Origin of the sequence: Mesorhizobium sp. M0983 (assembly GCF_040318975.1) — a bacterium.
Taxonomy (GTDB): Bacteria; Pseudomonadota; Alphaproteobacteria; order Rhizobiales; family Rhizobiaceae; genus Mesorhizobium.
Genome location: NZ_JAMYNH010000005.1, coordinates 54408 through 283258, shown reverse-complemented (window position 1 = coordinate 283258; position 228851 = coordinate 54408). Strand labels below are relative to the sequence as shown.

The following is a 228851-nucleotide window of genomic DNA, read 5'->3' as shown; positions in this document are numbered from 1 at the left end:
TCGGCGTCGATCGATCTTATGAGGCAGTCAGGCGAGACCCTTGCCGGCCGCATTGCCTATCTCGAAATGCATCCGATCGATGGCCTCGATGTCGGCGTCGCCCACCTTGGGCCGCTATGGGTACGCGGCGGCTTCCCCGACAGCTTTCCAGCGATGGCGGCTGGATTTCATCCGCACTTATCTGGAACGCGACATCCCCCTCCTCGGTCCGCGCATTCCGGCCGAGACGCTGCGCCGCTTCTGGACTATGCTGGCGCACCACCAAGCCGGCCTGCTCAACGCTGCCGAGTTCGCCCGCGCACTCGGCGTCGACGCCAAGACAGCCGCGTCCTATCTCGCCCTACTCGTTGATCTCCTGCTGGTTCGCCGGCTGGAACCTTGGCATGTCAATGTCGGCAAGCGCTTGGTGAAATCCCCGCGCGTCTATGTCCGCGACAGCGGAATCACCCATGCACTGCTTGGTCTCGCCACGCAGGAAGACGTGCTTGGGCACCCAGTGGCCGGCGCCTCCTGGGAAGGCTTTGTGATCGAAACCCTGACCGCCGCCGCCCCCGCCGGCACGCTGAGCAATTTCTATCGAACAACCGCAGGCGCGGAGATCGACCTGCTACTCACGTTGCCGGGCCAACGCCTCTGGGCCATGTCAAGCGCAGCCTGACGCCGAAGGTGGAAAAGGGTTTTCATCAAGCCTGCGAGGATCTTGCTCCGGCACGGCGCATCGTCGTCTTCCCGGGATCGGAGCGTTTTCCGCTCCGGCATGGCGTCGAAGCGATGCCCCTGCAGGAGACCTAGGCCAGGCGCTGCTTGGCGAAGCATAATAAAATGGCTTTGGTATTCATCCCGTCAGAGCGGAGGCTCAAAAGACCCCACTCGTCCCAGGCTCGAGGCGATGGTGAGGTCGACGGTTCGTTTGTTTGGTCTGAGATGAGGCCACCTACAGGTCCGTCAGCCCTGCTGTCCTTCGTGTTCGTCTGGCCGGTTTCATAGGGTGCGACCTTGATCGCTGGCGGACCGCAATGCTGATCTTGAGCAGATGCGGGGTGGCTCTCAGTGCGGACAACCGTCAGGCCGAGCAGGCAACAGGCCGATCGCTGCCGTTGATCACCCTGACTTCGTCTTGGAACGCATTCGGCCGAATGCCCTGTCCGTTGCCATGAACCGTGCCAGCATCGGTGCGATCAGCTTTGCCGGATCTGCGATTGTCTGGCCGCTTTCACGGCCAAGCACATCGGCATAAGCGACAAGGTCGCGATGAACGGCGGCAGGCAGTTCGGCCGTGATTTTGACCGCACGGTCATCGGGAATGGCGGAGAGTTTCAGCTTGGTCATGATGGATCCTTCGGCGTGCGGTGAGGTATAAGAACAAGGTCGCGATTGACAATCACGCGAACCGGAAAACCGGGCCGTACGGTGAGCGTCGGCTGGACATTGAGCTGATTGCGAACGAGCTGCTGGCCAATATCGGAGGCCGAATCCTGCGCGCTTTCGCGGATGGCCTTGGCGATTTCGCTTTCGTCGTCGCTGGACCCCAGCGATGTCCCAATGCCGAGCAACGTGGAGAGCGCTGCGGCACGGAACATCTGGCTCCAATGGTGGTCGACCTCGTCCTCCAGCCCGGAAAATCCTTCAGCGTCTGCGCCCTGCTGGCGCTCCAGCACGATCGAGGTGCCGTCAGGCATGATCAGCCGGTTCCAGACCAGCAGCACGCGCGCCTGGCCGAAGGCGACGTGGCTGTCGTACTGGCCGATCAGTCTCGCACCCTGTGGGATCAGGAGATGGGATCCTGTCGGGCTGTCGTAGACATTTTCCGTCACCTGGGCGGTGATCTCGCCGGGCAGGTCGGAGCGGATGCCGGTAATAAGGGCAGCCGGTATGACGGTACCGGCTTGCACCACATAGGGCGAGGCTTTCTCGGCGAGCCTATTGGGACTGACGGTGCGACTGTCTGGCTCGGCATTGACGAAGGCCAGCTTGCGGTCCTGCATGTTTTGCGCGGCACCAGGATCGATCGGTGGCGGCCTTGGGGGCAGAGTCAGACCAAATTGGGTGTCCGGTTCTATAACTCTGCTGCCAGCACCCCGTCGTGCCGGATCAGCTGGTGTGTTCGTATCGGTGAAGAGCTTCGCCACGCGTGCGGCCTCGATCTCGGCCAGTCGGCGTTGTTCTTCCGGATCGGCGCGCGGTGCACTGATGTTGGACGCCCCAACCGGCTTGCCGCGCTCCTGGGCACGCAAGATCGGCCGGCCCAAATCGCCAGGCAGCGCGGGGCCGAGTTGCGGAACACCGGCATAATCCTTCGGCAGTTTCTGTAACCCATCGGCCGTTGAGCGGTTTTCGGTGGTGAAGAGCTCGGGTGGTTGCTCGATCCCGCGCCGTCTGGTGTCGAGCGCCCAAATCAACGTGCCGAGGATCGCAGCGCTGGCAATTCCACCAACGCCTAACAGCATCTTGCGCGACAATCGCGTGACCCTGGCCGGCTCGGGCCGTAGGCGCAGTTCCGCTCGAATGTCTTGGTTGGGTGCGTTTGCAGGGTCACTCATCGGAACAGCCTCGTGCTTGGCGAGGTTCGTTTCCCGTCCGTACGCACGATGCGGACGCGCTTTTCGCTCGTCTTGTCGCCGAGCCTCAATTCCGCGGCGGCAAACAGTCGATCGACCACGTAATAATTCTGGCGAGCCCGGTAATTGACCAGTTCCGAGCCGCCCGTTGGGCTTATGACAAAGAGCGGCGGCATTTCGCCCTGCCCTATGCCTAACGGGAACTCGATATAGACTTTTGCACCGTCGTCGAAGGCGCGAAGCGGCCGCCAGGGTGCTGTGTCGCCCTCGATGCGATAGCGGAAATTCAGCTTCTGAATGTCGACGCCGGACGCGACCGGCTGTGCGGCGGAAGCCTGCGCATTCTGCCGCCGCAGCGCAATCAGCTGGTCCTGCGGGTACTGCCAGGAGACGGAAGCCATGTAGGTCTTTTCGGTCGAGCGCAGCTCGAGATGATAGGTGCGGCGGTTGCTGTTGATGACGAGATTGGTCTGGAGATCTGGCCGTGTCGGCTTCACAAGAATATGGACCTGCTGGCGCTCCCCTGCCCCACTTTGTGTATCACCGATGATCCAGCGCACCGTGTCGCCGGCGGCCACAGGCCCGGAGCCGACAAGCTGCTCCCCGGGCTGCAAGGCGATGTCTGTGACCTGGCCGGGCGCGGCATAGATCTGGTAGAGCGCGCCCTCACTCCAGGGATAAAGCTGGATGGCATTGACGAACCCGTCGCGAACCGGCTGCATCCTCGCTGCCTCGTTCGCCTGGCTGATCCGCTGCTTCGGATCGGTCGGTTCCGGCTTCACCTTCATGGCCTCGACCGGTTTCAACTGACCTGGCAGCGGAAGCGGTTTCGGCACTTCCACCACCTTCACCGGACCAGGCGGGTCGACCTTGCGCACGGCAGCCACCGCATCGTCATAGGCGATTTCCGGCGGAATATATTTCTTCGAAGCACAGCCGGCGAGCGCCGTTGCTGACAGCAGTGCCAGGACAAGCATACGCGCCTTGGGCGCATTGCGCGTGGCCGGTCTCGCCGATGTTCTTGTTCGTGCCGCACGCATCATGAAAGCTCCTTCGACCAGTTGATGGCGTTGACATAGACGCCGAGCGGATTGGCTTTGAGCCGGTCGGCGTCGCGGGGTTGTTGAATCACGATGGTGAGGATTGCGGTCCAGCGCTCGGTGCCGGCCAGATTGCCATTCTCGTAGCGGCGCTCGATCCAGGCGACGCGGAACGAATCCGGCGAAGCACGGATGACGCTGGAAACCTCGATGGCGACCTGGAGTTTGCCCACTTTGGCAAAAGGGTCGTTCAAGCGAGCGTAATCATTGAGGGAAATGGCGCCGCGGTCTGTGGTGTAATCGTAGGCGCGAAGCCAGTTTTGGCGGACGATGACCGGGTCGGCCGGAATGCTTCTGACCTGTTCGATGAGGCGGGCCAGATGCCAGGCGATCTGAGGATCGGTCGGCCGATAGTCGGCAACGGCCGGGGCGACAACCTGCGCCTCGCCAAACTTGTCGACCTGAACCACCCAGGGAACCACCGACCCGCGCGTCGACTGCCAGACCAATGCGGATGCAAAACCGCCGGCCAGGACGAGCGAGCCGAAGGCCATCAGCCGCCAGTTTTTCGCCTGGACGCGAGCCGAGCCGATGCGCTCGTCCCAAATCTGGGCGGCACGCTGATATGGCGTCTCGGGATGAGGCGTTTTTCCGTAACGAACAAAAGGGCGTTTAAAGGGGGTCATCGGCGGTCGTCCTGATCGAGGGAAACATTCATCGAACCGCCGCCATGATCGCTGGAGTGGACTGAATGCGCGGCGATGCTGGCGCTGTGGCTCATGGCCTGGCCGCGCTTCATGCGTTTTGCCCAGGTTGGCGGCGAGTCTGCACTGGAGTCGGCGGTGTCACCTGAGGAAGCTCTTCCCACTGACTGTTCTCCATTCGTCGCAGCCCAAGCTGCCAAACGGCCGGCCTCGTAGCTGTCGGACAGGGCTGACGCGGCGCGCGACATTGACTGCTTGACGGGTTGAACGGCAGCGCTGGCACCAGCCTTGGCGACACCCGCCATGCCGGCGGCGATTGAGCCAGCACCACTTCTTCCGGATGTGGCTGCGCCAAGTTCCCAGGCGGCCGAAGTGCTGCCGGCCAGGTGTGCGCCGCCGCGTGCGGCTGCTGCCGATATGCGTCCACCGGCATTGAGTGCGCCTGCAGCACCGCCTATTGCGGCGCGGGCACCCATAGCGCTGGCAAGGCCAAGGCCGCCAGCCGCGAGGCTCGTGCCAACAGCGGCACCTGCGCCCAGTTGCGGGGCACCAGAGACCAGCCCCGTCGCAATGCCGGGACCGAAGATCGACAGCCCCATCAGCGACAGAGCACCCAGGACAAGCGACAGCGCATCTGTGATCGTGGGTTGTTCGGCGCCAAAGCCGTGGGTGAACTCGCCGAACAGGCCCGAGCCGATGCCGACGATGACGGCAAGCACTAGGATCTTCACGCCGGAGGCGACGATGTTGCCGAGCACCTTTTCAGCGAGGAAGGCGGTCCGGTTGAACAGCGCGAAGGGGATCAGCACGAAGCCGGCAAGCGTTGTCAGCTTGAATTCGACCAGCGTGACGAAAATCTGGACGGCCAGAAGAAAGAACGCAATCAGTACGATGGCCCAGGCGATCATAAGCACTACGATCTGGACGAAATTCTCGAAGAAAGAGACGTAGCCCATCAGCTGGCTGGCGGCCTCGAGGATCGGATTGCCGGCGTCGATGCCGACTTGCGCGACGCGGCCCGGCTGCAGCAATGCTGAGCCTGAAAGTGCCGAGCCTCCAGCCTTCAGGCCGAGCCCGGAAAAACTCTCGAAGACGATGCCGGCCAGACGGTTGAAGTTGCCGATGATGAAGGCGAAGAAGCCGATATAGAGCGTCTTCTTCACCAGCCGGTGCAGCACGTCCTCGTCAGCGCCCCAGGCCCAGAACAGGCCGGCAATCGTGATGTCGATGACGATCAGCGTGGAGGTCAGGAATGCCACCTCGCCGCCGAGCAGCCCAAACCCGGAATCGATGTAGCGAGTGAAAGTTTCGAGGAAGCGATCGATCACGCCGGTGTCGTTCATGGCGCCACCGTTTCCGGATGATGCCGGTCTTCCGCGAGAGGTGGTGTTGGCGGTTGGAGCGGCAACATTCGGCTCGGGTCTTTTTCGATCGACGGAGCCGCATTTGGCGCTACGGGACGAGATGGCCGCAGGAAGCGTCGGCGGTTTTCCGCCCAGGCTTTCCTGCAGGCGTCGTCATCAATCGCCGCCATGCCAATGTCCCGGCATCGGGCAAGTTCGACGCTTGCCGGCTCGCCGCCCGGATGTGCGGAGCGCGGGGAGGACGCGTCCTGTGAGCCGTCGCCGCGCAGCGCCATGAAGGCGGCGGTCATGGCGGCGCCAAGGGCGAGAACGGCTGTCATCCGAGCGGCGATCTTGAGATCCATGCGTCTTCGCCTCAGTCGTGGAACATTTTTACGGATGACGGGCTGTAGCTGCTGCCCGTCATGAAACGGCTGAACTGTTCCCGCGCCTGCTCCTGCGCTGCCGCCCTCCTTGCCTGCTCAAGGGCCTCGGCTCTTCCTTGTGCCGCCAGCATCGCGGTAAGATCGGCAACTTGCTTGGCCTGCACGGCAAGAAGCTGGTTGCCGGCCTGCGTCGCCTGCAGCACGCCGACAGCCGACTGGCTGGCGCTGACCAGCGCGCTCGTCTGCTCTTGTGTCCCTGCGATGTTGTCGACTGCGACGGCGCCGGTTTTCAGCGAATGCTCGAAGGCAGACACCGAGGTCTGCCAGCGTTGATGCGCACCCTCAACAAGCTGCTGGCTGGAGAGATCCGAACCGAAATTCTTGTAAGTGGAGGTAAACTGGCTCTCGATGTCCTGGACGCTATAGGCCAGCTTCTCGGCCTCGCCGAGCAGGGCCTTCATCTCGGAAAAATTGCCCTCAATCTGGCCAAGCAGCGAGGTCGGCAGCGAAGTGAGATTCTTCGCCTGGTTAATCAGCATCTGCGCTTCATTTTGCAGCGAGGTCATCTGGTTGTGGATCTGCTCCAGGGCACGCGACGCCGAAAGCAGGTTTTCGGCGTAATTCCTGGGATCGAACACGATCAGCGCCGATGCTGGTGCCGATGAAAGCGCCGTGGCGACCGCGATGGCGCCGGCTGCCGCCATGCGACGGATAAGGCTGCCTGCAAGAACGGAATTCATGACGAAATCTCCTCTGTGGACTGGTCGATCACATTGGTGAGATTTGGGATGAGGTCGGCCGCCCAGGAGAGACCGCGCTCCGCTAGCCAAGCCTCGAGAAAATGGTCTCGGCCGGCCTCGGCGATAATCCGTTCGATCGCGGCCTGGTCCGATTTGGACGACGTGGCGCAGAGCGCCAGCGCGATCGGGCCGAGCCCCAGTTCGAACAGACGGTTGCCGCGGCGGCTTTGACAGTAATAGTCGCGCTTCGGTATTGCCCGGGCGATGATCTCGATCTGGCGATCGTTGAGACCAAAGCGTCGGTAGATCTCGGTGATCTGCGGCTCGATGGCGCGCTCGTTTGGCAAGAACAACCGCGTCGGGCAGCTTTCAACTATTGCCGGCGCGATTGGCGATCCGTCGATGTCGGAAAGCGACTGCGTGGCGAAGACCACGCTGGCGTTCTTCTTTCTCAGCGTCTTCAGCCATTCGCGCAGCTGGTCGGCGAAACCGCCATCGTCGAGCGCCAGCCAGCCCTCGTCGATGAGCAGCAGTGTTGGCCGGCCGTCCATCCTCTGCTCGATGCGGTGGAACAGATAGGCAAGCACCGCGGGAGCAGCACCTGTGCCGATCAGGCCCTCGGTTTCGAACGCCTGGACGGAGGCTTCGCCGAGACGCTCATGCTCGGCATCAAGCAGATGGCCATAAGCACCGCCGATACAATAGGGACCAAGCGCCTGTTTCAGTAGCGAGGACTGCAGCAGCACGGACAGGCCAGTCAGCGTCCTCTCCTGGACTGGCGCAGAAGCGAGCGACGTCAGCGCCGACCACAGATGTTCCTTGACCTGCGGCGTGATGGCCACGCCTTCGCGCAGTAGAATGTCGAAAAGCCAGTCGGCCGCCCAGGCCCGCTCTGGCGTATGATGGATGCGGGCAAGCGGCTGCAGCGACACGGTGTGAACGTCGTCCGACAGATCGGCCAAGGTGAGCAAGGACAACGGATCGTCAGACCCCTGCCCGCCTGGGGCATTGCTTCCGAGACTGTGCCAATCGCCATTCATGGCGAGCATGGCCGCGCAGATTGAGCCGCCGAAATCGAAGCCAAAGACCTGGCTGTTTTGGTACCGCCGGAACTGAAGCGCGATCATCGCCAACAGGACCGACTTGCCGGCGCCGGTCGGGCCGATGACGAGAGTGTGGCCGACATCTCCAACATGCAGGCTGAACCGGAACGGCGTGGCGTCTTCCGTTCTGGCGAAGAACAGCGGCGGAGCGCCAAAGTGCTCATCCTCGATCGGCCCTGCCCAGACCGCGGAGAGCGGAATCATGTGCGCGAGGTTGAGCGTGGAAAGCGGCGGCTGGCGAATATTGGCATAGACATGGCCAGGGATACTGCCCAGCCAAGCCTCGACAGCGTTGACGCTTTCGGCGATGCAGGTGAAGTCCCTGCCCTGAATGATCTTTTCGACCCGACGCAGCTTTTCGTCGGAAATCGAGGGATCGGCATCCCAGACAGTCACGGTGGCGGTGACATAGGCTTCGCCGATCTGGTCAGAGCCCAGATCCTGGAGCGCTGCGTCCGCATCGGCCGCCTTGTTGGCGGCATCCGTGTCGACGAGAACGGACGCCTCGTTGGTCATCACCTCCTTGAGGATCGCGGCGACAGATTTCCGTTTCGCGAACCACTGACGGCGTATCTTCGTCACCAGCTTGGTCGCGTCGGTCTTGTCGAGCATGATCGCCCGCGTCGACCAGCGGTAGGGGAAGGCAAGGCGATTAAGGTCGTCGAGAATCCCCGGGAAGGTCATCGTCGGAAACCCGGTGATGGTGAGTGTGCGCAGATGCGCCTCGCCAAGCCTCGGCTCTAACCCGCCGGCCAGCGGCTGATCGACAAGCAGGCCATCGAGATGCATCGGCGTTTCTGGTACGCGAACGCCATGCCGCTTGGTCGAAATGGTTGAGTGCAGGTAACTCAGCGTCTCCCCATCGTCGAGCCAGTCAGATTCCGGAACGAAGCCTTCGATGAGGTTGAGCACGCGGTCGGTGCGATCGACAAAACTCTTCAGGAGCTCCCACGGATCGACACCGGTCTTTTCCCGGCCTTCGTAGAGCCAGCTCTCCATTCGCGACGCCTCCTCGGCCGGAGGCAGCCACACGAAGGTGAGAAAGTAGCTGCTTTCAAACAGCACACCGGAGTCTTCGAACTGTTCGCGACGCTCGATGTCGAGAAGTGCGGATGCACAATCCGGGAACCGGCTGTCGGGGTAGCCGCTGGCGGGATTGCGCTGCGCTTCGACAAAAATTGCCCAGCCGGAGCCGAGACGGCGCAGCGCGCCGTTGAGCCGCGCGGTTTTGCCGACCAGCTCGGCCGGCGTGGCGGAGTCCAGATCCGGCCCGCGAAAACGCGCCGTTCTTTGAAAACTGCCGTCCTTGTTGAGCACCACGCCCGGCGCCACCAGGGCGGCCCAAGGCAGATAATCGACGAGGCTGGCACTCTTCTTTCGGTATTCCGCGAGGTTCATCATGGCGAAAACCTCAACATCCGAAATGCGTGGGATAGCGAAGGTGCCGGCGAACCACATCGATGAATTGCGCATCGCGCTTTGCCGCCCAGACGGCCACAACATGCCCGACCGCCCAGATGATGAGCCCCGCGATCCACAAACGAAGTCCCAATCCGACCGCGCCGGCCAGCGTGCCGTTGGCAATCGCGACTGCACGCGGCGCGCCGCCGAGCAGGATCGGTTCGGTGAGTGCGCGATGAACCGGCGCGAAAAACCCACGGATCTCCTCATCCATCAGATCAGCGCTCCGCCGCCGAAGGAGAAAAAGGACAGGAAGAACGAACTTGCCGCGAAAGCGATCGACAGCCCGAAGACGATCTGGATCAGCCGGCGAAATCCGCCTGAGGTGTCGCCGAAGGCGAGCGAAAGGCCGGTGATGATGATGATGATCACCGCCACGATCTTGGCGACTGGTCCCTCGATCGATTCGAGGATTTGCTGAAGCGGCTCCTCCCAGGGCATGGAAGAACCGGCAGCATGGGCGGGTGCAATCATCATGATCGCAGCGGTCGCCGCATACGACAGCTCCACGACAGGCTTGCGGAAAGCCGATGAATTGAAGCGGATCTGGGTCATTCTGAAGCTCCATAGGGCGAGTGGTGATTCAAGGTCGTTGTGGTCTCGAGATTTGCTTCCAGGGTGCGATAGTCGCCGGTGGCCGGATCGAGCCCGTCGACCAAGGCGATCTCGACGAGCCGGCGCGCTGAGCCGCGGCCAGCGAGAACCGCGATGAGATCTATGGTTTCGCCAATCAGTGCGCGCGGAACCGTAACGACGGCCTCCTGCACGAGCTGCTCCAGTCGGCGCAGTGCGCCAATGGCAGAATTGGCGTGAATGGTGCCGATGCCGCCGGGATGGCCGGTGCCCCAGGCCTTCAACAGATCGAGCGCTTCCGCGCCGCGTACCTCGCCGATCGGAATGCGATCGGGCCGAAGTCGCAACGACGACTTCACCAGATCGGAAAGCGAGGCGACACCATCCTTGGTGCGCAGCGCCACAAGATTGGGCGCAGCACACTGCAACTCGCGCGTATCCTCGATCAGCACGACGCGGTCGGCGGATTTGGCCAGCTCCGCCAAAAGCGCGTTGACCAGCGTGGTCTTGCCCGTCGATGTGCCGCCGGCCACCAGCACGTTCTTCCGTGTCTCCACGGCAAGCTGCAGGACGTCAGCCTGGCCTTCGGTCATGATGCCGGCGGCGACATAGTCTTGAAGCGTGAACACCGCGACTGCCGGCTTGCGGATGGCGAATGTTGGTGCCGCGACAACAGGCGGCAACAGACCCTCGAACCGGTCGCCGGTTCCAGGCAGTTCAGCCGAAACGCGCGGCGAGCCCGAATGCACCTCCGCACCGACATGGTGCGCCACCAGCCTGACGATCCGTTCGCCGTCGGCCGCGATCAGGATTTCATTGCTTGCAACGAGTCCTTCGCTGAGACGATCAACCCACAGGCGACCGTCGGGATTCAGCATCACCTCGACAATGGCTGGATCGTCAAGGAAGGCTGCTATGGCCGGGCCGAGAGCGGTGCGGAGCATGCGCGCGCCGCGCGACACCACTCTCTTGCTGGCATGATGGTTGGTCGCCATGCGGGGTCCCCGTTTCTCGCCACGAACTGTTTCGTGCCGCGGTCGGGGATCATTAGAAAAGGCAGGAGCGTCGGCCTTGCAACAAGCAAAGCCGGCGATCGTGCGATGACGTGCAGAGACTTGCGAAATGCGGTGCCGCGACCGCGATAGCTCAGCAACCCGGTGCCCGACTGGCCATCGCCGCTCAAAAAGAACAGGCGGCTATATCTACGAGAAGGCATATCTGCTGCTGGCATCGACCAACAAGGATCGCTTTCGCCGATCGAGACCCACCGACCAGTGTCATCGACCGCCCGACACTTCAAGGGGTGATGTCTTCCATCAGCAGCGCCACCATCTCGTCGGCGTCCCTGCCGCGAAGTTCGGCGCCGCCGCGAGCAGCCGGTTGGCGCGACGAGCCACGTCCACACAGAGGTCGGCCCCCGGCGCGGCGCGGCTGTAGGCGAGGCTAGCAGGTATGTTGAAGAGCCTAGAGAACTATGGTAGAAATTGTCAGAAAGGTAGATTTTTGGAGTTTCTCGTGTCCCTGAACATCAAAAATCCGGCCACCGTTGCTCTCGCCGATGAACTCGCACGCCGCCAGGGTATCACTAAGACAGCAGCCATTCACCAGGCCCTTAGCGAGCGCTTGCATCGCTTGGGCTTTGGAGAGACCGCTCAGGAGCGTCTGGTGGCAGAATTGCGCGCCATCCGAGAAAGAGTGGCACGATTGCCTGAACTGGATAATCGCAGCGACGAGGAGATCATCGGGTATGACGAGCATGGAATTCCTAACTGATGGTGATCGATACCTCAGCTGTTGTAGCGATCCTTCGGAGCGAGCCTGAGGCAGCAAGGCTGGAACGAGCGCTGGTCTCCGACCCAATCCGTCTGGTCCCGGCAACCTGCGTGCTCGAGGCACGCATGGTGCTGGTCAGCAGGCGCGGCGAACACGCGTTGGCCGAGATCGATCTTTGGCTGCGCAAAATCGAGGCCGACATCATTCCTGTCGACTCCGAATTGGTTGATCTGGCGACCCAGGGTTGGCTGACCTACGGCAAGGGCCACCACCCGGCGGCACTGAATTTTGCCGATTGCCTCTCCTATGCGTTGGCAAAGCGTGCAGACGAACCGCTGCTTTTCATCGGCAAAGACTTCTCCCAAACGGATATCGAACCGGCATGAGCACGAGACTCTAAGATCATCGGCTGTCTCCAGCTTGAACCCTGTAATAGCGCCCAATCAGTTTCGATTCTGTCGGCTGGGCCTGCATCAAGGGGCGTCATGCCAATTGGTCCCAAAGCAGAGCAAGCTGGCGTCTTTCGTCCCTTCGATCTGGCGCTGCTGGGCCGCGTCTTCGATCGGTTGGAAGTTGAGGGCCAATCCAGCCGGCCAACATGTAGCTCAGACATTCACGGCCGCGACGCTGGTCGCGCGAATAAATGATGGGCTTCGTCGAAAACGGCCCTTGGTAGGACCCGAAGCTCGCTTGCTTTGTAGGGGAGATGCTCGAGATATTGCGTCGTCAGCCAGGCAACCACTTGCGCTTGGGCCAGGTCGCGACGGCGCTTGATTGGCTCGCGATCAGCTCGTTTTGAGACCCAGAATTTGTGAGCGGCAAAAATACGCGGATCGGGAACCACGAGCCGCAACGGTCCGCCTTTTTCATCGATGGCGATTGCTTCGAAAGCAGGGGCATTTTCCAACCATGCCAGGCCGGCGATCTCGGCGGGCACCAATTCGTCGTCGGCCTTCCCGACAGTTTCCCGGCTCGGCTTCCACGCCGGGTTTGCAAGCGGTTTGATCAGATCCACGAGGTATCCGTCGCGGTTCACCGCGCGGAACGTGGCGGATGAACGCTCGAAAGACCGATCGACCTTGCGCAAAAGGTTGATGAGCGCTCCATGTTCGACGTTGGCGCCAGACATGATCCGGAGGGACTGGCGCGAGTCCATGAGGAGATCGATATCTTGGGTCGATGTGATTCCGGGATCCACGAACACTCCGGCCGCCGCCTCATAGGCGTAGATCGCATTCGTGCCGGCAATACGAATGCCTTCCCCGAGAAGACCGGCGTTATCTATTGCCCTGATAATTCTTGCGGCGATCAGGGGAACACGTCCAAGTCGGAGCGCGCGATTGACAGCAGATTGGCGCTGCATCTGCTCCTGTCGCGCAGAGAGCGTTTCTTGGGCGGACGCGCGAGCTGTTTCCCAATCCGCCTTGACAGCTTCGCTCGCCGGCGAGCGCCGACCCTCTGCCTTTTGGTGTCGCACGCCAGCGGCGTCGTAGTAGCTTCGCATCAAGTGGTCAATGCCGCTCACGGTGTGCCAGACGAGGGATCCCCGAAAGCTCTTCGCCTTCCTTTGGGCCTCCTTGAGCGCAATGAAGCGTTGGTCGGAATTGACTTTTTCCCGACGCTGATCGTTATTTAATTCAACAAAATCAGCCAATTCAACAGTTACCCTGCATTTAGCTCCGAGCTGTTGCAATACACAATAGGCGGCGGAGCGGCCAGTTGCAACAGCTCTCACGTGATTCCATTGCGACTGTTGAAGTAGCTGTATTAATTAAAAAATATGACGACAGAGCAGCTTTTCTACGGCAACGCAGTCGAAGCAAAAGCGCCGCTCGGACACGGCCTTCGCTGGTTCCATTCGATCCGCAGACCGGGCCAGTGCAAACGGTGTGAGAAAGCCTACCAAAGTGGCGGAACAAATCATGATCATTTCTCATTGTGGTGATCATCAAGGGAGATTGATCATGGCCGACCGGCACAACCCAAAAATCGAGACATCGGCAAATGTCGAAAAGAACCCGGAAGATTGGGTCAGCGGAGATGACCCAATGACTCCCGCACAAGCCTCCTATTTGAAAACTCTGGCCGAACAGGCCGACGACCCTGACGCCTATGCTGACGGCCTCAGCAAGGCGGAAGCTTCTAAACGCATTGATGTACTCCGGGAGAAGTTAGGCCTGTAGCGTCCGCTCGTGGGCTTTCGTATCCAGCGAAGGACAGCTCGAGCGGGTCGAATTTGGACAGTTTTGCTGCAGGTTGTGACCCGTGCTATTTAATTTTTCTGATTCAGCGCATTGCCGCTACACTCGCGATCGAGACGACAGACGGCGGATGGGAGCGGCTTTTAGGGTCCAGCCCGGCATCCGCCCTAAGCTCACCAAGACCTCGCGCCCGCTGGTCCAATCCTGCTGTCGAAACAGATCAGGACGTCCCGATGATGGCGATGGTCTGCAGAGACACAAAAAGGACAAGGGCGATTGCAGCGCCCCAGAAGAGAACTTTTTCGGTGCCGCGTTGCTCTTCCTCGCGAGATATGTCTTTCGCCATTGCATGCATCCTTTGCGAAGGTCAACGACTTAGCAACGTGCCGCGCGAAGACTGAGTTCCTGCAACTATCTTGCCCCTTCGGCACTGAGAGAAAGCTCTCGGAATCAAGCCTCGTGTTGTCCAACCGTCGGTTGGTGGACGCATTGCAGCTGATGCATCTAAAGTCCCTGTGATCCACGCGCACAGGGCATGCCGACCCCGAGCCCCCGCCCGGTGCAACAGCGCTTGATCGCCCCCGCCGCACCAACCTGTGCGGCGGGCTTTTTTACTCACGCGATGGAACACCGGCGCGCAGGGAAAGTTCTGCCCACGCAGCAACTCTTTCCCTCATATTTTTGCTGCCAGATCGGATATCTCCGATCGGCCCGCGTCGTTCTTATCCTCCGGCGACGCGGGCTCGCCGTCCTCGCTATCGGTTGAGTAGCCACAGAACAAACGAAAGCACGATGCTGATCAGAATCCCGGTGCCGATCGGAACATAAAACGTGAAGTTCTCACGTTGGATCACGATGTCACCGGGCAATCTGCCCAGACCGATCCGAGACACCCAAGGCCACAATAGGCCTATGGCAACTATGATCAAACCAACGACGATCAGAGTTCTGGACATGGCGGCATCCGACCGGGACTATGGTGGCTGCCCTTGGCTGGGCTCATTCTCATTGCTGTTTTGCTGTCGTTGCGCCTCAATTTCTCTTGGTTCTTCCTGTCTATCTTCGCTGTCTCGTAGTCAGCATCGCCGACTGCGCGAAGCAATTCGTCCTGGTCAGGGCCTACGGTGTCCCAAATGCTCAGAGTCGTCGATGCCTTATCACCAATCCGTCCGAATGCCGTTCTCCTCGTTGATCGCCGCCGAGGATACCTGGTATCGTTGCGGGCACCCAAAGGAACTTCTCGTCCGGCGTCTTTAATTCATGGAGGCAAACAATTCGTATGCAGTCATTGGGCAGTTGACGACGCCCTTTACGTTGAAGGTTGCGACGGTGGTCATTCTCACCTCAAGCCGATCCGCTCCATCGCACCCGCGGATTGCCGTGACAATGCCCCCTTTCCCCGCCCGGCCTGAAGTGCTTAGCTGTCGTCCTTATAAGACTTGGCGGCTTCATCGATCTTACGCCAATCGTTTCCGTGGCGCCGCACAAGCTCTCGCGCTTGGGCTGGCGACACACTTTGCGTTTCGACGATGTGGTTCACTTCCGTCTCCTCGCCTTTCAGGGGACGCGAACGAGGGCTAGTTGGCCGTCTGGCCGTTGGGTTTTCTGCATCTCGTCTGGGCATGAGTGGACCTCTCCTGGAGCAGAATAACGATCCGGCGCGGCGAAGGTTTCGCCACGCCGGGCGCGTTGAGCAGTTTCACCGATCGCCTCATTGGCTTCCCCTTGCGGCTCTGACCGTACGTTCTGGTGTTCTTGGACCCAAATGAGCTGCACCGCGTTGTTTGAGAGCAGTGCTGTGCTTTGCAATCTGATGAAAAAATCCCGACGCCCCTGGTGCACCGCAGCCAGCTCCTGGTGCCGAAGCGCGCTTTCCGTACGATCGCGCGGCGGTTGAGCGGTTTCGACAGGCATTCCCGCGCGCCAGGTGGAGTGACGAGCGCAGAAGCTGGTTCGTGCCGGGAAAGACTGCCGCGCGGCGCGTCCAGCGCTGGATGGCGCAAGAGGCGGATCTACGAGTAGCATATGATGACAGCAAGGGACGGGATGCCTTCGCCTTCGATCCCCTGTCGAGCCGGTATCTGGAAGTCGCGGACGACCTGCGCATCCGCACGCCATATTCGCGGACGGTTCTCGAGAAACTGCGAGCCGTTCCATGGGCGAGCTGGGACGACGAACTGCGGGCCTGGAGGGTGCCTTTCCGCTCATACGAGGAGTTGAGGCGCCATTGGCCAAGCATCGAAAGGGCCGCAGGCCGCGCAGAACCGGACGAGAGGAAACGGCGACGGGAAGCGTCCAAAGACTCCGAGGAATATAAAGCCGCTAGATTGCGGTATGCCGAACGCAGGCGACGTCGCTATCCATTGCCTGCTGACGATTTACCCCGGCTTGGCCTTACCGTGGCGACGGAGCAATACGGCATCGTCGTCTTCACCGACATTTCGGGTGAACTCGTAGACGCCTCGGAATTAGCAGCGTTCTATCCGCATTTGATCGAGGCGGACGTCGACCATGTCTGGGGCAGATGGCGTCCGGCGACGTTGGCTGAATTGATTAGAACATGGCCCGCTCGGCGTGCTGCCGAGTTAGCGGAACGGCAACGAGGCTGGTGGCAGCCAACGCTGCCCGAGCTCAGGATCGCTCGCCAAAAAGCTCGAAGACTGGCGCGAAGAAGGGCAAAGCTTGTGTCATCGTTCTAGCCTTTCAGGCCCGGCGCTTCCAGCGTCTGTCCGGTTGCCATTGTGATTGAAATGTCCCCCGATCGGAGCCTCCCATGTGCAACGATAGCGAACAACATATGGCCTGGCTGAATATTACCGGATGATAGCGCCGCTGGCCTTGAATATCCCGAGCCTGAAAACGAATTTGACTTGCGCTTAGGCGCACGACACCCGCATTGACTATTCGGCTCCAATAACCAGCGTGGCAGGTAAAGCCGTCGAGCGGCTTCTATGACGTTTGGAAGCCGGACCTAACGGCGGGCCTGTGTTCAACTTCCGCTCCGAGGGAGCCGTCACTTTGGGAACAGCACGCGATACCTGTTTCCGGCGTCGGCGTTCCTCCGCTCCACGCACCCTTTATGGCCATCGCCGGACCGAGAGGAAGTCCGTCGCTCCGCTAACACGTGGTTGGGCAAGCGCGCCAAGGTCATCGCTGAAATGTTAAACCATTTCTGCAGAATTTGACGCACACAAAGGCCGATCCGAGGCCAACTGGGAGTGCATACCCCAGCTTGGAATTGTGCGGAACCGTACGAAGCCGATTGCAAGCAACCAACCTGGTTGGCCGGGCATTAATTTAGCAAAGCGTGAATTAGGAAAGCATCGGGAGGAACACCATGCTGCACGTTAACATGCCTGGTGAATTTGAGGTCGGCGATGAGGTTGCGCTAGCAGGTATCGTCATCGCGATTCTCCCCAGCGGGCGCGCCAGGGTGAGCATTCCTTCGTATGACCATCCTTATACGATTGATCCGCCACCGAAAGTCCGGGCCGGCGACCGAGTGGTTCTTGTTGGGGACGTCACCCGCATCGATTGCGGAGGGAACAAACTCACTGTGCGCATTGACTGCGGCGGGGTGATTACTGTCGACAAGTCGGCGATCACTAGGCTGAGAAAGCCCCGCCGGGCTTCAACGGGTTAACGCTCCGGCGAGACAACAGCCGGTGTCGGCGCGGGGAAGATGCAAGCGCCTTTGAACAGCCCAAGGGTGCCGCGCTGTCCAGTCGGATATGGAGCGGACGAACGGATAAATGGGAGCTCGACGCTAGGGCAGGCGCCCAGCGTAGCGCGTTCCTGGCGCTTTCGGATTACCGGTGAAGCAAGTCAGATCGTCGCATTCGCGATCGTCGCTCTCGGCAACAGGCGGCGCGCCCGTCCAGGACGCGTGGCACGTGTGCGCTGTGGAAGGAGACGACCAGCACATCCCGTGTGAAGGCAACGCGGCATCCCGCTCGACGGGAACTTTTCTCTGCAGCGAGCGCTTGGTCGCCGGTCAGACGCGATGGGCGCCGGCTCGTATCCATTATGGAGATCACATGTTCGTCCCGCCACCGATGCCCGCAAAAAGTCTGCTTCGGTGCGTCGCGACGGAACTGGACGACATGGTTGCGGTGGAGTAAGCGCCCTCCCCTGGGTTAACAACCGGTCGGTGACAGTCACGGCCACATCGACAACAACCGCAACGGCAATCAAGTCGTCGCTGAAAGCCTGCAAGGTGTCTGTCACGACACAGCGTGCCGGCAAAGCTACGCCCTCGCGACAGGGATTCGTTGTAAGGTGACCCGACGGCAACGCCGGCGACTACGAGTCGAGGTCGTAGGGCTGATGGCCCAGCTCGTTGTGATGAAGCGCCTCTGCCATACACCTGATGTCGAATGCCTGGCCGCACGCCGGGCAGACGACGAAATACTCCTCCTCCCGAAGTGGCAATGCGTCGTGGTCTTGGGGGATGACGATGTCATTGTATTCGTCGGGCATTGGGTCCTCCGGAAACCCGCCCGCTATGCTGGAACGCCTGCCAGCAGGATTTGTTTCAAAGTTATTGCGCCAAGGAAAGACCTGATGTCCGGTTCGGCAGCGATACCGTGCCACCGGGCAGTTTCAAAGTGATTATCAATCTTTGGTACGGCGCGGGCAAGAACCTGTTCCTCGGGGCGGCGAGGCTCGAATTCAACCAAGCATGCGCGGTCGAAAGAACTCCAATCCGGCAAGGCACACTGCTAGCCGAGATCGACTGTGGAGACGAATGCCGAGGTCCGCCGCTCCGATGAAAGGTGATCTGATGGGTATCAGCTGCGCAAAATAGCTCCGCAATCGGGCACCGGGGTTGGGCTTTTGAAGCGCCTGTCTTGCCGGCAGCTCATCCAGTTGCCGGCGGCGCTGGCGGAACATCGTCGGCTATCTCCTGCCTGAGCCTTGGTCCTTTGCTGAGCCGGCGACCGAGCGCATCGACGAAATTGTCGTAGCGCTGCAAGCCCTTGGCACGCGCCTCCGCTTGCGCCGATTCCGGCAAGGCTGGAGTCGAGTTGAGCCAAAACCGGACGAACAATGCTAGCGTCTCAATAGCAATTCCGACGTCACGCTCGACCCGCTGCACGCGTCGATCGATCTGGTCGAGGCGGCGAGTGATCGCCGCTTGCTTTCGTTCTTCGGCGTCCGGCGACAGGAACGACGCGAGCGCAGCCTCGGCGACCAGTGACAGCGAGACCTCGCGCCGCCCAGCGTAATCTGCCAGTGCCCTCATTACGTCAGGGTCGAGATAGGCAGACAGACGTCTTTTCTTGGCGTTCTTCATGCGCTCAAAGCTCAATGCCATCATTGGGGTCAAGGGCGGCCTGACGAGCTGCGCGTCTCATGGCTTGATCGACACTGCGGCGACGAACGGCGTCATCATCGGGCTCGTCCCTGTCGAGGTCGAACTCATCGTCGCAGCGTGGCGTTCGTTCCGGCGCGATGTCTTCGTGTTCGGGAAGCTCGGGCTGGCGGCGAATGCCGCCATTGGCCGGATCCTCGTCCTGCTGATCCCTGGCAAGCCTCAGCTTGCGAGATTTGCCTTCCGGCTCAGCAAGAAGTGTCGTGTCGGTCCAGTCCTCAGAGCGAGCGTTCTGCATTGTCCCTCCGGTCCTTGGCGGCGGCAAGACACGCTCGGCAAGACGCGGGTCGGCAAAGTAGCGTGCCTTCGTCGCACGGATTGGGAACTGGCCCGAGATCATAATGATCGCCTCGGTCGGGGGCAGCTGCATGATCTCGCCCGGCGTCATCAGTGCACGCGCCGTTTCCTGCCGCGAGACCATCAGATGCCCGAGCCAGGGCGACAATCTGTGCCCCGCATAGTTTTTCATGGCGCGCAACTCGGTCGCGGTCCCCAGAGAGTCTGAGACGCGCTTGGCCGTCCTCTCGTCATTCGTGGCGAAGCTCACCCGCACATGACAATTGTCGAGGATGGAATTGTTCGGTCCGTAGGCCTTCTCGATCTGATTGAGCGATTGTGCAATCAGGAACGACTTGATGCCATACCCGGCCATGAAGGCCAGCGCGCTTTCGAAGAAATCGAGCCTGCCGAGCGCGGGAAACTCGTCCAGCAGCATCAAAAGACGCTGCCGGTGATCCTTCGCGTGAAGATTTTCGGCGAGCCTGCGGCCGATCTGGTTAAGCACGAGTCGCATCAGCGGCTTTGTGCGACTGATGTCCGATGGCGGCACGACCAGATAGAGCGTCGTCGGCCGTGCCTCCTCGACAAGGTCTGCGATCCGCCAGTCACAGTATGACGTCACCTTGGCCACAACTGGATCGCGGTAGAGGCCCAGAAAACTCATGGCCGTCGAGAGCACGCCGGAACGCTCGTTCTCGGACTTGTTAAGCAGTTCCCGAGCAGCCGACGCCACGACGGGATGCGCGCCTGCATCACCCAAATGCCGCGTCAGCATCATGGCGCGCAGCGTTGCCTCGATTGGCCGCTCTGGATCAGAAAGGAAGTTCGCCACGCCTGCGAGGGTCTTGTCTTTCTCCGCATAGAGCACGTGCAGTATTGCGCCGACCAGCAACGCATGGCTGGTCTTCTCCCAGTGGTTGCGGCGTTCCAATGTGCCTTCTGGGTCGACCAGGACATCCGCCACGTTCTGCACATCTCGAACTTCCCACTCGCCCCGTCGCACCTCCAGCAGAGGATTGTAGGCTGCGGATCCAGCATTGGTCGGGTCGAACAGAAGCACCTGGCCGAAACGGGCCCGCCATCCGGCCGTCAGTTCCCAGTTTTCGCCTTTGATGTCGTGGACGATTGCCGAACCCGGCCAGGTCAGTAGTGACGGCACGACCAGGCCGACGCCTTTGCCGCTTCGGGTCGGTGCGAAACATAGCACGTGTTCCGGACCGTCGTGGCGTAGATAGTGTCGGCCCAACATACCCAGGATCACCCCATCCTGACCGATCATCCCAGCGGCCTTGATTTCGTCTCGCGTCGCCCAGCGCGCCGAGCCGTAAGTCGTGGTATCCTTTCCCTCGCGCGCCCGCCACAGCGACGTCCCGATCGCTGCGACGATAGCCATGAGGCTTCCGCTCGCCGCAATCGCCGCGCCCTCCAGGAAGACGTTCGGCGCGTAGGCGTCGTAGAAAAACCACCACCAGAAAAAGGCTGGCGGCGGATAAACGGGGTGTCCAGCCAATTCGAACCACGGCGGACCGAGTTGGCTTTGAAAGTCGAGCCGCCCTGCCGTCCACTGTGTTGCTCCCCATGTTGTCGCGACGACGATCAGAAAGGCGGTGAGTATCTGGCCCCATAAAACCTTGCTTGCCGGCATCGGTCGTTTCCCAAATGGATGATCGGAACAACCGAAAAGCTCGAATTCCTAAATCCGCAAGAAAAAAGGGGCGGTCGAAGCAGCATGGCGTACCCGCACGTGGAAAGACTTGCCCGATGCGATCTCGAATGTTGAACGAGCATAGGGGGGCTGCTTTCTTCTGGAGCCGTTGAGCCGCTACTTGCCCAATGATAGTTAGTTGTCTCGGCTCAGATGGCATTTGACGAGATGGACGGGTTCTTGGAGAACCACGGATTGCGCATGACCAAATGAACAAGAGTCCTCAGCGGCGCGCCGAGCCGGAGAACACTCTAGTCCCGGCAAGTGGTGGTCAGCCGTTCTGCTGAGCTCGAATCTTACCGCCTCCCTGATCGGTAGCGCGATAGATCCAGAGCCGACTCGATGAGCAGACCCATCAAGTCTGTTCAATTTTGTTAATCAATTCAGTCACATCAACTATTGCCATGGACTTTCGTTGGAACTGTTGCAAGCCGCGCCGGCCTCACGGATCGCGGAATCTATTGGGCCGCACCTAAGTTCCAGATGTCCCGATGCAGGCGCCATGTCCCGTCGCCCCCTTTTTTCCAAACGACAATGTACTTGCCCGCAACGGTGGAAGGGGCACCGCCTTTGCTCGGCACACTGAGCGTAAATGCGCCAACTTCGTAGGCGAGATTCCCGCTCCCTTCCACTTCCAGCGCCTTCAGGGTGAGATTCTTCATCCCGGCCTTGATTGCGCCCTGCCAGAATTCTTCCACGCCCTTGCGGTCATCGACGCGTTTGCCGTCGGGTGGCAGCAGAGCGGCATCGTCGGTATACATTTGACCTACCGCTGCTGCGTTTCCGCTGTTGAAGGCGTCCATGAATTTTACCAACGCCGCTTCGATGTCCTCACGAGCCGAGTGGGCGGCCGCAGACAATGCAGACGAAAGAAGCAGCACAGCAGCAAATGCAAATGACTGAACCAGTCTCATTTCGTCCTCCCTTGCGTACCCGACATGCCCACCCGATGAATAGCGCCGACCCGAGGGCGCCGCGGCGTTCGATGGCTAGGCGCGGATTATATTAGACTTATCTGATATGACGGCGCAAGCGCAGCTGCGACCCTCTGAACGACCAGCGTAGCAGCTGCCGGAGAGCTTCAAAGCGGCGGCTACCGCCTCACTGCCTCCTCGTCTCGACGAAAGAGTTCGTTCGAATGATGCTTTTCCGTGGCTTTGCTCGCAAGTTTTCGTCAGCCAGCGCAGGGCCTCCTCTTACGCTCGCTGGTCGTCAAGGCCCAGCGGCCACTAGCTGACAGTCCCCCCGCAGCCAAGCCGCTGGGCCCTCGACGTGGGGAACGAGCATTGGAGACGATGTCGCGCTTTCCGTTACAGCCCGAAGGCGGGTGACAGATGACCGTGTCAGCCTCTCCACCCGAGCTACGATTTCACGCATTCGATCAGGCACAGCTCTCTCGGGCTAGCGCGCCAAGCATGAGTTAGCTCCCGAATGAGCAGGTGCCACCCAGTTCAACTTCGGCCCTTGCGCGCGCAAAGTATTGGGCGAGATCGATCGGCAGTCCGGTCGGCAAATTGGGGCAGCGATGGCGAGAATGAATGCCAGGAACTTCCCTTCGGTGCCGCTTCGTCGATCTGTTTGCCGAGAAGACGCGCGCGCTGCGTGCCGTCCCCCATACCGCAGAGAACTCACTTCAGGTCACACACACACACACGACGCCACCGAGATCCTGCATCAGTTTTCTACTCCGACGCCGCCACGTCACCAAGATCAGTCGCGAGCGTGATCGCGGCTATCAAATCGGGATCGCGCGCCGGAGCGCTCTATGAGTGAGCCCCGAACGGCGCGGTTCTCCTCGAGCAATCCGGCTCGACGTAAGGCGGGCCATCCGTGCCGGCCTCGTGACTAAGAGACGGGCGAATGGCGGTTCCTGGACTCACCTTTTTGTCATGAAGTCGCTTCCTTGAGCCGGTGGCGGAGTTCTTGCTTGATGACTCCAGCACCGTTTAGAATCGGTTTTCGGAAAATTTGTCTTGTGGCATCAATTTTCATGGAATAGGATCATTTTTCACAGGTGTTGGCCCAGCTGAACCAAAATTCGATGAAAGGATTCGCTTTTCATGCCTCCGGTGCAAGAGCACCAATTTTCAGGTCCTGTTACCGTTTTTCAGGAAATCCGCCTTCCTGAAACGGCGACCCCGGCCGGGTACAGCGCCCTGGTCGGAGCCTACAGGCTCGCCGTGCCCTTGCCCCGTAGGTTGTTCGCCACGGGCGAGCATCATCGCATTACCGAACGGGATGGCTGGCGGATCATGACCCCCCGCCACGCCCCAAATCCTACCCTCGAAGGCCACCTGACCTTTGCGCTCAAGTACGAGGGACTGGACCTTGCCGTCCTCAAGCGGCTGTTCCAAGTGACCGGTCCCGCGCCGATCGAGGCGCTGGTCCGTGAAAGCCCGACCGGCAGTTATGCCCGCCGCATCTGGTTTTTATATGAATGGCTGAGGGGCGCCCGTATCGATCTGCCGGACGCGGCGGCCGGACGATACATTCCGGTTGTCGATCCCGAGCTGCAGTGGCCCGGACCCGACAAGACCGCTTCGCGCTACCGCGTAAGGGACAATCTCCCCGGCACGCGTGAGTTCTGCCCTCTGGTGTTCCGCACCAAGATTCTCGAAAAATTCATCGGCCTTGAACTACCGCGGCGCGCGGAGGCAATCGTAGCGGACGTGCCGCGCGACCTTCTTGCTCGGACCGCCGCCTTTCTTTTGCTCAAAGACTCGCGATCAAGCTATGCGATCGAGGGCGAGCGCCCGCCGCAAGATCGCATCCAGCGCTGGGGCCGCGCCATCGGCGAAGCCGGCCGCTGGCCGATCGATCGCGATGAGCTGCTGCGTCTGCAAAGAATTGTACTTGGCGACGCCCGTTTCGCAAGACTTGGCTTCCGAAAAGAAGGAGGTTTCGTCGGTGAGCATGACCGAGACAACGGCACGCCCTTGCCCGATCACATCAGCGCTCGGCCCGAGGACCTGCCGCGGCTAATCGATGGAATGGCGGCGTTCGATCAGGGCCCCGCGCAAAACCTTGATGCAGTCGTAGCCGCCGCAATCCTCGCCTTCGGCTTTGTCTACATTCACCCGTTCGAGGACGGAAACGGCCGCATTCACCGCTACCTAATCCACCACGTCCTTGCCATGCGCGGCTTCAATCCGCCGGGAGTGGTCTTTCCCGTCTCGGCCGCGATCCTGGACCAGATCAACGAGTACAGGGGCGTGCTCGAGAGCTATTCGCAGCGCCTTCTGCCATTGGTGGAATGGGAACCGACGCCGCAATTCAACGTCCGGGTGCTGAATGACACCGGTGATTTCTACCGGTTCTTCGATGCAACCCCGCACGCCGAATTCCTCTATGCCTGCGTTCAGCGGACGATCGAACGGGACCTTCCCGAGGAAACCGCATTTCTGCAGCGCTACGATCAGTTCCGGCAGCAGGTGGACGCCTTTATTGACATGCCCGAGCGGTTGACCGATCTGCTCTTCCGTTTTCTTCACCAGAATGATGGACATCTATCGAACCGCGCGCGCGAAAAGGAATTCGCCACGCTGACCAGTGACGAGGCAGGAAGAATCGAGGCGATCTACGCGCAAACCTTTGGTGCCCATTGAAGGTGTGATCATCAGGATCGATTTTTAGTCCGACGGTTTGTAATTCCCTTGTCCCTGCCTTCATCTCCGAGGCTTGACTTGTCGCCGAGACATGCACGATTTTTTCCGCACGGTCTGACCGGCCGCCGATCAGCCGCGGCCAGAACGCGCTTGACAAACCGGAGCCGTCCCGTCCAACCTCACGCATTCACCAGGGGAGTCCCGGCAAGGGGCTGAGATACTGCTGGCATTCGCGGCGCAGTGACCCGTTGAACCTGATCCAGTTCATACTGGCGTAGGGACGGTGCAAGCGCTTGCGGGAGTTTACGCCCGAGGTCCTGTTTCGGCAGGTCGACAGAAGCGTCTTTTCATCCTCCCGGCACAGAACTGGGTCTCCAATGCAACGAGCAAAGGAGCCTCAAGATGAATGCCCTCACCCCCGCCGTCTCGACGGGACCGCTGCCCGCCTCACGAAAAATCCACAAGCCCGGTGCCATCCACCCGCAGATCAGGGTGCCGATGCGCGAAATCTCCGTCCATCCGACGGCCGGCGAACCGCCCGTCACCGTCTACGATCCGTCCGGCCCCTATACAGACCCGACTGTCGAAACCAGCATCGAAAATGGCCTTGCACGGCTTCGCCACGAATGGATTACGGCGCGCGGCGATGTCGAGGCCTATGACGGCCGCCATGTCCGGCCGGAGGACAACGGATTCGCGACGGGCGAACGCCTGACGCCGGAATTTCCCATTCGCCATCAACCGCTCAGAGCCAAAGCAGGCAAGGCGGTGACGCAGCTTGCCTATGCGCGCGCCGGCATCATCACACCCGAAATGGAGTTCGCCGCCATCCGCGAGAACCTTGGTCGCGAGATCCTGCACGGCAAGCTTGAGCGCGACGGCGAGGCTTTCGGCGCGACACTGCCCGATTTCGTCACGCCGGATTTCGTGCGTGATGAGGTGGCGCGCGGACGCGCAATCATTCCCGCCAACATCAACCATCCCGAGAGCGAGCCGATGATCATCGGTCGCAATTTCCTGGTCAAGATCAACGCCAACATCGGCAACTCCGCCGTCACATCGTCGATGGCTGAAGAGGTCGAAAAAATGGTGTGGGCGATCCGCTGGGGCGCAGACACGGTGATGGACCTGTCGACCGGCCGCAACATCCACAACATCCGCGACTGGATCGTCCGCAACGCGCCGGTTCCGATCGGCACGGTGCCGCTCTATCAGGCGCTCGAAAAGGTCGGCGGCATCGCCGAGGACCTGACCTGGGAGGTCTACCGCGACATGCTGATCGAACAGGCCGAACAGGGCGTCGACTATTTCACCATCCATGCGGGCGTGCGGCTGCACTACATCCCGCTGACCGTTGACCGGGTCACTGGCATCGTCTCGCGCGGTGGCTCGATCATGGCCAAATGGTGCCTGCATCATCACCGGGAAAGCTTCCTCTACGAACATTTCGCCGAGATCTGCGACATTTGCCGCGCCTATGACGTGTCCTTTTCGCTGGGCGACGGCCTTCGTCCTGGCTCGATCGCCGACGCCAATGACGCAGCACAATTCGCCGAGCTGGAGACGCTCGGCGAGCTGACACAGATCGCCTGGGCGAAGGATTGCCAGGTAATGATCGAAGGCCCCGGCCACGTGCCGATGCACAAGATCAAACAGAACATGGACAAGCAGCTCGCCGTCTGCGGCGAGGCGCCGTTCTATACGCTTGGGCCGCTGACGACCGACATCGCGCCGGGCTACGACCACATCACCTCCGGCATCGGCGCGGCGATGATCGGTTGGTTCGGCACCGCCATGCTCTGCTACGTCACGCCCAAGGAGCATCTCGGCCTTCCCGATCGCAACGACGTCAAGATCGGCGTGATCACCTACAAGATAGCCGCCCATGCCGCCGACCTGGCAAAAGGTCATCCGGCGGCGAAAGTCAGGGATGATGCCCTTTCCCGCGCGCGCTTCGAATTCCGCTGGGAGGACCAGTTCAACCTGTCGCTCGATCCCGAAACCGCGCGGTCCTTCCACGATCAGACCTTGCCCAAGGAGGCGCACAAGCTGGCGCATTTCTGCTCGATGTGCGGGCCGAAATTCTGCTCGATGCGAATTTCCCACGACATCCGCACCGAAGCGCAGAAGGAGGGCATGGCGGCGATGGCGGCGAAATACCGCGAGGGCGGCGATCTCTACCTGCCGGCGGACGAGACCGGCGCACCGCTCATACCTCAGCCACGTGAGCCATCATGAAGGTGCTGGTCAAAGGGGCCGGCGTTGCCGGCCTCACCGCCGCCTTCGAGCTCGCCGCACGCGGCGCGGCGGTTTCCGTTGCCGAGACAAGGCCTGGCCTTGGGGGCAATGCGTCGTGGTTCGCCGGCGGCATGTTGGCGCCATGGTGCGAGCGCGAAAGCGCCGAGCAGCCGGTGCTGGATCTCGGGCGCGGTGCCGCCGACTGGTGGGATGCCGCAACCCCCGGCCAGGTGACGCGGGCCGGAACGCTGGTCGTGGCCGCGCCGCGCGATGCGGGCGAGATCGACCGCTTCGCCAGCCGCACCTCGGGCCATCGGCGTGTCGATGAAGACGAAATTGCGCTCCTGGAGCCCGACCTCGCCGGCCGCTTCCGGCGCGGATTGCTCTTCTCCGACGAGGCGCATCTCGACCCGCGTCAGGCGATGGCAGCGCTTCATGACAAGCTCGCAGCCATGGGTGTCGAGTTTCACTTCGGCACCGAGGTCTGGCATGTTTTTGGTTTCGATCATCAGATCGACTGCACGGGAATGGCAGCCATCGATGACCGGCTACGTGGCGTTCGCGGCGAAATGCTGATCCTGCGCACGCCCGACATCTCGCTGTCGCGCCCGGTCCGGCTGCTTCATCCGCGCTTTCCGCTCTATGTGGTGCCGCGCACCGGCCAGTGTTTCATGGTCGGTGCGACCATGATCGAGAGCGGGTCCGCCGAGCCGGCCACGGTGCGTTCGATGATGGAGCTTCTGGGTGCCGCCTATGCCCTCCATCCGGCATTCGGCGAGGCCGGGATCGTTGAAACCGGTGTCGGCGTCCGTCCTGCTTTTCCCGACAATCTGCCGCGTGTCGAGGCACATGGAAGCACCGTCGCAGTCAACGGGCTTTATCGCCATGGCTTTCTTCTCGCCCCTGCCATGGCGCGCCAGGCGGCCGACCTGGTCTTCCATCAAGACGGAACGAAGGAGCTTGCTCATGAAACTGACGGTCAACGGCAAAGTGCATGAGGTTGCAGCCACCACGCTGGCCGAGCTGCTTGCGGCGCTCGACTTGAAGGCGATTGGCTGGCAACGGCCGTCAACAGCGAACTCGTGCACAAAGCCAACCGGGCGGAATTCCGGTTGAGCGACGGCGACCGGATCGAAATCCTCTCACCGATGCAGGGAGGCTAGGCCATGTTCGATCTTCTCGGAACGTCGCTTGCCTCCCGCCTGCTTCTCGGCACCGCTCAATATCCATCGCCGGCCATCCTTGCCGAGGCCGTCAAGGCGTCGGGCGCTTCGGCGGTAACCGTCTCGTTACGCCGTGAGATGGCAGGCGGCAGGGCCGGCGAACAATTCTGGTCGTTGATCCGCTCGCTCGGCGTCAGAATCCTGCCCAACACTGCCGGCTGCCACTCCGTCAAGGAAGCGGTCACGACCGCGAAGATGGCGCGCGAAGTTTTCGGCACCAACTGGATCAAGCTCGAAGTGATCGGCAACCACGACACGCTGCAGCCGGACGTGTTCGGGCTGGTCGAGGCCGCCCGCATCCTGTGCGAGGACGGTTTTGATGTATTCCCCTATACCACCGACGATCTTGTCGTCGCCGAGCGACTGCTGGAGGCGGGCTGCCAGGTTCTGATGCCGTGGTGTGCACCGATCGGTTCCGCCCTCGGGCCGATCAACATTCCGGCGCTGCGCTCGATGCGCGCACATTTCCCAGGCGTTCCGCTGATCGTGGATGCGGGGCTCGGACGGCCGTCGCACGCGGCAACCGTCATGGAGCTCGGCTTTGACGCCGTACTCCTGAACACCGCAGTCGCCAAGGCGGCCGATCCGGTCGGCATGGCGCGTGCGTTCGGCAAGGCGGTCGAGGCCGGTCGTGAAGCTTTCAACTCGGGAATGCTCGAACCGCAGGACGTCGCCGTGCCGTCGACGCCGACAATTGGCAGGGCAGTTTTTTCATGAAGCTCGACCCCTTCTACCTGATCGTCGACAGCGCCGCCTGGATCGAACGGCTGGTGCCGCTTGGCGTCAAGCTGGTTCAGTTGCGCATCAAGGATAGGGACGAGGCCACGTTGCGGACGGAAATCCGCCGCGCGAACGGCGTCTGCGCGGTCCATGGTTGCCAACTGATCGTCAACGACCATTGGCGGCTCGCCATTGAGGAAGGCTGCGACTTCGTCCATCTCGGCCAAGAGGATTTGGCTGCGGCCGACCTGCTGGCGATTAAGTACCCCGGATTGAAGCTTGGGCTCAGCACGCACGATCATCTCGAACTGGAAACGGCCATCGCTGCCGAGCCCGACTATATCGCGCTCGGCCCCATCTATCCCACCGTCCTGAAGCAGATGAAATGGGCGCCGCAAGGGCTCGAGCGGATCAGCGAGTGGAAGCATCGGGTGGCGCCGATCCCATTGGTCTCCATCGGCGGCCTCAACCCCGACCGGCTCGACGGTGTCTTCGAGGCTGGTGCGGACAGCGCCGCGGTGGTCACCGACATCACCTTGAATGCCGATCCCGAAGCGCGCACGCGAGAATGGATCGAAAAGACAAAGCCATGGCGCTGAGGCGAGAACCGCATGTGCTCGTGGTCGGCGGATCAGACTCCAGCGGTGGGGCTGGAATTGCACGCGATATCGAGACGATCTCTTCCATTGGCGTGCGCACCTGCCTCGCTGTCACCGCGCTCACAGTGCAAACGCACGACGCCGTACTGGAAATCCTTCATTCGCCACCAAGCCTGGTGGCTGATCAGATGCGCGCCGCGCTGCAGGCCAACGAAGTGGCGGCAATCAAGATCGGCATGCTCGGAACAGCCGAGACCATCGCTGCGGTTGCCGCCGTACTGCGCGAAAATCGACAGGTGCCGGCAGTACTCGATCCAGTGCTGGCCTCCACCTCAGGCCGGGCGCTCTTACAGGCAGCCGCTATCGCTGTCATGAAGCGCGATCTGATGCCGCTTTGCTGCCTTGTCACGCCCAACCTTCCCGAACTGGCGCACCTTATTGGCTCCGAACTGGCAGTGGATGAGGACGATGCGCTCCGACAAGGACAAAGACTGTTGGCCGCCGGCCCTCAGGCCCTGCTGATCAAGGGTGGGCATGCCTCGGGACTCCGATCGACCGATATTTTATTACGCTCCGATCATGAACCCATCCACGTCGATACACCGCGCCTTGCCACATCAATGCGCGGAACAGGTTGCATACTGGCCAGCGCGATTGCGGCGCATCTGGCGAAGGCGAAGCCGCTTGAAGACTGCGTGCGCGAAAGCAAGCGGGTTGTCTTCGCCACGTTTCAGAGGAATGGAGCAGAATGAACCCGGCTATGCGGTACAAGCAGCTTTGGCCGCTAGTATGCTGGATCCTGAGCGTCTTGCTCGCTGGCGCAAACTCTTAGACGAAAATCGCAACAACACGGCGGTTCGAACCGGACCTCGTGGAAGCAATTCGGCCGCGGTCGCAGCGATCATTCATGAAGGAGGAGAGCTGGTCCTCTTGTTTCGAGGGGATCGGCAGCTCGTAGTTCGCAGTTTCGTTCAGTCCGGGGAGTCGGAGTGGATTCGAACGGCGTGACCGCCCAACCCAAATTAGAGAAAGTGGTGCGGGTGGCAGCGTGAACCTGCGACCCCATCGTCCCGAACGATGTGCGCTACCAGCAAAGCCGCAGCTTTTTGGGCCCGATCGTCACGCTTGCTTCGCAATGATCGCGTTTCCTTTCGAGCTTTGGGTGGGAAACATAGGGCCCCCCCTGCCGAGTTCATGTTTCATTGTCATCTGTCCTGAGACCGATTTCGTCGCCTCGGCGGCGACCTGCTTCTTGGCGATCTTCTCGGCGGCGTCTGCCTGGAAGTCGGGATGATGGTGGCCATAAGTATCGATCAGGACATCCACGGTGATGCCCAGAAAGCCCGCCGCCTGCCACATGTCGGCGCCGGCCCGCATCAGCCAGGTCGCAGCGGTGTGGCGAAGCGTGTGCGAAGTGACGTCGGGACCGAGGCCGGCTGCCTCGCGAGCTCTCCTGAAGCTCTTCTTTACCGACACCACCGGCTTTCCATTCCATTCCACGACAAAATCTTGCGATATTTTTCGGCCGATATTTGCGCTTTTGCCGCGCGCCTTGGTTCTGATATCGAGATCCGTGCACGCCCAGCGGCGGAGGTGAGCCAATAGCCGGTCCGGCAGGCGCACGGGCGGCTGGCGTTTTTTGGTCTTCTTTGCGCCATCGGCACGGCGGTAAAAGATGCCGCGGTCAAGGTCCACATAACCACGCCCTTTGGTTGGACGGACGGCGGCGCCGCAGACTGCGGCAGAGCGTGTTCCTGTATAAAGCGCGACAAGCATGAAGCGGGCGAGGTGTCGTCCGGTACGCCGGCCGCTCTCCTGGCCCTTCCATTTCTGCTTCATACGCCAAGCTGCCCAGATGAGAGCGGCCGCTTCACTGCGCGTCAACCAGCGCTCGCGTGCACCAGCCTTGTCGGGCAGGACAATCGTCGGTGCGGCAGTCGTGTAACCTTCCCTGCGATAGTAGTTGATGGCTGCACGAAAATCCTCGAGTTGGCGGCGCGCAACGGCTTCTGTGGGACAGGACGCGGCGTAGTCGCGGCAGAGTTTGCCGTTAATAGCGGCGAGGGTCTTTTCACCGAAGAAATCGAGGATGTTGTCCAGCCGAGCCGCCGTCTCTTCCGGCGCGGCATGCTTCGGTGCAACCTCTCTCAGGTAGACGCTGACGACATCGGCTATCAAGACATCTTCGGCACCGCGCGCTCGGTGGTACTTGCTGGCGATGTAGACCGCGAGCGCCTTTTCAGCTTCAGGTCCTGGATGGCCCTTTTCGCCGCTGCCAGCGCTGATGAACGTTGTTCGATCGCGGATAAACCATCCAGCTTTGTTTCGGAGTGTTCCGTCCTTTTTCCAGCTTTCGCCGCGCCAGACGAGGCGTGGCCCTTTCGACGCCCGCGGCATAGTTCCCTCATTCTGGTGATCGCCAGCAAGGTGACGTACTCCTTTCCTGCGATTAGCTCGGTTTCAAGTCGGCCGGCGTCACGTTCCTTGCGTAGGCCTGCTGCGCACATCGAGCCATCGGGAAAGGCAATTCGTGCTGCAATCGCGACGCGCAGGGGCGTGGTCTCGTCGAATTGGTCGGGGATTTTCAAAACGGAGCCCTCAGCCAATCTCTATGGTCCGATAGTTTCGCTCGGAAACAGACGGATCGCGGTTCGCATTGAGCACACTTTTCTGTCTCGCCATTCCGGATGCCCTGCCGCACGATCTTTTCTCTGAATATACGGCTGCGAAAAGCGCCGACTGGAGCGCCTGCGGCAAAGATGCTCCTTTGACCTGCTAATCGGAACGGTTGCGCTGACGCGCACTCCACGAGCCTTTCGGCTGGCTCCCCACTTCCGTGGCCGGTGGAACCGCTCCTGACTGGCTTCGGCTGTCTGTGCGGCTTCCGTTTTCATGGACTCACTGCCGGGTCGCTTGGGCCTACTCCCGTGCGCCCGGCTTAGTGGGTTCTGCTGATCGCCTCACGCTGCGGTTTCGAATGGTGTCTTCCACCTCGGAGTTGGTCGGCAACCGAAATCTTCATTTGAGTTCATAAAGTTGGAGGGCCGCGCTTGGCGCACTGACGGGTTGAAGGCTGGGAGAGAGGCTCCCGGCGCCCGGCGCGGAGACTCGCAATGACCAAGCATCGGCACCAAGCTGCCCCGACGCGGGCCAGCGTATATGAGGACATCACCAGCAAGATCATCGGCGAGCTGGAGGCCGGTCGGCTGCCCTGGGTTCAGCCATGGGGAATGGCAGCTGCGAAGGCGCCGCTCGCCATGCCGAAGAACGCCGCCACCGACCGGCAATACTCTGGAATTAATGTCCTGATCCTCTGGGGTTCGGTGATCGAGCAGGGCTTTTCAGGACAGAGCTGGCTGACCTTCCGCCAGGCGCTCGCGCTTGGCGGTAGCGTCCGCAAGGGTGAGCATGGAACGACAGTCGTCTACGCCCATCGGTTCGTGCCCGACGACGAGAAAAAGCGTACCCGCGAAACCGGCGAGCAAGCCCGATCGATCCCATTCCTCAAACGCTTCACGGTGTTCAACGCCGCGCAGTGCGACGGGCTGCCCGACGATGTTGCGATGGCCACGCACCCGCCCCTACCCGGCCTGATCGAGCCGAAGGTCGAGAGGCTGATCAAGCAGACGGGGATCGATTTCCGGGTTGGTGGCAGCCGCGCCTTCTACGCTCCGGCCCACGATTATGTGCGGGTCCCGCCACCCCAAGCCTACTTCGAGCCGATCAATTGGCACCGGACCGCCCTGCATGAACTCGGGCACGCCACCGGTCATGCCTCACGCCTCAACCGGGATTTGTCTGGTTCCTTCGGCACCAAGAAGTATGCCTTCGAAGAGCTGGTTGCCGAGATATGTGCGGCTTTCTGTTGCGCCTCGCTGGGCATCACGCCGACCGTGCGTCACGCCGACTATATCGGCTCGTGGCTGGAGGTGCTGCGCGAGGATAACCGTGCGATCGTTCGCGCCGCCTCTCTGGCAAGCAGGGCTGCGGATTATCTCTTGGGTTTTTTGCCGGACAAAGTGGCCGCTGACGACGATCGGCGGGAGGCAGCGTAATGGCCGCCCGCTTCCAGTTCGGCGTCTTCCTGCGGATGCGTTCATGACCGAAGTCTGCCTCGATGCCGGACCCCGCTGCGGCGAAGTCGTTGCAGAGCGCCAGGACCGACCTGCTGCTCCGCGACAAGTGTCGCGTGGCTGCCGAGCACATCAGAGGGCGAGGAGTGACGGAATTCTCATGACGGGTTTGGAGGTCGAGAGAGAGGCTCTCGGCCGCCCGTCGCGGAGTACATCCCGATGGCTACTGCCGTTCAGAAGATCACCCTGTCGTCCTCGCGCGACATTCCGTTCAACAAGCTGGTGCTCTCCCAGTCCAATGTCCGGCGCGTCAAGGTCAGCATCTCGATCGAGGATCTTGCGGCCTCGATCGCCCGCCGCGGCTTGATCCAGAGCCTCAGCGTCTTGCCCGTGGTCGACAGCGACGGTAACGAGACTGGCATGTTTGAGGTGCCTGCCGGAGGCCGGCGCTTCCGCGCGCTTGAGCTGCTGGTGAAGCAAAAGCGCCTCGCCAAGACCGCCCTCGTGCCCTGTGTCGTGCGCGCCCGTCACAGCGCGATCGTTGCCGAGGAGGTGTCGCTCGCCGAGAACATTGAGCGAGCGCCGCTGCACCCGCTCGATCAGTTTCGCGCCTTCCAGGACATGCGCCAAAAAGGCATGAGCGAGGAGGAGATTGCCGCAGCCTTCTTCGTGCCGGTCAACGTTGTTAAGCAACGGCTTAGGCTGGCTTCTGTCTCCCCAGTGCTGCTCGATGTGTATGCCGATGACGGGATGACGCTGGAGCAACTCATGGCTTTCACGGTCTCTGAAGACCGCGCTCGCCAGGAGCAGATCTGGGAGGCAATCAGGGATGCCTGGTCGAAAGAGCCCTATCAAATCCGGCGCATGCTGACCGAAACGACGGTGCGCGCCTCCGACAAGCGCGCCGTCTTCGTGGGGACCGACGCCTATGAGGCCGCGGGTGGTATCGTCATGCACGACCTGTTCCAGTCGGATGACGGCGGCTGGCTGCAGGATGCAGCGCTGCTGGACCGCCTGGTCACAGAGAAGCTCAAGGCGGTTGCCCAGGAAGTTGCAGCCGAGGGTTGGAAGTGGGTCGAGGTCGCCATCAGCTTCCCCTACGACGCAACGCGTGGGCTGTATCATCTGCAGAGTGATCCGCTCGATCTCTCTGCCGAGGAGCAGGCTACCATCGATGCCCTCAACGCCGAGCATGCCAAGCTTGAAACCGAATATGAGGGTGCTGACGAGCTGCCCGAAGACGTCGATCAGCGACTCGGTGAAATCGAGACCGCGCTCGCCAATTTCGACAAGCGCCCAAGGCAATTCGATCCGGCCGACATCGCCGTCGCCGGCGCGTTCGTCAGCATCGACACTGACGGCTCACTCTCGGTCGACCGCGGCTTTCTCCGGCCTGAGGACGTGCCGCTGATGTCATTTGACGGCGCGAATGAATCGAAAAGGGACGGCAGGTCCGGAGCTGCCGACAGCTCGTCGGTGCACCGTGCCGTTGTCACCATTGGCGGCCAGGCTGTCGAGTGCGAGGAAGACGAGGACGATGCGGTCAAGCCCCTGCCGGACCGACTGATGACAGAGTTGACCGCACACCGGACACTGGCGTTGCGCGATGCGGTTGCCGGCAACCCTCACGTCGCCATGACAGCGCTCTTGCACAAGCTGGTCACTGACACGTTCCAGCACCGCACCACGAACGGGTGCCTGGAGGCCTCGATCCGTCACGTCTTCTTCCCTCTGCAGGCAGGTGACCTGAAGGACAGCCCCTCGGCGAAATCGGTGGCCGAACGCCATGAGGGCTGGAAATCGGACCTGCCGACCGAGGACGATGCACTTTGGGACTGGATCGCCTCACTTGATGAGACCAGCCGCGCGGCGTTGCTCGCCCATTGCGTCAGCTACGGCGTGAACGCGCTCCACGAGAAAGGCGACCGCTATGGCGGCGCTGTCTCGGCACACGGCGTTCGGCAGCGGATCGCGCAAGCTGATCGACTGGCACGCGCGGTCGGTCTCGATATGGTTGACGCCGGCTGGACACCGACAGTCGAAAACTATCTCGGCCGCATCACCAAGTCCCGCATTCTCGAGGCGGTGCGAGAGGCGAAGGGCGAACAGGCCGCGCAGCTAATCGAGCATCTGAAAAAGGGAGATATGGCGAAGGAAGCCGAGCGCTTGCTGACCGATAGTGGCTGGCTGCCCGAGCCGCTGCGCCTGGTCGACCTCGACGGCAGCGCTGGCGCTGATAACGGCGCCGGCACCGACGGCTATGGGGAAGAGCTGCCCGAATTCCTCTCAGACGACGATGCGCAGATTGAAGACAGCGAACCGCACATGGCCGCTGAATAGATCGCCTCGCGCGGAGCGGGTTCGGCCCGCTCCGCGCCCTTTCCTACCGCTGCCGGACGCTCACTTTCTCAGACACGGGCAAAGCTAATTGGCCGCTTCAGCCGCGTCCTTCTCGCTCGGCGGCTGCTGCCCCGCCGTCCCCACTGCGTGCCAAGATATCGCCCCGGGCTGCCAACCGCGTTGCCGCTGTCGTCGTTGGGCTGACGGCGGGTAGCGGCGCAGCGCCTGGATCGAAGAAGGATCGTTATCGGCAGGACCGCAGTCCAGAGGGGAGAGGCCGGCCAGGGCGGATTTGAGCCGGATTGGTCGAGAGAGAGGGCCGCCCGGTTCATTCCCGTTCCGCTCTCCTCGAGGTTTTCTCCATGTTTGATGTTTCTTCGAAGACTGCCGCTCCGGCAGTGCCGCTTCCGCTTGTCTCATCCCCGGCTGTCGAACCAGCTGCCGCCATCCACAGCGCGGCGCAGTTTCTTCTGCCCCATCTCGAACGCGGTCAGCGCGTCGACGTCTCGAGCCTTCGCTCGGCCATGGAAGCTGCCTTCGGTGCCTCCGATGCGTCCGGCGCATGGGACTGGAAATCAGCCTATGACGCTTGCGAAGTCGCGACGGTGCTGTTCCTGCGCAAATACGGAAAGTCGCTTTTCCGCAAAGCCGGTTCTGCGGCCGCCGCACTTCCGATGCTGGGCAAGATCGCCGGCCTGTTCCCAACTCACACGCGCCGCTCCGAAGAGACCGAAGCGCTTCAGCAGTTCAGCACCCCCATTCCGCTCGGTCTGGCGGCCGTTACTGCCGCGGCAATCACCCCTGCCGACCGCGTGCTTGAGCCCTCCGCCGGCACCGGGTTACTTGCTATTCTGGCCGAGATCAGTGGCAGCACGTTGCTGCTCAACGAACTGGCCGAGGCCCGCGCCGGGCTTCTCTCATTGCTCTTTCCGGCCATCCCCGTCACTCGCTTCAACGCAGCGCAGATCGATGATTATCTCGATCCCGGCATTGCACCAAGCGTCGTGCTGATGAACCCGCCGTTCTCGGTGCTTGCTAACGTCAGCGGCCGCGTGTCCGACGCTGCCTATCGTCACGTCGCCTCTGCGCTGGCCCGGCTCGCCGAGGGCGGGCGGCTTGTCGCAATCACTGGCGCAAATTTTTCCCCAGAGCTGCCCATCTGGCGCGAGTCCTTCGTCAGGCTCCAGGAGCGCGGTCGCGTCGTGTTCACCGCCGCGATCGACGGCGCCGTCTACGCCAGGCATGGCACCACCGTCGAGACCCGGCTGACCGTCATCGACAAACTGCCGGCCGACAAACGAGGCACCCTTCCAGCATCGGCCGGCATGGCGCCCGATGTCGCCACACTGATCGCCTGGATTGACAAGCATGTTCCCGCGCGACTGCCGGTCAGCGCTTCGGCTTTCGTGCCCGCCGTCAAGGCGACGGGGCCCACCGCGCGCGGCGTGCGCGGCTATCTCGCCAGATCCGCCGGTCCCACTCCGGTGCGCAGCCTTGCCGAGCCGGAAGGCACCGCGCTTGCTTACGAGACATTGGACTGGACGCCTGCCGAAAGTAGGCGCATCACCGATGGCATCTATGAGGAGTACGGGTTGCAGGCGATCCGCATTCCGGGCGCCCATCCGCATCCGACCAAGCTGGTCCAATCGGCGGCAATGGCATCCGTTGCCCCGCCGAAGCCGAGCTACCGGCCGATTCTTCCTGCCAAGGTTGTCAGCGACGGCCTCTTGTCCGACGCGCAGCTAGAAACAGTCATCTATGCCGGCGAGGCCCATTCGGAGTTCCTCACCGGTTCCTGGACGGTGGACGACACCTTCGACCTTGTCTCTGCCGCGCGCGACGATGCCGCGCACGCCGTGCGATTCCGCCGGGGCTTCATGCTCGGCGACGGGACGGGCGCCGGCAAGGGCCGCCAGTCAGCAGGCATCATCCTGGACAGTTGGATGCAGGGCCGCCGCAAGGCGATGTGGATCTCCAAATCCGACAAGCTGATCGAAGACGCCCAGCGCGACTGGTCTGCTCTCGGCATGGAGCGCCTGCTGGTCACGCCGCTGTTGCGGTTCCCGCGGGGCAAGGCCATCCGCCTCGATCAAGGGGTCCTATTCACCACCTACGCCACGCTGCGCTCCGACGAACGCGGTGAGAAGATCTCGCGCGTGCGGCAGATCGTCGAATGGTTGGGCACCGACTTCGACGGAGTGATCATTTTCGACGAGAGCCACGCTATGCAGAACGCGGCAGGCGGGAAGGGAGAACGCGGCGACGTCGCCGCCTCACAGCAGGGACGCGCCGGGCTCCGCCTCCAAAACGCCCTGCCGAACGCCCGCGTCGTCTATGTCTCGGCGACGGGAGCAACCACCGTCCACAACCTCGCCTACGCGCAGCGTTTGGGCCTGTGGGGTGGCGACGATTTGCCCTTTGCGACCAGGGCCGAATTTGTCGAGACGATCGAGGCTGGCGGCGTTGCCGCCATGGAAGTGCTGGCCCGAGACCTCCGCGCAATCGGTCTCTATACGGCCCGATCGCTCTCGTACGATGGTGTCGAATACGAGCTGGTCGAGCACCAGCTTACCTCCGAGCAGACCCGCATCTACGACGCCTATGCCGGAGCGTTTAGCGTCATTCATAACAATCTCGACGCCGCGATGCGGGCCGCCAACGTCACAGGCGAGACCGGGACACTGAACCGTCAGGCAAAGTCGGCTGCACGTTCGGCTTTCGAGAGCACGAAACAGCGCTTTTTCGGCCATTTGCTCACCGGCATGAAGACGCCGACCCTGATACGCTCGATCGAGCGCGATCTCCATCAAGGCCATGCCGCCGTCATCCAGATCGTCTCGACCGGCGAGGCGCTGATGGAACGGCGCCGCGCGGAAATTCCAACCGAGGAATGGAACGACGTTCGCGTCGACATCACGCCGCGCGAATATGTCCTCTCGTATCTGCAGCATTCCTTCCCCGTGCAACTCTACGAGCCGTTCACCGACAGCGAAGGCAATTTGTCGTCACGTCCGGTCTATCGTGACGGCCAGCCCGTCGAGAGCCGCGAAGCGGTCGCCCGCCGCGATCACCTCATCGAGCAACTCGCTTCACTCGCCCCCGTCCCGGGGGCACTCGATCAGATCGTACAGCGCTTCGGCACCGACCTCGTAGCGGAAGTGACAGGCCGGTCGCGCCGCATCGTGCGCAAGACCAGCACTCGAGGCATCGATCGCCTTGTCGTCGAAAACCGCGCCGGATCGGCCAATCTCGCCGAGGCACAGGCATTCATGGATGACTGCAAGCGCATATTGGTGTTTTCCGACGCCGGTGGCACTGGCCGCAGCTATCACGCTGATCTCACTGCGAAGAACCGCCGCCTTCGAGTTCACTATCTGCTCGAGCCGGGCTGGAGGGCCGATGCCGCCATCCAGGGCTTGGGGCGCACCAACCGCACGAACCAGGCGCAGCCGCCGCTGTTCCGGCCGGTTGCGACCGATGTGAAGGCTGAGAAGCGCTTTCTCTCGACGATAGCCCGGCGCCTCGACACATTGGGCGCCATTACGCGCGGCCAGCGCCAGACCGGCGGCCAGGGCCTATTTCGCCCTGAGGACAATCTGGAGTCGCACTATGCCCGCGACGCGCTGCGGCAGCTTTACCTGCTGCTGGTTCGCGGCAAGGTGGACGGCTGCTCACTCCAGATGTTCGAGGAAGCGACCGGCCTAACACTGACGGATTCCACCGGCATCAAGGACGAGCTGCCGCCGATCACGACCTTCCTCAATCGGCTGCTGGCGCTTACCATCCCGCTTCAAACCGCCCTGTTTACGGCCTTCGAGCAATTGCTGAATGCGAAAATCGAGGGCGCCATCGCCTCCGGTGCCTACGACATCGGCTTGGAAACACTGCGTGCGGAGAGCTTCGTCGTCACCGAGCGACGCGTCATCCATGTCCATGCCGCCACCGGTGCGGAAACGCGACTGCTGACCATCGCCCAGCGCAAGCGCAACCGACCCGTTTCACTTGCCGATGCCCTTGCTCAGCTTCACGATCCCCGCGCGAAGCTCCTGGTCAACAACCGATCCGGCCGCGCCGCCGTACAGGTGCCAGCGCCAGCGCTGATGCTCGACAACGGCGAGATCGAATGGCGAGTCCGGCTGATCCGGCCGATGGAGCACCATCAGGCCTCATTGAAGATGATGGCGGAGAGCCACTGGGTTGAGGCTGAGCAGGCTGCATTCGCTGACGCCTGGAGTGCCGAGACGGCTGACGTGCCCGAATTCACGGACAGCACTATCCATGTCGTTGCCGGCATGCTGCTGCCGATCTGGAAGCGTCTGCCCAGGGAATTCTCACGTGTGTACCGGCTCCAGACTGACGATGGCGAGCGCATCATCGGTCGTCAGGTCCCGCCAGCATGGATCGCGGGCGCACTGGCAACAAGCTCGCCTTCGATCACAGCCAGTGATGCTTTCGTTGCGCTTCTGGGCGGTCGAACGATCCTCGACCTCGTCGATGGTCTGCAGCTTCGGCGCAGCCGCCTCATGGGCGTCAGCCGAATCGAGCTGACGGGCTTCAACGACACAATGCGTGACCGTCTTTCGGCTTACGGCCTCTTCCGAGAGATCATCTCCTGGAAGCTGCGCATGTTCGTGCCCGCCGACGCATCTGGACCCGCAATTCTGGGCAAGTTGCTGAAGGGTTATCCAGTCCAGCGCATCGACACGCGGGAGGATGCGTGATGGCCCGCCACGATGCGTCAGAACTGGCGCACCGCCTCGGCCGGCACGCTGAGGCGGTTTGTCGCTACTATCTTTCGAACGGGCATCGCGAGGGCCGCTACTGGCTTGTCGGCGATGTGCAAAACACGCCGGGCCGCTCAATGTTCGTGCGGCTCGTCGGGTCAGCGAACGGAAAAGGAGCCGCCGGCAAGTGGGCCGATGCGGCGACTGGCGAGCATGGCGACCTTCTAGACGTCATTCGCGAAAGCCGCGGCTTCAGCAACTTCAAGGACGTTGCGAATGAAGCAATGACGTTTCTCGGCTTGCCGCATCCCGAACCAGAGCAGATTTCTCCCCGGCCGAAATCGGTAGACACGCCATCCGGATCATCGGAAGCAGCGCGTCGGCTGTTTGCGATGTCGCAGCCGATTGCGGGTACGGTCGTAGAGGCGTATCTGCGCAACCGCAGCATTGCCGCTTTGCACGGGACCGAAAGCCTGCGTTTTCACCCGCGCTGCTACTACCGGCCCCACGAACATGCGCCGACTGAGACCTGGCCGGCGATGATCGCTTCCGTCACCGATCTCGACGGCCATTTGACTGGCGCACATCGCACCTGGCTTGATCCTTCCGGCAGGGGCAAGGCACCGGTCGGTACGCCGAAGCGCGCGATGGGCGATCTTCTCGGTCACGCGGTTCGCTTTGGCCTGCCGGGCGACGTCATGGCGGGCGGCGAAGGCATCGAGACCGTCTTGTCGCTTCGGTGCATCCTGCCCGATATGGCTATGGCAGCGGCACTCTCGGCAGCCCATCTCGCTGCCATGCTGTTCCCCCTCACGCTGAGACGGCTCTACATCGTGCGCGATGCCGATCCAGCCGGCGACAGCGCGCGTGACACCTTGATCAAAAGAGCGAATGCTGCCGGGATTGAGGCGATCGTGCTCTCGCCGGCACTTGGAGACTTCAACGAAGATCTCTGTACGCTTGGCGTGGATGATCTTCGAGCACGCGCGCGTGTCCAGCTCGCCCCGCAGGACATCGCCCGTTTCATGGCAGTGGCGGGATAATTCGAAACGAACAACCTGTCCGCTGTCGCTTGCATCGCTCGAATGCCCCCCGAAGTCGGAGAGAACCGCGCCTGCGGGCCTTCGAGAGGGCGATCGGCCAGCAAACGACCCGGACCCGCAATGTCTTCGGCCGACTATTTTCCGGCGCGCTCCCAAGGGAGCGCTTTCCATCGCGAAGCAAAATAGCCGGCCTTCCCCCTCCTCCGCTGACACTCCGGCCCTTCGCTTCGCTGCGGGTGCAGGTCCGTCCCGTCCGCCGGCTTCCGTCGCCATGAAGGCCGCGAGGTCGCGGTCCAACCGGCGGAGCATCTAATGAGCGAGCATGACGACTACGAACCACAGCACTCGTCTTCACCCATCGACCAAGTCCTCACCGAACTCCAGCTCTATGGCTACCGACCCTTCGCAGATGAGCCTGATCCTCGACCGCTTCCAGAGGGGCACTGCGTCGCCGGCGCGATCGCTGACATCTTCGACGCCCTCATCGTGGCACTGCAAGACAGTCGCCTCGAGCCCGATCTCGACGATCTTCTGTGGTCGACCGTCAACATCTTTCACCGCGCCGCAGATCGAATCGAGCGCGAACTCGACCACAACGAGCAGGCGCAACGCCGCAGCCAGCGTGAGCAAGACGGCAGCGAAGTGAAATCCGTCGAGCTGGAACACCTGACAGCCGAAGGGCAGACGCTGATCGAACGCCAATGCGCCTTCGAACTGATGCGTGATCAGGCCGCGGAGCACTACGAGCGCCACACCGGATCAAGTTGGCGACCGCGCAGCGGATCGATGGTCAACCACCGCAACCTGACCTCTGCGCTGATCGACAGCCGCGACTTTCTCAGCGCCAAGAAACGCGCCTCGCAGGAAGTCCTTCTGCCACCTGGCCCGAAAATCGCCTTCACCGCTGGGCTCGACTTCAATGACCACCAGCTGATCTGGGCCAAGCTCGACCAGGTCCACGCCCGGCATCCAGACATGGTCTTGATGCACGGGAAATCGCCGAAGGGTGGCGAAAAGATCGCCTCCTGTTGGGCAGACCATCGCAAGGTACCCCAAATCGGCTTTGCCCCTGATTGGACAAAGCATGCCAAAGCCGCCCCGTTCAAGCGCAATGACGCAATGCTGGAGTTGCTGCCGATAGGCGTCATCGTCTTTCCCGGGACCGGAATTCAGGACAATCTTGCTGACAAGGCAAAAAAGCTCGGCATCCCAGTCCTCGACTTCCGCCCCAAGGGAGGCGGCGCGTAAGCGCTGCCCGCCCCTACCCTTTTTTCGATTGTACGATACGGCCGCGATGGGGCAGCGCGGCGCCGCCCGTCTTATGCGATACTCAAGTCCGCGCCCTAGCAAAGGCGCGCGACGCCGTCACGCTTGCCGTCAACGTTTCAGCTGCGTCGCAGCTGGCATCACAGCTGCGAATAACGACGCCTGTTCAACCGAACAGGGGCTGGATCTGGGCGAACTCACCGAACAACCGGCGTGGGCAGGATGCTTGTTTCTGACCGGCCGTCGCATTGTTAGCGTTGTCGCTGACACGGCATGGCGCGACGCACAGCTCGAATCCACCACGGCGTGCCGTCTCGTTCCAAAGATCGCGGATATCCGGCGATGCACGTCAGCCGTGACTTGAACCGTGTCTTAAGCGCGGTGCTGACAACAGCTTGCGACTCGCGATGCCTGTACAGAGGAGCATCGACGCCGCTGATCGTCGTAGCCGGGATTTCGCCAGCGACGGTATCGCCAGGTTCTCCGTTGATGTCTCTATCTGGTGGGCCGCTCCAAACGGCCTCTTTAATGGGCTGATCTGGCCGAAGATCGGCTGCGCCTCGATCGCCTAAGCCGCAATGGCGCCGATCGACTTTCTTCCCCTGCCGGCTACGCCGTCATTCCTCGCCAAACAACAAAGTCGCCTGGCTGCCATCCTCCGCTGGCGCTGCGGTCGCAAGCGATGCGGCGTCGATCGCCCCCGGCCCGCCGATCGCCATCGAGGCCGCAACGGTGCGGGCTCGAAACAGAGTTCAAGGAGAAAACTCATGGCGATAATCGGAACCTTCAAGAGGGCCGGCAACAACGAGTTCACCGGCGAAATCGTGACCCTCTCGCTCCAGACCAAGAACGTCCGGGTCGTGCCCGAGACCAACCGCTCTGGCGACAGCGCCCCCAGCCACCGTGTCTTCGTCGGGCAGGTCGAGATCGGCGCCGCATGGTCCAAGCGCTCCAATGACGGCCGCGACTATCTCGGCATGAAGCTGGACGATCCGAGCTTCACTGCTCCGATCTACGCCAACCTCTTCAACGATGAGGAAGGCGAAGGCTTCAGCCTCATCTGGTCCCGCCCCAACGGGCGCCGCAACGCCGAGTAAGGGCCCGACCAAGGCTCCGCCCGGACGAACAGGGCGGGGCCGATCTCCTTTCATCCGACAAGTTGAGCGCAGTCGCTGCGCAACGAGCTCCGTCGGACTGTGGGGCGACTACCGGTCGTGTTCGCGACTGGCGACTTCATTCTTGCATGTTGCCTCGCCGATCATCGAAAATTCGCGGTGCTTCCCGCGTCAACTCACGGTGCCGATTTTCTGATCAACTCGCAAGGCTCCACATTCAGCGCAGTGGCGATCCTCCCAAGAACACTGATGCTGGCCGAGACCCGAGCGCGCTCGATCGATCCCACGTAACGCATGCTCAGTCCAGAGCGGGCGGCCAGTTCCTCCTGCGTCACGTTCTGGTCATGGCGCAGACGACGCATGTTGGCCGCCATGATCTCCTTGAGATTCATGACGGATTAGGGACCAGAAAGGGAACTATCGTTCTAGGCATGATCGTTCCTATTCGCTATGATTGGTGCTCGATCTAAAGGACGGCTCCTTCGAGATCGCGATCGAAATATGAACGGTCAAATACCATGCTTAAACCGCTGCTCGATCCTGATGTCGCCGACATTGCGCCGGATGCCCCGGTCCTGACCGGCTATGACGAGGAGCGTCTGCTCACCTACATTCGCCTGCTTGATGCGGCAGCGGAAGATGCCGATTGGCAGGAGGTGGCCAGGATCGTCTTGCATATAGACCCGGAGCAGGAGCCGGAACGAGCGTTCCGGTCCTGGGAGACCCATCTTGCTCGCGCGCGATGGATGACGACCAGCGGCTACCGATATCTTCTCGCTGGCGGCGCTCCGCACTGACGCGACCGGCGCTCCACCTTGCTGAATCGGCATAATGGTTTGCCGATTCTCCAACTATCCAACTTCCTTATCCCCCTGAATGTTGACGCCGACGCCTCACATCCGGGTACGCGGAGAGGACAGGAGCAGTGCAAGGCGATTGGACCGATCCGGCGGCGTATGCACATATGTGCAGCTACCAGGCTACGGAGTTCGCTGCCGAGTATCTGATCCGGAATGACGAATTCGTGGCAGAGTGCAGCCAGCTTGCATCGCAATCCGCTGGTTCTGGAGAACCTGCCGGTCAGCCCGATCTCGCCGCCCGTTGGGGCGCGCGATTTCAAAACTGCCGCTGCCGGACTTCCGAAAGCTGACAATATCATCTGGACGGAACAGGCCTCGCCGCGCGTGCTCCGGGTCATGCGGGTACCTGCATCCCACCAGACAGTTCAACCTTCCAGCCTTGGCGGAGCCAGCGTTTGGCCGCAGGACGAAGGCCTTCACATTATTTGGTCTACCTTAATTGGGAAAAGTCATCTCGTCGCTGACGACCGCGCCGGTGAATTCAACGCTATCCTTCTGCCGCTCGACGCTGCATTCGAGACGCGGCTCGATGCAGCGCGCCGGTTCTGGCGCGCACTGAACGGCCGGGCAGCCAGTCCATCTTACGGCGCGCTGCCGCAACAGACCAAGACCAGGCATATCCTCAATTTACGCGCACATGATGGTCAACGCACGGGTGCAACCTATCGTCAGCTCGCGGAGGTGCTGTTTTCGCAAGAGCCGATTGTGCCGCGAGATTGGCGTGATCATCATCTCCGCCACAAGGTCCGAGCTATCTTACGCCGTGCAGCTTTTTTTGTCGCCGGCGGCTATCGCGATCTTCTCTTCTACCCCCACAACCGCAGCGAAAGGTCCGGCCGCCGAAGTCCTTCTTCGGGGTAGCAAAAACGCACCCCCCCATCTTTGCCCTCCCTCGCCTTTCCTCATTTCGATCATGGTCCACTTCGCGCGTCCCGGCAGGCCAGGACGACAGCAGAACCGAATGGAGATCGAGCGATGTCGAAGGGTCCCGCGGACGCGCCCCAAAAGTATTTGCGCACGAAGGAGGCAGCACCCATCGTCGGGCTCTGCGCCCGCACACTCGAAAAGCACCGGACCTACGGCACCGGCCCAAAATACCGAAAGGTCGGCGGGCGCGTTCTCTACGACATCAACGACCTGCACGCCTGGATAGACCTGGGCGCACGCACCTCCACCAGCGATGCCAACGCGACCTATGTTCCGCCGGCAAAACCCCATGCAGCCCGCGCGCCCGCCTATGTCGGCAGGCGCGACCGCAGCTCCTGATCTGTGGCGCACCGAAATGCCGTATCGCGAGACCGTTCAGCAGCAATTTGCGCTGCCTCATGTCCCCTCATCCGGCTTCCCTCCACCCGGCACGCGGGACGTTGTGGCCTGGCAGCTCGTCTTGATGGTGAAATCCGGCCGCCTGACACCGATCCACTCTCATGCGGGCGAAGAATCGACCTGCGTTGAGGCGGCAAGTGTGCACGGCATGGCAACGATTTGGAACGCTGCCATCCTGGTCTGGGCTGCGTCGCAAACCATCCACGCGCAAGCCAGGAGATTGCAACCGCGCCGCCTGGTAGCGGCGAAACAGCAGCAAACCCTGATCTTCAGGTCGCTGCGTAAACGGCGGCATGTCCACAGCCGGATAGCCGCACGCGAGCAGCCGAGTCCATACACGGCCAAGCGTCGTAAAACTTGCCTGCTGCGCCCCGGGATCGAGTCATGAGCAAGCGCACAAAGATCATCGCCACGATGGTTGGCGGCGTAGTGCTCGCCGCGGCGCCGGCATGGATTAGCCATCCGCCGCTGTCCATCTGGAACGCATCGGCGAGCATCCCCGTCGGGCTCTACCGCGTCCAGCCGGCCGACAAAATCGGTATTGCCAATATCGCCGTCATCATGCCGCCCGAGCCATTGGCGGCCTTCATGGCAAGACGCGGGTATCTGCCGAAAAATGTGCCGCTCCTGAAGCGTATTTTGGCACTGGGGGGCGCAACCGTCTGTCGCCAAGGCACAACGATCATCGTCAACGGCAAGACGTATGGACATGCGCGCGAGCGTGACAGTCGCGGTCGACCCCTGCCCATCTGGCAGGGCTGCCGCGACATTGCCGAGGCGGACGTCTTCCTTATGAACCCGGGTGCAGCCGACAGTTTTGACAGCCGCTATTTCGGCCCGCTCCCGCTCTCATCAATCGTTGGCCGCGCGCTTCCCGTCTGGACCACGGAGCCCACCACTCCGGTGCTGGAATTCACCAACGATCCCCTTGCTAGCGAGCCGTGACGGCTCGGTTCGACGTGCACTAACACCCATGAAAGGAGCACTGCAATGACTCAGATCGGAACATTCACGCGCAACGATGACGGCTTCTTCGGCAATCTCTCCACGCTAACGATCGAGGCGAAGATTGCCATTCTGCCTGCCGAGAAATCCAAAACCGAAAACGCGCCCGACCATCTGATCTATTGCGAAGGGACGGCGGTCGGTGCGGCTTGGGACCGCGCCGGAGACAAGGCTGGGGATTACCTCTCCGTCTCAATTGACGACCCGTCCTTTACGCAGCCGATCCGCGCCAAGCTGTTCCGGTCCGATGCAGAGAACAGCGTCTGGAGCATGCACTGGAACCGATCATCGAAGCGCGACGGGCGAGGCTGAACAAATGCTTCTGGAGCCCTTCGACGAATCTTTCTCGCCAATCCTTTTGATCCATTGGGCGCCGGTTAAACCCTTCGACCCGACCGCCCGCGAGGCAGCCCACAGAGGGCCGGACACTTGCTTGTGGCTCCGGACGCAGATTTCATCACAGTTTTGGCAAAGCCGGTTCGATCGGCGAGCCCCTGCCCTTAACGGAAGCGAACACCGTCGCAGGCTGGCGGCGCATCGGTTCTGCGGTCTGCGGGATGCAGCCCACAGAGGCATGACGACGTTTGCCGCATGTGTCATGCTCGGCTTCGTGGCGCCCGAAACTGTTGCAGCGGCTTCCTCTGCTGGTGAACGGCCGGCGCACTCCGAGTCGACGATCTTGTCGGCAGGCCCGTGGTCGCGGCATATCCGGGAAGCGTCAAAACGCTTCGCCATTCCAGAGCGGTTGCTGCGCGGCGTCATGCATGTTGAGAGCGTCGGCGATGTTCGTGCGCTTTCAAGCAAGGGCGCAATGGGCTTGATGCAGATCATGCCGGCGACCTGGGAAGAACTGCGCATCAAATACCGTCTCGGTGACGATCCCTATCAACCGCGTGACAACATTCTTGCAGGTGCAGCATATCTTCGCGAAATGCTCGACAGCTTCGGGCGCAGCGGCTTTCTTGCCGCTTACAATGCCGGTCCTGGTCGGTACAGGGAACATCTCTCAACCGGCCGGCCGCTGCCACGCGAGACGGTCGACTACGTCAGGAAACTCGCGCCGCTGCTCGATGGTGCAGTTCTCAGTCCGCGGCGCGCGCGGCAAAGAAGGGGCAGAGCCAGCTCACTCCGTGCAACGATCTTTGCGCATCCCCATGACATTCGGAACGCCGCTGCATCGGATGGCAATGGTTATGCCGAGACGATCTTTGCGGCGATTCATTCGTCCGCGATGCGGTCGCCAATGGGCCATCCTGTTGCGGACCTGACTGCGATCGAGCCACGGCCGGGTGAAACCGATTTCCAATCGAACCACGCTGTTTCCGGCCTATTCGCTCAGCCCTCTTTAGTCATATCGCGATGATCGCCACGTTCCTCCTCAATTCCATTCCGGCCTGTTCCGTCGCGGAAATTGGGGCGGAAGGGTTGTCCGCAGATGAGGACAGAGAGAGTGGCAGGATAAAGGGCCGCGAGGTGCGGCTCGGATCGGCCGATTGTTTTCCTTACAATTTTCGACTCATTTCGCGATGTGCTGCCACAATCAGCGATGTGCGCTATTCCCATTTTTTCAGTCTTTCAATGGAAACCGCACCTCGTGGCCGCCTAGCATGACGCGTGACGATAGCTTTCGCGTCCGCCCGGGTCGTATCCGCTCCCGCGCCGGCCAGCGCGCACGACCCTTCATCTTCCAGGCTCTTGCGGCCACACAGCGCGCCGGCGGTCACCTTACACGCGAGGGTCGGATCACCTCCCCGCGAGCTTCAACGTTTGGCCGCGGCAGATCAGCGAGCATCCGCGCCAGTCGCCTCATCTCTGACCGCTCACGCGGCGCCGTCGTCAAGACCCGTGTGGTGCGGCAGTTCAGAGGGTCTGCGCCACTCGCCACCCATCTCAAATATCTTCGCCGCGAAGGTGTTACACGGGATGGTGAGAAGGCGAGGATGTTCGGCCCTGACACCAAAGAGGCAGATCATGACGCCTTCTGCGATCGCTGCAAGGACGATCGGCATCACTTCCGTTTCATCGTTTCACCGGACGACGCAATGGAGCTCGGCGAGCTCAAGAACTTCACTCGTGACCTGATGGTCGACATCGAGCGCGACCTCGGCACGAGGCTTGACTGGGTAGCCGTCGATCACTGGAACACCAAACATCCGCACGTTCACATCCTCGTTCGCGGCGTTGCCGACGATGGCGAGAGTCTTGTCATCTCGCGCGACTACATCCGCCAGGGCATGCGCGATCGGGCGAGCGACATTCTCACCCAGACGCTTGGGCTCCGCACCGACCTCGACATCCGCCAGGCCATCGAGCACCAAGTCGACACTGAGCGCTGGACGCAGCTCGATCGCCAGCTTGCTCGTGACGCCGACCGTCATGGTATCATTGATCTCGCGCCACACCCTGATCGCCATCCCGACCAGTTCCTGGGGCTCAAAGTCGGCCGGCTGCGGCAACTGGAACGCCTGGGTCTCGCGAACGAGATCCGTCCCGGCCAATGGATGGTGGTCGAAGAGGCCGAGGCCACTTTGCGCGCCCTCGGTGAACGCGGCGACATCATCAAGCGCATGCACCGCAGTCTCACCGTGCATGGGCTAGAAAAGGGGACAGCCGACTACGTGCTGGCCGCCGAAAAAATTGATGCGCCCGTGATCGGCCGACTGCTCGAACGCGGCCTTGATGACGAACGGCGCGGCGCGGCCTATGCCATCGTCGATGGCATCGATGGACGCACGCACCACATTCGCTTCCATGATCCTGATGCGGCGGGAGATTCCGACCCGGGCTCGGTCGTGGAGTTGTGTCGCGATGCGAGTGCAAATGGCGGTGGCCGGGTCACGCTCGCCGTCCGCTCCGACCTCTCAATCGAACAGCAGGTCCATGCTTCCGGCGCGACTTGGCTCGATCGCCAACTCGTTGCACGCGAGCCCGCCGAATTCGGTGACGGCGGCTTTGGCAAGGACGTAGGACAGGCACTGCAAGATCGGGTAGATCACCTTGTCAGCCGCGATCTGGCCAGGCGCGAGGGACAGCGCGTCATTCTTGCCCGCAATCTGATCGATACACTACACGATCATGAGGTGGAATCGCTTGGTGCCCGCATCGCCGCCGAGACGGGCCTGTCATTCACGAAGGCTCCCAACGGCAATCATGTGGCTGGGATTTACCGGCGGCGTTTTTTGCTGGCTTCAGGCCGGCTCGCGATGATCGATAATGGACTCGAATTCAAGCTGGTGCCCTGGTCGCCGTCGCTCGAAAAGCGATTGGGTAATCAAGTTACCGGGGTCGTGTGCTCAGATACGGGGGGCGTGGATTGGAGCCTGGGAAAGAAGCGCGGCATCGGCTTATGATGGTTACACGCGTATGCTCTATCCTGATGCTGGGAAGCCGGCACGGTCCGTCGCACATCCTCTGTTTGTACCTGCACGGTGAAGCGCCAAATGGGCTCGTAAAAAACAGGGACGTTGCGAATCCTCAATCAGTCCGCGGTCAGCACGACCTTGACACTCTGAGTGCGGTCGGCGGCAAGTCGGAACGCATCGGGGGCGGAGGAAAGCGTGCGCTCCGCCGTCACCAGCTTCAGGACGTCCACCTCCCGCGACACAATGAGGTCGACTGCGCGACCGAACTCGCTGCCGAAGCGGAAGGTGCCTTTGAGGTCGATCTCCTTGGCCATCACCGCATTGGCGGGCAGCGGGATCTGGCCACCGGGAAGATTGCCGACCTGGACCACCGTGCCGCCGCGCCGGACGCTGGCGATTGCCGCGGCAAGGCCTGCGGCAGTGCCTGAAATCTCGAACGCCACGTCAAGCGAACCGCCGGCGGCGAGCGCCTGGAGCTCGCCGTCGCCGCTGGCAATGTCGATCGTCCTGTCGGCACCCAACCTGCCGGCGAAGGCGAGCGGCGCGGCGGCGATGTCGGCGACGGTCAGTTCAGCGCAGCCGGCAAGCCTGGCCGCGAGCATGGTCAAGAGACCGATGGGGCCGGCACCGAACAGGATGACGTTGCGGCCCCTGATGTCGCCCGCCCGCGCGACGGCGTGCAGGCTGACCGCCAACGGCTCGGCAAGCGCCGCCGCCTGGTAGGCCACATCAGATGGAACCTTGAAACATTGCGCGGGCTTGGCGTCGAACAGACTGGCGAAACCGCCCTGCATATGCGGCGTCTTCGATGCCGAGCCCATGAAATAGATGTTCTCGCAGAGATTGGCGCGGCCTTCCAGGCATCGCGCGCAATGCCCGCACCAGCGCGACGGATTGACCGCGACGTGGTCGCCGACGCCCAGGCCGGGTGCCGCGCCATTGATCTCGACGATTTCGCCTGAGATTTCGTGGCCGAGGACAAGCGGCGAGGTCACCACGAAATCGCCGGTACGGGCATGGCGGAAATAATGCAGGTCGGAGCCGCAGATGCCCCCGGCCTCGAAGCGCACCCGCACCATGCCTGGCGCCAGCGGTTCGAGCGGACGCTCCACGACGCGCAGGTCCTGCGGGCCGAACAGCGTCGCGGCAACCACCTGGCCGCTCACCGGATCAAGCCCATCTCGGTCGGCAGCCAGAGCGTGATGGCGGGTATGAAGGTGATCAGAAGCAGCGCCACGATAAGCGGCACCAGCCACGGCAGGATCGCCATGGTGGTGCGCTCGACAGAAAGCTTGGCGACACGTGACAGCACGAACAGCACCATGCCGAGCGGCGGGTGCAAAAGCCCGATCATCAGGTTGAGCGTCATGATCAGCCCGAAATGCACCGGGTTGATGCCGTAGACGGCGGCAACCGGCAGCAGGATCGGCACCAGAATCGTGATCGCGGCGATCGTATCGAGGAAGCAGCCGACCACCAGCATCAGGATGTTGACCAGGATCAGGAACACCCACTTGTTTTCGGTGAGCGCGAAAATGAAGTTCGAAAACAGCTGCGCTGCCTGGCTGACGGTGAGCAGCCAGGCGAAGATCGATGCGGCGGTGACGATGAAGAGCACCGAGGCGGTCGTTTCGATCGTGTCGAAGCTGGCCTTGGCAAGCAAACGCAGCGTCATCGTGCGGTAGCGCACCAGCCCGAGGAAAAGCGACCAGATGACAGCCGCCATCGCGGCTTCGGTTGGCGTGAACCAGCCCATCGTCATGCCGCCGATCAGGATGACCGGCGTCATCAGCGCCATGACCGCGGAGAAGTCGAAATACCAGTCCGCCGCGACCAGCACCAGCAGCGCGATGCCGACCGCGATATTGATCGACAGGCCAAGCTGCACAAGCACGTAACAGCCAATCGGAAAGGCAGCCACCACCAGCACCTCGCCTGCTGCTTCGGCGAGCCGCCGAAGCTCGAAAGGTGTGTCGGAACCCCAGCCGCGACTGTAGGCAAAGATGGCAACCGTAATCATCATCAGCACGGTCATGACCACGCCGGGCAGGATGCCGGCCATGAACAGCGCACCGATCGAGACATTGGCCATCATGCCGTAGATGACGAAGGGCAGCGAGGGCGGAAAGATCGGCCCGAGCGTGGCGGAAGCGGCGGTGACGCCGACCGCGGCGTCGATAGGATAGCCGTGGTCCTTCATCGCCTTGATCTCGATCGTGCCAATGCCGGCGGCGTCGGCGAGCGCGGTGCCCGACATGCCGGAAAAGATCACCGATCCGATGATGTTGACCTGCGCCAGGCCGCCCTTCATCCAGCCGACCAGGGCAAGGGCAAAGGAATAGATGCGCCCGGTGACGCCGGCGATGTTCATGAGGTTGCCGGCCAGGATGAAGAAGGGAACGGCGAGCAGTGGAAAGCTCTCGACCCCGGCGATCATGCGCTGGGCCGCAATGATATCGGGCGCCACGCCGTAGATGACGAGGTAAAGGATCGAGGCGGCCGCCATCGAAACGGCGACCGGCACGCCGATGAGCATCAGGACAAGAAAGCCCCCTACCAGAAGCAGCATCGCTCAGACCCCCGCCGTCTCGAACGCCCCGGGACGCTCGAGCACCGAATAGCCGCGCCTGTAATTGCCGATGAAGACCTGGATCGAGCGCAGAAGCATCAGCACGAAGCCAGCCAAGACGGCGTAGAAGAACCAGCGCCGCGGCAGGTTGACTGTGACCATGCGCTCATGCGCCACGATCGTGACGTAGCGCCACATCAGCCATGTTCCGTAGGCGAAGAATGCAATGCGGATAATATCGACGGCGAGCGCCAGCCAGCGGCCAACGCGCTCCGGCAGATAGTGGTAAAGCACATCGACATGGATATGGCGTGAAAGGCGCACGCACATGGCGGCGCCGAGAAAAACGACGACGACGAGCGCGTTGATGGCGATCTCCTCGGTCCAGGCAAGGCTGTTGTTCAGCGCATAGCGGGTGAAGAACTGCAGGAAGACACAGACGACCATGCCCCAGAACACGGCAAGCGTGATCCAGTCCTCGATACCGTGGTCCGACAGGTCGACGTGTACCGGCACCTCCTCGAAGGCGTGGGCGATCTCTTCGACGGTGATCTCGGTGTGGTGTTCCTCGGCCATTGGCGCGGGCTCCCGAAGCTGGTGGTCGTCAAGGATTGGAAAGGCCGTCCGGCACAATTTCAAGCCGGACGGATGGGCAGGTTAAAGCGGCGAATCCGATTGCCGCCCTATCCTCTTGATTGAGCATCCGATTTCCCGATGCCCTATTTGATGGCGCGGATCGCTTCCCAATCGGCCTTGTTGTAGCCGAATTCCTCGAAGGTGACCTTCTCCAGCACATTCTTCTCGAAGTCGGCACGGTCGACATCGGTTACGCTGATGCCGCGGTCCTTGAATACCTGCACCAGTTCCTTTTCGCGGGCGACGATCTTCGCCGTGGCGCGGGCGGCAGCCTCCTGCATCACCTCGGTGAAGATCTTCTTGTCCTCGTCGGAAAGCGAGGCCCAGCGCGACGCCGATATGATGGTGTTGAGATGATCGACGATATGGCCGGTGAGCACGATGTTCTTCTGCACCTCGTAAAATTTCTTCGCCTCGATGGTGGTCAGCGGGTTCTCCTGGGCCTCGACCGTGCCGTTCTGCAGGGCGAGATAGACCTCGGCGAAGGCAATCGGCGCGGTGTTGGCGCCGCAGGCACGCGGCATGGCTAGATAGGCGGGCACGTCGGGGACGCGCATCTTCAAGCCCTGCATGTCGGAGCACTTGGCGATCGGCCGGTTCGAGGTGGTCTGCCGCGTTCCATAATAGGTGGTGGCGGCGATGTGATTGCCGGTCTTGTCCTCGTAGCCCTTGGTCAGGGCCTTGTAGACGTCGCTCTTGGTGTATTTCAGCAGATGGTCGGCATCGCGGAAAGTGTATGGGAAATAGGTGACGCCGATCGGTGGATATTCGCGCGCTGCGAAGCTCGATCCGGAAATGATGATATCGACGGTGCCGAGCATCAGGCCCTGGTTGATGTCTGCTTCCTTGCCAAGCTGCGAGGCCGGATAGACGTCGATGGCGTAGCGGCCCTGGGTGCGCTTCTTGATCTCGTCGGCCGCCCACACGGATTCGGTGTGGAAGGGCTCCGTCGTCTCGTAGACATGTGCCCATTTCAGGACCGTTTCCGCCGAGGCCGACGCCATGGGTATGGCAATTGCGGCGATCGCACCGAGCAGAACTGCGTATTTTCTCAGCATCTAATTCCTCCCTGGTTGGATTTGACGGCCGGATCTCCCCCCGGCCAACTGCTATTCCGCAACCTCCTTGGCTGCGGCTCTCTCATCGAAATTGCGTGAGAATCTGATTTGCGACTGGCGCAGATGCTGCTGCATGGCGGCCTTGGCCCGCTCGGGGTCGCGCGCGGCAATCGCATCGCGCACGGCACGATGCTCCTTTGCCGCTATCTGCCAGGAATCGTTGGTCTCGAAATAGATCGACAGGCGTTCGAAGTACGGGTTCATGCGCTGGTCGAAGAGCTCGCCGATGAAGCGCACCAGCACCGCGTTCTCGAGAATGCCGGCGACTGCAGTATGGAATTCCCGGTCGAGCGTAATGGTCATCTTGTTGGGGTGACGCATGGCCTCCATCCGGCGCAGCACGTCGTCGAGCCGTTCGATATCTGCAGGCCGGACGTGGAGAGCAGCTTCGGCGGCGATCGCGCCTTCGACGAATTCGCGCGCGCGCAACAGCTCGAACGGGCCTTCCTCGATTTCGGGTTCGGAGGCGGGGGCGCTCGGCGGATCGGTGACGTAGATGCCCGAGCCGACGCGGATGCGTATGCGGCCTTCGACCTCCAGCGCTATCAGCGCTTCACGGACCGTCGGGCGGGAAATTCCGAGCTGGTCGGCCAGATCCCGCTCGGTCGGCAGACGGTCGCCGACGGAAAACTCGCCGGCATCGATCAGTTGCCTGAGCTGATCGGCGACCTGTCGGTATAGCCGGCGTGGTTCAACGGCCTGGATCGGCATGCGTGTTTAGTTCCCTCCCCGGCTCGCCCCTGGTACATTGGTCTGACCCATTGACCGCAAGCTTAGACAGACCATGCAGAGAGTCAAGCTCGACAGAACCGCGGCCCGCGCACCGGAAGGCGGCGGCATTCGGCAGGCATTCCATGCGTCAGCGCCGTCCTCCGCGAATGACCAGGACGTTCCCGGCGGCGACGAGGACGAGCCCGATGATCGCGTAAGCGGTCCAGGCATAGCCTTCCAGCGCCGTGGAGATCAAAAGCGCAAAGACGGGAAATATGACGGTCGCATAGCCGGCGCGGGCGCCGCCAATGCGTCCGAGCAGCGTCAGGTAGGCGGCGAAAGCCATGACCGTCGATATGACGGCGAGGAAGACCAGCGAGCCGATATAAGAGGCGGTCGTCGCGAACACGAACGGCTCACCGAGCAGGAAGGCCAGGAACGCCGACCACAGAGTGCCGTAGAGCATGCCCCAGGCGCTGGTTGAAACGAGCGGCAGGCCGCGGCGCTGGTTTGCGACGGAGACGAGATTACCGGCGCAGAAGCTCAGCGTGCCACAGAGGCACAGCAGAAGGCCCACCAACGTCCTGCCTGAAAGCCCGTTCGCGGCAATTTCGGGAAAGAACATCAGCGCTATGCCGGCGAAGCCAATAACGCCGCCGGCGAGAATGCGCGGCGCCGGGCGCTCGCCGATGACCAAGGCACCGAGCAGCATGTTGATGACCGAGGCGAGCGAGAAGACGACCGAGAGCAATCCGCTGACGAGATAGCCGGCGCCGTAATAGAAAAACAGGAAGTTCGATGAGAAGATGAGGATGCCGAGCACAGCAAAGCGCAGATGATCGGTGATCGGAAAGCGGAGCCGCCCGCCGGAAAAACCGGCCCAGGCAAACATCAGCAGCGTGGCGATGGCGAAGCGCCAGACCAGATTGACCTCGTTCGATACGCCGCTGCCGACCTGAAGTTCGATCGCGAACCACGATGCGCTCCAGGCGATGACCGTCAGCGCGTAAAGCCCGTAGTCGACGGGTTCGAAGGGGCGGTCGCGCGTCGTTGTGCGCTTTTCCGCGGTAGCCGGCTCCGGGGCGCCGTTTGGTTCTCTTGTTACCGACATGCTGGCCAAGACTCTTCCGCTCATAAGGCGCTTATAGACCAACCGTCCGCCTTCGCCGCTTCTGACCCCAGACGACGAGACCGAGCAACAGCAGTGCCGGGATGGCGAACCAATAGCGCGACGGCCGTTCCGCAGGGACTAGCACCTGATTGATTTCGTCGCCCGGCTGCAGGCCGAATTTGGCCGCCTGGCTGCCCAGTCGCACCACGCCGACCGTCACGTTATCGCCAAGCGCACTGACGTCCAAGCCCGCGGCCTTCAGGCGTTCGGCCGATGAATTTCCAGGCCCGAGTTGTAGTCGCACCAGCTTCGATATCTCATCGCCGTTGAGGTTCAGTGTCGTCAGGCGCAAGCGAACTGCGCCCCCCTCGGCTGTCTCGTCGACGATACGGCCGAGTTCGGAGGCAGGCACTGCCCGATAGGGTTCGCTCACCTGATCGAGCAAGAGTCCCGGCCTGAACAAGATGAAACAGGCCAGCAGCAACGCAATCGTCTCGTACCAGCGGTTGCGCACGAGCATCCAATTCTGCGTCGCTGCTACAAACGAGACCATGGCCAGCGTCGACGTCACCACCATCGCGACGAAGTCGAACGGACCTTCGAGATCGATCATCAGCAGTCCGGTGTTGAAGATGAAGATGAACGGCAGCAGGCCGGTACGGATCTCGTATTTGAAACCCTGAATCCCGGTCTTCACCGGATCGGCGCCGGAAATTGCCGCAGCAGCATAAGCCGCCAGCCCCACTGGCGGCGTCACGTCTGCCATCAGCCCGAAATAGAAAACGAACATATGGACGGCGACCAGCGGCACGGCAAGATCGTTCTGCGCCGCCAAATCGACGATGACCGGCGCCATCAAGGTGGCGACGACGACATAGCTTGCAGTGGTCGGCATGCCCATGCCGAGAATGATGCAGATCACCGCGGTGAACAAGAGCATGACGATGAAGCTGCCGCCCGAGATGAATTCGACCAGCTCGGTCATCACCAGCCCGATGCCCGTGAGCAGAACCGTGCCGACGATGATGCCGGCCGTCGCAGTGGCAATGCCGACCGTCGTCATGTTCCGTGCAGCGGCGGACAGGCCACCGACCAGATCGTCGAAACCGCGAAGCCAATGCCGTGCCAGCGCACGGTCCTTGCGGAAAAAGGCGGTGAGCGGCCGTTGCGTCACGATCAGCGCCATCAGGGCGACAGCGCCCCAGAATGCCGACAGGCCGGGCGACAGCTCCTCCACCATCAGGCACCAGATCAGCAGGATCACCGGCAGCAGAAAATGCAGGCCGGTGCGCGCCGTCTCGCCGAAATGCGGAATCCTTACGATCTCGCCCTCCAGATCCTCCAGCGGCAGGTCGGGATAGCGCGCACGGTAGGCGACAAGGCCGATGTAGACGGCGATCAGCGCGGCAGTGATCATCCAGGTCGCGGCCGCGCCGAAAACGATCTTCGTCCAGCCAATGCCGTAATAGACAAGCCCTGCGAGGACGATGAAGCCGCATATGCCCATCAGCCCACGCAGCGCACCCTGAAATGCGGAGTGCGTGCTGCGTGACGGCAGGCCCTTCATCCCCGTCTTCATCGCCTCGATATCGACGATGTAGAACAACGAGCCGTAGGTCAGCAGCGCTGGATAGAAGGCATGCTTGACCACCTCGGCATAGGAGATGCCGACATATTCCGCGATCAGGAACGCGGCGGCGCCCATCACCGGAGGCATCAGCTGACCATTGACGCCGGCCGCGCATTCGATGGCGCCCGCCTTCACCGCAGAATATCCGACCCGGCGCATCAGCGGGATGGTGAAGGTTCCGGTGGTCACGACATTGGCGATCGACGACCCAGAAATCATGCCGGTCAGGCCGGAAGCCACGACACCGGCCTTGGCCGGACCGCCGCGGTATTTGCCGAGCAGCGAGAAGGCAAGCTGGATGAAAAAGCCGCCGGCGCCGGCGCGCTCCAGCAATGTTCCGAACAGAACGAACATGAAGACGACATTGGTGGACACACCGAGGGCAACACCGAAGACCCCCTCCGACGTCAGCCACATCTGCGAGGCTGCGCGCGATAACGTCGCGCCCTTGTGGCCGAGCAGGCCAGGTAGGTGAGGCCCGGCGAAGATATAGATCAGCATGATCGCCGCGATGACGGTGATAGCAGGCCCGACGGCGCGACGCGCGGCCTCGAGCAGGATGAGGACGCCGGCGATCGAGACGACCAGGTCAGCCGTAGTCGGAAGACCCGGCCGATGGGCGATATCGCTGTAAAAAACCAACAGATAGAGGGCGGACGCCGCCCCGGCGATGCCTAGCACCCAGTCGGGCGGCGGCACCCGGCTGCGCGACGAGGTCTTGAAGGCCGGAAACGTCAGCATCGCCAGAAACAGGGCGAAGGCCAGATGAATGGAGCGGGCGATGCCGTCGCTGACAACTCCAAAATTGAGCATGAACGGAAGGGGCGAGGCATACCAGAGCTGGAACAGCGACCATGCCAGCGATACGCCGAGGATCAGCTTCGCGGTGCGGCCGGTCGGCTTGCGCCCACCGGTGTCGGCCTCGGCGACGATCTCGCTGAGCTTGTCAATGTCGATAACGGGTTGGTCAGGCGCTGCCGCCCGCTGGCTTTGATCTGTCATCGTTCCCCACAATTATTTGCGATGCGAGGTGCCCGTTGCGCCTCGCATCGGAGGCCTCAGAGCCAGCCCTTTTCCTTGTAGTAGCGCTCCGCGCCCGGATGTACCGGCGCCGACAGACCGGTCTTGATCATCTCCTTGGGATCGAGATTGGCGAAGGCCGGATGCAGTTTCTTGAAGTCGTCGAAATTTTCGAAGACCGACTTCACCAGTTCGTAGACCACCTCATCGGGCGTGCTGGCGTTCGCCACGACAGTGGCGCGGACGCCGAATGTCTTCACGTCGTCCGGATTGTTGGCGTACATGCCGCCCTTGATGGTGGCGACTGAAAAGTAGGGATGGGCTGCTAACAGCGCGTCCACTGCCGGACCGGTCAGTGGGATGAGTTTGGCGCCACAGGCCGTGGTCGGATCCTGGATCGCGGCGGAAGGATGACCGACGCCATAGAAGAAACCATCGATCTTGTTGTCGCACAGCGCGCTGCCCTGCTCGTCCGCCTTCAGCTCAGCGGCAAGCGAGAAATCGCCGAGCGTCCAGCCAATCTGCTTGAGCAATTCCTCCATCGACGAGCGGGTGCCTGATCCGGGATTGCCGACGTTGAAGCGTTTGCCTTTGAAGTCCTCGAATTTGGTGACGCGGGCGTCCGGCCGCGCCAGCACGGTAAACGGCTCGGGATGGACGGAGAACACGGCCCGCAGATCCTTGAACGGCTTGCCGTCGAAATTTCCAGTCCCCTCATAGGCCTGGTACTGGACGTCCGATTGGGTCAAGCCGAAATCGAGGTCGCCGGTCTGGATGGAGTTGACGTTGAAGACGGAACCGCCGGTCGACTCGGTCGAGCATCGGATGCCGGTTTTCTGCCGGTCCTTGTTCATCAGTCGGCAAATGGCGCCGCCCACAGCGTAGTAGACGCCGGTGACCCCGCCGGTGCCGACCGTGACGAAGCGCTGCTCGGCTCCGACGGATGGCAGCGCCAGCAGCATGCAGGCCGCCGCGCCGATCAGGGTTTTCATCGAACTATACATGGTTGCTACCTCTCTGGTGGTTGTCCCGGCCCGTCGCCGATGACGCGTTGGAATTGGGTTGAGACGATCCGCGTCGTGCGGGTCAGGCCGCTGAAGCGATCGCAGCGTCGATCGCCTCACCGAGCCGTTCGACTATCCGATCGATATCCTGTTTGGAGATGATGAAAGGCGGCGCCACAAGCACATGAACGCCGCGCACACCGTCAATCGTCCCGGCCATCGGGTAAATCATCAGGCCGCGGGCCATTGCTTCGCGCTTGATGCGGGCGTTGAGTTCAAGCCTCTGGTCGAACGGCTCCTTGGTGGCGCGATCAACCACCAGCTCGATTCCCCTAAACAGACCCCGCCCGCGAATGTTGCCGACGTGATGGTGGTTATCGAAGCGTTGGTGCAGGCGTTCGTCCAGCTGCGCGCCCATTGCGCTGACGTTGTCGAGCAGACGGTCACGTCGGATGACCTCCTGCACGGCAAGGCCGGCCGCGGCCGCCATTGGATGCCCCATATAGGTATGCCCATGCTGGAAGAAGCCCGAGCCTTGGGCAAAGGCGTCGAAGATATGCCTGCCAAGCAGCACCGCGCCAATCGGCTGGTAGCCGCCGCCGAGCCCCTTGGCGACGGTCAGCAGGTCGGGAGTGATGCCGTCCTGTTCGCACGCATGCAGCGTGCCGGTACGGCCCATGCCGCACATCACTTCGTCGAGGATGAGCAGCACGCCGTAGCGGTCGCAGATCGCGCGAATGTGCTTGAAATAATTGGCAACCGGCGGCACGGCGCCGAGTGTGGCACCCACCACCGGCTCGGCGACAAAGGCGATGACCTCGTCCGGGCCGAGTTCGAGGATCTTGTCTTCGAGCTGCTGGGCGGCGCGCGCCGCATAGGCTTCGTCGCTTTCGCCATGCTTTTGATAGCGATAGGCGTAACAGGGGTCGATGTGATGGGTCTCGATCAGCAACGGCCTGAATTGGGCGCGCCGCCATTCATTGCCGCCGGTGGCGAGAGCACCGAGCGTATTGCCGTGATAACTCTGCCGGCGTGCGATGAGATGGCGCCGTTGCGGTTCGCCTTTCTCGACAAAATATTGCCTGGCCATCTTGAGCGCGGCCTCGACCGCCTCCGAGCCGCCGCTGACCAGATAGACATGGTCCAACCCTTCCGGCGCGTCCTCCACCAGCCGATCTGCCAAGCGCTCCGCCACCTCGGTGGTGAAGAAGCTGGTGTGAGCGTAGGCGATGCGGTCAAGCTGGGTGTGCAGTGCAGCGATCACGTCGGGATGACCGTGGCCGAGACAGGACACGGCGGCGCCGCCCGACGCGTCGATATAGGACTTGCCCTCGGCATCGAACAGTTCGATGCCTTGGCCGCGAATGGCGATCGGCAGCGTCGAGTGGATGGTTCGATGAAGAATGTGTGTCATCGACGGTCCCTCATGGGCATTTTCTTCGGCGGACGTTGGTTCAGATGGGTCTTGAGGGCGGCGCCCTGCTCATCGAAACGTCGCAGCGACTCAACAGCGCCCTCGCCTGCCTGCCCTGCGACAAGAGCACCGAGGACCTCCGCAACGATGAAAGCTGGCGTCATGGTGTGGAAAAAGGACGGGCTGCCCGTCGGCACGATGACCAGGTGATCGGCAAGCAGCGCCAAGGGCGCTACCCCGCTGTCGGTGATCGCAATGACCGGTACGCCGCGGCCGGCAGCATACTCGACAAGCTCGATGGTGAAGCGCGTGTAGGGCAGGACGCTGGCGGCGACAAGCACGTCGTCCTTGGTCGCGTGGGCCAGAGCGTCGCCGTCGGTTCCGCCGATGCCGTGCAGCAGCACCGACTTCTCGCCGATCAGCGACAGGATGTAATGCAGATGCCAGGCCACTGCGTGGCTCGAGCGCAGGCCGAGGCAATAGACGCGCCTTGCCGCACTCAGCGCCCTGGCCGTGCCGACCAGACGGTCGATCGACCTGCTTTCGGCGAGATGGGCAAGCTGGCTGGAAACTGAATCCAGAATATCGGCCGCCAGCGCGTGGTCGCCCTTGAGCTTTTGGCTGGCCACCTGGAGGCCCGCCTTGCCGGCAAAACCGATTTCGCCGTCCCGGATCGCGGCGGCGTAGATATCGCGTACGGTCTCGTAGCCATCAAGGCCGAGATGCTGGGCCAGCCGCGTCATCGTGGCCGGCTGCACTCCCGCGTGCCGGGCCTGCTCCCGCATGGACAACAACGCGACATCATACGGCTTATCAAGGACATAGCGCGCGGCGGACCGAAGCTGCGCCGACATGCCGTCGAAGGCACTGACGATCTGTCCAGCAAGCTCTCCCTGATCCATGGATATTGCTAGCTCGCCAGACCAGCGATTGCAACGTCTGTTTCAGTGTGGTCAAAGATTGATTCATATGAATCTTGTCACTCACAGAGCGTCTCCATGAAGCCGGCCCATGGTCTCGATCGCGTCGCCATAGCTGTCGCGCCGAACGGGGGACGTCGCAGCAAGGCCGACCATCCGGCGATTCCGCTGACACCAGCCGAACTTGCGCGGACGGCCGCGGAATGCGCCGATGCCGGTGCGGCTATGATCCACGTCCATGTCCGCGACAGAAGCGGCAATCATCTGCTCGACGCCGACGCCTACCGCCAGGCGATCGCCGCCATCCGCGGTGCCGCCGGCGACCGCTTGGTAGTTCAGATCACTTCCGAAGCACTCAGTATCTATTCGCCGGCCCAGCAGATGGCCGTCGTACAAGATGTGAAGCCGCAAGCTGTCTCCCTGGCGCTTCGCGAAATCGTTCCTGATGCCGGATCGGAGCTCGCATTCGCGCGCTTCATGGCCTGGCTGCGCACCGAGGGAGTAGCGCCGCAGATCATCCTCTATTCGCCCGAGGAGGCCGTCAGGCTTTCGGACATGCAGCAGCGCGGACTGATCCCCTGGGCAAGCATACCGGTTCTCTACGTGCTGGGCCGCTACACGCCGGGACAGACGTCCGTTCCTGCCGATCTCCTGCCATTCCTCGCGGCGAACACGCCGCGCTTCGACCATTGGAGCGTCTGCGCCTTCGGCCGCAACGAAGCGGCGTGCGTGATCGCCGCCGCGTTGCTTGGCGGCCATATCCGGGTCGGCTTCGAAAACAATCTCTTCCTTCCGGACGGCAGAATAGCTTCGTCCAACGCCGAACCGGTAGCGACGGTCGCACGCATACTCGCCGACTGCGGCGTCAAGATCGCCTCGGCCGCCGAGTTGGCGGCTCAATGGAACGCGCCGTTTCGTTCCATATGACAAACCAAAGCCTATTTTCGGCGGCAAGCTCGCGTAAGGCATAGAGAGGCGGCTGCAATGTCATCGCCACGGAAGAACGACGTGTCCCCGCCTACGGCGCGGCGATTGCAACAACAGTGCCGGTCGTTGTAACCATTCCGGCCGCTTGATTTTGGAGGAGACGCAGCATGGACCGATTCACCGGCGGGTGCCTGTGTGGCAACGTCCGAATTGTCGCGTCGGGGCGCCCATACCGGGTCGGCCTTTGCCACTGTCTCGACTGCCGCAAGCATCATGGCGCCCTTTTTCACGCTTCCGCGATATTTCCTGAGGATGCGGTGACGATCGACGGCGAAACACGCGACTATGCCGGGCGGTTTTTCTGTCCGCGCTGCGGCTCGTCGATTTTCGGACGCACCGCCGACGAAATCGAAGTGAACCTGGGATCCCTGGATGCGCCTGACCAACTGATGCCGACCTACGAAAGCTGGATCGTCCGTCGCGAGTCCTGGTTGCCGCCGTTTCCGCTCACCAGACGATACGAGCGCGATCGTGACGCCACGGGTCGCTTTGAGGAATAGGTCGCACGAACGGTGCGACGGCGCCGGCGCGTCACTCCGGAAGGCCGGCCTTGCGGAAGCCGTCAACGAAATGCTCAAGCGTCGCAGCGTCGCGGAATGGCTCCGTCGTCGCCCAGTGCCGGGTTGTGAAATGCGGGTTGCCGACGAGGAACAGTTCGACCTCTGCACGCGCCTCGTCGAGCCGGCCGAGTTGGGCAAGGCTTGCCGCCAGGAAACGGCGTGAGCTTGTACGATAAGTCTCGTCCCTGCGCAGTGTCTCGACAGCAGCCTCGTATTCGCGGGCCGCGTATTGCGCCTGCCCGAGCGTCAGATAATACCAACTTGCCGGAAACGGGTTCAGCCGGAAGGCCTTGCGGATGTGCTCAAGGCCCTCCTCGACCTGCCCCGCCAAGATCGCGATGTCGGACAGTGCCGCCCAGGCATCGGCCTCGTTCGGGTCGAGCTCGATGGCCTTGGCGAATTCCGCATCCGCCTCGGCGAAGCTGCGCTCATAGGCAAGCAGGTAAGCCAAGACCCAGCGGCAGCCGGCATCGTTGGGATCGATCGCCACGGCTTTGCGCGCCAGCTCCAAAGCAACGCTACGGGACGTTTCGGTTGGTCCGCCGGAATGCACCCATCCCATCCAGTGGTTCATGGCAAGCCAGCGATAGGCCTCGGCGTATTCCGGATCGAGCGAAACCGCGCGGGTGAGCATCAGATGCGCTTCCCGCGCCGTCTGCGGCGAATCATCCATCAGCTTGCGCGCCCGCACGCAGAGATCGTAGGCCTCGAGATTTTTGGGCCGATTGCGCGGCGCTGGTGCGCGTAGCCGGCCGAGCAGCGCCTCGACGATCTTGCCGGTGACCTCGTCCTGAACGGCAAAAATATCTTCCAGGCTGCGATCGAAGCGTTCCGCCCATAGATGATCGCCGCTCGTCGCGTCGACCAGTTGTGCATTGATGCGCACCTGCCCGGCGGCGCGTCTTGCGCTTCCCTCCAGCAGGTAGCGCACGCCAAGCTCCCCAGCGATCCCGCGCACGTCCATCGCCTTTCCTTTGTAGGCGAAGGCCGAGTTGCGTGCGATAACGAACAGGCCGGAGATCCTCGACAGATCCGTGATCAGGTCTTCGGTCAGCCCATCGGCGAAGGATTCCTGCTCGGGATCGCTGCTGACATTAACGAAAGGCAGAACGGCTATCGATGGTTTGCCGGGTAGCGGCAAAGGTCTTCGCTTGGCGCCGCCGAGCTGTTCGACGGCGCCCGTGAAGCGGTAGCCGATGCGCGGAACCGTGACGATCCATTCACCGCCGTCGGCGGCCGGACCAAGCAGCTTCCGCAGCAGCGCTATCTGGACGGTAAGGTTGCCCTCCTCGACGGCGGTGCCCGGCCACGCCGCGTCCATCAACTCAGCCTTGCTCAGGATTTCGCCGGACCGTCCGACGAGCGCCGCAAGCAGCTTTAGCCCGCGGTAGCCAACGGCAACGGGGACACCGTTCCGGAGGAGCGTTCCCGCGCCCGGATCAAGCGCGAACGGTCCAAAGGCAAAGCGCGATCCCTGCATACGGCGCATCTATAGCCCGTTTGGAAGTTTTGAGAACTATTTGGGAGAGCTTAATTACGGCGCTGTTCGTATCCTGCAGAATTCCTCCTCTTTCAGGTCGAGGGTCCTCCCAAATCGTATTGGACCTCAAACCATATGGAGGTTTGCCATGAACGATATTCCCACCTTTGCCTCGGGCCAGCATAAGGCAGCTCGGCTGGCGGAAGTGTCGCGTCGGCACTACAGCCTGGCGACGCTGCAAAGCATTGTCGCGACCTGGCGCGAGCAGACACGCTTTCGCTGGGACCTCAAGCGATTGGCGGAGACCAATCCCCATCTGATCGACGATATCGGCCTGACGAAAAGGCAGGCCGAGGAAGAGATCGCCAAGCTGCCCTTCTGGCAACGATAAGGCGAGTTGCAAAGACACCGGATCACCAACGAGCAGTGGCAGGTGAAGACGAAGCCGCCGCCTCGAAACGATGATCACAGGCTAGTGGTCGCGGCGACAATCAACCCGCCCAAGACGGCAACATTGATGGTGAAGCCGGTACGAAGCACTTCGCGTTCATCGCCGCTGTAGCGCCAGAAGTTGAGCGCCATGAAAGACGCCGCAATGGTGAACACGGCCAAGGCCGCGGCGGGAAAGGGTCCACCAAGGCCCGTTGCGAGGCAAAAGCCGCCGCCGATCTCAAGCACCGATCCGGCCGCGAGAAGAGGCTTGGGAGCAGGAAAGCCCCGTTCGGCCAGGGACGCTGCAATCGCCCGGAATCTGAGGAAATGCTCGGCGCCTGCCCAGATAAAGACGCCGCCGAGCAAAACCAGTCCGAGGTGGTGGAGGACCGCGATCATTCCTTGCTGCCGTCTTCGGTGTAAACCGCAAGCTCGTAACCATCCGGGTCAGCGAAATGGAAGCGCCGGCCGCCGGGGAAGCCATAGATCGGCCTGACGATCTTGCCTCCCGCTTGCTCGACACGCTTGACCGTTGCCGGCAGATCATCGGCATAGAGAATGACGAGCGGGCCTCCTCCCGATCTCGCTGGGCCAGCGGCGAAGCCACCTGACAAGCGCCCGTCGTTGAACTCGCAATATTGCGGGCCGTAGTCGGTGAAGGTCCAGCCGAATGCCTTTCCGTAGAAGTCGCGTGACCGCTGAATGTCTTTCACGTTGAATTCGACGTAGTCGATCCGTTGGTCGTTGTTGTTGCTCATGACGCATACCTCTCGTGTGATGTACGACGCCGAAAGATAAGCACGCATCTCGCTTGCCGGATTGAACAAAACGGCCATCGACGTATGAGCCGCAAACGGCGCCGCCGATGGCGATGCACGTGACATCACCCCTCATCTGCCCTCTTCGTTCCGGCCGGAAGAAAACAACCGATTCTTGCAACCGTTCTCGATTGGCAGACGTTGTCGGTCGTGCAGATTGTTGTCTCGAGCGACGGCCGGGCGCAGCCGCTGCGCCGTAGGTTCACCGCCGCTAATCCGAAGGGGAGCGAGATGAGCGATCCCGTCCCAGCGCAGGCAACGGGTACATTTCAGCAACGTCCAGTGTCGGCGCGGCTTCGCGCGACCTTCGCTTCGGTGTGGGTGCATCGAATGGACCCGGCGGGCTCACCGCCAATCGCCGTCATGCCCGACGCAACGATCGATCTGCAATGGATCGGAGGCAGCTTCCGAATTGCCGGACCTGACAAGGAGCCGCAGACCGAGGTTCTAGCGGCGGACGAGGTCGTGATCGGCTTGCGCTTCCATCCTGCCACGGCGGCGGCATGGCTCGGCGTGCCGCAAATCGAGCTGGTCGGTCAGCGGCTGTCGCTCGACGTTTTGTGGGGAGCGCGAGCCCGGCGCCTCGCCAGCCGCGTGCGCGCCAGCGACAATCTCGAAGATCTGGCCTGCTCGCTCCAACAGGTCGTCGCCGAGGAGATGGCCTCCGACGCCCCAGACGTTCCCATGCAGGCGGCATATCGCTTGATCGAGCGCGGTCCGCCACCCGACGCGCCTCTCGTCCCTTGGTTGATGCGCGCCCTCGAAATGAGCGAAAGGACGTTGCGCCGGCGCTTCAACGAGAGCTTCGGCTATGGCCCCAAGACGCTTGAACGTATCCTCCGCTACCAGCGCTTTCTGCGGCTTTCGAATCAATCGAACAGCGCTACGGCCATCCTGGCAGCCGAGGCGGGCTATTCCGACCAGGCGCATCTTGTTCGCGAGAGCCGACGCCTGACAGGAAGCACCCCGCGACAGATTCATCACCTGCTGCACGGCGAGTGAAACCTCGGCGCGTTCTTCGACTTGGCGGCACGCTTTTGGCCGTTTTGTTCAAGTCTTCACTGTCGCCCGACTTTATCCTGGTGTCTCCGACAACCAGAGGAGACTGCCATGAAACCGCGCATTTCGGTTTTGACGATCGCTGTCGCCAACCTCGAGAGTTGCCTCGTGTTCTACCGCGACGGCCTCGGCTTGCCGACGGAAGGGATCATCGGCCGCGAATTCGAGCATGGCGCCGTCGCGTTCTTCACGCTGTCCGGCGGGTTGAAGCTCGCGATCTGGGCTCAGGACGACCTCGCCTACGACACCGGCCTGCCCAAAGCGCCGATCAGTTCGACCTCGTTCACAATCGGCCACACGTTGTGCGCCGCGAGGAAGTCGATCAAGTGATGGATGAGGCCGCCCGTGCCGGAGCCGAGATCATCAGGCCTGCCCGGGACACGTTCTTTGGCGGGTATGCCGGATACTTCCGCGACCCGAACGGACACCTGTGGGAGGTCGTCTGGAACCCCGCCAACATACCGAGTGAGGATTCTCTTTAGGGCGGCGCGGACCTGCAGTATCGAACGGCGTTAGTCATCCCCAGTGCTGGCAAATTCTGTCGGCATCGGGGCGGGCGGCCATGCTTTCCCTGGCAAACGAAGCCAGCTCGACGGCAGTCCACCAGTCTTAAGGGGCTGATTGTGTAGCTTTATCCAGATTCGCCTCGCCTGCATGGCGCATCATGCGGCGGAAGCTCATTGAGATATGCGCCCGCCTTATGTGCCCTATGGACTCCCAGTCGCCGATCTCGGCGGCGGCAAGGACCTCTTCCATTTCGCGGCGGAACGCGGTGAATTCCTCGACAAGGCCCAATTGCGGCATCAGCTTCAGGACGACGCGCGCAACCTGAAAATACAGGCGCTCGCTGATCTCGCGCAGTGGCTGGTTGCCGGTCATCGCCGTGAGCTCGTAAAAGAAGTCCATGTTGAGGCGCAGGAAAGCGCGCTGGTCGGGATTGAGTATATCGGCATCGCAGCGCGCGATGAGCGCCCGTATCCGGTCGAGGTCGTCCGCCGTGCGCGGGATCGGTGAAAGCTTGCCGACGAGGAGCGCCAGCTCCAGGCGCAAATGATAGACCTGCTGCAATTCCTCGATATCGACGTCGGTGACGATCGTGCCGACGCCATGGACGGATTGAACCAGACCCTCGGATTCAAGGCGCGCCAGGACACGCCGGACCGGCGTGCGGCTGATCTCGAATTCCTGGGCAAGTTCTTCCTCGGACAGACGGCTTCCCGGCGCATAGACGAGCAGACAGATGCGGTCGCGCAATATCCGGTAGATGCGCTCGAACCGCTCTCGCGCGGAGAGCGGGCGCGGCGGCGCGGCGGTCACCGTCGTGGGCGGCTTGGCCTTTGTCTCGATCGTCACCCAGCCTCCAGGACAGCGTGCAGGAATTGCCGTGTCCGCTCGTTCTTGGGAGCACCAAACAGTTCGCTTGGCGGCCCCTGCTCGCAGATCTTGCCTTGATAGAAGAAGCAAACGCGGTCGGAAAACTCCTTGGCGAAGCCCATCTGGTGGGTGACCATCAGCATGGTTAGATCATGCTCGCGGCCGATCTGCCTTATCACCTGCAGCACTTCGCCGACAAGCTCCGGGTCGAGCGCAGACGTCACCTCGTCGAACAGCATGATCTTGGGCCGCATGGCAAGCGCCCTGGCGATGGCGACACGCTGCTGCTGGCCGCCGGAAAGCTGTGACGGATAGTGGTCCTTCTTCTGGGCCAGACCGACCAGCTCCAGCAGCTCCGCCGCTCTTGCCTCGGCGTCCGCCCGCTTCATGCCGAGCACCGTTATCGGCGCCTCGATGCAGTTCTGCATCGCCGTCATATGCGGAAACAGGTTGAACGACTGGAACACCATGCCGATCTTGGCGCGGATCTTACGGATATGGGCGAGATCGGCGGGAACAAGCTTGCCGTTCCTCTCCATATGGGTCAGCGGCTCGCCTTCGACCCAGATGACACCGTCATTGATCGTTTCCAGCGTCATCAGCATGCGCAACACCGTCGTCTTGCCCGAACCCGACGGACCGATGACGGAGACTTTTTCGCCGCGCGCTATTTCGAGATTGAGCCCGTCGAGAACGGTTAACGTGCCGTAGCGTTTCGATACATTGTCGAAGCGGACCATCGGTTGTTCCGTCATCGCGTGGTCCTCCGGTTGAGCAGCCCTTCGAGGGAGCGGATGAGCGCCGCCGAAACCAGGCTCATGGCAAGGAAAAACAGGCCGACCAGCGTGATCGGCTCGGTGTAGCGGAACGTTTCGGAGCCGATGATCTTGGCAGTCTGCATCAGTTCCATCACGGCGATTGCGGAAAGCAACGGCGTCTCCTTGAACAAGGCCACCAGATAATTGCCGAGCGCCGGAACGATCGGCGGGATCGCCTGCGGGATGATGATGTCGCGAAACGTCGTCCAGGACGAGAGATTGAGCGCGATCGAGGCTTCCCACTGGCCGCGATGGATGTTGTCGAAACCGGCGCGATAAACCTCGGAGCAATAGGCGGCGTAGTGGATACCGATGGCCAGCACCCCGGCGGTGAAGGCGTCGAGCACGACACCGAATTTCGGAAAGACGAAATAGAGAAAGAATATCTGGATGAGCAGCGGGGTCGAGCGGATCAGCTCGACCAGCACCGAAATCGTCCAGCTGGTCCATGGCACGGCGATGCGGACGACCGCCAGCACCAGGCCGAGCGAGGCCGCAAGCGCAAAACCGATCAGCGTCGCCTCGATGGAAATGATGGCGGCGCGGGCGAGCACCGGCAGGATTTCCAGGGCAAATCCCCAATCCCAGATCATGCCGCCTTCCCCCGCGCCAGTCCGAGCGACGCCCGCCTTTCGAGAAGCCGCATGCCGATGGTCACAACCAGCGACATTGCCAGGTACATCAAAAGGACGAGGGTGAAGATCGGAATAGTCTTGAACGTGTTCTGGTTCATTTGCTGCGCCTTGAAGGCGAGGTCCGAAAGCGTGATCAGCGAAACCAGCGCTGTCGATTTCAGAAGCTCGATGAACAGATTGCCCCAGGGCGGGATCATCGCGACAAAGGCCTGCGGCAGGATGATCCGGCGCAACATCTGTGGGCGGCTCATGTTCAATGCCGTACACGCTTCCCACTGCCCGCGGGCGACGGACTGGATCGCGCCGCGCACGCACTCCGATCCGTAGGCGCCGACATTCAGGCCGAGTGCGAGCACTGCCACCACGAACGCGTTGATCGTGACGCCGAATTGCGGGAGGACGAAAAACAGCCAGAACAATTGCACCAGCGCCGACGTTCCGCGAAAGATCTCGACATAAACCGTGGCCAGCCATCTGAGCGGCGTTGGACCGTACATCCTTGCAAGTGCTGCAAGCACGCCCATGATAATTGCGAGCAGGCTGCCGAGGACGGCGATCTCGACTGTCAGGACCGCGCCTTGCAGCAGCCCCGGCATGAACACTCGGTAGCTTTCCTGTGTTGCCAAGGCGCCGATCACGACGAGCGCGATGACCAGCATGGCAACGAGCGTACGGATACCCATGCGATTCCCCCGGGGAAAAAGGGCGGCGCTTTCGCGCCGCCAGCAGTTGGGAACCTATTTGCCAGCACAGAGCTCTGCGGTCGTCTTGTTGGGGAGATAGTCCTTGCCGAAGCCGAGTGGCTCGACCAGCGCGATATGCTCCGGCGAACCGAGGAACTTCTTCAGCTCGGCGTTGAACGCCTCCTGCAGGTCGGTGTCTTCCTTGCGGAAGCCGAAGCCGCCATGACCTTTCACCGACTTGCCGGCGACCTCGCCGAAGGGCTTGGTCGATTCGACGCCGTCGGCTTTCTTGGCCATGTCCGCGATCGAAAGAGCGGTCAGTGCGGCAGCGTCGGCGCGGCCCGACTGGACGGCGGCGACCAGGCTGGACTGGTCGGGCAAGGAGACGATCTGCCCACCGGCAACGCCCGCTTCCTTGGCGAAGCCGCCTTCGACGGCGCCGGCCATCACGGCAAGCTTGAGATCCGGATTGTCCTTGATGCTGGAAAAATCCTTGATGCCTTTCGGATTGCCTTTTGCCACCAGCATAGCCTCGCCGATGCCGTAGGACGGCTCGGAGTAGTTGATCTCAGCGCAGCGCTTCGGAGTGATGAACATGCCGGCGGCGATGATGTCGAAGCGGCCGGCCTTGAGACCCGGAATGAGCGAGCCGAATTCGGTCAAAACACCGTCGACCTGCGGTATGCCCATCTTGGCGAGCACCGCCTTGGCGACTTCCGGCGCTTCGCCGGTCAGCTTGCCGTCTGGCGTGGCGTAACCGAACGGCGCCTCGTTGGCGAAACCGACGCGGATGTAGCCGTCCTTCTTGGCCCGTTCGAGGGTGGTTTCCGCGTGAGCGGACAGCGACGTCAATGACGTCGCGGCGAGCGCGATGCAGGCAGCCGCTTTCACGACCATGCGGCGCGATATCGATGATTTGAGCATGCTTTTCTCCCATTGAACAACTGTGGATGGTTCCCAGGGCGCGGCCTTCTTCGAGGTCGACGCCTGCTTGATCAGACGTATACAACTGCACTAGACATTTCGCAAGCAGAGATATAGAAACCATGTAAATTCGGCGCTAATTCGTAGTTATCCAACAAACTTGACGTCGAGTTGTGCACAATTTCGCCTGGTTTGCCCATTTACACGAGGGCAACAGCGTACCCAGAAGGCAGGACTTCGGTGGCGACCGCGAACGAGTTCGGGACATTCACGCAAGCGGAGTATGGGCAGCGCCTGGCCGACGTGAAGACACGCATGCAAAAAGCCGGCTTCGATCTCGTCGTCTGTCAGGATCCAGCCAACATGTGCTGGCTGACCGGCTATGACGGATGGTCGTTCTACGTTCCGCAGTGCGTGCTCGTCCATCTGGAGGAGGACCGGCCGATCTGGTTCGGCAGGGCGCAGGATGCCAAGAGCGCACGCCTAACCACCGGCCTGCCCGAGACAAACATCGTGCCGTTCTCGGAACGGCTGGTGCAGCAGCCGGTCGAACACCCTTATGACGAACTCGCGCAACTGATCCGGTCGCGCGGCTGGGGAAAGGCCCGCATCGGCGTCGAGATGGACGCGCATTATTACACTGCGCGCTGCCACGCCCACCTTGTCGAGGGGCTGCCCGACGCGCACTTCGCCAACAACCACGATCTCGTCAATTGGGCGCGGCTGGTGAAATCCGAAGCCGAGCTGGTGCTGATCCGCGAGGCGGGTGCGATCTGCACGCATGCAATGAACCGCGCCATCGAGAAAATGCGACCCGGTGTGCCTCAGAACCATGTCATTGCGGAAATCTATCACGCACAGATCATGGGCGTGCCCGGAGCTGGCGGCGACTATGCCGCGATCTGTCCGCTGATGCCCGTTGGCGAAGGCACCAGCACGCCGCATCTGACGTGGTCCGACGCGCCGCTGCCGGACAGCGGCCTCGCCATTCTGGAGATCGCCGGCGTGCGCCGCCGCTATCATGCAGCCCTGACCCGGACGGTACATTTCGGCAAGCCGCGGCAAGCCATCCTCGACATGGCCAAGGCGATCGTCGAGGGCGTCGACGCTGGCCTCGAGAAGGCGCGCCCCGGCAACACCGCCGAAGAGGTGGAAGCCGTCTGGCAGGCAGTCCTGCGGAGGAACGGACTGAAGAAGGAAAGCCGCGTCGGCTATCCGGTCGGGCTCGCATACCCGCCCGATTGGGGTGAACGCACCGCAAGCCTTCGTCCCGGCGACACCACCGAGATGCAGCCTGGGATGTGCTTCCATTTCATGGCCGGCGTTTGGCTCGACGATTTCGGCATCGCCATCTCGGAATCGTTCGTCGTCACGGAACGCGGCGGCGAACGCCTCTGCGATGTGGCGCGCGAACTCATCGTTATCGATTGACATGGCGGCCGGGAAGCCGGCTGCCGAAAAGACCATGCCTGCCACCAAGCCGGCAACAAGCACGAGGACGCCCGATGGACCGTAATCCCTTTTCCGAAGCCGAAATCGCCGGCCGCCTTGCCAAGGTCCGTACTACACTGGCCGAGCGTGAGCTCGACGCGGCGGTCTTCGCCTCGCCGGAGAACGTCTTCTATCTCACCGGGCTCGATCACTGGGGGTATTTTGCCCCTCACCTGCTGATCGTCCCGCTCCAGGGAAAACCTGTCCTGGTCACCCGCTCGATGGAAAAGGTGACCATCGAGAAGCGGGTGAAGGCAGCGGAATTCCGTGGCCACTCCGACAGCGAAACGGCGGCCGACCTTGCCGCGCGGGTGCTTGCGGAGCTCGGCCTGTCCAGCAAGCGGATCGGCCTCGAATACTGGACGGCCGGCCTTAGCCATGGACTTGCCGTAGCACTCCAGATGCAAGCGGATGCCAAGTGGAGCGACGTCTCCGGTCTGATCGACAAGATGCGGCGGGTGAAGAGCGCCGAGGAACAGGTGCTGATGCGGCGCGCCGCAAAGGTGACGGACGCCGCCGCCGGTGCCGCGATCGCCGCGATCTCGGATGGCGCTTCCGAACAGGAGGTCGCCGCCCAATGTGTTGCGGCAATGATCCGCGCCGGCGGTCATGCGCCGGGCTTCGGACCGTTCATCCGCCCGGCCGCGCGCCTGGGTGAAGAGCACACGACCTGGGGCGACGGGATCTACCGCAGGGGCGAGCCGGTCTTCGTCGAACTGTCCGGCTGCATCTCACGCTACCACGCGCCGCTCGGCCGGCTCATTCGCATCGGCCACATAAGCGACGAAGACGCCACAATGGCGGCGGTGACCGCCAAGGCGTTCAACGCTGTCGTCGAGGCGCTGCGGCCGGGCGCCAAGGCGCGCGATGTCTACGCCGCCTGGCAGGCCGTCGCCGACGAGGCCGGTCTTTCCCACTATCGCCGCCATCACTGCGGTTACCTGGTTGGCGCTGGCCAGCCGCCATCATGGACCGGCGGCAATTCGGTGACCGGCTTGAGGCACGATTCCGACCTTGAGATCGAGACCGGGATGAGCTTCCACATCCTGTCGTGGCTGATGGGAACCGGTCGCGGCGATGACTTCGTCTCCAACACGGTGCTTTTGACCGACGCGGGTGCTGAAGTGCTCACCCGCACGCCGGCCGGCCCGATCGTTCGATAGGCCCGCACGTATGGCGCGCTACTCGGCACTCTCGATTTTCCGCAACGCGCTGTCTGGCCAGAAGAATTGGCAGCGCGCCTGGCGGGCGGCGGAGCCAAAACCGTCCTATGACGTGATCGTCATCGGCGGCGGTGGACACGGCCTCGCCACCGCCTTCTACCTTGCCGATAACCACGGTATCCGCAACGTCGCGGTGCTCGAAAAGGGCTATGTCGGCGGCGGCAATGTCGGCCGCAACACCACCGTCATCCGCTCCAACTACCTGCTCGACGGCAACACCCAGTTCTACGAATTCTCGATGAAGCTCTGGGAGACCATGTCGCGGGTGCTGAATTTCAACGTCATGTTCTCCCAGCGCGGCCAGCTCGTCACAGCGCATTCGGCCGATCAGCTCGACGGTTTCAGCCACCGCGCCAACGTCATGCGGCTGAACGGCATCGATGCCGATATCCTCGACCGCGAAGAGGTGCGCCGGCTGGTGCCCTATCTCGATTTTTCCGACACTGCCCGCTTCCCGATCCATGGCGCCATCTTCCAGGGCCGGGCGGGCACGGCACGCCACGACGCCGTCGCCTGGGGCTATGCGCGCGCCGCCGATAGCCATGGCGTCGACATCATCCAGAACTGCGAGGTGACAGGCTTCCTCCGCGACGGCGACAGTATCGTCGGCGTCGAAACGACGAAAGGCCGGATCGGCGCCGGCAAGGTCGGCCTCGCTGTTGCCGGGCATACATCCGTGCTCGGTGCCAAGGCCGGCCTTGAACTGCCGATCGAAAGCCACGTCCTGCAAGCCTTTGTCACCGAACCGCTGAAGCCGCTGGTAGATCACGTCGTCGCCTATGGCGCCGACCACTTCTATGTCAGCCAGTCCGACAAGGGCGGGTTGGTCTTCGGCGGCAATCTCGACGGCTACAATTCCTACGCCCAGCGCGGCAATCTCGGCGTCGTGCGCGAGGTGGCGGAGGCGGCGATTGCATTGATGCCGTGTATTTCGCGCGTCCGCCTGCTGCGCCACTGGGGCGGCGTCATGGACATGACCCCCGATGCCAGCCCGATCATCTGCCCGACGCCGATCGACGGCCTCTATCTCAACGGCGGCTGGTGCTATGGCGGCTTCAAGGCAACGCCAGCTTCCGGCTGGTGCTTCGCCCACACGATCGCCACCGGCAAGCCGCATCCCTTGATCGCGGCCTACGGGCTCGATCGTTTCCGCACCGGCCACACGCTCGATGAGGCCGGCGTCGGCCCTTCCGCTTGGCTGCAATAGGAGGCGGAACAAAATGCTGCGCATCGAATGCCCCTGCTGCGGCCCGCGCGACCATGACGAGTTCCGCTACGGCGGCGATGCCTCGGTCACGCGTCCGGCCCATGACGATCCCGATCCGGAGGCCTGGTACCGTTACGTCTATATCAGGACAAACCCGGCCGGCCCGCACCGTGAATACTGGCAGCACGTGACCGGTTGCCGGCAATGGCTGGTGGTCGAACGCGACACCCGCAACCATGCCGTCGCATCAGTCGACTTCGCCAGGAAATCAACTCTCAGGAAATCACCGGCATGAGTTCGAACCGCAAACGCCTGCCGGTGGGTGGCCGTATCAGTCGCGAGGTGCCGCTCGATTTCACCTTCGACGGCCGCAAGCTGATTGGATATCGCGGCGACACCCTTGCCTCCGCGCTGCTCGCCAACGGCGTCACTCTCGTCGGGCGCAGCTTCAAATATCATCGCCCGCGCGGCATCTTTTCCGCCGGGCCGGAGGAACCGAATGCGCTGGTTACGCTCGGGATCGCAGGCAGGCGCGAGCCGAACCTGCCGGCGACGACACTGGAACTCGCCAACAGCATGGACGTGGAAAGCCAGAATCGCTGGCCATCGCTGGCCTTCGACGTACAAAGCGTCAACGGGCTGTTGGCGCCGTTTCTGTCCGCCGGCTTCTACTACAAGACCTTCATGGGCCCGACGCGCCGCGCCTGGATGTTCTACGAGCACTTTATCCGCAAGGCGGCCGGTCTGGGCAGAGCCGGCACCGGCCCGGATCCCGACCGCTACGAGGTTCGTCATGCTTTCGCCGATGTCGCAATTGTCGGCGGCGGCCCGGCGGGATTGTCAGCAGCGCGGGCAGCCGCCGCGGCCGGGGCGCGGGTCGCGCTGATCGAGCAGGATTTCCTGCTTGGCGGCCAGCTTCTGGCGGAACCGTCCGACAGCGCGGCGGCCGCATGGTTGAGGCAGGCCGAGGCCGAGTTGAAGGGCTTCGAAACCGTCGTGCTGATGAAGCGGACAACCGCTTTCGGCAGCTATGACGGCAATGTCATCGGGCTGGTCGAACAGCGCGATCCAACCGGTCCGAAGCCGAACGGCGAGGCGCGGCAAACGGTCACCATGCTGCGCGCCCGCTCGATCGTTTTCGCCACTGGCGCCATCGAGCGACCGATGGTGTTCTCGAACAATGACCGGCCCGGCGTCCTGCTTGCCTCAGCCGCCCGGACCTATCTCAACCGTTTCGCTGTCCTGCCGGGCAAGAAAATCATTGTCGCCACCACCAATGACGGTGCCTGGCGCACCGCCTTCGACTATGCCGCAGCCGGCGCGGAGGTGACGGTTGCGGATCTGCGCGCAGTCCCGCCCGCAGCACTTGCCGCGGAAGCCGCACGGCTCGGCGTAATGATACGGGCCGGGACGCGGATCGTCGACCTGCACGGCGGCCATGCCGTCAGGCACGTAACGCTCAACGGGCCGGAGGGCCAGTCCTCGGCCGCCTGCGACCTGGTCTGCGTGTCCGGCGGCTGGTCGCCAACCGTGCATCTCACCTCGCACCTCGGTGTCAAACCTGTCTATCGCGACGATATCGGCGGCTTCGTGCCGGGCGCGTTTCCGGCCGGCCGGCTAGGTGCCGGCGCGATGATTGGGGCCTATGCAACTGCCGATGCCATCGAGGACGGTCATCGCGCCGGCATCGACGCGGCAGCCTCCGGCGGCAAGTCGGCGCCGGTTCCCGCTCCGGCCAAACTCGATCTCGGCGACACCGCCACGACGCTACTTCGCGAAGCGCCTTCCGTCGGACATGGAAAAGCCTTCGTCGATTTTCAGATGGATGTGACGACGAGGGATATCGAACTCGCCCATCGCGAGGGCTATGAATCGGTCGAGCATCTGAAGCGCTACACCACGCTCGGCATGGGTACCGATCAAGGCAAGACCAGCAATTTTCCGGCGCTTGCCGCGATGGCGGCGCTGCGCAACGCAACGATTCCCGAGACCGGCGTCACGACCTTCCGCCCGCCCTATACGCCGGTTGCCATCGGGGCGCTTGCCGGGCGCGCCATCGGCCATCATTTCAAGCCGATCCGCCGCACGCCAATGCACGACTGGCACATGGCCAACGGCGCCGAGATGCTCGAGGTGGGGCTCTGGATGCGGCCCTATTTCTACCGGCAGTCCGGACATGACGTGAATGAAGCCTATGTCGCCGAAATGCGGAATGTACGTCAGGCCGCGGGGCTGATGGACATCTCCACGCTCGGCAAGATCGACGTCCAAGGCCCGGATGCGGCAATCTTCCTCGACCGCGTCTACGCCAACGGCTTTGCCAAGCTGGCGGTCGGCCGCGCCCGCTACGGCGTCATGCTGCGCGACGACGGCATCGTCTTCGACGACGGCACCACGACGCGGCTGGCGGAAAACCGGTTCTTCATGACCACTTCGACCGCCAAGGCCGCCGATGTGCTGTCGCGTCTCGAATTCCTGCTCGACACGGCCTGGCCGGATTTGCGCGTGGCCGTCACTTCGGTCAGCGACGAATGGGCGGCGATGTCGGTTGCCGGGCCTAACAGCCGCGCGATCCTGAATGCAGCGTTTCCCGCTCTCGACGTTTCCGACGCGGCGCTTTCGCATATGGGACTACTCGAAAGCGGATGGGGGGGCCGTGCGCTCCGCATCCTACGTCTCAGTTATTCCGGCGAGCGCGCTTACGAAGTCTATACCGGCGCCACTGCCGGTGAACAGCTCTGGAGCCGTCTGCTCGAAGCCGGCAGACCATTCGACCTGAAGCCTTACGGCGTCGAGGCGCTAGGTGCGCTGCGCGTCGAAAAGAGCCATGTCGCCGGACCTGAAATCGATGGACGCACGACGCTCGACGATCTCGGCCTCGGCCGCATGGCCGGCAAGCGCAGCGGCTTCGTCGGCGACGTCCTGCGACGGCGCCCTGCCCTCCGGGCGCCCAACCGGCAGCGCCTGGTCGGACTGGAATGCATCGAGGACGGAAAACGCCTGCGCGGCGGCGCCATGCTGTTCCTGCCGGATGAGAAACCCTATGGCCATGGGCGCGGTCGCATCACCTCCGTCACTTTCAGCCCCGAGCGCGGCCATTATGTCGGGCTGGCCCTGCTTGCCGGCGATGTCGCGGCAGAAGGAAGCGAGGTCGTGGCGGTCTATCCGATGAAGGCCGAAACAGTTCGCGCCCGCATTGTCTCGCCAGTATTCCTCGATCCACAGGGAGAACGGCTGCATGGCTAGCTTGACCTCTTCTCGGGATTTCAGCCTATCCGTGGCCGATTGTCCGCTTATCCAGATCGAGGGCTGGGACGGGACACTGAGACAATTCGAAAAGAGCGTCTCGGCGTCGCTCGGCACGAAACTTCCCGCTTCGGTCGGAGAGACCGTTCGCCACAAGGGGCTTCTAATCATCCGCATTGCACCTCGCCGCCTCTGGCTGGTTCTCGACGAAGGCACGCAAGCGCCCGCGCTTTCCGTCGACCCCGATCTCGGCTGTTCTGTTCCCCTCGGCGAAGGTCGTGTTCGTTTGAAAATGGCCGGCCCTGACATCGCAAGGCTTCTGTCCGGCTGCATTACCGTCGACTGGCACGCGCCGGCCGCCGCTCCGGGCCGCGCCGTGCAGACATCCTTCCATCATGTCTCCGTGCTCTTCCTGCGCACCGGCGAGGCCGCGTGCGAACTCATCGTGCCGCGAAGTTTTGCCCGCAGCCTCTCGGATTGGATTGCGGATGGCTAGCCAATGGTGGTTTCTCGGGCAAGGATCGGCTTTAGCGGCCGATCCAAGCCGCTATCACGAAACCGTTTACCCTCTTGCTGGCCAGTCTTGCAGAAGCGTAATCCCAAATTTCGGCGCGGCTGCTTTGAGCCGCTCGATATCGGCAGGCGTCGGCGGCCCGACCACCTCTCCCTTGCCGAGTTCATGGCCACCTTCGGCGAGGAACTGCTCGAACACACTTGGCGTGTCTATCAGGATGTAGCGAACGGGCTGGTTGCCGGGATTCACGAGCTGGTGCGGGATGCCGCGCTTCAAAAACATGCTCTCACCGGGCGAGAGCGTTCGGACCTCGCCGGCCACAATTGCGGCCAACTGCCCTTCGATGACGTAGACTGTCTCGTCGTCATTCGCGTGAACATGGATTGGTGTTTTCGTCTGCCCGTCGCTTCGGTTTTCGAAGAGACTCAACAAGCCTCCCGTCTGTTCGCCGGAGACCAGTCGCTTCATGACGATGCCTGCGAGCACGAATTCCTTTGGGTCAACATCTGTCATTGATCCAATCTGCCAGGTACATTCGGAGTAGGCCCGTACCGTGCCGTCAAGCAGACAAACTGCGCAGCGACATCCGGCAAACGTCGAACGGGCTCACGGGTTCCCGGTCGCCGGAGTTCCCTCTTCCCAAGCTCACTTTGGACGAAAAGCCGGCTAACCGGACATGCTGGCCGACACCGACATACGCCAACTCGAGGGCGCCGCAGAGGTCCGTCTAATTGACGGCGAAGCTGCAACGGGCTGCCAGACTCTCGCCAGGGCCAAGCACCGACAGTCCATTCCATTTGTCGATCGAACCACGATTGTGAGCATCGACCGCATGACTGACCGGTTCAAAACAGAAGAAGTCGCTCTCGTCCGATGGCGAATAGACCAGGTAGAAGTTCAAGGGCGACGAAGCTTCAATCCGCAGGCTGCAACTGTGCTCCGGCCACGATATGGTAGCGACGCCGTCCCAGCCGGCAAACAGATTGTTTATCCATCCGCTCGGCAATACGGCCGGGGCGCCGAAATCCCAATCGGGACGGGTTTTGACATCCACAAACCGTTCGGGGAGATGGCTGGGCAGTTCGAGACAAACCTGCGAGGCCGGCGCATGAAGCGCGGTCCGTGCCGTTCTCGGGAACCATGGATGGATACCAAGCCCGAACGGCAGCCTGACCGAGGCCCGATTGACGATGCGAAGCTTCAGCTCGAGCCCTTGTCTGGCTAGCGCGTAGCTCACATCGGCGCGATATCGGTATGGGCCGGGTCCTTTGCTGATAAGGGACAGCTTTGCGTTATCTTGCGCTACGCTGTCGACGTCCCACTCGCTCGAAAATCCATTGCCGTGAACGGGAAATGGCTCGCCTGCAACATTGGCAGGCAGTTCGTGGAATTTGGAGTCGAATGTGAATCCGCCGCCCGAGATGCGATTCGACCACGGCAAAAGCAGGTTGCAGGCAAGGTCGAATGGGTTGCTGCTCCCGCCGTTTGGCCAAGGCCTGAAGATCGGCACGCGCCCATGGTCCAGTCTCGCAAGACCTGCCCCAAGCGACGGGACGATTTCAGCGGACAGGTCTCCGCTTCCGATTTTGATCGTTCGGACCATCAGTTTCAGACGGTATCGGCCTTGGCAGCGGCGATCGGCTGTGGATGGCGGCCTTTGCGAGCCACTGCAAGGAGGTCGTTCGACGCGATCCCGATGAGCGCCTTCATCTGATCGTGAGCGTCGTCGGCCCTGCGCATCCGGATTGCCTCCAGCACGTCGCCATGCGCGCTCAGCGTCTGCTGGTAATTAGCGGTGGCCGATGTGGTCAATCGGAAGGAGAAGCTGAGGGCGGCAGCAAGCATATTGCCGAGATTGGCGAACACCGGGTTGCGGCTGGCACGAAGGATGGCGGTATGAAACCTGACGTCGGCATCGAGACACGCAGCAAGGTCGTCCTGCGGAGCAATGCGCATGGCCTCATAGGCGGCTTCGATGACTGCGAGATCGCCTGACGTCGCCATCTTGGCCGCAAGGTGGGCGGCCGCGGGTTCAATGATCAGCCGCGCCTCGATCAATCCGCGGACGAAATCGAGATCGGGCTCGATATCGCGCATCCATTCCAGAACCTGTGCATCCAGCCTGTTCCATTCGCTCGACACGCGCACACGCGTCCCGGCCCGCTTGCGTGCCTCGATCAATCCTTTCGCCGAAAGCGTCAGAAGAGCATCGCGAAGCGCCGTGCGGCTCGCCCCGTAGATAACGCAAAGTTCAGCTTCCGTCGGCAAGACGGAGTGCTGCGCGTAGGAGCCGGCGAGGATTCGCTGTCCGAGATCGCGTGCGATGCGATCCTTGAGCGATGACGTGGCGCCATCTGCGGCAGGAATGTCCTGCTTGCCTTGGCCAGTCGAAGCGATCGCCGTGTCCATCGTCATGTCCTGTTCAAGTGGTACTCGGCAATTACCACAGCAAGTATCAGCAGCGAGCCCTTGGCAAGCAACTGATAGAAGGTTGGCACGGACGTCAGTATCATTCCGTTGTTGAGGACACCAATGATGGCGACGCCCAGTAGTGCGCCGACGATCGTGCCCTTACCGCCCTGCAAGGCGCAGCCACCCAGAACGGCCGCTGTGATGGCCTCGAGTTCCAGGCCTTGGGATCCGGATACGGGCTGCCCCGAGCCGGTACGGGCAGCCAACAGAATCCCGGCCAATCCGGCCGCCACTCCACTCATGATGTAGATGCCGACACGGTAGCGGTTGATGTTGATGCCGGAGAAGCGTGCAACAACGGGATTGCCGCCCAGGGCATAGATGTTGCGGCCAACGATCGAGCGGGCAAGGAAGAGATGGAACACGATCGCGGTCAGCAAAAGAATCCAGATCAGCAGAGGCAGGCCGAGGATTCGTCCGATCCCAATGAAGCGGAAAGTGTCGCTGAAAATCGCGATCGATTGCCCATCGGATATGATGAACGCGATGCCGCGGAAGATCGCCATCGTACCGAGAGTCGCGATGACAGCGTTGACCCGCCCGTAGGTGATGATGATGCCGTTCACGAGGCCGGCAAGACCACCCAGGACCAGGCCGGCAAGAATGCCCGCTGCCGGCGATCCGGTCGCCTGAATGGCCATTGCCGTCGATACTGTGGTCAGACCGACGATTGCGCCGACGGCAATATCAAGCCCGCCGGCGACGATGACCACGGTCTGGCTCATCGCCAGGACGCCCAGGATGGTAATGCCCAGACCGATGTTCAGCAGGTTTCGGCTCGAGAAGAACACGTCGCCTCTCAGAGTGCCGAAAATGAGCACGAGAATGGCGAGAGCAACCAGGAGGCTTATGTTGTGAATGCCGATGCGCTCTGCCATGCGCAAGGAAGGGCGTCTTTTGCCGGTTTGTGTTGTTGCTGTCCTGAGCTCAAGGCTGTTCACTGAATTTGTCCTCCGAGCGATGCTACAGATTGCGGCATGGCGTGCTTCAGGATCGTGGCCTCATCGATGTCTGGGCGGGAAAGTTCGGCCGTGATCCGGCCTCCAGCCATGACAAGCACCCTGTCGGCGAGCCCGATCAGTTCGGGCATTTCCGAGGAAATCAGGATTATGCCGATACCGCTTGCGGCGAGTTCATCGATCAGGCGATAGATTTCCGCCTTGGCGCCGATGTCGATGCCGCGGGTCGGCTCGTCGAGGATGAGAAGCATCGGCTGCCGGGCAAGCCAGCGCGCGAGAACGACCTTCTGTTGATTGCCACCCGACAATTTCGAAACCTGTTCGTCGAGGTTGGGCGCCTTGATCGACATCTTTGCTGCAAGCGGTGAGACGATCTCCAGTGCCTTGCGCCGGTTGAAGAAGCCGAAGGTCGACGTCTTGTCGGGCACGCAAAGCGAGGCGTTGTCAAGAATGCTTCGGAACAGCAGCAGGGCCTCGTGCTTGCGGTCTTCGGGGGCGAAGCCGATGCCTGCCACGATCGCTGCATGCGGACTGTTGGGGCCAACGGGCACGCCGCTCATCGTTATGGTTCCGTCGAGGCGCCGATCATAGCCGACAATCGCCTTTGCCAGCTCGGATCGACCCGCACCCATAAGGCCGGCAATGCCGAGCACCTCGCCGCGGCGGACCTTGAGGCTCACATCGGTGACGTGGTCGGTGGTCAAGCCCGCCACCTCCAGCAACGGTAGCCCCGATTGCCACGTCTCGCGCGTAAACAGATCGGCGATGTCACGGCCGACCATGAGTTTGGCTATGGTCTGCTCGCTGGCACCGTCCGCGCGGGAATCGTCGACCAGCCGGCCGTCCCGCAAAACGACAATGCGATCCGCAAGGTCGATGACCTCGTTCAGCCTATGAGAGATGTAGACGATCGAAGTGCCCTCTTCGCGCAGCCGCCGAATTACTGAAAACAGACGGCGCGCTTCGTCGTCGGTCAGCGACGAGGTCGGCTCATCGAATGCGATCAGCTGGCCGCCAGCACGTATGGCGCGCATGATTTCGATCATCTGGCGCTGTGCCGGGCCGAGCGTGCTGCAGAGTTGACGCGCCCGCATATCCTGCTGCATGCCGAAGGTCGCAAGCACCTTGTCGGTCTGCTCCTCGAGCCTATGCCAGTCGAGCAGGACGCCTGCCAGCCGTGGCAGTTCGCCGACGAAAATGTTCTCGGCCACGGTCAGGTTCGGAACGATCTCCGGCTCCTGATGGATGACGCGTATTCCGGCTCTGTGGCTGTCGCGCGGTTCGCTGAAAACGATCGGCGTGGAGCCATACAGCACGGTGCCGGTGTCCGGTGCGAACACGCCCTCGAGAATTCGCATCATTGTCGATTTGCCGGCGCCATTCTCGCCAACCAGAGCGAGCACCTCTCCTGGCCGAAAGGCAATCGAGACATTGTCGAGCGCCTGCACGACGCCGAAGCGCTTCGATATCCTGTCGAGCGAGAAGAAATCCGATTGCATCAAAGCTCACTCCCGAGGATCGATCCCGTGTGCCTGCCGACGAACTGCCGGCCCAAAGAGCGTCATGCGCCCTGCGGCATGACGCATATCTGGTTCAGTGGCAGAGCTTGGCTTTGTAGTCCGACGCAAAATTTTCGGCGGTGATGTATTCCGGGTCCGTGAAGGACTGAACGGGAAGCTTCGTTCCGTCCTTGATGGAGGCCAAGAGAATCTTCACCGCCAGCGCGCCATGATTTTCCGAATTGAGCCACATCGTACCACGGAACGCCGAGGGCTTTCCGGATCCGAAAGCGTCACAAGCGCGGCTCCCGTCGATGCCGATCCCCATGCCCTGGTCTGCGGTATAGCCGGCGTTTTCCAGGGCTCGCGCACCACCCAGCACGCCATCATCGTTGCATGAATAGAATATCCAGTTCGTGACGCTGGGATTGGCCGTCAATGTGGTGGTCATCACGTCGATGGCGTTGACCATCGTATTGTCGTAGGGGACGCGAACGATATTGCCCGGCTTGAAATCGGACACCGCCTTCAGGAATGCTTCTTCCGCGCCCTTGTTGCGCTGCATGCAGGTATCCGCTTTGCGGTCCTCGATCGACGCGATGCGCACCTCTTTACCCGCCCAGCCGTCGGCCTTGTAGAGCTTGGCAAGCTCTTCGCCCACCCGCGCACCGATGTTGTAGGCATTCATGCCGACATAGGGGACCTGAGTGCCGTCCTCGTAGTAGATGTCGTCGTCGACCGCCACCAAGGGAATTTTTGCGGCCTTTGCTTTCTCGGCGATGACCGGTCCCAGCGCCTTGTCGGGGACGACAATGGCGATGCCTTTTACGCCATCGCCGACCATCGTATCGAAGGTCGTGATCGTCAAATTGGCGTCGAACTGAACGTCCTGCGACACGAACGCAGCCCCTGCCGCCTCGGCCGCTTTCTTGGCGCCGCCGACTTCGGCGACAAACCATGGATGGTCTCCCATCTTGTTGATGTAGCCGATCTTGATGTCGTCTGCGCTTGCTGCGCCACTCATCAGTCCGGCAGCCAGTACCGCAAATGTCGCCAAAGCCTTTGTTGTGGTTTTCATGAAGATCCTCCCTGAGAGCTCGATGGTCGTTGCTAGTCGTGGTAGAGAACCGAGCGCCCACCATCGATGGTGATCGTCTCGGCATTTATGAACGGCGCTTCGTCCGAAGCGAGGAAAACCGCCGTCATTGCAACCTCGTCCGGCCGGCCAATGCGCTTGGGCGGATGAAGGTCGTAGGCTCGCCGCTTCTCCTCGGCGGGGTTCGGGAATGTGTTCCAGTAGGCTTCCGCGATCGGCGTCTCGATATAGCCGGGGGCGATCGCGTTCACCCGGATACCGCGCGCGGCATATTCGATGGCCAGCGAACGGGTCAGGCCCAAAAGTGCATGCTTGGCGACCGGATACGGGAATGTACGGGGAATGATCTGGAACGCGTGACAGCTCGCTATGTTGACGATAGACCCCGAGCCCTTCGCCAGCATCGTCGGCAAGACTGCCTTGGCGCAGAACCATGCGGCCTGGAGGTCTAGCTTGAGACAGCGGTCCCATTCCTCATCCGGCATCGCCAGTGGTTCGTAGAAGACGTTGGCACCGGCATTGTTGACGAGAACGTCGACGCCGCCATAGCTCGTGATCGTGCGGGCGACCATGTCCGCGACCGCGGATGCGTCCGTGACATCCGTCTCGACGAACGATACGTCGGCGCCTCCGACACGCAGTTCGTCGGCGATCGCTTTGCCGCTTGCCGCATTCAGTTCGGCAATGACGGTCTTTGCCCCATGCATCGCAAAAGCCCGGGCGGTGGCGGCACCGATGCCTTGGCCGGCGCCTGTGACGATTGCGATCTTTCCTTGCAGCCGGCCTGCCATTGCATTCACCAGTCGACCACGGTGCCGTCCGGCATGACGGCGTTGCGGGCATGCAGCACTTCCTGCTTGAAGGGGTGGCGCGCGATAACGTCCTCCTTGACGGTGACGCCAAGGCCCGGCAGTTCGGGCAGATCCCAGCGGCCTGGCTTGCGCCGAATTGGCCAGGTAACGACATCGTCGTACCAGGCGACGGCACCGGACATCTCCTCCTGAATGACAACGTTTGGGGTCGATATGCCGAAATGAAGAGCAGCCACACCGGCGATCGGACCGAGCGGGTTGTGCGGCGCAAGGCCGATGCCTGCGGTTTCCGCCATGGCCGCGATCTTCTTTGTCTCGAGCAGACCGCCAGTGTGGCAAATATCCGGCTGGGCAATGTTGAAGGCGCGGGCTGCGATCGAGTGCGTGAATTCGCGGCGCCCGATCAGCCGTTCGCCGGACGCGATCGGCACGGCCGATCGCGCCGTGATATGCGCCAGTCCGGCAACATCTTCGGGCGGCACGGGCTCTTCCGCGAACATGATGCGGGCCGGCTCGATTGCCTTGAGGTAATCCATCGCCGCGTTAACCGATGCAGGGCGTCCGTGGAAATCAACCATGATGTCGATATCCGGGCCTACCGCCTCGCGAAGTGAGCCAACCATGTTGGCAACAGAATCGACTGCCTTCGCAGGAGACACGTAGTGGGTGTAGGGAATGCAGACGACCTTGACCGCATCGTAGCCTGCTTGCGTCACGATGCGTCCGCGTTCCACGATGGCATCCGCGGATCCGGTCTCATAGACCGCCTTCATGTCCCCGAGGCCGAGATGCGTATAGGTGCGCAGATAGTCGCGGACCCGACCGCCCAAAAGGCGCCAGACGGGGACGCCCAACGACTTGCCCAATATGTCCCAGAGCGCGATCTCGATGCCGCTGACGGCGGACATTCCCTCGACGCCAAGACGCCAAAAGCCGTGCCGCGTAAGTATCTGGTAGCACTGCTCCACATTGCGCGGATCTTGCCCGATGAGCAGGGCCTCAAGGTCCTGAAGCGCCCCAACGACGGCTCGGGTCTTCCATTCCAGCGTTGCCTCACCCCAGCCAAACAGCCCGGGCTCGTCGGTTTCGACGCGAACGAAGACCCAGTTGCGCATTTCCGCATTGCAGACGCGCGCCTTGATGGCCGTGATTTTCATTGGTCCTCCCAGACCTGCCGTCTTTTTTCGAGGCAATATGTATGATTTATTACGGATAATATGAACGAGTCAAGCGCAACATCGATGTGGACCAGCGCCTCGCCTCGACGTTCAGCGCAAATGCGCAACCATCATGTCCTCGCCACCCATCCAGCGCAGGCATCAGCAGCTCACTCAGCTTGCCTGATCAGTATTCGCTGACGTCGATGACAGCCTGGGCAAAGGCTTGCGGGGCTTCTTGAGGCAAGTTGTGGCCGATACCGCCGATGATGATCCGGTGCGTGTATCTGCCCGAGAATTTCTTGGCGTAGGAACTGCTGTCGGGATGGGGTGCACCATTGGCATCACCCTCAAGGGTAATGGTCGGCACTGTGATCACGGGAGCTTCGGCCAGCCGGTTTTCCAGAACGTCATATTCCGGCTCGCCATGTGCCAGGCCGAGCCTCCAGCGGTAATTGTGAATGACGATGCTGACGTGATCCGGGTTGTCCAGGGCTGCGGCGCTGCGCTGGAAGGTGTCATCGTCGAAATTCCACTGCGGCGAAGCGAGTTTCCAGATGAGTTTGGCGAAATCGCGCGTGTATTTCTCGTAGCCGGCGCGGCCGCGATCCGTGGCGAAGTAATACTGATACCACCATTGAAGCTCCACCTCCGGTGGCAGCGGCACCACGCCGACCTGCTGATTTCCGATTAGATAGCCGCTCACCGAGACGATCGCCTTGCAACGCTCCGGCCAGAGCGCGGCAACGACATTGGCCGTTCGGGCGCCCCAGTCGCAGCCGGCGATCGTGGCCTTTTCGATCCCCAGCGCATCCATCAGCGCGATCGCATCCGCGGCGAGCGCCGACTGCTGGCCATTGCGCATCGTCTCGTCCGACAAAAATCGCGTAGTGCCGTAGCCGCGCAGGTAGGGCACAATCACGCGGTACCCCTTTGCGGCAAGCAGGCGAGCGACGTCGGTGTAAGTGTGAATGTCATAAGGCCAGCCATGAAGCAGGATCACTGGGGCACCTTCGGCGGGCCCTAGCTCCGCATATCCGACGCTCAGCTTTCCGGCATTGACCTGGCTGAGCGAGCCGAATGATTTCTGCCTGGGTTGCATCGCGGATGCCTTCGCCTCGACCGTCCAAGTGGCTGCCGGTGCGTTCAAGCCGAGTTCGGTGGCGGCGAACGTCATTGCCGTTGCACCAACAATGCGTCGGCGGCGATGATCGACCGTCTCGGGAGCTTTATTCGCATTCATGATGAAGCCTCTATGATGACCAACAAGCGGGAGCGACCAGAACCCGCCGCCGTATCGGCCGACAGGAAATATTGCGCCTATTCCGACGGTGACTGCGACGAATCCAGGATTGTAACCGCTCGGCCAGGAGGCAGTGCGGCGAATTCTGACCGGATGCCGGTAAGGTCCAGCGTTTCCTCGATTTCCCTCCTGAGAAATTCGAGACGTAGGCCGTCCCCGCGCTTGGAAGCGGCTGGATGTAGCATCCGCAGAAACGGCAGCATGAGAATGACTCCTGATCTTTGTTGGGGTGAGAGGATATATTGCGTCTGATCTTATGCTCGGAGCCACCCTCGGCTTTTAGACGAGGCCCTCACGATCCATTGCGATGCGCACGGCCGGTCGCGCAGCCATTCGGGCGCGAAGCGCTTGCAAAGGCGCGGGAACAGGGACGTGGAAGCGGGCCGCCCAAAGCAGCATCACGAAAAGATAAAAATCCGCCACGCTGGGTTTGTCGCCGAACAGATAGTCGGTCTCGAGCCCGTCAGCGACGAACTCGAGTTGGCTCGTAATCGCCGCGCTCGCCTTGGCCTTTTCGGCATCGCTGCTTTGGTGCCACATCGGCTTGAAGCTTCGGTGTATTTCAGTTGAGACGTAGGCCAGCGCTTCGAGAACGCGGGTACGGCCCAACGGCCCCGCCACTCCCAGTGCCGGGTATTGTGACGCAATCCAGTCGAGGACTGCGATATTTTCCGTCAGCGCTTCGCCGCTATCCAGCACGAGGGCTGGAACATAGCCCTTGCGCGTGACGGTGGTGAAATCATCCCCGGAGCTCGTTCGTTTGGTTTTGAGGTTCACGCTTTCGCGCTCGAAGGAAACACCGGCCTCTTCCAATGCGATGTGATCCGCCAGGCTACAGGCGAGAGGGCTGTAGTAGAGTTTCACCGTTTTCCCTTTCTGACCCCGATTGAGTTCCGCAATTGGTCGTCGCCGGGCGAAAACCTGCCCAGCGCCACGCGAGACAACTGCTCCAAAAACTCGCACTTGGCGGGGACGACGACTACGACACCGACAGCTAGGCATGCCTGTGCCGAGGTATGATCGGGCTGAAGTTCGGGATCGCCGTGCGCAATGCCGGACGGTATCTCAGCTCAGTGGCCAACGGTTACCTGGAGGAATTCAGAACCTTCCATGACGGCGTCATCGCCAGCCCGGCCAGTCCTTCGCTCAGGAAATCATAAACGAAAGTATTGGACGCACGCGCCGTTGGCACGATGGCTCACACCCGGCCACGGCCGGCATATTCCGCGCGGCATGAGCAGACTGGAAGGCGAAAGCTGTGGCCTGCTTTTGCTCGATTGCCACCAACGCGATGACGCAGCTTCCAACATAGGAGTCGCCATCATGGCCGACCTTTCCGAAACCTCCACAGCCGAGCACACATTGCACGTCGAAGCGCCCGACGCGATCGAGGTCGACGTCTCCTCGCTGAGGCCAGGAACGTCGCTGATCGTCGACTGGCACGGCAATCCGGTGGTCGTGCGCAACCGCACTGAGCAAGAGATGAAGGACGGCCAGTCAGTCAGTCTCGCCGAGCTCAAGGATCCAATCGCCCGCAACGCCAACCTGCCGGTCGACGCGCCGGCAACCGACGCTAACCGAACTATGCCGGGCAAGGAAGCCTGGGTGGTGATGGTCCAGGTCTGCACCCATCTCGGCTGCATCCCGCATGGTCAGGAAGGCGACTTCGATGGCTGGTTCTGTCCGTGCCACGGTTCACAATACGACACCGCCGGCCGCATCCGCAAAGGTCCGGCACCCGAGAACATGGCGGTACCGGTGTTCCAGTTCGTTTCCGACACCAAGATCCGCATTGGTTGAGGCAGGGGGCATTTCGATGAGCGGCGACAAACACTCGACCTATACGCCCAAAACCAGAATCGCACGTTGGTTCGATGCCCGCCTGCCGCTGCCGCGGCTGGTGCACGACAGCTTCATCGTCTATCCGGTGCCGCGCAACCTGAACTATGCCTATACGTTCGGCGGCATTCTCACGATCATGCTGGTTTCACAGATCCTGACCGGCATCGTGCTGGCCATGCATTACGCTCCTGATACGGGACTGGCCTTCAATTCAGTCGAGGAGATCATGCGCGACGTGAATTCGGGCTGGTTGCTGCGCTATCTCCATTCCAACGGCGCGTCGTTCTTCTTCATTGCCGTCTACATCCACATCTGCCGCGGGCTCTACTATGGTTCCTACAAGGCGCCGCGTGAGCTGCTGTGGGTGCTCGGTTGCACCAATCTCCTGCTGATGATGGCGACGGCCTTCATGGGCTACGTGCTGCCTTGGGGACAGATGTCGTTCTGGGGCGCTACTGTCATCACCAACTTCTTCACGGCCGTCCCACTGATCGGCGACTGGCTCCAGCAGCTTTTGCTCGGCGGGTTCGCGGTCGACAATCCGACGCTGAACCGCTTCTTTGCGCTGCATTACCTGCTGCCATTTGTGCTTGCGGGCGTGGTGACCTTGCATATCTGGGCGCTTCACGTCGTCGGCCAGAACAATCCGACCGGCATCGAGGTCAAATCGAAAACCGATGTCGTGGACTTCACGCCCTATGCCACCGTCAAAGATGCCTTCGGCATCCTCGTGTTCCTGTTCTTCTTCGCCTATTTCGTCTTCTACCTGCCGAACTATCTCGGCCATCCCGACAACAACACGATCGCCAATCCGCTGAAGACGCCGGCCCACATCGTGCCGGAATGGTATTTCTTGCCGTTTTACGCGATCCTGCGGGCCATCACCTTCAATATCGGGCCGATCGATTCCAAGCTCGGCGGCGTGCTCGCGATGTTCGGCTCGATCGCGGTGCTGTTCCTGGTGCCGTGGCTCGACACCTCGAAGGTGCGCTCGGCGGTCTACCGCCCCTGGTACAGGGTGCTCTTCTGGCTGTTCGTTGCCAATGCCCTCTTTCTCGGCTGGCTCGGCTCCCGACCGGCGGAAGGCGCCTACGTCGTCATGTCCCAACTGGCGACGCTTTACTATTTTGCGTTCTTCGTCATCGCCATGCCGGTGCTCGGGCTGATCGAAAAGCCGCGACGGCTGCCGAATTCGATCACCGAAGCAGTTCTCGAAAAAGACAAGGCCAGCGGCCGAGGCCCGATCGCCGGGCCGGAGGCCAAACATTGAACTGTGAATGGCGGTGATCGTTCATGAACTGGTGGAACTCTCCTCTGGTCTACATCGTGTTGCTCGGCCTCGCCGGGATCGTCGTTTGGACCCTCATCCCCAGACGCTTCGCCAATGCGAAGCTGGTCGTCCAACTCAGCTTTTTCCTCGCGATGTCGGCCATGGTTCTCGACCTGCGCGTCGTGCCATACGAGGCCGCAGGGGACAACGAGACAACCGGAGGAGCGATCCTCATGGGCTCGGTCAAGCTGCTCTGGTGGGTTCACCTTGCCTGGGCGCTAATCGGATTTGTCCGTATCTATCTCGTTTTTGAGCGAAAGCCGCGCGAGGCACGTCTCCTGCAGGACGTCGTGGTCGGTATCGTCTATGCTGGAATGTTCCTGTCGATCCTGGCGTTCGTCTTTGCGGTGCCGGTCGGAACGCTCATTGCCACGTCCGGCGTGTTTGCCGTCATCCTGGGACTGGCGCTCCAGAATACGCTCGGTGACGTATTTTCGGGGATCGCGCTTAACCTCGGCCGCTCTTACGTACTTGGAAACTGGATCATTCTGAGCGACGGAACCGAAGGCCGCGTTGTCGAGACCAACTGGCGGTCGACCCAACTCCTGACCCCGACCCACAATGTCGTCGCGCTTCCGAACAGCCTTCTCGCCAAGATCGGGGTAACAAATCTAAGCGGTCCGGACGAGAGCCATGGACTTGCCGTAACCGTCAAGATGGCGCCAACGAAGACGCCGGCGATCATCGTAGACCTCATGCGCACCGTCTTGCTGAGCTGCAATTCAATCCTCCAGGACCCTTCGCCTTTGGTCACAATCAGAAGCCTGGATGCGGCAGCTATCGAGATCGAGTTGTTTTTTCGCGTCGCAAATCTTGACCAGCGAAGTGCCGCTCGGAACGAAATCTTCGATCTCATTTATCGCCATTCAAAGTCGACCGGCATGCTGCTGGCGGAGCCACTTTCGGCTTCGATTGCCATGACCAACCGGCTGAGCGACGAGAAGGCAGCCTCCCAAAGCTTCACCCCGATCGAACTCATCAGGTCCATACCGGTATTCTCGGCGCTAACGGATACCGAGCAGGAGTCGCTCGCCGCAGCGGCCTCGGTTCGCACCTACCATAAGGGCGAGATCATCGCACGACGGGGAGAGATGCTGCCGTCGCTCATGATCGTACGGACGGGAGTTATCGTCCGGCAAATTGGCGAGGACGATGCTCACCTGCAGGAGATCGGCCGGCTTGCACCCGGCGATTTCTTCGGCGAGACCGGCTTGCTCGCCGGCATTGGCGAGATGTCGAGTTTGCGGGCAATGACCCCCGTCGAGGTTTACGAGATAGACCAGGAAAGCTTTGCGCCGCTGCTGCACGAAAGGCCCGAAATGGCTGAAGATCTTGCGGCGATCCTGTCGAAGAGGGTGTCGGCTCTTAATGAAAGCGGCATCGCCGGACAGAACCACGCGAGCTCCAAATTCGCGCTCCTCAAAGCCATTCAGACAGTCTTTCGCGCCGCTCCGTTCAAGCGCGTTCGAGCACCTGGCTGACAAGGCATGCAGAAGGACAGAGATCCATGACCATCCGCCAAAGCGATATCACAGGCATCGATACAATCATCCAGCCGGCTATCCGTGATTTTGCCGACGGACTGAAGATAAGGCGCGTATTGCCCTCCTCGAATCGCCTGATGATCGGGCCCTTCATCCTGTTCGACCATTTCGGCCCCGCTATATTCGACGCAGGTCACGGTTTCGATATGGGACCGCATCCGCATATCGGCGTTGCGGCCGTGACCTACCTGATCGACGGCGAGATCGTCCACCGCGACAATTTCGGTAAAGTGCAGACCATCCGTCCTGGCGAGGTCAACTGGATGACGGCCGGGTCGGGCATCGTCCATTCCGAGCGCACGCCACCGGAAGTCCGGGCGTCGGGAAGCAATCTCTTCGGCGCTCAGGCTTGGATCGCCCTCCCCTCCCGCTATGAAGAAATTGCCGCCGACGTCGCACATTTTGGCGCTCCCGAAATACCCAGGATCTGTGCCGACGGCGTCGAGCTTACGTTGATCGCCGGCGCGTCTGACGGGTTGGTCTCGCCGGTAAGGACGTTCTCCGACATGGTCTATGCCGAAATTGTGCTCACGAGCGGTGCGCGATACCAGGTGAAACCCGAACACCGTGAGCGTGCAATCTACATCGTCGCCGGTGAGGTTGGAATTGTCGGCCAGTTCGGGACGTTTCATGAGGCCGAATTGATAGCTCTGGCGCCCGGCGCTGAGATTGTGCTCCAGGCGCCTGCCTTCCATGCGGCGAGGCTGATGCTGATAGGAGGCGAGCCCTTTTCCGAGCCACGTCATATCTATTGGAACTTCGTCTCCTCTTCAGCCGAACGGATCGAGCAGGCAAAGGCGGATTGGCGCGAACGCCGCTTCTCCGGCGTGCCGGGAGACCACGAGTTCATGCCTCTGCCAGATCGCAGCGTGTGAGGGATAAGGCAGCGGATGGTGACCTCAGCGCCGCGACAGCTTTACGCCGGTGGCGTAGGCAGACCACTACGATATCAAGTAGAGATCGTTCATCGTTTCCTCGTCGAGCAAACCGTCGAACCAGACGTCGAAGATTGTCTCGAGCAGGAACTCGTCGTTGCTTGCTTCGGAAAACAGCGTGAGGGACGCGTGCAACTTCTTCGCATCAACCTCACCGAAGACAGCGCGAGCGCTTAGGCCGGAGAGCCGCTGCAGTGTGCCAACACATTCCCGATAACGGCCTCCTAGGATCGGAAATGAGAGATAAGCGCTGGCTTCGTCGAGCGATGTGATTGAATATGGCTCAGGCGCAGTACCGCTTCGCCTGGTGGCCAACCTTGGGAAGATGAACTCCATATAGGGAGTGCACATCATTCCTTGACGGAGAATAGCCAGCGCGTCGTCGTAGACCGGATCCTGTGCGCTGACGAACCTCTGCAAATCATACTCGTCGTGCATTAGGATAGATCCCTGGGAAACCCTCAACATTCGTGCCCTGACTAGCCGTCGACGACATCTGCATAGTCCGGGTGCTTGGCGAAAAAGCGGCTCATGAAGGGACATTTCAAGATCGCTTTACGGCCGGTTTTGCGGAGCAGCTCGAAGGTGCCCTGCGCCAATCGCGACGCGATCCCTTGTCCGGAAAATTCCGACGGGACTTCGGTGTGTATCAGCGCGACCTTCCCGCCCTCGAGCCGATAGTAGGCCGCCGCAAACATATCGCCGGCGATCGGCAGCTCGAAACGGTCCTGTTCGACGTTTTCAACGACTTGTGCATCCATCTTTATCTCTCGATTGTATGTCACGTTTGTCACCGGAGGGAGATTGGCCGGCCGCTATCGCACCGCAGGCAACCGCAGAGTGACGGTCGTGCCTGCCCCAAGTGTGCTCTGAATATCGATGCTTCCGCCTGACTGCTCGGCAAAGCGCTTCACCATCGGCAAACCGACGCCGCCGAGGCCTTCGCTTTTGGTGGTGAAGAACGGATCGAAGGCGCAGACCATCGTCTCGCTGGTCATCCCGATACCGCTGTCCGCGACACGGATATCTACCTGACCGGCGGTAGAGCTTTCAGAGGCCAAGCCGGCATCGATCGAGATGAAGCCGCCGTCAGGCATTGCATCGCGCGCGTTGAACAGAAGATTCAGAACCGCATTTTGCAATCCAAGGCGATCGCATCTCACCAAAGGCAGGTCCGATCCAACCCGAAGCTCAAGACCGAAATTGGCATCCAAGGCGCTCCGCACGAGGGTTTCGATCTCAGCCAGGCAAGCACCTACGTTTGTGTATTCGATTTCCGCGGGGCTCTCTCGGGCCAGGCTGATGGTTTGCCGGACAAGGCCACCAGCCCGTTCCAAAGCCGTTTTGGCGCCGGCAACTACAGGCCCAAGCGCCGGAGCCGCTTGGATGCTCGGATCGCGGGCCAGGTGGTTCAACGCCGACGAGGCGACCTGAATGAGATTGCCCAGGTCATGGACGATGCCGGCCGTCGACATTTGCACGGACATACCACTTCCAGGACCATCGGATGGGCTGTCGAAGACATCTTCTTTTATGTCCGGACGAAACATTTCATTACCCCGTTGGCTCAGCCGACACCTATTTGCTTCAATACACTATAATTTATGGTATTTATTATCCATTATGTCTAAGAAGACTCCGATACATACTTCGGTATATCCAAACGCGAGACCATGATCTATTGATAGCCGATCCCGCTGATGTAGTTGGCAAGCAGCCGTTCCTGCAGTTCCTCTTGTTTGAAGAGCGCCTTCATCGCATCACGGATATCGAGGACGCCTAGCGGTTTCGAGTCAGCGCCGAGCACCGGCACATTCTGCAGGCCTTGCGCGGCCATGGTCTGCCAGACTGAATGAAGATCATCATCGGGACCACAAGACACGATGGACCGGCTCATCAATGCCGCAATCGGCGCTTCTGTTGGCCCTGAATTCGCTAGATGGCGGACAAGGTCGGACTTGCTCAGCACGCCTGCCGCCTCCCCACTGCCGTGGCACACCACGACCAGGCCTATTGCGGGCCTGGAAAGTGAGAGTGCTGCACTGCGGAGTGGAGCGTCGACGTCGATCACCATGAGACGGGCCGATATTACTGGATGCAGACTGTCAATGCGCATGACGCCCTCCTGAGAGCGCCTCGCGGCCGCGGCCGGGAGGCTGGGATCGGTTCCAGGGTTTGGTCGCCGAGGTCGGCGCCTTTGCCTGGCCGGTCAGAATGGCGCGAAAACAAGCGCCATTCTGACCCATTCCAAAGATTAGCTTAGCGCTGCTTTGCTCAGGCCAAACTTCGCATCCCCCGAGCCCGGGACCGGTTTGAAGCCGATGTTCAGACGGTTCCAAGAATTGACCGCCATGACGACGAAGGTCAGATCGGAGATTTCCTTCTCGGAAAGCTGCGACCTGACCCGATCGTAGACCTCGTCCGGGACACCCTGCTCGGGCAGCTTGGTCAAGACTTCCGTCCATGCCAAGGCTGCACGCTCGCGAGGAACGAACAGGGTCGAATCCCGCCAGGCTGCCAGGTGGTAAAGGCGCAGTTCGCGCTCGCCATGAATCTTCGCCTGTTTGACGTGCATATCAAGGCAGAAGGTGCACCCGTTCAGTTGCGCGGCTCGGACGGCAACAAGGTCGCGGATCGGTTCTTCGATCGACCCCTCTCGCGTCGCACCAAGAAATTCAATAAATTTCTTCAGAAGTTCCGGCGACTGCTCCGCATAACTCGCGCGTTGGGCGACGGCTTTTCCTTTCGGAGCGACCGGTGACGCTGCAATATTCATTACTTATCTCCTTGAGGTGTTTGCAATCCATTGCAGCGTAAGGATGACCGGTGAGCCAAACTGTTGCTATCGTGCCGATGATATGTATTGCCATTCGATCGGTTTGGGGCGCCTAAACCGAAGTATAGGAAGCGGTGGAAATTGGCACCCTGAACGCTGCCCTCGGCAATTCGCTTTGCCGCAGGCATGCGACAGGTGCGCGGCGTTTGGGTCACTTGAAGGGCGAGGCTGAACCGACCGGTGTCGATAGAACCTGGATCGAAACTGCGCTCACTCTTCGAAGGGAGCGTTCATCACAAGATCAACTGCCGAAGTCGCCTTGTAGCCGGAAACAAAGCGCTCGCCGAAGTCCCGGGCAAAGTTGTCGTAGGTGGTTTCCGGCCTGACCTCGGCGATATGGCAAAAGCATCGGGCCATCCGTCGCTTCATTTGGAGGCGTGGAAACTCACCGATGATCTTTGCAATCTCGGCTGACGAAACGAGGCTGTATTGCAAGCCGACGACATCGAGGCAGATGCCGGCTGTGCAAAGCGCCACCTCAGCCTCCTTGTAGAAGCCGATCGACGGCGTCGAGTTGAGGGCGATGCTGTCCCAGATCAATTGGGCGCGCCGCTCGTCGAAGCCGCCTTCCCGAACGAAGGTGCGGGCGAGATCGGCGCCTTCCACTTCGAAACGGCGCGGCCCGGCGAAGTCCTCATTGAGCGTGACGTCATGCAACAGAGTTGCAACGGCAACAACCTCCGCGTCGTGCTGGATATTCTGAATCTGTCCGATCCGGGCCGCGAAAAGCCAGGATCGGACCACGTGGTTGAACAAGTAAGGTTCACATCGCTCGCGAGCATGTTCGATCGCTCGGCCGACAAGCGGTGTATCGGGGACCGAAATCCCCGCAAGTGTGCGGCTGGCGATCGAATTCATGTCACTGACCGTCCCTTCGCATATGCCCCGATGGTCCGGAGGGCCACGATTTCATTTCGCGTTCGTCGTCAGTTCCGTCTCGCTGGTGTCGACGACGAAAATAGCAAGCAGACGAGCGCCTTCCGTCTTGCTGGCGTTTTCGCTGACGGCATGACGGTCGCCCGGGAATTCCGAGAAACTCTCGCCGGCGCTATAAGTCTTCACCGGCCCATCGTTGACCTGGCTTCGGATCGCTCCCTCCAGGACCGTGGCATAGATGAACGCGGATTTGGGATGGGTATGGGCCGGCGACGTACCCCCCGGCGCGTACTCGACGAGCACGGCTTTCATGCTCTTGCCGGGCACGTTTGGAAGGGCCTGGTCGTAGACAAGCTTCACACTGGCGGCGTCATTGGCCATTGCTGCGGTGACGGAAGCGGCGGTGAGCGCGGCGCAGAGAAGTGTTTTGATCATGTCTGGTCTCCTTGTTGTGCGAATGGTGGACTATCCGATGATTACTTATTTCGGTGGTGTGTATCGGCTGAGCCAATCATCGAAACGCACGGCGCCGATGCGCGCGTTCTCGCCGGGCACCAGCGTTCGATCGTCGATTGCCACCTGGCCGTAGTAGAGCGCGCCGGGATCCGGGACGACTTTGCGCGGGTCGTTGGTGGCCTTCAGGAAGCGCTCGACAAGTTCGCTCATGCGAACGCGCTCCGGGCCGGCAATTTCGATCATGCCGTTCAACGGCGCGGCAAGCGCGACGTCCGCCATCGCATCGGCAACATTATCAGCCGCCATGGGTTGGAAGTAGGCCGGTGACATATGAATGGTATCTCCGACAGCGCCCGTGTTTGCGATGGCGGCGGTGAATTCGAAGAACTGCGTGGCGTGAACGATCGTGTAGGGAATTCCGGACTCCCTGATCAGCTTTTCCTGAAGCAACTTGCCGCGGAAATAGCCCATGCCCTGCAGCCGGTCGGTACCGACGACCGACAGCGCCACGTGATGACGGACACCGGCAGCCGTTTCGGCGGCAAAAAGATTACGCCCGGATGCCTCGAAGAACTCCAGGGCAGCCTTTTCCTCGAACGACGGCGAGTTCGCGAGGTCGACGACGACCTGCGCACCGGAAAGCGCGGCGGCCAGACCCTCTCCCGTAACGGTGTTGACGCCCGAATTCGGCGACGCCGCAAGCACGTCGTGTCCTTTGTTTCGCAGTCTCTCCACGGTCTTTGAACCGATCAGCCCGGTTCCGCCTATGACGACGATCTTCATGTCTAGTCTCCTGGTGTTGCGTGTCTATTTTCGTTGCTCGATCGGATGCTGGGCGTTTCCGGCCTGCTACTGACTGACCGATGCAGCAGCATCCTCGATGAGTGACGTGACCTCGTCGGGATGCGAGACCATGAGCGCGTGGGACGCGCCCTCGATGACGACGGTCTTTACCGCGTGCGCACGCTTGGCCATGAAACTCATGACGGCTGCCGGGATGTTCCGGTCATCTGAGCCGTAGATCATGTAGGACGGCAGCGTCTTCCATGAGGCGACGCCCGAGGCTTCAGCCAGAGCTGCCTGCGCAACAGGGCGTTGAGTGGCAGCCATCAGCAAGGTCTGCTCTTCCGGAACGTCGGCGGCGAACTGGGCGCGGAACTTGGCCGGCTGGATGAAGAGGTCTTGTCCGCCGTCCGGCAACGCGACTGGAGCAAGCGCGCTACCCAAGGTGCTGCCGGGAAACATGCTGGACAATGTAAGGCTCGATTCGCCGGTATCCGGCGCGAATCCCGCCACGTAGACCAAGGCCTTCACATTGGGATTGCCATTGGCGGCCTCGGTGATGACAGGCCCGCCGTAGGAATGCCCCACCAGCACGACCGGCCCGGAAACCGACCGGACGATGGCTGAGACTGCTTTCGCATCGCTGGCAACGCTGCGGAGCGGATTGGCTGCGGCTATCGCTACATAACCGTCTTTGCTGAGTTTCGTGATGACTGCGTCCCAACTCGACGATTCCGCGAAGGCGCCGTGCACCAGTACGATCGTCGGCTTGGGCTGAGAATTCGCGGCCTGCGCCATCCCGCCGCCCGACGCGGCAAGCGCCGCAGTGAGCGCCAGGACTCGAGTTATGTTTCGCATTTGCTTTCTCCCGTGTGGCCTGTGGTGACCAATGCTCAGGAGAATGCGCCGATGCGGCCCGCCAACCTATTGTGCGGAAGGGTCTGTCATACAATGCCAAGGTGCAGGGTAGGTCACCAGGGAGATCAGGTGCCTTGCAGCATGATTGAGGTATCTATGCCGAGTGTGCACTGTCGGCAGCCGTCTGAGCAGACACTGAGGGCGCGCGCGGCCGGAGAGTGTTTGCAAGACGCCGCTGCCGCCGTGGCGAGAACCTGGCGCGGTCGATCCGTTGAGCGCTGGTGAGCCGGCCGGATCGAACACGGCGGCAAAGCCTCCTCTCGTCAACGACATAGTTCCTGGCCTTCGGCCCGCATCGCCCAATGCCTTGGTATGGGTCAAACCGCCGGACCGTCTGATCGTGTCGCTGGGTCACGACATTTATATTTGTATGGGTGAATACCATCCAAGCTATTAATGGAGTTACTGAAATGAAAATGACAGTCCTTGCTGCCGTCGCGCTTGTTATTACAGCAGGAAGCGCCATTGCCGGAAGCGACCACTATGGATCAAACGGAGCCCAGCAGCCTGCGACTGCGTCTGACAACATGTATACATCCTCGATCAGAAAAATGAACAGCGATACCGGGGTGCCGAAAACCGTACGCAAGCCGACTGTTCCCAACGATGAATATGGCCAGGGCATCTGGGGTCACTGATCCCGACCTACAGAAAATTGAAGGACCGGGGCGAGACCTCGGTCCTTCAGCCCTATCGGCGAGCCGACTTCTCTCTTGCGCGTCGATCCCTGCAATGCGACTTGCCGCTTACAATTTGCACCACGTCGGCGAAACGTCTCGCCTCCGACCTATTTGGAGGGATTCGTGCGGCAGCTTCCCGGAAAATCGTCGTGAGGAAGACCGATTGCTCAGGCATTATTCGGCCGTCTATTGGCGCGACGACTTCGCAGTCGTGGCTCAGAGCACTGCCATCCCGCCGTCGACCCGCAGATTGATGCCCGTGACGAAACTGCTCGCGTCCGAGGCAAGGAACAGGGCGGCTTTTGCCAGCTCTTCCGGCTGCCCCATCCGGCCCAAGGGTATTGCCTCAGCCATCGCCTTTTCAAACAGCCCGCGCTGCTCAAACGGTATGCCTAGCTTATCGAGAATAGCCGTATCCACCGGACCTGGGCTAAGCACGTTGACCCGGATACCGCGAGACTTCAGTTCGATCGCCCAAGCGCGCGCAAAGGCATTTATGGCCGCCTTGGAGCCCGCGTAAACAGCATGACCGTCCAGAACCTTCTCGCTGGCCAGCGAGCCTGTGAGGATGATTGCGCCGCCGTTCCGCATGATCGGAATCAGCTTCTGGACGCCGAAGAAGACGCCTCGCGTGTTGACGGCAAATTGCGCATCATATTCTGCCTCGGAGACGTCGGCCGAGTGGGTGATGGTGTTTACGCCGGCGTTCGCCATATAGATGTCGAGCGCCCCGAACCTCTGGAGGATCTGCTGCGCCACCTCATCATGGTGCGCCACGTCGGCCACATTTCCCTGAATGCCCAGCGCGCCTGCCCCGATCTGCGCGACCGCTTCCTCGACCGCCTGCCGCCGGCGGCCGGTAATGACGACTTGCGCGCCCTCGGCGGCAAAGATTTTTGCAGCCGATAGTCCGATCCCGCTGTTTCCGCCGGTGACCACCGCGATCTTGCCTGAGAGTGCGCCCATGTCGTTCCTGCCTTCGAAAAATTGTGCCGGTGCTGCTGCGATAGTCGCAACCGCTGGCCAAGAAAATTTCACGCCGAATTGAGACCGCCAAAATGAGCGGCAATCGCAAACGGCTACCGATTGATAAACTCGCGGCGCTTAGCCAGTTTGACGTCTTGGAGAGCGCAGTGGCCTTCAAGGCAGAACAAGCGCGCGGCGGCGACCCCCGACAGCGCGACGTAGTGTCGAACACCGGCGATCGCCTCCGCGCTGCACAGGCGCGGTTGCCCGAATGGCAGCCGTGTCGCAGCACATGTTTCGCGCCTTTGCCAGCGCTCCAGCTCGATGGCGCAGTGGTTCGGTTCCACAATCCGGGACATGAGCCGGCAGAACCAGCATTCAGGCCACCGCTCGGCTATGCGAGCGCACAAGGTTTGACCTGGCGCGCCACCCGAAATGCGGTTCAGGGCGCGCGAAATATTGCCAAAGGTGGTCATCGGCGGCTCCAAGGAATTGCGGAAAACATGCGGTCGTGACTGAGGCTTGCTATCCTTTGATGAAGGCGAGCAGGTCAGCATTGACCTGATCCTGGTGCGTGGCCGTAATCCCGTGGGGTGCGCCGGGGTAATAGATATCCTTTGCGCCTTTGATCAGTCGGGCCGACTTGACTGCCGAGTCCTTGACGGGGACGATCTGGTCGTCCTTGCCATGCAGGACCAAGGTTGGCACATCGAACTTCTTGAGATCCTCGGTGAAGTCGGTCTCGGAGAACGCCTTGACGCTTTCATACGCGTTCACGAGACCCGCCTGCATGCTCCAGAGCCAGAACTGATCCAGAATCCCCTGGGAAACCTTGGCGCCTGGCCTGTTCGCGCCGTAAAACAACGGTGCGAGGTCCCGGTAGTACTGCGAACGATCCTTGACGAGGCCAGCCCTTATGCCGTCGAATACCTCGATCGGCAGGCCTTCCGGATTGGCCGGCGTCTTCACCATGATCGGCGGAACAGCGGCGATAAGAACAGCCTTGGCCACCCGCTTCGTCCCGTGCCGTCCGATATAGCGAGCAACCTCGCCTCCTCCGGTGGAATGTCCGACCAGCGTGGCGTCCCGGAGATCCAGCGCCTCGATCACGGCTGCAAGATCGTCCGCATAGCCATTCATGTCGTTGCCGGACGTGGCCTGGCTCGATCGCCCATGGCCGCGCCGGTCATGCGCAACCACGCGGAAGCCGTTATGGGCAAGAAAGAGCATCTGGCTGTCCCAGGCGTCGGAATTCAGCGGCCATCCGTGCGAAAATGTGACGACAGGACCCTTACCCCAGTCCTTGTAGTAGATTTCGGTGCCGTCCTTGGTCGTGATGGTGCTCATCGTCTTGGTTCCTTTGGTTGAGGGGGAAGAGGGAAGGTTTTGTTTTCGGCTCGCGGCCGAAGCAGCGCGGGGCAGTCCGGCGGCAACGGTGGCGATCAGGCCGGCCAACAAGACATCGCGGCGAGATCCGCCGACGGAGAAAAGTCCGTCGTTGTTCATCATGTCCATCCATGTGCTTTGAACATCCTGCTCACCATCACGACCGTCGAATCGGCCCGTGCGGTCGCGGTCGGGGAGGAACGAGCGAGGAGCGGTAGAAACGCGACGGTCGTGATGGCTTGCGAGGAACAGGATGCACCGATCCGGGCCGCGAACCTATTCTACGGAAGCATCTGTCATACGATGCCAAGGTGCAGGGCAGGCACGCCGAGGATTGGGGACGGGCCGAGGCAAGCTCTTATAGACATACGTCAATTTAGGCTTGGGTAGCGGCGCGGGACCGACGCGGCATGGCCGGCGTCAGTTGCTGTGCATGAAATGTTGCGAGTTTGTCGGTCAGACCGGCGCCGCAAAAGAGCGCCGCTCAGAGGTAGCGATGTTGGCGCGGGCCTGGCCGCAAAACACCCAATAGGACCACCGATGTACATCAGGACCACCCGCAGCAGCAGGAGCGTGCCGACGGGCAGGAAGGCCTTCGCGCGCTGAAGAAGCAAATTTCCCACAGCCTGAAATGGCCGGGCGCGCTGGGCAATCCTATTGGATGGGGCATGGATCGGCTTGTGCCAATTCTAGACCTCGCGCATCGGCGCGGGCAGCGTTTCCCACGCCCGGATCAGTTCACCGATGGAAGCGGCTTCCATCTTGCGCATGACATTGCCGCGGTGAAGCTTGACGGTCACTTCACTGATGCCGAGGTCGAAGGCGACCTGCTTGTTGAGGCGCCCGCGCGCCACTTCACGCAGGACCTCGCGCTCGCGCGGCGTCAGCGTCTCGACGCGCTCGATGTTGCGCTTGACGATCACGGCATCCGCCCGCCGTTTGGCGTCCACCGCAATGCCCGCGATCACGGCGTCAAGCAGCGTCTGATCCCGCACCGGTTTCGTCAGAAAGTCCACGGCGCCGGCCTTCATCGCCTGGACAGTCATCGGGATGTCGCCATGCCCGGTCAGGAAGATGATTGGTTTGGGGTTGCCGTTTTTCGCAAGATGGTGCTGCAGATCGAGACCGCTCGTCCCTGGCATGCGCACGTCGAGGATCAAACAGCCGGGGCTCTCCAACACGTCGGCGTCAAGCAATTCACGGGTCGAGGTAAAGCACACCGGCAGAAAACCCGCCGACAGGATCAATTCAGACAGCGCCTCCCGAACAGAGGCATCATCATCGACAATAATGACCAGCGGCTGCTCGGCTTCAGCCCTCCGCTGCTGTGATGACGGCGTCGATCTCCGTAAGGGCAATTGGTCAACTCTCATGTTTAGCCTCCGTTTCTGGGTTGCGTAAGGCGTCGCCGATCGCCGCAAGCAGTGCCTGGCCATCGAACGGCTTGCGGAAAAGCCTGCCAATGCCCTTGGCGCGGTGCTGATCCACTATCTCGTGGCGGCCGGTGATCAGGAACACGGGCAGATCCGGACGCGCCTTCTTGACCAAGTCGCGAAGTTCAAAGCCGTCCATGCCGGGCATCCCGATGTCGGTGATAAGCATGTCCAATCCAGACAGGCCGCTGACCAGCAACGACCTCGCCGACGAGAAGCTGCGGGCCACATAGCCGGCGGACTCCAAGAGGTCCTCCAGCGACTCGAGCAGTCTTGGGTCATCGTCGACGATCGCCACGACAGGCCTCCGCTTGCTCACCCTCAGCTCCCCCCTGCCCGGCGCGAGTGCGTGATCGGTATTCCCAATCGCTCGGCGATGCGCACGAGGTCGGCGAGCGACGCCGCGACCATCTTCTGCATGACGTTCCTTCTATGAATTTCCAGCGTAACTTCGCTGATCCCCAGCTCAGCGGCCGCCTGCTTGTTGAGCAGGCCGCTGACCACCAGCGGCAGCACCTCACGTTCGCGCGGCGTCAGTTCGAGATAACGTTGCTTCAACACGCCCAGCTCGGCGCGCTCCGATCGCTGTGCCCGATCCTGGGCAATCGCTGCATGGATTGCGGCCATGAGGTCTGCATCGCTGAAGGGCTTAGTCAGGAAATCCACGGCGCCGTGCTTGATCGCACGCACGGAGGACGGGATATCGCCATGTCCTGTCAGGAAAACGATCGGCGGATGATCGCCCTCGGCAATCTGCCGCTGCAGATCGAGGCCGTTGATATCCGGCAACTCGATATCGAGGATGAGGCAGGCAGGGACGTCCGGCTTGTCAGCGCGGATATAATCGCCCGCCGATCCGAACGCTACGGCACGCATGCCGTGCGCAGCCAGCAGCTCACTGAGCGCCTCCCGGATGCGTTCATCGTCATCTACGATGAAGACAATTTGGCCGTCCGTCGTCATGACGCCGCTTTCGCTTCAATCGGCAACGTGAAGATAAACGTCGCTCCACGTGGTTCGTTCTTCTCGACCCATAAACGCCCGCTGTGCGACTCGATGATCGAACGGCAGATCGCCAGTCCCATGCCCATCCCTTGCTCTTTCGTGGTAAAGAACGGTTCGAATATCCGGTCGGGAAACTCGACGCCCCGGCCGTGATCGCTGACTTCGGTCTGGACAACATCCCCGATATGGCGCACGCGGATTTTGATAACTCCGTCGTCCGCACCAGAGTCCATCGCCTCCATGCCGTTGCGGATGAGATTGACCAGAACCTGCTGGATTTGGACGCGATCGAACGCGACTAGCGGAATGTCGCTTCCGATATCAACGCTGATGCGAACGCCCCGCCGCATCGCTTCCTCGGTCACGAGGTCGCGTGCCTCTGCGATGACACTGCTGAGCGTCGCATTGGTTCTCGTCTCGGTGGATTGCTTGAACAGCGCGCGAATGCGGCCGACGACGTCCGCCGCCGAGTTGGCGTCCCGGATAATGCGCTCGGCCGTAATCTTCGCGCGTTCGACGTTCGGCGGTGCTGCGGACAGCCAACGGTGGCATGCATGGGAGTTGGCGACGATCGCAGCCAGCGGCTGATTCACCTCGTGGGCGATCGAAGCCGAAAGCTCGGCGAGACTTGCAGCCTGAGCCGCTTGCGCGAGTTTGTCGGACGCTTGTCGCAGCGCTTCCTGGGCGCGCACCTCTTCGTCGATGTCGAGGGAAACCCCGTACCATTGCACAACCGCCCCGTCCTCATCACGCCGCGGCTCCACCCTGCACTCCGCCCAGCGATAGCCATCTGTTTCGCGCCAGCGAAACCGCATCGCGGAACCGCCGCCTGTTTCGAAACAATTCAGCAACGTGCTCAGCACCTCGGGAGCATCTTCGGGATGAACCAGTTCTTGCAGCAATTCCTCGATGCGCGGCTCTCCGAGTGCTTCGAAATCAGCGATCACGGAGCGGAAATGGTCCTGGTACCGCTTGTTGAAGTAGACCGGCCCGCCGGTCGGCACCGCGCTCCAGATGCGGACCGGCACAGCGTCGATCATCTGCTGAAGCTGCAATTCGCTCCGCCGCAGGGCCTCTTCAGCTTGCATTTGATCGTCTATGTCGTGACAGAGGCCGTACCACTGGACGATGCGGCCAGTGTGATCGCGCATCGGCTCCGCCCGGCTCGACATCCAATGATAGACGCCATCGGCGCGGCGCAAGCGATACCTCATGGAGAAGCGCTCGCCGGTGGCGAGGCAGTGACTGAGCGTATCGCCGAATGCTGCTGCGTCGTCCGGATGGACGCCGGCCTTTATCATCGCCGCCAGCCGGCTGATGCCCGGTTTGTCCAAATCCGTTACGTCCAGGCCGAGAAAGTCGACCATGCGCTTGTTGAAAAAGGTCGGATCGCCATCGGGCCTCAGGCGCCAAACGTGGCTCGGAACCATGTCGACAAGCTGCGAGAGCTCCCGCTCCCGGTCGCCCAATGCCTCAAGGCTTTCACGCAAAGTGAGCACCGCCGCCTGATGCTGCCGGGATATGGCGGCCACGACGAGCGCCGAAAATGCCGAGATGGCCAGAAAAAGCTGCAGCATGATCTGGTTGTGCTTCTGGGACTCGGGATCGCCGGCAAATTGGCTGGCGCCGGATATCGTGAATACCGCCGTGATCAGAGCGAGAACGGTCAATGCTACGGCGGCGCCTCTGAACTCAAAGCGCACTGCGGCCCAAAGAAGAGGCGGCATGATGATGTAGGCGAAGGGCAGATAGCCGCTCAAGGAAAGGGCGGCGATACCAAGAAAGATCAGCCCCAGGACGCAAGCTTCCATCCACCGCGCTGCTGAGAGCTGCGCCTTGCCGCGCCAGTTCTGGAACACGACCAGCGCCAGTGGCGCTACGATCAGGACTCCCGTCGCGTCTCCGATCCACCACAGCGGCCAAGCCGTCGCAAAGGTTTGCGATTGTATGCCAAACCACGCAAGCGCCGCACTTCCCACCGTCGCGCTTGCGACTGGCGCAATTCCAGCGGCCAGTACGACGAATGCGAGAACGTCGCGCAAGGTTTCCAGCCGAACTGGGCGCTTGCAGGTCTGGTTCACGAGCCATGCGCCGGCCACCGCTTCAAGAGCGTTGCCGGCAAAGATCAGGAAGGCCGCGGGCAGCGGAGTGTGGAACCACAAGAAGTTGCTGAACAGTTCGGCCAGACAGGCCCCCAGCACCCACCACGGCCAGCTATACCTGGAGGCGAAGACAAGCGTAGCGATGAACAGTCCGCTCGGAGGCCAAATGGAAATCCCTGTTCCAGGTATGATTGCGAGCGACTGGGCGAAGCCGCAGCCCAGGACATAGACCGTAATAAAAAGCCCCAGATGCAAGAATTGGGGACGGTGCGACCAGACGCGCGATAACCTGCCTCTTTCAAGATCGCTGATCATGTTGCCGCGAATCAGGCCTGGTTCACTCGTCGCCAAAGATCGGCCACTTCCTTGCAATCCCGGTCCGGATCGGTCGAAGTCATGCTTTAACGCGCCCGTTGCGTTGGAATCGGTCTCGCCAAGTGAGTTGGGCGCTGTCGTCATCGGGTGCCCCTGACGGACAAACAAACTCTGGAGATTGTCGGCGCTTCGTATAGCACTTGCTCTTGGTAGCTGGATCTGGGCTGACGGACTCACACCGTCACCCTAATCCCGCCACGCCCCAACCGCACCTCATGGAAATCCATGCATTGCGCGGGGGCAGCGACGCCCTTCACCGAAAGGAGAATAAACCAAGCGTTTGCTGAGCGCCGCCGGATACGTTCAGCATCGTCCAAGATGAGGACGATTGTCGTCGTCCGGCATCATTGCACAGCTTTCGCTTCAACCGGGAGAGTGAAGATGAATGTCGCTCCATGCGGCACACTGTTCTCCGCCCATAGGCGTCCGCCGTGAGACTCGACGATCGAACGGGAGATCGCCAGCCCCATGCCCATCCCATTCCCTTTCGTCGTAAAGAACGGCTCGAATATCTTGTTAGGACGTTCGATACCCGGGCCGCGGTCGCTGACCTCGGTCTGGATCGTGTCCTCTATCCGGCGCACACGCAGCCCGAGAACCCTGTCCGTGGTGGAGTCCATCGCCTCCATGCCGTTGCGAATGAGGTTGACCAGGACCTGCTGGATCTGGACGCGATCGAAGGCGACGAGCGGAAGATTGCTTTCGACATCGATGTCCATGCGAACGCGACGCCGTATGGCTTCCTCGGCCATGAGGTCACGCGCTTCGGCAATAACGCTGGGGATCGGCGTGCTGGTTCTCATTTCAAGCGAAGGTCTGAACAAGGCACGGATGCGGCTGACGACATCCGCCGCCGAGTTGGCATCGCGGATGATGCGCTCGGCCGTGATTTTCGCGCGCTCGACGTTCGGGGGCACGGCGGACAGCCAACGGTGGCATGCGTTGGAGTTGGCGACGATGGCGGCCAACGGCTGGTTCACCTCATGAGCGATGGATGCGGAGAGTTCGGCAAGGCTCGCCGCCTGGCTCGCACGCGCAAGTCTCTCTTGTGCCAGTCGAAGCTCCTCTTGTGTTCGCACCTCATTTTCGATGTCGAGGCAGATAACGTTCCACTGCACGATGGCACCTTCAGCGTTGCGCATCGGCGCGGCGCGCGTCTCGACCCAGCGATATTCACCATCGAAGCGCCGCAGACGGTGCCGTCGCGCATACGGCTCGCCGGTGGACAAACAATGGGCATATCTCTCTTTGACACCTGTCAGGTCGTCGGGATGAACACCGGCGTCGAGTGTGCCAGCCAGCCGGGACTTTCCCGCTTCGTCCAATTCCTCAAGATTGTATCCGAGGAATTCGCGGAGCTGCTGGCTGCGATATATCGGTTCGCCATCCGGAGCGGCGCAATCGATCATTGCCGGCAGCGTTTCAACGAGCTGCCAGAGCGCACGTTCTCTCTCGCGCAGCGCCTCTTCGACGCGCAGCTGGTCGTCGATGTCGTGCGTAAGGCCGTACCATTGGACGATGCGTCCACCTTGGTCCCGCAGCGGCTCCGCGCGGCCCTCCATCCAGCGATAAACGCCGTCGGCACGCCGCAGGCGATACTTCATGAAGAAGCGCTCGCCGGTGGCGAAGCAGCTGTTGAGTGCTTCCCTCAGGCTGGCGGCATCGTCGGGATGGACGACGTTGGCAATGAAGGCCGCCAGCCGGCTCGTGTCCGGCTTTTCCGCGTCCGCTATGTCCAGGCCGAGAAAATCTATCAGGCGCCTGTTGAAAAAGGTCGGCTCGCCGTTCGAAGACAGCCGCCAGAGGTAGCTCGGAACCATGTTGACGAGCTGCGAGAGCTCTCGTTCGCGGTCGTGCAATGCGGCCTGCGTGGTCACCAGATCATGGATGTCGACGCTCACGCCGTACCACTGGAGGATGCTGCCATCTTCGTCGCGCAGCGGCTCGGCGCGAGTCTCGGTCCAGCGATAGCCGCCGTCGGCCCTCCGTTGGCGATATCTCTGAACGTAAGGCACGCCCGTTGCGAATGAATGGCGGATCGCCTGCCGTGCGGTGTCGATATCGTCTGGATGGATCACGCTCAGGGACGGCGAGCCGTCCGGGGCGGTGATGTCACCGAGCGTGGCCCCGGTTACGTCGGTGAACCGCTTGTTGACGTAGGATGGCCTTCCCTCCCGTGTCGTACTCCAGATCAAAGCGGGCACGGTGTCGATAAGCTGCTGAAGGCGCCGCTCACTTTTGCGCAACGCCGCCTGCGCGCGCACCTCATCGTCGATGTCGAGAGAAACCCCGTACCATTGCACGACCGTTCCGTTGTCATCGCGCCGCGGCTCCACCCTGCACTCAGCCCAGCGATAGGTGCCGTCTTTTTCGCGCCAGCGAAACCGCATCGCGGAGCCGCCGCCAGTTTCGAAACAATTCGATAACGTGCGCTGCACCTCGGGAGCATCTTCGGAATGAATAACCTCGTGCAGCAGCGTTTCGATGCCCGGCTCGCCGAGAGCATCAAAGTTCGCGATAACGGAGCGGAAATGGTCCTGGTATCGCTTGTTGAAGTAGACCGGCCCGCCGGTCGGCATCACGCTCCAGATGCGGACCGGCACGGCGTCGATCATGTGCTGCAATTGTCGCTCGCTTCGCCGCAACGCCTCTTCGGCGTGCATCTGATCGTCTATGTCGTGACAGAGGCCGTACCACTGGACGATGCGGCCGGCGTCATCGCGCATCGGCTCCGCCCGGCTCGACATCCAGCGATAGACGCCATCGGCACGGCGCAGGCGATAGCGCATGGCGAAGCTCGCACCGGTAGCGAAGCAACCACGGAGTGCATCGCCGAATGCTGCTGCATCGTCCGGATGGACGCCGGCCTGTATCATCGCCGCCAGCCGGCTCATGCCCGGTCTGTCCATATCCGTTACGTCCAGGCCGAGAAAATCGACCATGCGCTTATTGAAGAAAATCGGCTCGCCGTCCGGATCGAGCCGCCAGATGTGACTCGGTACCATGTCCACGAGCTGCGAGAGCTCCCGCTCGCGGTCGCGCAATGCTGACTCCGCCCGCTTCTGGTCCTCAATGTCTATTGTCGTGCCGTACCATTGAATGATGCGGCCCTGACTATCGCGAAAAGGTCGTCCTGAGCTTCGAAACCAGCGATAGACGCCATCGGCGCGCCGCAGACGATGCTCGGTGTCATAGTGATCGCCGGTTTCGAGGCAATGCCGCCATCTGGCGGCGACACGATCATAATCGTCGGGATGGACGGCTCGACGCCAGCCGAACTCATCGTCGTCTTCGGAGGTGTTGAGATCCTCATGCGTGTTGCCGAGGAACGCCACGGTGTTTGGGCTCACAAAGGTGAATCGTCCGGCGGCATCGGCTGCCCACGCGTGGCCGGGCATACTCTCGATGATTTGCAGCGCGAGCGTTGCTTCGGGGTCGATTTCGCCAAGTGAGTCGGACGCTGATGTCATTGGCTTCTCCTGTCGGACAAAGAAAGCCTGGGGACGGTCAGCGCTTTATATAGCACTTGTTTTCAATATCTGGACAGGCGAACTCACCGCCTAAATCTAGTCCCGCGATGCCCCGGCTGCATCTCATGGAAATCCATGCATTGCGCGGAGATATCGCCGCTGCGGCGGCCCGGCCGCTACGGCGCGCCTAACGATCGCCTCGGGCAAGAAGCGACGCGGATCGACGCGTCAACACCCACCACTGGGAAATACGAGCCGGACAGGTAAGACGCTCGGCTGCCTCTTCGTCGGCTGCAGAGTGAAACCGGAAAAACCTCTGCATTCGTCATCCCTGTCTCGTCCGGTTAACACGGCTCATGAGATAATCTGGAAGCCTCGCCCGACCAAAACATCTGTTCCAAAGTATAGGGCCTGGACGCGGTTTTAGTTCTGCGGAGCGGCTTGGCGGGCGAGCAATTGTTTGGCGACAATGAGACAGGGCGCAGCGACCGCGAACAGCAGGACGAGCGCGAAGAAAGCTTCGTCGAACGAGATAGTGGCGACCTGCTTCTCAAGCGCGCGCTGCAGCAGCGGCAGCGCGGCCTTGGTCGCCGCGGCGCTGTCGATACTATTCGCCAGAACGTTCGCAGTGGCTCTCAAGCGCTGGTCCACGGCTGGATCGCCATTGACGAGGTGGGACGTCAGTATCGTCCGGTTGTGGACATTCTGGTGATCAATATACGTTTGCAAGAGGGCTGTGCCGGTCAGACCGCCCGCCTGCTTGCCGAAGTTGAACAGCCCGATGCCGAACGGCAGCGCATCAGGGGCAAGGCCCTGCAGTGTAATCAGCGTCAGTGCCACGAACAGAAGGCCGAGGCCGAATCCCCGCAGCAGCAGAGCAAGGGTCAGGTCCGGTGATCCGCTACCGCTCGTCGAAGCGGACAGCAGCCACATGGCGCCTGCGAAGAGCAGAATGCCAAACGGAGCAAGCGTGATCGGGCGCATCCCGGTCTTTTGGATGAGGAAGCCGGACAACAAAAGTCCAAGCGCGAGCATGGCTCCGCTTGGCAGCAGAAGCACTCCCGCGCCCGTGGCGGTAAAATCGAGCACGTTGAGGGCAAAAGCCGGAATGAGATAGGCGCTGCCCGAAAGGGCAGAGCCGGCGACGATGCTGACGAGAAGGCCAAAGCGAAAGTCCGGATTGCCAAGGGGCGAGATGGCCAGCAGTGAGCCTTCTGAACGAAGGCGGGTCTTCCAGACGGCCAGGAGGCCGGCAGCCGTCACACCGGTTGCGGCAAGGAAGGTGATGTCGGTGTCGTCGAACCAGTTGAACCTGCTGCCTTGCAGCAGGACGTAGGTCAAAAGCGCGGCGCTGATGCCGAGCAACGATATCCCGACGGCAGGAAACCTGGTTTTCCGCCAAAAGGTCCGATCGCCGTCCGCCGCCAACAGGACAAGGGAGACGATGCCGAGCGGAATGATGCTCAGGAATATCCACTCCCAAGTCAGATGGTCGACAAGCCAGCCCTGCAGGGCCGGCGTGACGGTTGTCGGAGCCATGACGGCGCCTACGGCAAAAACCGCCTGAACGACCGGCTGATGCCGATGAGGGAAGCGAAAGAACAGCAGCGTCTGGCCGGCGACGAGAATTGTGCCGCCAGCCAGCCCCTGGACAATGCGGCAGATGCAAATCCAGGTGAGGTCCACCGACAACGTCAAGGCCGCGGATGCCAGCAGAAGGGCGACAACCCCCGCGCGCAGGCAGACGGTCGGCCTGGCTGCCGTTACAAGAAGCGGAGCGACAAGGAACGCCGTCAGCTTCGCCGCGATGAAAACCACGTCGACCATCGCCAGCTCGTCCGACGTTGCGTAGGTGTCGCCAAGCATGTCGATCCGGCCGATGGACAGTGCGGTGGATGCGACCGCGTCCATGAAGGCGGCCAGCACGACGCCGGTTGCTATCAAGGAAGCGCGCAGGGTACCGGGATGGCGCTGCACAGCCGCCGTTTCGGCGAGGTGCATCATTGCGCTGAGCGCCCGTTCGCGGTCCCGCCTGTCTGCATTTCCTGCGCTACTGCCGGAGCATCCCTGGTGCCGACGGTGATGACAACACGAGCCGAGAGTCCCGGAACCAGGCGGCCGGGCAACGGATTGCGCGTCATCCTGATCTTGACCGGCACGCGTTGGACGACGCGGATGAAGTTGCCGGTGGCATTGTCCGGCGGCAGCAGGCTGAAGGCTGCGCCGCTGCCAGGAGCGAAGCTGTCGACAAGGCCGTCGATTTGCAGATCTGGATATTCATCAACCATGACGCGGACCCGTTGGCCGATCTCAACCTGCTTCAGCTGCGTTTCCTTGAAGTTTGCGACGATCCAGACATCGTTAACCGGAACGATGTCCAGGGCTGCCGTCCCTGGGGTGACATAGCGGCCGACCCGGATCTGGCGATTGCCGACGATGCCGTCGACCGGGGCCCTCACGACGGTGTTGGCCAGGTCTAGCATTGCCAGGTCGAGCGCTGCCTGTGCCTGCGACAGGGCTGCCTGCGCGCCGGACAATTGTGCATCCAGGACGCCGAGCTTCAACTTCTGAGCCAACAGATTGGCCTCTGCGCCGTCCAGCGATGCCCTTGCCTTGTCATGGCCGGCCTGCGCATCCTGCAGCTTCTGATCGCTTGCGGTTCCGTTCTTCTGCAGCGTGACGTAGCGGCTTAAGTTGGCGCGGGCGAATTGCAGGTCGGCTGCGGCAGATTGCTTCTGCGCCTCGGCCTGCGCGATCAATGCGTCCTGCAGTTCACGGGTCGCCTTGATGTTGGCGATTTCCGCCTGCCGGGCGGCGACGTTGGCTTTCGCCTGCTCCGCCTTGGCCTTGTAGTCGCTGTCGTCGATGCGAAACAGGACAGCACCTTTTGACACATTGGCATTGTCGTCTATGTCGACTTCGACGACGTAACCGGCGAGCTTCGGAGCGATGCTGGTAATGTCTCCGCGGAGATAGGCGTTATCGGTCGTTTCCTCGAACCGGCCCCTTGTAAACCACTGCCAGCTCCAAATAGCTGCCATTGGCAGCACCATAAGGGCAACGAGGGCGATCGCGATCTTGCGGGGTTGGCTCATGATTGCCTCGACCCCAAGTCGACGCGCTCACTATCGAAGGAGATCTCCGCCTGCCGAAGAGCGAGCCGTTCGGCAAGGCTGCAAACCCACGGTGCGCAATAGAGTCTCACGAGAACGTCTCCGTCGAGCTGCGGCTCTGCAACAAGGCAGAACTGAAGAACGATCGCGGATTTCACGGCCTCGCCGCTATCATGCGGACGAACATCCCATTTGCCCTGATCGGTAGTTCGTACTGAACCTCAGCACAGGTCGTATTGTCAGTCGGCCGGATTCAGGCGCGCGAACGTGGCGGCGCGGATCTCCGTATTGCCGAAGACCGTCCACGAGAAAATCCACTTTGAAGTAAATTCCGGACATCCCGTGGCAGCAATGATCGCAGAGAGCGCCCTTTTGAAGAGTTTGGTTGTCTTAACGTTCACCTATTTTGTGTTTTGACAAGCGCGCAACACGCGTTCGCTGTGCAGCAGTTGCGACAGTTCATGAAACAACCCGCTATCTTGCCTCCGGCTAACGCGGTGCGACACGCAGCCCGGCGGCATCGAAGAGATGCATGCGCTCCGGCGGCAGAGCGAGGTGGATCGGCGGCCCTTGCGATTCAACGCCCTGCTGCTTGAGAACGGCGATAAGTTTGCTGTCGCCGGCAATGGTGGCGTGGACAACGGTTTCCGGTCCCAGCGCCTCGGCCAGCGTTATCCGCGCTTCCACCGATCCCTTGCTGCCATCCGAAAGTTGGATGTCGTGTGGTCGGATGCCAAGCGTCGCGTCGTCTCCCGGTTTCAGCGCGACCCCGTCGGCGGCGACCGAGGCCGACAGCCCGCCCGGACCTTCGACACGCACCTCGGCGCCGCTTGCCGAACGCACCTTCACCGGCAGCAGGTTCATCCGCGGCGCGCCGATGAAGCCGGCGACGAACAGGTTGGCCGGCGCGTTGTAGAGATCGAGCGGCCGGCCGACCTGTTCGATCCGCCCCGAGCGCATGACCACGATGCGGTCCGCCAGCGTCATCGCCTCGATCTGGTCATGGGTGACGTAGATCATCGTGGTTGCCAGCCGCCGGTGCAGGCCCGCCAGTTCAGCGCGCATGGTGATGCGCAGTTCGGCATCGAGGTTGGACAGCGGTTCGTCGAGTAGAAAGGCGGTCGGATTGCGCACCACCGCACGGCCGATCGCCACGCGCTGCTTCTGGCCGCCCGACAATTGACCGGGCCGGCGGTCTAGATAGGAAGCAATTTCCAGCATGCGCGTCGCTTCCGTGATCCGCGCGTCGATCTCGGCTTTCGGCATACGGATGTTTTCGAGCCCGAAGGCGAGGTTCTGGCGCACGCTCATGTGCGGGTAGAGCGCGTAAGACTGGAACACCATCGCCAGACCGCGCTGCGCGGCCGAAACGTTGGTGACGTCGACCCCGTCGATCTCAATCTTGCCGTCGGTCGGCCGATCGAGCCCGGCAATCAGCCGCAGCAGCGTGGACTTGCCGCAACCCGACGGGCCGACGAGGACTAGCATCTCGCCGTCCCCGACGTCGAGGTTGATGCCGTGCAAGATCTTCATCTTGCCGTAAGCGCGATCGATGTTGGTCAGCGTTATCCGTCCCATGACATCCTCACTTCAGTCCGGTGCCGGCAATGCCGGAAGTGATGTAACGCTGCAGGAAGACGAAGACGAGGACGACGGGGATCATCGTCACCACGGTCATCGCCAGGATGTAGTGCCACTGCACGTTTAGCTGGCCGGCATAGGTGTTGAGGCCGACCTGGAGTGTGTAGAGTTCCTTGCGCGACAGCACCACCAGCGGCCACAGAAAGTCGTTCCAGCGCCAGACGACCGAGAAGATCGCCAGCACGGCGAGCGCCGGTGCTGCAAGCGGCAATACGATGCGCCAGTAGATCTGCCATTCGGAAGCGTTGTCCATGCGCGCCGCATCGAGCAGCTCGTCCGGGATGGTCAGCATATATTGGCGCAGCAGGAAGACGCCGGTCGGCGTCGCCACGGTCGGCAAGATCACGCCCCACAGCGAATCGAGCAGTCCGACGGCGCCCACCACCGAATAGAGCGGCACCAGGATGACCGACAGCGGCACCATCAGCGTACCGACGATCACAAGCATCGTCAGATCGCGGCCGCGGAACTTGTATTTCGACAAGGCGAAGGCGGCCATCGAATTGGTGAGCAGCGTGATCAGCGTCGCCATTGCCGTCACAAAGACCGAATTGCGCAGATAGCGCAGGAAGTCGAAATGGACGAAGGGCTCGGTGTAGTTCTCCGTTGCGAAGCCGATTTCGCGCACCGGCTGCCGGTCGGCGATGTTGACCTTGACGATATCGTTCGGCGCCTGCGGGTCCACCATTTGCGCCATGATGCCGATGCGCCGCACCTCGGCCAGCACCTTGGTCGAACCATCCGGAAGCTTCACCCTGTAGAGGGCCAGCGGCTTATCGTAGCCTTCGACCCTCGCCTGTTGGCTGACATAAGGCATTATGGTCGGCGGGAACTCGGCGAGCTGTGCCGGTGTCTTGAATGACGAACCCACCAGCCAAACGGCCGGACCGAACATGATGACAACGCCGCCGAGCAGCCACAGCCAGCTCACGATATCCGTCCAGTGCCAGCCGCGACCGCCGCGCCGGCGGGTCAGGAATGTCATGACGCTGCTCATTCGCGGGCTCCTTTCCGCTCACCCCGGCGTCCGACCTGCAGCTGAACTAAGGTGAGCACGACCAGCACCAACCCCATCAAGATCGAAGCCGCCGAAGCCAGCCCCGGATTGCGCAGCAGGGAGGCGAAGCCGATCTCATAGATGTACTGCGTGATATAGAGGGTCGAGGTTCCCGGCCCTCCACCCGTCAGCACATAGACTTCGTCGAAGATCTGCACGGCGCGGATCAGCGTCAGCACGATGACGACAAGCAGGTTAGGCATCAGCAGCGGCAGCGTGATGCGCCAGAACACCCGCGCCGGCTTCGTGCCGTCCATCTCGGCCGCTTCGTAAAGGTCGCGCGGGATCGCCTGCAATCCGGCAAGCAGGATAAGCGTATAAAAGCCCATATGGGCCCAGACCGAAACGCTGACGGCGGCGGTGAAAGCCCAGAAGCGGTCGGTCAGCCAGTTGTGCGGCTCGCCGCCCAGATCATGGACGATCAGGTTCAGCAAGCCCTGGCGTTGCAGGATCCAGCGCCAGATCAGACCGGTGACGACAGGCGACAGCAGCACCGGAAAGAAGAACACCGCGCGCCAGAAGCTGCGCCCGACGATCTCACGGTTGAGGATCAGCGCTGTCGCCATCGACACGACCGTCATCAGCGCCACCTGCACGACGACGAACAGGCCGGTATTGTGCACGGCCTTCCAGAAGAGATCCTCGTGGCAAGTGGCAGTGTCCAGGTAGTTGCCGCAATCGAGCAGGCGCTGGTATTGCTCGAGCCCGACATAGGTTCGGTCCTGCAGGAAGTAGGCCGTTCCTGACGTGGCCGAATAGAAGAAGTTGATGATCATCGGCACCAGGACGAAAATGCCGAAGATCGCCATGTTTGGGGCCAGGAAGAACGCGGCCATGCCGCCGGTGCCCGTCGCGCGCTGCCAGAACTTCAGCGGCACGTTGACGATCGATGCCAGCCACACGACCGGCGCCGCGAGGGCGGCGCCAATCCATGCCTTCAGTGTCGCGGCGGCGGTCACTTCGCCTCGGCAACCTTGTCGGCGATATCCTGGTCGATCCTGCCCCAGGCATCGTCGAGGCTGAGCTCGCCGGCCATCACCTGGCTGACGCGCGTCACCAGCGCGGCGAAGTAAGCATTGGCCCACTTCCACGGCGGCAGCGCATCGGCCGCCGGCAGGGTTTCACCCGCCGCCTTGACGAATTTGTCGAGCGCCGGACCGACATTCTTGTCGGCCGAGACCCATTTCAGCCCGCCCTTGTCTACGACGCCCTTGTGCGCGGGCAGAAACAGCGTGCGCTCGCTGAACTCTTCCACCACGTCTTCACGGGCCAGATAATCCATGACCTTGGCGACATCCTTGGGATTCTTCGTGTATTTGATGGCGACCAGCGCCGCGCCGCCTTTCACGCCCGAACAGCCTGTAGTACCGCAGGGCGAGCCGGTTGCCACCCAGTCGAAACTGTCGCCGATCTTGGTCGACAGATTGGCGACCTGCCAGCTGCCCGAATAGTAGAACGGGATCTGGGCGTTGATGAAGTCGTCGGCGGCCGCGCGGTAGGTCGAGCCTGCCGCCGACACCCAGGTATCCTTCAGCATCAGGCCCTTGGCGGTCCAGTCGACGAGCTTGCCGACGAACGCCTTGGTGCCGTCGTCCACTTTGGCCGGCATGCCATTGGGGCCGATATAGTTCGCTCCGAAGGAGACATTCGGACCCGAAATGCGGTGGCCGGAACGGTCGATGGCGAAGGCAGCCGGAAGCTGTTGGCTCTTCGCCACCTCGGCGGCGGCGTTGATCCAGTCGTCCCAGGTCGCCTTGTCGCCGGGCAGCGGCACGCCGGCCTGTTCGAACAACGTCTTGTTGGCGAAGCCGCCGGTGAGCGTGAGCTGGGTCATGAAACCCGGGATGGCGTTGGAGCCGTCGGGGCGCATCCAGTCCAGCGTGTCAGCGAAATTGTCCTCCCAATATTTCGGATCGGCCACCAGTGGCCTGAGATCGAGCCAGTGCTGGGCAAGCTCCTTGATGTTCGTGACGCGGGCGATGTCCGGGCCCTGGCCGGCTTCGAGCTGGATGGGCAGCTGCTCCTGGATCACCTTGTAGGCGACGTTGTCGAGCGTGACGTGGATGTCGGGATTGTCCTTCATGAAGCGGTTCAGAATGTCCTGAATGACATCGCCTTCGACACCGTCCGAATACCACATGATGCGCACGTCGCCGGCAAACGCGCTGGTCGATGCGAGCAGACTGACCGATAGCGCGGCCAGCAAAGTGCGGGACTTATTCATGCTTTCGTCTCCTCCTTTAGCGGGGCGGCGCCCCGATAGTTCAAGCCGCTACGCCCTCTCCTCTTGAGCGTCGCAGCCGATTCCTCCCTACTCTCTGTGCTTCATGCGCATCGCCTCACCGCGCACGGTCCAGTTGGCCGGATCGAGTGTACGTCCCTCGGCCACGATCCTTGCGTCGGCGAGGAAATGCACCGTGCCGTACTCCGGATCCTCGACGATCAACTCGCCGTCGGGACCCGACCGCACCGACAGGCCGGCAAAGGCGCCCGCCCAGGCGTCGAGCGCCGGCAGATTGGCATCCCTGTCACCGAGGCGAACGATCCATGTCGTCCTGCGTCCCGCCGCCCGCAACTCGTTGCCGGCCGTCGGGCCGGCCTCTACCTGCGTGAGCGGAACATCCGTCTTCAGCATGACGAAGGCGCCGCCGGATTGCGCGAACGCCCGATCGCCACCCACTCGCACGGCATCGAAGGCACGTGCGGGGAACCAGGCGTGCGTGAAGTCGGGCTGTTCATCCGAGCAGGAGAAGCTGACGATGGCGAGGTCGCGGTATTGGTGAAGCCGGGGCAACGTGCCTGAGCCACCCCAATATGATGGTCTGCCATATCCCGACTGCAGCACTTCGCCGGGGTGGTTGATCCAGATCTGCGCATCCGGATTCTTGCCCAGCCGGGCGTGAATGACGGTCTCCTGATAACCCCATTGATTCCAGCGATAGCCAGCGGCGCTGCCCATCGCATGGCCGCGCGTCTTGTAGTGGTAGAGCCGCGCGAAGCGGTCTTGTCCCTGCGCGAAAGTCCATTCCCACGCCGTATCGTCGGTGAGGGAAGCAATTGCTGCCAACCCGTCCGGAACGCTCAAATCGTGATCCCGCAGGCACAATGCCAGCTGCGGCAGCGCGTGAAAGCGCATGCCGTAATTGCCCTTGCCCCAAAGCATGCGGCAGATGCCGGACAATTCCAGGGAACGCGCGGCGCGCAGCGTGTGCTCGTAGGAGCGGCCCTGCGCCCCGGTGAGGATGCCGCGATGCGCCGAGCGGGCGACGATTTCAAGCAGGCGTATGACTGCGTTGCCGGCACGTTCGGCGATGTCCTTGTCCGGGGCCAGCGCGCAGAGCGCGCACAGGCCCTTGAGGTCGATCGGAAAATAGGGCGCCGAGTTGAACTCGGCCATCTCCCATGCCTCGAAATGATCGAGCCAGGCGCGTACCCGCGCGGCTCCCACCGCGGACTGTTCGCGGCCAAGGCGGCCCGACCGCACGAACCGCACATCAGGCAACAGGCTCCCAGCAATATAGGCGGCGGTGTGGAAGAGCAGCGCGTGGTTCTCGGAGAAGTACCACTGCACATCATTGCCGGGCTCGTCCATCCAGTAGCGATAGCCGAGGATGGCGTTGTCGATGCGCGCGCGCAGGCTCACTTCCAGCCGATCGCCATAGGCCTTGCGGCACCACAGCAGCGGCACCAGGATGAAGTCGGCGCAATCGTGACAATCCTCGATCGCCGGCAGCGTGCCGGAGATCATGGCGTCGGTCTCGGCGCCCTGCTGCCCGATCGCCAGGCGCGCCAGCGCGCGCACCGTATCGGCCTCGGCGTGATCGGCGACCTCGCGCAAAGCCTCATCTATACGCGCGGTAAGCGTTTCCGGCGCATCGCCCTGACGGTGCGCGTGGCATATCTCGACGCCGAAGACACGCGATACGGCATGGTCTGCGACCCTCAGCGACACCTTGAAATGGCGAAAGTCGGCCGGCAGCTGCTCGGTATCGGCGATCGGCAGCCGCGTCTGGCCCGTTGGCAGATCGAAGGCGAAGCGCACCGGCGTCTCGATCGACATGAAATCGCCTTCGATCTCGATCTCGACTTGCGCGTCGCGCGGCAGGGCCACGCCGGTGACGAGCGCCACCTCGCCGCCGTCATAGGCGGGACGGTCGAAATGCATGTCGTCGAGGGCTGCTTCCATCGCATCGGCAACGCCGCTCTCGACTTCGATCGGCAGTGCGACCGAAGCAGCCGGACCGGATAGATAATCGAGCTGGAAATAGTAGCGGGCGTCGCGCTCGGCGAGATCGTCGAACCATATGCGAATGTCGTTGCGGCCGACCCTCAGCACGATCTTGAAGTGCTCGGCACTTTCCAGATTGCGGCCGTAGGGCGCCATCCAGCCGGCTTCCTCGCCATTGGCAAAGAGTATGGCGCCGCCGCATGTACGCAGCCGTACCATCACCTCGCCACTCGAGGCCGCCTCGATGGTGGTCTCGGCCCAGGTCCCAAGCACCGTCGGCCGGAACCAGAAGCCCGACAGGTCGATGCGTGGCGAGGCGAAGGGCAACCAGATGCGCTCAGCGCCGAATTCGGCGCTGACCTGTGGTCGCTTGCCGCGTCGTTCCGCTGCGAACTGCGTGCGGCACGGATATTCATGGGGAATGAAATTCTTGTGCTTGGTAAGGAAGAAGAAGGGATCCATCTCGCCTTGCATGGGCTGGTCGGCCACGTCGTAGCGTTGCTCGGCGATAGACCCGAGCCGCCAATAGACGATTGGCTGCCCCGCCACGAGCGGCCGGCGCAGCGTAAAGTCCGTCCGAACGCTTTGCGCGGCCTCGCTCATCGCAAATCCTTCACGGGTACTGGATCGACATCGGTGTAGGCCTGGTTCTCGCCGGTCATGCCCCAGACGAAAGCATAGGGGCCGGTGCCGGCACCCATATGGATAGACCAGGCGGGCGACAGGACAACGTCACCGTCCGCAACCATCAGGTGGCGCGTCTTGTCAGGCCGGCCCATCAGATGGACCACACGGTCGGCCTCGGCGAGGTCGAAGTAGCAATAAGCTTCCATGCGCCGCTCATGCAGATGCGGCGGCATGGTATTCCACACACTGCCCGGCGCGAGGTCGGTGATCCCCATCAGCAAGAGGCAGGACGGGGCCACTTCGGGATGGATGTACATGCGCAGCGTGCGCCTGTTCGCGCGAGCCTCCTCGCCGAGCACAAGCGGCTTGGCTTCGCTGTTGACGATGAGACGGTGCGCAATAGCGGCGCCGGCCGGCACCGAGTTCATATAGAAGCGTGCCGGCCTCTCCGGATCGTCGCTCTCCAGCGTCACCTCGCGCGCTCCGCGTCCGATATAGACGATGTCGCGGTTAGCCACGGGAAAGCGCCTGCCGTCCACCGCGACGGCGCCATTGCCGCCGAGATTGGCGATGCCCATCTCGCGCGCGTCAAAGAAGAGCGGCGTGCCGACTTCGGCCCCGTTGCCGAATGTCAGCGGGTTGGCCAGCGGCACCGCGCCACCGACGATCATGCGGTCGACATGGGTGTAGACGAATTCGATCGCGCCGGGCCGGAACAAGCCGTCGACCAGGAACTCGGCCCTCAGCCGGTCCGTGTCCATGCCGGCAATATCGCCCGGCGACACGCCATAGAGCGTCCGCATCATGCCGCCTCCACCTTCGACTGCAGATGCCGGGTCCCTTCGGTCAAGCACAGAATGGCCAGCGCCTGTCCGTAGCCCGTCGGATGGATGGGTATATCGCGATAGAACTGCAGGTCGGCGCCCATGCGTGTGCCATAAGACACGTTCGCCACCACACCTTTGTCATCGATGTTGGCCACCACGGCTTCCAAGGCGCGGAGGCCGGCGGCACGGCACTCTGTCGAGCCGATTCCGAGCCGCGCGGCCTTCATCAACCCGTAGCCGAAGCCGGCCGTGGCGGAAATCTCCTCGTAAGACGTCGGGTCGTCGAGCAGAGTGTGCCATGCGCCCGAACCTGCCTGCACCTCGAGCAGGGCGTTGATCTGCGTCTCCAGCACGCCGAGCAGATAGGCCCGGACCGAGGGTGCAATTTCGGCGAACTCCACCAGTTCGAGGATACCGACGGTAATCCAGGCATTGCCTCTCGCCCAACGCGCACGGGCGAAATTGTGCCGTCCCGCGAACGTCCAGCCGTGAAACCACAGCCCTGATGCCGGATCGGCGAGATAACGGGCGTGGACCAGGAATTGCCTTTCTGCTTCCTCGACGAAGCGACGCTGACCGGCAGCCTGGCCGTAGGATGCGAGGAACAGCGCCACCATGAACAGCGTGTCGTCCCACAATTCGTCGTCGTTGACCCGGTCCGAAACATCATGCTGGAAACCGCCTTCGGGCGTCCGTGGCAAGGCGGTGACTACCTGCTCGGCCCATTCGCGCAGGACCGGCTCGAAGCGCGGCTGGCGCCGGCGCCGCCACAATTCGCTTAGCGCCAGCAGAGGCGCCGTGGTGTTGACGTTCATCGCAGGGAGACCGGCAGCGATGCGTCGGTCGTACCAGGCCTCGATCGTCTGCAGCAGCCGATCGTCGCCGGTCTGCGCCCACAGCCGAACCAGCCCGTAGAGCCCGACGCCCTGCGGCCATTCCCAGCTGTCGAAGCTGACATAGTCGCCCGGCGTGCCGTCGAGATTCGGCTCATGGAACCGCCCGTCATGACGCAAGCCGGTCATGCCGGCCACGAGGCTGGCAAGCACGGAATTCAGGCGTTCGGCCGACAGCGGCATCACTCCTCCCGTTTCTCCCGCTTCATCGGAACTGTTTCACAGCCATTTTTCTTGCGCAATCTGAAAATTTTTTGCATTAATCGGGTGACTTGGCGGAGATGACGGAGCGGATGAATATCCAGGGCAAGCGCGGGCGCCCCAGCCGCCGCATTCGACTTGAGGAGATCGCGGCGCGTTGCGGCGTGTCGGTCAGCACCGCCTCCCGTGCGCTGAGCGGTGTCGGCGGCGTGAGGGACGAGCTTCGCACCAGGATCATCGAAACGGCGAAGTCGATGAACTATGCCATTCCCGCCTCGGTTGCCGGCCGCAAGGTCATCCTGGCCGCAAGCAGCGTGGCAATGGTGGACAGTGCCCGCAATCAGTTCACCTACCATGTCCTTGATGGGCTCAACGAGCGCGCCCGGTTGCTGGGCGTCGAACTGGTGACCCGGCCGGTTTCGGCGCCCGAGGACGAAATCGCGCTGCTGCGTGAATCCGAGCGCGACGACACCGTCGCCGGCTGCCTGTTTCTGACACTGGACGATGACGATGTGCTGACGCTGACAGCCGGATTCGCCAAGCCGATCGTGCTCGTCAACGGCGACGATCCCTCGATGCGCCATTCGAGCGTGACGCCCTGCAATCGCTCTGCCGCCATGCTTGCCGCGCAGCATCTGATCGGCCTCGGCCACCGCCGCATCCTGTTCCTGATGCGGCGTGGGCGGCGCACGATCGAGCGGCGCTACGAAGGTTGGCGCGACGCGCTGATCACGGCCGGCATTGTCGGCTTCGACGACTTCGTGGTCGAGGTGCAGGACTGGCTGCCGGAACTTGCGAGCAGGGCCGTGACCGAGCGCATCGCGGCCCGCGGCCTCGATTTCACCGCCGTGCTGACGGCCGGCGACAGCCTGGCGTTTGGTGCCATCGCCGGCGTCCAGGAGGCCGGATATTCGGTGCCTGGCGATGTGTCCGTGGTCGGTATGGACGACTTGCCGCTCGCTGCCTTCTGCAATCCGCCGCTGACGGCGATGCACATTCCCATGCGCGAGATCGGATCGGCGGCGCTTAGCCTGTTGCTCGACGACATGGCCCATTCGGGGTCGCCGCCGCGTCGCGTCGAACTTGCCTGCAATCTCGTGGTGCGCCAGTCGACGGCACCAGCCCGGAGCGGCGCCGGCGGTCATCAACTGGCCTCTTGAGCGCGCGACTTGCCGCCAGCAAAGAGCAACGGCAACCCCTCTTGCGTCTCCAGTTCAAGGACACGTCCAAGCAGGATCATATGGTCGCCAGCCGGAAAGCGGTCGGCGACGCTGCATTCGAACCGCGCCAGCGCGCGCGGCAGCAATGGCACGCCGTGCTCGCTCCATGACAGGTCAAGATCGGCAAAGTCCGTCCCCGACTTCGAAAAACGCCAGCACAGATCGATTTGATCTTCCGCCAGCACGTGAATGGCGTAGTGCGCGGAATTGGCGAAGGCTTCGAACCGGCGCGAGTGGCGGCCGATAGACCAGAGCACCAGCGGCGGGTCGAGCGACACGGATGAGAAGCTGTTGGCGGTGATTGCGACCGGGCCGTCGGCCGTGCCGGTGGTGACGACCGTGACGCCGGTGGCGAAACGCCCGAAGGCATTGCGCAAAAGGCCTGGATCGCACACGACATGCTCCATCAGCGGCGCTCCCCCGTTCCCAGTGGTGTCGCCGGGATCCGTTCGGGCACCCGGCCATAGGCGTGCGGGAGCGAGCATGTCTTGAGCTGGGGCAGGACCTTGGTGCCGAAATGACGCGCCTCGTCGAGATGGGGGTAGCCGGAAAAGATGAAGGCGCGGATCCCCATCTTCATATACGCCTCGATTTCCGACAGAACCTGATCGGTCGAGCCCACCAGCGCCGCGCCGCAGCCAGAGCGCGCCCGCCCGACCCCCGTCCACAGATGCGGCTCGACATAGCCTTCGGCATCGGCGATCTGGCGGTTCCTGGCCTGGTGCGATACGCCGAGCGATCGGGCGTCGAGCGCGCGCTCGCGGATCGCCCTGCCCTGCTCGTCGTCCAGCCTCGAAACCAGCTCCCGGGCATATTCCTTTGCCTCTGCCTCGGTATCGCGCACGATCATGTGGACGCGCAGGCCGTAGTCGAGCGTCCGCCCATGACGCTCGGCGCGCTCGTGGACTGCTCTCATGCGGCCGGCAAGCTCCTCCTTGGTTTCCGGCCACATCAGGTAGACGTCGCACTGTTCGGCGCAAAGCTCGAGCGCGTCGGGCGAATAACCGCCGAAATAGAGCAGCGGGCCGCCATTCTGCTGATAGGGCTTCGCCGGCGCCGTCGAGAGCCCTTTGTAGCGATAGACCTCGCCCTCGAAATCGATGCTGTCCCTGGTCCAGGCCTGGCGCAGGATCTGCACCACCTCGCGGGAACGCTGATAGCGGTAGGCGCTGTCGGCTGTCTCGCCCGGAAAGTCCGACGAAATGACGTTCACCGTCAGCCGGCCTTCCAGCATGTGGTCCAGCGTCGCAATCGTGCGCGCCAGCATGATCGGCTGCATCTCGCCGCAGCGCACAGCGGCAAGCAGATTGATCTTCGACGTGATCGGCGCGCAGCCGGCAACGAAGCTCAGCGTGTCCTGGCCGACCTGATAGGACGACGGACACAAGATGTTGCGGAAACCGAGTGCCTCGGACGTCTTCACGATCTCGGAGCAATGCGCCCAGCCCGAGCGCAGTGCGCCGTCCGGCACGCCGAGATATCGATAGTCGTCCGAGCAGAGTGCGGCGAACCACGAGACTTCGGCAGCATCGAGATCCGGCGAGGTGATTGGGACGATGCTCATTGCCACTCTTCAGAAAAGACGTCCGGGCCACTCAATGACGTCCGGAGCTGCGAATAGGGCTTGCGTAGCATTCGTTTCTGTGTAGATCAATACTGTATCAATTTTGGAGCCAAACCCGAAACCGAGATGCGATTGGAACACCGATGCATTTGACAAGGGCGGACCCAGGCCACCGATCCAGCCAGATGCGCGGGCCCTTGCCTGTGCACTTGCAGACCAGCGAAATGCTGATCCGCGAAATCGCGGCCGGACGGCTGCCCGACGGGGCGCGGCTGCCGCCCGAGCGCGAGATGGCCGCGAGCCTCGGGATTGCCGTCGGCACGCTCAGGCGCGCGCTGGCAGATTTGACCGAAAAGGGCCTTCTCGATCGCATCCAGGGCTCGGGTAACTATGTGCGAGCGCGCGGCGACTTGCTCGGGATCTATGCCTTCTTTCGCCTGGAGCGCATCGGCGGTGGCGGCCTGCCGAGCGCCGACGTGCTGTCCGTCGAGCGGCTGCCCAAGCCCGCCGACCTGCCGCAATTCGGCAGCACCGGCGAAGCCCACCGTATACGCCGGCTGCGGCGGCTTGACGGCGAGCCGGCCGCGGTCGAGGAGATCTGGCTCGACGTCAGCCGCGCCGAGCGGCTCAAGCGCGAGGACCTGTCGGAATCCCTCTATCTCCACTACCGGCTCGCGCTCGGCTTTTCGATCGTTCGCGCCGAAGACCATGTTGCCGTCGCGCCTGCGCCGGACTGGGCCCCGCTCGAGTTCAGGCCATCGCCGGGGACGGTCGTGGGTTTCATTGAACGTATCGCCTGGGCTGGCGACGGCGCCAGCGCGGAATATTCCCGCAGCTGGTTCGATCCGGGCGCGGCGCGCTACGTCACGCGTTTCAGATAGGCCGGAGGAAGTCGCAGCGTGACCAGATCATCGATCGGCTACGGCATCATCGGCTGCGGCATGATGGGCCGCGAGCACATCCGCAACATCGCTCTGTTGCCCGACGCGCATGTGGCCGCGATCTTCGAGCCGGACCCCGGCATGTTGGCGGCGTCGCTGGCGACGGCGTCGGGCGCGCGATCGGCGGCATCGATCGCCAAACTGCTGGCCATGGACGAGGTAGACTGCGTCTTGATTGCCAGCCCCAACCACCAGCACCTCGGTCAGATGGAGCAGATCGCCGCACTTCGACCACTGCCGGTGCTGGTGGAAAAGCCGCTCTTCACCGACGCCGCTGGCGAGGGGCGGATCGCGGCGCTGAAAGCTCGGCTTCCGCTCGTGTGGGTGGCCATGGAATACCGCTATATGCCGCCCGTCGCCGCATTCATCGAGCAGGCGCGCCACGCCACCGGCGGCATCCGCATGCTGACGGTCCGCGAGCACCGTTTCCCGTTTCTGACCAAGGTCGGCGACTGGAACCGCTTCAACCGCAACACCGGCGGCACGTTCGTCGAGAAGTGCTGCCACTTCTTCGACCTGATGCGGCTGATCCTCGGATCCGACCCCGTCCGCGTGATGGCGAGCGCTGGACAGGCCGTAAACCATCTCGACGAACGCTACGGCGGTGAGAGGCCGGATATCCTTGACCATGGCTATGTGCTGGTTGATTTCGCGAGCGGTGCGCGCGCCATGCTGGAACTCTGCATGTTCGCCGAGGGCAGCCGCTACCAGGACGAACTCTGCGCTGTCGGCGGCGACGGAAAGATCGAATGTCTGGTGCCGGGTCCCGGTCGCTTCTGGCCGACCCACCTTGGCCCTGCGCCAGTGCCCCAGTTGATCGTCAGCCCGCGCAATCTGCCTGGACCACGCCTGCTGGAGATTCCCGTCGACCCCCGGCTGCTCGAGGCAGGCGACCATAACGGTTCGACCTATTTCGAGCATGTCCGCTTCACCGCTGCGGTGCGCGGACAAGGCAAAGTGGAAGTGACCTTGCAAGACGGCTGGTGGGCCGTCGTCATGGGTCTCGCCGCCCAGAGATCGGCCCGCGAAGGCCGCGCCATCGAACTTGCCGTTGAATTCGCGTTGCCGACCTGAGGCCGACCACGCATTCACCAGACCATAGGGTCAGATGCGCCGACCGGTTGCTGCGTCGAACAGATGCGCACATGCGCGGTCGATCTCGATCCGCACCGGCGCGCCCTGCTTGAGCGGAAGCCGTTCGCGGAAAAGGCAGGAAATTTCCTCGCCGGCGCAGTCGACCTTGGCGAAGATTTCCGAACCTGTGGCTTCCAGAAGCGTGACCGTGCCTGGCATTCCCCCGGCAGTTGCGCGGATATGTTCGGGGCGGATGCCGTAGACGAGTTCGCGTCCTGCGGCATCCGCCGGCTGGGCGCCTTCCGGCAACGGCAGGATCAACCCGCCGGCGCTGCGGAACACGCCCTCCTCGATGCGGCCGGCAATGAAGTTCATGGCGGGCGAGCCGATGAAACCGGCAACGAAGAGATTGGCCGGATGGTCGTAGAGGTCCAGCGGCGCGCCGATCTGCTCGACCAGGCCGTCATGCAGTACGACGATCTTGTCGGCCATAGTCATGGCCTCGATCTGGTCGTGCGTGACATAGATGGTCGTGGTACCCAGCCGCTGGTGCAGGGCCTTGATCTCGCCGCGCATCTGGACGCGCAACTTGGCGTCGAGGTTGGAGAGCGGCTCGTCGAACAGGAAGACCTGCGGGTCGCGTACGATCGCGCGGCCCATGGCGACGCGCTGGCGCTGGCCGCCGGAAAGCTGGCGCGGATAGCGGTCGAGCAGCTTTTCGAGGCCAAGAATGCCGGCTGCCTTCCTGACCCGCCCAGCGGTATCGGTCGGGTCGGCTTTCTTGATCTTGAGGGCAAAGCCCATATTGTCGGCCACAGTCATATGCGGATAGAGCGCATAGTTCTGGAACACCATCGCGATGTTCCGGTCTCGCGCCCGCAGATTGTTGACCATGCGCTCGCCGATTGCGATCCTCCCGCCCGAGATCGTTTCAAGTCCGGCAATCATGCGCAGCAGCGTCGACTTTCCGCATCCCGACGGGCCGACCAGGATGACGAACTCGCCGTCGGCGATATCGACACTGACGTCGTGAATAATCTTGGTGGCCCCGAAGGCCTTCTGCACGTTGTTGATCGTTACCGATGCCATTGGATCTTTCCTGGAAAAAAAGTGATGTCCGGACGCGCCTCAGCCGCCCTTGACGGCGCCGGCGGTCAACCCCGCGACGATCTGCCTTTGCGCGAACATGGTCAGGATCAGCACCGGCAACGTCACCACCAGCGCCGCCGCGGCGAGCGGCCCCCAGCTGACCTGCTCGTAGGACAGCATGTTGTAGACGGCGACCGGCAATGTGCGCGTCTCCCGGCTGGCGAGCACCACGCCGAAGACGAAATTGTTCCACGAGAAGATCACGGACAGGATGAAGGCGACGACGATGCCCGGCTTGGCGATGGGCAGGGCAACCAGCCGGAAAACCTGCCAGGAGTTGGCGCCGTCGATGTTGGCCGCCTCTTCCAGTTCCATCGGCGTGGTCTCGAAATAGCCGATCATCACCCAGACCACGATCGGCACCGTCACCACCAGATGGATGATGATCTGCGGCCAGAGCGTGCCGAGGATCCCGATCCATTGGAACAGCAGAAACAGCGGGATGAGATAGGATAGCCCAGGCGTCATGCGGGCGATCATGATGACGACCGCCGACCGTTCAGCCTTGAGCCGTGCGATGCCATAGCCGGCCGGTACGCCGATCAGCAGCGCCAGCAAGGTCGCCGTGCCGGTCACCAGAACCGAGTTCCAGAGATAGAGCAGGAAATTGTTCTCCTCGAACACCTTTACATAGTTCGACCAGGCGAAACGTTCGGGGATCAGGATCGGCGGATAGGCACCGTTGTCGATTTCGAACTTCAGCGACAGCGAGATCATCCAGAGGAAGAACAGGATCGCCGGCGAGACGAAAACCAGGGCAGCGAAAAACAGACCGATCTGGTTGAGCAGCCGCGAACTCATCTATTTGCCCTCCGTATCGATCCACTGCGAGCGTTGACGCAGCATTAGGAGGACAAAAGACAGGGCCACGATGACAATGAAGAACACCACGGCCATGGCCGAGCCGTAGCCGATATCGTAGTAGGAGAAGGCGGTGTTGTAGAGATAGATGTTGATGGTTTCCGAGGCCGTGCCCGGCCCGCCCTGGGTCATCGCGTAGATGATGTCGAAGCTCTTCAGCGCATCGATGGTGCGGATGATGACCGCGATCATCAGGAACGGTGCGATCATCGGCAAAGTGAGATAGCGGAATTGCTGCCAGGCATTGGCGCCGTCGATCTCGGCGCTTTCGAAGGGCTCGCGCGGCACCGAAGCCAGCCCACCCAGCACAATCAGCATGACCAGCGGCGTCCACTGCCAGGTCTCGACCGCAACCAGCGACGGGATGACCGTGTTGGCATTGAATATCCATTCCTGAGCCGGGATGCCGACCAGCGACAGCAAGTAGTTGAGTACGCCGAGCTGAGGATGGAACATCATGGTCCAAACCAGTGCCACAGCAACGGGCGTCGCCATCATCGGCATGACGAAGACGCCGCGCAGCAGACCGCGCAGCGGAAACCTGGCGTCGAAGATCAGGGCGGCCACGGTGCCCAGGAGCATCGGCGCTGCAACCGAGAGGAAGGTGTAGGTCAACGTATGAACAAGGGATTCCCAGAAACGTGGGTCGCTTGCCAGGCGGAGGTAGTTTTCCATCCCGGCAAAGCTCCGCGACTGGCCGAGCGTCCAGCGGTTGACGCTCATCCACAGCGTGAAAGCCCAAGGAAAAACGATGACGGCGCCAACGACGACGAGTGCGGGGACAACGAAAGGCCAGTAGTTGGGAGCCAGCCGGATCGTCTGGCTCCCGTCGATAACCGGCATCGTCACCCCGGTCTGTTCTGGGGTGGTGGCCGACATCAGCCCTGCTCGCTCCTGTCGAGAACCGGCTGGAACTGCTCGGTGGCCTTCTTCAGCTCGGCGGCGGGATCGGCGCCGGCAATCATGTTGGTCAGCGCCACGCCATAGATGTCGCGGAATTCGGTGACGGGAATGATGACCGGCAGCGCCAGCCGGCTGATATTGCCTGAGCCGATCACGGCATCAAGCCAGCTTGCCGGCATAGTGACGCCTTCGCGCACCTTGGGATCCTCCAGCACGGATTTGCGGAACGGAACGCCGGCGCCGGCCTGCAACAGCCTCGCGCCCATGGCTGGCGATACCGCCCACTGGCAGAACAGATAGGCGGCCTCCTTCTTCTCGCTGGCGGCGGTAACGCCAATCCCGTCGCCAAAGGTGCCCGAGGCATGCGCCTTGGGACCCTTGGGCATGACGCCGTAGCCGACCTTGCCGACCACCCTCGATTTTTCCGGGTTTTCCATCGGCGGGGCAAAACCCACGCCGTCGAGCCACATGCCGATCTTGCCTTGCAGGAAGGCAGACTGTGCTTCGGCCCAATTGAACCCGGTGACGCCCGGAGGGGCGGACTTGGTCATCAATCTTTGATAGAGCGCGGCAGCCTCGATCGCCTCGGGAGCCTCGGTGCGCAGCTTGCCCTTGTCGTCGAGCGGCGTCATGTCGTAGCCGAGCATCAGCGATGTCCACACCGGCGTATTTGCGTTCTTGAGCCCGCGGGCGACGAAGCCGTATGTATTGGTCGACGGGTCGGTCAGCGCTTCGGCGGCGGCCACCAGTTGCTCGAAGGTCTCGGGGTATTTGAGGCCCTTGGCCTCGAACAGCTCCTTGTTCCAATAGAGTATCCAGTAGTCCACCGAGAAGGGTAGCGAGCGCAGCACGCCCTGGCCGTCCTTGGCAAACAGCATGCCGGCCTCGGCGAAGTCGCTTTCGACCAACCCCGGGTCGGTGAGCGACGGGTCGGCGAGGTAGCCGGCGATGTCAGCCAGCCAGCCACCTTTCTCGAACTGGCGCTTTTGCACGTGGTAGCTCAGATGCACGACGTCGAAGCTGGGCTTGCCCGAGCTCAATTCGATCACCGTCTTCTGGCGCTGCTGCTGCTCGGGCGTGGCCTCGGCATTGACCTTGATGCCGGTCAGTTCCTCGAACTCGGCGAGATATTTCAGGATGGTGTCGCTGCGCGGGCTTTTCACCAGATTGACGTCAAGCGTCGTCCCGGCAAAGCGTTTCCAGTCGACGCCTGCGGCAAAGCTAGGGCGGAGCCCCACAAGGCCGGCGGCGGTGAGCGCCGCGGTTCCGGCAAGGAGTTGCCTCCTGGTTGGGTTGAACAGATTGGACGACATTTCTTCCTCCCGGTTGCTGTCGTTGTGGATGCGCCGCGAACCGCGGCGCGGCTATATTTCCTCAGATCTGGAGCGCCAGCCGGCGCGCATTGTCGATATGCAGACTGATCGCTTCAACCGCCTTTTGCGAATTGCGGCTCTCCATGGCTTCGATGACCGCCAAATGTTCGCGCATCACCGGCACCACGCGACCGTCGATGCGGAAACGCTCCTGGTGGATCAGCCGGATTTTCACCGAGTTGACCAGATAGGCCTTGGCGATGATCTCGTTGCCCAGCGCATTGATAAAGGTATCGTGCATGGCCCAGTCGATGGTCTGGGCCTTGGCTTCCATTTCCGGCGTCGGCGCCTGCCCCAGAGCTTGAGCCAGCATCTCCTCGTGTTCGCGCCGCATGCGGGCAAGTTCGGCATCTGAAGCGCTGGCCGTGAATAGCGCCACCGCCTCGCGTTCCATGAATAGCCGAAACTGAAAGGCCTCGCGGATCAGATTGATGTCGATGTGCGCGATTTGCATGCCGCGCTGCGGGATGGTGGTCAGCAATCCCTCGGCCTCGAGACGCGGGACGATCTCGCGAATAGCGCCCAGCGGCAGCCCGGTGAAAGCGACCAGTTCGCGCTGTGACACGAACTGCCCCGGCCGCAGATCACGGGCCAGCAAATGCCGCGTGAAGCTGGCATAGGCTTTCTCCCGGAGAGTGATCGGTTCGCTGCCGTCTTCCACTTCAGCTCGCTTCCTTGTCGGCCAGCCCGGCCTTGTCGGTCAGGCCGCCTCTGTCGCAAACAGCCTGTCGTAGGCCGCGGCAAGCTGCCGCCGTCCTTGTGGGCCGATCGCCTCCAGGGGCGGGCGGACCGCCAGCCAGCGCTCGTCGCCGGTCGTGCGCGCGACCATGACCTTCACCGCCGGTGTGACCGGGTATTTGAGCAATTCGAGCACGAAGTCCTCGACGCGTGGGTCGTCGCGGCCGTCTTCGACCATTGCGAGGATTTCGCCGGTAACAAAATTAGCCATGCCGGAAATCGCACCCTGTCCGCCGCGGCGCACGCTTCTCGCCAGATGCCGTTCGTCGCCGATCAGGATCACCAGATCGCCATGCGCTTCAAGCAGCGCCTCACTGTAGCTCCAGTCCCCGCCGGAATCCTTCACCCCGGCCACCACAGCGGGAAAGGCGGCGCGCAACCGGCCGATCAGCCCAAGCGGGAGCGGCACCATGGTGACAGAGGGGATGTTATAGAGGAGCACATCACGCGCCAGCGGGCCGAGTGCGGCGAAGACGGCGGAAAACCATCCGAACAGCCCGTTCTCGCCGACATTCTTGAAGTAGCTCGGCGGAGCGAGCAGAATGTTGCGAACGCCGCGCTGCAAAGCGTGCCGAGCCTGATCGGCGGCATCTTCGATTGCATCGACCAGCACGCCGGCGACGAGCTGATGTGCCGGTATACCGGCCGCCAACATGGCTTCGGTGACGATCCGCCGCTCGTCGGTGCCCACCGAGGCTCCTTCCCCGGTGGTGCCGAACAGCGTCGCGCTGCTGCAGCCGGCGCCAAGGCAGGCTCGGGCGTGCGCGATCATCGGCGCGAGCGCTATCTGCCCCGACGGGTCGAAGGGTGTGGCTAAGGCAACCGAAAGACCAAAGCGGGAAGCCAATGCGATCTCCGTTGAAATCAATGTGCACGTAGCGTTAGCACGCTAACATGTCAGATGTAAACTGGCGATCTTGCCAACTCGGCATCGCCGATTGGCGCTGCCGCGGCAGCGCCATCACCGATCACATCCTGCCGCCCGAGCATCACATATGCTGCTGTCCCCGAGCGTCTGCGGATTGGCTGGACGAGGCGGCCTAAGCTGATCAAGTGGCGACGAGGTGGCCGTCGCCAACATCTTCAAGCTTGAGTTTCCGGGGCTCGTCACCGATGCGCCGCACAGCGCTTGGAATTTCGCTGTCCAAACGGGCGAACCGGGCGCGGCGCCGGCCTGGATCGGGAACCGGAACGGCTTCGATCAGCCGCTTTGTGTAAGGATGGCGCGGGTTGGAGAAGATCTGGTCGCGGGTGCCCATCTCGACGATCTGCCCCAGATACATTACCGCCACGCGATCGGAGATGTTCTCTACCACCGCCATGTCGTGCGAGATGAAGAGATATGCGACGCCGAATTCGCGCTGCAGTTCCTTCAGCAATCTTAACACGCGCGCCTGCACCGACACATCGAGAGCAGAGACGCTCTCGTCGGCAATGATCAGCTTTGGTCGCAGCGCCAGCGCCCGTGCAACGCAGATTCGCTGGCGCTGCCCGCCGGAGAATTCGTGGGGATAGCGCTCCATCTGGTCAGCGGAGAGGCCGACGCGTTCGAACAGTGCGGCGATCTGGGCGTGCCGTTGCTCTTTGTCGCCGAGGCCGTGGATCAGCAGAGGCTCGGCGACGAGATCGCCTACTCGCATGCGCGGGTCGAGGGACGCGAAGGGATCCTGAAAGATCATCTGCACATTGCGGCGTACAGCCTTGCGCTCCTTGCGGCTGAGCGCCGACAAGTCGTGGCTGCCGATTGAAATGCTGCCGGTGTAGGGCACCAGCCCGGCGATCGCCTTGGCCGTCGTCGACTTGCCGCAGCCCGATTCGCCGACCAGCGACAGCGTTTCGTGCGGCGCGATCGAGAAACTGACGCCCTCGACCGCGTGCACCCTGCGGTCAACGCGACCGAAGAAGCCGCCGCGCAGGTCGAAGCGGACGTGAAGATCGCTGACGGATACAAGCTCGGCCGGCATGTGGGCGGCGTCTTGTCGGTCTTCGGCCGGCCGTCCACCGCCGATGCGTGGCACGGCGGCCAGAAGCTCGCGCGTATAATCTGCCTGCGGGCGGGTGAAGATGTCGGTCGCGCTGCCCTGCTCGACCATCCGGCCATCGCGCATGATGATAACGCGGTCCGCCATCTCGGCGACGACACCCATGTCGTGCGTGATCAGGATAACGCTGGTGCCGTGCTCGCGCTGCAGGTCACGCAGCAACTCCAGCACCTCGCCCTGAACGGTGACGTCGAGGGCGGTCGTCGGTTCATCGGCGATCAGCACATCCGGGTTCAGGGCCAGAGCCATGGCAATCATCACACGCTGGCGCATGCCGCCTGAGAGTTCGTGCGGATAGTGCTCGAGCCGCCGTTCGGCATCCGGAATTCGGACTGCCTTCAGCGCCTCGAGCGCCCTCAGCCGCGAGTTGGAGCGCGACAGCGAGGCGTGTGCCTCGATCGCCTCCGTGAGCTGCCGGCCGATGGAAAGAACCGGATTGAGCGATGTCATCGGTTCCTGAAAGATCATGGCAATGCGGTCGCCGCGGATGCGGCGCATACCACTCTCGCTAAGAGCCGCGAGATCCTGATCGCCGAGCCGGATGGAGCCTGATCTGATGCGTGCCGCCGGCTGCGGCAGCAAGCCCATGATGGCCAGCGCCGTCATCGACTTGCCGGAACCGGACTCGCCGGCGATGCAAAGCGTTTCGCCGCGCATCAGGTCGAATGTCAGGTCGGAAACGACGTCGCGGTCGCCCTCGTCGCCGCGCACGGCGACGCTCAGACCTGAGACGCTGAGTACCGGCCTGACAGAGCCACTCTCCGCGGCGCCCTGCCCGGATCGTTTGATGTCCTCCACCTTCATTCAAAGACGCAGCGGGGGAAGTAGAAAGAAACCACCCAGTTGGGCATGTCGACGATCTCGCTGATGCGCAGGTCGCCGCAAACCGACACGAGCATATAGGCGTCTACCGGATCCATGCGGTAGCGGCCGGAGAGCAGGTCGATCATCTGCGAGACGGCGCTCCTGGCGCCGTCCATCAGATCCGGCCCGATACCGGTTGTCACCTCATAGCCCTTGGCGTCGAGATGTCGCGACACCGGACCGGGCGTCGTGAAACGCGGCGTCCGCAGCCGGGCATCCTTGACCAGATCGAGCGTCAGCACGGCGTCCATGGGGCTCTCGATCGCCGTGCCGCAGACCTCGCCGTCGCCTTGCGCGGCGTGCGTGTCACCGACCGAGAACAACGCTCCCGCGACCTCTACGGGCAGGTAGAGCACCGTGCCGGCAGCGAGATCACGGATGTCCATATTGCCGCCCACGCGCCGCGGCGGGACCACCGAATGCAGACCCGGCTCAGCCGGGGCATTGCCGATGGTGCCGGCGAAGGGCTTGAGCGGCACCCGGCCGCTCTTGCCGAACAGCGCGGGTTCGAGCGAGGCGGCGTCGTACTTCCAGATATTCAGTGCCGGTTGAGTGAAGTCATCCGCCAACAGACCGAATCCCGGGATATTCGCTGTCCAACCGAAGCCGGACGGCTTGAACGCCTCGATGGTGATTTTCAGGGCATCGCCCGGCTCTGCCCCGTCGACATAGATTGGCCCAGTGACCGGGTTCACCTTGGCAAAATCGAGCAAAGCAACGTCGTCAACGGTGCTCTCCATCGTCAGCTGCCCGCCGGACGAGTCCAGGCACTGGAACTCGATCGTCGACCCTGGCGCCACCCGTTCGGCCGGGACAAAGGAATTGTCCCAGCCGAAATGATGGTGGCGCCCGTGGATGGTGTAGTCGCAGTTATTGCACATCGGTCACATACACATTGTCGTAGTTGATCGGGATGTGGACCGGGTCGACATAGAGGTTGTCCGCGCCACCCATGCGGGTTGATTTCATGGTGAAACGCTGCTCGTTGAACACCGGTGCCCAGGGCGCGTCTTCCATGATCTTGCCGTAGATCTCGCTCCACATCTTGGCGCGTTCGCCAGCCTTGGCCGGGTCGACGATGGAGTCGGCTTCGGCCGCCTTGGCGTCGAGCTCCTTGTTGCAATACCACGACCAGTTCCAGCCGCCCGGGACGGCACCAGCGCAGCCAAGGATCGGGCCGTAGAAGTTCGACGGATCGGGGAAGTCGGCGATCCAGGCCATGCCGCCGGACCAGATCATCGGCGCACCGGCCTTGTCGCCGCCGGCGGCGATGACGTTGGCCTGGGCGAGCGACTGGATGCTGGCCTTAATGCCGACCGCCGCCAGATCCTGCTGGATGGCCTGCGCGATACGCGGGTTGGGATCGGTATTCATGGCAAACAGCTGCGTGTCAAAACCACCGGGATGCCCCGCCTCGGCAAGCAAGGCCTTGGCCTTGGCTACGTCATAGGAATAGCCCTTGAATTCTTTGTCGTAGCCAGGCATCGACGGCGGCAATGGCTGATTGGCCGGCACCGCACGGTTGTTGATCAGTTGGACGATGCGGTCCTTGTTGATCGCCATGTTGACCGCCTGCCGCACCTTCACATTGTCGAACGGCGCCATGGTGGTATTCATGGTGATATAGCCGGTGTGCAACTGGCCGCCCTCGACGACACGGGCCTTCTGCTCGGGATCGGCCATCACCTCCTGGAATTTCGCCGGCGGAATGCCGTCGCCGGGAACGTCGATCTCGCCTTTCTGGAGCCGCAGCAGCGCCACGATCGGCTCCTGACCGATCTCAAAGGTGATCTTGTCGAGATGCGGCAGGCCCTTGTGCCAGTAATCCGGGTTACGCTCGAAGACCACGCGCTGGCCGAGCGTCCATTCCGCGAGCTTGAAGGCGCCGGTGCCGACCGGATGTTTGCCGAAGTCCGCGCCGTATTTCTCGACCTCTTCCTTCGGCACGACATGCGAGAAGTTGATCGCCATGACATGCAGGAAGGTGGCGTCGGGCCGGGTCAGCTCGAACTTGATCGTGTAGGGATCGACGACGGTTATGCCGGCCAGGCTTTCCGCCTTGCCGGCAGCGACATCGTCATAGCCTTTGATCGACCCGAAGAAGCCGGCACCAGGGCTCTGTGTCTTTGGATTGGTGACCCGGTCGAGCGAATATTTCACGTCGTCGGCGGTCATCTCACGGCCATTGTGGAACTTCACTCCTTGGCGCAGCTTGAAGGTGAAGGTCTTGCCGTCGGGCGCAATCTCGTAGCTCTCGGCAAGGTCGGGCCGCAGGTTGGTGGTGCCCGGCTCGTAGTCCATCAGCCCGTCGAACAGGCTCTTGATCATCGACCAGTTCTGCCAGTCATAGCCGATGGCCGGATCGAGCGTAGCGACGTCGTCCTTGTAGGTAATGGTGATCGCGCCGCCCTGCTTGGCATTCGGATCGACGGCGTCTTCGGCGCGTACGCTCGTCATGCCAAGCACCAGCGCAAGCGCCGATGCCGCCACGGTCGATATCAGATATTTTCTCATGTCATGTTCCCTTTCTCTGGTGTTCTTGGTTTTCATCTGAGCTTGATGCGTGGATCGATGAACGGTGCGACAGTGTCGGCCAGGAGATTGCCGAGCACGATGGCAAAGGCCGAAACCAGGGTGACCCCCATGATGATCGGAATGTCGATGCGCTGAATGGCCTGCCAGGCTAGCTGGCCGATGCCTGGCCAGCCGAACACGCTTTCGACAACCACGATGCCGCCCATGAAGATGCCGATGTCGATGCCGATCATGGCAATGACCGGCAGGATGGCGTTGGGCAGCGCGTGCCGGAAGATAATGGCGCTGCGTGCAAGACCCTTGGCACGCGCGGTACGCACGTAATCCTGGCGCAGCACGTCGATCATCGACGAGCGCATCATGCGGGCGTACCAGCCTGCGCCGAGAATTCCCATGGTCAGCGACGGCAGCACCAGATGGCGCCAAGTGCCGTAACCGCCGATCGGGAACCAACCGAGCCGCACCGCGAACACATAAAGCAGCAGCAGGCCGACAACGAATTGCGGCGCCGAGACGCCGACGAAGGAGGCGACCATCAGCGACTGGTCGGTGGCGGTGCCGCGCTTGACGGCGGCGATGAGGCCCATCGTAAGCCCGATCACGACTTCGCAAGTAATGGCGCCGACCATCAGCAGCAGGCTTGCCGGCAGCCGCGAGACGATCAGCTCCGTGACCTCCGAGCGCTGAATGTAGGAGCGCCCCAGATCGCCGCTGAGCAGGCTGATCAGATAGTGCCAATACTGGACGACAAAGGGCTGGTCGAGGCCGAGCTGCCGGCGGATGTTCTCGACCGTCTCGGGCGTGGCGCTGCGGCCGGCGATCTGGCGGACGGGATCGGCGGGCAGCAGATAGAGCAGCGCAAAGGTGATCAGAGAGACGCCGAGCAAGATGAGCACGGCCTGGACAACGCGGCGGCCGAGATAGGCGATCATGCCCGCCCCCTTTGCGTCGGATCGAGGATGTCGCGCAGCGCATCGCCGACCAGGTTAAAGGCCAACGCCAGCGCCAGGATCGCCGCACCCGGAAAGAAAACCAGCCAGGGCGCTGCCTGGAAATAGGTCTGGTTTTCGAAGATGATGTTGCCCCAGGAAGCAGTCGGCGGTTGCACGCCGATACCGAGATAGCTGAGCGTCGCTTCCAGAAGCACAGTGGTCGAGATGCCGAGCGTGCCCCAGACGATGATCGTCGGCAAAAGGTGCGGCAGGATATGACGGAACAGGATGCGTGGGGCGCTTGCGCCGATAGTGCGCTCGGCATCGATGAACTCGCGCTCGGCGAGCGAACTTGTCTCGGTGTAGATGACGCGGGCGGTCTGCACCCAGTTCACCAATGCGATCACCATGGCGACGATCCACAGGCTCGGCTGGAGTACCGCCGCCAGGCAGATGGCGAGCAGCAGCGCCGGGAAAGCCATCATCAAATCGGTGAAGCGCATAAGCGCGCTGCCGATCCAGCCGCGGAAATAGCCGGCCATGATGCCGACCAGCGTGCCGATCAGAAGCGCCACGCCGTTGGCGACTATGCCGATGATCAGCGACGTGCGCGCGCCGAAGAGGAGACGGGTCAGCAGGTCGCGGCCAAGCAGGTCGGTGCCTAGCCAGAATTGGACTCCAGGCGGCAGTGGCGCGCCTTCAAGCGTGAGCCCGTCAAACATCTGCTCGTTCGGATCGTAGCCTGTCAGCCACGGTGCAAGAATGGCGCCGGCCAAGACAAGGGCAACAATCCCGAGGCCGAACAAAGCGAGAGGCCGTTTTAGCAGACGTCGCCAGACGCCGGCGCGAGGCTTGGCTGGCATACGCCCGGCGGCTGAAAGTTCAGGCGCGATCGGATTGGTCATCGTCGCCTTCTTCTTGTGTCATCGCCACGATCCGGCGCGCGGCGTCCTCGACGCTGATTTGCCAGCTCATCGCCAGCGAGCGGAGCTGCGCATAGGCACGGCCGTCCTCGGCGCCCTTCGACAAGACCTCCACCGCGCGTACGATGGTCTGGCGCTCCGCGACCCGCTGACGAAGCGAGGCGATCTCGCTGGCCAGAAGCTTGCGCGCCTCGAAACTCTGCCTTGCGATCAAAAGCGCGCTATAGACGCCGGCGTTGCCGACCGGTTTCAGCAATTGGGCATCGGCCTTGTGCGACAGTGCCCATTCGACACGCCCCGGCGCCTCGGAGCCGATCAGCGCTATCAGCGGCATCGGTGCCTCGCCCGGCTTCCACGGAAATTGCTCGTCAAAGCCGAGGTCTACGTCGAAGAAAACGAAGTCCGCCGCCAAGGCTTCGGCCGGCAGTTCCGGCCAGAAGCCAATCGCCTCAAGGCCGATGGCCGACAATTGCCTTGTGATCGCCTGCACGGTCGGATGTGGACGATGCAGGACAAAAGCCCTGGCGCCTCCAAGGTTCGGGATACGCGCCATCTTGCTCACGACACCACCCGCAGGCGTGCCCGCCCGAACGTCTCCGTCCGGTCATAGCGGGAAAGGTAGGGATCGGGTGCCACGCCCTTCGTCAGCGTGACCGTTTTGAACGATGTCCCATCGATACGTCCGATCTGCACCGGCAAGGTAGCGTGCTGGGTTTGCGGATCGATGGCGATGTCGCCCAGCGGTGTTCGAAATGATGTTCCGGCAAAGACCTTGGGCAGGTCCGTCCATTGTGCACCGGGGTTGCGGGTGAGGATCTCGGCGAGCGTGCGCACCGAGGCATAAGCCGCCGCCTCGAAGGATGAGGCAGGCATGACGGAAGACACTGAAGCCGCTCCGCGATCCGCCCCCGAGGTGTCGTGAAAATAGGGCCCAACGGAAAGATGACCATCCCCTGCCCCGTTGAGCGCCGGCAATTCGCATTCCGTGAGATTGCAGGACAGGATCGGGCAACGCTCCGGCCTGAAATGCGGGTCGCGCCGGCCAAGCTCGGCATAGGCGGCGATAAACGCATAGGAAGAAGGGCCGATGAGATTGTTCAGAATGAAATCAGGTCTCGTCGCCTGTACCTCCGCGATCAGCCTCGCAACATCGACCTCGCCAAGCGGCAGATAGCGTTCGCCCAGCACCTTGCCGCCGGCGTCCGCAATCAGGTCGCGCGCCACACGGTTGGTCTCCCAACCCCAGATGTAGTTGGAACCGAGCAGGAAGCCGTCGGCGCCGAAACGAGGCACGACATAGGCAAGTAGCGGTACCAGATGCTGATTGGGGCAGGCGTGGGTGTAGACGACATGCTCATTGGCTTCGAAGCCCTCGTACGGGCAGGCATACCACAGCGTGCCGCCTGCCCTTTCCAGGATTGGAATGACCTCCTTGCGGCTCCACGAGGTGACGCAGCCAATGATGTGACGCGCGCCGCTGTTGGCGAGAATGTCCGCGCAGCCGCTTGCATACCGATCGATGTTGCCCTGCGGGTCGCGCTCGACCGGGATGAATTCGAAGGGGACAACGGGATCGGCGTTGACGTCGGCGATGGCGTTCATCGCGCCCGCACGGCAGGATTCGGACACCAGCCGGTAGTTGCCGGACCGCGAATAGAGAATGCCGATCTCGATATGCCGTTTCAAGCAAAGCCTCAAAATGACAATGCCCCGCAGCCACCGCCGCAAGGCGAGGCATACGAGGCATTCTTGCCGCCCGGCGGCCAGAGCCGGTATTTGTCTCACCGTATTACGCCCGCGCCCCCAGTCAAGAGCCGCCACACGAAACTTTGGCCAGCCGAAACGGTTCGACGCGGAGCACGCAACTCATGCCGCTGGTCGTGTAGAGTCCGCCGGGAACCAAAATTACTGATGTCCAGGTATGAGGCCGGACAACCTGGTTCGCTACCATTCAAAGCAACGACTTTAATATCGGTTTACCTGAATCTGCTAGCAGCAATGACGCCGGTTTTCGTCGGTCAAGCAAAGGGTCCACCTTGCCGCAGCAATTCAGCACTCCGTTCAGTCACCGGGGCGACCGCAACTGGTCGAGGTTGCACGGCTTCATGGGCGTCGAGTTGGAACTCGCGTCCGATGTTCTCGTGCCTCGTGTCGCCTTGGCCCGGAAGCTCGGCGGACGGGACTTCGGTGCCGGGAGCCGGGCTTGAGCATCATTCGCGCCTTGCAAGGCGCCGACCTCCCGGCAGTCGCGGACATGTTTCAGCGCGTGCTGCTGAAGGAAGGGACGAAAGCGCCGGCCTCTCTCGTCGAATACATGAGACGGTTTTATCTGGATGCGCCCGGTTGCGGCGGCGACCTCCGGTCGCTTGTCCATGTCAACGACGCCGGTCGCGTCTCCGGATTTGTCGGTGTCCACGTGCTGCCGATGACGTTCAACGGCCGACAACTACGCGCCGCCATCTGTAGCTCGCTCATGGTCGAGGACCATGAGCACGATCCGCTGGCCGGCGCCCGCTTGCTGAAAGCATACCTTGATGGTCCGCAGGACATCTCCTTCAGCGAGACGGCCAACGATATCTCCGTGAAATTGTGGACCCGGCTGCGCGGCGCGGTCCTGCCGCAATACAGCCTTGACTGGGTCCGCGTGATGCGCCCCGCGGCCTTCATGCTCAGCCTTTCCGCCAATCGCCTGACGCTTGCCCGAATGCTCAATCCGTTGGCGCGTGCCGTCGACCGATTTTATTGCAGGAGGATGACGCCCAGCGAACGACGCTGGTCAGGTGTGGCGGTGGAAGGGGCAGGCCACGGAGCATTTCGGATATCCGAAATCGACAGCCACACATTTGCCAAGCTCATCGAGCCGTTTACCGCTCAATTCGCCCTGCGCCCGGATTGGACGGAAGGCCAACTCGACCACATCCTGACCGATGCGGCACAGAAGCCGGATTTAGGCGAGCTTGTCTTCGGTTGCGTGACATCGCCAGTCGGCAACAATGTCGGCGCTTTCGCCTATTACGCACGGAAGTATCAAATTGGTCGCGTGCTGCAGATCCTCGCCCTCCCCGGCCAGGCGGGCTCGGTGATAGACTGCCTTATCGATCATGCCGCCGCGCGCGGCGTCAGCGGCCTGCGCGGACGTGTTCAACCTGCACTTCTGGAGGCGATGCTTGGACGACGCATCGCTTTCCTGACCGTTGCCTCAACGGTGGTGCATTCACGTGATCCAGAGCTGTTGGACGCCATGAAGAACTCGCAAGTCTTCCTGAACGGTCTTGCGGGCGAGCAGTGGAGCCGGCTGATCGGGAGCCGTTTCAGCTAGAGTCGGGACACGTTCAAATCGAACCGTCCATCCGTGGCCCGGTTTCGAGGCGGTTCAGGTGCCGATTTCCTCGACTTCATCAACGAGTTGCGGACGCTGGTGCAGATAACGCGTCGCCTTGCGTTTGGCGATGATATCGGCCCAGACGCGTTCCACTTGTGAGGCGGCCAACCCCGCCGCCTGCCCCACCAGCTCAGCCGCCACGCCGTTGTTGAGGCCGTAAAGGCAAATATCCATACGGTCATAAGGAAGCGAGAAGTAGAACTCCTCCTGGGTCTGCGCCAGCGAGTAGGTATCGGTGGTCGGCGGCCGGTTCCGGATTTCCTCCGGAACACCGAGATGGGCCGCCAGCGCATAGACCTGCGTTTTATAGAGGTGCGCGATCGGCTTGACGTCCGCTGCGCCGTCACCGTTCTTCACGAAGAAACCCTGATCGTATTCCAGCCGGTTCGGCGTTCCAAGGACGGCGAAGTTCAAGCGGTCGGCGTGATAGTATTCGATCTGCTTGCGGGTGCGCTGTTTCATGTTGGTGGCGGCGACGATACCAAGATAGACAGGCAACGGCATTCTCAGTTTCGTCTGCTTGCCTTCCGGATCCTGCACCACCAGGGATGAGATATTGTAGCCCTTGCCCTCGAGGGCGTTCGCGATCACGATCTTCGAGGCCCAGCCTTCGGCGTATTCCGGGACCAATTCGCGGATAAAGGCGTCGCGACGCTGGTAGCAGCCCATCGCGCTCAGGGTCGGCCCGATATCCTCTACGATAGCCTCGACGCCAAAAGTTTCGGCGACGAGGCGGCCGAGCCGCAGACTTTCGGGATCGGAATCGCTTTCCGGCATGAACAGGCAAAGCACATTCCGCGGTCCGACGGCTCGCGCGGCCAACGCGACCGACACGCTCGAATCGATCCCGCCCGAAAGACCGAGCACAAGGCCCCGCTTGCGAAACCCGCGCAACTGCTGACGCAAAGCCGTTACGACACGGTCCGTTTCGGCGGCCAGGTCGATCGCCAGAGCCTGCGCCAGAAAGGTCCGCGCGTCCTTGGCGGGGCGAACATTCATTGAGCGGCCTCCATGGTTTCTGCCGCAAGCCGACGACTGACCTTGCCGGTATCGGTCTTCGGCAGTTCCCGGCGGAACTCGATGACCCTGGGGACCATAAAGTCCTCAAGGTGGCGTGCACAATGACGAATGATATCCTTTTCGCTAAGCGCCGGGTCGGACCGTACGATGAGTGCACCGATCGCATGCCCGAGCACGGGATCCGGCACACCGACAACCACTGCTTCCGCGATGCCCGGATGCGCGTGAAGCACGGCTTCCACTTCCTTGGGCGCGACTTTCTCCCCCCGCGACTTTATGATGTCGTCCTTGCGGCCGACGAAATAAAGAAAGCCTTCCTCATCGGCCCGGAACAGATCGCCGGTGTAGAGAACCATCTCCCAAGGATTCGGACCTGGGCGAAGGGCTTGTGCCGTCGCAGCTTCGTTTCGCCAATAACCCTGCATGACGTGCGGCCCGCGAATGACCAACTCACCTGCTACGCCCGGCGGCACTCGTTGCCCGTAGTCGTCGACGACAAAGGCCTCGGTGTTCGGAATGGCTATCCCGACCGACCCCGGCCGGTGGTCGAGTTCCTCGGGTGGCAGATAGGTGCAGCGCTTGCATTCCGTCAGGCCATACATCGAATAGAGCCTGACATCGGGGAAAAGAAACCGCAGGCGTTCTATGTGAGCCGGCGGCAAGGCAGCCGCCGTGTTGGAAATATAGCGAAGGCTGGGCAGGAAGCCCGGCGCCAGGTCACGCATCTGCAGGATCATCGCTGCCATCGTGGGCACGAGCGGAAGACCGGTGACGCCTTCCTGGCGGATACGTTCAAAGACCGCCTGGGGAAAAGCGAAGGACTTCTCGAGCACGAGCGTGGCGCCGAGCCTGACAGCCATCAGCAACTGATAGAGCCCGTAGTCGAAAGCCAGGGGCAGAACATTCAAGATGATGTCGTCCGGCGAATTGCGCAGATAGGTGGTGATTGAGTCGGCCGCCGCGTCGCAATTGCGGTGCGTCATCATCACGCCCTTGGGCCGGCCGGTCGAGCCCGAGGTGTAGATCAACATCGCAAGATCGACGTCAATGCCGCGGTGGTCAATCTCCCTGGCTTGGAACGTCAAGCAATCCGCCAGGGATGTGGCGCCTGCCGGGCATTGGTTATCCGCACCAAGGGTGGAAGCCACGAAGATGCCGGTCTTGCCGGAGGATCCGGACGCCTCGGCGACCAAGGGCATCAGTTTTGCTTGCGTAAGGATCGCAGCTGCGTCGCAATCGGCGATGATGTAGGCAAGCTTTTCGGCCTTGGTAGATGCGTTGATCGGACTGAAAGTCGCGCCTGCCTTAAGAACTGCGAAAATCGAAACCGCAGCCTCCCAGCAATTGTCCATGAAGATCAGGACGCGGTCGTCGCGCCTGACGCCATTCGTGAAAAGGGCGGCGGCCAGGCGGCTTGAGAGATCGTCCAGCTCTTCGTAACACAGCCTTTTGTGCTCGGTGATCAATGCCGTTTTGGCTGGATGGGCAGCGGCCTTGGCAGCCAGAAAATGTTCGATCCGCACGGACGCTCCTCGCCAATTGCGCCTACGCTGCCAGCGCTTCTGCTTTCGCCTTGATGAAGGCGGAGATACGGTCAATCGAATCCAGATTGGCCGGTACGATGTCGGTATCGACCATCGCGATGCCGAAATCATCCTCAATGAAAGCTACGAGTTCCAGCACGGCCGTCGAGTCGATGATGTCGTTCTCGATCAGTGATGCCGTGTCTGCAAGCTCGTAGGACGAGTCGCCGAACAGGAAGTTGTCGACGATAAAGGTTTTGACCTTGTCCTTGATTGTTACCATGATGTTTTCTTCCCTCGATTTCTCAGGCCGCTCGTGCTGTACCGACCTTTTGGCCGGTGAAAATCTTCTGCCACAGTTGGGTCGACAAAATGCCGACGAAGGCAGCATTGTCGCGGAACCCGGACGCTGGCTGCAAGCGGCATTTCTCGTGCAGGTTCGCCACCGCCTTGGCGTTGAATAGTCCTCCGGCGGCGATGCTCGCCTCGCTGAGCGAGTCGCGCACGTAGTCCAGTTCTCCGGCTCCAACGAAGGAGCGGGCTTCCGGCGCCCGGTAAGGCTGTTTGGTGCGCTCCCCGATGGCCGTCGGGAGCAAGTGCTTGGCAACTTTGCGCAGTATGTGTTTTTCCACCAGTCCCTTCAGCTTCATTTCCGGCGGAAGTCTTGCTGCAAACTCCACCAAACGATGATCGAGGAAGGGGAAACGCCCTTCAATACCGTGCGCCATGGCCATCCGGTCGCCCTGGCTCGAGAGGATGTAGCCCGGCAGGAGAAAGCGGGTTTCGAGATATTGCCCCTGATGCAGCGGATGCCACCGGGAAAACGCCTCAGGCAACCGGCTGGCCAGTTCCTCGGCTGCGTCATAGCCCTTCAATGTCGCGCGCAGGTCACCGGAAAAGAACATCTTCGCCGCTGATGTGGTCTTGAAACGCGGCCGATGCGAGAACAGCGGATCGTCCAGGGCAGCGCTGCCGGTGCCGAAGAACGCAGCCAGGTACTCCACGGACTGCTGTTGCAGCCCCGGCAGATAGGGATAAAGCTTGCGGAACAGCTGTGGCCTGCTGCGCGATGCCGGCTGTCGTCCGCAGAAACGGCGAACCCGCGCTTCCTTGAAGACATCATAGCCGGCAAAGACCTCGTCGGCGCCTTCGCCTGTCAGCACCACTTTCAAACCGGCCTGGCGAACGAGGCCGGACAGTTGATAGAGGGGGGCGGGGGCGGTGCGGATGATCGGCCGTTCGGCAAAGCGGATGACTTCGGGAAACACACCGGCGATATCGCCGGCACGGCAGGCGATGGTTCGATGATAGGTGCCAAGCGCCAACGCCATTTCGGTCTGAAAGGCGCTTTCGTCATGCTCGGCGCTGTCGAACGTCACGGAAAATGTCTGCAGCTTAAGAGGAGTCATGCCGGCCGCGATTGCCGAAACGAGGGATGAATCGAGCCCGCCCGAAAGGTAAGAACCGACCGGAACGTCGGCGCGCATGCGAAGCTTCACCGCGTCGGTCAAAAGGGCCTGCAGTTCTTCGGCCGCATCGTCCTCATTGCTAATTTTTGATGGCGCGTCGAGATACGGGTAGTCTAGGTGCCAATATGGTTTGACCGTGACTTGCCCCAGTGTCGCGATCATCACGCTTCCCGGCTCCAGCTCGTGGATGTTGCGGAAAGCCGTGCGTGGAGCGATCGGCGCCCACAGCGTAAAGATCTGGTCGAGTGCGATCTGATCGATTTCGGCCGAGACGCCGGGCACCTTCAGCAGGGCTTTTATCTCCGACGCAAAGTAGAGCACCCCGTCCCTGCTGGTGTAGAACAGCGGCCGAACACCCATGCGGTCTCTTGCAAGCACCATCCGCCGACGCCGATTATCCCATATCGCGAAGGCGAAATCACCGTTCAGGAGCGACAGGCAGTCCTCGCCCATCTCGTCATACAGCTGCAGGAGAACTTCTGTGTCGCTCGACGTGCGGAAGCGTCGGCCCTTGGCCAGCAGTCCTTCGCGCAATTCCACGTAATTGAAAATCTCGCCGTTGAACGCAATCGTCAAATTGCCGGTCTCGTCGGACATCGGTTGCTGGCCATCACCAATCCCGATCACCGACAGCCGCGCATGCCCAAGTCCAGCTTCGGGCGCTACGAATTTCCCTTGTTCATCCGGCCCGCGATGGGCGATCGCAGACGTCATGCGCGCAAGCAAAGCTTCCGCATCCCGGACTGAACCGAAATAGCCCCCGAATCCGCACATCTACACAGCTCATACTGAACAGCAAGCCACAGAACATAGCGTTCATAAGCGCCTCAAAGGTTAATCAGATACTTTTCAGCGAGCATGTGGTTAACAGGATGTTAGGACAGTATGATGCTTTTTGCAGTCCGACTTGTACCCACTCCAGGTCACGCTTGATGGTGAGCTACTGTCGCACGAGCCCATGGGCCAGGTTCTTCAAAGCTTCGCGCCGGATCAGTTGCGGATTTGGGCCGAATGCCAGTGATATCGGTTCGCATCGAGATAGGAGATGTCACAGCGAGCGGTGCAAATTACTGCTTCGAGTACGGCCGGTACCAATCGACAAACTTCTTCAGCCCGTCCTCTATCGAAACGCTAGGCCTAAAGCCGAAATCCCGCTCCAGCGCGGTCATGTCAGCATAAGTCTTCTCGACGTCGCTCGCCTGCATCGGCTCGTTGTGGCGGATTGCCTTGACCCCGAGCAGCCTTTCCAGAATGTCGATGAAGTCGCCCAGCCGCACCGGCCGGTTGTTGCCGACATTGTAAAGCCTGTTCGGCGGAACGTCCGTGGGGGGCTTGTCGAGCACAGCGACAACCGCCTTCACAACATCGTCTATGTAGGTGAAATCGCGCCACATTTCGCCATTGTTGAAGACCCGGATCGGATTGCCCTCGAGCATCGCCTTGCTGAACATCCAATAGGCCATGTCGGGGCGGCCCCAGGGACCATAGACCGTGAAAAACCGCAGGCCGGTCTGCGGTATGCCGAACAGATGGGCGTAGGTGTGGCTCATCAGTTCATCGGTTTTCTTGGTGGCGGCGTAAAGCGAGACGGGCTTGTCGACCTGATCGGCCTCGCTGAACGGCACGCTGCGGTTGCCACCATAGACCGAGCTCGACGAGGCATAGACCAGATGCTCGAATGCCGGTTCGGCGCGACAGAATTCGAGCACTTCGAGGTGGCCCATGACATTGGAACGGATATAGAGCCGTGGATTGTCGAGTGAGTGACGCACGCCGGCCTGCGCTGCGAGATGCACGATCCTGACGATGCCTTTCCCGGCCAAAGCGGCCGCAAGCGCGCCCTGTTCGGCAATATCGATCTGGTGGAACGAAAAATCCTTACGGGGCAGAAGGCGGGCAAGCCGCCCCTTTTTGAGCGCCAGGTCGTAATAGTCGTTCATGTTGTCGACGCCGACGACCGCTTCTCCCCGGTTGAGCAGATGGTGGCAAACATGACTGCCAATGAACCCCGCGGCTCCGGTGACAAGTATAGGCAACAAGCTTCTCCACGCGCACAGCCGGGCGGGTATCTGGAGAGGCAGATCCAGCCCATTTCGTCGTGCTATAGTCGAAAGCCGAGGTGGAGACCACCACTAAGCTGATGCTTCAGCTTGCCTCGCGCATGGCTTCGGCAGCCTGCAGGTCGACCGACACCAGTTGGCTGACGCCTTGCTCGGCCATGGTTACCCCGAACAGCCGGTCCATGCGCGCCATGGTGATCGGGTTGTGTGTGATGATGACGAAGCGCGTTTCGGTGGTTGCGGCCATTTCGTCCATCAGATTGCAGAAGCGTTCGACATTGTGGTCGTCGAGCGGGGCGTCGACTTCGTCGAGCACGCAGATCGGCGCCGGGTTGGTCAGGAACACGGCGAAGATCAGCGACATCGCCGTCAATGCCTGCTCACCGCCGGACAGCAGCGTCATCGTCTGCGGTTTCTTGCCGGGCGGGCGCGCCAGGATCTCGAGCCCGGCTTCGAGCGGATCGTCGGACTCGATCAGTTGCAGCTCGGCGGTGCCGCCGCCGAACAAATGCGAAAACAGCCGCTGAAAATGGCCGTTGACCACCGCGAAGGCGGCGAGCAGCCGCTCGCGGCCTTCGCGGTTCAGGCTGTGGATCGCCTGCCGCAGCTTGCGGATCGCCTCGATGATGTCGTCGCGCTCGGAGACGATGGTCTCCAGCCGGTCCGATAGTTCCTTCTGCTCTTCCTCGGCGCGCAAATTGACGGCGCCCAACCGTTCGCGCTCAACCTTCAGCCGGTCGAGCTGACGCTCGATCTCGGCCATTTCGGGCATCGGGCTGTCGGGTTCGAGGCCAGTGTGGCGGATCACCAGATGCGGCGGCGTGTTCAGCGTTTCCTGGATGCGCGCCTCGACTTCCAGCCGACGCTCGTCGGCGGCGGTCAGCCGCTCTTCGGCGCGAACACGCGTTTCGCGCGCTTCGGCGAGCGACTGAATGGCAGCGGTCGCAGCCTTGTCCAGCTCGGACTGCCGGTTCTCCGCTTCCTGCAAGCGGTCACCTGCAGCTTTTCGCAGGCTTTCGGCCTCGGCGAGTTGCGACAGCAGGGCGCGCCGTTTGCCGTCGATCTCGTCGGGTGCGTCGGCCAGTTGCTCGCGCTCGGCCTCAGCCTCTGCCTTGCGTTCGCCGAGTGCCGCGATCTGCGTCGAGGCGTTTTCGGCGCGCTCCACCCAATTGCGCCGTTCCGCGCCGATCGCGTCGAGCCGGCGCGCACGTGCCTCGGCTTCTCGCCTCAGGCCCTCGTGAACGGCACGCGCATCGGCAAGGGCGGCGCGGTCGCGGGCGACGTTGGCCGCCGACTGCTCGAGCTGCAGTTGCAGATCGCCGAGATCGGGAGCGTCTTGCAGCAGCATTTCCGCCTCGACGAATGCCGCCGCCGTCTCCTCATGGCTGTCGACGATACGCGCGCGCGCCTCGTCAAGTGCTGCACGCCGGCTCGACAGTTCGCCGCCGGCTTTTTCGGCCTCAGCCAGCGTATTGCGGGCAGCATCCAGCCCATGCTGGGCGTCGCGCCCGGCCTGTCGGGCATTGCGTTCGGCCTCGCTCGCCTGGGCAAGCGCCTGTTCGGCCTGCGCAAGCGCCTGTTCGGCTTCGCGCAGGATGCGCGTGGCATGAACCGCTTCGGCATCGAGTTCGGCCAGCCGGTTTTTCTGCGCCAGCCGCTGCGCGGCGGCGGTCGGCGCATCGGCGCTGGCGGTGAAGCCATCCCAACGCCAGAGCGCGCCTTCGCGGCTGACCAATCGTTGACCGGGAGCAAGCAGCGTCTGCAACTTTCTTCCGTCGGCGGCATCGACAATGCCGATCTGGGCCAGCCGGCGGGCCAGTTGCGCCGGCGCGCGCACCACGCTAGCGAGGCTCTTTATGCGTTCCGGCAAAGCGACATCGCCGGGCTGGATTTCGCTCTGGCCCCAATGCACAGGCGCGCTACGATCAAGCGGCACGTCGAGATCTTCGCCAAGCGCGGCACCCAGCGCCGTCTCGTAGCCACGCTCGACGCTGATCTGCTCCAGCACCGAGGGAAACAAATCGCCGCTCGCGGCGTTCAGGATCTTGGCGAGCGTGCGGGCCTCGGTTTCGATCCGCGCCAGTTCGGCCTTTGCGTCCTGAACCGGTGGGCGGGCGGCACTTTCGCTTGCGCGTGCCTCGGCGACCGCCTGTTCCGTGGCAATCGCGGCTCGTTCGGCCCCTTCGAGCAGCGCCTGCGCCTGTTCGACCAGCAGCCGCTTCTCGGCGGGGTCGGGCAGGCCGGCGACCCTGGAGACGATCTCCGACAGTTCGCGGTCGACATCAGCAAGCTGGCGGGCAAAGCGGTCGCGGCGCTCAGCGGTATCGCGCAGCGTCCGTTCAATCTGGTTGCGCGAGGCGGCCGCCTCCGCCCGTTCGGCGGTCAGCGAGGCCAGCTTGGCCTCGCTCGAAGCAAGCGTCGATGCCGCCTGCTCGAAAGCCGCGCGGGTGCTGGCCTCGCGCTCGGCGGCGCCGGCGTTTTCGACATTGAGCGCGGCTTCTTCGGCGGCGAGGCGTTCGAGGATATCCGCATTGTCGCGGACCATGCGCTCCTCGCGGGCAAGGTCGCCATCGAGCTGTTGCAGTCGGCGGTCGAGCTCAGCCTGGCGGGCGCGGATGCGGCCTGCCTCTTCCTCGATCTGTGCCTTGGCGATCGACAGACGCTGGAAGGCGGCGGCGGCGGCGGCTTCCGCATCGCGCAGGTCCGGCAGCCGGTGGGCGTTGATACCTTGTTCCCTGGCGGCAGCCATCTGGGCGGCAGCACGGTCGCCGACCAGCGCGGTGGCAATCGCCAGCGCCGAACGCGCTTCGCCTTCCTGCGTCTTGGCCAGCGTCCAACGCAGATGCAGCAGCGTCGCTTCGGCCTTGCGGATGTCGGCCGACAGGTTCTTGAAGCGCGAGGCCTGGCGGGCCTGGCGTTTCAGGCTTTCGATCTGGCTTTCCAGCTCGCCGACGACGTCGTCCAGCCGTTCGAGGTTCTGTTCGGCCGCCTTCAGCCGCAGCTCGGCTTCGTGGCGCCGTGTGTGCAGGCCGGAAATGCCGGCCGCCTCTTCCAGCAGTGCGCGGCGCGCCTGCGGCTTTGCCTGGATCAGCTCGCCGATGCGGCCCTGGCCAACCATCGAGGGCGAGCGGGCGCCGGTCGACTGGTCGGCGAACAGCAGCTGGACATCCTTGGCGCGGGCTTCCTTGCCATTGATGCGGTAGAGCGAGCCGGCCTCGCGCTCGATGCGGCGCGAGACCTGCAACTCATCTGCGTCGTTGAAGGCAGACGGCGCAGTCCGGTCGCTATTGTCGAGGAACAGCGTGACTTCGGCGGTGTTGCGGGCCGGACGCGTTCCCGAGCCGGAAAAGATGACATCGTCCATGCCGGACGCACGCATGTTCTTGTAAGAGCTTTCGCCCATAACCCAGCGTAGCGCCTCGACCAGGTTCGACTTGCCGCAGCCGTTCGGCCCGACGATGCCGGTCAGGCCGCGTTCGATGACGAACTCGCCGGGTTCGACGAAGGATTTGAAGCCGAGGAGGCGAAGGCGCGAGAACTTCATTCGCGCCGGCCCATAGCCAAGTTTCGCAAAACTGTTCGGGGGTTTTGCAAGGAGACCCCGCGGCAAGACAAAGAAGTGCGCACGCCGAAGCGACGCCGCTTCGGCGCTGCCGAAACGTCAGAGCAGAGGGTCGATGATGGCCGACATTTCCGCAATCGACATCGCCCCTTTGTAGGTCTTTCCGTTGATGAAAAAGGTCGGTGTGGAATCGACCTTGAATTCGTCGGCGCCGCGCTTCTGGACGGATCTCACATCGTCCAGAAGCTTCTGGTCCGTCAAGCAGGCCTCGAAGGACTCCTGTGTAAAACCGGCAAGCTTGGCGATTTGCAGCAGTGCGTCCTTGGTATTGTTCACACCAACCCAGTTCGCCTGCTGCCTGAACAGCACGTCGACCATCGGGAAATAGTTGTCCTTGGAGCAGCGCGCCAGCATGAAACCGGCCTCGGCGCTGGGGTCGAACGGAAATTCGCGCAGGATGTAACGGGCCTTGCCGGTGTCGATATATTTCGTCTTCAGCTCCGGAAAAGTGGTCTCGGCGAAATGCGCGCAATGCGGGCAGGTCATCGATGCATATTCAACGATGGTGACCTTTGCGTCGTCCTTGCCGAGCTGCATGTCGGGCAGCGCGCTGGGCTTCAACAAGGCTGCCATATCCACCGTGCCCTGAGCTTCAGGCGCTTTGGCGGCGGCTGGAGCGGCCGGCTTCGCAGGTTCCGCCGGAGCCGCAGGCTTCACATCCTGCGCCTCGGCTTTCTCGCCGGAATCGCTGCAGGCGGCAAGCAGCGCCACCGCTGGTATGGCGGCGAGCGACGACAAGAGATTTCTGCGGGACAAGGAACGGATCATACGAATCACCTGGCAATAGTTGGATTTTGCAATGCAAAGGCTACAAAAAGCGAGAGTTGGCGCGAATTAAGGCATTGCCACCCCTATTCCAATCGGCAAATTCGAGCATGCCATCACGATAGCGCGAGATTACGGCTTCCTTTGGCCTAGAATGGTGGCGCCAAGCCGCTCCAGCGAGGCGCGCAGCCCGTCGTCCTCGATCAAACCGACAGTGCCCGACAGCTTCGCCTTCTCGGCCACGGTCAGCGGCCGCAAAATGGGTTTCGGCTTTTCCTTGCCAGTCATTACCGGTTTCTGCACGATCCTGATCCGGCCGATCGCATTGAAGCCGAGAAACGCATTGACCCGGTTGATGATCTCGCCGGTCTCGTGCTGCAGATGCAGTGCCGCCACACCCTCGCAGGCAATCACCAGCACCGCCGGCTCGAACGGATCGTCCTCGTGCATGCGGCGTGGCCACTGGATCTTTTCCGGGCGCGAGCGGCCGGCAAGCCGCGGCCCGGCAATCTCTTCCCACGACTGAACCAGCCCGATCGACATGCCGGCCCGCTTGCGCAGCACCGGGTCGAGGATCTCGGTTGCGAGATCGCTCACCGGAACGGGATTGCCGAAGGGCCTTTTCCCTGCCATGTGCGTTCTCCAGTCACCAGCTTCAGCACCAGTGGATTAGGGCCGACCCTCGATCAATGGCACTGCACGACCAGACCCGCAAGGCCGTATCCGGAGACAATGGCGAGATCGCGTTCCGGCTGCTTGGCTGGTACGACGCGCATCACCGCGACCTGCCCTGGCGCGTTCCGCCGCGCCCGCTGGCAGGCGGCGCGCAGCCCGATCCCTATCTGGTCTGGCTTTCCGAGGTGATGCTGCAGCAAACCACGGTCGAGGCGGTAAAATCCTATTTCCGGGCGTTCGTGCAGAAGTGGCCAACTGTCGAGGCACTGGCGGCGGCACCGATCGAAGACGTCATGAAGGCCTGGGCCGGGCTCGGCTATTATTCTCGCGCCCGCAACCTCAAGGCTTGCGCCGATCTCGTCGCGCGGCTAGGCGGCCGCTTTCCGGACAGTGAGACCGGCTTGAAGGAACTGCCCGGTATCGGCGCCTATACGGCAGCGGCGATCGCGGCGATCGCCTTCGACCGACCAGCCGCGGTCGTCGACGGCAATGTCGAACGGGTCGTCTCACGGCTGTTTTCGATCGCCACGCCGCTGGGCGAAGCCAAGAGCGAGATACGCAGCCATGTCGAGCACATGGTTCCCGGGACAAGGCCCGGCGACTTCGCGCAGGCGATGATGGACCTGGGCGCGACGATCTGCACACCGCGCCGGCCCCGCTGCGTGCTTTGCCCCGTCAGGCAGGATTGCAGCGCCACAATCTCGGGCGATCCCGAGCGCTTTCCGGTCCGCCTGCCCAAGGCCGAGAAACCCTTGCGCCGCGGCGCCGCTTTCGTCGCCGTCAGGGGCGACGGCGCCGTGCTTTTGCGCAAGCGCGTCGAAAAAGGCCTGCTGGGCGGCATGACCGAAGTGCCGACGACCGGCTGGACCGCGCGCATCGACGGCGCCACAACGGAAGCGGCAGCCCCGTTCCCCGGCGACTGGCGGCAGGCCGGACGCATCGGCCATGTCTTTACCCATTTTGCGCTCGAACTCGACGTGTTCAAGGCGGAGACCGACAGCGCCGCCCCGCCCGGGCATTTCTGGTCGCTGGCCCATGAAATTTCCGGGGAAGCGCTGCCGAGCGTCATGAAAAAGGTAATCGAAGCGGCGATACCGGGCGCGACGAAGAAGCAGCGGCCGCATTGAAAGAGAGAAGAATGTCCGAAATCCGCCACATCGTTTTCGACATCGGCAAAGTGCTGATCCACTATGATCCGAACCTGCCCTTCAGCCGCTTGATCCCCGATCCAGACGAACGGAAATGGTTCTTCGACAATGTCTGCACGCATGATTGGAACATCGAGCAGGATCGCGGCCGGACCTGGGAAGAGGCAGAGACGCTCCTGATCGCCCAGTACCCGGATCACGAACAGAATATCCGCAATTTCCGCCGCCATTGGCACGAAATGGCACCGCATGCCTATAATGACAGCGTAGCCATCATGGAGCGCCTGATCGACACTGGCCATGACGTGACGCTGCTGACCAACTGGGCTGACGATACGTTCCGCGAAGCGCGCGACCGCTTTCCGTTCCTGGAGCGCCCGCGCGGCATCACCGTGTCAGCCGAGATCGGGCTAATCAAGCCGGATCGCGCCATCTATGATCACCACGTCACCGCGTTCGGCCTCGAACCGTCAGCCACGCTATTCATCGACGACAGCCAGAAAAATGTCGACGGCGCCAAGGCGGCCGGCTGGCAGTCGGTGCTGTTCACCGATGCAAAGACGCTCAGGGCGGACCTTGCGCGTCTTGGGATCAAGGTGTGATTTGAATCGCTTCCAGGGACTGGCTGAGCCTTCGCATTAACTGATCTGTCGCAACTCAGAAACCGTCAGGCCCCTGCCCGTTCCATGCCTAGCCGCGCAATGCGGCGAAGCTCGTCAATCGGGGTCAGGCCTCCGCTGCGCTCATAATGCCAGAAGGTCCATCCGTTGCAGGCGTCCAGCCCCTGTACCTCAGCGCCGATCTTGTGGATCGACCCGGCACTGTCGCCGATCGCCAGGGTGCCGTCGGCACGCACCTTGGCCGCCCAACGCTTCTTGGCGTCGTAGAGCGTAGCGCCGGGTGCCACCAGGCCATTGTCGAGCAGCGTGACGAAGGCAACGCGCGGCTCGGCGCGCTTGCCGGTCAGCACTGTCAAATTGGCGCCGTCCAGCGGCCGGACCGCATCGATGCGTTCCATGGCGGCATCGATATAGGCTTGCTCACGCTCGATGCCGACGAAGTGGCGGCCAAGCCGTTTGGCCACCGCACCGGTGGTTCCTGAACCGAAGAAGGGATCGAGCACGATGTCGCCGGGCCTGGTCGATGCCGTCATGACGCGGGCAAGCAACGCTTCTGGCTTCTGCGTCGGATGCAATTTGTCGCCATTGTCGTTCTTCAGGCGCTCGCCGCCGGTGCAGATCGGAAACAGCCAGTCGGAGCGCATCTGAATGTCGTCGTTCGATGCCTTCAGCGCCTCGTAGTTGAAGGTGTAACCTTTGCCCTTCTGGTCGCGCGATGCCCAGATCATCGTCTCATGCGCGTTCTGGAAGCGACGGCCACGGAAATTGGGCATTGGATTGGTCTTGCGCCAGACGACGTCATTGAGGATCCAGAAGCCCAGGTCCTGCATCTTGGCGCCGACCCTGAAAATATTGTGGTAGGAGCCGATGACCCAGATCGTGCCGTTGGGCTTCAACACGCGGCGCGCCGCCAGCAGCCAGGCGCGGGTGAAGGCGTCGTAGGCCTCAAAACTGTCGAACTGGTCCCAATGGTCGTCGACGGCATCGACCTTGGATTGGTCGGGCCGGTGCAGATCGCCATCGAGCTGCAGATTGTAAGGCGGATCGGCAAAGATCACGTCGATCGATTTTTCCGGCAGCCGTTCCAGCGCGGCGACGCAGTCGCCCTTCAGGATCGTATCCAGCCACTCGGATTGCTGGGGAGCATCGGAAAGCTCGTCGAGAAGACGCACGGCAGACATTATGACACCCAAGGCACGCGTTACTGTTTACTGTCCGTTATGGTTACCGATCAGCGTAAATATTCAGTGAAGCATACTGCCGAATTTGCGAAGCCCGGCCTGTTGATGTATGCCGCGCCGCCTGAGCCGTTTGGACCAAAGGCCTCTTGGCATTCCCTTCATCCCGCTTTCCGGATCACCATGCCCCAGCCAGACCTTGTCATCTTCGATTGCGACGGCGTGCTCGTCGATTCCGAAATCATCGCCGCACGCATCGATGCCGAGCTTTTGACCTCGGCCGGCTATGAGATATCGGCGGAGGAGATTTCCGAGGTCTATGCCGGGCTGACTTTCAAGGACATCATGATGCGGGTCGAGGAAAAGTCCCGGATCCCGTTCCAGGCCTCCCTGATCGACAAGGAGGAACAGCTGGTCGATCGCCGGCTGCGCAGCGACGTGCGTGCCATCGACGGGGCGCACGAGGCTGTCGCCGCGGTAACGGTGCCGCGCTGCGTCTGTTCGAATTCGCGTTCGGAGCGGATCGAATTCATGCTGGAGAAGGTGCAGCTTTTGCCGTTCTTTGCCGGCCGTATCTTTTCGTCGCTGGAAACGCCGACCGGGAAAACCAAGCCGGCGCCGGACGTGTTCCGGTTCGCCGCGGAAAAGCTCAAGGCCGATCCTGCGAACACCTTCGTCATCGAGGATTCCGTGCATGGCGTCACCGGCGCCAAGACGGCGGGAATGCGCGTCATCGGCTTCACCGGCGCGGCGCACAGCTATCCCGGCCACGCCGATGCGCTGACCGAAGCCGGTGCCGAAACGGTCATCCGCCGCTGGGCGGAACTGAAAAGCGTGATCGCCGCGCTGTCGGAATGGTCGGCGGACGCCTGAGAGGCCCCCTCCAACCGCCGTGGCGCGAATGCACCGGCTCAGTTGGTCGCGGCGGCTTTCTTCTTCTTCGGCTTGTCCGACGCCCCTTTCGGAGCGCCCTCGTCATACCCGGCAAATGCCTGGTAGTCCCGCGCCGTCGGCTCCGGAACGACGACGTTGGAATCGGTGAAGACGAACTGCGTGGCACTCGAGGGATCGGTAACCTGGACCTGATAGGAGTGAAGCTGCGAATAGAGAACTTCGGTGCCGTGCATCACCGCGATACGGATCGGCATGGTGATGGTACCGGGGGCGAACATCGGACCAGGCACGACCTTGCCGGCAACGGCTATCTTCATCGACAAGGAGCCGTTGGCGCGGCTGCAGTCGCGGGTCACATCGGTGATCGAAGCCTGATAGATGATCTTGGCGGAATCGTCCGGCTGATCGACGCCTGCCGCGTCCGCTGCCGGCTGGGCGGCTTGGGCATCCTCGGCGGCAACATCGGTTTTTTTCTTCGGCTTCGGACCGCTCTTGGCGTAGATATTGAAGAAGGCGGTGCCGTCACGCAACGTCACTTTCGGGCAATAGGCCTGCAGCTGGCTGGAAAGCACCTTGGGGTCGGGTGGCGGTGGTGGCGTCGTATCCTTCTTGCCGAAGCCGAGAATGCCATTGTCGCTCGATTGGCAGCCTGCGGCAGCAAGCATAAAGCCGGTGAGCGCCAGACCCGCGACAAAACGACCGTTGAATGAATGAAACGCCATGAACTGCACTTCCCTCTCGCAAAGCCGGTGACGTATATCAACCGCGCGGCAAAAATGCGACTGAGCCAGCGCAGAAATCCACCACCTTACGGCGGGCGAAGATTCCCGCAGCAATGGAAACGTGACGATGCAATATGTGAGTACCCGCGGGGAAGCGCCCGCGCTTGGATTCTCCGACGCGGTGCTGGCCGGGCTGGCCCGCGACGGCGGGCTCTATCTGCCGAGCGCCTGGCCGCATTTTTCCGCAGCAGAGGTCCGCGCCATGCGCGGCCTTGCCTATCCCGATCTTGCAATCCGCGTGCTGTCGCCGTTCCTCGGTGGCGAGATCGCGGCGCCGGTGTTCGAACGGCTGGTGCGCGAAGCCTATGCGACCTTCCGCCATGAGGCCGTCTGCCCGCTGGTGCAGAGCGGGCCGAACAGCTTCGTGCTCGAGTTGTTCCACGGCCCGACGCTCGCGTTCAAGGACGTGGCGATGCAGCTTCTTGCGCGGCTGATGGACCATGTGCTGGCCGAGCGCGACCAGCGCGCCACCATTGTCGGCGCCACTTCCGGCGACACCGGAGGGGCCGCCATCGATGCCTTTGCCGGGCGCAACCGCACCGACATCTTCGTGCTTTTCCCGCACGGCCGCGTCTCGCCGGTGCAGCAGCGGCAGATGACGACCTCGACCGCCGCAAACGTCCACGCATTGGCGATCGAAGGCAATTTCGACGACTGCCAAGGCCTGGTGAAGGACATGTTCAACGACCACGGTTTTCGCGACCGGGTGTCGCTATCCGGCGTCAATTCGATCAATTGGGCCCGCATCATGGCCCAGATCGTCTATTATTTCTCCTCCGCGCTGTCGCTTGGCGCGCCCGACAGGCCGGTTTCCTTCACGGTGCCGACCGGCAATTTCGGCGACATTTTCGCCGGCTACGCCGCCAAGAAGATGGGATTGCCGATCGAGCGGCTGATCATAGCCACGAACGACAACGATATTCTGGCGCGCATGCTGGCGACCGGCGAATACCGCATGAAAGGGGTCTTTTCGACCACGTCGCCCTCGATGGACATCCAGGTGTCTTCGAACTTCGAACGCTTGCTGTTCGAGGCGTCCGGCCGCGATGCCTCGACCGTGCGGCGCTACATGGACGGGCTCAAGCAGTCCGGCGCCTTCACCATCGAGGCCGGCGAAATCGCCAAGATCCGCTCCGAATTCGACGCCGGCCGCGCCACCATGGGCGAGGTCGCCGCCACAATCCGCACCACACTTGCGGCGAGTGGCTACCTGCTCGACCCGCATACCGCCGCAGCCGTGCATGTGGCCACTGGCAAAGCCGCCGGTGAGGTGCCAATGGTGGTGCTGGGCACTGCGCACCCGGCAAAGTTTCCGGCGGCCGTCGAAGCCGCCAGCGGCGTGTCGCCTGCCCTCCCCGCATGGCTGGGCGGGTTGATGAGCGCCGAGGAAAAATACACGGTACTTCCATCCGACCTGAAAATGGTGGAAGATTATGTCGGCCGCCACACGCGGGCGGCGCGTTAGGGAGTAATTGCCATATGGGTGTTGAGGTAAGCCGTCTGTCGAACGGCCTGACAGTCGCCACCGAAACCCTTCCAAGCCTCGAATCTGTTGCCCTTGGTGCCTGGGTCAAGTCGGGCGCACGCAACGAGCGTGACGAAGAGCACGGAATGGCGCATTTGCTCGAGCACATGGCTTTCAAGGGCACCAGGCGGCGAAGCGCCTTCGAGATCGCCTCGGAGATCGAGGACGTCGGCGGCGAGATCAATGCCGCGACCAGCGTCGAGACGACCTCCTATTATGCAAGGGTTCTGAGCGACGATGTGCCGCTGGCGGTCGATATCCTTTCCGACATCCTGCAGGACTCCGAATTCGATCCGCAGGAGCTGGAGCGCGAACAGCATGTGATTCTGCAGGAGATCGGCGCCGCGCACGATACGCCCGACGATGTCGTTTTCGATCACTTTACCGAGACCGCCTTCCGCCACCAGACTATCGGCCGCTCGATTCTCGGCACGCCGGAAACCGTCAAATCCTTCACTTCGAAGCAACTGCACGACTTCATCGAACGGCAGTACGGCGCCGAGAACATGGTGATGGTGGCAGCCGGCGACATCAAGCACGACGATTTCGTGCGCGAGGTCGAAAAGCGTCTCGGCGGCTTCCGCGGCAAGGCCGACGGCACCATCCCGCAATATGCGCAATATGTCGGCGGCGATTTTCGCGAAGACCGCGACCTGATGGACGCCCAGATCGTGCTGGGTTTCGAGGGCCGTGCCTATCACGTCCGCGATTTCTATGCCTCTCAGGTCCTGTCGATGATCCTCGGCGGCGGCATGTCGTCGCGGCTTTTCCAGGAAGTCCGCGAAAAACGCGGCCTGTGCTATTCGGTCTATGCCTTCCACTGGGGTTTTTCCGACACCGGCGTCTTCGGGGTCCATGCGGCAACCGGACAAAGCGATATCGCCGAGCTGGTGCCTGTGATCATCGACGAGCTACAAAAGGCCGGCGAAAACATCCTGCAGGAGGAGCTCGACCGGGCGCGTGCCCAATACCGCGCCGGGCTGATCATGTCGGCCGAGAGCCCGGCCAGCCGCGCCTCGCAGATCGCCAGGCAGTTGCTTCTGTTCGGCAGGCCGATCGCCAAGGAAGAGCTGATGGAGCGGCTGTCGGCGCTGACGGTCAAGCGGCTGACGGATCTGTCGTCGCGGCTTTTTTCGACGAAGCCGACGCTTACAGCCGTCGGGCCGGTGGGTACGCTCGCGCCCTATGAAGCGATCCTCGATTCGCTTTCGGGCTCGCAGACCACTGCCCGTAAGCTTGCCGTCTAAGCTTATTCGAGCGTCGTGTTCGCGCTCCCTTTCTTTCGCCGCGACCTGCCGGCACTGAAGGGCGACCTTGTCACGCTGCGTGTGCCGCTGACCAACGACTATCGCGAGTGGTCGGTGCTGCGCGGCGAAAGCCGTGCCTTCCTTGAGCCGTGGGAGCCGCGATGGACCCCTGACGAGCTCGACCGCACCGCATGGCGGCATCGTATCGGCCGCTACCGCGAGGACTATGCGCAGGGGACGGCGATCGCCTTCTTCATCTTCGAGAAAAGCAGCGGCAAGCTTGCCGGCGGTATCACCCTCGGCAATATCCGCCACGGGGTCGCCCAAAGCGGCCATATCGGCTACTGGATCGGCGAGCGCTTCAGCGGACGCGGCCTGATGACCGATGCCGTCAAGGTGGTGACGCGTTTCGCCTTCGAAACGCTGCGGTTGCACCGGATCGAAGCTGCCTGTATCCCCGATAACGCCCGGTCGATCCGCGTGCTTGAAAAAGCCGGATTCCGGCGCGAAGGACTGCTACGATCCTATCTCAGGATCAACGGCATCTGGCAGGACCATTACCTATACGCCCGAATCGCGGACGATCCGCCGGGCGTTGGAACAAAGGGCTGATTTTGACGAATTTTCTGCGCAACGGGTCGCTGCTTGCCCTTATGCTGGCGGCAATCGTCACGCTCTGCGCGGCATCCTCGGCGTTTGCGGTCGAACCGATCAAGATTGCCCGCGACGACGTGGCGCTCGACCTTTCGGGTGCCGTTGAAATCTACCGCAACCAGGGCGAGAATTTCCAGGTCTCAACGGCACCCGGCCCGGACGGCATCGTGCGGCGAATCGAGGTCGAGGCCAATGACGCGCGCTCGACCGGCGACTGGGCGGTGTTCGCGCTCGCCAATACCACCGACCAGCAGCTCGACAGGCTGATTGTCGCACCGCATTTCCGGCTGGTGAATTCCGGCCTGTTCTGGCCGGATCTCGGCTCGACCCGTATCGCCGCGATCACGCCCAGCGAAGGCTTTGCGCTCGACCGCCAGACCAGCCCAGACGCCGACGTGTTCCGGGTGACGCTGAACCCCGGAACGGTGATTACCTTCATCGCCGAGCTCGCCTCGCCCAAGCTGCCGCAGGTCTATCTGTGGGACCCCGAATCCTACAAGGACTCCGTCAATTCCTACACGCTGTTTCGTGGCATCGTCATCGGCATCGCCGGCCTGCTGGCGCTGTTCCTGACCATTCTTTTCGTCGTCAAGGGGACCTCGATGTTCCCGGCGACGGCGGCCCTAGCCTGGGCGGTGCTTGCCTATATCTGCGTCGATTTCGGCTTTCTCAACAAGATCATAGAAATATCCCCGGGCAATGAGCAGATGTGGCGCGCCGGAACGGAGGTGGCGCTTGCGGCGACCTTCGTGGTGTTCCTGTTTGCCTATCTCAACCTCAACCGGTGGCACGGCCATTTCAGCTACGGCGCACTGGTCTGGATCCTCGGGCTGGTGCTGATCGCCGGCGTTGCCATCGTCGATCCGGCGGTTGCCGCCGGCATTGCCAGGCTGTCCTTCGCAGCCACCGCGCTGACCGGGCTCGGCCTGATCATCTTCCTCGGTATACGCGGTTACGACCGCGCCATCATGCTGGTGCCCAGTTGGGTGATGGTTCTGCTGTGGCTATGCGGATCGTGGATGGCAATCACCGGCATGCTGGACAACGATATCGCCCAGCCGGCGCTCGGCGGTGGGCTGATCCTCATCATCCTGCTGATCGGCTTCACCGTGATGCAGCACGCTTTTGCCGGCGGCGCCCTGCATCAGGGCCTGTTCTCCGACCTCGAGCGGCAGGCGTTGGCGGTTGCCGGATCGGGCGATACTGTGTGGGACTGGGACGTGCTGCGCGACCGCGTCGTCACTCGTCCCGACGTCAGCATTCAGCTCGGCCTTGCGCCGAACAGCCTCGGCGGCCCTGCCCGCAACTGGCTGCCGGTGCTGCATGCCGACGACCGCGACACGTTTCGCACGACGCTCGACGTGGTGCTCGAGCACCGGCGCGGCCGGGTGTCGCAAAACTTCCGCCTGCGCGGCGCCGACGGGCACTATCACTGGTTTTCGCTGCGTGCCCGGCCGGTGATCGGCTCGGACGGCGAGGTCATCCGCTGCGTCGGCACCATGGTCGACGTGACGGAGCAGAAGAAATCCGAGGAACGGCTGCTGCACGACGCCGTGCACGACAATCTGACCGGCTTGCCCAACCGCGAGCTGTTCATGAACCGGCTGGAGGCGATCATCTCGATCGCCCGTACCGAAGAGAAGGTGCGCCCGACCGTCTTCGTCATCGACATCGACCGCTTCAAGCAGGTCAATGACGGGCTCGGCATCTCGGCCGGCGATACCATCCTTTTGACCATCGCGCGGCGGCTGCACCGGCTGCTCAAGCCGAAGGATTCGCTGTCGCGATTTGCCGGCGACCAGTTCGCGCTGATGCTTTTGTCGGAGCAGGATCCGGCTCGCATCGCGGCCATTGCCGATGCCATCAAGCACGCCATCAACAACCCGATCACCTTCGCCAAGCGCGAGATCGTGCTGACCGCCTCGATCGGGCTGATCACCTGGACCTCCACGCAGACCTCGGCTGAGGACATGGTCAAGGACGCCGAGCTTGCCATGCATCAAGCCAAGCGCTTCGGCGGCGACAGGATCGAGCCGTTCCGGCCAGCCTTCCGCACCGTCGGCACCGACCGGCTGCAGTTCGAGTCCGATCTGCGCCGCGCTATCGAACGACGCGAATTCACGCTTGCCTACCAGCCAATCGTGCGGCTGGAGGACGGCAGCGTTGCCGGCTTCGAAGCGCTGCTGCGCTGGGACCATCCGCGTCGCGGCATGATCCCGCCGGCAGATTTCATCCCGGTCGCCGAAAACTGCGGCCTGATCGTGCAGCTTGGCCTGTTTGCCATGCAACAGGCTGCCGAAGACCTAGCAGGATGGCAAAAGCAGATCGGCGATGCGCCGCTCTCGGTCTCGGTCAATCTGTCCAGCCGTCAGCTCATCCGCCGCGACCTGGTCAGCGACGTCCGCTCGGTGATCGCGCGGGCCAATCTGAAACCGCGCTGCTTCCGGCTCGAACTCACCGAATCGCTGGTGATGGACAATCCCGAGCAGACCGCCCATGTGCTGACCAAGCTGAAGCAGCTTGGCATCGGCCTGTCGCTGGACGATTTCGGCACCGGCTATTCATCGCTGGCCTATCTGACGCGCTTTCCGTTCGACACCATCAAGATCGACAAGAGCTTCGTCGACGACGCGACGCCGAAACGCGCGGTGCTGCTCAAATCCATGGTCAACATGGCGCATGAACTCGGCCTGTCGGTTGTCGCCGAAGGCATTTCGGACGAGAGCGATGCGCTGGAGTTGCGGCAGATGGGCTGCGAATACGTGCAGAGTTTCATGTTCGGAGCGCCGATGCCGGGCGACCAGGTGCTGAAGACGCTGAAGGAACAGTATCCGCTCACTCAGGCGTGACAAATTTCGGGACGTAATGAGGTTCAGGCGTGACCGGCAGCCAGGCTGAGATGCGCGAGATCGATGCCGATCGAGGCAAGGATCCGGTCGTATTTGCGGTCGATGTCGGCGTCGAACAGAAGCTCGGCACTAGCCGGGCAAGTCAGCCAGCCATTCTCGACGATCTCGTTTTCAAGCTGACCCGCACCCCAGCCGGCATAGCCGAGCGCCATCAGAGCCCGCCGGGGTCCGCGGCCGGAGGAGATGGCGCGCAATATGTCGACGGTCGCAGTCAGGCAGACGTCGTCGGACACGGCGAGCGAGGATTCCACCCGGTAGTCGCCCGAATGCAGGACGAAGCCGCGGCTGCGATCCACCGGTCCGCCATTGCGCACGACGAAGTCGCGCGCCGGCGGCGGCAGGCGAATTGCCTCCAATTCGTTCATGATCCCGAGTTGCACGAGCAGGTCCGGAAACAGCATCTGCTGCGTCTGGTTGATGATCAACCCCATCGCGCCTTCGTCGCTGTGCGCGCAAATGTAGATGACGGAGCGCGTGAAGCGGTCGTCCTTCATGCCGGGCATGGCAATCAGGAACTGGTCGTCGAGAAAGCCGGGTCCTGCGGCCGTTTTTTTATGACGCAACAAATCCATGACCACAGCGTAACGCGTTTCCAGGGCGCCGAAAAGATGGGCGGCGCCCGATTTGATCAGGCTCATAAGTCAAAGGTCACGCAAATATGATGCCGGCGGCGTCATGAAATCATTGTGCGGCCATCAACAGACGATCAAATCATTGCCATGCAAAGCTTGAAAATCCTGCTGCTTGGCGTGGCCATTGGGTCGGCGACCTGCCTCCCCGCCTCAGCCTCCTCGTCGGCCTGGTACAATAGCGAAGGCGGCCGGGTGCGGCTGGTGACGAGCGGCAAAGCCGACGAGGCCGGGCGTCTCCAAGGTGTCCTCGACATTGCGCTGAAGCCAGGCTGGAAGACCTATTGGCGCGATCCGGGCGATGCGGGCGTGCCGCCACAGATCGACATCTCGGCCAGCACCAACATTGCCGACGCGACGCTTTCGTTTCCGCCGCCGCAGCGCCACGATGACGGCTATGGCAAATGGGCCGGCTACGACCACCCGGTTTCATTGCCGGTGACGTTCACGCTTGCTGCACCCGGCCAGCCGGCCGTCATCGATGCGGACATCTTCCTCGGCATTTGCGAAACCATCTGCATCCCGGTGCAGACAAGGCTGACCATCGATCCCGGCGCCGATCCCGACAACGCCGAGGATGCGGCACTGGTCAAGGCAGGCCTTGCAACTCTGCCCGCCACGGCAACGCCCGATTTCGGAATAAACGTACTGCCGGGCGATCACGAAACCCTGATTGTCGAAGCGAGCTTTCCGGGCACTCCCGAGGCCGCCGACTTCTTCGTTGCCGGCGAACGCGACTACATGTTCGGTGCCCCGACCCGCAGCGAAAAGGATGGCAAGCTGATCTTTACGGTGCCGATCCTCGACAGGCCGTCGACAACGCCAACCGATGGCGGCCTTCACTACACACTGACAAGTGCCGCTGGCGCGGTCGAAGGCCTGCTGCCTTTTCCGTGATGCCAACGTCTGGACGGTTGCCGGGCGCGCCTTAGTTCGCTATCGCAAGGACACTCCCTTTCCATTCTCAAGCGAGGACCATCATGACGATCTCCGTTGGCGACAAACTGCCGGATGCGACCTTCAAAACAATGACCGCCGACGGTGCAAAGCCGATCACGACGGGCGAGATATTCTCAGGAAAGACGGTCGTGCTGTTTGGCGTTCCAGGCGCTTTCACGCCGACCTGCAGCAATAATCACCTGCCGGGCTACCTGGATAATTACGACGCCATCCTGGCGCGCGGCGTCGACACTATCGCCGTCGTCTCGGTCAACGATGTTCACGTCATGGGAGCCTGGGCTCGCTTCAGCGGCGGTGAAGGCAAAATACTTTATCTTGCCGATGGCAATGGCGATTTCGCCAAATCGGTCGGCCTCGACGCCGACCTCTCCAGCGGCGGCATGGGGCTGCGCTCGAGGCGTTTTTCGATGATCGTCGATGACGGCAAGGTCACCGCACTCAGTGTCGAGACAAAGCCCGGCGTCGACGAGTCCGGTGCGGCTCACATTCTCGGACAGCTTTCCGTCTTGGCGACAGCCTAGGCCAGGGATGACAAAGGGCGCCTTCGAGCGCTACGCGTTCAAAGGATGCCGCCTTTTCATCGGCGCATGATCCTTCCGAAAGCCGACCCGGTTTTCAGGGCCATGCGTCGGCGCTTCGGGACTGCTTGCTTTTTGGGACCTCGGTTATGTCTGACATCTTTTGGCGCGCTGTCGCGATCGGTATCGGCGCAACCGCGCTTATGGATATCTGGGCGATTTTCCTGAACAAGGCGTTTGCTCAGCCGCGGCCGAACTGGGGGCTGGTCGGCCGCTGGGTCTGGCATCTCAGGGAAGGCAAGGTCTTCCATGACGACATTGGCGAGGCCTCGCCCTATGCGCATGAATCTGCACTTGGCTGGGCCTTTCATTATGCTGTCGGCATCGTCTACGGCATCATACTGGTCGTGCTGGCCGGAACGGGCTGGCTCACCGCGCCGACCTTCCTGCCGGCCTTTATCCTCGGCATCGTCACCGTCGGCGCCGGTTGGTTTCTGCTGGCGCCCGGCATGGGTGCCGGCTGGGCCGCTTCGAAGCGCCCCAATCCAATGCAGGTCCGCGCCCTCAATCTGGTGTCGCACACGGTGTTCGCGCTCGGACTGTTCGGCACCGCCCTGCTCATCCGATAGCCAAGTCAGCCGTCGCGGCGCTGCGCCGGCCTGTCGATCGGCTGCCATCCATGGATAACGCGACGCGCACCGGTATCGTATGCGAAGTAGTTCCCGCCGCCCGCTGGCTGATCCGCCTCGCGGCTGATTTCCCGACCGCTCAAAGAGAGCAGCAGGAGCGTTCCGACACCTCCGTGACCTATGAATGCGACCTCGACAGCGGCGTCGGTGCCTAGCACAGTGTCTACCTCGCTTAGAATACGACGCTGGGCATCGATAGCTCGCTCCCATCCACGAATGCTGCTGTTTGGATTGGCGAAGAATTGGTCGGCGACCGCTTCGAACTCGGAAGGCGGCAGGAAACCGGTTGCCGATCGGTCATTCTCATGCATCCCTTCCCTCACCTCGATCGCAAGGCGGAGATGCCTTCCGAGTATCTCGGCGGTTTCTATCGCCTTGCGTTCACCCGATGACACGATCCGCCGAATCGACCCAACCCACGGCTGATCGAGCATTGCCGATGTTCTCGCTCGCCCGACGTCGGATAGTCCCCATTCCGCCACTGGAACGTTGGCATCGACCTGAACCTGGGGATGCGTGATGTAGTATGCGATCGGCATGATAGAGCTCTTCCTGCCAGAGAGCGGACCCGCAGCCGGAATTCAATAGCTTTGGGTCGAGCGCCGCGCCTTTGTGGTCGTCGGCTGCTTTGACTGCGAACCTGGTACTGGTGCCACAGTCTTGACGAGCCCTTTCTTGAATGGCGCCATGCCGAGCCGCGCCAATTCGTCGGCGCGCTCGTTCTCGGGATGGCCGGCATGGCCCTTGACCCAATGCCAGGTGACCTGATGGCGGTTACGCGCTGCATCGAGCTGCTGCCACAGCTCGGCATTCTTCACCGGCTGCCTGGCGGCCGTCTTCCAGCCGTTGCGCTTCCAGCCGTCGATCCAGCTGAAAATACCGTCCTTGACATAGTTGCTGTCGGTATAAAGATCGACGGCGCAGGGCTCCTTGAGGGCATTAAGCGCCGAGATGGCCGCCAACAGTTCCATACGGTTGTTGGTGGTGGCAGCCTCGCCGCCCGACAGTTCTTTCGTGACACCGTTGAAGCGCAAGACCGCGCCCCAGCCGCCAGGCCCGGGATTGCCCGAACAGGCACCATCGGTGAAGATTTCAACGCGCTTGGTCATGTTAGTCCATATTCGGAAGGAGAGTTGATCGCCCGATGGAAGCGCATCCGGCGGATATATTCGGTCGGGTCGCGTTTCATCACAAGCCCGCCGTCCGGGACCGTCAGCCAGTCGTAGAGCCGGGTCAGCATGAAGCGCAGCGCCGAACCGCGCGCCAGCATCGGCAGCGCCGCTTTCTCGTCGCTGCTCAGCGGCCGCACGCTTTGGTAGCCGGCAAGCAACGCCGTGCCCTTGGTCAGATTGAAGGAAAAATCCTTCTCGAAGCACCAGGCGTTGAGGCACGTGGCAACATCATAAGCGTAGAGGTCGTTGCAGGCGAAATAGAAGTCGATCAGCCCGGACAGTTTCTCGCCGAGGAAGAATACATTGTCCGGGAAAAGATCGGCATGGATGATGCCCTGCGGCAGACCGTTCGGCCAGTTCCGCTCGAAATCGGCGAAATCGGCATCGACCTCGGCCGCCAATCCCGGCTCGACCTCATCGGCGCGGGCGTGGGCGGCGTTCCACAGCTTGCGCCAGCCATCGATGGCAAGGGCGTTGGGGCGGGTCATCGGGAAATCCGCGCCGGCGAGATGCAGTGCCGCCAGAGCCTTGCCGACCTCGCCGCAATGCCCAGCTGTCGGCCGCCGCAGCGATAGACCCTCAAGGAAGGTGATGATGACCGCCGGCCGGCCGGCAAGCGTTCCGATCACACCGCCATCCTGCGCGGTGACCGGGAGCGGGCACGAAATGCCCTTTCTGGCGAGGTGGGCCATGAGGCCGAGAAAGAACGGCAGGTCAGCCTTGTCGACGCGCTTCTCGTAAAGCGTCAGGATGTAGGAGCCGCTGCTGGTGTGCAGCAGAAAATTCGAATTTTCGGTGCCTTCGGCGATGCCCTTGTAGGACAAGAGATCGCCGACCGGATAGTTCCTGAGGAACTCGCCGAGCTCGCCCTCATTGACATCGGTGTAGACCGCCATCGTTGCTACGCAGCCCCATTGACGAAGGCCATGTCGGCTGCCGTCAGTTCGACATCGCGCAACACCCGCATCACCGGAAAATCCTCTGTCTCCGTCGCCGTCACGGCCAGCTCGATGGTCACGTCGAAGCGCTGCCGGAAGGCATCGACAATCTCGTCGACGATGATCTCCGGCGCCGAGGCGCCCGCCGACAGGCCGAGCGTCGAGATGGCGGCAATGTCATTCCATGGAATTTCGGAGGCGCGCTGCACGAGAAGTGACATCGAGGCGCCGGCGCGCTCGGCCACTTCGACCAGGCGTCGCGAGTTGGAGGAGTTGGGCGCACCGACGACCAGGAAAAGATCGGCGCCGGCTGCTGTTTCCTTGACCGCCTCCTGGCGATTGGTGGTGGCATAGCAGATCGATTCCGCCGCCGGCGCGTGCAGCTCGGGAAAACGTTGCTGCAGGGCGCGGATGATGCCGGCAGTGTCCTCGACCGACAGCGTCGTCTGGGTGACGAAACCGAGCGCTTGCGGGTCTGCGGGCCCGAAGCTTGCGGCGTCGGCTTCGGTCTCGATCAGAGTGACCGCGCCGTCCGGCAACTGGCCCATTGTGCCGATCACCTCCGGATGCCCGGCATGACCGATCAAAAGCACGTGGCGCCCAAGCCGCTGATGGCGCATTGCCTGCTTGTGGACCTTCGAGACCAGCGGGCAAGTCGCATCGAGATAGAAGAGGTTGCGGGACTGGGCGTCGGCCGGTACCGATTTCGGCACGCCATGCGCCGAAAAGACAACGGGGCTCTGGCGATGCTCGGGCGGGATCTCGGAGAGCTCCTCGATGAACACCGCGCCGAGACTTTGCAGCCCTTCGACGACGTAGCGGTTGTGCACGATCTCGTGGCGGACATAAACCGGCGCGCCATATTTCTTGAGTGCCAGCACGACGATCTGGATGGCACGGTCGACGCCCGCACAGAAACCGCGCGGCTGGCAGAGCCGGATGGTCAGCGGTGGCTTTGTCTGAAGCATGATTGCATCTTACGCTGATTGTAGGCCGGTTGATCGGACTATGACTTCTGAGCTCAAGGCGCGAAATGAGGTGTGCGGCCCTGCCCTGTCAAGGGTAGTGGCGGCGATCATTGGTCTTTCGCCGGGCGGCGGAGCCAGGAGATCAGGACACCGGCAAGGGCGACGGCAAGGCCGTACCAGGTTATCGCATATTGCAGATGGCTGTTCGGCAGGTCGATGACGGTGACGCCGCCGACCGGCAACCCGCCGGGGTTGGCCGCCGCGTTCGCATCGATGAAGATCGGCACCAGCACCGCACCTGCCGGCAGGCCGGCGCTCGAGGCCATCGCGTCACGATCTTTCCAGTAGAAGATGTTCTTCTGTGGGTCATTGTCTGGAAGCATCATCGAGGGCTTGGCCGGCAGCGGGTTGCGGGCGAGCCCCGTCACCGTCACTTTGCCCGTCACCTGCCCCTGCGGCCGCTTGGCGGGGCCCTTGAAATCGTAGGGCACGAAGCCGCGGTTGATCAGCACGAAACGGCCATCGTCGAGCTGCAGCGGCGTGAACACATCGAAGCCGGACTGGCCTTCCCAGGTGGCGAGGAAATGCCGTTCGCCTTGATGCAGGAAAGTGCCGGTCACTATCACCGGCGTGTAGTCCACGTCGCCGGTGGCAGCAAACCGCTTTTCGACCTCGGCCAATGGCACAGGCGCCGAATGCGTGCGCTGGTCGATCGTCTGGAGAAGGCCCTCTTTCCAGTGCAGGCGCTGAACCTGCCAGGTGCCGAGCGCCAGCAGGATCAAAAACACGACGATACCCAGGCCGAGCGCCAATGCGCGTTTCGGCCTCGACCGGCCGGCCACCAAACCTGATGCCTCGCTCATTCGCCGCGGTCCAGCCGGCCCTCGGCCGCCTTGTTGCGGTATTGCAGCGTCAGCAGCACGCCCTTGATCAGCCTGAGCGCCGCCAGGCAAAGCACCAGCGTCAGCGGAATCCACAGCAACAGATGCAGCCAGAGCGGCGGATTGAGCGTCACCTCCATCCACAGCGCCAGGCCGACGACGATGAAGCCGATGATCAGAATAACGAACACCGCCGGCCCGTCGCCGGCATCGGCGAAGGAATAATCGAGGCCGCAATTGGTACAGCGATCGCCGACGGTGAGGAACCCGGAGAACAGCTTGCCCTCGCCACAGCGGGGGCAGCGGCCATGCAGGCCGGCCGAGATCGGATCGATTGGTGGCCAGATCGCCTTGTCGTCGCTCATGGGGTCATCCTAGGAGCATTTGCCGCAAAAGATAAGGCGGCCACGTCGCCGCAGCCGCCTTGTCTATTTCCTCGGCCCCATTTTCCTCGGGCCCATTTCCTCGGGCCAATGTCAGTGCGGTTCGATCATTGCGCCGTTCGATGCCCAGACATAGATCGAGGCAAACAGGAATAGCCACACCACGTCGACGAAATGCCAGTACCAGGCGGCGGCCTCGAAGCCGAAATGCTGCTTGGGCGTGAAGTCGCCCTTCATGGCGCGGATCAGGCAGACCAGCAGGAAGATAGTGCCGATGATGACGTGGAAACCATGGAAGCCGGTCGCCATGAAGAAGGTGGCGCCGTAGATCGAATCCCTGAAGCCGAACGGCGCATGCATGTACTCGTAGGCCTGCACCATGGTGAACAGCATGCCGAGGCCGACGGTCAGCACCAAGCCATTGATCAGCCCTTTGCGGTCGCCGTGGATGAGCGAGTGGTGCGCCCAGGTCACCGTGGTGCCCGACAGGAGCAAGATGACGGTGTTGTAAAGCGGCAGATGGAAAGGGTCGAGAACTTCGAGGCCCTTGGGCGGCCAGACGCCGCCGGTGAAGGCGGTACGGGCATACTGATGGACCTCGCCGGGGAACAGGCTGGCGTCGAAGAAGGCCCAGAACCAGGCGACGAAGAACATCACCTCGGAGGCGATGAACATGATCATGCCGTAGCGCAGATGCAGCGACACGACACGAGTGTGGTGTCCCTCATGCGCTTCCTTGATCGTATCAGACCACCAGGCGAACATCGTGTAGATGACGATCAGCAGGCCGATGAAGAACAACCATGGATTGGCGATGTTGAAACCGAAGATGGGGAAATCGCCGCCCTTGAGATATTGCATGTAACAGACGCCGCCGATCGCGGTCACCAGCGCCCCGACGGAGCCCAGGAAAGGCCATGGGCTCGGGTCGACGAGGTGGTAGTCATGTTGTGGTTTTGCGTGTGCGTCTGCCATATCAACCCCCGAGGCTTGCTTCGGTATCTGAACTCTTGTTGCGGCGGCCGTCGGCCGGTACCGATGATGCGACCGGCTTGGTCTTGTCGACCGGGAACATCGTATAGGACAGGGTAATCGTCCTCAAATCCTTCAGTTCCGGCGCGTTGACGATGTCGGGATCGACATAGAACACGACCGGCATGTCCAACGTCTCGCCCGGCTTCAGCGTCGTGTCGGTGAAGCAGAAACACTCGACCTTGTTGAAGTAAGGTCCGGCCAGTTCAGGCTGTACATTGAAGGTGGCGCGTCCGGTGATGGGCCGGCTGAATTTGTTGGTCGCGCTGAAATGCGCCTCGGCTGTTTCGCCGATCTTGATGGTGATCGAGCGGGCGACCGGCTGGAATTGCCAGGGAATGCCGACGGTGTTGGCATCGAAGCGGATGGTGATGTCACGGTCGAGCACCCGATCGGCATATTGCTGGGTCGCCCGTTTAACGGTGCCGCCGTAGCCTGTCGCCTGGCAGAACATCGCGTAGAGCGGCACTGCGGCATAGGCCATGCCGATCATGCCGCCGAAGAACGCGATGCAGACGCCGGCGACGACGCGGTTCGTATTCTTCTTCGTAGGATCGGTGACTGTTTGCCTGGTCATGTTCAGCTCACATCGAACCGGTGACGCTGTGACCAAATTTCACGATGGTCGCGACGTAGAATATGACGACCAGCGCCGCCAGCGCGAAGCCGATTGCGGCCGAGCGATTGCGGCGGGCCTTCTGCTGACGGTCGGTCAGCGTGACCAGTTCAAGCTTCTTTTCGGCCATGCTCATGCTCCACCGATGGTCAGCGCGCGCGCGACGACGCAATCGCCAAGGTAGGCGGCGAAGATGGCGAAGAGATAGAGCAGCGAATAGCCGAACAGGGCCTTGGCCGGCTTCATCGCCCGGTCGTCATCGGCCATTTGCAGCACCTTCCACGCATACCAGACGAAGCCGGCGCCGAGCAGCAATGCAACGACGCCATAGGCTGGCGTGGTGAAGCCGAGAACCCATGGCAGCACGCCAACCGGTGCGAGGACCAGCGCATAGGCAAAGATCTGGCGTCTGGTCGAAGCCTGGCCGGCGACATTCGGCATCATCGGAATGCCTGCCTTGGCATAGTCCTCCGACTTGAAGAGCGCGAGCGCCCAGAAATGCGGCGGCGTCCACAGGAAGATGATCAGGAACAGCACCAAGCTTTCGAGGCTGACCGATCCGGTTACCGCCGCCCAGCCGATGACCGGCGGAATGGCACCGGCAGCACCGCCGATGACAATGTTCTGTGGCGTCCAGCGCTTCAGCCACATCGTGTAGATGACGGCATAGAAAAAGATGGTGAAGGCCAGAAGCGATGCGGCCAACCAGTTGACCAGCACGCCGAGCGTCATCACCGACAGAACCGACAGCACCAGCCCGAAGCTCAATGCCTCGCCAGGCCGTATGCGGCCGGCCGGCACGGGACGGCCGGCGGTGCGCGTCATCACCGCATCGATGTCTGCGTCATACCACATGTTGAGCGCACCGGACGCGCCGGCACCAATGGCAATAGCCAGGATCGCGATCACCGCCAGCAGCGGATTGATGGTCACCGGGGCGGCGACCATGCCGACAAACGCTGTGAACACCACCAGCGACATGACGCGCGGCTTCAGCAGGGCGAAGAAATCGCCCGCCGTCGCTTCCGACATGCGGAAGCCCGGCTCGTCAATCAGTCTGTCTTCGGCAAGGGCCATGCGTACTTAGAGTCCATCATTCCGTTGGCCAAAACCGCCGGACGGCCGGCGGTTCCGTATTAAAGGAGGCAACCGCCTACTTGATCTTCGGCAGCTGTTCCCATTGGTGGAACGGCGGCGGCGAAGGCAGCTGCCATTCCAGCGTGGTCGCACCCTCACCCCAAGGATTGGCGCCGGCGACCCGCTTCTTCTGGAACGCCTCGAAGACGCCGAACAGGAAGATGACGACGCCGACAGCCGAGATGTACGAGCCGTAGGACGACACCATATTCCAGCCGGCGAAGGCATCGGGATAGTCGATATAGCGACGCGGCATTCCGGAGAGACCGAGGAAATGCTGCGGGAAAAAGACCAGGTTGACGCCGACGAAAGTGACCCAGAAGTGGGTGTTGGCGATCACCGGCGAATACATGTAGCCGGTCATCTTCGGGAACCAGTAGTACCAGCCGGCGAAGATGGCGAAGACCGCGCCCAGTGACAGCACGTAGTGGAAGTGCGCAACCACGAAATAGGTGTCGTGCAGCGGGCGGTCGAGGCCGGCATTGGCCAATTGCACGCCGGTGACGCCACCAACTGTGAACAGGAAGATGAAGCCGATCGCCCACAGCATCGGGGTCTTAAGCGAAATCGACCCGCCCCACATAGTGGCGATCCACGAGAATATCTTCACGCCCGTCGGCACCGCGATGACCATGGTGGCGAAGACGAAATAGCGCTGGGTGTCGAGCGACAGGCCCGTCGTGTACATGTGGTGGGCCCAGACGATGAAGCCCACCGCGCCGATGGCAACCATCGCATAGGCCATGCCGAGATAGCCGAACACCGGCTTCCTCGAAAAGGTCGAGATGATATGGCTGATGATGCCGAAGCCCGGCAGGATCAGGATATAGACTTCTGGATGGCCGAAGAACCAGAACAGGTGCTGGAACAGGATCGGGTCGCCGCCGCCGTCCGGGGCGAAGAAGGTGGTGCCGAAATTGCGGTCGGTCAAAAGCATGGTGATGCCGCCGGCCAGCACCGGCAACGACAGCAGCAGCAGGAAGGCGGTGATCAACACCGACCACGCGAACAGCGGCATCTTGTGCATGGTCATGCCGGGCGCGCGCATGTTGAAGATGGTGGTGATGAAGTTGATGGCGCCAAGAATCGAGGAGGCGCCGGCGATGTGGATTGAAAGGATCGCCAGGTCCATGGCCGGTCCAGGCTGGCCCGATGTCGAGAGCGGCGGATAAAGCGTCCAGCCGCCACCGACGCCATAGGCGCCCGGCGCACTCGGGACGAAGGCCGAGATAATCAGCAGGATGAAAGCCGGCGGCAGCAGCCAGAACGAGACGTTGTTCATGCGCGGGAACGCCATGTCCGGCGCGCCGATCATGATCGGCACCATCCAGTTGGCAAAGCCGCCGATCAGCGCCGGCATCACCATGAAGAAGATCATGATCAGCGCATGCGCGGTGGTGAAGGCATTGTACATGCTCTTGCCGCCGTCGATGGCGGCGTCACCGTTCATGCCGTAGACCATCTGTGCCAGGCCAGTGAATATCTGGATGCCCGGCTCCTGCAATTCCATGCGCATGACGACCGATAAGGCGCCACCGATGCAGCCCGCCATGATCGCGAAGATCAGATAAAGCGTACCGATGTCCTTGTGGTTGGTCGAATACACCCACCGGACCCAGCCATGATACGGCTTGTGGTCGTGGTCGTCGTGAGCTGCAGCGTCTGCCATGGTCGGCTCCGTTCCCTGAATCTTTTCTGGTCGCGGCATCAGTTGCCGGCGGCCGCTACCTTGTTCGTGCCATCGACCTCGGCCATCAGCGCCTTGTTGGCGCCGGGAAGATCGGTCTTGGCTGCCGCCAGCCAGGTCTTGTATTGCGCATCGGAGACGACGCGAATGGCGATCGGCATGAAGGCGTGGTCCTTGCCGCAGAGTTCCGAGCACTGGCCGTAATAGAGGCCTTCCTTGTCGGCCTTGAACCACACCTCGTTGATGCGGCCCGGCACCGCGTCGGTCTTGATGCCGAAGGACGGCATGGCAAAGGCGTGAATGACGTCGGTCGCCGTCACCAGCACGCGGGTCATGGTGTTGACAGGCACCACCATCTCATTGTCGACGGCGAGCAGGCGCGGATAGGCGGCGCGATCTTCCTTGCCGGCAGCAGCCCTGTCGGCATCCTGAAGGATCGCGGAATTGAAGGAAAGCGTGTTGTCGACCTGGTATTCGTAATCCCAGTTCCACTGATTGCCCGTCGCCTTGACGGTCAGCTTGGCTTCTTCCGGCGGCGTGTATTGCGCGGTCAGCAGCTGGAACGAAGGAATGGCGAGACAGAGCAGGATGACGACGGGACCGACAGTCCAGATGACCTCGATCAGCGTGTTGTGGCTGGTGCGCGACGGGGTCGGGTTGACGCTCGCCCGGAATTTCAAAATGCAGTAGGCGATCAGAAAAAGCACCAAGGCGGTGATCACAATGATGAACGCGAACGAATAGTTTCCGAACCACTCGATCTGCCTCATAATATCGGTCGCCGGAGGCTGAAAACTGGTTTCCCAGGGTTGAGGCTGGGCTGCATGAGCGGATGCAGCGGCAAACAACGTGGCAGCGGCACTAGCTACGATTTTGGCGGTTGCCAGGAATTTTCTCATCGCCCTCGTCATCTCCCAGTTCCTCGCGATCGGACCGCAAGAATGCCGAATAATGCCGGGACGGGAATCCCGGACAATTCAAGGCTGGTTCAAACCATACTCTATTTGCCTCCGCAAGAAAGGAGCGGCGGAACCCGTGCGGCATTTTTGCGCGCAAGCGCGGCTGTAGCTTCGTGCGGTGACCGCTCGTCGCGAATCACCGGAGCGGCATCCCGGCAGAATGAGCCGCGCGGCGCGCGAAACCGTCGCAATTAGGGCGAAATTGGCACGGAAAAGCGCATTGTCGCCTATGTCGGGGCAGACCGCGGGGGTCTCGTCCTTTACTTGGGTTTAGTGCGGCTTAAAGTGCCGTGATTCGCAATGGAGCCGTCATGAACGCTTGGCTTTCGAGAACCTTGGCGGAGGTCATCCTTGTTGCCGCCGCAATAGCCTTGTCAGGCGGCGGCCTGGCCAATGCCGCGCAGCCAAGCGGCACGGTGAAGTCGACGCATGGGGCGTGGTCGATCATCTGCGATACGCCGGCCGGTGCTACGTCCGAACAATGCGTGATGATGCAGAACGTCGTCGCCGAGGACCGCCCGGAAATGGGTCTTTCCGTTGTCGTGCTGCGTACAGCCGACAACAAGGCCGAAATCCTTCGTGTGCTGGCGCCGCTCGGCGTGCTGTTGCCCAACGGCCTCGGCCTCAATGTCGACGGCAAGGATATCGGCCGCGCCTATTTCGTGCGCTGTTTCCAGGACGGCTGCTATGCCGAGGTCATCCTGGAAAAGCCGCTGCTCGATACGCTGAAGACCGGTACGTCGGCGACCTTTATCGTCTTCCAGACGCCCGAAGAAGGCATCGGCATTCCCGTCGACCTCAAGGGTTTTGCCGACGGCTTCGCCGCCCTCCCTTGAACGCGGTCTTGTAGCACGATCCAGTGATTGTTGACCGGCCGCGGTCACGGCAAATCTCATTTCAGATTGTCTGTGCAGGCCTTCGCGCCTACATCGTGGGAAACAATCCTCCTGCGAATGGACCTGCCATGAACAGCCTGATCGGCCAATTCGACATTTCCGACGATCGCATCAAGCAGATCGTCGCCGAGACCATCAACGGCGCCGACGACGGCGAACTGTTTCTCGAATACAGCGAAAGCGAAGCGCTGATGTTCGACAATGGCAAGCTGAAGACCGCGAATTTCAACACCGACCAGGGTTTCGGCCTGCGCGCCGTCGCTGGCGAGGCCAGCGGCTACGCCCATTCCAGTGATCTCTCCGAAGCCTCGCTGCGGCGCGCCGCCGATGCCGTTTCGACGGTGAAGAGCGGCTATTCCGGCACGCTTGCCGCAGCGCCCGCCCGTACCAACCGCCATCTCTACGGCGACGGAAACCCGATCCCCTCGCCTTCCTTCGAGACCAAGGCCAAGTTGCTTCAGGAAATCGATGCATGGCTGCGGGCCGAAGATCCGCGCGTCAGGCAGGTGACGGCGTCGCTCGCCGCCTCCTGGCAGCATGTCGAGATCGTGCGCGCCGATGGCCAGATGGTCCGCGACATCCGCCCGCTGGTCAGGATCAACGTATCGGTGGTGGTCGGCGACGGCGACCGCCAGGAGAGCGGCTCCTACGGCATGGGAGGCCGCAAGGATTTTGGCGAATTCCTGGTCGAGGACAGCTGGCGGCACGCGGCCAAGGAGGCACTGCGGCAGGCGCTCGTCAATCTCGAAGCGGTTCCAGCACCTGCCGGCACTTTCAACATCGTGCTGTCGAGCGGCTGGCCGGGCGTCATGTTGCACGAGGCCGTCGGCCACGGGCTGGAAGGCGATTTCAACCGCAAAAAGACGTCGGCCTTTGCCGGCCTGCTTGGCCAGCAGGTGGCGGCGAAAGGCGTCACCGTCGTTGACGACGGCACCATGCCCGAGCGGCGAGGTTCGCTGACCGTCGACGACGAAGGCACGCCTTCGGCCCATAACGTGCTGATCGATGATGGCAAGCTGGTCGGCTACATGCAGGACCGCCAGAATGCACGGCTGATGGGCATGAAGGCCACCGGCAACGGGCGGCGCCAAGGTTACGCGCATGAGCCGATGCCGCGCATGACCAACACCTACATGACGGCAGGCGACATGGAGCCGGAGGAAATCATAGCCTCGGTCAAGAACGGCATCTATGCCGTGTCGTTCGGTGGCGGCCAGGTCGACATCACTTCGGGCAAGTTCGTGTTCGGCTGCACCGAGGCCTACATGATCGAGAACGGCAAGGTGACGCAACCGATCAAGGGCGCCATGCTGATCGGCAATGGGCCGGATGCCATGCATCGGGTTTCGATGGTCGGCAACGACATGAAGCTCGACACCGGCATCGGCATGTGCGGCAAGGCCGGACAGGGCGTGCCGGTCGGCGTCGGCCAGCCGCATCTCAGGATGAACCAGATGACGGTCGGCGGCACCAGGGTTTGATGCGGCTGCCGCCTTCCGGTAACATCGCCTTCCAAATGATGTTTCCGGATGCCGGTGTCTTCGACCATGTCCAAAGCCAAAATCGTCATCCTGACAGGCGCCGGCATTTCGGCGGAATCGGGCGTCGCCACGTTCCGGGATCCCGACGGGGTCTGGGCGAAATACGACCTGCAGGACGTGGCCACGCCGCAAGGTTTTGCGCGCGACCCCGTAAAGGTGCAGGATTTCTACAATATGCGCCGGCGGCAGATGGGCAGCGTCGAGCCGAATGCGGCGCACGCCGCGCTGGCCAAGCTCGAGCAGAAATTCCCAGGCGACGTCCTCGTCGTCACGCAGAATATCGACGACCTGCATGAGCGCGCCGGTTCGCGCAAACTGATCCATATGCATGGAGAACTGGGCCATGCCCTTTGCCTGAGCTGCGGGCAAAGCAGCACCTGGGCCGACGACATCGCTGCCCATTCGGCCTGTCCAGCGTGTGGCGCAAAAGGTCAATTGAGGCCTGACGTGGTCTGGTTCGGCGAAAATGCCTTACCGCATGGAGGAGGTCGGCGAGGCGCTGACGCGCTGCGACCTATTCGTGGCCATCGGCACCAGCGGGAGTGTCTACCCGGCAGCAGGTTTCGTGGAGGAGGCACGCGCGGCCGGAGCCGTAACAGCCGAACTCAATCTGAAATGCGCCGGCTGGGCCTCCCGTTTCGACGAGCAGATGGAAGGGCCGGCGACACAAGTGGTGCCCGCCTTCGTCGAGCGCGTCCTTTCAGGCGCAGGCTAGCACCGTCTGGCTATGCAGCCTTGAATTCAGCGCGCGATCAGCATCTTTGTTATGTCGGGAGAGGAAACTGTGATCGCTGCCGGAGAAAAGCTAGAAGTCACCAGTTCGACCGACGATCAAGTCGCACTGCCTGTTCCAGTCTTGCCTTTAACACGGCCAGAGGACGTATTTGGATCCCTGCCCCACATAGGCAGGCCGAAGACGTTGGAAGAGATGGAGGCGGGTGTGCCCGCCGCAGCTCGAACTGCCCTAAAGCCATGATGCCGCTGTTTTCGGCAGGCGATGGTCGGGATCGATGATTTCAAGATCCGGAGCATCGTTTTCGTTCCAGCGCCACAGCGCGACGCATGTGCCGCCAGGCGACATGAAGGACGGGTAGATCACGCCGTGCAGCCCGTCGCCAAGCAAGCGGTCTCTCAGTTGGTGCGTCTCGGGCACAAAGCCTCCATCCACGATGTCACGCCATTCGCACCGGTGAATGTCGGCCGTTACACCGAGCTTCGACAGCGTATCAGCCTCTGTCAGGTCGGCCAGCCGGGCGCCTGACAGTTTCAATTGTGCAATCAGCGCCGGGTGCTGGACAAAACCCTGATTGTACTCGGCCCAAGCCGTGGACAGTTCCCGGGCGGCGTAGATCGCCGGCGTGCCAATCGGATTCCAGCGGCCGCCGAAGCGGGCCGCGCCCTCACCGGAAAGCGGCAGATGGGCCCAGCGCGGCACAAAAGCGCGCCATAGAGTCAGCCTGGGTTCAGGCATAGATGCCGGAGCGGACTGCCTCCAGATAGGCAAGCACCTTGTCAGTCTTGCCTTCGCGAACGAGATCGTAGGCGGTCTTTCCCGCCCAGCCGGGGATCGGCTGATGTTTGAACCAGATCGCGGCACGCTGTTCATCACCGGCCATCTCGCCGGCCATCGCCAGGATGCGGACGATGGGACTCAATGCGGCGTCGACCTTGCGCGCACCGGACTTGGCGGCAAGCGTGTTGCGCGCGAGACCGGTCAGGCCGGCCAGTTCAGTCATATTGACCCCTAGCAGTGCGGCTACCCGCCTCGGCGAGAGAAACGGCGCCCGCTCCTCGCCGAAGCGCGATGCCGAATTTTCAAAGGCTGCGGTGCTCATGGCAATTTCCTAGCCCAGTTTGAACGACGTACACTCAAAATGTGCTTTTTTGGTGCGCATTTCAAGCCCTAGCTGCTAGCGCCTTCGTCTCGGCTTCTCCAACAGCGCGACGGCCTCGACATGCGGCGACCACAGGAACTGGTCGATCGGGATTACGCTCTTCAAGGCGTAACCGCCATCGAGGAGGATGCGAAGATCCCGCGCCAGCGTCACCGGATTGCAGGACACCGCGGCGACGAGCGGCACGTCGGAGCGCGCGATCTGCTTCGACTGGTCCTCGGCGCCGGCGCGGGGCGGGTCGAAGACTACGCCGTCAAAGGCATTCAACTCCTTGAATGTGAGCGGCCGCCGGAACAGGTCGCGACGTTCGCCGGTCACCCGCTTCAGGCCGCTGGCGAAACGGAAGGCCCGGTCAAGCGCCGAGAGTGCTGCCGCATCGCCTTCCACCGCATGAACCTCCGATCTTGAGGCCAGACGCAGTGCGAAGCTTCCGCAGCCGGCGAAGAGATCGGCGACCTTTTTGGCGCGCGCGAGATGCTGGCCGACAATGTCGGCCATCGCTTCTTCGGCGGCCTCGGTCGCCTGCAGGAAAGCACCCGGCGGCACTGCGACAGCGACGCCACCAAACAGGACGACCGGTTTCTTTGGTTCGATAATGATCTCGCCGTCGACCGACAGCCTGGCTAGCCTCTCGGCAATGACAAAGTTCGAGGCGACGCGGCGCTGGTTCTCGCCGAGCTTACCGGAATCGTGAACCGCGACATCGAGGCCGGAACCGGTCACCGTCACCGCCATGTGGAACGATTTGGTCGTGGTGCAGATCAGTCCGGCAAGCATCCTCAAACGGTCGAGCGCAGCGGCGATCTGCGGCAGCGAGATCGGGCATTCCTCGATGGAGATGATTTCGGACGACAGCGCGCGAACGAAGCCGAACTGCATTCCCGCCTCGCTCCGCCGGGCAGTGAAGACGACGCGGCGGCGCGTGTGCGGCGCGCACGGCACCAGCGGGCCGACATCGCAGGCGATGCCCTTGCTCTTCAGCGCATGCACGACCCTTTCGCGCTTCCATTGGTGATAGGCTTCAGTCTCGAGATGCTGGACGGCGCAGCCGCCGCATTCGCCGAAATGGCGGCACGGCGGATCGACTCGCAGCGGCGAGGCCTCAAGCACCGACATCAAGGTAGCGCGATCTTTCTCCCGCCCGGCGGTGACGACCTCTCCCGGCAGCGTAAACGGAATGAAAACCTCGCCGGTCTCGGTCTCGGCGATGCCGTCGCCCTGCGAGCCCAATTTTGCGATCGTGAAACGCGTGCTCATCGCTTCTCAATCCCGGCCCGCCCGATCTTGGCAGGCTTGGTCGCGACGGCCTTGATGCCGCCGAGCAGGAACTCGCGGTTGCCGTCGCCGCCCTCTATCGGCGACAGATGAAGTCCCAACGAGCGCCAGCCGGGAATGGCATCGAGCCAGTCCTGCATCAGGCCGGCAATGCGCGCCGCATCATAGGGGTCCTTCAGCAGGCCGCCCTTGCCGATCGCCTCGCGGCCGGCCTCGAATTGCGGCTTGACCAGAAACACGGCTTTTGCGCCGTTCCTGGCCAAGGCAAGCGCCGGCGGCAGCGCCAGTTTCAGCGATATGAAGCTGACATCCGAGACGATGAAATCCGGCACACGGCCGCCGAGATCGGCGGCCGACAGTTCGCGCGCATTCAGGCCTTCAATCACCGTCACGCGCGGATCGCCGGCAATGTCGGAGTGGATCTGGCCGTGCCCGACATCGATCGCCGTGACATGCGCCGCGCCGCGTTCGAGAAGTACCTGCGTGAAGCCGCCGGTCGAGGCGCCGACATCGAGCGCTTCGCTACCGGTGGGGTCGAGGCCGAAATGGTCGAGACCAGCCTTCAGCTTCAGTGCGGCGCGCGAGACGTAACCTTGCGCCGGATCGTCAACGACGATGTTGCACTCAGGCAGAACGGCCTGGCCCGGCTTGTGGGCGACGATGCCGTCGACCGTCACGGTGCCGCGCGCCACCGCATCGCGAGCACGCGAGCGGCTGGCAAACAGGCCGCGCTGGACGAGTAATTCGTCGAGCCGCTGGCGAATGCTGGCTGGCGGAAGGGAAGTCATCGGCCTTCATGGCGAATGCCAACGATGATGGCAAGGATATTGGCGATGAGACAAGGCATAGTTGGAAAAGCGGGTGAACTCATCAGCCGCTCCGCTGTTTGTCGAACCTCGCACGACACCCGACGCAATGCTAAGAAGAGATGCCGTTTAGCCGTCGAAACGTGGAGGAGGAACATGCTGACGGGAACCTGCCACTGCGGCGCAGCCCACTGGACCCTGGAGGGCGATCCCGGTTCGATCACTGCCTGCAACTGTACGCTTTGCCGTCGCTACGGCACGCTCTGGGCGTATGACTATGTCGACGAACGCATCCGCCTTGCGGGGCCCGTGAGTGCCTATACGCGCGTTGGAAGGGCTCACCCTTCGCTTGAGATTCTCTTCTGTCCAACGTGCGCTTGCGTCCTGGCCTGGCGCGGATTGCGTGCCGATACCGCCGGTCGCCACCGCATCGCCGTCAATATGAGGCTTGCGCCGCCGGAGGCTGTCGCCGACCTCCCGATCGATCATTTCGACGGTCTCGACACATTCGAGGATTTGCCGAGGGATGGTCGCTGTGTGCGGGATATGTGGTTCTAGTTTCTAGAATATGGTCCGCGAAACCCGCCGTTCAACGGCCGGCGTCAGACCGTCGCTGCTGTCGCCGGACACCTGCGGGCGCGGCCGGTCAACGGAAATGGACGCCTTCGGCAAGGTATCTGGCACGACGACGAATTGCGGCGCCTCCTTGTAGGAGAAGCCGCCACGGATTTGGCCGATCTTGCCGGCGACGATGCCCATCACCGCCTCTTCGAGTTTGCGGTCGTAGCGCGTTTCGGCCACGGCCGACGCGGCGAAGATGGCCGTTAGCGCGATGCCGCCCAAAAGCGATCTCATTGGTCTTCTTTCCCCTGCCGGTCGCTTTCTAGCAGGGCGGCGTTGAAAAACGGCCAAAGGACACGGCAAGCAAATCGCCAAATGGCAGCGTAAACAGTATCTTACGACTGTTCGCCGGTAATTTGATTCAAGCAGTTGAGATTTTGATTCAGACTGGCATTTGCAGCCAAGCAGAATCTTTTGGCGTTGCAGAAACGCGGAAACAACTAGGCGCGCTGGGCCTGCGCGGTATGCCCCAACGCCACGAACACTGTGCGCACGATGCCGGCGCTGTCCAGCCCGGCATCGGCATACATCTTTTCCGGCTTGGCATGGTCGACGAAAGTGTCGGGCAGCACCAGCGGGCGCACCTTCAGGCCGCTCTCCAGCAGCCCTTCGTGGGCCAGGAACTGCAGCACATGGCTGGCGAAGCCGCCGACCGCGCCCTCTTCCACCGTCACCAGTATCTCGTGCGAACGGGCCAGCCGCCGGATCAGATCCTCGTCGAGCGGCTTGGCAAAACGGGCATCGGCGACCGTGGTCGAAAGCCCCGCCGCGCCAAGCTCCTCGGCCGCGGCCAGGCAATCCTGCAGCCTGGTGCCGAAGGAAAGCAGCGCAACCTTGGTGCCTTCCCTGACGATCCGGCCCTTGCCGATCTCCAATACCGAGCCGCGCTGCGGCATCTCGACGCCAACGCCGTTGCCGCGCGGATAGCGGAAGGCGATCGGGCCGTCATCGTAGCTTGCAGCGGTGCGTACCATGTGGCGCAGCTCGGCCTCATCGGCCGCCGCCATGACGACGAAACCGGGCAGCGTCGCCAGGAAGGTGGTGTCGAAAGCGCCGCAATGGGTGGCACCATCGGCGCCGACGAAGCCGGCGCGGTCGATCGGAAAGCGCACCGGCAATTTCTGGATCGCCACGTCGTGGACGACCTGGTCGTAGGCGCGCTGCAGGAAGGTCGAGTAGATCGCCGCGAAAGGCTTGAAGCCTTCCGTGGCAAGGCCGGCGGCGAAGGTCACCGCATGCTGCTCGGCAATGCCGACATCGAAGGTCCTCGCCGGAAACGCTTCGCCGAAGAGGTCAAGCCCGGTGCCGTTCGGCATGGCGGCGGTGATGGCGACGATGCGGTCGTCCTCTCGGGCCTCCTGGATCAGACTGTCGGCAAATACCTTGGTGTAGCTCGGCGCGTTGGCGGGCGCCTTGGCCTGGGCGCCGGTAATGACGTCGAATTTGTTGACGCCGTGATATTTGTCGGCGGCCGCCTCGGCCGGGGCGTAGCCCTTGCCCTTCTGGGTCACGACGTGGATCAGCACCGGGCCGTCGGCATTGTCGCGGACGTTCTTCAGCACCGGGATCAGGTGCTCGAGGTTGTGGCCGTCGATTGGGCCGATGTGGTAGAAACCCATTTCCTCGAACAGCGTGCCGCCGGTGACGTAGCCGCGCGCGTGCTCGACCGCCCGCTTGATGGCGCGATCGGCGCGCTCGCCGAGATAGGACGTCAGCTTCTTGCCGAAATCGCGCAACCCCAGATAGGTCTTGCCAGACGCCAGACGGGCCAGATAGGCGCTCATTGCGCCGGTCGGTGGAGCGATCGACATATCGTTGTCGTTCAAGATGACGATTAGCCGGGCATCGAGTGCGCCGGCATTGTTCATCGCCTCATAAGCCATGCCGGCCGACATGGCGCCGTCGCCGATGACGGCAATGACATTGTTGCGGCCATCGGACAGATCGCGCGCCATCGCCATGCCGAGGCCGGCTGAAATCGAGGTCGAGGAGTGGGCTGCGCCGAACGGATCGTATTCGCTCTCGACGCGACGGGTGAAACCGGACAGCCCCCCCTCCTGCCGCAGCGTGCGGATGCGGTCGCGGCGGCCGGTCAGGATCTTGTGCGGATAGGCCTGGTGGCCGACGTCCCAGATCAGCCGATCGTCCGGCGTGTTGAAGACGTAGTGCAGCGCGACGGTCAACTCGACCACGCCAAGGCCGGCGCCGAGATGCCCGCCGGTGTGGGAGACGACGTCGATCAGTTCGGCGCGAAGCTCGGAAGCCAGCTGCGGCAGGTCGCCTTCGGCAAGCGTGCGCAAATCGGCCGGGACGCGGACCTTGTCGAGAAGCGGCGTATCGGGCTTTGCGTTCACTGTTTGCGAGCCTGGTCAGATTTTCTGTTCATCGTGAAATATGCCGCTGGCCGGCGAATGTAAATGTGGCGGTAACGCGCATCAGCTTTCGGGCAGCGGGATGAACTCTTGCTCGTCTCCGGGAACGATATCGAAGCGGCCCGTCTTCCATTCTTCTTTCGCCTGTTCGATGCGTTCCTTTGAGGACGATACGAAATTCCACCAGATATAACGTTTCGAACCGAGCGAAGCGCCGCCAAACAGCATGAAATGGGCGCCGCTCTCCGATAAAACAACGATCTCATCGCCGGGCCGGAAAACCAGCAGCCGCTCGGCCGGGAAGCGGTCACCGGATATCGAAACCTCGCCTTCCAGCGTATAGATGGCGCGCTCCTCGGCATCGGCCGGGATCTTCACGCTGGCACCCGGCGCCAGCCTGAGATCGGCGTACAGTGTGTCCGAAGCGGTCGCAACCGGGGAGCGCATTCCGGAAAACGCACCGATGACGATATGGCCGCTGACCCCCTCGGCATCGATTTCGGGCAGGCGCAGCGCCGCGGTGTTTTCGAAGATCGGCGCGACCTCCTCCTTGCCGTCCGGCAGCGCCAACCATGTCTGCAGGCCGGAAACCGACATCGGCGCGCCGCGCAGTTCTTCTGGCGTGCGCTCCGAATGGACGATGCCGCGGCCGGCGGTCATCAGATTCACGTCGCCGGGCTGGATCACCATCTCGGTGCCGAGCGAATCACGGTGCCTGATCTTGCCGTCGAACAGGTAAGTCACCGTCGACAGTCCGATATGCGGATGTGGACGGACGTCGAGCGCCTGGCCGGCCCGAAGAACTGCCGGACCCATACGATCGAAGAAGATGAAAGGTCCGACCAGCCGGCGCCTGGCCGTCGGCAAGGCGCGGCGAACCTGAAATCCGCCAATATCCTTGGCGTTCGGAATGACCATCAGCTCGATCTGATCGCTGGCGAAGGCATCGCCCATCTGCGGATCGTTTCCGGGAAAGAAGCTCACGCGGTCCCCTCAGGCGAAGCGAAGTGCAGATTTGGCCTTCGCCTTGGCCGCCACCTCTTCGCGATTGCGCGGATGCTGCGTCGTCTCGAGGCTGTCGAGCAATTCGCGCGCCGAGGCGGCAATGGCCTCGACGGCATGGTCAAACGCATGCTGGTTCTGTTTTGACGGTCGCGTCGTTCCGCTCAGCTTGCGGACAAACTGAAGTGCGGCATCGCGGACCTCGTCATTGGTTGCCGGCGGATCGAAATTGAACAGGGTTTTGATGTTTCTGCACATCGTTCGCAATCTCCTCTCGTCCTGGAGCCGTTTCAAACGGGATGAGTTTTATCCTCAATCATGGTGATGTCCAAAGCCGGCAAGCACAATCGTCGTTCGAGGCCGCCTCAATCCGCGTCCAACGGCTCTGTCCCCACCGGCTTGCCGTCACGCGACAGCCTGATTTTCTCGACCTTGTCCTCGGCCGCCTTCAACAGCCGGTCGCAATGGGCCTTCAGCGCCTCGCCGCGCTCGTAGATGCGGATCGACTGGTCGAGCGGCACGTCGCCGCGCTCCAGATCGTCGACGATCCTCTCTAGCGCGTCGAGCGCCTGCTCGAAGCTCATCGCCTTGACGTCCTCGTTGATCTCACCAGCCATCGTCTATCCCTTCATCAGCCGCCCGACATGGGCGGCGACTGAAAATGCCAATCCCTGCAGATCGTAGCCGCCCTCGAGCAGGCTGACGACCCGATTGCCGCTAAGGCGCCCGGCGCGTTCGAGCAACTGACCGGTCGCCCAGTCGAAATCATCCTCGGTCAGGTTGATCTCGGCCAGCGGATCGCGGTGGTGGGCGTCGAAACCGGCGGAGATGATGATAAGATCGGGCACAAAATTGTCGAGCGCCGGCAGGATGCGCGACAGAAAGGCGTCGCGGAAAACATCGCTGCCGCTCTGCGGCGCCAGCGGCGCGTTGACGATGTTGCCGGCGCCGGTTTCGCTCACGGCCCCGGTGCCGGGGTAAAGCGGCATCTGGTGCGTCGAGCAATAGAGCACGGACGGATCGTCCCAGAAGATGTCCTGCGTGCCGTTGCCATGATGCACATCCCAGTCGACGACGGCAACGCGGTCGGCGCCATGGTTCTTCTGCGCGTAGCGTGCCGCGATCGCCGCGGTGTTGAACAGGCAAAAACCCATGGAGGTGGTCTTTTCGGCATGATGGCCAGGCGGCCGTGCGGCGACGAAGACATTGTCGGCACGGCCGGTGAAGACGTCGTCAACAGCAGCGTTGGCAGCCCCGATCGCAGTCACGGCCGCCTGCCAGCTCTTTGGGCTGGCGGTGGTATCGGCGTCGATACGGGCGATGCCGGTGTCCGGTATCGCTGTGCGGACACGTTCGACGAATTCGGGCGGATGCGCGTAAAGGATGGTTGCCTCGTCGCCTTCCGGCGCCTGGACGCGATCGAGCGCCGCGAAGGCCTCGTCGTCAAGCACACGCTCTATGGCGCGCAAACGGTCCGGCCGCTCCGGGTGACCGGGCGAGGTTATGTGCTCGAGGAAAATCGGATGGGTGTAAAGTCTCGTGACCATGCCCCGATATAGGCGCGCCTCGACGCTTTGGCCATGTTTTAGCGTCTCGCTGGTGGGATGTTCAACAGGGTTTAAGCGGGCGGGGCCGGCTGGTTCCAGCGCGAGCCGCCAGATTGCTGGAAAGAACGACCTCAGGCCGGTGACTGGTCAATCTCGGGGTGCATCGACGATAGTCGATCAGGCTGGTGCAGCCTGCCGGTGCGATTGAGCAGCCCTTCCAGAAGAACCTTGAACGCCTTCACTGCCTTCTTCGACGTCGCTTCGGGATCGTTCGAATTTGCGATCCACTGCGCCGCATGCAACGAGGCGCCGCTGACCAGCCTTGCCGCGGCTTCGGGATCGACGGCAAGAATGGTCCCCTCGTCGCTCAGTCTTTGCAGGCTCTCCGTCATCGAGCGGATGCATGTGCTCTGGCTTGGCCATTGCGATGGATCGCCGAGCACCGCCGGCCCGTCGCGAAGCACAATACGCTGGATCTCCGGCTCCAGCGCCATCTCGATATAGGCGGTGCATTCGTCGACAAAGCCCTGCCAGAGATTGTCCGGCTTGGCCGAAACGACCTTCAGCCGGGCCGACATTTCGGCGTCGATCTCGGCGATGACCGCCTGGAGAAGGCCCTTCTTGTCGCCGAAGTGATGATAGAGCGCACCGCGCGTCAGCCCGGCCGATGCCGTGAAATCATCCATCGAGGCTTCGGCATAGCCGAGCGTGCCGAAGGCCTGGCGTGCCGCGGCAATCAGCTTGGCGCGGGTCTCGGCAATCATCTCCTTGCGAGGTCTGTGCATGCTCTGGCCCTATTAACATACGCTTCGTATGCCAATTGACATACGCGGCGTATGATCTATTTAAACTCATACGTTACGTATGTAATCGTCGAACCGTCCGTTGTCGAGGAGCCAGACCATGCAAAATCCCTATACCCAGATCTTTCGCGCGCCTGGCGCCATAGGCTTCGCCGCAGCCGGGTTCGTTGCCCGGCTGCCGATGGCCATGGCTCCGATCGGGATCGTTGCGATGCTGTCACAGACTGATGGCGAATACTGGCTGGCCGGCGCTGTCTCCGCGACATATGCGCTTGCCAACGCTTTCGTCGCGCCACAGGTATCGCGACTGGTGGATCGCCTCGGCCAGACGCGGATTGTGGTGCCGACCACCGTGATTTCCACGCTCGCTTTCGCGATCCTGATTGCGGCGGCCAATCAGCATTGGCCGATATGGACGCTGTTCGTGTCATCGCTGCTGGCTGCTGTCATGCCCAGCATCCCGGCAATGGTGCGCGCGCGCTGGACTGAGATCTTCCGCAACCGTCCCGAGCTGAACACCGCGTTCGCCTTTGAATCGGCGGCGGACGAACTGGTCTACATCGCCGGGGCATCGCTGTCGGTGGGGCTGAGCGTCGCGCTTTTCCCGGAAGCGGGAGTGCTCGCGAGCACATTGTTCCTCGCCCTCGGTTCGACGGCTTTCATCCTGCAGCGTTCGACCGAACCGCGAGCCAGACCGGTGGAACATGGTTCGGGCGGTTCGGCAATCCGCCTGCGGCCTGTCCAGATCCTCACCTTGGCCCTGATCTTCATTGGCGCGACCTTTGCAACCACGGAGGTGAGCACGGTGGCGATCACCAAGGAGCTTGGCCAGCCGGGCGCCGCCAGCTTCGTTATCGGCGTCTACGCGCTCGGATCGTTCGTCGTCGGCATCATTATCGGCGCCCTGAACCTGAAAGTGCCGCTGCAAATTCAACTTGCCATCGCAATCGCCATCATTGCGCTTACCACGCTGCCGCTGCTCGTCGCCGACACCGTGCCGCTGCTGGCACTGGCCGTCTTCGTCAGCGGCGTGGCGATCTCGCCGACCTTCATCACGGCATTCGGTCTGATCGAGCGGCGCGTGCCCGAGGCGGTGCTGACCGAAGGCGTGACCTGGGTGATGACCGGCATTGGCATCGGCATGGCGCTCGGCTCATTCGCCGCCGGCTCGGTGGTGGACGCTTTCGGCGCGCAGAACGGGTTCTGGGTATCGGTGGCGTCGGGCACAATCGCATTGGTCATCGTGCTTGCCGGCCAGCGCAGCCTTGCCGCGCCGGATTGCGACATTGCAGCCTGCGACGCTGCTGCGGTCGCTGCGGAATAGCTTCCGGTGCGTCCGGCCCGAGGCGGGGGCCGGACGCATACCAGCATCGTGAGAACGGTCAAAGAATCTCGGTCTTGGCGATGTGGATGCCAAAACCTTCGAGGCCGACATAATGGCGCTCGCGCGAGGCGATCAGATTGATCGAGGAAATGCCGAGATCCTTGAGGATTTGCGCGCCGAGGCCGATCTCGCGCCATTCGTTCTCGCGCCGGCGCGCCTCTTCATGGTCCTCGCGGTCGCCGGCAGCCGGCCGCTTGCGCTCCTGATGGGCGACGCCGACCGACCCTTCGCGCAGATAGACGATGACGCCGCGCTTGCGCTCACCCATCGCCTTCATGATGGCGTCCAGCCTGTGGCTGGTGCCGAAGACGTCACTCACCACGTCCTCGGAATGAAGGCGCACCGGCACCTCGACGCCGTCGCGGATATCGCCGAAGACGACCGCCACGTGATGCATGGAATCCCAGGGCAGCGTATAGGTAAAGACCTGCGCCTTGCCGCCGGGCGTCTCGATGTCGGAACAGGCGACGCGTTCGACCAGCGTTTCCTTGCGTTGCCGGTAGGCGATGAGGTCGGCAACCGAGATCTGCTTCAACCCGTGCTTTTCGGCGAAGGCCTGCACCTGCGGGCCGCGCATCACGGTGCCGTCATCGTTGACCAGCTCGGAAATGACGCCGACCGGCGGCAGGCCGGCGAGCTTGCAAAGGTCGACAGCGGCTTCGGTATGGCCCGAACGCATCAGTACGCCGCCCTCGCGCGCGATCAGCGGAAAGATGTGGCCGGGGCGCACGAAATCGGACGCGCCGACATTGCCATTGGCGAGATTGCGCACCGTCAGCGTGCGGTCGTCCGCCGAAATGCCAGTCGTGGTGCCGTGCTTGAAGTCGACGCTGACGGTAAAGGCAGTGGTGTGGGCAGAATCATTGTCGGCCACCATCGGCGACAGGTTGAGCCGCTTGGCTTCCTCGCGCGGCATCGGCGTGCAGACGATGCCTGACGTGTTGCGGACGATGAACGCCATCTTTTCCGGCGTGCAATGGACGGCGGCGACGATCAGGTCGCCCTCGTTCTCGCGCCCGTCATCGTCCATGACGACGACGATCTCGCCGCGCTCGAAGGCGCGCAGGGCTTCAACGATCTTCTTCTGGTCGTAAGGCATGGACGCTCGTTTCACTCGCAGGGAATAGGGGAGTAAGGGAGTAGGGCAGTACGGGAGTAGGGAAAAGGAAAAAATTGCTGTCGCGGGAGCTGCATAACCTACTCCCCTACTCCCCTACTCCCCTACTCCCCTACTCCCCTACTCCCCTACTCCCCTACTCCCCTACTCCCCTACTCCCCTACTCCCCTACTCCCCTACTCCCCTACCCCCCTACTCCCTACTCCCTACTCCCCTCCCTGTCTGTCCCCGATGCCGCAGATAATGATCGGCAATGGCGCAGGCAACCATCGCCTCGCCGATCGGCACGGCGCGGATGCCGACGCATGGATCGTGCCGGCCCTTGGTCATGATCTCGACGTCGTTGCCGTCCTTGTCGATCGACTTTCGCGGCGTCAGGATCGACGAGGTCGGCTTGACGGCGAAACGCGCGACGATCGCCTGGCCGGTCGAGATGCCACCGAGGATGCCGCCGGCATTGTTGGACAGGAAGACCGGTTTGCCGTCATTGCCCATGCGCATCTCGTCGGCATTCTCCTCGCCGGTGATGCGGGCGGCCTCGAAACCGTTGCCGATCTCGACGCCCTTGACGGCGTTGATAGACATCAGGCCGGAGGCGATGTCCTGGTCGAGCTTGGCATAGATCGGCGCGCCAAGCCCCGCCGGCACGCCGTCGGCGACGATCTCGATGACCGCACCGACCGAGGAGCCCGCCTTGCGGATACCGTCCAGATATTTGGTGAAGACGGCGACCGACGCCGGATCGGGAGTGAAGAACGGGTTTTCGGCGTCACCGACGAAATTCCAGTTCCAGTTGGCGCGATCGATCGATCTTTCGCCCATCGACACCAGCGCGCCGCGCACCACCATGCCTGGCACGATTTTGCGGGCAAGCGCCCCGGCCGCCACTCGCGCCGCAGTCTCACGCGCCGAGGAGCGACCGCCGCCGCGGTAATCGCGCAGGCCGTATTTGACCTCGTAAGTGTAGTCGGCATGGCCCGGCCGGAACTGGCGGGCGATGTCGCCATAGTCCTTGGAGCGCTGGTCGACATTCTCGATCAGCATCGACACCGGCGTGCCGGTGGTGATCATCGTCTCCCCGTCCTCATCGACAATAAAGCCGGACAGGACCTTGACCTCGTCAGGTTCGCGACGCTGGGTCACAAAACGTGACTGGCCGGGGCGACGCTTGTCGAGTTCGGCCTGGATCTCGTCGCGAGTGAAGCGGATGCCGGGCGGACAGCCATCGACGACGCAGCCCAGCGCCGGCCCGTGGCTTTCGCCCCAGGTGGTGACGCGGAAGAGATGGCCGAACGTGTTGTGCGACATGGAACCAGCCCTGCCGGCGTCGGAGCCGGCCTAGCGCATGACCTCGAAAATCGGCGCGATTTTCGGAAAGGATCATGCGCAAAAAAAATCAAAAGTGCTACAGCGTTCGTTGCGCGCCCAGGAGGACGCGGCGCTGCAGCTTGCCTTCTATTGGCGTTTTCCACAGTGGTCAAACTGTGATCCGGCGGATTTAGTTTTGACACATTCGATTGGTTTCTGCTCAGTTCCGTTCCGTTGGACCGAGCCGCTGTACCGGCAATGATTAAAGAGGACGATGATGCGTATCCTGATTGGCGCTGTTGCCGCCACGCTGTTGATTTCCACCGCCGCCTTCGCCGGCCAGACCGAAGGCCTGATCAAGAAGGTCGACAAGGACGCGCTGACGCTGACGCTGGACGACGGCAAGTCCTACAAGCTGAACGCCGAAACCGATCTCGATGCGCTGAAACCGGGCATGGACATCGTCCTCGCGTATGACGTGACGAATGGCGAGAACGTCGTCACCGACATGGAACTGCCGGACACCGGATCGACCGAGTAGAGTCTTTTGCGAAGCTTCTTACGCGATGCGTGGGGAGCCGCACAGATATCCAACGGGATTCATTCCGCGTGATAGCAGATGGTTTTCTAGCAGTGGGGCAGACCGATCGAGGCTGCTTGCGCATCGTTGCTCATGTCTTCCTTCTTCGGATCGTTTCCCGGCCAGTACACTCCTTTTATATATTTTCCCGCCAGGTACTTCCGCATTACAAATTCCCGATGCGGTAGAAAGACGAACTTCAAAGCATCCGATATTTCGTACTCACCATCCGTTGATTCGGTGGTGACGTGTTTGTTCTCGAAGGAAATTTGCCAACAGACCTCGCGTTTGAAGTCGTCGGTGAAGCCGCCGTTGCCCGTTCTGGAAAACTGATGGCAACCCGCGCAGGAGAGGGACTGAATCCGCTTTCGGATTTGTTCCGCTGTCAGAGTTCTCGTAGCACCACCTTCGATCTCACCAATGAGGTCGGGATGTCCTTCAGCGTCGAGTATTTTCGCGTAGTCGCCGAGTGAACGATCTTCAGCGTTCATTTCCGCCGCGAGCAGGTGCTCGGGCAGGCTTGGCAACAAATGGAAGCTGTTAATGTTGGGATCAAGCAGAGGACCAGGCGCAGAACCATCGGTGCGAATAGACTTTGCCACTAGCTCAACGAGCTTGTTCGTTGCTTCGGGGTCCGGGGAATTTTTGGAAAAAAGAGTGGGCTCAGGGGAACCTGTTGTACGCGTGGGAAGCAGGCGCATCGAAGGCTTGTCGAAACGGTACTCACGGAGCCCCCATTGTCCCCCATGTAGCTTCGAGTTCGTCCGGATCTGACCGGTGCTTGATTCCGACGCGCCGAGATGGTCGACATGCATGGCCGGAGGCAGCTGAAACGTCGTCGGACCGACCGCATCGCCGTCAACAACGCTGCCGTCCTCCGCGAGCGTTATTCCCTCCAGGAAAAACCTGCGCAGCCAAATCGCGACTTCCTCGTCCGAGAACCGCTTTTCCGAAAGGGATAGCCAGAACTTCTGGATTGCCATGCAGCGCTCCGGCTTCCCCCCATTGGGCATGACTGCCTCGAAGGCGATCAGCATCTCGCCGTGGATTCGATCGGGAGCAGCCGGATTTTCCCAATCCGGATGCTTTCCCGCTATGATGCGAAACTCGCCGCAATCGCCGCCAAGCGAATCACGCAGCAGATCGACCCGATTCACGGCGGCAATGATGATGAATGGAGTTTTGCCAACGCCGAACTCCTTGTAGGGATCCTTGTCCTTGAGCATCCCTTCGGCTCGCGAACAGTCGTAGGAAAACGGCGGGCCACCATTCGGCTGCTTCGGCCGCAGTTCTTCGCATTCGTCGCCAGCAGCCGTTTTCCACCAGTTCCGGAACAGCTCGTTTCGGTCGGCGATCTTGCCCCCGCTCGACGCCACGAGTTGGTCCATCACGGCGGTGAAGGAAATTTTGTTCAGAAGGGCCGCCTTTCGCACGAAAAGCGACCGTCCCCACTCGATGGTGGGAGCGGCGCCAGCGTCGCGCCCAGGTGTCGCTTCAGTATTCGTCGAGCTTTTTCCCGCCAACTTGACACCCAAGCCACGCCGCTCCGGATGGTCTTGAAGCGGCGCCTTACCTTCGCCGGCATCGGGCGCACCTGCGGAAGACAACAACACCGCAAGCCCGACCAGCACTCCACGAACCGGCGCGAGCCGGACTGACCACAGTTGGCGAGAAAGTCGTCTCCAAGCAAAACCCAGACGACCAATATCGTTCATGCCGACCATCCCCTCAAAAAGCTTAATACCGTCTTGAGCCCCGATTAGCGGAAAGGAGATATGTTAAAACGTGAAGCCGATTTTGTCTTCTGGCGGTGTCACGTGAAATTTTCACGAAGCTTTCACGCTGACGATGTGAGTTAATCGCCCTTGCGGGTATTTGACGTTAGCGGTCTACTGCCCGTGCGTGAAGACGCTACCAAAGGAGGGAAGCATGCCGGGACCAGATATCGGTTCACCAGATCGAAAATACCCGCCGATTCAGTTCGGTAGACATGGCGACGAGACAGGTGCCATCTTCAAGGATTACGAGGCTGTCGGGAAGAAGTTGGTCGAATGGGCGCAGCAAGACAGAGACTCTTGGCCCACAACCATCGATGAGTTGCGGGAGGCGTTTAAGGACCTCCTGACGATACCGGACGTCTTCAAGACGCTCACGGTGGTACGGGGCGACGACCATATCGAAGGTAACTACGAGTTTCTCCTGCGGTTGCCACCGAAGGGCCAGGTAACGGAGTCGGAGCAGATCGTCAAAGCTAATGTTGAAGACGACGTCTATCCGCTTCCGGCGCTTTACAAGGATTTCGAGCCGGGCGGACGCGACGAGGACAAGCGCGTGATCACTCAGTTGCGCTTTTTCTATGCGCGGGTTGCCGACTATACGATGCGTGGCTGCCGGTGAGCGAAAAACGGTGGGTGGAACGCTAACCAGCCAGGTCGAGCAACCCGGTCGCCAGAATTCCTGAATGTAGCCTCTCCCGGTCCGCCATCAGGCGGATCGGGAGGCATTGCCAGAACCATTCGAGCGTGGCTTTCGGCGAAGCAGGACCGTCGCCATGCCAGTTGTCCGCGGTACGGCGGAAGAACGCTGCCGCCTCTTCAAGAGCCGCCTCTTTCAAGCCAAGCTCGGCCAGCGCCGCCGCTTTCAAGCCGCCGACAAAGAAGGTCGCATCCTCGGCAAGATCGGCTGCTTCCACCGCGCCCTCGCTGTTGCCGAAGAGAAAGCGAATACAGGCGTGGTAGGCCCAATGAACGGGTTCGGCGCCATATCCTACCCGCAGCGCCCTTTGTGCGATCTCGTCTGCGAGCGCCTTCTCGCCGCAATAGGCAAGGCCCTGCGCACATGAGATCAGCGTCCAAGGATCGTTGTCGTTCATTTTGAGCGTCAGCCCATAGCAATAGATCGCTTGCTCGTACTTTTCGTTCATAAGATAGGACCAGGCCAGAGTGAGCTTGGTCCGGCTATCCATCGGCGCGAGCTTGGAAGCCATGTTTGCAAGTTTGAGGGCCTCCTGTTCCCGCTTTCTATCCCGCATGAGGCCGGGGAAGATGAGATGTCTGCTGTTGAGGATCTGCGCCAGACTGGCATGAGCGGGCGCGAAATCGGGAGCATTCCGTATGATCGACCGGAATATCCCCTCGGACCGGCTCTCGTCGGCCGGACGCCACCGCGAAAGAAGCTCATTACCACGTAGCCAGCGGTCGTAGATGTCGAGATCCATATCGGCGAGGCCCGCCGTCGTGCTCAAACGCTCTGCCGAGATCTGAACATCGAGCGCTGCGGCCAGGTGCCGGACGATCTGCAGTCTGGCGCGATGCCAGTTGCCGATCTCGATCTCCGAGTTCTCGCTCCACATGTAGTGGCCGTCAGACCTGCGACGCAGCAGCACGGCGATGTGCAATTCACCGTCCTCGCCGGTTGCAGTGGCAAGCAAGTCATAGACCTTGCGGCCGCTTGGCGGGAGAGCATCGTCGGAGGCCGAATGCTCCCTCACCGACCAGTCCCGGAACCGTGTCATGGCTGCGATCAATTCGTGGCGGAAGCCATTGATACGGATGGCATGAACCGCCTCGTGCAAGAATGGATGAACCAGGATCAGTGGGGGTTCAGCGCGCGCCTGAGCGGCGATTCCTACACCGTCGAACAGCTGCGCTGCTGCCGGAACAGCGGGGGCGAGTTGCGGGACGTGGCTGGGAGGCGCGGGAAGAGGTTCCGCCGTCTTTATCTCCGCAACCAGCGCCTGGGTTTGCGGTGACGGCTCCATGTCATAGTCGGTGCCGAGCAATTCCCACAGGTCGTTGTAGATGCGAAGCGCTCCCGCCGTGTCGCCACGTGAGGCACGGCACTGCATGAGGATACGGCAGGCTTCCTCATGCGTCGGGTCCAGATTGTGGATGGCGGTGGCGAACCTCTCCCGCTTGGCATCGTTCTGCTCGCGCCGGGCCTGGTCCTGGAGGAGCTTAACGGCCCTGTCGTGGAGATATTCGCGCTGGACCGAGAGCCACATATCGAAGCTGGGATCAATGTCCCTCAAATTGACGAGAAAGCCCCCGAACAGCCGCTTCTGCGTGATCATCACTTCGGGCACGATATTCTGTTCGAGATCGGCGATGTGGGTCGCCGCGTCGCTTGATACATGGATCGGCTGCAACCAAACATTGTTCCGATCGCAGTCGAATATCTGTATTGGAAACTGCTTCGTGTCCTTCTTTATCCCACTGATTAGCTGACGCAGGGAGGTGCGCGCGGCTTCCTCACTGTTTTCGCCCCACAAAAGGCCGGCGAGGCGCTCCCGGCTTTCAATCATGTTCTTGCAAAATGCGAGGTAGGCAAAGAGCGCCTGTGCCTTACGGCTCTTGAAGGTGCAATTCACGGCGCCATGAGACATACGGAAGATGCCAAGCGTCTCAATACGGAAGCTTGGCGTTTCACTGCTCCGCGATGCTGCCCGGCTATATTGGTCCATGGGACTCTGATTACAGCAAACGCCTTACAGTACCGGAATGTTGAAGTTGATGCACCTACCCACGGAGTCGAATTGCAACACGTCGCCTGGGGGAATCTGCTGCAGGCCTGTGGCAAGAGCGCGGGCGACCGGAATGCCAATGCGATCGCGCGTCAGGTCCACGATAAAGGCCGTACAGTCAGCACGGAGGAGTGCCTGGCGCGTATAGTCGAGGAGGAGTAATTCGTCGCTGCCTTCTAAGGACGAACTCTTCGAGCCGACGGGAGCAGCTTTAAGCTTTGGATGATCGGGGGTGACCCGCTGGCTTCGCGCAATATAGGCGAGGTCATCCTGATTGAGCTTCTCGAAACCGTGCACCTGTTGCTTGGCTCGTACCAGATGATGTCCGATTTCCATCTGCACCATCTCTTTCGTTGCGGCGTGGACAGCATCGGCCATGTTCGGCCGTGCTGCGAAACCGCAAGCGAAATCGCTCCCGTCACGAGAAAACGAAAAGGCAGCGATGACCGGAATGTCAACAGCTGCGCGGATATCGACCCAGCCACACGTCCGGGTCGTCTTTCCCGACCGGTATCGGGAGAGCAGGTCCGGGAGTCCGCTATCCCGCAATACATCTTCGCCAATCGCATGCGCCACCTGGTCGCCGTGCCACCATCTCGCGACGGCATCGCGCTCGACTAGTTCCCATATTGCACGGTTTGCCGCCTCTATAAGGGTTCTTCCCGCCGCGACGCCGTTACCGAGCCTGTACGGCAAAACACCATTGCCGCTTGCGCGGCGGACGCAAAGTTCGCCCGGCAAAGCCACCGGCTCCGATGAGCCGACCTGATGCCCGGCTAGCCACAGGCGCTCGCCTCCGGTTTCGGTGACGCCGGCAAGATAGTGATCGAAGGCATCAATGCGCCGACCGGCCGTTTCGGCCCCAGGATTTCGGTCCTCCGGGTACTCGAGCTGGGAAAGATATTCGGCTGCTTCGCCGATGCAGGCTTCGAATGCCCGCTCGGAACGCCAATCGCAGCCCGCGACTCCGACAGGCTGAAAGTCGCGGAACTCCTCGCCGTGTTCATGGGGATGCGCTTGCGCCACATATATCGCGGCACCAGGTGCGTCCGGATGAGGCAGTCGAGTAATAAGACGAAGCTTCGTCGCCAACCGCGCGATCGCTATCCGATTTTCTCGTGATATCGGATCGAGCTCGTGTGGAGTTTCAAGCGAACCCGAAGCAACCGTGGCCACGTGCCCTCCATCGCTGAGCGCCCCAGCAGAATGCCCGTTGCAGGCTTGCCAACCATATCGGCCAACCGGGCGCCGGATAACCGGCTGCTTGCCTCGACAGACGATGTGGCATCTTCGCGCGTGCAGGTCTAATGCGCAACACGGGCGATCGGTGGGCGGTGCGGCCCGATTAGTCGTCCACAGGCAGCAAATCCCAGCCCGCGCAGCAGGTGGCGACATCGTGCAGGGCGGGCAGCAATTCCATCGGCACCCCAGCGGGGGTACGCAGAGCTGGGTAGGTGTCGCCGGCACCGTCGAGCACGAGATCGCGGAACCGTTTCCACGGAAAGTGGGCACCTGGATCGCTGCATCGATCAGGGTCCAGCAAGGCATGCGATGCGATGTGTTTCAAATTTGGGTACTTCGCCCAACAGTAGCGCACGATTTCAGCGGCAATCTCCACCTGCCAGTCCGAGAATGGCTCCACGACATCGCGGCTCCGCGAATTGACTATCTGGATTGCGAGGCTCCAGTCATCGACTTTGGCCTGGCCAGCGTTCACCGCAGGATACGACCGATGGTCTCGCACGTGGAGGGCGGCGCTTGCCTCCGGCACACAGGCCCATGCGAACTTGCCATGCGGCTCTTCGTCCGTGCCAGGAATCAGCCAATGCCAACTGGCCCTGTGCGCTTTCATGACGGACATGGCGCCCGCCGAACTTAGCCCTGCCGCCGCGTGGATGACCAGCGCGCTGATTCCTTCGATCGGATCGACCGCTCGACGGGACGTCGCATTATACCAGTGATCCCGTACGCCGGGATAATATTCCTCCGGAATTCTGAATGGTGCAGGTCGTCCCGACCTTGGCAAATCAAAGAGAAAAAATCTCGGATCGTTCATCGTCCGTTATCCCAGGGTCGAGACCACCTTTGTCTGCGCCACGCGTGAAGGCAGCGTGATTCCCCCGCTCGCAGCCGTCTGCCGCGCGTCGACTGCCAATCACGTGCTGCTCACGAGCAACTTACGACGACCCGGTTCAAATCGGTGCATATCCCGATCTGGAGGCGAACCCGATGTTCTCCCGATCCCTTGGTGAGGAGCGATGCCGTGGATGAACTCGTAAACATCATCGTGTTGTGGCCAACCGTCACTTTTGGCTACCGGAACCGCCGCAACACCCGAGGATCCGGCATGTCTCGCCGACCCAGACGATCGTGCTGCGTCCGGATTGGAACGCTCGCGAATCCGGCACGCCAGTGGGGAGATAGCAGATGAATGCTCAGTTCGAGTTTTGCCGGTCCATGACCCGCAACCACCAGCTGGCTGCGTCCCTGCGGCGTCCGGCAAGCTTGTCTTGGCCGATCAAGGTGTATGTTCTCGGCGGGTTCCGGCTTGAACGTGACGGTTCGGCACTGGACCTTGGCGCCAAGCCACCGACGCGGGCCCTCGACATTCTTCGTGCCTTGGCCATTTCCCAGGGCCAAGTCTGCCCGCTCGAAGGCCTGCAGGACTGGCTCTGGCCCGACCTTGACGGCGACCAGGCGAAGGCTGCCTGCGATCAGGCGCTCCACCGTCTGCGCAAATTGCTCGGCCAGACGGACCTGGTGATTCAGAGGGAGGGCAAGCTGCGCCTCGCCGCAGACAGGGTTTGGGTGGATTTGGCCGATTGGGAGGCGCGCCTCAAACGGGCTCTGGCCTCGAATGCCGTGACTGAACCGGAGCTGGAGCGGCTCTTCCTCCTGTTCCCGGGGCCTCTCTTTCTGCACGAGCGTATTGCCGCCTGGTGCTTGCCGGCCGCTGAACGCGTGCGCCGCGACGTGATCGAACTCGCGATCCGCATCGGCAAGCACTGCGAGGCTCGCAACGATCCTGGGAAAGCCCGGACTATCTATTTGCGGGCGCTCGATTTTTACCCCGACTCTGTGAGAATCTACAAGGCGCTCATTCAGGGCGACATCGCCCAAGACGATGTTGCTGGCGCGATCGAGGATTACTCCTGCTACGAGCGGACACTTCGCGCATCATGCGGTAGCACACCTTCGCCTGAGCTGCGTGCCCTCATCCAGTTGCTCTTCGCGCGCCTTGCGCGTGAGACCGGACCTGTTGGGCAATATGTCAGGGCCGGTCGAGAACGGTTTGTCCCGGTTCTCAGGCCAGCGACGATCCCGGCGTGATCAACTTCGCCTACGCGCCTCTGTCGCCGATTCAGCGCGAGATCGCATTCTGCTTCAATCTCTCGAAAGCTCACGACTAAAGCCACTCCAGGCGCCAGCCGTCCAGCCTGAGCAGGCGGTCCTGCGGCACTTCCATGCTGACCGCATCTTGTTCGGACATCCCCAGCACGAAGCGGAACAGCGCGCGCATGACGCCACCATGGGTCACGCAGACCGTCTGGCGATCGAGCGCGTCGAACCACGGCTTCACCCGTTCGAGCAGCATCTGATAGCTTTCGGCGCCCTCGCCGGGCGGCTGGAAATTCCATTTATCGAGGCGGCGTTGCCTGGTCGAACCGGGATTGTTCGCCTCGAGTTCGGCAAAGGTGAAACCCTGCCAGTCGCCAAAGCTCAATTCTACGAGTAGCGGCTCGGTACGATAGGCGTGCGGATCGAGCTTCATCGCCGCGCGCAGGCGCTCCATCGTCTCGCGCGTGCGCCGCATCGGGCTGGCGACAAAGTCGAAATCTTCGGGCCTGTCGATGAGGTCGGCCAGCCTACGCCCGTTGCGGCTAGCCTGCTCGCGGCCAAGCTCGTTGAGGTCGGTATCGGCCTGCCCCTGCAGCCGGGCCTCGGCGTTCCACGCCGTCTGGCCGTGGCGCACGATATAGACGAGCGGGTACATCAGGTCTTCCGGAAGAGGTCAGGCGGTGGCGTCAGTCCTTGACCGTCGAAATATCCGGCGCGTCGACCGCCTTCATGCCGACAACATGATAGCCGGAATCGACATGATGGATCTCGCCGGTGACGCCGCGCGAAAGGTCGGACAGGAAATAGACGCCGGAATCGCCAACCTCCTCCTGCGTGACCGTCTGCTTCAACGGCGAATTGTATTCGTTCCACTTCAGGATGTAGCGGAAGTCGCCGATGCCGGATGCGGCAAGCGTCTTGATCGGGCCGGCGGAGATCGCGTTGACGCGGATCTTCTTGGCGCCGAGGTCGACGGCCAGATAGCGCACGCTGGCCTCGAGTGCCGCCTTGGCGACACCCATGACGTTGTAGTGCGGCATCACCTTTTCCGCGCCGTAATAGGTCAGCGTCAGCAGCGAGCCGCCATCGGTCATCAAAGGCTCGGCACGTTTGGCGATGGTGGTGAAGGAATAGACCGAAATATCCATGGTGCGCAGGAAATTGTCGCGCGTCGTCTCGACATAGCGGCCGGTCAGCTCGTCCTTGTCGGAGAAGGCGATGGCGTGGACGAGGAAATCGAGCTTGCCCCAATGACTGGCGATATCGGCGAACACCGCATCGAGGCTGGCCGGGTCGGTCACGTCGCAATGGCCGGCGACATGCGCGCCCAGTTCCGCCGCAAGCGGCTCGACGCGTTTCTTGAACGCCTCGCCCTGATAGGTCAGCGCGATCTCGGCGCCGTGGTCGACACAAGCCTTGGCTATGCCGTAAGCGATCGAGCGATTGTTGGCGATGCCAAGGATAAGGCCGCGCTTGCCGGCCATAAGGCCCCGTCCACCCGCCATGTCAGCGCTCTCCGCAAGGTTCTCTACGTTGTGGAGTGCCTATCGCACAGCCACAGTGCCCCTTCAAGCGTTCAAAGCGGACAGTTCGGGGGACAAAGCGGTTGCTCAGCAGTGCCAGTGAAAAAATACGACACTTGGTGTCCGTGTGGCACGGCGGAAGATGACCCTTTGGCGGAAGTTTCGTTGGCCAGCGGCCGAAGTCACGCTCATGACCCCAAGCCGACTTCATGATTTGAGCTGTGGACGACCGGTTTGCGCCTAATCTAAGACATTCCGGAGACGCGGCCCTATCCCGGAAGCGGACGTTGCCAGTGAGCGCGCTGGAGACGTGATTGCGCCAAACGTGGACCGCACGCGCGCTCCTCCAGCCGACACTCCTGTTAGGCTAGAGGCACCCCATTCCTGTCGTTGCAGCGAACTGAAAGCCCGCGTTGATGATCACGACTGGATTGCGAACGGATAGCAGACGGGTGGGCTAGGAACCCATTATGCCGTTGCCAATGGGACTATTCTAAGCCTTAGTGCTCACGATGGAGCTTCGATAACATCCGAGAAAGCCGCGTGGCTCTCTCAGCGTGTTGCAGGACGTCCGATGACCACCAGGGAACGAGTTCAGACCGGGTCGCTTGCAGGGGAGCGCAGGCATGTGACCGCGCTGTACTATGACATTGTTGGTTCGACCACTCTGCTAAATCAGCTGGACCCCGAAGAATTCGGCGCTATGCAACGTTCGCTCCACAATGGAGCGGCTGCATTGATCAGCGACTACAATGGCTACCTCGAGCGGGTTCATGGCGACGGCGGCTGCGCCTATTTCGGCTTTCCCGAGTCCAGGGAAGATGCCGCCGAATGTGCGGTCGCGTCGGCAATCGAAATTGTCGAGTGGTGCGAGAAACTGGCGAGACAGTCCGAATCCAGCCTCAAGGTAAGGGTCGGCATCACCACAGGTGTGGTCGTCATCGCTGACGCTTCGAAAACGAACCTTCCGGGCGCCACCGAGATTATTGGCGTCGCGCCGGCACTGGCTGCGCGCATCCAGTCCGAAGCAGCGCCGAACAGTGTTGCTGTCGCAGAAGCCACCTATCGGCTTACCATGGGCGCGTTCGAATTCGAGGAGATCGGTCCAAGGCACCTGAAAGGATTTGGCGAACCGGTACTTTTGTGGCGGCCATTAACTCGCCGGCAGCAGTTCGACCGCTTCACAGCGTATCGGCGCGTTTCCGCGCCGCTAATCGGTCGCGAAGACGAGCTTGAATTGTGTGGCCGGCGTTGGGTTAGAGCCGCAAACGGCAATGGCCAGTTCATTCTTCTCCATGGCGACCCCGGGATCGGAAAATCCCGGCTGATCGCCGAGTTCCGCCGTGATCTTGCCGCTAAGGGTGTGCGGACCCTGGTGTTTCAATGTCAGCCGCGCGGCAATTCGGAACCGCTGCACCCGTTTCTAGAACCTCTCAGAAAGGCAATCGCAGACGCGACCGGCAACGCCGACCCGGATCGGGATGCGGTCACGCGCTACCTGCGGTCACATGGCTCGGAACTTGGCGCGTTGAATGCCGAGATCATCACATTCCTTGTCGCGGGCGAGACGGAGGGGGGCGCTGGCCAAGCCTGGCAGGTCGATCTCTCGAACGAGGAGATCAGGGCGCGTGTTGTCGAGGCCATGCTGTCACTTCTGACGTCGCCGTCCGTTCTTGGACCGCTCCTCCTGATAATCGAGGACGTTCACTGGGCAGACACGCTCACCAAAGCACTTGTCGCCAAGCTGAGCCGGTGGATCGAAACACGGCCGATTCTTGCCGCAGTAACGTCGCGCGAGGCTATCGCGCCGGACGGTTTCGGCGATCCAAACGTGCTTGCCGTCGCCTTGTCTGGCCTGACTGCTCAAGCTACCGCGGAGCTGCTCAGCACGATCTGGGAGGATTATTCGCCACCAGATGAACTGGTCGCCTTTATCTACGAGAAGAGCGATGGCGTGCCCCTGTTTGCCGAACAGCTGGCGCTTTGGATCCGTGAACGAGCGAAGGCTGGCTTGCCAGATCGGGCCGGATTGGAGGCGTTGCTTCGTGCGGATAGCATTCTGGATCTCCGGGATCTTCTCGCAGCCCGCCTCGCCAGCTTGGGGCCATTGAGACGTGTCGCCCAAATCGCAAGCGTCCTAGGGCGACAGTTCCGACGGAAACTGCTGGCTTGTGTGCTTGAACTTGGGCCTCTTGCCATACCTCTGGACGAAGCAATCGAAGGTCTTGTCCAAGCCGGGATTGTCCGTCGGAAGTCTGGCGGTATGGAAATTCGCTTCCGCCACGTGCTGATCCAGGAAGCGGCCTACGAAAGCCTCCTGAAATCCGAGCGGCAGGAAATCCACACAAGCGTTGTAAATCTCATTCAATCAGGTGTTGTTCCGCCGCTCTCCGACGAGACGATGGCATGGCATTTCGGGCAGGCCGGACAGCCTGTGCAGGCGGCGCGCCACGCTATTCAGGCGGCAGAGGCTTGCGATGTTCGGTCAGCAATGCAGGAGGCAGAAAACCTGCTGGATTTCGCTGAGAAACAACTCGCTCAGGCCGGCAGGAATGCCGAGTCGAATGAGCAGCTGCTTCGCCTCCTCACAGTTCGCGGGCCGGTCGTTGCAGCGCTTTTCGGTAGAGGCAGCAAGCAAGCGCGTGCGATCTATGAGCGCGGCGTATCGCTGTGCGCCACGGTTAAGGATCGGGATCGTGCAGAATGGTTCCCGCTTTACTGGGGTTGGTGGTTCACTGCGCCCGACTACCAGACACAGCGCGCAAGATCCGACATCCTCGTGCAGGACCTTGAAGGCTCTGCAGATCCTGAGGTCCGGCTTCAGTCGCTGCATTGCGCATGGGCGACCAACATTGATGCCGGGCTGCATTCGCACTGCCTAAAATGCGTCGAGCAGGGTCTCGTTCTTTACGACGAGGATCGCGCATGTTTCAACCGCGGCCGTTACGGAGGTCATGACGCCAAGGTCTGCGGCCTGGGCGAACGTGCGTTCTCCCTGTGGTTCGTAGGCGACGACAATGGGGCTTCCGAAAGTATAATCGCTGCCAAACGATGGGCCGAGCACATCAATCATCCGAACAGCATGTTGCATGCACTGGAGTTCGAGATCGAGCTGAAACGATATCGAAACGACCATCCCGGTGTGATTGCGGTCTCCGAAAGGATCGGAGAACTCGGGCGGGCAACGCCGGGTGTACTCGCCAAGGCGGCGCTGTTCCGTGCCTGGGCGCAGGGTATGAGCGGGGACGCGGCAGCTGGCGTAGTGGCATTCGAAACCGAGCTGACACGCTGGCGCGAGATCGCGACCTACGAGGGTGCCCCCGTTTTTGAGGGCATGCGTTCGGAGTTGTTAGAACGCGCTGGACGCAACGACGAGGCCTTGTCGATACTGGATAGCATCATCGCGGCTTCGACCAGCAGTGGGCAAGTGTTCTGGCTTGCTGAGTTGCTACGGCAGCGCGGTGTGCTCCGTCATACCCTTGGCGAATCGCAGGAGGCGGTGATGGCCGACCTTCGTCGAGCGCTCGAAGTCAGCACCGAACAGCGGGCCGCACCCCTGGCGTCACGCGTGCGGCTGGACCTCGATCGGCTCCGGCTGTGAAGTCCGACACCGGCTTTGCGCAGGCGCTTGCCATTCCTGCGAATGAGATCGGTCTTAGGCTCGACCGCGAACTCTCCGCCCTTGGCGATGCCCAGTGCACAGACTCCGCAGCCACCGAGAAGCTCGCCCGCGGGCTTTTCTCCGTCCGGAGACGTTTTGGCATAACGCGGATCGGATCGTTGACCCGCCTTGATCGCGCCGGCGTGGCGGTTGCTCAAGCCGTGCGGCCATTGTCGCTCTCCAACGCTGTCTCCCAGGGCAAGGGTGAAACCCTCATAGAGGCAGCGGCCGGGGCACTGATGGAAGCGCTCGAAGGATGGGCAGCGGAGCAGGTCTCGCATGAGCGCATCAGGATCGCAAGCGCGCGCGTTCTGGGAGAAGAGATTCGGGCCCTCTATGCCGGCTGCCGAGTCCATGACTTCGACGCCGGCTGGGATCAACTGCAACTCCAGTGGACCGACGGTTATGATATTTTCACCGGCCGGGTGCTGCCAGTTCCTCTCCCCCTGGTCGATACCATCTACACGCTTCCGTCCCCGCATCCCGTGGCGTTTCCCCGATCCACGCGCGGACTCGCCGCCGGGCAAACGCTAGTTTCCGCGATCACCCATGCAGCGCTAGAAATCATCGAGCGCGCGAGCATCGCAGGAGCCAAGCGGTATCCACGTTCCTTTCCGGAAATTCGTATCGACCCCGCCCGTATTGGCGGTCCGCGTTCGTCGCGAATTCTGGCAAGCCTCGCAGCCGCGGATCTCGTTGCCGGAATATGGCTCGTCCCAGGCGATCATGATTTGCCGGTCTTTCGCTGCGCCGTAATGGAATCGGAAGCGCATCAGGAGATTGCGCCGCTGCCGGGCGAGGGGTTTGCGTGCGACTTTACCCATGATGGCGCCTTGGCCAAGGCACTGATGGAGGCGGCACAGGCCCGGGTAACCGCGCTCGCCGGTGCCCGTGAAGATATTACACGTGCCGCTTATCCCGAGTGGTACGACCGAGTGGACCTGGACACGCGTCGACGCTCGTTCCGGGTGCCAGGGAACGCCACCACGCTTCCCGCCGATAGCGTCGGACCGACCTCAGGCGCCAGCAAGCTCGACGCCGTTCTCAAATCGCTAAGGCGCGCCGGAGCGCAGGCGGCCCTTGTCGTGCCGCTCCATAGCAGCACGGATCCCGATATCGAGATTGTCCGTCTCGTCGCCCCTCCGCTCAAAGACCTCATCAGAGGATAGGGATGGCGGACAAGCCGGTCGTTTTCCTCGGACCGACACTGCCGCGTGCCCAAGCGGCAGCCATCCTCGACGCCGTTTATCTACCGCCCGCCGAACAGGGTTCGATCGTCCGCGCAATGAGAGCCTATCAACCGAAAGCGATAATCCTCATCGACGGTTCGTTCGGGAAGGTACCGGCAGTTCGTCACAAGGAAATCCTGTGGGCATTGGGAAACGGAATTCCGGTGTTCGGGGCGGCAAGCATGGGCGCGCTCCGCGCCGCTGAACTGGCGGCGTTCGGCATGCAGGGCCATGGCTTCATCTACCGATGGTACGCGTTGACGCCGCTCGCCGACGACGATGAAGTCGCGGTAGCGATGTGTCCTACTGAACTCGGCGCGGCGGCCCTGAGCGAAGCGCTTATCAACATACGCCTTACGCTAAAGCGGGCATTGCGAGCAGGCATCATCAACGCCGTGGAAAGGCGATCTCTGGAAGTGCTGGCGCGGGACACGCACTTCGTCGATCGCAGCTATCCGAGGCTGCTCGCGGAGGCGCGATCTTCTCTGCCCAGCAAATCCGCAACGGCCCTGGATCGGCTTGCTGACTGGCTCCCCCGATCGGCGATCGACCGCAAACGCGAAGACGCAACCGGCTTGCTGGCGAAACTTGCATGCTGCCCTGAACTTCTGGCGCATGCGCCGATGACCCCGCCTTTCACCCTGACCGAAGCTTGGGCCTATGATCTCGGCGCGGCCGGGCTGTGGGACGACGACATTGGGTCTGTTCTTGCGGAACGGGATGGATTTTGATCTAACAGGAATACTTCAGACTGTCCTTTCAGGAGAGGGGTGGGACTGCCTGCATGGGCGCCAGTGCAAGATGGCAGTCGGGTATTGGATCCGCGGCTTCGCGCCTTGGAACACGCTTTCTTGTTTTTCCCCAACCTCCTTTCATTCAGGGTTACGAACGGCCCGAGATGATTTGGGTCTCCACGCCGCCTGACGCGATCGGCCCCGGGCCAGCCGACCGACGGATGTATGTGATCGACCCGTTGCTTGAAAAGCAGCCATACCAGTTTCCTTACCTGCCTCCTTACGCCGGTGCCCTCAGGCCGCCTGCGGTAGCCGGCCCAGACGGGCACTTCGACAACATTCCGCTGGGCACACCGGAGTTCGAGGCGGCGCATGCCTACGCTTGCGTGCGGCGGGTGCTCGACATCTGCGAGAGCTATGTGGGGCGCGAGATTCCCTGGTTCTTCGAACCGACCTATCCGCGTCTCGAGATTGTGCCGCGGCTGAACTGGGACAACGCCCAGTCGGGTTACGGCTTTCTGGAGATGGGGATCGATGAGGCCCGCGGAACCACGCAGCCCTTCGCGCTCAACTTCGATGCTGTTGCACACGAGATCGGGCATCTGGTGATTTTCGGCGTCATGGGAGTTCCCCGTTTCGATCCGCCGCATGAATACTTCGCCTACCACGAGGCAGTGGCCGATTTCATCGCGCTGATCTCGCTCCTGCACTTCGATACTGCGCTGGATTTGCTTTTGCGGCGCACGCGCGGCAACCTCCTGATCAACAACGAACTGGACCGCTTCGGCGAGCTCTCCGACGAAAAGCAGGTCCGACGGTTCAGCCACTCGCTGCGGATGAGCGACGTCAGCACGGAAGTGCATGACCTTTCCAAGCCCTTCGCGGGCGCACTCTTCGACATCCTTATCGAGATCTACCAGGTGCTGCTGTTCGAACGCGGGCTGTCCGATCTGGATCCGCGTGACTTTCGTGATCTCAGGAGTGAGCTTTCCGAAGAAGAGGTCGAAGACCTGCTTTCGGTTTCACTCGCCGCCAATGACGGCCGCCTCTTCGCATTGAAATCGGCATTGGAAGAAGCCCGCGACCTAGTGGGCGAGATCCTGGTGCGGTCGTGGGAAGAGCTTGATCCGCATGCACTGGACTATCGCGAAGCAGCCGAGGCGATGGTTGTTGCCTGCGAAAGCGGGCGTGCGCGCCGCTTCGCTGACAGCCTTGTCGACAACTTCGCCTGGCGCGAGATTTTTTGAAGGAGAAAGGGATGCCAAAGTCACCAACGCCGACAGGCAACCCACTTAAACCGTCTGGCCCGGGCGGTGGGCCAGGTCGATCGCCAAACAATACTGGAGGGAGAAGCATTATGTCGTCCGATATTCCTGCGCCACCCAGCGCGCAAAACTATTCGCCGGATCAGATTACGCTCTATGGCGTCAGGTTGAATTTCGATAATGCGGGCAAAGTTAGTCACAGAACAGCGACTTTGCCGTTGAATGAAAACTTACTTCGCATGTCCATTGTCAAGAAACGCGATGACCTCGAGCCTATAATTCCAACCAAGGAGGTGATTGCTGTCGTCTATGGATATGCCTTTGAAGGTCAATGCTACCGCAATGACAAACCAAAACTACTCATTTTTCATCCAACGTCACGAGAAACCGCCGCGACAGGATGCGGATTTGATGACCTGGGATACGTCATGTGGGGAGTTACAAAGAAAACCCCGATCATGGAACTTGCCACAAGTACTGACTTCGCCGAAGAAATCATCTTGAATGCAAACCTTCCCGGCAACCGCAGCCCAAACACTTACGGGAACAGCTTCATGCTGGCACATCGCGGCGGCCGGCTAAGCCGCGGAGGGGGGAGCCAAAGTTAGTTCTTGGTATCTTCCTTGGCGGCTTCTTGCTTCGACTTCGAGGGTGGCGGTGGCGGGAAAGCTTTGTCATCAATATTGTATGTGCTGTCAGCCTCGACCTCCATATTCTCTTCGTGTACAAGCCAATCTTTCTCGTTCTTGCTCACATAGACATCGACACTGCCGACGTTATTGCCTTGGGTCGTAACGGCCACCTCACGTTTGGCATCACGGACTTTCAGGAAAAACTCCGTCGGCGGCGGCTCGGGAAATGGTAGTTTGTCTGTTATTCTCAAAAATTTATCACTAACCGTCACGGTGAAATATATCGATTCCACGCCTGCCATTGATCCCTCCTGCAGAAGGCCGTGCTCAAATTCGGTGCGAAGCAGTACAGTGCAACCAGTTCGGCTCGTTGTAAAGGCAGTGACTACGGCCTTACCTTTCGGGCACAGAACCCACACGGACAAACTCGACCCCGGTGATCGCCATCGCAGGTCGCCTCTCCACGATTGCCAGGATGGAGCGGATAGTTGTGCTCGATCAGGGACGCATCGTGGAAGAAGGCGGGCCGGACGAACTGGTGGGACAGGATGGCCTGTTTGCCCGTCTGTGGAAACACCAAACCGGTGGCTTTATTCCTTACGAGATAAGCTAACCTACCCCTGCTGCAGGAGCCGACAAAGCTCCAGAGATTTGCGACGGAAATTGGGATTCCCGTTCTGCAGTCGCGAGCGCTCCGATCTACGCTCACGGCGCTTCGTGGCTTGAACGTCGCTCTCATCTATGAAGCTCCATAAGCTGCCCTTCCGCTCGCGGCTCCAAACGCGACGTCTGAGCAGTAGTTCGGCGACAACGCTCCTGGCCCAATCAAGACGTTCGGTGTATAGCAGAAGCGTCCGCAAGTCCGCTTTTCCACACGGCATCAAGCGCCGGCCTTTTCGATCGTCAGCCCTTTCGCCTGCCCATCAGCGCCTCGAGCTCGGCGTCGCCGCCTTCCGGCAGCATCAGCCGCACATGCGCGTAGAGATCAGCGTGACCGCCGGCTTTTTCCGGCAGGCCCCTGCCCTTCAGCCGCAGAACCTTGTCCGAGCTTGACCAAGGGGGAACATTGACCGCAATCCTGCCGGTCGGAGTTTCGACCGCCACCTTGGCGCCATGCACCGCATCGGCCAGTTCCACCGGCAGGTCGACATGCAGGTCGCGGCCCTCGACGCGGTAGCGCGGGTGCCGGCGAAAGCGGATCTTGACCAGTGCATCGCCCGGCTGCCCCGGCCCTTGCTCGCCCTGGCCTTTCAGGCGGATGGTCTGGCCGTCCTCGACATAGGCCGGCAACTTGACCGCCATCTTGCGGCCGTCGGGGAACATCGCCGTCACCTTCTCCGCGGTGGCGGCTTCCTCGATGGTGACGTCCAGCGTCACGTTGAGATCGGCGGCGGTCGGGGCCTGACGGCGGCCGCCCGCGCCGGCGCCGCGCTGCTGGGTGAAAGCATCGCCGAAGATCTGGCTGAAGATGTCGCTGTTGCCGTCGAACGGATCGCCGCCGGGACGGCCCGTGCGGAATTCGAAATGCGCGCCGCCCGGCCCTTGCTGCCGGCGGAAACCGGCGAAAGGATCGGCGCCGCCGGCCGCGCCTTCGAAACCCTGGAAACGCGGTTTGCCGTCGGCGTCGATCTCGCCGCGATCGAAAGCCGCCCGGTTCTTCTCGTCGCCGACAATCTCGTACGCCTGGTTGGCGGCGGCAAAACGGTCCTTCGCCTTGGGATCATCCGGATTCTGGTCTGGATGATACTTCTTGGCGAGCTTCCGGTACGCCGATTTTATATCCTTGGCCGATGCGTTCTTGGCAACGCCCAGCACCTCATAGGGGTCGCGCATGCTTACTGCCCTGGAGAAGGAGTGAGTCCACGATTTGCTACCCCTATATGCGCTCGCATAGGAAGAAATTCCAGTGGCTTGCCACCATATGGCTGGCGGAAAATCAGAGCGCCTTGAAGTCCTGCATTCGCCAGGCGCTGCCGCCGGCCAGGCATACTTCGCCCTTGAACAGCACGACGCCGTCGAAGCTTTCGCGTGACGCGGTGAAGCGACGGCATGTCTCGCCGTTAGCCCTGAATTCCGCCAGTTCGGTGATGGAGCCGCGCGAGCCGGTGTCGGCATTCGCCCAGGGAACGGCCTGCCCGGCCAGTTGCTCGACGTCGGCGGAGGACACGGCGTTGCGGATCGTGGCCTGGTCGGAGGCGCGGTCCTGATCGAGCGACGTGACTGGGGCCGGCGTGCTCGAGGTCAGCACCGAGCGGTCGACCTCCGCCTGCTCGAGGCTGAAGCCGCCGCCGCCACACGCGGCAAGCGGCAGGACGATTATCACGATCATGGCTTTGGCGCTGGCCGAAGCGATAACGTTCCATTGCCCACTGTCAAAAGCTTGCGCGATACGCGACAATCGGCAATCTCCCCAGCCGGCGACAAATTTGGGAAAACTATGAGCGAAACCGGGTTAACAAGCGGTGACTTTACCGAGGCGGCGGAGCCGTTCCGGCTTTTTGCGGCGTGGCTCGACGATGCGACGAAGAGCGAGATCAACGACCCCAACAGCGTGGCTCTGGCGACGGTCGATGCCGAGGGCATGCCGAATGTGCGCATGGTGCTGCTCAAGGGCTTCGATGAGGGCGGCTTCGTCTTCTACACGAACTTCGAGAGCGCCAAGGGCCGTGAGATCCTGGGCAGCATGAAAGCGGCAATGTGCTTCCACTGGAAATCGCTGCGCCGGCAGGTGCGGGCGCGCGGCCCGGTGGAGATCGTCACCGACGCCGAAGCCGATGCCTATTACGCGACCCGCCCGCGCGGCAGCCGCATCGGCGCCTGGGCCTCCAAACAGTCGCGGCCGCTGGAAAGCCGCTTCGCGCTGGAAAAGGCGGTCGCCGAATATACGGCGCGCCACGCTATCGGCGACATCCCGCGGCCAAAACACTGGTCGGGCTTCCGCATCGTGCCCCAGACCATCGAGTTCTGGCACGACCGTCCGTTCCGGCTGCACGACCGTGTCGTCTTTTCGCGCAACGCCGAGGGCGGCTGGGACAAGGTGAGGCTTTATCCGTAGGGGACGATGCCGCGCTGTTTCAATCGCAGGAGTGACTCCTATGTGGCTGCGCAGGCCATCGAGGATTTTGTAGCCCGTGAGGAATGGCAACTCGCCGAAATAGAGGCAGGATTGGCTGAAGCTCGCGCGGCGATTTTGCCAGTGCCGGCGAGGTAGAGGCTGTTGTCGGGAAATACGTCAAGTCGACCCGCCAGGCATAAGCCACAGTCAATCCGCTAAACCGAGCGGGCGCTGCGGCGGCTTGATGAAATCGGCGCGCATGGCGAGAAAGACAATCCCGAGGCCGCCGCGAGAGTCATTGCGCGCATCGTAACGGCGGCGGGACATCTCGCCGAACAACCGCGATGGGGCGTGTCGGGCGCATCAAGGGGACACGGGAACTCGTCTTGGTCGAAGCCGTATATCATCCCTCATCGCGTCGACGGCGAGACTGTCGAAATCCTCACCGTCATGCACGCCGCCCAGCGGTGGCTTAGGCCTTGTAAGTCGCTCGGCACCCAGGTCAGGCCATACCGCCTGCGCCGAACCACCCGGAACTCCCGGGCTCCAGAGACCTGGCGCTTCCGATCTCACTTCACGATCTCGTGTGCGTGAAACGTTCCAGCTTGCGGGGACGAACCAGGGAAGGGCTCAACGCGCCGCTGGCGCAAATTCAGGAGGACGCAATGCATTCACTCAGGTTGGTCACGATAGCCGGTCTTGCCGGCCTTTTCGCTTCGCAAGCCTTTGCGGAGGACGCGATGGGGACAATGACGGTGATGAAGGGTGGCGAGGTCATGGCGATCATGCCCGATGGGCATATGGGCACCATGATGCCCGACGCGAAGATGAGCGCCGAAATGATGAAAATGGCGAAACCGATCAAGCATTGCATGATGTTGATGACCGACGCCAAAGGCAAGACATTCATGATCGACACGTCTTCGGCAAAGGCCCAGGCCGAATGTAAAAAAATGGCGATGTGACAAAGAGAGCATGGCGAGAAAACCCGCCGATTGCTGCCGGCGGGTCCACGATGCGAGACAAGGCCAGAAGGTCTAGGCCTTTTTCCTGGTCAAGAAGGCGGTCAAGGCGGCGCGGGCTTCATCGGATTTGAGCCGCTCGCGGAAATGCTGGCTTTCCTGGCCGATGCGCTCGACAAGGTCTTCGCGCGAGCCGCGCATCAGGTCTCGCGCGATCCTCAGCGCTTGCGGCGGCTTGGCCGCGATCTGGCCCGCCGCCGCCAATACCGATGCTTCGAGTGCGTCTTCCTCGACCACCTCGTAGATCAGCCCGGCGGCCTTCGCCCGCTCGGCCGAAAAGCCCTCGCCAAGGCCAAGCAGCGCGAAAGCGCCCTGCCGGCCGAGGATCTGCGGTGCCAGCAGGCTCGAACCGGCCTCCGGCACAAGGCCGAGATCGACGAAGGGCGTCCGGAATATTGTGCGCGGCGTGGCGAACGTCAGGTCGCAATGCAGGTTGAGCGTGGTGCCGATGCCGACCGCAATCCCGTCGACGCCGGAAACCATGGGCTTCTCCGCTTTGGCCAGCGCCATCAGGAAATCCCAGACTTCGGTACCGCTTTCGCCGCCCGAGGCGACGACCATGAAATCGGCAAGGTCGTTGCCGGACGAGAAGGCGCCGGGCGCGCCGAGAAAGACATGGACGCGGATCGCCGGATCGGCGTCGCCGCCGGCAAGAGCCGCCGACATCGTCGCGTACATGGCGCGGGTCAGGGCGTTCTTCTTGTCCGGACGGTTCATGCGGATGATCTGGATGGCACCCTGGCGTTCGACGAGGATGTGGTCTGTCACGGATTGGTCCTTTGTGAATTTCGGGCGTTGCGAACGTCAGGCTGAAATCAGCGCTTTGCCGGCAACGCCAAGGCTGTCGGCGCCGCCGATGACGCGCTCCTTCAGCGCGCCCACCTCGCCCAGCAGGTTCTCGGCGAAGAACCGGCAAAGCGCGATGCGGTTTTGGTCGGCAAGCGCACCGCGCGCCAGATAGGCGCTGCCAGCGGCAAGCGAGATCAGCCTGAGATAAGGTGTGGCGCCGGCCAGCGCCTCGTCCGAACGGCCTTCGGCCTGCAAGTCTTGCAGGAAACGGGTTGCCTGGGAGAGGTCGTCGAGCGCCTGGTCGAGCCGATCGGCGGTGCGGCCGAAGCCTTCAAGGTTCGACGCTCGCACCGCATCGGCGACGGCCTTGAGCTCGGCGATGTAGCCATGCACATGCTGGCCGCCGCCGAGCGGCAGTTTGCGCGTCACCAGATCGATTGCCTGGATGCCATTGGTGCCTTCGTAAATGGGCGCAATGCGTGCGTCGCGATAAAGCGCTGCAGCCCCCGTCTCCTCGATGAACCCCATGCCGCCATGCACCTGAAGCCCAAGCGAGGCGACCTCGACGCCGACATCGGTGGAAAACGCCTTAGCCAGCGGCGTCAAAAGATTGGCGCGTTCCTGCCAGTGCTTTGCATCCTCGCTCGCGGACGCGAGATCGATGGCGTGGGCGCAGGAATAGCAGATGGCGCGGGCAATCTGGGTCAGCGCCTTCATAGTCAGAAGACTGCGCTGGATGTCGGGGTGATGCACGATCGGCGCCATGCCGGCACCGCGATAGCTTGCCGCCTTGCCTTGCCGGCGATCATTGGCGTAGGCCAGCGCCTTCTGCGTCGCCGCCTCGGCGACCGCGACGCCCTGGATGCCGACGGCAAGACGCGCATTGTTCATCATGGTGAACATGCAGGCGAGGCCTTTGTTCTCCTCGCCGACCAGCCAGCCAATCGCGCCGGGCGTGCTGCCTTCGAAGCCATCGCCATAGATCATGGTGCAGGTCGGCGAAGCGTGGATGCCCAATTTGTGCTCCAGCGCGGAGCAGAAGACGTCATTGCGCCCGCCCAGCGCGCCATCGTCGCCAACCAGGAATTTCGGCACCAGGAACAGCGAAAGGCCACGCGTGCCGGCCGGCGCGTCCGGCAGCCGCGCCAGCACCAGATGGATGATGTTGTCGGTGAAATCGTGCTCGCCATAGGTAATGAAGATCTTTTGCCCGAAGATGCGGTAGGTGCCGTCGCCGGCCGGCTCGGCACGGGTTCGCAAGGCATTCAGGTCCGAGCCGGCCTGCGGCTCGGTCAGGTTCATAGTGCCCATCCATTCGCCAGAGACCAGCTTTTCCAGATATTTGGCCTTGAGCGCTTGCGAGCCGTGCTTGTCGAGTGCTTCGACCGCACCCATGGTCAGCGTCGGAGCGATGCCGAACGCCATTGAGGCGGAGTTCCACATTTCGAGCGCGGCGGCGCCGAGCATGGCCGGCAGCGCCTGGCCGCCATACGCTTCCGGCGCGGACAGCGCGTTCCAGCCGCCATCTATCCAGCGGCGATAAAGTTCCTTCCAGCCGGTTGGCGTGGTGACGGCAGCGCCGTTGAGCACCGCGCCTTGCCGGTCGCCGATCTCATAGAGCGGCGCCACCTCCTCACTGGCGAAACGGCCGGCCTCGGCCAGAATGGCGTCGACGAGGTCTTCGCCGAGTTCGCCAAAGGTGCCGGCATCGAGCGCCGCCTTCAAGCCGGCGACATGCTTCAGGGTGAAGGCGATTTCCTCGACCGGTGCCCGATACATGGCGCTCGCTTCTCCTCAGCCTGGCTCTCCTCAGTCCGGCAGGCCAAGTTAAGACCCGTGCCGGCGCAAAATCATCTGCTTTCGGAGTTCCCTGTCCATCTTCTTTTTACGTAAACGTCAAACTTTGTCACGTGGATTTTGCAATTGCCACGACGCAGGCTAAATTCGCCAAGATAGAGCAGAATACCGAAATAGGATTGCCTCGTGCTCGCAGACTTGACGCCCATCGCTGCATCGAATGCGCCTGCTTTGGCGGGCGGCCGGTTTTTGCTATCATGAAGGTAAGGTCGAGAACGGCGCAGCCTATTGGTCGGATCGCGGCACATTGTGCTCACCACCATGCTCGCTGACCCCTCATCGCAAACGCGAGGCCGAGGGAACGCTGTCGCAAGTGCCGGCGCTCAATCCGTTTCATATCCCCTCTCGCCAGTGACAACCATCAAGACCATCGACGGAGAAGCTGTCCGAGCCGTGGCATCCGCGGGCCGCGATCGAAAGCATTTCCTTAACCATGGCGGTTCAGGATCTGGCTTTGGCCAGCAAGGACCTGCTGTTTGAAAACGCCGGCGCACCCCCTTGTCCGCTCAGCGCTTCTCCTTGTCGCGGCCGCGATAACCCTGGCGCTGACGCCGGCAAGGGCCTCGGATTTCTCCGAACCGTGGAAGGATGCGGACCGGGCGCTGGTCGTCGACGCCTACGAATACAATTCCATTGACTGGACCCGGCTAGCTGCCGACAAGCGTCTTGTCGGCTTCATCAACAAGGCATCCGACGGAATGCCGCCACCCTATTTCTGTTTCGGCGACGAGACCGAGATGCGTCTGTGCAAGACGCTTTGGAAGCGCCATGCGATGGCACAGGAACTGTTCCAGACGCGCAAGGTGGTGGCCAAGGCGCTGGGCCTGAAATGGGGTGCCTATCATCTCGCCCGCCCTGGCAACCCCGTGGGACAGGCCAATAATTTCATCAATTTCGTGAAACCCGGGCCGGATGACCTGCTTGCCCTCGACATCGAGGACGATGATCCCACCCAATGGATGTCGCTCGAGGATGCCGAGGAATTCGTGCGCCATGTGCATCGTCGGGTTGGCCGCTTTCCGGTGCTCTACACCAACGGCACGACCGCCAGGCATATCGCCGACAATAAGTATAAATACCCGCTCCTGTCCCGGTTGCCGCTGTGGTACGCGCGTTATAAGCCAGACATCGATGTGCATTTTCCGATGGGCAACTGGCAGGGCTATGCGCTCTGGCAGTTTTCGGCGCGAGCAAATTGCGGCCGGTTCCGCTGTCCCTACAGGGTTGCGGGCACGCCCAACGATATCGATGTCAGCGTCGCGCCGATGAACGCGACGGAATTGCGCGCACAGTGGCCGTTCGGCGGCCTGATCGACGTGCAGCCGGATTATCTCGCCTCGATACCGGTGCCGCTCTCACGCGAGGCGGGGCTCGCCGGCACTGCCATGACCTATGCCACAGTGGCAGCACCCGCGAGCCTCGAGCAACTGGTCGCGGTATTCAGGACGCGCTTGGCCAGGTTCAGCAGCGGCTTTCAAATGCCTGCGGCGAAGGCGGCGCCGAGCCTTCCGCGCGGGATTGCCGAATATGTTGCCTGGACGCGAAACGAAGAGCGCCTGGCATCGGTGTCTGGAATTGCCCCCACCGCCGATGCGGTCAGCAGCGTCTCGACCGTATTCGGCCGCGGCCTGCGCTGAGGCTGAGGGCCGCCTGAAGCGTCAGTTCGCCTGCTCGCGCGCCACCGCCAGCCAGCCAATGTCGCGGCGGCAAAAGCCTTGCGGCCAGTCGATCCGGTCGAGCGCGGCGTAAGCCTTCTTCTGCGCCTCGCCGACGGTGCGGCCGGTCGCCGTGACGTTGAGCACGCGACCGCCATTGGCGACGAGTGCGCCGCCGTTGATGGCGGTGCCGGCGTGAAAAATCTCGACGCCGTCGCCTGCCGCTGCCTCGACGCCGCGAATGACCGAGCCCTTTTCCGGCGTGCCGGGATAACCCCTGGCTGCCATCACCACGGTGAGCGCCGCCTCGTCGCGCCAGCGCACCGAGGTGTGCGCCAGCTGGCCGTCGGCGGCGGCGTTGAGTAGGACCAGGAGATCGTCCTTCAGCCGCATCATCAGCACCTGGCATTCCGGGTCGCCGAAACGGGTGTTGTATTCGATCAGCTTCGGCCCGCTGTCTGATATCATCAGCCCGGCGAACAGCACGCCGGAAAACGGCGCGCCTGTTTCAGCCATGCCGCGCATGGTCGGCTCGACGATCTCGCGCATGGTGCGGTCGATCATCTCCGGCGTCATCACCGGCGCCGGCGAATAGGCGCCCATGCCGCCGGTGTTGGGGCCGGTGTCGCCGTCACTGAGGCGCTTATGATCCTGCGCGGTGCCGAAGGGCAGCGCGGTGATGCCGTCGCAAAGGCAGAAGAAGCTTGCCTCTTCGCCGCTGAGAAACTCCTCGACCACCACTTCGGCGCCGGCCTGGCCGAAGGAGCCGTCGAAACAGGCGTCGAGCGCGGCCAGCGCCTCGTCAAGCGTCATGGCGACGGTGACGCCCTTGCCGGCAGCGAGGCCGTCGGCCTTGATGACGATCGGCGCACCCATTCTCTCGACATAGGCCTTGGCCGAAGCCAGATCGCCGAAGCGGCCATAGGCGGCGGTCGGGATGCCGTATTTGGCGCAGAGGTCCTTGGTGAACCCCTTCGAGCCTTCCAGCCGTGCCGCTGCCTTTGACGGGCCGAAGACGCGGATGCCCTCGGCGCGAAGGTCGTCGGCAATGCCGGCGACCAGCGGCCCTTCCGGGCCGACCACGACGAGGTCTATTTCTTTCTCGCGGCAAAACCGGACCACCGCTGCATGATCCGAAACATCGAGCCTCACCAACTCGGCTTCGCCGCCGATGCCCGGATTGCCGGGCGCCGCGTAGAGTTTGGTCAGCAGCGGCGACGCCGCCATCTTCCAGGCCAACGCATGTTCTCGTCCGCCGGAGCCGATCAGCAAAACACGCATGCCTGGATTCCTTGCCCGTTCCGATCAGGACTGCGCTATTGCGCCCCGGGCGGCGGGTCAAGACATTTGGCTGTCCGCGGCGGCGATTCCGCGCCGCGAGCGGATCCGGCCTGCTTGACGCTTGACGGCATTCGCCTCTGCTGCCACTCCAGCAAAATGGAAACCGTCCAGTCGAAAGCGGCCCAGGGCCGCGTCGCCGATGCGCCGAGCGGCCACTGGGTCTATCGCGCGCTGCCGCGGGGGTTGTGGCCCTATGCGCAGCTTGCCCGATGGGACCGGCCGATCGGCTGGCAATTGCTGCTGTGGCCATGCTGGTGGTCGGCTGCACTTGCCGCGAGCGCCTATCCGCGTCCGACGGACCCGCTGCTCTCGCTGCTGCCGTCGCCGTGGTATCTGCTGCTGTTTTTTCTTGGCGCGTTCGCCATGCGTGGCGCCGGCTGCACCTACAACGACCTGGTCGACGAGGACATCGACAACCAGGTGGAACGCACACGCTCGCGGCCGCTGCCGGCCGGCAAGGTTACGCGCCGGCAGGCCTGGATGTTTGTTGTCTTGCAGGCACTGGTCGGCCTCGCCGTGCTTTTGCAGTTCAACAGCTTGGCCATCTTGCTCGGCATCGGCTCGCTGGTCATCGTCGCCATCTACCCGTTCATGAAGCGGTACACCAATTGGCCGCAACTGGTTCTCGGTCTTGCCTTTTCCTGGGGGGCGCTGATGGGATGGGCGGTCGAGTTCGGCGATCTCGATGGGCCGGCAATCATGCTCTATATCGGCTCGATCCTGTGGGTGATCGGCTATGACACGATCTATGCGCATCAGGACAAGGAGGACGACGCCATCGTCGGCGTGCGCTCGACGGCGCGCCTGTTCGGCGACAACACCAAGGCCTGGCTTGCCGGACTTTATGGCGGAGCGCTGGTCTGCTTCGCCATTGCTTTCGCCTCGGCGCAGGCACCGGTGCCGGCGCTCGCCGGGCTGATTGCCGCCGGCGCCCATCTGGCGCGGCAGATCGGCGTGCTCGACATCGACGATCCGGACCAGTGCCTGAGGCTGTTCAGATCGAACAACCAGGTCGGCTGGCTGATCTTCCTCGGCCTGATCGGCGGCGCGGTTTGGGTGGCGCTGAAGCCGCTGGTTTAGGAGCCTTTTCCCTTCTCCCCCTGTGGGAGAAGGTGGATTGGCGCGTAGCGCCAAGACGGTTGAGGGATGTTGGAAGAAATGAGGCGTTGGCGGTCCCTGGAACACCCCTCATCCGACCGAGCTCCGCTCGGCCACCTTCTCCCACAGGGGGAGAAGGAAGAGGCGCTCAGGCCTATTCCCGCGAAATAAGCTCCTCGCCGCCGATGACCAGCCTGAGGCCGAGGTCGCCGGCGCGGCGGCGGGCGAGGAAGCGCGGGCGGCGCATGGTCGAGACGCGACCTTTGCGACGGTCCTGCGCCGGGAGCGCCTTGATGGCGGCGCCGAGTGATTCTTCCAGCGTGCGAGCAATGCCGTCGGCCTCGATCAGAAGCATCGGCAGGCGGTAGGCGTCGGCCCAGGCGCGCCAGTCGGCGGCGACGTCGTCGAGATCGTCGGCGACCAGCAGCGGCACCGACAGCATCGGGTCGTTGTGCAGAAGCTCAAGCGTCACTGTGACATTGCCATCCGGATCCTCCATGGCGCGGGCGGCGACGCCGCGAAACGCGTTGGCGGGCAGAGCGATGATCGCCGGCACGCCACTCATCTCCAGCGTGCGGCGGATAACCGCGCCGCGCTGATCGATGGTGAAGGTAACGTCGCCATAGTCGTCGCGCGTGGCGTAGCTCACCACCTGCGGCAGGCGGAATGGGTCGAGGCGCATATTGCGCCCGGCCCAGACTGGCTTCAGTCCAGTGTTCATATCGTGCCTTTCCTGTTTCTCCTGAGAGCCGGTGTTTCCGGATCTCCGGGCCGGTTTTCCCAGCCTCGTTGTGGAGAAACATTAGCGCGAGCTTCTTATCCTCGCGCTTAAGAAAGTCGGTTAAATTTTGCTGATCCGAGGCGGATGGTTATCGGAATACGAACCGGCGCGGGCCGGCGAAAGGATCAGATAACCTTACCGGGATTCATGATGCCGGCGGGATCGAAAGCGGCCTTCACCCTGCGCATCAGCTCGATCGCGATCGGCGGCGCCGTCGCGATCAATTCGTCCCGCTTCAACTGGCCGATGCCGTGCTCGGCCGAGATCGAGCCATGAAACGAGCGCACGACGTCGTGCACGGCCTTGTTCATGACGTGGTAAAGGCCGAGAAACGCCTCGTCGTCACCGTCGACCGGCCGGGAAATGTTGTAGTGCAGATTGCCGTCGCCCATGTGGCCGAAGCAGACGACGCGTGCGCCGGGACTGACCGATTGCACGGCGCCGGCGGCCTTTTCGATGAAGGGCGGGATCGACGCCACCGGTACCGAGATGTCGTGCTTGATCGAGGCACCTTCGGGTCTCTGCGCCTCGGGCAGCACTTCGCGGAAATTCCAGAACGCATCGCCCTGGGCGATGCTTGACGCGATCACCGCATCGCCGACGATCCCTTGCTCGAGGCCTGCCTCCAGCACCTCTTCGATCAGCGCCCGTGCATCCTCGGCCGAGCGGCCCGACGAGATCTGCATCAGCACATACCACGGCCAATCGCCGGCCAGCGGCCGCACTACGCCTTGTGCGTGGGCAAGCGTGAAGTCGTAAGGCCTCTGGCCGATCAGCTCGAAGGCGGTGAGCGCTGCCCCTGCACGGTCCATCGCGAGGCTGAACAGCGACAGTGCCGCCTCCGGCGATGACAGGCCGGCAAACGCCACCTCGCGCCCCTTGGGCTTGGGGAAAAGCTTGAGCACGGCGGCGGTGATGATGCCGAGCGTACCCTCGGCGCCGACGAACAGGTCCTTCAGATCATAACCGGTATTGTCCTTCTTCAGCTTGCGCAGATCGTCGAACACTTCGCCGGTCGGCAGCACCACTTCGACGCCGAGGCAGAGTTCGCGCGCATTGCCGTAGGCAAGCACGCCGGTGCCACCGGCGTTGGAAGAGAGATTGCCGCCGATCTGGCAGGAGCCTTGCGCGGCAAGCGACAGCGGAAACAGCCGGTCGGCGGCATCGGCCGCTTCCTGCAGCGTCTGCAGGATGACGCCGGTTTCGACCGTCACCGTGTTGGACAGGGTATCGATCTCACGGATGCGGTTTAGCCGCGACAGCGACAGCACGATCTCGCGGCCGGACGCGTCCGGCACCTGGGCGCCGACCAGCCCGGTGTTGCCGCTTTGCGGTACAATCGGCGTGCCCGTTTCGCTCGCCAGCCGCATGATGCGGCTGACCTCCTCGACGGTCCCCGGCCTCAGCACCAGCGCCGTCCTGCCGTGCCAAAGTCCGCGCCGCTCGGCGAGGTAAGGCGTGATGTCCTGCTGGTCGCGCAGCGCATATTTGTCGCCGACGATTGTCACAAAGCGCGCGATGACGGCAGGATCGAGGTCGGGGGAAATGTCGTTCATGGGTGGAAACTATGGTGCTCAATCCATCTTGTCACGAGGGGCGATCTTGTCACGCGGGGCGGCGGCGCGCGAAAGCCTGTCGTTGATCGCCTCGCCCAGCCCTTCGAACGGGATCGGCTCGACGGCGATGGTTTTGGCGCCGCTGCCATCGAGATCCTGCAGATGAGCGAAGAGATTGCTTGCTGCCTCGCGCAGGTCGCCGGTCTCCGACAAATTGCGCAGTGCGGCTGCATCGCGCCAGCCCTCGGCACGGCGGCGGCCGAAGGCCAGCAAGGCTTCGCCTGTGGCGACCTTGCCGGCATTGAGCCGCACCGCCGCACCCGGAGCGTAATGCGAGGCGAGCATGCCGGGCGCCTCGATGCCCGAAGCGCCGCGCAGCAACTTTGTCCCGGCCACTGCTTCGATCTCTTCGGCGGCAATGCCGCCCGGTCGCAGCAGCCGCAGCTTTCCGGCTTCGACCTTGAGGATCGTCGATTCCAGCCCGACCCGCGTCGCGCCGCCATCGACGATGAGCTTGATCCGGGGACCGAGGTCGGCGGCCACGGCCTCGGCCGTGGTGGCGCTGATCCTGCCCGAGGAATTGGCGCTGGGCGCCGCAAGCGCGCGGCCGAACCTGGCGATCAGCTCGCCGCCAAAGCCTTTCGGCATGCGCAGCGCGATGGTGTCCAGACCGGCGGTGACCAGCGGATGAATGCCGTTGCCGGGCCGCTGCGGGAGAACCAGCGTCAGCGGTCCCGGCCAGAATGCCTGCGCCAATCTTTCCGACAGCGGATCGAACAGCGCGATGCGCTCGGCCATCGTCGGATCGGCTATATGGGCGATCAGCGGGTTGAAGCGCGGGCGACCCTTGGCTTCGAAGATACGAGCCACGGCAACGCCATTGGTCGCGTCGCCGGCCAGCCCATAGACGGTCTCGGTCGGTATGGCGACGACGTCGCCGCTTTCGAGCAGCGCCAACGCCCTTTCCATCGCCTCGCCGACGGTACGAATTTCAGCCACTGTCGTCACCTCACGGATGCGGGTGCCTAATACGGCGACGCCGGGCGAGCAAGCCCAGGCGTTGGCGAATCGCAAATCGCTAAAATGCTATGTTTCCCCGCAAGCCGGCATCAACTGCCCTCGGCTAGGGTGCCGTCTTCTTGGGCAAGGGGAACTATCATGCTTTCGATGCGTATCCTTGGTGCGCTTGGTCTGGCGGTTATGGCCGGCACGGCACAGGCCTCGTCGCTGGTTTTTCTCGGGCAGACGACGGCGACGCCTTCGGTGGTCGGTACGGTGGCCAGTCCCGGCTCGGTCGAGCGGACGAAAACACCGTCGATCGTCGCGCTTGGCGAGAAGC

Annotated in this window: 214 protein-coding genes, 10 pseudogenes and 1 riboswitch (2 of these 225 cut by a window edge); of the genes and pseudogenes, 83 read left to right on the top strand and 141 right to left on the bottom strand. The window is 62.1% G+C overall.

Annotated elements, in window-relative coordinates; translation table 11 throughout:
- Positions 1–18: pseudogene (locus NKH71_RS33460) on the top strand (AAA family ATPase) (its annotated part extends 324 nt beyond the left edge of the window); the annotation flags it as partial.
- A gap of 61 nt (positions 19–79) precedes the next feature.
- On the top strand, positions 80–658 hold the full coding sequence (locus NKH71_RS33455; RefSeq protein ID WP_502900355.1) for a DUF4143 domain-containing protein: 579 nt from the start codon (positions 80–82) through the stop codon (positions 656–658).
- Positions 659–1101: 443 nt separating this feature from the next.
- On the opposite strand, the gene NKH71_RS12680 is transcribed toward NKH71_RS33455, so the two are convergent.
- The 11 genes from NKH71_RS12680 to trbB form a co-directional block, all read right to left on the bottom strand.
- A complete protein-coding gene (locus NKH71_RS12680) occupies positions 1102–1329 on the bottom strand; it encodes a DUF2274 domain-containing protein (protein WP_352515849.1) in 228 nt (75 codons plus the stop codon).
- Entirely contained in the window at positions 1326–2540 is a 1215-nt protein-coding gene (locus tag NKH71_RS12675) for a TraB/TrbI/VirB10 family type IV secretion system protein (protein WP_352895052.1), read from the bottom strand. The genes NKH71_RS12680 and NKH71_RS12675 overlap by 4 nt, the downstream gene beginning before the upstream one ends.
- Positions 2537–3601 carry a P-type conjugative transfer protein TrbG gene (trbG, locus tag NKH71_RS12670; protein WP_502900354.1) on the bottom strand — a complete coding sequence of 355 codons (1065 nt, stop codon included), beginning with the start codon at positions 3599–3601 and terminating at the stop codon, positions 2537–2539. Before trbG ends, NKH71_RS12675 begins: the two co-directional genes overlap by 4 nt.
- The gene (gene trbF / locus NKH71_RS12665; protein WP_352790897.1) at positions 3598–4284 is read right to left on the bottom strand and encodes a conjugal transfer protein TrbF; all 687 of its coding nucleotides are present in this window, start codon (positions 4282–4284) and stop codon (positions 3598–3600) included. The genes trbG and trbF overlap by 4 nt, the downstream gene beginning before the upstream one ends.
- The gene (gene trbL, locus NKH71_RS12660) at positions 4281–5645 is read right to left on the bottom strand and encodes a P-type conjugative transfer protein TrbL (RefSeq protein ID WP_352790898.1); all 1365 of its coding nucleotides are present in this window, start codon (positions 5643–5645) and stop codon (positions 4281–4283) included. Before trbL ends, trbF begins: the two co-directional genes overlap by 4 nt.
- Positions 5642–6010, bottom strand: coding sequence for a putative entry exclusion protein TrbK-alt (gene trbK-alt / locus NKH71_RS12655; RefSeq protein ID WP_352589147.1), 369 nt, complete (start codon positions 6008–6010; stop codon positions 5642–5644). The genes trbL and trbK-alt overlap by 4 nt, the downstream gene beginning before the upstream one ends.
- A gap of 11 nt (positions 6011–6021) precedes the next feature.
- A complete protein-coding gene (gene trbJ, locus NKH71_RS12650; RefSeq protein WP_352895099.1) occupies positions 6022–6735 on the bottom strand; it encodes a P-type conjugative transfer protein TrbJ in 714 nt (237 codons plus the stop codon).
- Between the two features lie 32 nt (positions 6736–6767).
- A complete protein-coding gene (gene trbE / locus NKH71_RS12645) occupies positions 6768–9275 on the bottom strand; it encodes a conjugal transfer protein TrbE (protein ID WP_352589145.1) in 2508 nt (835 codons plus the stop codon).
- Between the two features lie 10 nt (positions 9276–9285).
- Positions 9286–9549, bottom strand: a complete 264-nt coding sequence (locus NKH71_RS12640) for a VirB3 family type IV secretion system protein (RefSeq protein WP_352589142.1) — start codon at positions 9547–9549, stop codon at positions 9286–9288.
- Positions 9549–9812 carry a TrbC/VirB2 family type IV secretion system protein gene (locus tag NKH71_RS12635; protein WP_254818676.1) on the bottom strand — a complete coding sequence of 88 codons (264 nt, stop codon included), beginning with the start codon at positions 9810–9812 and terminating at the stop codon, positions 9549–9551. The genes NKH71_RS12640 and NKH71_RS12635 overlap by 1 nt, the downstream gene beginning before the upstream one ends.
- A 74-nt stretch (positions 9813–9886) precedes the next feature.
- Complete coding sequence (trbB, locus tag NKH71_RS12630; RefSeq protein WP_352589139.1) at positions 9887–10903, bottom strand: P-type conjugative transfer ATPase TrbB; 1017 nt, start codon at positions 10901–10903, stop codon at positions 9887–9889.
- Positions 10904–11423: 520 nt separating this feature from the next.
- Between trbB and NKH71_RS12625 the strand changes: the two genes are divergently transcribed.
- Together NKH71_RS12625 and NKH71_RS12620 are read left to right on the top strand one after the other, a co-directional pair.
- Entirely contained in the window at positions 11424–11681 is a 258-nt protein-coding gene (locus NKH71_RS12625; RefSeq protein WP_352814174.1) for a type II toxin-antitoxin system VapB family antitoxin, read from the top strand.
- Positions 11681–12067 (top strand): type II toxin-antitoxin system VapC family toxin, encoded by a 387-nt coding sequence (locus tag NKH71_RS12620; RefSeq protein ID WP_352589137.1) that lies wholly within the window; start codon positions 11681–11683, stop codon positions 12065–12067. The genes NKH71_RS12625 and NKH71_RS12620 overlap by 1 nt, the downstream gene beginning before the upstream one ends.
- Before the next feature lie 227 nt (positions 12068–12294).
- On the opposite strand, the gene NKH71_RS12615 is transcribed toward NKH71_RS12620, so the two are convergent.
- Positions 12295–13335, bottom strand: coding sequence for a GSU2403 family nucleotidyltransferase fold protein (locus tag NKH71_RS12615; protein WP_352895051.1), 1041 nt, complete (start codon positions 13333–13335; stop codon positions 12295–12297).
- A 268-nt stretch (positions 13336–13603) separates the two neighbouring features.
- On the opposite strand from NKH71_RS12615, the gene NKH71_RS12610 reads away from it, so the two are divergent.
- Positions 13604–13864 carry a DUF3072 domain-containing protein gene (locus NKH71_RS12610; protein ID WP_352846195.1) on the top strand — a complete coding sequence of 87 codons (261 nt, stop codon included), beginning with the start codon at positions 13604–13606 and terminating at the stop codon, positions 13862–13864.
- A 238-nt stretch (positions 13865–14102) separates the two neighbouring features.
- Here the strand turns inward: NKH71_RS12610 and NKH71_RS12605 are convergent, their stop codons facing one another.
- Positions 14103–14228, bottom strand: coding sequence for a hypothetical protein (locus NKH71_RS12605; RefSeq protein WP_352589128.1), 126 nt, complete (start codon positions 14226–14228; stop codon positions 14103–14105).
- 409 nt (positions 14229–14637) lie between these two features.
- A complete protein-coding gene (locus NKH71_RS12600; RefSeq protein ID WP_352589125.1) occupies positions 14638–14838 on the bottom strand; it encodes a DUF2905 domain-containing protein in 201 nt (66 codons plus the stop codon).
- A gap of 876 nt (positions 14839–15714) precedes the next feature.
- Between NKH71_RS12600 and NKH71_RS12595 the strand changes: the two are divergent.
- A pseudogene (locus tag NKH71_RS12595) lies at positions 15715–16581 on the top strand (hypothetical protein); the annotation flags it as partial.
- 638 nt (positions 16582–17219) lie between these two features.
- Entirely contained in the window at positions 17220–17525 is a 306-nt protein-coding gene (locus NKH71_RS12590) for a hypothetical protein (RefSeq protein WP_352494340.1), read from the top strand.
- Between the two features lie 659 nt (positions 17526–18184).
- Here the strand turns inward: NKH71_RS12590 and NKH71_RS12585 are convergent.
- From NKH71_RS12585 to NKH71_RS12570, 4 genes are all read right to left on the bottom strand, one after another.
- Positions 18185–18361 (bottom strand): hypothetical protein, encoded by a 177-nt coding sequence (locus NKH71_RS12585; RefSeq protein WP_352479403.1) that lies wholly within the window; start codon positions 18359–18361, stop codon positions 18185–18187.
- Positions 18362–18743: 382 nt separating this feature from the next.
- Positions 18744–19178, bottom strand: coding sequence for a CopG family transcriptional regulator (locus tag NKH71_RS12580; protein WP_352494341.1), 435 nt, complete (start codon positions 19176–19178; stop codon positions 18744–18746).
- A gap of 4 nt (positions 19179–19182) precedes the next feature.
- On the bottom strand, positions 19183–21180 hold the full coding sequence (locus NKH71_RS12575) for a conjugal transfer protein TraG (protein ID WP_352895050.1): 1998 nt from the start codon (positions 21178–21180) through the stop codon (positions 19183–19185).
- A gap of 518 nt (positions 21181–21698) precedes the next feature.
- Positions 21699–22154, bottom strand: coding sequence for a YybH family protein (locus tag NKH71_RS12570; RefSeq protein WP_051409569.1), 456 nt, complete (start codon positions 22152–22154; stop codon positions 21699–21701).
- Positions 22155–23300: 1146 nt separating this feature from the next.
- On the opposite strand from NKH71_RS12570, the gene NKH71_RS12565 reads away from it, so the two are divergent.
- The 8 genes and pseudogenes from NKH71_RS12565 to NKH71_RS12530 form a co-directional block, all read left to right on the top strand.
- Complete coding sequence (locus tag NKH71_RS12565) at positions 23301–24845, top strand: Fic family protein (protein WP_023717068.1); 1545 nt, start codon at positions 23301–23303, stop codon at positions 24843–24845.
- A 182-nt stretch (positions 24846–25027) separates the two neighbouring features.
- A riboswitch (TPP riboswitch) is annotated at positions 25028–25144 on the top strand.
- Between the two features lie 103 nt (positions 25145–25247).
- Complete coding sequence (thiC, locus tag NKH71_RS12560; protein WP_352895049.1) at positions 25248–27083, top strand: phosphomethylpyrimidine synthase ThiC; 1836 nt, start codon at positions 25248–25250, stop codon at positions 27081–27083.
- On the top strand, positions 27080–28081 hold the full coding sequence (gene thiO / locus NKH71_RS12555; RefSeq protein ID WP_023717066.1) for a glycine oxidase ThiO: 1002 nt from the start codon (positions 27080–27082) through the stop codon (positions 28079–28081). Before thiC ends, thiO begins: the two co-directional genes overlap by 4 nt.
- Positions 28050–28246, top strand: a pseudogene (thiS, locus tag NKH71_RS12550) (sulfur carrier protein ThiS). The gene thiO and the pseudogene thiS overlap by 32 nt, the downstream one beginning before the upstream one ends.
- A gap of 3 nt (positions 28247–28249) precedes the next feature.
- Positions 28250–29023, top strand: coding sequence for a thiazole synthase (locus tag NKH71_RS12545; protein ID WP_352494344.1), 774 nt, complete (start codon positions 28250–28252; stop codon positions 29021–29023).
- A complete protein-coding gene (locus NKH71_RS12540; protein ID WP_023717063.1) occupies positions 29020–29625 on the top strand; it encodes a thiamine phosphate synthase in 606 nt (201 codons plus the stop codon). Before NKH71_RS12545 ends, NKH71_RS12540 begins: the two co-directional genes overlap by 4 nt.
- Positions 29616–30377: a hydroxymethylpyrimidine/phosphomethylpyrimidine kinase gene (locus NKH71_RS12535; RefSeq protein ID WP_023717062.1), complete on the top strand. Its 762-nt coding sequence runs from the start codon at positions 29616–29618 to the stop codon at positions 30375–30377. Before NKH71_RS12540 ends, NKH71_RS12535 begins: the two co-directional genes overlap by 10 nt.
- Positions 30373–30516, top strand: a pseudogene (locus tag NKH71_RS12530) (ribosome small subunit-dependent GTPase A); the annotation flags it as partial. The gene NKH71_RS12535 and the pseudogene NKH71_RS12530, both read left to right, overlap by 5 nt.
- Before the next feature lie 228 nt (positions 30517–30744).
- Here NKH71_RS12530 and NKH71_RS12525 read toward each other — a convergent pair.
- Entirely contained in the window at positions 30745–32022 is a 1278-nt protein-coding gene (locus NKH71_RS12525) for a tyrosine-type recombinase/integrase (RefSeq protein WP_352515843.1), read from the bottom strand.
- Positions 32023–32738: 716 nt separating this feature from the next.
- Here NKH71_RS12525 and NKH71_RS12520 point away from each other — a divergent pair.
- The 6 genes from NKH71_RS12520 (at position 32739) to NKH71_RS12495 (ending at position 44168) form a co-directional block, all read left to right on the top strand.
- Positions 32739–33680: an ArdC family protein gene (locus NKH71_RS12520; protein WP_023717060.1), complete on the top strand. Its 942-nt coding sequence runs from the start codon at positions 32739–32741 to the stop codon at positions 33678–33680.
- 237 nt (positions 33681–33917) lie between these two features.
- Complete coding sequence (locus NKH71_RS12515) at positions 33918–36038, top strand: ParB/RepB/Spo0J family partition protein (protein WP_352589107.1); 2121 nt, start codon at positions 33918–33920, stop codon at positions 36036–36038.
- Positions 36039–36400: 362 nt separating this feature from the next.
- Positions 36401–40759 (top strand): strawberry notch-like NTP hydrolase domain-containing protein, encoded by a 4359-nt coding sequence (locus NKH71_RS12510; protein ID WP_352895047.1) that lies wholly within the window; start codon positions 36401–36403, stop codon positions 40757–40759.
- The gene (locus NKH71_RS12505; protein WP_023717056.1) at positions 40759–41805 is read left to right on the top strand and encodes a DUF7146 domain-containing protein; all 1047 of its coding nucleotides are present in this window, start codon (positions 40759–40761) and stop codon (positions 41803–41805) included. The genes NKH71_RS12510 and NKH71_RS12505 overlap by 1 nt, the downstream gene beginning before the upstream one ends.
- A gap of 312 nt (positions 41806–42117) precedes the next feature.
- The gene (locus NKH71_RS12500; RefSeq protein WP_023717055.1) at positions 42118–43053 is read left to right on the top strand and encodes a DUF2493 domain-containing protein; all 936 of its coding nucleotides are present in this window, start codon (positions 42118–42120) and stop codon (positions 43051–43053) included.
- 785 nt (positions 43054–43838) lie between these two features.
- Positions 43839–44168 carry a DUF736 domain-containing protein gene (locus NKH71_RS12495; protein WP_023717052.1) on the top strand — a complete coding sequence of 110 codons (330 nt, stop codon included), beginning with the start codon at positions 43839–43841 and terminating at the stop codon, positions 44166–44168.
- A 194-nt stretch (positions 44169–44362) separates the two neighbouring features.
- Here the strand turns inward: NKH71_RS12495 and NKH71_RS12490 are convergent, their stop codons facing one another.
- Positions 44363–44578 (bottom strand): helix-turn-helix domain-containing protein, encoded by a 216-nt coding sequence (locus NKH71_RS12490; protein ID WP_023717051.1) that lies wholly within the window; start codon positions 44576–44578, stop codon positions 44363–44365.
- Positions 44579–44704: 126 nt separating this feature from the next.
- Between NKH71_RS12490 and NKH71_RS12485 the strand changes: the two genes are divergently transcribed.
- The 9 genes from NKH71_RS12485 (at position 44705) to NKH71_RS12445 (ending at position 50727) form a co-directional block, all read left to right on the top strand.
- Positions 44705–44983 carry a DNA -binding domain-containing protein gene (locus NKH71_RS12485; protein ID WP_023717050.1) on the top strand — a complete coding sequence of 93 codons (279 nt, stop codon included), beginning with the start codon at positions 44705–44707 and terminating at the stop codon, positions 44981–44983.
- A 167-nt stretch (positions 44984–45150) separates the two neighbouring features.
- Entirely contained in the window at positions 45151–45336 is a 186-nt protein-coding gene (locus NKH71_RS12480; RefSeq protein WP_352483886.1) for a transcriptional regulator domain-containing protein, read from the top strand.
- Between the two features lie 46 nt (positions 45337–45382).
- Positions 45383–45907 (top strand): DUF2285 domain-containing protein, encoded by a 525-nt coding sequence (locus NKH71_RS12475; protein WP_352483885.1) that lies wholly within the window; start codon positions 45383–45385, stop codon positions 45905–45907.
- Positions 45908–46021: 114 nt separating this feature from the next.
- Positions 46022–46312, top strand: coding sequence for a helix-turn-helix transcriptional regulator (locus NKH71_RS12470; protein ID WP_023717048.1), 291 nt, complete (start codon positions 46022–46024; stop codon positions 46310–46312).
- Positions 46313–46328: 16 nt separating this feature from the next.
- On the top strand, positions 46329–46760 hold the full coding sequence (locus NKH71_RS12465; RefSeq protein ID WP_352895046.1) for a replication initiator protein A: 432 nt from the start codon (positions 46329–46331) through the stop codon (positions 46758–46760).
- A complete protein-coding gene (locus NKH71_RS12460) occupies positions 46757–47317 on the top strand; it encodes a S26 family signal peptidase (protein ID WP_023717046.1) in 561 nt (186 codons plus the stop codon). The genes NKH71_RS12465 and NKH71_RS12460 overlap by 4 nt, the downstream gene beginning before the upstream one ends.
- Before the next feature lie 45 nt (positions 47318–47362).
- Positions 47363–47689, top strand: coding sequence for a DUF736 domain-containing protein (locus tag NKH71_RS12455; protein ID WP_023717045.1), 327 nt, complete (start codon positions 47363–47365; stop codon positions 47687–47689).
- Entirely contained in the window at positions 47625–48740 is a 1116-nt protein-coding gene (locus NKH71_RS12450) for a lytic transglycosylase domain-containing protein (RefSeq protein WP_352483862.1), read from the top strand. Before NKH71_RS12455 ends, NKH71_RS12450 begins: the two co-directional genes overlap by 65 nt.
- A 244-nt stretch (positions 48741–48984) precedes the next feature.
- On the top strand, positions 48985–50727 hold the full coding sequence (locus NKH71_RS12445; RefSeq protein ID WP_023717043.1) for a relaxase/mobilization nuclease domain-containing protein: 1743 nt from the start codon (positions 48985–48987) through the stop codon (positions 50725–50727).
- A gap of 128 nt (positions 50728–50855) precedes the next feature.
- On the opposite strand, the gene NKH71_RS12440 is transcribed toward NKH71_RS12445, so the two are convergent.
- The 10 genes from NKH71_RS12440 to NKH71_RS12395 form a co-directional block, all read right to left on the bottom strand.
- Positions 50856–51905: an L-idonate 5-dehydrogenase gene (locus tag NKH71_RS12440; protein WP_352483861.1), complete on the bottom strand. Its 1050-nt coding sequence runs from the start codon at positions 51903–51905 to the stop codon at positions 50856–50858.
- Positions 51902–53308, bottom strand: a complete 1407-nt coding sequence (locus NKH71_RS12435) for a TRAP transporter large permease (RefSeq protein WP_352483860.1) — start codon at positions 53306–53308, stop codon at positions 51902–51904. The genes NKH71_RS12440 and NKH71_RS12435 overlap by 4 nt, the downstream gene beginning before the upstream one ends.
- Before the next feature lie 3 nt (positions 53309–53311).
- The gene (locus NKH71_RS12430; protein ID WP_023717040.1) at positions 53312–53884 is read right to left on the bottom strand and encodes a TRAP transporter small permease; all 573 of its coding nucleotides are present in this window, start codon (positions 53882–53884) and stop codon (positions 53312–53314) included.
- A gap of 143 nt (positions 53885–54027) precedes the next feature.
- Positions 54028–55002 carry a sialic acid TRAP transporter substrate-binding protein SiaP gene (locus NKH71_RS12425; protein ID WP_023717039.1) on the bottom strand — a complete coding sequence of 325 codons (975 nt, stop codon included), beginning with the start codon at positions 55000–55002 and terminating at the stop codon, positions 54028–54030.
- Between the two features lie 51 nt (positions 55003–55053).
- The gene (locus tag NKH71_RS12420; protein WP_031193403.1) at positions 55054–55773 is read right to left on the bottom strand and encodes a FadR/GntR family transcriptional regulator; all 720 of its coding nucleotides are present in this window, start codon (positions 55771–55773) and stop codon (positions 55054–55056) included.
- 148 nt (positions 55774–55921) lie between these two features.
- The gene (locus NKH71_RS12415) at positions 55922–56884 is read right to left on the bottom strand and encodes a DMT family transporter (RefSeq protein WP_023717038.1); all 963 of its coding nucleotides are present in this window, start codon (positions 56882–56884) and stop codon (positions 55922–55924) included.
- Positions 56885–56915: 31 nt separating this feature from the next.
- Positions 56916–59516, bottom strand: a complete 2601-nt coding sequence (locus tag NKH71_RS12410; RefSeq protein WP_023717037.1) for a TRAP transporter permease — start codon at positions 59514–59516, stop codon at positions 56916–56918.
- Between the two features lie 56 nt (positions 59517–59572).
- Positions 59573–60526 (bottom strand): TAXI family TRAP transporter solute-binding subunit, encoded by a 954-nt coding sequence (locus NKH71_RS12405; protein WP_051409598.1) that lies wholly within the window; start codon positions 60524–60526, stop codon positions 59573–59575.
- A gap of 94 nt (positions 60527–60620) precedes the next feature.
- Complete coding sequence (locus tag NKH71_RS12400; protein WP_352589094.1) at positions 60621–61952, bottom strand: aspartate aminotransferase family protein; 1332 nt, start codon at positions 61950–61952, stop codon at positions 60621–60623.
- Positions 61949–62854 (bottom strand): MurR/RpiR family transcriptional regulator, encoded by a 906-nt coding sequence (locus tag NKH71_RS12395; RefSeq protein WP_352895043.1) that lies wholly within the window; start codon positions 62852–62854, stop codon positions 61949–61951. Before NKH71_RS12395 ends, NKH71_RS12400 begins: the two co-directional genes overlap by 4 nt.
- 96 nt (positions 62855–62950) lie before the next feature.
- Here NKH71_RS12395 and NKH71_RS12390 point away from each other — a divergent pair, with 96 nt between their 5' ends.
- Together NKH71_RS12390 and NKH71_RS12385 are read left to right on the top strand one after the other, a co-directional pair.
- Positions 62951–63799: a beta-keto acid cleavage family enzyme gene (locus NKH71_RS12390; protein ID WP_352589088.1), complete on the top strand. Its 849-nt coding sequence runs from the start codon at positions 62951–62953 to the stop codon at positions 63797–63799.
- A gap of 167 nt (positions 63800–63966) precedes the next feature.
- A complete protein-coding gene (locus NKH71_RS12385; protein WP_352589085.1) occupies positions 63967–64359 on the top strand; it encodes a GFA family protein in 393 nt (130 codons plus the stop codon).
- Between the two features lie 31 nt (positions 64360–64390).
- Here the strand turns inward: NKH71_RS12385 and NKH71_RS12380 are convergent, their stop codons facing one another.
- Positions 64391–65899, bottom strand: a complete 1509-nt coding sequence (locus tag NKH71_RS12380; RefSeq protein WP_352589257.1) for a winged helix-turn-helix domain-containing tetratricopeptide repeat protein — start codon at positions 65897–65899, stop codon at positions 64391–64393.
- A 148-nt stretch (positions 65900–66047) separates the two neighbouring features.
- On the opposite strand from NKH71_RS12380, the gene NKH71_RS12375 reads away from it, so the two are divergent.
- A complete protein-coding gene (locus NKH71_RS12375; RefSeq protein ID WP_352589083.1) occupies positions 66048–66290 on the top strand; it encodes a DUF1127 domain-containing protein in 243 nt (80 codons plus the stop codon).
- Between the two features lie 74 nt (positions 66291–66364).
- On the opposite strand, the gene NKH71_RS12370 is transcribed toward NKH71_RS12375, so the two are convergent.
- Together NKH71_RS12370 and NKH71_RS12365 are read right to left on the bottom strand one after the other, a co-directional pair.
- Positions 66365–66697 carry a DoxX family protein gene (locus NKH71_RS12370; RefSeq protein WP_352814192.1) on the bottom strand — a complete coding sequence of 111 codons (333 nt, stop codon included), beginning with the start codon at positions 66695–66697 and terminating at the stop codon, positions 66365–66367.
- Positions 66698–66726: 29 nt separating this feature from the next.
- Positions 66727–67089 (bottom strand): VOC family protein, encoded by a 363-nt coding sequence (locus NKH71_RS12365; RefSeq protein WP_352547628.1) that lies wholly within the window; start codon positions 67087–67089, stop codon positions 66727–66729.
- A 210-nt stretch (positions 67090–67299) separates the two neighbouring features.
- Here NKH71_RS12365 and NKH71_RS12360 point away from each other — a divergent pair, with 210 nt between their 5' ends.
- Together NKH71_RS12360 and NKH71_RS12355 are read left to right on the top strand one after the other, a co-directional pair.
- Positions 67300–68151 carry an AraC family transcriptional regulator gene (locus NKH71_RS12360; RefSeq protein WP_352895097.1) on the top strand — a complete coding sequence of 284 codons (852 nt, stop codon included), beginning with the start codon at positions 67300–67302 and terminating at the stop codon, positions 68149–68151.
- Positions 68152–68259: 108 nt separating this feature from the next.
- Positions 68260–68690 (top strand): annotated as a pseudogene (locus tag NKH71_RS12355) (VOC family protein).
- Positions 68691–68817: 127 nt separating this feature from the next.
- On the opposite strand, the gene NKH71_RS12350 reads toward NKH71_RS12355, so the two are convergent.
- The 5 genes from NKH71_RS12350 to ehuB are packed head-to-tail and all read right to left on the bottom strand — an operon-like array spanning position 68818 to position 72642.
- Positions 68818–69561: a GntR family transcriptional regulator gene (locus NKH71_RS12350; protein WP_023717025.1), complete on the bottom strand. Its 744-nt coding sequence runs from the start codon at positions 69559–69561 to the stop codon at positions 68818–68820.
- On the bottom strand, positions 69558–70337 hold the full coding sequence (gene ehuA / locus NKH71_RS12345; protein ID WP_023717024.1) for an ectoine/hydroxyectoine ABC transporter ATP-binding protein EhuA: 780 nt from the start codon (positions 70335–70337) through the stop codon (positions 69558–69560). Before ehuA ends, NKH71_RS12350 begins: the two co-directional genes overlap by 4 nt.
- Positions 70334–70993, bottom strand: a complete 660-nt coding sequence (ehuD, locus tag NKH71_RS12340) for an ectoine/hydroxyectoine ABC transporter permease subunit EhuD (RefSeq protein ID WP_352547624.1) — start codon at positions 70991–70993, stop codon at positions 70334–70336. The genes ehuA and ehuD overlap by 4 nt, the downstream gene beginning before the upstream one ends.
- Positions 70990–71718 (bottom strand): ectoine/hydroxyectoine ABC transporter permease subunit EhuC, encoded by a 729-nt coding sequence (gene ehuC, locus NKH71_RS12335; protein ID WP_352483851.1) that lies wholly within the window; start codon positions 71716–71718, stop codon positions 70990–70992. The genes ehuD and ehuC overlap by 4 nt, the downstream gene beginning before the upstream one ends.
- A 54-nt stretch (positions 71719–71772) precedes the next feature.
- Positions 71773–72642 carry an ectoine/hydroxyectoine ABC transporter substrate-binding protein EhuB gene (gene ehuB / locus NKH71_RS12330; protein WP_023717021.1) on the bottom strand — a complete coding sequence of 290 codons (870 nt, stop codon included), beginning with the start codon at positions 72640–72642 and terminating at the stop codon, positions 71773–71775.
- Positions 72643–72882: 240 nt separating this feature from the next.
- On the opposite strand from ehuB, the gene NKH71_RS12325 reads away from it, so the two are divergent.
- The 6 genes from NKH71_RS12325 to NKH71_RS12300 all read left to right on the top strand — a co-directional run bounded on the left by NKH71_RS12325 (position 72883) and on the right by NKH71_RS12300 (position 80305).
- Positions 72883–74073: a M24 family metallopeptidase gene (locus NKH71_RS12325; RefSeq protein ID WP_352483850.1), complete on the top strand. Its 1191-nt coding sequence runs from the start codon at positions 72883–72885 to the stop codon at positions 74071–74073.
- Between the two features lie 74 nt (positions 74074–74147).
- Positions 74148–75296, top strand: a complete 1149-nt coding sequence (locus tag NKH71_RS12320) for a M24 family metallopeptidase (protein WP_023717019.1) — start codon at positions 74148–74150, stop codon at positions 75294–75296.
- A gap of 10 nt (positions 75297–75306) precedes the next feature.
- Positions 75307–76563, top strand: a complete 1257-nt coding sequence (locus tag NKH71_RS12315) for a sarcosine oxidase subunit beta family protein (RefSeq protein ID WP_023717018.1) — start codon at positions 75307–75309, stop codon at positions 76561–76563.
- 13 nt (positions 76564–76576) lie between these two features.
- Positions 76577–76858: a sarcosine oxidase subunit delta gene (locus NKH71_RS12310; RefSeq protein WP_023717017.1), complete on the top strand. Its 282-nt coding sequence runs from the start codon at positions 76577–76579 to the stop codon at positions 76856–76858.
- A complete protein-coding gene (locus NKH71_RS12305; RefSeq protein ID WP_352895042.1) occupies positions 76855–79809 on the top strand; it encodes a sarcosine oxidase subunit alpha family protein in 2955 nt (984 codons plus the stop codon). Before NKH71_RS12310 ends, NKH71_RS12305 begins: the two co-directional genes overlap by 4 nt.
- Positions 79802–80305: a sarcosine oxidase subunit gamma family protein gene (locus NKH71_RS12300; RefSeq protein ID WP_023717015.1), complete on the top strand. Its 504-nt coding sequence runs from the start codon at positions 79802–79804 to the stop codon at positions 80303–80305. Before NKH71_RS12305 ends, NKH71_RS12300 begins: the two co-directional genes overlap by 8 nt.
- A gap of 66 nt (positions 80306–80371) precedes the next feature.
- Here NKH71_RS12300 and NKH71_RS12295 read toward each other — a convergent pair whose 3' ends face one another.
- The 10 genes from NKH71_RS12295 to NKH71_RS12250 form a co-directional block, all read right to left on the bottom strand.
- Positions 80372–80836 carry a cupin domain-containing protein gene (locus NKH71_RS12295; protein WP_352589071.1) on the bottom strand — a complete coding sequence of 155 codons (465 nt, stop codon included), beginning with the start codon at positions 80834–80836 and terminating at the stop codon, positions 80372–80374.
- Positions 80837–81050: 214 nt separating this feature from the next.
- Positions 81051–81926 (bottom strand): aldose 1-epimerase, encoded by an 876-nt coding sequence (locus NKH71_RS12290; RefSeq protein WP_023717013.1) that lies wholly within the window; start codon positions 81924–81926, stop codon positions 81051–81053.
- 5 nt (positions 81927–81931) lie between these two features.
- Positions 81932–82732: a FadR/GntR family transcriptional regulator gene (locus tag NKH71_RS12285; RefSeq protein WP_245278497.1), complete on the bottom strand. Its 801-nt coding sequence runs from the start codon at positions 82730–82732 to the stop codon at positions 81932–81934.
- 2 nt (positions 82733–82734) lie between these two features.
- Positions 82735–83736 (bottom strand): ABC transporter permease, encoded by a 1002-nt coding sequence (locus tag NKH71_RS12280; protein WP_023717011.1) that lies wholly within the window; start codon positions 83734–83736, stop codon positions 82735–82737.
- Positions 83733–85253, bottom strand: coding sequence for a sugar ABC transporter ATP-binding protein (locus NKH71_RS12275; protein WP_352483848.1), 1521 nt, complete (start codon positions 85251–85253; stop codon positions 83733–83735). The genes NKH71_RS12280 and NKH71_RS12275 overlap by 4 nt, the downstream gene beginning before the upstream one ends.
- A 94-nt stretch (positions 85254–85347) precedes the next feature.
- Entirely contained in the window at positions 85348–86331 is a 984-nt protein-coding gene (locus tag NKH71_RS12270; protein WP_023717009.1) for a substrate-binding domain-containing protein, read from the bottom strand.
- Positions 86332–86363: 32 nt separating this feature from the next.
- Complete coding sequence (locus NKH71_RS12265) at positions 86364–87140, bottom strand: SDR family oxidoreductase (protein ID WP_352589065.1); 777 nt, start codon at positions 87138–87140, stop codon at positions 86364–86366.
- A 5-nt stretch (positions 87141–87145) separates the two neighbouring features.
- A complete protein-coding gene (dgoD, locus tag NKH71_RS12260) occupies positions 87146–88318 on the bottom strand; it encodes a galactonate dehydratase (RefSeq protein WP_023717007.1) in 1173 nt (390 codons plus the stop codon).
- Positions 88319–88505: 187 nt separating this feature from the next.
- A complete protein-coding gene (locus NKH71_RS12255; RefSeq protein ID WP_352483847.1) occupies positions 88506–89561 on the bottom strand; it encodes an alpha/beta fold hydrolase in 1056 nt (351 codons plus the stop codon).
- Positions 89562–89900: 339 nt separating this feature from the next.
- Entirely contained in the window at positions 89901–90485 is a 585-nt protein-coding gene (locus NKH71_RS12250) for a glutathione binding-like protein (RefSeq protein ID WP_023717005.1), read from the bottom strand.
- Positions 90486–90944: 459 nt separating this feature from the next.
- Here NKH71_RS12250 and petA point away from each other — a divergent pair, with 459 nt between their 5' ends.
- Genes petA through NKH71_RS12230 form a run of 4 tightly spaced genes read left to right on the top strand, consistent with a single transcriptional unit; the run spans position 90945 to position 95212 of the window.
- Positions 90945–91421, top strand: coding sequence for a ubiquinol-cytochrome c reductase iron-sulfur subunit (gene petA / locus NKH71_RS12245; RefSeq protein ID WP_031193388.1), 477 nt, complete (start codon positions 90945–90947; stop codon positions 91419–91421).
- Between the two features lie 16 nt (positions 91422–91437).
- Positions 91438–92733: a cytochrome b gene (locus tag NKH71_RS12240; protein ID WP_352483846.1), complete on the top strand. Its 1296-nt coding sequence runs from the start codon at positions 91438–91440 to the stop codon at positions 92731–92733.
- Positions 92734–92756: 23 nt separating this feature from the next.
- Positions 92757–94274 carry a mechanosensitive ion channel family protein gene (locus tag NKH71_RS12235; protein ID WP_352895040.1) on the top strand — a complete coding sequence of 506 codons (1518 nt, stop codon included), beginning with the start codon at positions 92757–92759 and terminating at the stop codon, positions 94272–94274.
- 26 nt (positions 94275–94300) lie between these two features.
- On the top strand, positions 94301–95212 hold the full coding sequence (locus tag NKH71_RS12230; protein ID WP_023717000.1) for a pirin family protein: 912 nt from the start codon (positions 94301–94303) through the stop codon (positions 95210–95212).
- A gap of 66 nt (positions 95213–95278) precedes the next feature.
- Here the strand turns inward: NKH71_RS12230 and NKH71_RS12225 are convergent, their stop codons facing one another.
- The 9 genes from NKH71_RS12225 to NKH71_RS12185 all read right to left on the bottom strand — a co-directional run bounded on the left by NKH71_RS12225 (position 95279) and on the right by NKH71_RS12185 (position 101081).
- Positions 95279–95710, bottom strand: coding sequence for a DUF1810 domain-containing protein (locus tag NKH71_RS12225; RefSeq protein ID WP_023716999.1), 432 nt, complete (start codon positions 95708–95710; stop codon positions 95279–95281).
- Between the two features lie 41 nt (positions 95711–95751).
- Positions 95752–96033 (bottom strand): GNAT family N-acetyltransferase, encoded by a 282-nt coding sequence (locus tag NKH71_RS12220; protein ID WP_352483845.1) that lies wholly within the window; start codon positions 96031–96033, stop codon positions 95752–95754.
- A 54-nt stretch (positions 96034–96087) separates the two neighbouring features.
- A complete protein-coding gene (locus NKH71_RS12215) occupies positions 96088–96822 on the bottom strand; it encodes a sensor histidine kinase (RefSeq protein ID WP_023716997.1) in 735 nt (244 codons plus the stop codon).
- A 128-nt stretch (positions 96823–96950) separates the two neighbouring features.
- Positions 96951–97388, bottom strand: a complete 438-nt coding sequence (locus NKH71_RS12210; RefSeq protein WP_352483844.1) for a CBS domain-containing protein — start codon at positions 97386–97388, stop codon at positions 96951–96953.
- 138 nt (positions 97389–97526) lie between these two features.
- Positions 97527–98048, bottom strand: a complete 522-nt coding sequence (locus NKH71_RS12205) for a carboxymuconolactone decarboxylase family protein (RefSeq protein ID WP_352483843.1) — start codon at positions 98046–98048, stop codon at positions 97527–97529.
- A gap of 270 nt (positions 98049–98318) precedes the next feature.
- A complete protein-coding gene (locus tag NKH71_RS12200; RefSeq protein ID WP_352895039.1) occupies positions 98319–98765 on the bottom strand; it encodes a hypothetical protein in 447 nt (148 codons plus the stop codon).
- 252 nt (positions 98766–99017) lie between these two features.
- Positions 99018–99419 carry a cupin domain-containing protein gene (locus NKH71_RS12195; RefSeq protein WP_352483841.1) on the bottom strand — a complete coding sequence of 134 codons (402 nt, stop codon included), beginning with the start codon at positions 99417–99419 and terminating at the stop codon, positions 99018–99020.
- Positions 99420–99464: 45 nt separating this feature from the next.
- On the bottom strand, positions 99465–100223 hold the full coding sequence (locus NKH71_RS12190) for an SDR family oxidoreductase (protein WP_352483840.1): 759 nt from the start codon (positions 100221–100223) through the stop codon (positions 99465–99467).
- 66 nt (positions 100224–100289) lie between these two features.
- A complete protein-coding gene (locus NKH71_RS12185; protein WP_023716991.1) occupies positions 100290–101081 on the bottom strand; it encodes an alpha/beta fold hydrolase in 792 nt (263 codons plus the stop codon).
- A gap of 470 nt (positions 101082–101551) precedes the next feature.
- Between NKH71_RS12185 and NKH71_RS12180 the strand changes: the two genes are divergently transcribed.
- Positions 101552–101779 carry a DUF680 domain-containing protein gene (locus tag NKH71_RS12180; protein WP_352483839.1) on the top strand — a complete coding sequence of 76 codons (228 nt, stop codon included), beginning with the start codon at positions 101552–101554 and terminating at the stop codon, positions 101777–101779.
- Between the two features lie 258 nt (positions 101780–102037).
- Here the strand turns inward: NKH71_RS12180 and NKH71_RS12175 are convergent, their stop codons facing one another.
- The 18 genes and pseudogenes from NKH71_RS12175 to bglB all read right to left on the bottom strand — a co-directional run bounded on the left by NKH71_RS12175 (position 102038) and on the right by bglB (position 125127).
- Positions 102038–102787 carry a glucose 1-dehydrogenase gene (locus NKH71_RS12175; RefSeq protein ID WP_352589056.1) on the bottom strand — a complete coding sequence of 250 codons (750 nt, stop codon included), beginning with the start codon at positions 102785–102787 and terminating at the stop codon, positions 102038–102040.
- 113 nt (positions 102788–102900) lie between these two features.
- The gene (locus tag NKH71_RS12170) at positions 102901–103263 is read right to left on the bottom strand and encodes a hypothetical protein (RefSeq protein ID WP_352483837.1); all 363 of its coding nucleotides are present in this window, start codon (positions 103261–103263) and stop codon (positions 102901–102903) included.
- 49 nt (positions 103264–103312) lie between these two features.
- Positions 103313–104293, bottom strand: a complete 981-nt coding sequence (locus NKH71_RS12165) for an alpha/beta fold hydrolase (protein WP_502896349.1) — start codon at positions 104291–104293, stop codon at positions 103313–103315.
- A 569-nt stretch (positions 104294–104862) separates the two neighbouring features.
- The gene (locus NKH71_RS12160) at positions 104863–105546 is read right to left on the bottom strand and encodes a response regulator transcription factor (protein ID WP_352483882.1); all 684 of its coding nucleotides are present in this window, start codon (positions 105544–105546) and stop codon (positions 104863–104865) included.
- Positions 105536–105925: a response regulator gene (locus NKH71_RS12155; protein ID WP_352483835.1), complete on the bottom strand. Its 390-nt coding sequence runs from the start codon at positions 105923–105925 to the stop codon at positions 105536–105538. The genes NKH71_RS12160 and NKH71_RS12155 overlap by 11 nt, the downstream gene beginning before the upstream one ends.
- A gap of 2 nt (positions 105926–105927) precedes the next feature.
- Complete coding sequence (locus tag NKH71_RS12150; protein WP_023716982.1) at positions 105928–106569, bottom strand: response regulator transcription factor; 642 nt, start codon at positions 106567–106569, stop codon at positions 105928–105930.
- Positions 106566–107225 (bottom strand): annotated as a pseudogene (locus NKH71_RS33450) (sensor histidine kinase); the annotation flags it as partial. The gene NKH71_RS12150 and the pseudogene NKH71_RS33450, both read right to left, overlap by 4 nt.
- A gap of 30 nt (positions 107226–107255) precedes the next feature.
- Positions 107256–109028, bottom strand: a pseudogene (locus tag NKH71_RS12145) (MASE1 domain-containing protein); the annotation flags it as partial.
- Positions 109029–109432: 404 nt separating this feature from the next.
- Positions 109433–112558 carry a PAS domain-containing protein gene (locus NKH71_RS12140; protein ID WP_352895037.1) on the bottom strand — a complete coding sequence of 1042 codons (3126 nt, stop codon included), beginning with the start codon at positions 112556–112558 and terminating at the stop codon, positions 109433–109435.
- 423 nt (positions 112559–112981) lie between these two features.
- The gene (locus tag NKH71_RS12135; RefSeq protein WP_352483675.1) at positions 112982–114562 is read right to left on the bottom strand and encodes an MFS transporter; all 1581 of its coding nucleotides are present in this window, start codon (positions 114560–114562) and stop codon (positions 112982–112984) included.
- Positions 114559–115653, bottom strand: a complete 1095-nt coding sequence (locus tag NKH71_RS12130) for an HlyD family secretion protein (protein WP_352483676.1) — start codon at positions 115651–115653, stop codon at positions 114559–114561. Before NKH71_RS12130 ends, NKH71_RS12135 begins: the two co-directional genes overlap by 4 nt.
- Positions 115654–116160: 507 nt before the next feature.
- Positions 116161–117249 (bottom strand): ABC transporter ATP-binding protein, encoded by a 1089-nt coding sequence (locus NKH71_RS12125; protein WP_352483677.1) that lies wholly within the window; start codon positions 117247–117249, stop codon positions 116161–116163.
- Between the two features lie 7 nt (positions 117250–117256).
- Entirely contained in the window at positions 117257–118309 is a 1053-nt protein-coding gene (locus NKH71_RS12120) for a carbohydrate ABC transporter permease (RefSeq protein WP_023716976.1), read from the bottom strand.
- On the bottom strand, positions 118306–119328 hold the full coding sequence (locus NKH71_RS12115) for a carbohydrate ABC transporter permease (protein WP_023716975.1): 1023 nt from the start codon (positions 119326–119328) through the stop codon (positions 118306–118308). The genes NKH71_RS12120 and NKH71_RS12115 overlap by 4 nt, the downstream gene beginning before the upstream one ends.
- Positions 119325–120593, bottom strand: a complete 1269-nt coding sequence (locus NKH71_RS12110; protein WP_352494366.1) for an ABC transporter substrate-binding protein — start codon at positions 120591–120593, stop codon at positions 119325–119327. The genes NKH71_RS12115 and NKH71_RS12110 overlap by 4 nt, the downstream gene beginning before the upstream one ends.
- 87 nt (positions 120594–120680) lie before the next feature.
- Positions 120681–123200 carry a hypothetical protein gene (locus tag NKH71_RS12105; RefSeq protein WP_352589048.1) on the bottom strand — a complete coding sequence of 840 codons (2520 nt, stop codon included), beginning with the start codon at positions 123198–123200 and terminating at the stop codon, positions 120681–120683.
- Positions 123197–124030 carry a 5-dehydro-4-deoxy-D-glucuronate isomerase gene (gene kduI, locus NKH71_RS12100; RefSeq protein ID WP_051409560.1) on the bottom strand — a complete coding sequence of 278 codons (834 nt, stop codon included), beginning with the start codon at positions 124028–124030 and terminating at the stop codon, positions 123197–123199. Before kduI ends, NKH71_RS12105 begins: the two co-directional genes overlap by 4 nt.
- Complete coding sequence (bglB, locus tag NKH71_RS12095) at positions 124027–125127, bottom strand: beta-galactosidase BglB (RefSeq protein WP_352494368.1); 1101 nt, start codon at positions 125125–125127, stop codon at positions 124027–124029. The genes kduI and bglB overlap by 4 nt, the downstream gene beginning before the upstream one ends.
- Before the next feature lie 110 nt (positions 125128–125237).
- Between bglB and NKH71_RS12090 the strand changes: the two genes are divergently transcribed.
- Positions 125238–126305: a LacI family DNA-binding transcriptional regulator gene (locus NKH71_RS12090; RefSeq protein ID WP_352494369.1), complete on the top strand. Its 1068-nt coding sequence runs from the start codon at positions 125238–125240 to the stop codon at positions 126303–126305.
- Here the strand turns inward: NKH71_RS12090 and NKH71_RS12085 are convergent.
- Together NKH71_RS12085 and NKH71_RS12080 are read right to left on the bottom strand one after the other, a co-directional pair.
- Positions 126290–126772 (bottom strand): flavin reductase family protein, encoded by a 483-nt coding sequence (locus tag NKH71_RS12085; protein ID WP_023716969.1) that lies wholly within the window; start codon positions 126770–126772, stop codon positions 126290–126292. The two genes, NKH71_RS12090 and NKH71_RS12085, sit on opposite strands and share 16 nt — an antisense overlap.
- Positions 126772–127929, bottom strand: a complete 1158-nt coding sequence (locus NKH71_RS12080) for an LLM class flavin-dependent oxidoreductase (RefSeq protein WP_023716968.1) — start codon at positions 127927–127929, stop codon at positions 126772–126774. Before NKH71_RS12080 ends, NKH71_RS12085 begins: the two co-directional genes overlap by 1 nt.
- A 224-nt stretch (positions 127930–128153) precedes the next feature.
- On the opposite strand from NKH71_RS12080, the gene NKH71_RS12075 reads away from it, so the two are divergent.
- Positions 128154–128810, top strand: a complete 657-nt coding sequence (locus NKH71_RS12075; protein WP_352589045.1) for a GntR family transcriptional regulator — start codon at positions 128154–128156, stop codon at positions 128808–128810.
- 60 nt (positions 128811–128870) lie between these two features.
- The gene (locus NKH71_RS12070; protein WP_502898288.1) at positions 128871–129944 is read left to right on the top strand and encodes a Gfo/Idh/MocA family protein; all 1074 of its coding nucleotides are present in this window, start codon (positions 128871–128873) and stop codon (positions 129942–129944) included.
- Positions 129945–129974: 30 nt separating this feature from the next.
- Here the strand turns inward: NKH71_RS12070 and NKH71_RS12065 are convergent, their stop codons facing one another.
- The 13 genes from NKH71_RS12065 to NKH71_RS12005 form a co-directional block, all read right to left on the bottom strand.
- Positions 129975–131033: an ABC transporter ATP-binding protein gene (locus NKH71_RS12065; protein ID WP_352639150.1), complete on the bottom strand. Its 1059-nt coding sequence runs from the start codon at positions 131031–131033 to the stop codon at positions 129975–129977.
- A 39-nt stretch (positions 131034–131072) separates the two neighbouring features.
- Positions 131073–131894, bottom strand: a complete 822-nt coding sequence (locus tag NKH71_RS12060; protein WP_352483688.1) for a carbohydrate ABC transporter permease — start codon at positions 131892–131894, stop codon at positions 131073–131075.
- On the bottom strand, positions 131895–132797 hold the full coding sequence (locus NKH71_RS12055; RefSeq protein WP_352494401.1) for a carbohydrate ABC transporter permease: 903 nt from the start codon (positions 132795–132797) through the stop codon (positions 131895–131897). It abuts the gene before it with no gap.
- Positions 132798–132832: 35 nt separating this feature from the next.
- A complete protein-coding gene (locus NKH71_RS12050; RefSeq protein ID WP_023716964.1) occupies positions 132833–134170 on the bottom strand; it encodes an extracellular solute-binding protein in 1338 nt (445 codons plus the stop codon).
- A 61-nt stretch (positions 134171–134231) separates the two neighbouring features.
- Entirely contained in the window at positions 134232–134891 is a 660-nt protein-coding gene (locus NKH71_RS12045) for a GntR family transcriptional regulator (RefSeq protein ID WP_023716963.1), read from the bottom strand.
- 39 nt (positions 134892–134930) lie between these two features.
- Positions 134931–135815: a dihydrodipicolinate synthase family protein gene (locus NKH71_RS12040; RefSeq protein WP_023716962.1), complete on the bottom strand. Its 885-nt coding sequence runs from the start codon at positions 135813–135815 to the stop codon at positions 134931–134933.
- 202 nt (positions 135816–136017) lie between these two features.
- Positions 136018–137814 (bottom strand): ABC transporter ATP-binding protein, encoded by a 1797-nt coding sequence (locus NKH71_RS12035; RefSeq protein WP_352895036.1) that lies wholly within the window; start codon positions 137812–137814, stop codon positions 136018–136020.
- Entirely contained in the window at positions 137811–138755 is a 945-nt protein-coding gene (locus tag NKH71_RS12030) for an acetamidase/formamidase family protein (RefSeq protein WP_023716959.1), read from the bottom strand. The genes NKH71_RS12035 and NKH71_RS12030 overlap by 4 nt, the downstream gene beginning before the upstream one ends.
- Positions 138745–140388, bottom strand: a complete 1644-nt coding sequence (locus NKH71_RS12025; RefSeq protein WP_352589034.1) for an ABC transporter substrate-binding protein — start codon at positions 140386–140388, stop codon at positions 138745–138747. Before NKH71_RS12025 ends, NKH71_RS12030 begins: the two co-directional genes overlap by 11 nt.
- 32 nt (positions 140389–140420) lie before the next feature.
- Positions 140421–141341 (bottom strand): ABC transporter permease, encoded by a 921-nt coding sequence (locus NKH71_RS12020; protein WP_352895035.1) that lies wholly within the window; start codon positions 141339–141341, stop codon positions 140421–140423.
- Entirely contained in the window at positions 141338–142204 is an 867-nt protein-coding gene (locus tag NKH71_RS12015; RefSeq protein WP_352895095.1) for an ABC transporter permease, read from the bottom strand. The genes NKH71_RS12020 and NKH71_RS12015 overlap by 4 nt, the downstream gene beginning before the upstream one ends.
- A 19-nt stretch (positions 142205–142223) precedes the next feature.
- Positions 142224–142826, bottom strand: a complete 603-nt coding sequence (locus tag NKH71_RS12010; RefSeq protein ID WP_023716955.1) for an ANTAR domain-containing response regulator — start codon at positions 142824–142826, stop codon at positions 142224–142226.
- The gene (locus NKH71_RS12005) at positions 142823–143950 is read right to left on the bottom strand and encodes a transporter substrate-binding protein (protein ID WP_352483694.1); all 1128 of its coding nucleotides are present in this window, start codon (positions 143948–143950) and stop codon (positions 142823–142825) included. The genes NKH71_RS12010 and NKH71_RS12005 overlap by 4 nt, the downstream gene beginning before the upstream one ends.
- A gap of 517 nt (positions 143951–144467) precedes the next feature.
- Here NKH71_RS12005 and NKH71_RS12000 point away from each other — a divergent pair.
- Complete coding sequence (locus NKH71_RS12000; RefSeq protein ID WP_352483695.1) at positions 144468–145583, top strand: hypothetical protein; 1116 nt, start codon at positions 144468–144470, stop codon at positions 145581–145583.
- A gap of 54 nt (positions 145584–145637) precedes the next feature.
- On the opposite strand, the gene nadE is transcribed toward NKH71_RS12000, so the two are convergent.
- The 8 genes from nadE to NKH71_RS11960 form a co-directional block, all read right to left on the bottom strand.
- Positions 145638–146645, bottom strand: coding sequence for an NAD(+) synthase (nadE, locus tag NKH71_RS11995; RefSeq protein ID WP_352483696.1), 1008 nt, complete (start codon positions 146643–146645; stop codon positions 145638–145640).
- Positions 146642–148189, bottom strand: a complete 1548-nt coding sequence (locus tag NKH71_RS11990; protein WP_352483697.1) for a class I adenylate-forming enzyme family protein — start codon at positions 148187–148189, stop codon at positions 146642–146644. Before NKH71_RS11990 ends, nadE begins: the two co-directional genes overlap by 4 nt.
- Positions 148190–148211: 22 nt before the next feature.
- Complete coding sequence (locus tag NKH71_RS11985; RefSeq protein ID WP_156948004.1) at positions 148212–148475, bottom strand: acyl carrier protein; 264 nt, start codon at positions 148473–148475, stop codon at positions 148212–148214.
- A gap of 19 nt (positions 148476–148494) precedes the next feature.
- Positions 148495–150432 carry an asparagine synthase (glutamine-hydrolyzing) gene (asnB, locus tag NKH71_RS11980; RefSeq protein WP_352846088.1) on the bottom strand — a complete coding sequence of 646 codons (1938 nt, stop codon included), beginning with the start codon at positions 150430–150432 and terminating at the stop codon, positions 148495–148497.
- A gap of 293 nt (positions 150433–150725) precedes the next feature.
- The gene (locus NKH71_RS11975; RefSeq protein WP_352483699.1) at positions 150726–151694 is read right to left on the bottom strand and encodes an NAD-dependent epimerase/dehydratase family protein; all 969 of its coding nucleotides are present in this window, start codon (positions 151692–151694) and stop codon (positions 150726–150728) included.
- Between the two features lie 109 nt (positions 151695–151803).
- Positions 151804–155262, bottom strand: a complete 3459-nt coding sequence (gene smc / locus NKH71_RS11970) for a chromosome segregation protein SMC (protein ID WP_352547572.1) — start codon at positions 155260–155262, stop codon at positions 151804–151806.
- Between the two features lie 117 nt (positions 155263–155379).
- Positions 155380–156108, bottom strand: coding sequence for a DsbA family protein (locus NKH71_RS11965; RefSeq protein WP_352483701.1), 729 nt, complete (start codon positions 156106–156108; stop codon positions 155380–155382).
- Between the two features lie 129 nt (positions 156109–156237).
- Positions 156238–156738: a DUF721 domain-containing protein gene (locus NKH71_RS11960; protein ID WP_023716944.1), complete on the bottom strand. Its 501-nt coding sequence runs from the start codon at positions 156736–156738 to the stop codon at positions 156238–156240.
- A gap of 56 nt (positions 156739–156794) precedes the next feature.
- On the opposite strand from NKH71_RS11960, the gene mutY reads away from it, so the two are divergent.
- Positions 156795–157907: an A/G-specific adenine glycosylase gene (gene mutY / locus NKH71_RS11955; protein ID WP_023716943.1), complete on the top strand. Its 1113-nt coding sequence runs from the start codon at positions 156795–156797 to the stop codon at positions 157905–157907.
- A gap of 11 nt (positions 157908–157918) precedes the next feature.
- Complete coding sequence (locus tag NKH71_RS11950) at positions 157919–158530, top strand: HAD family hydrolase (RefSeq protein ID WP_023716942.1); 612 nt, start codon at positions 157919–157921, stop codon at positions 158528–158530.
- A gap of 65 nt (positions 158531–158595) precedes the next feature.
- Here the strand turns inward: NKH71_RS11950 and NKH71_RS11945 are convergent, their stop codons facing one another.
- A complete protein-coding gene (locus NKH71_RS11945; RefSeq protein ID WP_023716941.1) occupies positions 158596–159729 on the bottom strand; it encodes a site-specific DNA-methyltransferase in 1134 nt (377 codons plus the stop codon).
- A 180-nt stretch (positions 159730–159909) separates the two neighbouring features.
- Between NKH71_RS11945 and NKH71_RS11940 the strand changes: the two genes are divergently transcribed.
- Positions 159910–160599: an HAD family hydrolase gene (locus NKH71_RS11940; RefSeq protein WP_352639125.1), complete on the top strand. Its 690-nt coding sequence runs from the start codon at positions 159910–159912 to the stop codon at positions 160597–160599.
- Positions 160600–160637: 38 nt separating this feature from the next.
- On the opposite strand, the gene NKH71_RS11935 is transcribed toward NKH71_RS11940, so the two are convergent.
- Positions 160638–161342, bottom strand: a complete 705-nt coding sequence (locus tag NKH71_RS11935; RefSeq protein WP_352639123.1) for a hypothetical protein — start codon at positions 161340–161342, stop codon at positions 160638–160640.
- Between the two features lie 127 nt (positions 161343–161469).
- Here NKH71_RS11935 and thrC point away from each other — a divergent pair, with 127 nt between their 5' ends.
- Genes thrC through NKH71_RS11915 form a run of 4 tightly spaced genes read left to right on the top strand, consistent with a single transcriptional unit; the run spans position 161470 to position 167677 of the window.
- Positions 161470–162867 carry a threonine synthase gene (gene thrC / locus NKH71_RS11930; RefSeq protein WP_352846083.1) on the top strand — a complete coding sequence of 466 codons (1398 nt, stop codon included), beginning with the start codon at positions 161470–161472 and terminating at the stop codon, positions 162865–162867.
- A gap of 14 nt (positions 162868–162881) precedes the next feature.
- Positions 162882–164174, top strand: a complete 1293-nt coding sequence (locus tag NKH71_RS11925) for a M16 family metallopeptidase (RefSeq protein ID WP_023716937.1) — start codon at positions 162882–162884, stop codon at positions 164172–164174.
- A 15-nt stretch (positions 164175–164189) separates the two neighbouring features.
- A complete protein-coding gene (locus tag NKH71_RS11920) occupies positions 164190–164786 on the top strand; it encodes a GNAT family N-acetyltransferase (protein WP_023716936.1) in 597 nt (198 codons plus the stop codon).
- A 2-nt stretch (positions 164787–164788) separates the two neighbouring features.
- Positions 164789–167677, top strand: a complete 2889-nt coding sequence (locus NKH71_RS11915) for an EAL domain-containing protein (protein ID WP_023716935.1) — start codon at positions 164789–164791, stop codon at positions 167675–167677.
- Positions 167678–167700: 23 nt separating this feature from the next.
- On the opposite strand, the gene NKH71_RS11910 is transcribed toward NKH71_RS11915, so the two are convergent.
- Complete coding sequence (locus NKH71_RS11910; protein WP_023716934.1) at positions 167701–168309, bottom strand: YqgE/AlgH family protein; 609 nt, start codon at positions 168307–168309, stop codon at positions 167701–167703.
- 147 nt (positions 168310–168456) lie between these two features.
- Here NKH71_RS11910 and NKH71_RS11905 point away from each other — a divergent pair, with 147 nt between their 5' ends.
- The 3 genes from NKH71_RS11905 to NKH71_RS11895 all read left to right on the top strand — a co-directional run bounded on the left by NKH71_RS11905 (position 168457) and on the right by NKH71_RS11895 (position 170473).
- Entirely contained in the window at positions 168457–169263 is an 807-nt protein-coding gene (locus NKH71_RS11905) for a protein-disulfide reductase DsbD domain-containing protein (RefSeq protein WP_023716933.1), read from the top strand.
- An 83-nt stretch (positions 169264–169346) separates the two neighbouring features.
- The gene (locus NKH71_RS11900; RefSeq protein ID WP_352895032.1) at positions 169347–169847 is read left to right on the top strand and encodes a peroxiredoxin; all 501 of its coding nucleotides are present in this window, start codon (positions 169347–169349) and stop codon (positions 169845–169847) included.
- Between the two features lie 146 nt (positions 169848–169993).
- Positions 169994–170473 carry a DUF2938 domain-containing protein gene (locus tag NKH71_RS11895; protein ID WP_023716931.1) on the top strand — a complete coding sequence of 160 codons (480 nt, stop codon included), beginning with the start codon at positions 169994–169996 and terminating at the stop codon, positions 170471–170473.
- Between the two features lie 5 nt (positions 170474–170478).
- Here the strand turns inward: NKH71_RS11895 and NKH71_RS11890 are convergent, their stop codons facing one another.
- The 12 genes from NKH71_RS11890 to coxB form a co-directional block, all read right to left on the bottom strand.
- Positions 170479–171072 carry a histidine phosphatase family protein gene (locus tag NKH71_RS11890; protein WP_352895031.1) on the bottom strand — a complete coding sequence of 198 codons (594 nt, stop codon included), beginning with the start codon at positions 171070–171072 and terminating at the stop codon, positions 170479–170481.
- Positions 171073–171114: 42 nt separating this feature from the next.
- Positions 171115–171642 (bottom strand): ribonuclease HI, encoded by a 528-nt coding sequence (gene rnhA, locus NKH71_RS11885; RefSeq protein ID WP_352483707.1) that lies wholly within the window; start codon positions 171640–171642, stop codon positions 171115–171117.
- Complete coding sequence (locus NKH71_RS11880) at positions 171639–172601, bottom strand: homoserine kinase (protein ID WP_352814260.1); 963 nt, start codon at positions 172599–172601, stop codon at positions 171639–171641. Before NKH71_RS11880 ends, rnhA begins: the two co-directional genes overlap by 4 nt.
- 5 nt (positions 172602–172606) lie before the next feature.
- Complete coding sequence (gene ispH, locus NKH71_RS11875; protein WP_352895030.1) at positions 172607–173611, bottom strand: 4-hydroxy-3-methylbut-2-enyl diphosphate reductase; 1005 nt, start codon at positions 173609–173611, stop codon at positions 172607–172609.
- A gap of 107 nt (positions 173612–173718) precedes the next feature.
- Entirely contained in the window at positions 173719–174474 is a 756-nt protein-coding gene (locus tag NKH71_RS11870; protein WP_352895029.1) for an SURF1 family protein, read from the bottom strand.
- Positions 174471–174857, bottom strand: a complete 387-nt coding sequence (locus tag NKH71_RS11865) for a DUF983 domain-containing protein (protein ID WP_023716925.1) — start codon at positions 174855–174857, stop codon at positions 174471–174473. Before NKH71_RS11865 ends, NKH71_RS11870 begins: the two co-directional genes overlap by 4 nt.
- Before the next feature lie 111 nt (positions 174858–174968).
- Positions 174969–175850, bottom strand: a complete 882-nt coding sequence (locus tag NKH71_RS11860) for a cytochrome c oxidase subunit 3 (RefSeq protein ID WP_023716924.1) — start codon at positions 175848–175850, stop codon at positions 174969–174971.
- 1 nt (position 175851) lies between these two features.
- Entirely contained in the window at positions 175852–176484 is a 633-nt protein-coding gene (locus tag NKH71_RS11855) for a cytochrome c oxidase assembly protein (protein ID WP_023716923.1), read from the bottom strand.
- Positions 176485–176491: 7 nt separating this feature from the next.
- Positions 176492–176659, bottom strand: a complete 168-nt coding sequence (locus NKH71_RS11850; RefSeq protein WP_023716922.1) for a cytochrome c oxidase system small membrane protein — start codon at positions 176657–176659, stop codon at positions 176492–176494.
- On the bottom strand, positions 176656–177600 hold the full coding sequence (locus tag NKH71_RS11845; RefSeq protein WP_352483710.1) for a heme o synthase: 945 nt from the start codon (positions 177598–177600) through the stop codon (positions 176656–176658). The genes NKH71_RS11850 and NKH71_RS11845 overlap by 4 nt, the downstream gene beginning before the upstream one ends.
- 76 nt (positions 177601–177676) lie before the next feature.
- Positions 177677–179329: a cytochrome c oxidase subunit I gene (gene ctaD / locus NKH71_RS11840; protein WP_023716920.1), complete on the bottom strand. Its 1653-nt coding sequence runs from the start codon at positions 179327–179329 to the stop codon at positions 177677–177679.
- A gap of 38 nt (positions 179330–179367) precedes the next feature.
- Positions 179368–180246: a cytochrome c oxidase subunit II gene (gene coxB / locus NKH71_RS11835; protein WP_023716919.1), complete on the bottom strand. Its 879-nt coding sequence runs from the start codon at positions 180244–180246 to the stop codon at positions 179368–179370.
- A gap of 371 nt (positions 180247–180617) precedes the next feature.
- On the opposite strand from coxB, the gene NKH71_RS11830 reads away from it, so the two are divergent.
- The 4 genes and pseudogenes from NKH71_RS11830 (at position 180618) to NKH71_RS33440 (ending at position 183458) form a co-directional block, all read left to right on the top strand.
- Positions 180618–181142, top strand: a complete 525-nt coding sequence (locus NKH71_RS11830; RefSeq protein WP_023716918.1) for an invasion associated locus B family protein — start codon at positions 180618–180620, stop codon at positions 181140–181142.
- Between the two features lie 128 nt (positions 181143–181270).
- Complete coding sequence (tldD, locus tag NKH71_RS11825) at positions 181271–182683, top strand: metalloprotease TldD (RefSeq protein WP_352895028.1); 1413 nt, start codon at positions 181271–181273, stop codon at positions 182681–182683.
- Positions 182684–182731: 48 nt separating this feature from the next.
- A pseudogene (locus tag NKH71_RS33445) lies at positions 182732–183154 on the top strand (Sir2 family NAD-dependent protein deacetylase); the annotation flags it as partial.
- A 55-nt stretch (positions 183155–183209) separates the two neighbouring features.
- Positions 183210–183458, top strand: a complete 249-nt coding sequence (locus NKH71_RS33440) for a hypothetical protein (RefSeq protein WP_502900359.1) — start codon at positions 183210–183212, stop codon at positions 183456–183458.
- Positions 183459–183707: 249 nt separating this feature from the next.
- Here NKH71_RS33440 and NKH71_RS11815 read toward each other — a convergent pair whose 3' ends face one another.
- The 4 genes from NKH71_RS11815 to NKH71_RS11800 form a co-directional block, all read right to left on the bottom strand.
- The gene (locus tag NKH71_RS11815; protein ID WP_502895932.1) at positions 183708–184241 is read right to left on the bottom strand and encodes an RES family NAD+ phosphorylase; all 534 of its coding nucleotides are present in this window, start codon (positions 184239–184241) and stop codon (positions 183708–183710) included.
- Positions 184207–184578 carry an antitoxin Xre/MbcA/ParS toxin-binding domain-containing protein gene (locus NKH71_RS11810; RefSeq protein WP_023716914.1) on the bottom strand — a complete coding sequence of 124 codons (372 nt, stop codon included), beginning with the start codon at positions 184576–184578 and terminating at the stop codon, positions 184207–184209. The genes NKH71_RS11815 and NKH71_RS11810 overlap by 35 nt, the downstream gene beginning before the upstream one ends.
- 75 nt (positions 184579–184653) lie before the next feature.
- Positions 184654–185895 carry a class I SAM-dependent RNA methyltransferase gene (locus tag NKH71_RS11805; protein ID WP_352895026.1) on the bottom strand — a complete coding sequence of 414 codons (1242 nt, stop codon included), beginning with the start codon at positions 185893–185895 and terminating at the stop codon, positions 184654–184656.
- Complete coding sequence (locus tag NKH71_RS11800; protein ID WP_352547559.1) at positions 185892–186701, bottom strand: TlyA family RNA methyltransferase; 810 nt, start codon at positions 186699–186701, stop codon at positions 185892–185894. Before NKH71_RS11800 ends, NKH71_RS11805 begins: the two co-directional genes overlap by 4 nt.
- 174 nt (positions 186702–186875) lie before the next feature.
- On the opposite strand from NKH71_RS11800, the gene NKH71_RS11795 reads away from it, so the two are divergent.
- A complete protein-coding gene (locus NKH71_RS11795; RefSeq protein ID WP_352494381.1) occupies positions 186876–187277 on the top strand; it encodes a GFA family protein in 402 nt (133 codons plus the stop codon).
- A 3-nt stretch (positions 187278–187280) separates the two neighbouring features.
- Here the strand turns inward: NKH71_RS11795 and NKH71_RS11790 are convergent, their stop codons facing one another.
- The 7 genes from NKH71_RS11790 to NKH71_RS11760 form a co-directional block, all read right to left on the bottom strand.
- Positions 187281–187574: a hypothetical protein gene (locus tag NKH71_RS11790; protein WP_023716911.1), complete on the bottom strand. Its 294-nt coding sequence runs from the start codon at positions 187572–187574 to the stop codon at positions 187281–187283.
- A 206-nt stretch (positions 187575–187780) separates the two neighbouring features.
- Positions 187781–189694: a 1-deoxy-D-xylulose-5-phosphate synthase gene (gene dxs / locus NKH71_RS11785; protein WP_023716910.1), complete on the bottom strand. Its 1914-nt coding sequence runs from the start codon at positions 189692–189694 to the stop codon at positions 187781–187783.
- Positions 189695–189775: 81 nt separating this feature from the next.
- A complete protein-coding gene (locus tag NKH71_RS11780; RefSeq protein ID WP_352483716.1) occupies positions 189776–190696 on the bottom strand; it encodes a pirin family protein in 921 nt (306 codons plus the stop codon).
- 9 nt (positions 190697–190705) lie between these two features.
- The gene (locus NKH71_RS11775; protein ID WP_023716908.1) at positions 190706–190972 is read right to left on the bottom strand and encodes a DUF2277 domain-containing protein; all 267 of its coding nucleotides are present in this window, start codon (positions 190970–190972) and stop codon (positions 190706–190708) included.
- A 107-nt stretch (positions 190973–191079) separates the two neighbouring features.
- Complete coding sequence (locus NKH71_RS11770; RefSeq protein ID WP_023716907.1) at positions 191080–191331, bottom strand: exodeoxyribonuclease VII small subunit; 252 nt, start codon at positions 191329–191331, stop codon at positions 191080–191082.
- 3 nt (positions 191332–191334) lie between these two features.
- Positions 191335–192261, bottom strand: coding sequence for a histone deacetylase family protein (locus tag NKH71_RS11765; RefSeq protein WP_352895023.1), 927 nt, complete (start codon positions 192259–192261; stop codon positions 191335–191337).
- A 131-nt stretch (positions 192262–192392) separates the two neighbouring features.
- Positions 192393–193046 (bottom strand): TetR/AcrR family transcriptional regulator, encoded by a 654-nt coding sequence (locus NKH71_RS11760; protein WP_352716242.1) that lies wholly within the window; start codon positions 193044–193046, stop codon positions 192393–192395.
- 118 nt (positions 193047–193164) lie between these two features.
- On the opposite strand from NKH71_RS11760, the gene NKH71_RS11755 reads away from it, so the two are divergent.
- Positions 193165–194388: an MFS transporter gene (locus NKH71_RS11755; protein ID WP_352895021.1), complete on the top strand. Its 1224-nt coding sequence runs from the start codon at positions 193165–193167 to the stop codon at positions 194386–194388.
- 58 nt (positions 194389–194446) lie between these two features.
- On the opposite strand, the gene ribB is transcribed toward NKH71_RS11755, so the two are convergent.
- Together ribB and aroC are read right to left on the bottom strand one after the other, a co-directional pair.
- Complete coding sequence (ribB, locus tag NKH71_RS11750) at positions 194447–195547, bottom strand: 3,4-dihydroxy-2-butanone-4-phosphate synthase (protein WP_023716904.1); 1101 nt, start codon at positions 195545–195547, stop codon at positions 194447–194449.
- Between the two features lie 210 nt (positions 195548–195757).
- Positions 195758–196873 (bottom strand): chorismate synthase, encoded by a 1116-nt coding sequence (gene aroC / locus NKH71_RS11745; protein ID WP_352589006.1) that lies wholly within the window; start codon positions 196871–196873, stop codon positions 195758–195760.
- A gap of 37 nt (positions 196874–196910) precedes the next feature.
- On the opposite strand from aroC, the gene NKH71_RS11740 reads away from it, so the two are divergent.
- Together NKH71_RS11740 and NKH71_RS11735 are read left to right on the top strand one after the other, a co-directional pair.
- Positions 196911–197135 (top strand): hypothetical protein, encoded by a 225-nt coding sequence (locus NKH71_RS11740; protein WP_352494383.1) that lies wholly within the window; start codon positions 196911–196913, stop codon positions 197133–197135.
- A gap of 15 nt (positions 197136–197150) precedes the next feature.
- Entirely contained in the window at positions 197151–197414 is a 264-nt protein-coding gene (locus tag NKH71_RS11735) for a DUF1344 domain-containing protein (protein WP_023716902.1), read from the top strand.
- Positions 197415–197500: 86 nt separating this feature from the next.
- Here NKH71_RS11735 and NKH71_RS11730 read toward each other — a convergent pair whose 3' ends face one another.
- Positions 197501–199168, bottom strand: coding sequence for a hypothetical protein (locus tag NKH71_RS11730; protein WP_352589003.1), 1668 nt, complete (start codon positions 199166–199168; stop codon positions 197501–197503).
- Positions 199169–199382: 214 nt separating this feature from the next.
- Between NKH71_RS11730 and NKH71_RS11725 the strand changes: the two genes are divergently transcribed.
- Complete coding sequence (locus tag NKH71_RS11725) at positions 199383–199850, top strand: hypothetical protein (RefSeq protein ID WP_031193363.1); 468 nt, start codon at positions 199383–199385, stop codon at positions 199848–199850.
- A gap of 22 nt (positions 199851–199872) precedes the next feature.
- On the opposite strand, the gene NKH71_RS11720 is transcribed toward NKH71_RS11725, so the two are convergent.
- The 3 genes from NKH71_RS11720 to NKH71_RS11710 all read right to left on the bottom strand — a co-directional run bounded on the left by NKH71_RS11720 (position 199873) and on the right by NKH71_RS11710 (position 204031).
- On the bottom strand, positions 199873–201915 hold the full coding sequence (locus NKH71_RS11720) for an AfsR/SARP family transcriptional regulator (RefSeq protein ID WP_084642385.1): 2043 nt from the start codon (positions 201913–201915) through the stop codon (positions 199873–199875).
- Between the two features lie 24 nt (positions 201916–201939).
- Entirely contained in the window at positions 201940–203151 is a 1212-nt protein-coding gene (locus NKH71_RS11715) for a YcaO-like family protein (RefSeq protein WP_198030448.1), read from the bottom strand.
- 169 nt (positions 203152–203320) lie between these two features.
- The gene (locus tag NKH71_RS11710; protein WP_352895019.1) at positions 203321–204031 is read right to left on the bottom strand and encodes an N-acetylmuramoyl-L-alanine amidase; all 711 of its coding nucleotides are present in this window, start codon (positions 204029–204031) and stop codon (positions 203321–203323) included.
- A 371-nt stretch (positions 204032–204402) separates the two neighbouring features.
- On the opposite strand from NKH71_RS11710, the gene NKH71_RS11705 reads away from it, so the two are divergent.
- On the top strand, positions 204403–205305 hold the full coding sequence (locus tag NKH71_RS11705) for an AfsR/SARP family transcriptional regulator (protein WP_023716895.1): 903 nt from the start codon (positions 204403–204405) through the stop codon (positions 205303–205305).
- A 76-nt stretch (positions 205306–205381) separates the two neighbouring features.
- On the opposite strand, the gene NKH71_RS11700 is transcribed toward NKH71_RS11705, so the two are convergent.
- Both NKH71_RS11700 and fabI read right to left on the bottom strand, forming a co-directional pair.
- Positions 205382–205969, bottom strand: coding sequence for a histidine phosphatase family protein (locus NKH71_RS11700; RefSeq protein WP_352483722.1), 588 nt, complete (start codon positions 205967–205969; stop codon positions 205382–205384).
- A 31-nt stretch (positions 205970–206000) separates the two neighbouring features.
- Positions 206001–206819: an enoyl-ACP reductase FabI gene (gene fabI / locus NKH71_RS11695; RefSeq protein ID WP_352589000.1), complete on the bottom strand. Its 819-nt coding sequence runs from the start codon at positions 206817–206819 to the stop codon at positions 206001–206003.
- Between the two features lie 592 nt (positions 206820–207411).
- On the opposite strand from fabI, the gene NKH71_RS11690 reads away from it, so the two are divergent.
- The 5 genes from NKH71_RS11690 to NKH71_RS11670 all read left to right on the top strand — a co-directional run bounded on the left by NKH71_RS11690 (position 207412) and on the right by NKH71_RS11670 (position 214334).
- A complete protein-coding gene (locus NKH71_RS11690) occupies positions 207412–210438 on the top strand; it encodes an ATP-binding protein (RefSeq protein WP_031193359.1) in 3027 nt (1008 codons plus the stop codon).
- Positions 210435–211667 carry a YcaO-like family protein gene (locus NKH71_RS11685; protein WP_023716891.1) on the top strand — a complete coding sequence of 411 codons (1233 nt, stop codon included), beginning with the start codon at positions 210435–210437 and terminating at the stop codon, positions 211665–211667. Before NKH71_RS11690 ends, NKH71_RS11685 begins: the two co-directional genes overlap by 4 nt.
- Before the next feature lie 2 nt (positions 211668–211669).
- A complete protein-coding gene (locus NKH71_RS11680) occupies positions 211670–212458 on the top strand; it encodes a TfuA-like protein (RefSeq protein ID WP_352895017.1) in 789 nt (262 codons plus the stop codon).
- 53 nt (positions 212459–212511) lie between these two features.
- Positions 212512–213708, top strand: coding sequence for a gluzincin family metallopeptidase (locus tag NKH71_RS11675; RefSeq protein ID WP_023716889.1), 1197 nt, complete (start codon positions 212512–212514; stop codon positions 213706–213708).
- Between the two features lie 110 nt (positions 213709–213818).
- Positions 213819–214334, top strand: coding sequence for a hypothetical protein (locus tag NKH71_RS11670; RefSeq protein WP_352895015.1), 516 nt, complete (start codon positions 213819–213821; stop codon positions 214332–214334).
- On the opposite strand, the gene NKH71_RS11665 is transcribed toward NKH71_RS11670, so the two are convergent.
- A complete protein-coding gene (locus NKH71_RS11665; protein WP_023716887.1) occupies positions 214331–214660 on the bottom strand; it encodes a hypothetical protein in 330 nt (109 codons plus the stop codon). The genes NKH71_RS11670 and NKH71_RS11665 overlap by 4 nt on opposite strands.
- 134 nt (positions 214661–214794) lie before the next feature.
- Here NKH71_RS11665 and NKH71_RS11660 point away from each other — a divergent pair.
- Positions 214795–214971 (top strand): annotated as a pseudogene (locus NKH71_RS11660) (hypothetical protein); the annotation flags it as partial.
- Between the two features lie 290 nt (positions 214972–215261).
- Here the strand turns inward: NKH71_RS11660 and NKH71_RS11655 are convergent.
- Together NKH71_RS11655 and NKH71_RS11650 are read right to left on the bottom strand one after the other, a co-directional pair.
- Positions 215262–216191, bottom strand: a complete 930-nt coding sequence (locus NKH71_RS11655; RefSeq protein ID WP_352788398.1) for a DnaJ C-terminal domain-containing protein — start codon at positions 216189–216191, stop codon at positions 215262–215264.
- A 103-nt stretch (positions 216192–216294) separates the two neighbouring features.
- Positions 216295–216756: an RT0821/Lpp0805 family surface protein gene (locus NKH71_RS11650; RefSeq protein WP_352588994.1), complete on the bottom strand. Its 462-nt coding sequence runs from the start codon at positions 216754–216756 to the stop codon at positions 216295–216297.
- A gap of 39 nt (positions 216757–216795) precedes the next feature.
- On the opposite strand from NKH71_RS11650, the gene pdxH reads away from it, so the two are divergent.
- From pdxH to NKH71_RS11635, 4 genes and pseudogenes are all read left to right on the top strand, one after another.
- The gene (gene pdxH, locus NKH71_RS11645; RefSeq protein ID WP_292663882.1) at positions 216796–217413 is read left to right on the top strand and encodes a pyridoxamine 5'-phosphate oxidase; all 618 of its coding nucleotides are present in this window, start codon (positions 216796–216798) and stop codon (positions 217411–217413) included.
- 27 nt (positions 217414–217440) lie between these two features.
- Positions 217441–217613, top strand: a pseudogene (locus NKH71_RS33435) (CopG family ribbon-helix-helix protein); the annotation flags it as partial.
- Between the two features lie 31 nt (positions 217614–217644).
- Positions 217645–218007: a type II toxin-antitoxin system RelE/ParE family toxin gene (locus NKH71_RS11640; RefSeq protein WP_352547692.1), complete on the top strand. Its 363-nt coding sequence runs from the start codon at positions 217645–217647 to the stop codon at positions 218005–218007.
- Between the two features lie 71 nt (positions 218008–218078).
- Complete coding sequence (locus tag NKH71_RS11635) at positions 218079–218378, top strand: hypothetical protein (RefSeq protein WP_023716881.1); 300 nt, start codon at positions 218079–218081, stop codon at positions 218376–218378.
- A gap of 72 nt (positions 218379–218450) precedes the next feature.
- On the opposite strand, the gene NKH71_RS11630 is transcribed toward NKH71_RS11635, so the two are convergent.
- Complete coding sequence (locus NKH71_RS11630) at positions 218451–219203, bottom strand: crotonase/enoyl-CoA hydratase family protein (protein ID WP_352788402.1); 753 nt, start codon at positions 219201–219203, stop codon at positions 218451–218453.
- A gap of 36 nt (positions 219204–219239) precedes the next feature.
- Complete coding sequence (locus tag NKH71_RS11625; RefSeq protein ID WP_352895013.1) at positions 219240–221003, bottom strand: acyl-CoA dehydrogenase family protein; 1764 nt, start codon at positions 221001–221003, stop codon at positions 219240–219242.
- Positions 221004–221557: 554 nt separating this feature from the next.
- On the opposite strand from NKH71_RS11625, the gene NKH71_RS11615 reads away from it, so the two are divergent.
- Positions 221558–222718, top strand: a complete 1161-nt coding sequence (locus NKH71_RS11615) for a glycoside hydrolase family 25 protein (RefSeq protein WP_502898258.1) — start codon at positions 221558–221560, stop codon at positions 222716–222718.
- Positions 222719–222739: 21 nt separating this feature from the next.
- Here the strand turns inward: NKH71_RS11615 and purD are convergent, their stop codons facing one another.
- Positions 222740–224017 (bottom strand): phosphoribosylamine--glycine ligase, encoded by a 1278-nt coding sequence (purD, locus tag NKH71_RS11610; protein WP_352547529.1) that lies wholly within the window; start codon positions 224015–224017, stop codon positions 222740–222742.
- Between the two features lie 156 nt (positions 224018–224173).
- Between purD and ubiA the strand changes: the two genes are divergently transcribed.
- Entirely contained in the window at positions 224174–225157 is a 984-nt protein-coding gene (gene ubiA, locus NKH71_RS11605; RefSeq protein WP_352588985.1) for a 4-hydroxybenzoate octaprenyltransferase, read from the top strand.
- Positions 225158–225329: 172 nt separating this feature from the next.
- Here ubiA and NKH71_RS11600 read toward each other — a convergent pair whose 3' ends face one another.
- From NKH71_RS11600 to NKH71_RS11590, 3 genes are all read right to left on the bottom strand, one after another.
- Positions 225330–225896 (bottom strand): DUF6101 family protein, encoded by a 567-nt coding sequence (locus NKH71_RS11600; protein ID WP_023674094.1) that lies wholly within the window; start codon positions 225894–225896, stop codon positions 225330–225332.
- A 185-nt stretch (positions 225897–226081) separates the two neighbouring features.
- Complete coding sequence (locus tag NKH71_RS11595) at positions 226082–227512, bottom strand: FAD-binding oxidoreductase (protein ID WP_352548667.1); 1431 nt, start codon at positions 227510–227512, stop codon at positions 226082–226084.
- Between the two features lie 18 nt (positions 227513–227530).
- Positions 227531–228511 (bottom strand): L-threonylcarbamoyladenylate synthase, encoded by a 981-nt coding sequence (locus tag NKH71_RS11590; protein WP_352483729.1) that lies wholly within the window; start codon positions 228509–228511, stop codon positions 227531–227533.
- 159 nt (positions 228512–228670) lie between these two features.
- Between NKH71_RS11590 and NKH71_RS11585 the strand changes: the two genes are divergently transcribed.
- Positions 228671–228851, top strand: partial view of a hypothetical protein gene (locus NKH71_RS11585; RefSeq protein WP_352548670.1) — the 5' end (the start) only. The gene runs 263 nt beyond the window's last position; the window shows 181 of its 444 coding nt (coding positions 1–181); its start codon is at positions 228671–228673; its stop codon lies off the right edge, out of view.

Bases quoted from the DNA above. Each gene is read 5' to 3' on its own strand.
- NKH71_RS33455 (WP_502900355.1), top strand. From the start codon at position 80: ATGGCCTCGATGTCGGCGTCGCCCACCTTGGGCCGCTATGGGTACGCG.
- NKH71_RS12680 (WP_352515849.1), bottom strand. From the start codon at position 1,329: ATGACCAAGCTGAAACTCTCCGCCATTCCCGATGACCGTGCGGTCAAA.
- NKH71_RS12675 (WP_352895052.1), bottom strand. From the start codon at position 2,540: ATGAGTGACCCTGCAAACGCACCCAACCAAGACATTCGAGCGGAACTG.
- trbG (WP_502900354.1), bottom strand. From the start codon at position 3,601: ATGATGCGTGCGGCACGAACAAGAACATCGGCGAGACCGGCCACGCGC.
- trbF (WP_352790897.1), bottom strand. From the start codon at position 4,284: ATGACCCCCTTTAAACGCCCTTTTGTTCGTTACGGAAAAACGCCTCAT.
- trbL (WP_352790898.1), bottom strand. From the start codon at position 5,645: ATGAACGACACCGGCGTGATCGATCGCTTCCTCGAAACTTTCACTCGC.
- trbK-alt (WP_352589147.1), bottom strand. From the start codon at position 6,010: ATGGATCTCAAGATCGCCGCTCGGATGACAGCCGTTCTCGCCCTTGGC.
- trbJ (WP_352895099.1), bottom strand. From the start codon at position 6,735: ATGGCGGCAGCCGGCGCCATCGCGGTCGCCACGGCGCTTTCATCGGCA.
- trbE (WP_352589145.1), bottom strand. From the start codon at position 9,275: ATGATGAACCTCGCGGAATACCGAAAGAAGAGTGCCAGCCTCGTCGAT.
- NKH71_RS12640 (WP_352589142.1), bottom strand. From the start codon at position 9,549: ATGGATGAGGAGATCCGTGGGTTTTTCGCGCCGGTTCATCGCGCACTC.
- NKH71_RS12635 (WP_254818676.1), bottom strand. From the start codon at position 9,812: ATGATGATTGCACCCGCCCATGCTGCCGGTTCTTCCATGCCCTGGGAG.
- trbB (WP_352589139.1), bottom strand. From the start codon at position 10,903: ATGGCGACCAACCATCATGCCAGCAAGAGAGTGGTGTCGCGCGGCGCG.
- NKH71_RS12620 (WP_352589137.1), top strand. From the start codon at position 11,681: ATGGTGATCGATACCTCAGCTGTTGTAGCGATCCTTCGGAGCGAGCCT.
- NKH71_RS12610 (WP_352846195.1), top strand. From the start codon at position 13,604: ATGATCATTTCTCATTGTGGTGATCATCAAGGGAGATTGATCATGGCC.
- NKH71_RS12605 (WP_352589128.1), bottom strand. From the start codon at position 14,228: ATGGCGAAAGACATATCTCGCGAGGAAGAGCAACGCGGCACCGAAAAA.
- NKH71_RS12600 (WP_352589125.1), bottom strand. From the start codon at position 14,838: ATGTCCAGAACTCTGATCGTCGTTGGTTTGATCATAGTTGCCATAGGC.
- NKH71_RS12590 (WP_352494340.1), top strand. From the start codon at position 17,220: ATGCTGCACGTTAACATGCCTGGTGAATTTGAGGTCGGCGATGAGGTT.
- NKH71_RS12585 (WP_352479403.1), bottom strand. From the start codon at position 18,361: ATGCCCGACGAATACAATGACATCGTCATCCCCCAAGACCACGACGCA.
- NKH71_RS12580 (WP_352494341.1), bottom strand. From the start codon at position 19,178: ATGAAGAACGCCAAGAAAAGACGTCTGTCTGCCTATCTCGACCCTGAC.
- NKH71_RS12575 (WP_352895050.1), bottom strand. From the start codon at position 21,180: ATGCCGGCAAGCAAGGTTTTATGGGGCCAGATACTCACCGCCTTTCTG.
- NKH71_RS12570 (WP_051409569.1), bottom strand. From the start codon at position 22,154: ATGAGACTGGTTCAGTCATTTGCATTTGCTGCTGTGCTGCTTCTTTCG.
- NKH71_RS12565 (WP_023717068.1), top strand. From the start codon at position 23,301: ATGCCTCCGGTGCAAGAGCACCAATTTTCAGGTCCTGTTACCGTTTTT.
- thiC (WP_352895049.1), top strand. From the start codon at position 25,248: ATGAATGCCCTCACCCCCGCCGTCTCGACGGGACCGCTGCCCGCCTCA.
- thiO (WP_023717066.1), top strand. From the start codon at position 27,080: ATGAAGGTGCTGGTCAAAGGGGCCGGCGTTGCCGGCCTCACCGCCGCC.
- NKH71_RS12545 (WP_352494344.1), top strand. From the start codon at position 28,250: ATGTTCGATCTTCTCGGAACGTCGCTTGCCTCCCGCCTGCTTCTCGGC.
- NKH71_RS12540 (WP_023717063.1), top strand. From the start codon at position 29,020: ATGAAGCTCGACCCCTTCTACCTGATCGTCGACAGCGCCGCCTGGATC.
- NKH71_RS12535 (WP_023717062.1), top strand. From the start codon at position 29,616: ATGGCGCTGAGGCGAGAACCGCATGTGCTCGTGGTCGGCGGATCAGAC.
- NKH71_RS12525 (WP_352515843.1), bottom strand. From the start codon at position 32,022: ATGCCGCGGGCGTCGAAAGGGCCACGCCTCGTCTGGCGCGGCGAAAGC.
- NKH71_RS12520 (WP_023717060.1), top strand. From the start codon at position 32,739: ATGACCAAGCATCGGCACCAAGCTGCCCCGACGCGGGCCAGCGTATAT.
- NKH71_RS12515 (WP_352589107.1), top strand. From the start codon at position 33,918: ATGGCTACTGCCGTTCAGAAGATCACCCTGTCGTCCTCGCGCGACATT.
- NKH71_RS12510 (WP_352895047.1), top strand. From the start codon at position 36,401: ATGTTTGATGTTTCTTCGAAGACTGCCGCTCCGGCAGTGCCGCTTCCG.
- NKH71_RS12505 (WP_023717056.1), top strand. From the start codon at position 40,759: ATGGCCCGCCACGATGCGTCAGAACTGGCGCACCGCCTCGGCCGGCAC.
- NKH71_RS12500 (WP_023717055.1), top strand. From the start codon at position 42,118: ATGAGCGAGCATGACGACTACGAACCACAGCACTCGTCTTCACCCATC.
- NKH71_RS12495 (WP_023717052.1), top strand. From the start codon at position 43,839: ATGGCGATAATCGGAACCTTCAAGAGGGCCGGCAACAACGAGTTCACC.
- NKH71_RS12490 (WP_023717051.1), bottom strand. From the start codon at position 44,578: ATGAATCTCAAGGAGATCATGGCGGCCAACATGCGTCGTCTGCGCCAT.
- NKH71_RS12485 (WP_023717050.1), top strand. From the start codon at position 44,705: ATGCTTAAACCGCTGCTCGATCCTGATGTCGCCGACATTGCGCCGGAT.
- NKH71_RS12480 (WP_352483886.1), top strand. From the start codon at position 45,151: ATGTGCAGCTACCAGGCTACGGAGTTCGCTGCCGAGTATCTGATCCGG.
- NKH71_RS12475 (WP_352483885.1), top strand. From the start codon at position 45,383: ATGCGGGTACCTGCATCCCACCAGACAGTTCAACCTTCCAGCCTTGGC.
- NKH71_RS12470 (WP_023717048.1), top strand. From the start codon at position 46,022: ATGTCGAAGGGTCCCGCGGACGCGCCCCAAAAGTATTTGCGCACGAAG.
- NKH71_RS12465 (WP_352895046.1), top strand. From the start codon at position 46,329: ATGCCGTATCGCGAGACCGTTCAGCAGCAATTTGCGCTGCCTCATGTC.
- NKH71_RS12460 (WP_023717046.1), top strand. From the start codon at position 46,757: ATGAGCAAGCGCACAAAGATCATCGCCACGATGGTTGGCGGCGTAGTG.
- NKH71_RS12455 (WP_023717045.1), top strand. From the start codon at position 47,363: ATGACTCAGATCGGAACATTCACGCGCAACGATGACGGCTTCTTCGGC.
- NKH71_RS12450 (WP_352483862.1), top strand. From the start codon at position 47,625: ATGCAGAGAACAGCGTCTGGAGCATGCACTGGAACCGATCATCGAAGC.
- NKH71_RS12445 (WP_023717043.1), top strand. From the start codon at position 48,985: ATGACGCGTGACGATAGCTTTCGCGTCCGCCCGGGTCGTATCCGCTCC.
- NKH71_RS12435 (WP_352483860.1), bottom strand. From the start codon at position 53,308: ATGCTGCTTCTGGTAGGGGGCTTTCTTGTCCTGATGCTCATCGGCGTG.
- NKH71_RS12430 (WP_023717040.1), bottom strand. From the start codon at position 53,884: ATGGCCGAGGAACACCACACCGAGATCACCGTCGAAGAGATCGCCCAC.
- NKH71_RS12425 (WP_023717039.1), bottom strand. From the start codon at position 55,002: ATGCTGAGAAAATACGCAGTTCTGCTCGGTGCGATCGCCGCAATTGCC.
- NKH71_RS12420 (WP_031193403.1), bottom strand. From the start codon at position 55,773: ATGCCGATCCAGGCCGTTGAACCACGCCGGCTATACCGACAGGTCGCC.
- NKH71_RS12415 (WP_023717038.1), bottom strand. From the start codon at position 56,884: ATGTCGGTAACAAGAGAACCAAACGGCGCCCCGGAGCCGGCTACCGCG.
- NKH71_RS12410 (WP_023717037.1), bottom strand. From the start codon at position 59,516: ATGACAGATCAAAGCCAGCGGGCGGCAGCGCCTGACCAACCCGTTATC.
- NKH71_RS12405 (WP_051409598.1), bottom strand. From the start codon at position 60,526: ATGAAAACCCTGATCGGCGCGGCGGCCTGCATGCTGCTGGCGCTGCCA.
- NKH71_RS12400 (WP_352589094.1), bottom strand. From the start codon at position 61,952: ATGACACACATTCTTCATCGAACCATCCACTCGACGCTGCCGATCGCC.
- NKH71_RS12395 (WP_352895043.1), bottom strand. From the start codon at position 62,854: ATGGATCAGGGAGAGCTTGCTGGACAGATCGTCAGTGCCTTCGACGGC.
- NKH71_RS12390 (WP_352589088.1), top strand. From the start codon at position 62,951: ATGAAGCCGGCCCATGGTCTCGATCGCGTCGCCATAGCTGTCGCGCCG.
- NKH71_RS12385 (WP_352589085.1), top strand. From the start codon at position 63,967: ATGGACCGATTCACCGGCGGGTGCCTGTGTGGCAACGTCCGAATTGTC.
- NKH71_RS12380 (WP_352589257.1), bottom strand. From the start codon at position 65,899: ATGCAGGGATCGCGCTTTGCCTTTGGACCGTTCGCGCTTGATCCGGGC.
- NKH71_RS12375 (WP_352589083.1), top strand. From the start codon at position 66,048: ATGAACGATATTCCCACCTTTGCCTCGGGCCAGCATAAGGCAGCTCGG.
- NKH71_RS12365 (WP_352547628.1), bottom strand. From the start codon at position 67,089: ATGAGCAACAACAACGACCAACGGATCGACTACGTCGAATTCAACGTG.
- ehuA (WP_023717024.1), bottom strand. From the start codon at position 70,337: ATGACGGAACAACCGATGGTCCGCTTCGACAATGTATCGAAACGCTAC.
- ehuD (WP_352547624.1), bottom strand. From the start codon at position 70,993: ATGATCTGGGATTGGGGATTTGCCCTGGAAATCCTGCCGGTGCTCGCC.
- ehuC (WP_352483851.1), bottom strand. From the start codon at position 71,718: ATGGGTATCCGTACGCTCGTTGCCATGCTGGTCATCGCGCTCGTCGTG.
- ehuB (WP_023717021.1), bottom strand. From the start codon at position 72,642: ATGCTCAAATCATCGATATCGCGCCGCATGGTCGTGAAAGCGGCTGCC.
- NKH71_RS12320 (WP_023717019.1), top strand. From the start codon at position 74,148: ATGGACCGTAATCCCTTTTCCGAAGCCGAAATCGCCGGCCGCCTTGCC.
- NKH71_RS12315 (WP_023717018.1), top strand. From the start codon at position 75,307: ATGGCGCGCTACTCGGCACTCTCGATTTTCCGCAACGCGCTGTCTGGC.
- NKH71_RS12310 (WP_023717017.1), top strand. From the start codon at position 76,577: ATGCTGCGCATCGAATGCCCCTGCTGCGGCCCGCGCGACCATGACGAG.
- NKH71_RS12305 (WP_352895042.1), top strand. From the start codon at position 76,855: ATGAGTTCGAACCGCAAACGCCTGCCGGTGGGTGGCCGTATCAGTCGC.
- NKH71_RS12300 (WP_023717015.1), top strand. From the start codon at position 79,802: ATGGCTAGCTTGACCTCTTCTCGGGATTTCAGCCTATCCGTGGCCGAT.
- NKH71_RS12295 (WP_352589071.1), bottom strand. From the start codon at position 80,836: ATGACAGATGTTGACCCAAAGGAATTCGTGCTCGCAGGCATCGTCATG.
- NKH71_RS12290 (WP_023717013.1), bottom strand. From the start codon at position 81,926: ATGGTCCGAACGATCAAAATCGGAAGCGGAGACCTGTCCGCTGAAATC.
- NKH71_RS12285 (WP_245278497.1), bottom strand. From the start codon at position 82,732: ATGGACACGGCGATCGCTTCGACTGGCCAAGGCAAGCAGGACATTCCT.
- NKH71_RS12275 (WP_352483848.1), bottom strand. From the start codon at position 85,253: ATGCAATCGGATTTCTTCTCGCTCGACAGGATATCGAAGCGCTTCGGC.
- NKH71_RS12270 (WP_023717009.1), bottom strand. From the start codon at position 86,331: ATGAAAACCACAACAAAGGCTTTGGCGACATTTGCGGTACTGGCTGCC.
- NKH71_RS12265 (WP_352589065.1), bottom strand. From the start codon at position 87,140: ATGGCAGGCCGGCTGCAAGGAAAGATCGCAATCGTCACAGGCGCCGGC.
- dgoD (WP_023717007.1), bottom strand. From the start codon at position 88,318: ATGAAAATCACGGCCATCAAGGCGCGCGTCTGCAATGCGGAAATGCGC.
- NKH71_RS12255 (WP_352483847.1), bottom strand. From the start codon at position 89,561: ATGAATGCGAATAAAGCTCCCGAGACGGTCGATCATCGCCGCCGACGC.
- petA (WP_031193388.1), top strand. From the start codon at position 90,945: ATGGCCGACCTTTCCGAAACCTCCACAGCCGAGCACACATTGCACGTC.
- NKH71_RS12240 (WP_352483846.1), top strand. From the start codon at position 91,438: ATGAGCGGCGACAAACACTCGACCTATACGCCCAAAACCAGAATCGCA.
- NKH71_RS12235 (WP_352895040.1), top strand. From the start codon at position 92,757: ATGAACTGGTGGAACTCTCCTCTGGTCTACATCGTGTTGCTCGGCCTC.
- NKH71_RS12230 (WP_023717000.1), top strand. From the start codon at position 94,301: ATGACCATCCGCCAAAGCGATATCACAGGCATCGATACAATCATCCAG.
- NKH71_RS12225 (WP_023716999.1), bottom strand. From the start codon at position 95,710: ATGCACGACGAGTATGATTTGCAGAGGTTCGTCAGCGCACAGGATCCG.
- NKH71_RS12220 (WP_352483845.1), bottom strand. From the start codon at position 96,033: ATGGATGCACAAGTCGTTGAAAACGTCGAACAGGACCGTTTCGAGCTG.
- NKH71_RS12215 (WP_023716997.1), bottom strand. From the start codon at position 96,822: ATGTTTCGTCCGGACATAAAAGAAGATGTCTTCGACAGCCCATCCGAT.
- NKH71_RS12210 (WP_352483844.1), bottom strand. From the start codon at position 97,388: ATGCGCATTGACAGTCTGCATCCAGTAATATCGGCCCGTCTCATGGTG.
- NKH71_RS12205 (WP_352483843.1), bottom strand. From the start codon at position 98,048: ATGAATATTGCAGCGTCACCGGTCGCTCCGAAAGGAAAAGCCGTCGCC.
- NKH71_RS12195 (WP_352483841.1), bottom strand. From the start codon at position 99,419: ATGATCAAAACACTTCTCTGCGCCGCGCTCACCGCCGCTTCCGTCACC.
- NKH71_RS12190 (WP_352483840.1), bottom strand. From the start codon at position 100,223: ATGAAGATCGTCGTCATAGGCGGAACCGGGCTGATCGGTTCAAAGACC.
- NKH71_RS12185 (WP_023716991.1), bottom strand. From the start codon at position 101,081: ATGCGAAACATAACTCGAGTCCTGGCGCTCACTGCGGCGCTTGCCGCG.
- NKH71_RS12180 (WP_352483839.1), top strand. From the start codon at position 101,552: ATGAAAATGACAGTCCTTGCTGCCGTCGCGCTTGTTATTACAGCAGGA.
- NKH71_RS12175 (WP_352589056.1), bottom strand. From the start codon at position 102,787: ATGGGCGCACTCTCAGGCAAGATCGCGGTGGTCACCGGCGGAAACAGC.
- NKH71_RS12170 (WP_352483837.1), bottom strand. From the start codon at position 103,263: ATGACCACCTTTGGCAATATTTCGCGCGCCCTGAACCGCATTTCGGGT.
- NKH71_RS12165 (WP_502896349.1), bottom strand. From the start codon at position 104,293: ATGAACAACGACGGACTTTTCTCCGTCGGCGGATCTCGCCGCGATGTC.
- NKH71_RS12160 (WP_352483882.1), bottom strand. From the start codon at position 105,546: ATGAGAGTTGACCAATTGCCCTTACGGAGATCGACGCCGTCATCACAG.
- NKH71_RS12150 (WP_023716982.1), bottom strand. From the start codon at position 106,569: ATGACGACGGACGGCCAAATTGTCTTCATCGTAGATGACGATGAACGC.
- NKH71_RS12140 (WP_352895037.1), bottom strand. From the start codon at position 112,558: ATGACATCAGCGTCCGACTCACTTGGCGAAATCGACCCCGAAGCAACG.
- NKH71_RS12135 (WP_352483675.1), bottom strand. From the start codon at position 114,562: ATGATGCACCTCGCCGAAACGGCGGCTGTGCAGCGCCATCCCGGTACC.
- NKH71_RS12130 (WP_352483676.1), bottom strand. From the start codon at position 115,653: ATGAGCCAACCCCGCAAGATCGCGATCGCCCTCGTTGCCCTTATGGTG.
- NKH71_RS12125 (WP_352483677.1), bottom strand. From the start codon at position 117,249: ATGGGACGGATAACGCTGACCAACATCGATCGCGCTTACGGCAAGATG.
- NKH71_RS12120 (WP_023716976.1), bottom strand. From the start codon at position 118,309: ATGAGCAGCGTCATGACATTCCTGACCCGCCGGCGCGGCGGTCGCGGC.
- NKH71_RS12110 (WP_352494366.1), bottom strand. From the start codon at position 120,593: ATGAATAAGTCCCGCACTTTGCTGGCCGCGCTATCGGTCAGTCTGCTC.
- NKH71_RS12105 (WP_352589048.1), bottom strand. From the start codon at position 123,200: ATGAGCGAGGCCGCGCAAAGCGTTCGGACGGACTTTACGCTGCGCCGG.
- kduI (WP_051409560.1), bottom strand. From the start codon at position 124,030: ATGATGCGGACGCTCTATGGCGTGTCGCCGGGCGATATTGCCGGCATG.
- bglB (WP_352494368.1), bottom strand. From the start codon at position 125,127: ATGCCGCTGTCGGCCGAACGCCTGAATTCCGTGCTTGCCAGCCTCGTG.
- NKH71_RS12090 (WP_352494369.1), top strand. From the start codon at position 125,238: ATGAATATCCAGGGCAAGCGCGGGCGCCCCAGCCGCCGCATTCGACTT.
- NKH71_RS12085 (WP_023716969.1), bottom strand. From the start codon at position 126,772: ATGGAGCATGTCGTGTGCGATCCAGGCCTTTTGCGCAATGCCTTCGGG.
- NKH71_RS12080 (WP_023716968.1), bottom strand. From the start codon at position 127,929: ATGAGCATCGTCCCAATCACCTCGCCGGATCTCGATGCTGCCGAAGTC.
- NKH71_RS12075 (WP_352589045.1), top strand. From the start codon at position 128,154: ATGCTGATCCGCGAAATCGCGGCCGGACGGCTGCCCGACGGGGCGCGG.
- NKH71_RS12070 (WP_502898288.1), top strand. From the start codon at position 128,871: ATGATGGGCCGCGAGCACATCCGCAACATCGCTCTGTTGCCCGACGCG.
- NKH71_RS12065 (WP_352639150.1), bottom strand. From the start codon at position 131,033: ATGGCATCGGTAACGATCAACAACGTGCAGAAGGCCTTCGGGGCCACC.
- NKH71_RS12060 (WP_352483688.1), bottom strand. From the start codon at position 131,894: ATGAGTTCGCGGCTGCTCAACCAGATCGGTCTGTTTTTCGCTGCCCTG.
- NKH71_RS12055 (WP_352494401.1), bottom strand. From the start codon at position 132,797: ATGCCGGTTATCGACGGGAGCCAGACGATCCGGCTGGCTCCCAACTAC.
- NKH71_RS12050 (WP_023716964.1), bottom strand. From the start codon at position 134,170: ATGTCGTCCAATCTGTTCAACCCAACCAGGAGGCAACTCCTTGCCGGA.
- NKH71_RS12035 (WP_352895036.1), bottom strand. From the start codon at position 137,814: ATGAAGGTGGAGGACATCAAACGATCCGGGCAGGGCGCCGCGGAGAGT.
- NKH71_RS12030 (WP_023716959.1), bottom strand. From the start codon at position 138,755: ATGTGCAATAACTGCGACTACACCATCCACGGGCGCCACCATCATTTC.
- NKH71_RS12025 (WP_352589034.1), bottom strand. From the start codon at position 140,388: ATGAGAAAATATCTGATATCGACCGTGGCGGCATCGGCGCTTGCGCTG.
- NKH71_RS12020 (WP_352895035.1), bottom strand. From the start codon at position 141,341: ATGATCGCCTATCTCGGCCGCCGCGTTGTCCAGGCCGTGCTCATCTTG.
- NKH71_RS12015 (WP_352895095.1), bottom strand. From the start codon at position 142,204: ATGCCAGCCAAGCCTCGCGCCGGCGTCTGGCGACGTCTGCTAAAACGG.
- nadE (WP_352483696.1), bottom strand. From the start codon at position 146,645: ATGAATGTTCGCCCCGCCAAGGACGCGCGGACCTTTCTGGCGCAGGCT.
- asnB (WP_352846088.1), bottom strand. From the start codon at position 150,432: ATGTGCGGATTCGGGGGCTATTTCGGTTCAGTCCGGGATGCGGAAGCT.
- smc (WP_352547572.1), bottom strand. From the start codon at position 155,262: ATGAAGTTCTCGCGCCTTCGCCTCCTCGGCTTCAAATCCTTCGTCGAA.
- NKH71_RS11965 (WP_352483701.1), bottom strand. From the start codon at position 156,108: ATGATCCGTTCCTTGTCCCGCAGAAATCTCTTGTCGTCGCTCGCCGCC.
- NKH71_RS11960 (WP_023716944.1), bottom strand. From the start codon at position 156,738: ATGGCAGGGAAAAGGCCCTTCGGCAATCCCGTTCCGGTGAGCGATCTC.
- mutY (WP_023716943.1), top strand. From the start codon at position 156,795: ATGGCACTGCACGACCAGACCCGCAAGGCCGTATCCGGAGACAATGGC.
- NKH71_RS11950 (WP_023716942.1), top strand. From the start codon at position 157,919: ATGTCCGAAATCCGCCACATCGTTTTCGACATCGGCAAAGTGCTGATC.
- NKH71_RS11945 (WP_023716941.1), bottom strand. From the start codon at position 159,729: ATGTCTGCCGTGCGTCTTCTCGACGAGCTTTCCGATGCTCCCCAGCAA.
- NKH71_RS11940 (WP_352639125.1), top strand. From the start codon at position 159,910: ATGCCCCAGCCAGACCTTGTCATCTTCGATTGCGACGGCGTGCTCGTC.
- NKH71_RS11935 (WP_352639123.1), bottom strand. From the start codon at position 161,342: ATGGCGTTTCATTCATTCAACGGTCGTTTTGTCGCGGGTCTGGCGCTC.
- thrC (WP_352846083.1), top strand. From the start codon at position 161,470: ATGCAATATGTGAGTACCCGCGGGGAAGCGCCCGCGCTTGGATTCTCC.
- NKH71_RS11925 (WP_023716937.1), top strand. From the start codon at position 162,882: ATGGGTGTTGAGGTAAGCCGTCTGTCGAACGGCCTGACAGTCGCCACC.
- NKH71_RS11910 (WP_023716934.1), bottom strand. From the start codon at position 168,309: ATGGATTTGTTGCGTCATAAAAAAACGGCCGCAGGACCCGGCTTTCTC.
- NKH71_RS11905 (WP_023716933.1), top strand. From the start codon at position 168,457: ATGCAAAGCTTGAAAATCCTGCTGCTTGGCGTGGCCATTGGGTCGGCG.
- NKH71_RS11900 (WP_352895032.1), top strand. From the start codon at position 169,347: ATGACGATCTCCGTTGGCGACAAACTGCCGGATGCGACCTTCAAAACA.
- NKH71_RS11895 (WP_023716931.1), top strand. From the start codon at position 169,994: ATGTCTGACATCTTTTGGCGCGCTGTCGCGATCGGTATCGGCGCAACC.
- NKH71_RS11890 (WP_352895031.1), bottom strand. From the start codon at position 171,072: ATGCCGATCGCATACTACATCACGCATCCCCAGGTTCAGGTCGATGCC.
- rnhA (WP_352483707.1), bottom strand. From the start codon at position 171,642: ATGACCAAGCGCGTTGAAATCTTCACCGATGGTGCCTGTTCGGGCAAT.
- NKH71_RS11880 (WP_352814260.1), bottom strand. From the start codon at position 172,601: ATGGCGGTCTACACCGATGTCAATGAGGGCGAGCTCGGCGAGTTCCTC.
- ispH (WP_352895030.1), bottom strand. From the start codon at position 173,611: ATGCTTCAGACAAAGCCACCGCTGACCATCCGGCTCTGCCAGCCGCGC.
- NKH71_RS11870 (WP_352895029.1), bottom strand. From the start codon at position 174,474: ATGAGCGAGGCATCAGGTTTGGTGGCCGGCCGGTCGAGGCCGAAACGC.
- NKH71_RS11865 (WP_023716925.1), bottom strand. From the start codon at position 174,857: ATGAGCGACGACAAGGCGATCTGGCCACCAATCGATCCGATCTCGGCC.
- NKH71_RS11860 (WP_023716924.1), bottom strand. From the start codon at position 175,850: ATGGCAGACGCACACGCAAAACCACAACATGACTACCACCTCGTCGAC.
- NKH71_RS11855 (WP_023716923.1), bottom strand. From the start codon at position 176,484: ATGACCAGGCAAACAGTCACCGATCCTACGAAGAAGAATACGAACCGC.
- NKH71_RS11850 (WP_023716922.1), bottom strand. From the start codon at position 176,659: ATGAGCATGGCCGAAAAGAAGCTTGAACTGGTCACGCTGACCGACCGT.
- NKH71_RS11845 (WP_352483710.1), bottom strand. From the start codon at position 177,600: ATGGCCCTTGCCGAAGACAGACTGATTGACGAGCCGGGCTTCCGCATG.
- ctaD (WP_023716920.1), bottom strand. From the start codon at position 179,329: ATGGCAGACGCTGCAGCTCACGACGACCACGACCACAAGCCGTATCAT.
- coxB (WP_023716919.1), bottom strand. From the start codon at position 180,246: ATGAGAAAATTCCTGGCAACCGCCAAAATCGTAGCTAGTGCCGCTGCC.
- NKH71_RS11830 (WP_023716918.1), top strand. From the start codon at position 180,618: ATGAACGCTTGGCTTTCGAGAACCTTGGCGGAGGTCATCCTTGTTGCC.
- tldD (WP_352895028.1), top strand. From the start codon at position 181,271: ATGAACAGCCTGATCGGCCAATTCGACATTTCCGACGATCGCATCAAG.
- NKH71_RS33440 (WP_502900359.1), top strand. From the start codon at position 183,210: ATGCCTTACCGCATGGAGGAGGTCGGCGAGGCGCTGACGCGCTGCGAC.
- NKH71_RS11810 (WP_023716914.1), bottom strand. From the start codon at position 184,578: ATGAGCACCGCAGCCTTTGAAAATTCGGCATCGCGCTTCGGCGAGGAG.
- NKH71_RS11805 (WP_352895026.1), bottom strand. From the start codon at position 185,895: ATGAGCACGCGTTTCACGATCGCAAAATTGGGCTCGCAGGGCGACGGC.
- NKH71_RS11800 (WP_352547559.1), bottom strand. From the start codon at position 186,701: ATGACTTCCCTTCCGCCAGCCAGCATTCGCCAGCGGCTCGACGAATTA.
- NKH71_RS11795 (WP_352494381.1), top strand. From the start codon at position 186,876: ATGCTGACGGGAACCTGCCACTGCGGCGCAGCCCACTGGACCCTGGAG.
- NKH71_RS11790 (WP_023716911.1), bottom strand. From the start codon at position 187,574: ATGAGATCGCTTTTGGGCGGCATCGCGCTAACGGCCATCTTCGCCGCG.
- NKH71_RS11775 (WP_023716908.1), bottom strand. From the start codon at position 190,972: ATGTGCAGAAACATCAAAACCCTGTTCAATTTCGATCCGCCGGCAACC.
- NKH71_RS11770 (WP_023716907.1), bottom strand. From the start codon at position 191,331: ATGGCTGGTGAGATCAACGAGGACGTCAAGGCGATGAGCTTCGAGCAG.
- NKH71_RS11765 (WP_352895023.1), bottom strand. From the start codon at position 192,261: ATGGTCACGAGACTTTACACCCATCCGATTTTCCTCGAGCACATAACC.
- NKH71_RS11760 (WP_352716242.1), bottom strand. From the start codon at position 193,046: ATGCACAGACCTCGCAAGGAGATGATTGCCGAGACCCGCGCCAAGCTG.
- NKH71_RS11755 (WP_352895021.1), top strand. From the start codon at position 193,165: ATGCAAAATCCCTATACCCAGATCTTTCGCGCGCCTGGCGCCATAGGC.
- ribB (WP_023716904.1), bottom strand. From the start codon at position 195,547: ATGCCTTACGACCAGAAGAAGATCGTTGAAGCCCTGCGCGCCTTCGAG.
- aroC (WP_352589006.1), bottom strand. From the start codon at position 196,873: ATGTCGCACAACACGTTCGGCCATCTCTTCCGCGTCACCACCTGGGGC.
- NKH71_RS11740 (WP_352494383.1), top strand. From the start codon at position 196,911: ATGACCTCGAAAATCGGCGCGATTTTCGGAAAGGATCATGCGCAAAAA.
- NKH71_RS11735 (WP_023716902.1), top strand. From the start codon at position 197,151: ATGCGTATCCTGATTGGCGCTGTTGCCGCCACGCTGTTGATTTCCACC.
- NKH71_RS11730 (WP_352589003.1), bottom strand. From the start codon at position 199,168: ATGAACGATATTGGTCGTCTGGGTTTTGCTTGGAGACGACTTTCTCGC.
- NKH71_RS11725 (WP_031193363.1), top strand. From the start codon at position 199,383: ATGCCGGGACCAGATATCGGTTCACCAGATCGAAAATACCCGCCGATT.
- NKH71_RS11720 (WP_084642385.1), bottom strand. From the start codon at position 201,915: ATGGACCAATATAGCCGGGCAGCATCGCGGAGCAGTGAAACGCCAAGC.
- NKH71_RS11710 (WP_352895019.1), bottom strand. From the start codon at position 204,031: ATGAACGATCCGAGATTTTTTCTCTTTGATTTGCCAAGGTCGGGACGA.
- NKH71_RS11705 (WP_023716895.1), top strand. From the start codon at position 204,403: ATGAATGCTCAGTTCGAGTTTTGCCGGTCCATGACCCGCAACCACCAG.
- NKH71_RS11700 (WP_352483722.1), bottom strand. From the start codon at position 205,969: ATGTACCCGCTCGTCTATATCGTGCGCCACGGCCAGACGGCGTGGAAC.
- fabI (WP_352589000.1), bottom strand. From the start codon at position 206,819: ATGGCGGGTGGACGGGGCCTTATGGCCGGCAAGCGCGGCCTTATCCTT.
- NKH71_RS11690 (WP_031193359.1), top strand. From the start codon at position 207,412: ATGACCACCAGGGAACGAGTTCAGACCGGGTCGCTTGCAGGGGAGCGC.
- NKH71_RS11680 (WP_352895017.1), top strand. From the start codon at position 211,670: ATGGCGGACAAGCCGGTCGTTTTCCTCGGACCGACACTGCCGCGTGCC.
- NKH71_RS11675 (WP_023716889.1), top strand. From the start codon at position 212,512: ATGGGCGCCAGTGCAAGATGGCAGTCGGGTATTGGATCCGCGGCTTCG.
- NKH71_RS11670 (WP_352895015.1), top strand. From the start codon at position 213,819: ATGTCGTCCGATATTCCTGCGCCACCCAGCGCGCAAAACTATTCGCCG.
- NKH71_RS11665 (WP_023716887.1), bottom strand. From the start codon at position 214,660: ATGGCAGGCGTGGAATCGATATATTTCACCGTGACGGTTAGTGATAAA.
- NKH71_RS11655 (WP_352788398.1), bottom strand. From the start codon at position 216,191: ATGCGCGACCCCTATGAGGTGCTGGGCGTTGCCAAGAACGCATCGGCC.
- pdxH (WP_292663882.1), top strand. From the start codon at position 216,796: ATGAGCGAAACCGGGTTAACAAGCGGTGACTTTACCGAGGCGGCGGAG.
- NKH71_RS11635 (WP_023716881.1), top strand. From the start codon at position 218,079: ATGCATTCACTCAGGTTGGTCACGATAGCCGGTCTTGCCGGCCTTTTC.
- NKH71_RS11625 (WP_352895013.1), bottom strand. From the start codon at position 221,003: ATGTATCGGGCACCGGTCGAGGAAATCGCCTTCACCCTGAAGCATGTC.
- purD (WP_352547529.1), bottom strand. From the start codon at position 224,017: ATGCGTGTTTTGCTGATCGGCTCCGGCGGACGAGAACATGCGTTGGCC.
- ubiA (WP_352588985.1), top strand. From the start codon at position 224,174: ATGGAAACCGTCCAGTCGAAAGCGGCCCAGGGCCGCGTCGCCGATGCG.
- NKH71_RS11600 (WP_023674094.1), bottom strand. From the start codon at position 225,896: ATGAACACTGGACTGAAGCCAGTCTGGGCCGGGCGCAATATGCGCCTC.
- NKH71_RS11595 (WP_352548667.1), bottom strand. From the start codon at position 227,512: ATGAACGACATTTCCCCCGACCTCGATCCTGCCGTCATCGCGCGCTTT.